The sequence below is a fragment of the Proteocatella sp. QWL-06 genome (assembly GCF_058684135.1).
This window is the reverse complement of record NZ_CM178755.1, coordinates 230,685-461,370: the sequence shown is the minus strand read 5'-3', so window position 1 is coordinate 461,370 and position 230,686 is coordinate 230,685. Positions and strand designations below refer to the sequence as shown.

194 protein-coding genes, 44 tRNA genes, 9 rRNA genes, 2 pseudogenes, 1 riboswitch and 2 other annotated features (2 of these 252 only partly in view) are annotated in these 230,686 nt (G+C 43.1%); of the genes and pseudogenes, 18 read left to right on the top strand and 231 right to left on the bottom strand.

What is annotated here, in order from left to right; all coding sequences use genetic code 11:
* The 7 genes from AC4PGZ_RS02330 to AC4PGZ_RS02300 all read right to left on the bottom strand — a co-directional run.
* On the bottom strand, nt 1-960 hold the 5' portion of the coding sequence (locus tag AC4PGZ_RS02330) for a M24 family metallopeptidase (RefSeq protein WP_492159437.1). The gene continues 117 nt to the left of window position 1, outside the view; only the first 960 of its 1,077 coding nucleotides appear in the window; the start codon lies at nt 958-960; its stop codon lies off the left edge, out of view.
* A gap of 149 nt (nt 961-1,109) precedes the next feature.
* Entirely contained in the window at nt 1,110-2,273 is a 1,164-nt protein-coding gene (locus AC4PGZ_RS02325; RefSeq protein ID WP_492159436.1) for an AI-2E family transporter, read from the bottom strand.
* Between the two features lie 20 nt (nt 2,274-2,293).
* Nucleotides 2,294-3,469, bottom strand: a complete 1,176-nt coding sequence (locus AC4PGZ_RS02320) for a cation diffusion facilitator family transporter (protein ID WP_492159435.1) — start codon at nt 3,467-3,469, stop codon at nt 2,294-2,296.
* Between the two features lie 2 nt (nt 3,470-3,471).
* Nucleotides 3,472-4,140, bottom strand: coding sequence for a histidine phosphatase family protein (locus tag AC4PGZ_RS02315; RefSeq protein WP_492159434.1), 669 nt, complete (start codon nt 4,138-4,140; stop codon nt 3,472-3,474).
* Between the two features lie 61 nt (nt 4,141-4,201).
* A complete protein-coding gene (locus AC4PGZ_RS02310) occupies nt 4,202-5,434 on the bottom strand; it encodes an efflux RND transporter periplasmic adaptor subunit (protein ID WP_492159433.1) in 1,233 nt (410 codons plus the stop codon).
* Between the two features lie 12 nt (nt 5,435-5,446).
* On the bottom strand, nt 5,447-7,807 hold the full coding sequence (locus AC4PGZ_RS02305) for an ABC transporter permease (protein WP_492159432.1): 2,361 nt from the start codon (nt 7,805-7,807) through the stop codon (nt 5,447-5,449).
* 42 nt (nt 7,808-7,849) lie between these two features.
* Nucleotides 7,850-8,587 (bottom strand): ABC transporter ATP-binding protein, encoded by a 738-nt coding sequence (locus AC4PGZ_RS02300; RefSeq protein WP_492159431.1) that lies wholly within the window; start codon nt 8,585-8,587, stop codon nt 7,850-7,852.
* Between the two features lie 199 nt (nt 8,588-8,786).
* Between AC4PGZ_RS02300 and AC4PGZ_RS02295 the strand changes: the two genes are divergently transcribed.
* The gene (locus AC4PGZ_RS02295) at nt 8,787-10,049 is read left to right on the top strand and encodes a DUF1343 domain-containing protein (protein WP_492159430.1); all 1,263 of its coding nucleotides are present in this window, start codon (nt 8,787-8,789) and stop codon (nt 10,047-10,049) included.
* 359 nt (nt 10,050-10,408) lie between these two features.
* Nucleotides 10,409-11,128 carry a transglycosylase SLT domain-containing protein gene (locus tag AC4PGZ_RS02290; protein WP_492159429.1) on the top strand — a complete coding sequence of 240 codons (720 nt, stop codon included), beginning with the start codon at nt 10,409-10,411 and terminating at the stop codon, nt 11,126-11,128.
* A 179-nt stretch (nt 11,129-11,307) separates the two neighbouring features.
* Here the strand turns inward: AC4PGZ_RS02290 and AC4PGZ_RS02285 are convergent, their stop codons facing one another.
* From AC4PGZ_RS02285 to fdxA, 14 genes are all read right to left on the bottom strand, one after another.
* Complete coding sequence (locus AC4PGZ_RS02285; protein ID WP_492159428.1) at nt 11,308-11,571, bottom strand: HPr family phosphocarrier protein; 264 nt, start codon at nt 11,569-11,571, stop codon at nt 11,308-11,310.
* Between the two features lie 73 nt (nt 11,572-11,644).
* Nucleotides 11,645-11,977, bottom strand: coding sequence for a hypothetical protein (locus tag AC4PGZ_RS02280; RefSeq protein WP_492159427.1), 333 nt, complete (start codon nt 11,975-11,977; stop codon nt 11,645-11,647).
* Between the two features lie 16 nt (nt 11,978-11,993).
* Complete coding sequence (locus AC4PGZ_RS02275) at nt 11,994-14,201, bottom strand: YcdB/YcdC domain-containing protein (protein WP_492159426.1); 2,208 nt, start codon at nt 14,199-14,201, stop codon at nt 11,994-11,996.
* Between the two features lie 46 nt (nt 14,202-14,247).
* A complete protein-coding gene (locus AC4PGZ_RS02270) occupies nt 14,248-16,176 on the bottom strand; it encodes an ABC-F family ATP-binding cassette domain-containing protein (RefSeq protein ID WP_492159425.1) in 1,929 nt (642 codons plus the stop codon).
* A 76-nt stretch (nt 16,177-16,252) separates the two neighbouring features.
* Nucleotides 16,253-17,740 (bottom strand): 4Fe-4S dicluster domain-containing protein, encoded by a 1,488-nt coding sequence (locus AC4PGZ_RS02265; protein WP_492159424.1) that lies wholly within the window; start codon nt 17,738-17,740, stop codon nt 16,253-16,255.
* 48 nt (nt 17,741-17,788) lie between these two features.
* On the bottom strand, nt 17,789-18,058 hold the full coding sequence (locus AC4PGZ_RS02260) for a (2Fe-2S) ferredoxin domain-containing protein (protein ID WP_492159423.1): 270 nt from the start codon (nt 18,056-18,058) through the stop codon (nt 17,789-17,791).
* Between the two features lie 46 nt (nt 18,059-18,104).
* On the bottom strand, nt 18,105-19,391 hold the full coding sequence (locus tag AC4PGZ_RS02255; protein ID WP_492159422.1) for a hypothetical protein: 1,287 nt from the start codon (nt 19,389-19,391) through the stop codon (nt 18,105-18,107).
* A gap of 48 nt (nt 19,392-19,439) precedes the next feature.
* Entirely contained in the window at nt 19,440-19,994 is a 555-nt protein-coding gene (pyrE, locus tag AC4PGZ_RS02250) for an orotate phosphoribosyltransferase (RefSeq protein WP_492159421.1), read from the bottom strand.
* Between the two features lies 1 nt (nt 19,995).
* Nucleotides 19,996-20,901, bottom strand: coding sequence for a dihydroorotate dehydrogenase (locus AC4PGZ_RS02245; protein ID WP_492159420.1), 906 nt, complete (start codon nt 20,899-20,901; stop codon nt 19,996-19,998).
* Nucleotides 20,901-21,602 carry a dihydroorotate dehydrogenase electron transfer subunit gene (locus AC4PGZ_RS02240; RefSeq protein WP_492159419.1) on the bottom strand — a complete coding sequence of 234 codons (702 nt, stop codon included), beginning with the start codon at nt 21,600-21,602 and terminating at the stop codon, nt 20,901-20,903. Before AC4PGZ_RS02240 ends, AC4PGZ_RS02245 begins: the two co-directional genes overlap by 1 nt.
* Nucleotides 21,590-22,438, bottom strand: a complete 849-nt coding sequence (pyrF, locus tag AC4PGZ_RS02235; protein WP_492159418.1) for an orotidine-5'-phosphate decarboxylase — start codon at nt 22,436-22,438, stop codon at nt 21,590-21,592. The genes AC4PGZ_RS02240 and pyrF overlap by 13 nt, the downstream gene beginning before the upstream one ends.
* Entirely contained in the window at nt 22,419-23,588 is a 1,170-nt protein-coding gene (locus AC4PGZ_RS02230; protein WP_492159417.1) for a dihydroorotase, read from the bottom strand. Before AC4PGZ_RS02230 ends, pyrF begins: the two co-directional genes overlap by 20 nt.
* Nucleotides 23,575-24,504 carry an aspartate carbamoyltransferase gene (pyrB, locus tag AC4PGZ_RS02225; RefSeq protein WP_492159416.1) on the bottom strand — a complete coding sequence of 310 codons (930 nt, stop codon included), beginning with the start codon at nt 24,502-24,504 and terminating at the stop codon, nt 23,575-23,577. The genes AC4PGZ_RS02230 and pyrB overlap by 14 nt, the downstream gene beginning before the upstream one ends.
* Nucleotides 24,505-24,709: 205 nt before the next feature.
* Nucleotides 24,710-24,880: a 4Fe-4S ferredoxin gene (gene fdxA, locus AC4PGZ_RS02220; RefSeq protein ID WP_492159415.1), complete on the bottom strand. Its 171-nt coding sequence runs from the start codon at nt 24,878-24,880 to the stop codon at nt 24,710-24,712.
* Nucleotides 24,881-25,164: 284 nt separating this feature from the next.
* On the opposite strand from fdxA, the gene AC4PGZ_RS02215 reads away from it, so the two are divergent.
* A complete protein-coding gene (locus tag AC4PGZ_RS02215) occupies nt 25,165-26,421 on the top strand; it encodes a Glu/Leu/Phe/Val family dehydrogenase (RefSeq protein ID WP_492159414.1) in 1,257 nt (418 codons plus the stop codon).
* A gap of 72 nt (nt 26,422-26,493) precedes the next feature.
* Here AC4PGZ_RS02215 and proS read toward each other — a convergent pair whose 3' ends face one another.
* The 54 genes from proS to AC4PGZ_RS01945 all read right to left on the bottom strand — a co-directional run bounded on the left by proS (nt 26,494) and on the right by AC4PGZ_RS01945 (nt 47,635).
* Nucleotides 26,494-27,939, bottom strand: a complete 1,446-nt coding sequence (gene proS / locus AC4PGZ_RS02210; protein WP_492159413.1) for a proline--tRNA ligase — start codon at nt 27,937-27,939, stop codon at nt 26,494-26,496.
* 72 nt (nt 27,940-28,011) lie between these two features.
* Nucleotides 28,012-28,223, bottom strand: a binding site (T-box leader).
* Nucleotides 28,224-28,344: 121 nt separating this feature from the next.
* Nucleotides 28,345-28,421: transfer RNA gene (locus AC4PGZ_RS02205), tRNA-Arg, on the bottom strand.
* A gap of 56 nt (nt 28,422-28,477) precedes the next feature.
* Nucleotides 28,478-28,561, bottom strand: a tRNA-Leu gene (locus AC4PGZ_RS02200).
* Between the two features lie 9 nt (nt 28,562-28,570).
* Nucleotides 28,571-28,644 (bottom strand) — tRNA-Cys (locus tag AC4PGZ_RS02195).
* Nucleotides 28,645-28,667: 23 nt separating this feature from the next.
* Nucleotides 28,668-28,744 (bottom strand) — tRNA-His (locus tag AC4PGZ_RS02190).
* Nucleotides 28,745-28,766: 22 nt separating this feature from the next.
* A tRNA-Pro gene (locus AC4PGZ_RS02185) sits at nt 28,767-28,843 on the bottom strand.
* A gap of 36 nt (nt 28,844-28,879) precedes the next feature.
* A tRNA-Ile gene (locus tag AC4PGZ_RS02180) sits at nt 28,880-28,956 on the bottom strand.
* Nucleotides 28,957-28,961: 5 nt separating this feature from the next.
* A tRNA-Met gene (locus tag AC4PGZ_RS02175) sits at nt 28,962-29,038 on the bottom strand.
* Nucleotides 29,039-29,077: 39 nt separating this feature from the next.
* Nucleotides 29,078-29,153, bottom strand: a tRNA-Phe gene (locus AC4PGZ_RS02170).
* Between the two features lie 5 nt (nt 29,154-29,158).
* A tRNA-Ser gene (locus AC4PGZ_RS02165) sits at nt 29,159-29,247 on the bottom strand.
* 21 nt (nt 29,248-29,268) lie between these two features.
* Nucleotides 29,269-29,344, bottom strand: a tRNA-Lys gene (locus AC4PGZ_RS02160).
* 1 nt (nt 29,345) lies between these two features.
* Nucleotides 29,346-29,421 (bottom strand) — tRNA-Gln (locus AC4PGZ_RS02155).
* A gap of 6 nt (nt 29,422-29,427) precedes the next feature.
* A tRNA-Arg gene (locus AC4PGZ_RS02150) sits at nt 29,428-29,504 on the bottom strand.
* Between the two features lie 30 nt (nt 29,505-29,534).
* Nucleotides 29,535-29,609, bottom strand: a tRNA-Gly gene (locus AC4PGZ_RS02145).
* 4 nt (nt 29,610-29,613) lie between these two features.
* Nucleotides 29,614-29,697, bottom strand: a tRNA-Leu gene (locus AC4PGZ_RS02140).
* Between the two features lie 8 nt (nt 29,698-29,705).
* A tRNA-Thr gene (locus AC4PGZ_RS02135) sits at nt 29,706-29,780 on the bottom strand.
* Between the two features lie 31 nt (nt 29,781-29,811).
* Nucleotides 29,812-29,888: transfer RNA gene (locus AC4PGZ_RS02130), tRNA-Asp, on the bottom strand.
* A gap of 9 nt (nt 29,889-29,897) precedes the next feature.
* Nucleotides 29,898-29,973 (bottom strand) — tRNA-Val (locus AC4PGZ_RS02125).
* 4 nt (nt 29,974-29,977) lie between these two features.
* Nucleotides 29,978-30,052 (bottom strand) — tRNA-Glu (locus AC4PGZ_RS02120).
* 20 nt (nt 30,053-30,072) lie between these two features.
* Nucleotides 30,073-30,148: transfer RNA gene (locus tag AC4PGZ_RS02115), tRNA-Met, on the bottom strand.
* Nucleotides 30,149-30,181: 33 nt separating this feature from the next.
* A tRNA-Leu gene (locus tag AC4PGZ_RS02110) sits at nt 30,182-30,270 on the bottom strand.
* A gap of 8 nt (nt 30,271-30,278) precedes the next feature.
* Nucleotides 30,279-30,353 (bottom strand) — tRNA-Asn (locus AC4PGZ_RS02105).
* 6 nt (nt 30,354-30,359) lie between these two features.
* Nucleotides 30,360-30,476, bottom strand: a 5S ribosomal RNA gene (rrf, locus tag AC4PGZ_RS02100).
* A 73-nt stretch (nt 30,477-30,549) separates the two neighbouring features.
* Nucleotides 30,550-33,453: ribosomal RNA gene (locus tag AC4PGZ_RS02095) — 23S ribosomal RNA — on the bottom strand.
* Nucleotides 33,454-33,893: 440 nt separating this feature from the next.
* Nucleotides 33,894-33,969: transfer RNA gene (locus tag AC4PGZ_RS02090), tRNA-Ala, on the bottom strand.
* Nucleotides 33,970-34,036: 67 nt separating this feature from the next.
* Nucleotides 34,037-35,671 (bottom strand): 16S ribosomal RNA (locus tag AC4PGZ_RS02085).
* The 16S, 23S and 5S rRNA genes sit together here with 43 tRNA genes alongside, the layout of an rRNA operon.
* A 468-nt stretch (nt 35,672-36,139) precedes the next feature.
* Nucleotides 36,140-36,216 (bottom strand) — tRNA-Arg (locus AC4PGZ_RS02080).
* Nucleotides 36,217-36,272: 56 nt separating this feature from the next.
* Nucleotides 36,273-36,356: transfer RNA gene (locus AC4PGZ_RS02075), tRNA-Leu, on the bottom strand.
* A 9-nt stretch (nt 36,357-36,365) separates the two neighbouring features.
* A tRNA-Cys gene (locus AC4PGZ_RS02070) sits at nt 36,366-36,439 on the bottom strand.
* A 23-nt stretch (nt 36,440-36,462) separates the two neighbouring features.
* A tRNA-His gene (locus AC4PGZ_RS02065) sits at nt 36,463-36,539 on the bottom strand.
* A 22-nt stretch (nt 36,540-36,561) separates the two neighbouring features.
* Nucleotides 36,562-36,638, bottom strand: a tRNA-Pro gene (locus tag AC4PGZ_RS02060).
* Between the two features lie 36 nt (nt 36,639-36,674).
* A tRNA-Ile gene (locus tag AC4PGZ_RS02055) sits at nt 36,675-36,751 on the bottom strand.
* A 5-nt stretch (nt 36,752-36,756) separates the two neighbouring features.
* Nucleotides 36,757-36,833: transfer RNA gene (locus AC4PGZ_RS02050), tRNA-Met, on the bottom strand.
* A 39-nt stretch (nt 36,834-36,872) separates the two neighbouring features.
* Nucleotides 36,873-36,948: transfer RNA gene (locus AC4PGZ_RS02045), tRNA-Phe, on the bottom strand.
* Between the two features lie 5 nt (nt 36,949-36,953).
* Nucleotides 36,954-37,042, bottom strand: a tRNA-Ser gene (locus AC4PGZ_RS02040).
* Nucleotides 37,043-37,063: 21 nt separating this feature from the next.
* A tRNA-Lys gene (locus AC4PGZ_RS02035) sits at nt 37,064-37,139 on the bottom strand.
* A gap of 1 nt (nt 37,140) precedes the next feature.
* Nucleotides 37,141-37,216, bottom strand: a tRNA-Gln gene (locus AC4PGZ_RS02030).
* A 6-nt stretch (nt 37,217-37,222) separates the two neighbouring features.
* A tRNA-Arg gene (locus AC4PGZ_RS02025) sits at nt 37,223-37,299 on the bottom strand.
* 30 nt (nt 37,300-37,329) lie between these two features.
* Nucleotides 37,330-37,404, bottom strand: a tRNA-Gly gene (locus AC4PGZ_RS02020).
* 4 nt (nt 37,405-37,408) lie between these two features.
* A tRNA-Leu gene (locus AC4PGZ_RS02015) sits at nt 37,409-37,492 on the bottom strand.
* 8 nt (nt 37,493-37,500) lie between these two features.
* Nucleotides 37,501-37,575 (bottom strand) — tRNA-Thr (locus tag AC4PGZ_RS02010).
* Nucleotides 37,576-37,606: 31 nt separating this feature from the next.
* Nucleotides 37,607-37,683 (bottom strand) — tRNA-Asp (locus AC4PGZ_RS02005).
* A gap of 9 nt (nt 37,684-37,692) precedes the next feature.
* Nucleotides 37,693-37,768 (bottom strand) — tRNA-Val (locus AC4PGZ_RS02000).
* 4 nt (nt 37,769-37,772) lie between these two features.
* Nucleotides 37,773-37,847, bottom strand: a tRNA-Glu gene (locus AC4PGZ_RS01995).
* 20 nt (nt 37,848-37,867) lie between these two features.
* Nucleotides 37,868-37,943, bottom strand: a tRNA-Met gene (locus tag AC4PGZ_RS01990).
* Between the two features lie 33 nt (nt 37,944-37,976).
* Nucleotides 37,977-38,065: transfer RNA gene (locus AC4PGZ_RS01985), tRNA-Leu, on the bottom strand.
* An 8-nt stretch (nt 38,066-38,073) separates the two neighbouring features.
* Nucleotides 38,074-38,148, bottom strand: a tRNA-Asn gene (locus AC4PGZ_RS01980).
* A 6-nt stretch (nt 38,149-38,154) separates the two neighbouring features.
* Nucleotides 38,155-38,271, bottom strand: a 5S ribosomal RNA gene (gene rrf / locus AC4PGZ_RS01975).
* 74 nt (nt 38,272-38,345) lie between these two features.
* A 23S ribosomal RNA gene (locus tag AC4PGZ_RS01970) occupies nt 38,346-41,249 on the bottom strand.
* Nucleotides 41,250-41,689: 440 nt separating this feature from the next.
* Nucleotides 41,690-41,765 (bottom strand) — tRNA-Ala (locus tag AC4PGZ_RS01965).
* A 67-nt stretch (nt 41,766-41,832) separates the two neighbouring features.
* Nucleotides 41,833-43,358, bottom strand: a 16S ribosomal RNA gene (locus tag AC4PGZ_RS01960).
* Between the two features lie 569 nt (nt 43,359-43,927).
* Complete coding sequence (locus AC4PGZ_RS01955) at nt 43,928-44,947, bottom strand: nucleoid-associated protein (RefSeq protein WP_492159412.1); 1,020 nt, start codon at nt 44,945-44,947, stop codon at nt 43,928-43,930.
* 87 nt (nt 44,948-45,034) lie between these two features.
* Nucleotides 45,035-46,510, bottom strand: coding sequence for a glutamate--tRNA ligase (gene gltX / locus AC4PGZ_RS01950; protein ID WP_492159411.1), 1,476 nt, complete (start codon nt 46,508-46,510; stop codon nt 45,035-45,037).
* A 60-nt stretch (nt 46,511-46,570) separates the two neighbouring features.
* Entirely contained in the window at nt 46,571-47,635 is a 1,065-nt protein-coding gene (locus AC4PGZ_RS01945; RefSeq protein WP_492159410.1) for an alanine/ornithine racemase family PLP-dependent enzyme, read from the bottom strand.
* A 190-nt stretch (nt 47,636-47,825) separates the two neighbouring features.
* Here AC4PGZ_RS01945 and AC4PGZ_RS01940 point away from each other — a divergent pair, with 190 nt between their 5' ends.
* On the top strand, nt 47,826-48,254 hold the full coding sequence (locus AC4PGZ_RS01940; RefSeq protein WP_492159409.1) for a GNAT family N-acetyltransferase: 429 nt from the start codon (nt 47,826-47,828) through the stop codon (nt 48,252-48,254).
* 108 nt (nt 48,255-48,362) lie between these two features.
* Here the strand turns inward: AC4PGZ_RS01940 and glmS are convergent, their stop codons facing one another.
* Nucleotides 48,363-50,189: a glutamine--fructose-6-phosphate transaminase (isomerizing) gene (glmS, locus tag AC4PGZ_RS01935; protein ID WP_492159408.1), complete on the bottom strand. Its 1,827-nt coding sequence runs from the start codon at nt 50,187-50,189 to the stop codon at nt 48,363-48,365.
* 380 nt (nt 50,190-50,569) lie between these two features.
* Here glmS and AC4PGZ_RS01930 point away from each other — a divergent pair, with 380 nt between their 5' ends.
* The gene (locus AC4PGZ_RS01930) at nt 50,570-51,694 is read left to right on the top strand and encodes a mechanosensitive ion channel family protein (protein WP_492159407.1); all 1,125 of its coding nucleotides are present in this window, start codon (nt 50,570-50,572) and stop codon (nt 51,692-51,694) included.
* Nucleotides 51,695-51,768: 74 nt separating this feature from the next.
* On the opposite strand, the gene AC4PGZ_RS01925 is transcribed toward AC4PGZ_RS01930, so the two are convergent.
* From AC4PGZ_RS01925 to AC4PGZ_RS01870, 12 genes are all read right to left on the bottom strand, one after another.
* Nucleotides 51,769-52,416 (bottom strand): lactate utilization protein, encoded by a 648-nt coding sequence (locus tag AC4PGZ_RS01925; RefSeq protein WP_492159406.1) that lies wholly within the window; start codon nt 52,414-52,416, stop codon nt 51,769-51,771.
* Between the two features lie 14 nt (nt 52,417-52,430).
* The gene (locus tag AC4PGZ_RS01920; protein WP_492159405.1) at nt 52,431-53,444 is read right to left on the bottom strand and encodes an ornithine cyclodeaminase family protein; all 1,014 of its coding nucleotides are present in this window, start codon (nt 53,442-53,444) and stop codon (nt 52,431-52,433) included.
* A gap of 121 nt (nt 53,445-53,565) precedes the next feature.
* Complete coding sequence (locus AC4PGZ_RS01915; RefSeq protein ID WP_492159404.1) at nt 53,566-54,429, bottom strand: TSUP family transporter; 864 nt, start codon at nt 54,427-54,429, stop codon at nt 53,566-53,568.
* Between the two features lie 266 nt (nt 54,430-54,695).
* Nucleotides 54,696-55,700: a proline racemase gene (locus tag AC4PGZ_RS01910; RefSeq protein WP_492159403.1), complete on the bottom strand. Its 1,005-nt coding sequence runs from the start codon at nt 55,698-55,700 to the stop codon at nt 54,696-54,698.
* 3 nt (nt 55,701-55,703) lie between these two features.
* Nucleotides 55,704-56,171, bottom strand: a complete 468-nt coding sequence (locus tag AC4PGZ_RS01905; protein ID WP_492159402.1) for a glycine/sarcosine/betaine reductase component B subunit — start codon at nt 56,169-56,171, stop codon at nt 55,704-55,706.
* Nucleotides 56,172-56,183: 12 nt separating this feature from the next.
* Nucleotides 56,184-56,942, bottom strand: coding sequence for a proline reductase cluster protein PrdD (prdD, locus tag AC4PGZ_RS01900; protein WP_492159401.1), 759 nt, complete (start codon nt 56,940-56,942; stop codon nt 56,184-56,186).
* A 79-nt stretch (nt 56,943-57,021) separates the two neighbouring features.
* Entirely contained in the window at nt 57,022-57,747 is a 726-nt protein-coding gene (gene prdB / locus AC4PGZ_RS01895) for a D-proline reductase (dithiol) protein PrdB (protein ID WP_492159400.1), read from the bottom strand.
* Nucleotides 57,748-57,767: 20 nt separating this feature from the next.
* On the bottom strand, nt 57,768-58,025 hold the full coding sequence (locus AC4PGZ_RS01890; protein WP_492159399.1) for a CBO2463/CBO2479 domain-containing protein: 258 nt from the start codon (nt 58,023-58,025) through the stop codon (nt 57,768-57,770).
* A gap of 34 nt (nt 58,026-58,059) precedes the next feature.
* Nucleotides 58,060-59,925: a D-proline reductase (dithiol) proprotein PrdA gene (gene prdA / locus AC4PGZ_RS01885; RefSeq protein ID WP_492159398.1), complete on the bottom strand. Its 1,866-nt coding sequence runs from the start codon at nt 59,923-59,925 to the stop codon at nt 58,060-58,062.
* 63 nt (nt 59,926-59,988) lie between these two features.
* Nucleotides 59,989-61,266 carry a proline reductase-associated electron transfer protein PrdC gene (gene prdC, locus AC4PGZ_RS01880; RefSeq protein WP_492159397.1) on the bottom strand — a complete coding sequence of 426 codons (1,278 nt, stop codon included), beginning with the start codon at nt 61,264-61,266 and terminating at the stop codon, nt 59,989-59,991.
* 256 nt (nt 61,267-61,522) lie between these two features.
* Entirely contained in the window at nt 61,523-62,926 is a 1,404-nt protein-coding gene (locus AC4PGZ_RS01875) for a sigma-54 interaction domain-containing protein (RefSeq protein ID WP_492159396.1), read from the bottom strand.
* Nucleotides 62,927-63,024: 98 nt separating this feature from the next.
* A complete protein-coding gene (locus AC4PGZ_RS01870) occupies nt 63,025-64,188 on the bottom strand; it encodes an ABC transporter substrate-binding protein (protein WP_492159395.1) in 1,164 nt (387 codons plus the stop codon).
* 89 nt (nt 64,189-64,277) lie between these two features.
* Between AC4PGZ_RS01870 and AC4PGZ_RS01865 the strand changes: the two genes are divergently transcribed.
* Nucleotides 64,278-65,120 (top strand): hypothetical protein, encoded by an 843-nt coding sequence (locus AC4PGZ_RS01865; protein WP_492159394.1) that lies wholly within the window; start codon nt 64,278-64,280, stop codon nt 65,118-65,120.
* Nucleotides 65,121-65,131: 11 nt separating this feature from the next.
* On the opposite strand, the gene addA is transcribed toward AC4PGZ_RS01865, so the two are convergent.
* The 24 genes from addA to AC4PGZ_RS01745 form a co-directional block, all read right to left on the bottom strand.
* Nucleotides 65,132-68,740, bottom strand: coding sequence for a helicase-exonuclease AddAB subunit AddA (addA, locus tag AC4PGZ_RS01860; protein ID WP_492159393.1), 3,609 nt, complete (start codon nt 68,738-68,740; stop codon nt 65,132-65,134).
* On the bottom strand, nt 68,733-72,083 hold the full coding sequence (locus AC4PGZ_RS01855; RefSeq protein ID WP_492159392.1) for a PD-(D/E)XK nuclease family protein: 3,351 nt from the start codon (nt 72,081-72,083) through the stop codon (nt 68,733-68,735). The genes addA and AC4PGZ_RS01855 overlap by 8 nt, the downstream gene beginning before the upstream one ends.
* A gap of 128 nt (nt 72,084-72,211) precedes the next feature.
* Complete coding sequence (locus tag AC4PGZ_RS01850; RefSeq protein ID WP_492159391.1) at nt 72,212-73,396, bottom strand: aminotransferase-like domain-containing protein; 1,185 nt, start codon at nt 73,394-73,396, stop codon at nt 72,212-72,214.
* Between the two features lie 48 nt (nt 73,397-73,444).
* Nucleotides 73,445-74,749 (bottom strand): branched-chain amino acid transport system II carrier protein, encoded by a 1,305-nt coding sequence (brnQ, locus tag AC4PGZ_RS01845; RefSeq protein ID WP_492159390.1) that lies wholly within the window; start codon nt 74,747-74,749, stop codon nt 73,445-73,447.
* A gap of 36 nt (nt 74,750-74,785) precedes the next feature.
* The gene (locus AC4PGZ_RS01840) at nt 74,786-75,781 is read right to left on the bottom strand and encodes a D-2-hydroxyacid dehydrogenase (protein WP_492159389.1); all 996 of its coding nucleotides are present in this window, start codon (nt 75,779-75,781) and stop codon (nt 74,786-74,788) included.
* Nucleotides 75,782-75,937: 156 nt separating this feature from the next.
* The gene (locus AC4PGZ_RS01835; protein WP_492159388.1) at nt 75,938-76,951 is read right to left on the bottom strand and encodes an electron transfer flavoprotein subunit alpha/FixB family protein; all 1,014 of its coding nucleotides are present in this window, start codon (nt 76,949-76,951) and stop codon (nt 75,938-75,940) included.
* Nucleotides 76,952-76,978: 27 nt separating this feature from the next.
* Complete coding sequence (gene etfB / locus AC4PGZ_RS01830) at nt 76,979-77,767, bottom strand: electron transfer flavoprotein subunit beta (protein ID WP_492159387.1); 789 nt, start codon at nt 77,765-77,767, stop codon at nt 76,979-76,981.
* Nucleotides 77,768-77,788: 21 nt separating this feature from the next.
* Nucleotides 77,789-78,922 (bottom strand): putative isocaproyl-CoA dehydrogenase AcdB, encoded by a 1,134-nt coding sequence (gene acdB, locus AC4PGZ_RS01825; protein WP_492159386.1) that lies wholly within the window; start codon nt 78,920-78,922, stop codon nt 77,789-77,791.
* 57 nt (nt 78,923-78,979) lie between these two features.
* The gene (locus AC4PGZ_RS01820; protein WP_492159385.1) at nt 78,980-80,107 is read right to left on the bottom strand and encodes a 2-hydroxyacyl-CoA dehydratase subunit D; all 1,128 of its coding nucleotides are present in this window, start codon (nt 80,105-80,107) and stop codon (nt 78,980-78,982) included.
* Entirely contained in the window at nt 80,107-81,330 is a 1,224-nt protein-coding gene (hadB, locus tag AC4PGZ_RS01815) for a (R)-2-hydroxyisocaproyl-CoA dehydratase subunit alpha (protein ID WP_492159384.1), read from the bottom strand. Before hadB ends, AC4PGZ_RS01820 begins: the two co-directional genes overlap by 1 nt.
* An 11-nt stretch (nt 81,331-81,341) precedes the next feature.
* On the bottom strand, nt 81,342-82,121 hold the full coding sequence (locus tag AC4PGZ_RS01810; RefSeq protein ID WP_492159383.1) for an acyl-CoA dehydratase activase: 780 nt from the start codon (nt 82,119-82,121) through the stop codon (nt 81,342-81,344).
* 21 nt (nt 82,122-82,142) lie between these two features.
* Entirely contained in the window at nt 82,143-83,354 is a 1,212-nt protein-coding gene (locus tag AC4PGZ_RS01805; RefSeq protein ID WP_492159382.1) for a CaiB/BaiF CoA transferase family protein, read from the bottom strand.
* A 283-nt stretch (nt 83,355-83,637) separates the two neighbouring features.
* Entirely contained in the window at nt 83,638-85,089 is a 1,452-nt protein-coding gene (locus tag AC4PGZ_RS01800) for a sigma-54 interaction domain-containing protein (RefSeq protein WP_492159381.1), read from the bottom strand.
* Between the two features lie 27 nt (nt 85,090-85,116).
* Complete coding sequence (locus AC4PGZ_RS01795) at nt 85,117-85,797, bottom strand: DUF554 domain-containing protein (RefSeq protein WP_492159380.1); 681 nt, start codon at nt 85,795-85,797, stop codon at nt 85,117-85,119.
* Nucleotides 85,798-85,867: 70 nt separating this feature from the next.
* Complete coding sequence (locus tag AC4PGZ_RS01790; RefSeq protein WP_492159379.1) at nt 85,868-86,674, bottom strand: carbon-nitrogen hydrolase family protein; 807 nt, start codon at nt 86,672-86,674, stop codon at nt 85,868-85,870.
* A 96-nt stretch (nt 86,675-86,770) separates the two neighbouring features.
* On the bottom strand, nt 86,771-87,928 hold the full coding sequence (locus AC4PGZ_RS01785; RefSeq protein WP_492159378.1) for an aminotransferase class I/II-fold pyridoxal phosphate-dependent enzyme: 1,158 nt from the start codon (nt 87,926-87,928) through the stop codon (nt 86,771-86,773).
* A gap of 27 nt (nt 87,929-87,955) precedes the next feature.
* On the bottom strand, nt 87,956-89,227 hold the full coding sequence (locus AC4PGZ_RS01780; protein ID WP_492159377.1) for a nickel-dependent lactate racemase family protein: 1,272 nt from the start codon (nt 89,225-89,227) through the stop codon (nt 87,956-87,958).
* 19 nt (nt 89,228-89,246) lie between these two features.
* Entirely contained in the window at nt 89,247-89,969 is a 723-nt protein-coding gene (locus AC4PGZ_RS01775) for an amino acid ABC transporter ATP-binding protein (protein ID WP_492159376.1), read from the bottom strand.
* Nucleotides 89,962-90,612 (bottom strand): amino acid ABC transporter permease, encoded by a 651-nt coding sequence (locus AC4PGZ_RS01770; protein WP_492159375.1) that lies wholly within the window; start codon nt 90,610-90,612, stop codon nt 89,962-89,964. The genes AC4PGZ_RS01775 and AC4PGZ_RS01770 overlap by 8 nt, the downstream gene beginning before the upstream one ends.
* 16 nt (nt 90,613-90,628) lie before the next feature.
* Nucleotides 90,629-91,450 (bottom strand): transporter substrate-binding domain-containing protein, encoded by an 822-nt coding sequence (locus AC4PGZ_RS01765; RefSeq protein ID WP_492159374.1) that lies wholly within the window; start codon nt 91,448-91,450, stop codon nt 90,629-90,631.
* 92 nt (nt 91,451-91,542) lie between these two features.
* Nucleotides 91,543-91,786: a binding site (T-box leader), on the bottom strand.
* A 187-nt stretch (nt 91,787-91,973) separates the two neighbouring features.
* A complete protein-coding gene (locus tag AC4PGZ_RS01760; RefSeq protein ID WP_492159373.1) occupies nt 91,974-93,266 on the bottom strand; it encodes a patatin-like phospholipase family protein in 1,293 nt (430 codons plus the stop codon).
* Nucleotides 93,263-94,039, bottom strand: coding sequence for a molybdopterin-binding protein (locus AC4PGZ_RS01755; RefSeq protein ID WP_492159372.1), 777 nt, complete (start codon nt 94,037-94,039; stop codon nt 93,263-93,265). Before AC4PGZ_RS01755 ends, AC4PGZ_RS01760 begins: the two co-directional genes overlap by 4 nt.
* Before the next feature lie 73 nt (nt 94,040-94,112).
* Complete coding sequence (locus AC4PGZ_RS01750) at nt 94,113-96,494, bottom strand: Lon protease family protein (RefSeq protein ID WP_492159371.1); 2,382 nt, start codon at nt 96,492-96,494, stop codon at nt 94,113-94,115.
* A 135-nt stretch (nt 96,495-96,629) separates the two neighbouring features.
* The gene (locus AC4PGZ_RS01745) at nt 96,630-97,781 is read right to left on the bottom strand and encodes an amidohydrolase (protein WP_492159370.1); all 1,152 of its coding nucleotides are present in this window, start codon (nt 97,779-97,781) and stop codon (nt 96,630-96,632) included.
* A gap of 464 nt (nt 97,782-98,245) precedes the next feature.
* Between AC4PGZ_RS01745 and AC4PGZ_RS01740 the strand changes: the two genes are divergently transcribed.
* Nucleotides 98,246-99,628 carry an alanine/glycine:cation symporter family protein gene (locus tag AC4PGZ_RS01740; RefSeq protein WP_492159369.1) on the top strand — a complete coding sequence of 461 codons (1,383 nt, stop codon included), beginning with the start codon at nt 98,246-98,248 and terminating at the stop codon, nt 99,626-99,628.
* A 204-nt stretch (nt 99,629-99,832) separates the two neighbouring features.
* On the opposite strand, the gene rplQ is transcribed toward AC4PGZ_RS01740, so the two are convergent.
* From rplQ to rpoB, 35 genes are all read right to left on the bottom strand, one after another.
* Complete coding sequence (gene rplQ / locus AC4PGZ_RS01735) at nt 99,833-100,174, bottom strand: 50S ribosomal protein L17 (RefSeq protein ID WP_492159368.1); 342 nt, start codon at nt 100,172-100,174, stop codon at nt 99,833-99,835.
* Between the two features lie 16 nt (nt 100,175-100,190).
* Entirely contained in the window at nt 100,191-101,132 is a 942-nt protein-coding gene (locus AC4PGZ_RS01730) for a DNA-directed RNA polymerase subunit alpha (protein ID WP_492159367.1), read from the bottom strand.
* Nucleotides 101,133-101,199: 67 nt separating this feature from the next.
* Nucleotides 101,200-101,826 carry a 30S ribosomal protein S4 gene (gene rpsD, locus AC4PGZ_RS01725; protein WP_492159366.1) on the bottom strand — a complete coding sequence of 209 codons (627 nt, stop codon included), beginning with the start codon at nt 101,824-101,826 and terminating at the stop codon, nt 101,200-101,202.
* 14 nt (nt 101,827-101,840) lie between these two features.
* The gene (gene rpsK, locus AC4PGZ_RS01720) at nt 101,841-102,236 is read right to left on the bottom strand and encodes a 30S ribosomal protein S11 (protein ID WP_492159365.1); all 396 of its coding nucleotides are present in this window, start codon (nt 102,234-102,236) and stop codon (nt 101,841-101,843) included.
* A gap of 23 nt (nt 102,237-102,259) precedes the next feature.
* Nucleotides 102,260-102,628, bottom strand: coding sequence for a 30S ribosomal protein S13 (rpsM, locus tag AC4PGZ_RS01715; RefSeq protein WP_492159364.1), 369 nt, complete (start codon nt 102,626-102,628; stop codon nt 102,260-102,262).
* A 58-nt stretch (nt 102,629-102,686) separates the two neighbouring features.
* Nucleotides 102,687-102,800 carry a 50S ribosomal protein L36 gene (rpmJ, locus tag AC4PGZ_RS01710; protein ID WP_492159363.1) on the bottom strand — a complete coding sequence of 38 codons (114 nt, stop codon included), beginning with the start codon at nt 102,798-102,800 and terminating at the stop codon, nt 102,687-102,689.
* 18 nt (nt 102,801-102,818) lie between these two features.
* Nucleotides 102,819-103,037 (bottom strand): translation initiation factor IF-1, encoded by a 219-nt coding sequence (gene infA, locus AC4PGZ_RS01705; protein WP_028829988.1) that lies wholly within the window; start codon nt 103,035-103,037, stop codon nt 102,819-102,821.
* On the bottom strand, nt 103,030-103,320 hold the full coding sequence (locus tag AC4PGZ_RS01700) for a hypothetical protein (protein WP_492159362.1): 291 nt from the start codon (nt 103,318-103,320) through the stop codon (nt 103,030-103,032). The genes infA and AC4PGZ_RS01700 overlap by 8 nt, the downstream gene beginning before the upstream one ends.
* A 9-nt stretch (nt 103,321-103,329) precedes the next feature.
* Nucleotides 103,330-104,079: a type I methionyl aminopeptidase gene (gene map, locus AC4PGZ_RS01695; protein ID WP_492159361.1), complete on the bottom strand. Its 750-nt coding sequence runs from the start codon at nt 104,077-104,079 to the stop codon at nt 103,330-103,332.
* Nucleotides 104,079-104,729 carry an adenylate kinase gene (locus AC4PGZ_RS01690; protein ID WP_492159360.1) on the bottom strand — a complete coding sequence of 217 codons (651 nt, stop codon included), beginning with the start codon at nt 104,727-104,729 and terminating at the stop codon, nt 104,079-104,081. The genes map and AC4PGZ_RS01690 overlap by 1 nt, the downstream gene beginning before the upstream one ends.
* 21 nt (nt 104,730-104,750) lie before the next feature.
* Entirely contained in the window at nt 104,751-106,025 is a 1,275-nt protein-coding gene (gene secY / locus AC4PGZ_RS01685; RefSeq protein WP_492159359.1) for a preprotein translocase subunit SecY, read from the bottom strand.
* Nucleotides 106,026-106,475 (bottom strand): 50S ribosomal protein L15, encoded by a 450-nt coding sequence (gene rplO, locus AC4PGZ_RS01680; RefSeq protein ID WP_492159358.1) that lies wholly within the window; start codon nt 106,473-106,475, stop codon nt 106,026-106,028. It lies immediately after the preceding gene.
* Nucleotides 106,476-106,492: 17 nt separating this feature from the next.
* Nucleotides 106,493-106,666 carry a 50S ribosomal protein L30 gene (gene rpmD / locus AC4PGZ_RS01675; RefSeq protein WP_492159357.1) on the bottom strand — a complete coding sequence of 58 codons (174 nt, stop codon included), beginning with the start codon at nt 106,664-106,666 and terminating at the stop codon, nt 106,493-106,495.
* Nucleotides 106,667-106,700: 34 nt separating this feature from the next.
* Complete coding sequence (gene rpsE, locus AC4PGZ_RS01670; protein WP_492159356.1) at nt 106,701-107,201, bottom strand: 30S ribosomal protein S5; 501 nt, start codon at nt 107,199-107,201, stop codon at nt 106,701-106,703.
* A gap of 17 nt (nt 107,202-107,218) precedes the next feature.
* Complete coding sequence (rplR, locus tag AC4PGZ_RS01665; RefSeq protein ID WP_492159355.1) at nt 107,219-107,587, bottom strand: 50S ribosomal protein L18; 369 nt, start codon at nt 107,585-107,587, stop codon at nt 107,219-107,221.
* A gap of 26 nt (nt 107,588-107,613) precedes the next feature.
* Nucleotides 107,614-108,156, bottom strand: coding sequence for a 50S ribosomal protein L6 (gene rplF / locus AC4PGZ_RS01660; RefSeq protein ID WP_492159354.1), 543 nt, complete (start codon nt 108,154-108,156; stop codon nt 107,614-107,616).
* Between the two features lie 23 nt (nt 108,157-108,179).
* The gene (gene rpsH, locus AC4PGZ_RS01655) at nt 108,180-108,578 is read right to left on the bottom strand and encodes a 30S ribosomal protein S8 (protein WP_492159353.1); all 399 of its coding nucleotides are present in this window, start codon (nt 108,576-108,578) and stop codon (nt 108,180-108,182) included.
* A gap of 30 nt (nt 108,579-108,608) precedes the next feature.
* The gene (locus AC4PGZ_RS01650) at nt 108,609-108,794 is read right to left on the bottom strand and encodes a type Z 30S ribosomal protein S14 (protein WP_492159352.1); all 186 of its coding nucleotides are present in this window, start codon (nt 108,792-108,794) and stop codon (nt 108,609-108,611) included.
* Between the two features lie 15 nt (nt 108,795-108,809).
* Nucleotides 108,810-109,352 (bottom strand): 50S ribosomal protein L5, encoded by a 543-nt coding sequence (gene rplE, locus AC4PGZ_RS01645; RefSeq protein WP_492159351.1) that lies wholly within the window; start codon nt 109,350-109,352, stop codon nt 108,810-108,812.
* Nucleotides 109,353-109,382: 30 nt separating this feature from the next.
* The gene (gene rplX, locus AC4PGZ_RS01640) at nt 109,383-109,688 is read right to left on the bottom strand and encodes a 50S ribosomal protein L24 (protein ID WP_492159350.1); all 306 of its coding nucleotides are present in this window, start codon (nt 109,686-109,688) and stop codon (nt 109,383-109,385) included.
* A gap of 19 nt (nt 109,689-109,707) precedes the next feature.
* On the bottom strand, nt 109,708-110,076 hold the full coding sequence (gene rplN / locus AC4PGZ_RS01635) for a 50S ribosomal protein L14 (protein WP_492159349.1): 369 nt from the start codon (nt 110,074-110,076) through the stop codon (nt 109,708-109,710).
* A gap of 26 nt (nt 110,077-110,102) precedes the next feature.
* A complete protein-coding gene (rpsQ, locus tag AC4PGZ_RS01630) occupies nt 110,103-110,360 on the bottom strand; it encodes a 30S ribosomal protein S17 (RefSeq protein ID WP_492159348.1) in 258 nt (85 codons plus the stop codon).
* 32 nt (nt 110,361-110,392) lie between these two features.
* Nucleotides 110,393-110,584, bottom strand: a complete 192-nt coding sequence (rpmC, locus tag AC4PGZ_RS01625) for a 50S ribosomal protein L29 (RefSeq protein ID WP_028830004.1) — start codon at nt 110,582-110,584, stop codon at nt 110,393-110,395.
* Nucleotides 110,574-111,017 carry a 50S ribosomal protein L16 gene (gene rplP, locus AC4PGZ_RS01620; protein WP_492159347.1) on the bottom strand — a complete coding sequence of 148 codons (444 nt, stop codon included), beginning with the start codon at nt 111,015-111,017 and terminating at the stop codon, nt 110,574-110,576. Before rplP ends, rpmC begins: the two co-directional genes overlap by 11 nt.
* A gap of 29 nt (nt 111,018-111,046) precedes the next feature.
* The gene (gene rpsC, locus AC4PGZ_RS01615; RefSeq protein ID WP_492159346.1) at nt 111,047-111,835 is read right to left on the bottom strand and encodes a 30S ribosomal protein S3; all 789 of its coding nucleotides are present in this window, start codon (nt 111,833-111,835) and stop codon (nt 111,047-111,049) included.
* Nucleotides 111,836-111,846: 11 nt separating this feature from the next.
* Nucleotides 111,847-112,179 (bottom strand): 50S ribosomal protein L22, encoded by a 333-nt coding sequence (gene rplV, locus AC4PGZ_RS01610; RefSeq protein WP_492159345.1) that lies wholly within the window; start codon nt 112,177-112,179, stop codon nt 111,847-111,849.
* Between the two features lie 32 nt (nt 112,180-112,211).
* Entirely contained in the window at nt 112,212-112,493 is a 282-nt protein-coding gene (gene rpsS, locus AC4PGZ_RS01605) for a 30S ribosomal protein S19 (protein ID WP_492159344.1), read from the bottom strand.
* Nucleotides 112,494-112,519: 26 nt separating this feature from the next.
* Nucleotides 112,520-113,350 carry a 50S ribosomal protein L2 gene (gene rplB / locus AC4PGZ_RS01600; protein WP_492159343.1) on the bottom strand — a complete coding sequence of 277 codons (831 nt, stop codon included), beginning with the start codon at nt 113,348-113,350 and terminating at the stop codon, nt 112,520-112,522.
* A 15-nt stretch (nt 113,351-113,365) separates the two neighbouring features.
* Nucleotides 113,366-113,650, bottom strand: a complete 285-nt coding sequence (rplW, locus tag AC4PGZ_RS01595) for a 50S ribosomal protein L23 (RefSeq protein ID WP_492159342.1) — start codon at nt 113,648-113,650, stop codon at nt 113,366-113,368.
* Entirely contained in the window at nt 113,650-114,273 is a 624-nt protein-coding gene (rplD, locus tag AC4PGZ_RS01590; RefSeq protein WP_492159341.1) for a 50S ribosomal protein L4, read from the bottom strand. The genes rplW and rplD overlap by 1 nt, the downstream gene beginning before the upstream one ends.
* 24 nt (nt 114,274-114,297) lie before the next feature.
* Nucleotides 114,298-114,924, bottom strand: a complete 627-nt coding sequence (gene rplC / locus AC4PGZ_RS01585) for a 50S ribosomal protein L3 (protein WP_492159340.1) — start codon at nt 114,922-114,924, stop codon at nt 114,298-114,300.
* 90 nt (nt 114,925-115,014) lie between these two features.
* Nucleotides 115,015-115,326 (bottom strand): 30S ribosomal protein S10, encoded by a 312-nt coding sequence (rpsJ, locus tag AC4PGZ_RS01580; RefSeq protein ID WP_028830013.1) that lies wholly within the window; start codon nt 115,324-115,326, stop codon nt 115,015-115,017.
* Between the two features lie 245 nt (nt 115,327-115,571).
* Complete coding sequence (locus tag AC4PGZ_RS01575) at nt 115,572-116,816, bottom strand: DEAD/DEAH box helicase (protein WP_492159339.1); 1,245 nt, start codon at nt 116,814-116,816, stop codon at nt 115,572-115,574.
* 217 nt (nt 116,817-117,033) lie between these two features.
* Nucleotides 117,034-120,570, bottom strand: coding sequence for a DNA-directed RNA polymerase subunit beta' (gene rpoC, locus AC4PGZ_RS01570; protein WP_492159338.1), 3,537 nt, complete (start codon nt 120,568-120,570; stop codon nt 117,034-117,036).
* A gap of 104 nt (nt 120,571-120,674) precedes the next feature.
* Nucleotides 120,675-124,400: a DNA-directed RNA polymerase subunit beta gene (rpoB, locus tag AC4PGZ_RS01565; RefSeq protein ID WP_492159337.1), complete on the bottom strand. Its 3,726-nt coding sequence runs from the start codon at nt 124,398-124,400 to the stop codon at nt 120,675-120,677.
* A 287-nt stretch (nt 124,401-124,687) separates the two neighbouring features.
* On the opposite strand from rpoB, the gene AC4PGZ_RS01560 reads away from it, so the two are divergent.
* The gene (locus AC4PGZ_RS01560; RefSeq protein WP_492159336.1) at nt 124,688-126,400 is read left to right on the top strand and encodes an IS1634 family transposase; all 1,713 of its coding nucleotides are present in this window, start codon (nt 124,688-124,690) and stop codon (nt 126,398-126,400) included.
* Nucleotides 126,401-126,541: 141 nt separating this feature from the next.
* On the opposite strand, the gene AC4PGZ_RS01555 is transcribed toward AC4PGZ_RS01560, so the two are convergent.
* The 9 genes and pseudogenes from AC4PGZ_RS01555 to AC4PGZ_RS01515 form a co-directional block, all read right to left on the bottom strand.
* A complete protein-coding gene (locus AC4PGZ_RS01555; RefSeq protein ID WP_492159335.1) occupies nt 126,542-126,850 on the bottom strand; it encodes a hypothetical protein in 309 nt (102 codons plus the stop codon).
* A gap of 79 nt (nt 126,851-126,929) precedes the next feature.
* Nucleotides 126,930-127,988, bottom strand: a complete 1,059-nt coding sequence (phaC, locus tag AC4PGZ_RS01550) for a class III poly(R)-hydroxyalkanoic acid synthase subunit PhaC (RefSeq protein WP_492160239.1) — start codon at nt 127,986-127,988, stop codon at nt 126,930-126,932.
* 53 nt (nt 127,989-128,041) lie between these two features.
* Nucleotides 128,042-129,319 (bottom strand): poly(R)-hydroxyalkanoic acid synthase subunit PhaE, encoded by a 1,278-nt coding sequence (locus AC4PGZ_RS01545; RefSeq protein ID WP_492159334.1) that lies wholly within the window; start codon nt 129,317-129,319, stop codon nt 128,042-128,044.
* Between the two features lie 16 nt (nt 129,320-129,335).
* A complete protein-coding gene (locus AC4PGZ_RS01540; protein ID WP_492159333.1) occupies nt 129,336-129,743 on the bottom strand; it encodes a MaoC family dehydratase in 408 nt (135 codons plus the stop codon).
* A gap of 463 nt (nt 129,744-130,206) precedes the next feature.
* The gene (locus AC4PGZ_RS01535; RefSeq protein WP_000608644.1) at nt 130,207-131,469 is read right to left on the bottom strand and encodes an IS1380-like element ISEcp1 family transposase; all 1,263 of its coding nucleotides are present in this window, start codon (nt 131,467-131,469) and stop codon (nt 130,207-130,209) included.
* Nucleotides 131,470-131,666: 197 nt separating this feature from the next.
* Nucleotides 131,667-132,306: pseudogene (locus AC4PGZ_RS01530) on the bottom strand (radical SAM protein).
* A 260-nt stretch (nt 132,307-132,566) separates the two neighbouring features.
* Nucleotides 132,567-133,958, bottom strand: a complete 1,392-nt coding sequence (gene amrA, locus AC4PGZ_RS01525; protein WP_492159332.1) for an AmmeMemoRadiSam system protein A — start codon at nt 133,956-133,958, stop codon at nt 132,567-132,569.
* Nucleotides 133,959-134,101: 143 nt separating this feature from the next.
* Complete coding sequence (locus AC4PGZ_RS01520) at nt 134,102-134,635, bottom strand: GNAT family N-acetyltransferase (RefSeq protein WP_492159331.1); 534 nt, start codon at nt 134,633-134,635, stop codon at nt 134,102-134,104.
* 76 nt (nt 134,636-134,711) lie between these two features.
* Entirely contained in the window at nt 134,712-135,956 is a 1,245-nt protein-coding gene (locus tag AC4PGZ_RS01515) for a DNA polymerase Y family protein (RefSeq protein ID WP_492159330.1), read from the bottom strand.
* A 162-nt stretch (nt 135,957-136,118) separates the two neighbouring features.
* Here AC4PGZ_RS01515 and AC4PGZ_RS01510 point away from each other — a divergent pair, with 162 nt between their 5' ends.
* From AC4PGZ_RS01510 to pepT, 3 genes are all read left to right on the top strand, one after another.
* Entirely contained in the window at nt 136,119-136,547 is a 429-nt protein-coding gene (locus AC4PGZ_RS01510; protein WP_492159329.1) for a helix-turn-helix domain-containing protein, read from the top strand.
* Nucleotides 136,531-137,076, top strand: a complete 546-nt coding sequence (locus tag AC4PGZ_RS01505) for an ImmA/IrrE family metallo-endopeptidase (RefSeq protein WP_492159328.1) — start codon at nt 136,531-136,533, stop codon at nt 137,074-137,076. Before AC4PGZ_RS01510 ends, AC4PGZ_RS01505 begins: the two co-directional genes overlap by 17 nt.
* A 104-nt stretch (nt 137,077-137,180) precedes the next feature.
* Nucleotides 137,181-138,407, top strand: coding sequence for a peptidase T (gene pepT, locus AC4PGZ_RS01500; RefSeq protein WP_492159327.1), 1,227 nt, complete (start codon nt 137,181-137,183; stop codon nt 138,405-138,407).
* Nucleotides 138,408-138,629: 222 nt separating this feature from the next.
* Here pepT and AC4PGZ_RS01495 read toward each other — a convergent pair whose 3' ends face one another.
* From AC4PGZ_RS01495 to rimP, 32 genes and pseudogenes are all read right to left on the bottom strand, one after another.
* A complete protein-coding gene (locus AC4PGZ_RS01495) occupies nt 138,630-140,366 on the bottom strand; it encodes an IS1182 family transposase (protein WP_492159326.1) in 1,737 nt (578 codons plus the stop codon).
* A 155-nt stretch (nt 140,367-140,521) separates the two neighbouring features.
* Nucleotides 140,522-144,046, bottom strand: coding sequence for a pyruvate:ferredoxin (flavodoxin) oxidoreductase (gene nifJ, locus AC4PGZ_RS01490; protein WP_492159325.1), 3,525 nt, complete (start codon nt 144,044-144,046; stop codon nt 140,522-140,524).
* A gap of 23 nt (nt 144,047-144,069) precedes the next feature.
* A complete protein-coding gene (locus tag AC4PGZ_RS01485; RefSeq protein ID WP_492159324.1) occupies nt 144,070-144,717 on the bottom strand; it encodes a helix-turn-helix transcriptional regulator in 648 nt (215 codons plus the stop codon).
* Nucleotides 144,718-144,917: 200 nt separating this feature from the next.
* Nucleotides 144,918-145,547 carry a sigma-70 family RNA polymerase sigma factor gene (locus AC4PGZ_RS01480; RefSeq protein WP_492159323.1) on the bottom strand — a complete coding sequence of 210 codons (630 nt, stop codon included), beginning with the start codon at nt 145,545-145,547 and terminating at the stop codon, nt 144,918-144,920.
* Between the two features lie 28 nt (nt 145,548-145,575).
* Complete coding sequence (locus AC4PGZ_RS01475; protein WP_492159322.1) at nt 145,576-146,103, bottom strand: NYN domain-containing protein; 528 nt, start codon at nt 146,101-146,103, stop codon at nt 145,576-145,578.
* Nucleotides 146,104-146,107: 4 nt separating this feature from the next.
* Nucleotides 146,108-146,824: a 23S rRNA (guanosine(2251)-2'-O)-methyltransferase RlmB gene (rlmB, locus tag AC4PGZ_RS01470; protein ID WP_492159321.1), complete on the bottom strand. Its 717-nt coding sequence runs from the start codon at nt 146,822-146,824 to the stop codon at nt 146,108-146,110.
* Between the two features lie 26 nt (nt 146,825-146,850).
* Nucleotides 146,851-147,576 carry an FAD-dependent thymidylate synthase gene (thyX, locus tag AC4PGZ_RS01465; protein ID WP_492159320.1) on the bottom strand — a complete coding sequence of 242 codons (726 nt, stop codon included), beginning with the start codon at nt 147,574-147,576 and terminating at the stop codon, nt 146,851-146,853.
* A gap of 45 nt (nt 147,577-147,621) precedes the next feature.
* Nucleotides 147,622-151,845: a PolC-type DNA polymerase III gene (locus AC4PGZ_RS01460; RefSeq protein ID WP_492159319.1), complete on the bottom strand. Its 4,224-nt coding sequence runs from the start codon at nt 151,843-151,845 to the stop codon at nt 147,622-147,624.
* An 11-nt stretch (nt 151,846-151,856) separates the two neighbouring features.
* A complete protein-coding gene (ispG, locus tag AC4PGZ_RS01455; RefSeq protein ID WP_492159318.1) occupies nt 151,857-152,906 on the bottom strand; it encodes a flavodoxin-dependent (E)-4-hydroxy-3-methylbut-2-enyl-diphosphate synthase in 1,050 nt (349 codons plus the stop codon).
* Nucleotides 152,907-152,925: 19 nt separating this feature from the next.
* Nucleotides 152,926-153,927 (bottom strand): RIP metalloprotease RseP, encoded by a 1,002-nt coding sequence (gene rseP, locus AC4PGZ_RS01450; protein WP_492159317.1) that lies wholly within the window; start codon nt 153,925-153,927, stop codon nt 152,926-152,928.
* A 31-nt stretch (nt 153,928-153,958) separates the two neighbouring features.
* On the bottom strand, nt 153,959-154,753 hold the full coding sequence (locus AC4PGZ_RS01445; protein ID WP_492159316.1) for a phosphatidate cytidylyltransferase: 795 nt from the start codon (nt 154,751-154,753) through the stop codon (nt 153,959-153,961).
* Between the two features lie 9 nt (nt 154,754-154,762).
* Nucleotides 154,763-155,479: an undecaprenyl pyrophosphate synthase gene (gene uppS / locus AC4PGZ_RS01440; protein WP_492159315.1), complete on the bottom strand. Its 717-nt coding sequence runs from the start codon at nt 155,477-155,479 to the stop codon at nt 154,763-154,765.
* 124 nt (nt 155,480-155,603) lie between these two features.
* Nucleotides 155,604-155,801, bottom strand: coding sequence for a hypothetical protein (locus tag AC4PGZ_RS01435; protein ID WP_492159314.1), 198 nt, complete (start codon nt 155,799-155,801; stop codon nt 155,604-155,606).
* On the bottom strand, nt 155,801-156,358 hold the full coding sequence (gene frr / locus AC4PGZ_RS01430; protein WP_492159313.1) for a ribosome recycling factor: 558 nt from the start codon (nt 156,356-156,358) through the stop codon (nt 155,801-155,803). Before frr ends, AC4PGZ_RS01435 begins: the two co-directional genes overlap by 1 nt.
* A gap of 47 nt (nt 156,359-156,405) precedes the next feature.
* The gene (pyrH, locus tag AC4PGZ_RS01425; protein WP_492159312.1) at nt 156,406-157,113 is read right to left on the bottom strand and encodes a UMP kinase; all 708 of its coding nucleotides are present in this window, start codon (nt 157,111-157,113) and stop codon (nt 156,406-156,408) included.
* Nucleotides 157,114-157,207: 94 nt separating this feature from the next.
* The gene (gene tsf, locus AC4PGZ_RS01420; RefSeq protein ID WP_492159311.1) at nt 157,208-158,122 is read right to left on the bottom strand and encodes a translation elongation factor Ts; all 915 of its coding nucleotides are present in this window, start codon (nt 158,120-158,122) and stop codon (nt 157,208-157,210) included.
* Nucleotides 158,123-158,229: 107 nt separating this feature from the next.
* The gene (gene rpsB / locus AC4PGZ_RS01415; RefSeq protein WP_492159310.1) at nt 158,230-158,973 is read right to left on the bottom strand and encodes a 30S ribosomal protein S2; all 744 of its coding nucleotides are present in this window, start codon (nt 158,971-158,973) and stop codon (nt 158,230-158,232) included.
* A 171-nt stretch (nt 158,974-159,144) separates the two neighbouring features.
* On the bottom strand, nt 159,145-159,519 hold the full coding sequence (locus tag AC4PGZ_RS01410) for a VOC family protein (protein ID WP_492159309.1): 375 nt from the start codon (nt 159,517-159,519) through the stop codon (nt 159,145-159,147).
* 37 nt (nt 159,520-159,556) lie between these two features.
* Nucleotides 159,557-160,039: a 2-C-methyl-D-erythritol 2,4-cyclodiphosphate synthase gene (gene ispF / locus AC4PGZ_RS01405; protein ID WP_492159308.1), complete on the bottom strand. Its 483-nt coding sequence runs from the start codon at nt 160,037-160,039 to the stop codon at nt 159,557-159,559.
* Nucleotides 160,036-160,737 (bottom strand): 2-C-methyl-D-erythritol 4-phosphate cytidylyltransferase, encoded by a 702-nt coding sequence (gene ispD, locus AC4PGZ_RS01400; RefSeq protein ID WP_492159307.1) that lies wholly within the window; start codon nt 160,735-160,737, stop codon nt 160,036-160,038. The genes ispF and ispD overlap by 4 nt, the downstream gene beginning before the upstream one ends.
* A 69-nt stretch (nt 160,738-160,806) precedes the next feature.
* Entirely contained in the window at nt 160,807-162,894 is a 2,088-nt protein-coding gene (locus AC4PGZ_RS01395) for a polyribonucleotide nucleotidyltransferase (RefSeq protein ID WP_492159306.1), read from the bottom strand.
* Between the two features lie 89 nt (nt 162,895-162,983).
* Nucleotides 162,984-163,247, bottom strand: a complete 264-nt coding sequence (rpsO, locus tag AC4PGZ_RS01390; RefSeq protein WP_492159305.1) for a 30S ribosomal protein S15 — start codon at nt 163,245-163,247, stop codon at nt 162,984-162,986.
* A gap of 119 nt (nt 163,248-163,366) precedes the next feature.
* Entirely contained in the window at nt 163,367-164,296 is a 930-nt protein-coding gene (locus tag AC4PGZ_RS01385) for a bifunctional riboflavin kinase/FAD synthetase (protein WP_492159304.1), read from the bottom strand.
* 21 nt (nt 164,297-164,317) lie between these two features.
* Complete coding sequence (gene truB, locus AC4PGZ_RS01380; protein ID WP_492159303.1) at nt 164,318-165,244, bottom strand: tRNA pseudouridine(55) synthase TruB; 927 nt, start codon at nt 165,242-165,244, stop codon at nt 164,318-164,320.
* A complete protein-coding gene (locus AC4PGZ_RS01375; protein WP_492159302.1) occupies nt 165,226-166,281 on the bottom strand; it encodes a DHH family phosphoesterase in 1,056 nt (351 codons plus the stop codon). The genes truB and AC4PGZ_RS01375 overlap by 19 nt, the downstream gene beginning before the upstream one ends.
* A 124-nt stretch (nt 166,282-166,405) precedes the next feature.
* Nucleotides 166,406-166,828 carry a 30S ribosome-binding factor RbfA gene (gene rbfA, locus AC4PGZ_RS01370; protein WP_492159301.1) on the bottom strand — a complete coding sequence of 141 codons (423 nt, stop codon included), beginning with the start codon at nt 166,826-166,828 and terminating at the stop codon, nt 166,406-166,408.
* A gap of 17 nt (nt 166,829-166,845) precedes the next feature.
* Nucleotides 166,846-168,723, bottom strand: a complete 1,878-nt coding sequence (gene infB / locus AC4PGZ_RS01365) for a translation initiation factor IF-2 (RefSeq protein WP_492160238.1) — start codon at nt 168,721-168,723, stop codon at nt 166,846-166,848.
* A 951-nt stretch (nt 168,724-169,674) separates the two neighbouring features.
* Nucleotides 169,675-169,761, bottom strand: a pseudogene (locus tag AC4PGZ_RS01360) (translation initiation factor IF-2 N-terminal domain-containing protein); the annotation flags it as partial.
* Nucleotides 169,730-170,068: a L7Ae/L30e/S12e/Gadd45 family ribosomal protein gene (locus tag AC4PGZ_RS01355; RefSeq protein ID WP_492159300.1), complete on the bottom strand. Its 339-nt coding sequence runs from the start codon at nt 170,066-170,068 to the stop codon at nt 169,730-169,732. The pseudogene AC4PGZ_RS01360 and the gene AC4PGZ_RS01355, both read right to left, overlap by 32 nt.
* Nucleotides 170,065-170,343, bottom strand: a complete 279-nt coding sequence (rnpM, locus tag AC4PGZ_RS01350) for an RNase P modulator RnpM (RefSeq protein WP_492159299.1) — start codon at nt 170,341-170,343, stop codon at nt 170,065-170,067. Before rnpM ends, AC4PGZ_RS01355 begins: the two co-directional genes overlap by 4 nt.
* Before the next feature lie 18 nt (nt 170,344-170,361).
* Nucleotides 170,362-171,522, bottom strand: coding sequence for a transcription termination factor NusA (gene nusA, locus AC4PGZ_RS01345; protein WP_492159298.1), 1,161 nt, complete (start codon nt 171,520-171,522; stop codon nt 170,362-170,364).
* Nucleotides 171,523-171,542: 20 nt separating this feature from the next.
* Entirely contained in the window at nt 171,543-172,010 is a 468-nt protein-coding gene (rimP, locus tag AC4PGZ_RS01340) for a ribosome maturation factor RimP (protein ID WP_492159297.1), read from the bottom strand.
* A 194-nt stretch (nt 172,011-172,204) separates the two neighbouring features.
* Between rimP and mnmL the strand changes: the two genes are divergently transcribed.
* Nucleotides 172,205-173,131: a tRNA modification radical SAM protein MnmL/YtqA gene (mnmL, locus tag AC4PGZ_RS01335; protein WP_492159296.1), complete on the top strand. Its 927-nt coding sequence runs from the start codon at nt 172,205-172,207 to the stop codon at nt 173,129-173,131.
* Nucleotides 173,132-173,135: 4 nt separating this feature from the next.
* Here mnmL and AC4PGZ_RS01330 read toward each other — a convergent pair whose 3' ends face one another.
* Genes AC4PGZ_RS01330 through AC4PGZ_RS01310 form a run of 5 tightly spaced genes read right to left on the bottom strand, consistent with a single transcriptional unit; the run spans nt 173,136 to nt 176,960 of the window.
* The gene (locus AC4PGZ_RS01330; RefSeq protein WP_492159295.1) at nt 173,136-173,672 is read right to left on the bottom strand and encodes a chromate transporter; all 537 of its coding nucleotides are present in this window, start codon (nt 173,670-173,672) and stop codon (nt 173,136-173,138) included.
* Between the two features lie 4 nt (nt 173,673-173,676).
* Nucleotides 173,677-174,204 carry a chromate transporter gene (locus AC4PGZ_RS01325; protein WP_492160237.1) on the bottom strand — a complete coding sequence of 176 codons (528 nt, stop codon included), beginning with the start codon at nt 174,202-174,204 and terminating at the stop codon, nt 173,677-173,679.
* Nucleotides 174,204-174,770, bottom strand: coding sequence for a 5' nucleotidase, NT5C type (locus tag AC4PGZ_RS01320; RefSeq protein ID WP_492159294.1), 567 nt, complete (start codon nt 174,768-174,770; stop codon nt 174,204-174,206). The genes AC4PGZ_RS01325 and AC4PGZ_RS01320 overlap by 1 nt, the downstream gene beginning before the upstream one ends.
* Nucleotides 174,771-174,784: 14 nt before the next feature.
* Complete coding sequence (locus tag AC4PGZ_RS01315; RefSeq protein WP_492159293.1) at nt 174,785-175,912, bottom strand: class I SAM-dependent methyltransferase; 1,128 nt, start codon at nt 175,910-175,912, stop codon at nt 174,785-174,787.
* A gap of 19 nt (nt 175,913-175,931) precedes the next feature.
* The gene (locus tag AC4PGZ_RS01310) at nt 175,932-176,960 is read right to left on the bottom strand and encodes a hypothetical protein (RefSeq protein WP_492159292.1); all 1,029 of its coding nucleotides are present in this window, start codon (nt 176,958-176,960) and stop codon (nt 175,932-175,934) included.
* Nucleotides 176,961-177,168: 208 nt separating this feature from the next.
* Between AC4PGZ_RS01310 and AC4PGZ_RS01305 the strand changes: the two genes are divergently transcribed.
* Both AC4PGZ_RS01305 and trxA read left to right on the top strand, forming a co-directional pair.
* Nucleotides 177,169-177,762, top strand: a complete 594-nt coding sequence (locus AC4PGZ_RS01305) for a TetR/AcrR family transcriptional regulator (protein WP_492159291.1) — start codon at nt 177,169-177,171, stop codon at nt 177,760-177,762.
* A 141-nt stretch (nt 177,763-177,903) separates the two neighbouring features.
* Nucleotides 177,904-178,221 (top strand): thioredoxin, encoded by a 318-nt coding sequence (gene trxA, locus AC4PGZ_RS01300; RefSeq protein ID WP_492159290.1) that lies wholly within the window; start codon nt 177,904-177,906, stop codon nt 178,219-178,221.
* A 26-nt stretch (nt 178,222-178,247) separates the two neighbouring features.
* Here trxA and AC4PGZ_RS01295 read toward each other — a convergent pair whose 3' ends face one another.
* From AC4PGZ_RS01295 to AC4PGZ_RS01250, 10 genes are all read right to left on the bottom strand, one after another.
* Nucleotides 178,248-178,733 (bottom strand): PTS sugar transporter subunit IIA, encoded by a 486-nt coding sequence (locus AC4PGZ_RS01295; protein WP_492159289.1) that lies wholly within the window; start codon nt 178,731-178,733, stop codon nt 178,248-178,250.
* 78 nt (nt 178,734-178,811) lie between these two features.
* The gene (locus tag AC4PGZ_RS01290; RefSeq protein WP_492159288.1) at nt 178,812-179,294 is read right to left on the bottom strand and encodes a QueT transporter family protein; all 483 of its coding nucleotides are present in this window, start codon (nt 179,292-179,294) and stop codon (nt 178,812-178,814) included.
* Nucleotides 179,295-179,354: 60 nt separating this feature from the next.
* The gene (locus AC4PGZ_RS01285) at nt 179,355-179,786 is read right to left on the bottom strand and encodes a DUF6762 family protein (RefSeq protein WP_492159287.1); all 432 of its coding nucleotides are present in this window, start codon (nt 179,784-179,786) and stop codon (nt 179,355-179,357) included.
* A gap of 26 nt (nt 179,787-179,812) precedes the next feature.
* Entirely contained in the window at nt 179,813-180,661 is an 849-nt protein-coding gene (locus tag AC4PGZ_RS01280; protein WP_492159286.1) for a DegV family protein, read from the bottom strand.
* A gap of 1 nt (nt 180,662) precedes the next feature.
* The gene (locus AC4PGZ_RS01275) at nt 180,663-181,520 is read right to left on the bottom strand and encodes a DegV family protein (RefSeq protein WP_492159285.1); all 858 of its coding nucleotides are present in this window, start codon (nt 181,518-181,520) and stop codon (nt 180,663-180,665) included.
* A 172-nt stretch (nt 181,521-181,692) separates the two neighbouring features.
* Complete coding sequence (locus AC4PGZ_RS01270) at nt 181,693-184,530, bottom strand: UPF0182 family membrane protein (protein ID WP_492159284.1); 2,838 nt, start codon at nt 184,528-184,530, stop codon at nt 181,693-181,695.
* A gap of 169 nt (nt 184,531-184,699) precedes the next feature.
* Nucleotides 184,700-184,933: a 30S ribosomal protein S18 gene (rpsR, locus tag AC4PGZ_RS01265; protein ID WP_492159283.1), complete on the bottom strand. Its 234-nt coding sequence runs from the start codon at nt 184,931-184,933 to the stop codon at nt 184,700-184,702.
* A 15-nt stretch (nt 184,934-184,948) separates the two neighbouring features.
* Entirely contained in the window at nt 184,949-185,425 is a 477-nt protein-coding gene (locus AC4PGZ_RS01260) for a single-stranded DNA-binding protein (protein WP_492159282.1), read from the bottom strand.
* Between the two features lie 12 nt (nt 185,426-185,437).
* A complete protein-coding gene (rpsF, locus tag AC4PGZ_RS01255; protein ID WP_492159281.1) occupies nt 185,438-185,725 on the bottom strand; it encodes a 30S ribosomal protein S6 in 288 nt (95 codons plus the stop codon).
* 180 nt (nt 185,726-185,905) lie between these two features.
* Nucleotides 185,906-186,091 (bottom strand): hypothetical protein, encoded by a 186-nt coding sequence (locus tag AC4PGZ_RS01250; protein WP_492159280.1) that lies wholly within the window; start codon nt 186,089-186,091, stop codon nt 185,906-185,908.
* Between the two features lie 181 nt (nt 186,092-186,272).
* Here AC4PGZ_RS01250 and AC4PGZ_RS01245 point away from each other — a divergent pair, with 181 nt between their 5' ends.
* Complete coding sequence (locus AC4PGZ_RS01245) at nt 186,273-187,751, top strand: leucyl aminopeptidase (RefSeq protein ID WP_492159279.1); 1,479 nt, start codon at nt 186,273-186,275, stop codon at nt 187,749-187,751.
* A gap of 54 nt (nt 187,752-187,805) precedes the next feature.
* Here AC4PGZ_RS01245 and AC4PGZ_RS01240 read toward each other — a convergent pair whose 3' ends face one another.
* From AC4PGZ_RS01240 to AC4PGZ_RS01110, 27 genes are all read right to left on the bottom strand, one after another.
* Nucleotides 187,806-188,954: an AfsR/SARP family transcriptional regulator gene (locus AC4PGZ_RS01240; protein ID WP_492159278.1), complete on the bottom strand. Its 1,149-nt coding sequence runs from the start codon at nt 188,952-188,954 to the stop codon at nt 187,806-187,808.
* The gene (locus AC4PGZ_RS01235) at nt 188,951-190,510 is read right to left on the bottom strand and encodes an amidohydrolase (protein WP_492159277.1); all 1,560 of its coding nucleotides are present in this window, start codon (nt 190,508-190,510) and stop codon (nt 188,951-188,953) included. The genes AC4PGZ_RS01240 and AC4PGZ_RS01235 overlap by 4 nt, the downstream gene beginning before the upstream one ends.
* Before the next feature lie 129 nt (nt 190,511-190,639).
* The gene (locus AC4PGZ_RS01230) at nt 190,640-192,283 is read right to left on the bottom strand and encodes a M20/M25/M40 family metallo-hydrolase (protein WP_492159276.1); all 1,644 of its coding nucleotides are present in this window, start codon (nt 192,281-192,283) and stop codon (nt 190,640-190,642) included.
* A gap of 65 nt (nt 192,284-192,348) precedes the next feature.
* Nucleotides 192,349-193,731 (bottom strand): alanine/glycine:cation symporter family protein, encoded by a 1,383-nt coding sequence (locus AC4PGZ_RS01225; protein ID WP_492159275.1) that lies wholly within the window; start codon nt 193,729-193,731, stop codon nt 192,349-192,351.
* A 488-nt stretch (nt 193,732-194,219) separates the two neighbouring features.
* A complete protein-coding gene (locus tag AC4PGZ_RS01220) occupies nt 194,220-195,578 on the bottom strand; it encodes an MATE family efflux transporter (RefSeq protein WP_492159274.1) in 1,359 nt (452 codons plus the stop codon).
* A gap of 15 nt (nt 195,579-195,593) precedes the next feature.
* Complete coding sequence (gene recD2 / locus AC4PGZ_RS01215; protein WP_492159273.1) at nt 195,594-197,843, bottom strand: SF1B family DNA helicase RecD2; 2,250 nt, start codon at nt 197,841-197,843, stop codon at nt 195,594-195,596.
* An 18-nt stretch (nt 197,844-197,861) separates the two neighbouring features.
* The gene (locus AC4PGZ_RS01210) at nt 197,862-198,341 is read right to left on the bottom strand and encodes a methylglyoxal synthase (protein ID WP_492159272.1); all 480 of its coding nucleotides are present in this window, start codon (nt 198,339-198,341) and stop codon (nt 197,862-197,864) included.
* A 32-nt stretch (nt 198,342-198,373) separates the two neighbouring features.
* Nucleotides 198,374-199,390, bottom strand: coding sequence for an FAD:protein FMN transferase (locus AC4PGZ_RS01205; protein WP_492160236.1), 1,017 nt, complete (start codon nt 199,388-199,390; stop codon nt 198,374-198,376).
* A 17-nt stretch (nt 199,391-199,407) separates the two neighbouring features.
* Nucleotides 199,408-200,259, bottom strand: coding sequence for a patatin-like phospholipase family protein (locus tag AC4PGZ_RS01200; protein ID WP_492159271.1), 852 nt, complete (start codon nt 200,257-200,259; stop codon nt 199,408-199,410).
* A 94-nt stretch (nt 200,260-200,353) separates the two neighbouring features.
* The gene (locus AC4PGZ_RS01195) at nt 200,354-202,234 is read right to left on the bottom strand and encodes a PTS fructose transporter subunit IIABC (protein WP_492159270.1); all 1,881 of its coding nucleotides are present in this window, start codon (nt 202,232-202,234) and stop codon (nt 200,354-200,356) included.
* Nucleotides 202,235-202,352: 118 nt separating this feature from the next.
* Nucleotides 202,353-203,288 carry a homoserine kinase gene (gene thrB, locus AC4PGZ_RS01190; protein ID WP_492159269.1) on the bottom strand — a complete coding sequence of 312 codons (936 nt, stop codon included), beginning with the start codon at nt 203,286-203,288 and terminating at the stop codon, nt 202,353-202,355.
* Nucleotides 203,289-203,305: 17 nt separating this feature from the next.
* Nucleotides 203,306-204,799 carry a threonine synthase gene (gene thrC / locus AC4PGZ_RS01185; RefSeq protein ID WP_492159268.1) on the bottom strand — a complete coding sequence of 498 codons (1,494 nt, stop codon included), beginning with the start codon at nt 204,797-204,799 and terminating at the stop codon, nt 203,306-203,308.
* Between the two features lie 139 nt (nt 204,800-204,938).
* Nucleotides 204,939-206,309, bottom strand: a complete 1,371-nt coding sequence (locus AC4PGZ_RS01180) for a sigma-54-dependent transcriptional regulator (RefSeq protein ID WP_492159267.1) — start codon at nt 206,307-206,309, stop codon at nt 204,939-204,941.
* On the bottom strand, nt 206,306-208,348 hold the full coding sequence (locus tag AC4PGZ_RS01175; RefSeq protein ID WP_492159266.1) for a transporter substrate-binding domain-containing protein: 2,043 nt from the start codon (nt 208,346-208,348) through the stop codon (nt 206,306-206,308). The genes AC4PGZ_RS01180 and AC4PGZ_RS01175 overlap by 4 nt, the downstream gene beginning before the upstream one ends.
* A gap of 105 nt (nt 208,349-208,453) precedes the next feature.
* Nucleotides 208,454-209,860 carry a Na+/H+ antiporter NhaC gene (gene nhaC / locus AC4PGZ_RS01170; protein WP_492159265.1) on the bottom strand — a complete coding sequence of 469 codons (1,407 nt, stop codon included), beginning with the start codon at nt 209,858-209,860 and terminating at the stop codon, nt 208,454-208,456.
* 434 nt (nt 209,861-210,294) lie between these two features.
* Nucleotides 210,295-211,371, bottom strand: coding sequence for an aspartate-semialdehyde dehydrogenase (gene asd / locus AC4PGZ_RS01165; RefSeq protein WP_492159264.1), 1,077 nt, complete (start codon nt 211,369-211,371; stop codon nt 210,295-210,297).
* Nucleotides 211,372-211,392: 21 nt separating this feature from the next.
* On the bottom strand, nt 211,393-212,370 hold the full coding sequence (locus tag AC4PGZ_RS01160) for a homoserine dehydrogenase (protein ID WP_492159263.1): 978 nt from the start codon (nt 212,368-212,370) through the stop codon (nt 211,393-211,395).
* A gap of 1 nt (nt 212,371) precedes the next feature.
* Nucleotides 212,372-214,174 carry a homoserine O-acetyltransferase MetA gene (gene metA / locus AC4PGZ_RS01155; protein WP_492159262.1) on the bottom strand — a complete coding sequence of 601 codons (1,803 nt, stop codon included), beginning with the start codon at nt 214,172-214,174 and terminating at the stop codon, nt 212,372-212,374.
* A gap of 34 nt (nt 214,175-214,208) precedes the next feature.
* Nucleotides 214,209-215,483: an O-acetylhomoserine aminocarboxypropyltransferase/cysteine synthase family protein gene (locus AC4PGZ_RS01150; RefSeq protein ID WP_492159261.1), complete on the bottom strand. Its 1,275-nt coding sequence runs from the start codon at nt 215,481-215,483 to the stop codon at nt 214,209-214,211.
* Nucleotides 215,484-215,601: 118 nt separating this feature from the next.
* Nucleotides 215,602-215,697, bottom strand: a riboswitch (SAM riboswitch).
* A 119-nt stretch (nt 215,698-215,816) separates the two neighbouring features.
* Nucleotides 215,817-217,886, bottom strand: a complete 2,070-nt coding sequence (locus AC4PGZ_RS01145; RefSeq protein WP_492159260.1) for a DUF6449 domain-containing protein — start codon at nt 217,884-217,886, stop codon at nt 215,817-215,819.
* Entirely contained in the window at nt 217,861-218,775 is a 915-nt protein-coding gene (locus tag AC4PGZ_RS01140) for an ABC transporter ATP-binding protein (protein WP_492159259.1), read from the bottom strand. Before AC4PGZ_RS01140 ends, AC4PGZ_RS01145 begins: the two co-directional genes overlap by 26 nt.
* A 122-nt stretch (nt 218,776-218,897) precedes the next feature.
* Entirely contained in the window at nt 218,898-219,986 is a 1,089-nt protein-coding gene (locus AC4PGZ_RS01135; protein ID WP_492159258.1) for an NAD(P)H-dependent flavin oxidoreductase, read from the bottom strand.
* Between the two features lie 201 nt (nt 219,987-220,187).
* Nucleotides 220,188-221,198, bottom strand: a complete 1,011-nt coding sequence (locus AC4PGZ_RS01130; protein ID WP_492159257.1) for a hypothetical protein — start codon at nt 221,196-221,198, stop codon at nt 220,188-220,190.
* A 75-nt stretch (nt 221,199-221,273) separates the two neighbouring features.
* Nucleotides 221,274-221,390 (bottom strand): 5S ribosomal RNA (gene rrf, locus AC4PGZ_RS01125).
* A 74-nt stretch (nt 221,391-221,464) separates the two neighbouring features.
* A 23S ribosomal RNA gene (locus AC4PGZ_RS01120) occupies nt 221,465-224,368 on the bottom strand.
* A 404-nt stretch (nt 224,369-224,772) separates the two neighbouring features.
* Nucleotides 224,773-226,298: ribosomal RNA gene (locus AC4PGZ_RS01115) — 16S ribosomal RNA — on the bottom strand.
* A gap of 253 nt (nt 226,299-226,551) precedes the next feature.
* Complete coding sequence (locus tag AC4PGZ_RS01110) at nt 226,552-227,073, bottom strand: DUF1836 domain-containing protein (protein ID WP_492159256.1); 522 nt, start codon at nt 227,071-227,073, stop codon at nt 226,552-226,554.
* Between the two features lie 163 nt (nt 227,074-227,236).
* Between AC4PGZ_RS01110 and AC4PGZ_RS01105 the strand changes: the two genes are divergently transcribed.
* From AC4PGZ_RS01105 to AC4PGZ_RS01095, 3 genes are read left to right on the top strand one after another with little or no spacing between them, the layout of a single operon-like run.
* On the top strand, nt 227,237-228,076 hold the full coding sequence (locus AC4PGZ_RS01105; RefSeq protein WP_492159255.1) for a fumarate hydratase: 840 nt from the start codon (nt 227,237-227,239) through the stop codon (nt 228,074-228,076).
* Nucleotides 228,063-228,683, top strand: a complete 621-nt coding sequence (locus AC4PGZ_RS01100) for a Fe-S-containing hydro-lyase (protein WP_492160235.1) — start codon at nt 228,063-228,065, stop codon at nt 228,681-228,683. Before AC4PGZ_RS01105 ends, AC4PGZ_RS01100 begins: the two co-directional genes overlap by 14 nt.
* Nucleotides 228,677-230,398, top strand: a complete 1,722-nt coding sequence (locus AC4PGZ_RS01095) for an ABC transporter ATP-binding protein (protein ID WP_492159254.1) — start codon at nt 228,677-228,679, stop codon at nt 230,396-230,398. Before AC4PGZ_RS01100 ends, AC4PGZ_RS01095 begins: the two co-directional genes overlap by 7 nt.
* Nucleotides 230,399-230,441: 43 nt before the next feature.
* On the opposite strand, the gene AC4PGZ_RS01090 is transcribed toward AC4PGZ_RS01095, so the two are convergent.
* Nucleotides 230,442-230,686: the end of an alpha/beta hydrolase gene (locus AC4PGZ_RS01090; RefSeq protein WP_492159253.1), read on the bottom strand. Its footprint extends 718 nt past the window's final position; only the last 245 of its 963 coding nucleotides appear in the window; its start codon lies beyond the right edge, outside the window — the gene reads right to left on this strand; it ends in the stop codon at nt 230,442-230,444.

The window sequence follows — 230,686 nt, the reverse complement described above, 5'->3', positions numbered from 1 at the left end:
CTCTATTGAGAATATCATTCCTTCTTCAACCGGCATTGTGTTTACTGATGACACATCGCCGTAATCATGGCACTCTATTCCGATTGAATGTCCTGTTCTGTGTGTAAAGTATTTTCCATAGCCTTTTTCAGTTATATAGTCTCTTGCCGCTGCATCTATGTCGCAGAATCTTACTCCCGGCTTTACAGCTGCTATTGCTCTAAGGTTGGCTTCTTTAACGATTTCGAATACTTCTCTTCCTTTTTCAGATACAGACTTGTAGAAAGCAGTTCTTGTCATGTCTGAGCAGTATGAATCTTTTACACATCCGATATCAAATATTACAGAGTCCCCTTCTTTTACAACGGACTTGTCTATGTCGTGGTGTGGATCTGCTGCATTTGCTCCGTATCCTATAATAGGATTGAATGAGAAGCCATCAGCTCCAAGCTCTTCATAGATTCCTGAAAGGATCTGCGCCATCTTAACTTCTGTAACGCCTTCTGCAAGCTCCTTCTGAATTCTTTCCATCGCTCTGTCATTTATTTCAGAGGCAATTCTCATCTTCTGTCTTTCATCTTCGTCCTTGTTCATTCTTATTCTGTCAAGTATCTCTGAACCGTTAGTGTAGCTTGAAGCTCCATTAAGCTCCATAAGTCTGAGAAGGAATCTTGCCGGCCATACTTTGTCTACTCCAAGAGCTTTTGTAGAGTCAGTATGCTCTGCTATGAAGCTTACTCCATCCTGAGTATCATTAAACCATATTTTCTCTGCTCCAAGATCGTCTGTCACAGGGAATAATTCATTGATAAATAATTTGTGGTCTCCGCCTGCTTTGATTAATAGACAAAGAAGTCTTTCACCTGGATGAATCCATTTTCCAGTTAAATAGAATATTGCAGCCGGATCCGAGATCAGCATCTGCTCAAGATTCTGTTTCTCCATTAATTCCAGCACTTTCGAAAGTCTTGCCTGATTCATGTTGTATCTCCTTTAAGTATAATAATTTTGTTGCTGATTATATGATACAGCAAAAATTAAGGATTGTCGATAGGGAAATCGCATGTCACGCACATTGAATTTCCGGGTTAATTTTCACTATTATGAATTTTGTGTCATTTTCCCGAATTTTACAGGTACTCCGATGTATCCGCCGGCTTGCCTCTTGACCTGAGCCTTTTCTCTATTATTTCCTTTATTATGCTGTAGGCAACCGCCATAGTTGGAACCCCCAGTATGACTCCGGTAATGCCAAACAATCCTCCTCCTGCAAATATAGCAAGAAATACCCAGAATCCCGAAAGCCCCGTTGAATCTCCTACTATCTTTGGAACAAGAATATTTCCATCTATCTGCTGCAGCACAAGCACAAGAACCGCAAATCCAAGTGCTTTTGGAAAGCTTACCATCGATATTATGAATATAGACGGGACCGCGCCTATAAATGGCCCGATGACCGGTATGATGTTGGTGACTGTCACTATCATGCTCACCAGAAGCGCGTATGGCATCTTCAGTATGCTCATGGATATGAAACATATAATCCCAAGCACAGCTGCGTCCGTAAGCTGGCCCGAGATATACTTTGAAAATATCCTGTTTGTGAGCTGAGCCTTTTCCATCAGGTATGCTGCCGCTTTTTCAGGCATAAGTGCTGTCACGAGCTTCTTTGTCTGCGCCGCGAATCGCTCTTTTCCAGCCAGGAAATATATGGAAACTACTATGCCTATTATTATATCCAGGATTTTTCCGGAAAATGAAAGAAGCATATTCACCGCAGCCGGAAGGAGCTTTGATATGAGCTCAGAAAGCTTTGCAATGAATGTCTGTCCTGTAGAGAGCACCTCTTCCACTATTGCCGGGTTAAAATCTACTGAGTCTATTAGGCTTTTTGTGAAGCGGTCTACATTTTCCATATATGAAGGAAGGTTTGACACAAATATTGATATGCTGTCTGAAAGCTGCGGTATTATTACAGAGATGAATCCGGTAAGAAGCACAAGTGCAAGCAGCAGCGTAAAGGTTATCGACAGGGCTCTTGTAAGAGCTCCTGAATTCTTTCCTTTTATTATGCGCGAAAGCAGTTTTTCTATATGTCTCATAGGATTCTTGAGCAGATAGGCTATCACGAATCCGTATATGAACGGAGACATCATCCGTGCAAAGCTGCCGATTCCCGCGAATATATGCGATATATTCAGAACAAGGAAATACACGATTACTGCTGCACAGAGCGCTATTGAGTTTGCAAGCGCCCTTTCCAGTATCTCTTTTTTGATTACGATCTTTGACATGTTTTCTCTCCCGATTCGAATCATACATTTATATTGCTTTTATCAACTGTTATTTTTATGTTGCTTCTGTTGAAATTCAGCGTCAGTTTTTCTCTGATATGCTTCTTTGTCTCTTCTATCTGTCTGTCCGTATATGTCAGAGGCACAACCAGGTCAAAAATCACTGCTCCGTTTTTTTCAGGGACTATCCTGAAATCATGGATGTCCAGCTCCGAATCAATTTCAGAAATGATATACTTGGTTCCATGGTAAAGCTCCTTGACTTCGATGTCATCATAGTTTATAGGATCCATGTGAATTATCAGATCTATATGAAGTTCTTCGGAAATTTCTCTTTCGGCTCTGTCAATTATCTCATGTGCTTCCACTATATTCATCCTGTCCGATACCTCTGCATGTATAGTGGCAATATTCCTGCCGCCGCCGTAGCTGTGTATTATGAGGTCGTGGCTGCCCCTTATTCCTTCGAACGACTCTACTCTCTCTATTACCTTTTCTACGAGATCCTTGTCAGGAGCAGTTCCTATGAGAGGATCTATGGCATCTGTCACTATCTTCCATCCATTATATATTATGAATACTGATACCAGGAGCCCGACATAACCATCTATTGGAAATGGTACAAGGCCTGAACTGAATATCGAGAATACCACGACTCCGGTAGTAAGCACATCGCTCCTGCTGTCTGCAGCTGCCGCCTTAAGTGTTGAGGATTTTATCTTTTCTCCCACGGATGTGTAGAAATTTGCCTGCCATATCTTTATGCTTATGGAAAGCAGCAGTATCACAAGAGTGACTGTATTAGAAGCTATTTCCTCAGGGTTTCTTATCCTGTCAAATGAGGTTGTCAGAAACTTGAATCCTACGAGCAGAACCATAACCGCTATGATAAGCGCAGAAAGATACTCAGCCCTTGCATGCCCGAACGGATGTTTCTCATCCGCAGGCTTGTCTGAGACTCCAAATCCGATAATGGCTACCACAGATGATCCTATGTCAGAAATATTGTTCACTGCATCTGCTATCACCGCTATGCTGTTGATGTTTATGCCAATGACTATCTTTATCAGAGACAGAGCCGCATTGCTCAATATCCCTGCGGCTCCGCAGAGATATCCATATGCTTTTATTACCTTTCGGTTTTTTATTTCCTCATGATTCTTTACAAATTTTCTTATTATGAATTCATTTATCATATCTATTCTTTCTTTTTAATATAATCGGTTTCTGCAGTAGTTACCTGATGCTCCCCAAGGTGTGATGTATCCACCTCGCTCAGTATTTCGATGCGGTCATCTTTTATATCGAATATACTTATGCTGCAGTTTGTTATGAACGGTTTTTCCCAGAATTCGCTTATCCTGAGCTTTCTTATCATCACGAAAAGCGCCTTTATGAAAACTCCGTGCGATACCGCAAGTATTATGTCATCGCTTTCGTGCTCCTTTCTAAGCCTGTCTATAAAAAGCTCCGCTCTTTTTATGACATCTTCAAATCTTTCTCCGCCTTCAACTGGAACGAATTTTTCTGGATGCCTGAAGTAATTCATATACTGAGCCTCAGACTCAGGGCTTTCGCATATCTCTTCCATGGTTTTCCCCTGCCAGTGGCCATATGACATCTCTGCGATGTATGGCTCCACTGTATATGATATGTCTTTTCTTCCCTCGAGTATTATGTCTGCGGTTACCATCGCCCTTATCTGATGGCTTGTATATACTTTTGTAAATTCGATTCCGCTGAGCGCTTCTCTTATCTTTTCTGCACCGCCTGTTCCCTTTTGTGTAAGGGGAGAATCAAGCTGCCCCTGAAGAATATGCTCTCTGTTCCACAGCGTTTCCCCATGCCTTACCAGATACAATTTCATTATGTCATTTCTCCTTAATATATGTTTTTAGAATTTATTATATCATTATACTATGTTTTTATCAGTAAGTCACCCGTGTTCCATCTCTGAGCTTTTCGTTGTCCGGTTCTGCCACTACCGCATCTCCTTCTTCAACGCCTTCAATTATCTCTGTCATTGTGGCTGTCTCAATCCCGGTCCTTACCTTCTGGGTCTTTATCCTTCCGTCTTCCACCTTGAATATGTGGTCTTCTCCGTCCTTTTCGAATATGCACATTTTAGGTATAGAGAATACATCCTTCTTCTCGATCGTCACAAAATTGATATCAAGGCTGTATCCCACAGGAATATCCTCTATGCCTTCAAAAAATGTCTCCACAGTCATCTTCTGCTCCTCAAGTCCGAGACTGGATATGCTCGTTACTGCAAAGTCCGATATCCTGGTTATCTTTCCTTGAAATGTTTTTTCAGAGTTCTTTGTCTCATATATTATCTCGACGCTGTCTCCTTCCCTGAGCTCCGCAGCTACATTTGCCGCAATCTCAGAAAAAACTGTCTTGTTGTCCGCAGAGCTTATGTCAGCAACCGGCATCTGAGGACTTACAAAGCCTCCGTCACTTATATTCAGCGACGTTATTATTCCATCAAAAGGAGAAAGCATCTGTGCTTTTGCTTTTTTGGAAAGCAGTGCGGCCTTCTGGCTCTGCAGGCTCTGTATCTGCCCATTGAAGTATGAATTCATCGCATAAGAATTGTTCTCCATGGCAGCGAGATTGTTCTCCTGTATCCTGAGCTCCGATTCGATATCTTTTGTCGAGCTGCGTATGACTTCAAGCTCGCTTTCTGAAATCCCTCCCGCTGCTAGCAGTGATTCTGCTTTCTCAAGATCGCTTACTGCTTTATCAAGGCTGCGTTTAGTGTTTTCTACAAGTATTTTCTGGACTTCGATTTCTCTTCCCTGAGGATTGCTGATGCCCGTAGCATTTTTCTGTCCTGACAGGGAACTTATCTGAGCGTTTATCTGTGAGATTGCATTCTCTATATTCTCAGGGTCCACCTCTGCTATGAGCTGGCCCTTCTTTACCCGGTCTCCCAGCTCCACATATACGCTGGCAGTCCCGTCAAATGAAGGCGAAAGCGAAGCAGATCTGCCCGATTTTATTATTCCTGTCTCCCTCACCGTCTCCTTAAGTACAGATTTTTCTCCAACTTCGTACACTGAGATTTTTTCCTCTTTAAATATGAAGCTGATCGCTGCTGCTGCAGAAATAATCACTATCAGTGCTATCACAGCTATCTTGTATTTTTTCTTCATGATTCAGTCTCCTTATTCATTTGATTTAAGTGCGTCTGCCAGATTAAGCTTCTTTATCTTTCTAAATGCAGCCATCTGACCAACTGTTACGGCGATAACAGTGACCATTATGGCCATCAAATAGAATCTGATGTCAAAATCAGCAGGAAGATAATACATATCCGTATCAAGCGAGCTCATCATAAGCACAAGGAGCAGCTTTGTCACTGGAGCTCCGAGCAGCATGCCTGCAATTGAAAGCATCCACTGCTCAAAGCTGACTATTTCAAAAACTTCCTTCTCGCTCATCCCCAGAACCATCATCGACGTCATCTCCCTCTCTCTCTCAGATATGACCGTTATCATCGAGTTATAGATTATTGCAAATCCAGTTACCACTGCTATCACTCCAAGATAAAGTATTTCAGCTGTAACAAGACCCATCATGTCCTCCAGCATCGCTATGAAGGAATCTGAAATGGTTATGCCTCCTACATAAGGGCTCTCTGTGTATTTTTCCTTTATGCTCAGCTGTACCTGTTCGTCTGCCGATATTATTATCTTGTTCGCTCTGCCTGGATAGCCTGTTATCTCTGCCAGATCATAAAGGCTCATGTACCCATTTGATCCCATGAGCTGTTCCTGTATGTCAGATATCATTATCCTCGTCTCTTCCTCAGGGTATCTTGCAAGAGGAGAGCTTATATAGATGTAATCTCCCTTCGAAGCGTTTATGCTTTCAGCTATATTAGGGGTAACCGAGAGCTGTCCAGGCCTTAGATCAACTGGTCTTTTCGTGGAATCCACTGGCGTGTAGAGTTCTCCTTTCGGTTCTACTCCTACCATGACGCTGTCCATGCTGAGATTGTCCTTTCGAAAAGTAACAGGAATCTCTATAAGGGCCTCTGCCTTTTTTACATCATTCATGTATATTTCGGAAATAGCACTGTCTATTTCCCGAAAACTCTTGAGCTGGATCTTTATATCATATTTCTCCACGTAATCATATCTCTCATATATCATGGGCATCATCTGCCCCATCATAGTCCACGGTACAGCGCATATTCCTACTGTGAAGGACACTCCAAGCATTATGAATATGCCTCTTGATCTGTTTCTTCCGAGATTTCTGAGTCCGATCCGCCCTGTCATCTCAAGTGAATTCATTATGAATCCAATTTTTTCTGCTACAGGCTTTTTTGTGAATTTCTGAGGGCTTCTTGGCCTCATGGCTTCAGCCGGAGAAAGCTCCACGGAGCCTCTGCCTCCCAGATATCCTGTAATTATGCTGAAGACAAGTGCAATCAAAAATGAAAGCACGATATATTTGATATCTACGTTTGCAGATACAAATGGCATGTTGAAAAACTGCTCATAGGTAACCATCAGCACTCCTGAAAGCAGAGTTCCTGAAAGTGAGCCAAGTAGCGCTCCCGAAACACCCATTACCGATACATATGCTATATAATGAGTAAGAATCTGCATATCCGAAAATCCAAAAGCCTTTAGCAGTCCTATCTGACCCCGCTGGAGCTCTACAAGCCGCTTCAGCATTATATATACTATGGCGCCTGCTATCAGCAGGAACATTACCGGCATTGAAGTAGAAACAGCCGCTATGCCTTCGAGCTCCTGAACCATGACTGAATTGCTCTGCTGATCAGTTGCCTCATATATGCTCATCAGTCCGTACGGCCTCAGTATGGCGCTTATGTCATCCTTTACGTCGGAAAACAAATACCCTTCTTCAAGCTCGAATATAATGCTGTTAAAGCTCTCGTCGCCAACAAGGCTTCCTGCCAGTCCTATTTCTGTATATGCTATTCCAAACTTGCTGTTATCAGGAAGTATCTCAGATACATCCCTTGTCGTGAATATGTTCTCTGCGCTTCTTCCTATTCCAGTTATTGACAGTACCGATATCTTTCCATTATAGATTATCTCTATGTCATCTCCCACGCTGTAGCCGTTTGCCCTGGCAAACATAGGATCTATTGCAATTTCTCCATTACGCTGTGGGCGTCTGCCTTCCTCGATTATAAACCGGCAGAGAGAGTCAGAGCCCGCAAAGAGTCTCAGATATCTGCTCTCGGCAAGTTTCCGGGTTTCAGGATCCTTTACTATAAAGTCCTCTACCACCCTTCCTTCAACAGTCCTGATGCCCTCAACAGAGGCAAGCGCTCTTATTTTTTCTCTTGGAAAAGCTCTTACATCTGAAAATATATCCGCAAAGCTTGAATCTTTATAAAAAGTGGCTTTCGAAAGATTTAATGACTCATTTACATTCGACATGAATGTGAATATCATCAGTGCTATGGATATAAGTACCGTCGCGGCTATATTTGCAGCCCGGTTTGTCCTCAGATCCCTGAATATTTTTTTTAGCAGGATCATTTTCTGGCCTCCTCTTGAGTCTGCAGTTCTATAATCATTTCCTTATATCTCCGTATCTTCTATATCTGCCGGATTCTCATTGACTATGACATCAATTATCCTGCCATCCCTCAGAACCATTATCCGATCTGCCATGCTTGCTATTGCATTATTGTGAGTTATTATTATGACTGTCTTAGAAAACTCCCTGCAAAAATTGTGGAGCACCCTGAGAACATCCTTTGACGATTTTGAATCAAGTGCCCCGGTTGGCTCGTCACACAGAAATACATCCGGATCCTTTGCGAGAGCCCTTGCTATAGCGACTCTCTGCTGCTCTCCTCCTGAGAGCTGGGATGGAAAATGATTCTTCCTCTCAGAAAGGCCAACCTTGGCCAGCATATCCTCGGACTTGAGGCTTGACTCCGATATTTCTCTTGCTATATCGACATTTTCGAGGGCTGTAAGATTTGGAAGAAGATTGTAGAACTGAAATATGAAGCCTATGTTCTTTCTTCTGTACATCGTCAGCCTTCGCTTGTTCATCTCATGAACGGGAGTGTCTTCAAAATAAAGTTCTCCTCCTGTGGGACTGTCCATTCCTCCTATTATATTGAGCATGGTAGATTTCCCTGAGCCAGACGGCCCAAGGATGACAAGAAGCTCTCCTTTATGTATCTCAAAGTCTACGCTGTCGAGCGCGTTAATCTCCACCTCACCCATTATGTAGGTTTTTTTCAGATTGACGCCTTTTATCAGTACTTCCTTCTTATTGTCTGTTTTTTTCATATGTTTTTCCATTTCTGTCTCCAGATTTTAAGATCCGTAAAATTTTATTACTTATTTATTATACCCAGCGAATCAGGTTTGAAATATATATGTAAGCTTTTTGTATCATCTGTGTCATATCTTTTTATGTTTTTATGATACAATATATGTATAAATATGTAAACTCAAGTATCAATTCATATAACGACTGTTAAAGAAAGGATTTTAGCTAATGAAAAAAATTACCGCTTTGTTTATCTTCATTATGGTGATAAGTACTTCAGTTGCCTCAGCGCTGACTCCAATGCAAAGTGCCTTCAGCAATCTCGACAGATTCATATCATCATATGTGGAAGGCCGGGAAAACGAGCCGGATGCCTCTGATTCAGGAAAGGTAATCCTTGGAAACGAAAGGCTGCTCACGGAGTATTCGCATCTCATAAAAGGAAAGAGGCTGGGACTAGTTACAAACCAGACCGGAGTGGATTCTGCCATGGTAAAGACCGTAGACAAGCTTTACAATTATAATGAGGCTGAACTCACGGCGATATATTCACCGGAACACGGACTTGACGGAAAGACCCTTGCCGGAAAATATGTAGCTTCATATACAGACAAGACTCTCAACCTGCCTGTCTACAGCCTCTATGGCGAAACAAGAGAGCCTTCGAAAGCGATGATGGAAAATGTAGATGTTATGATATTTGATATGCAGGACATAGGCTCGCGTACATATACCTATATGTCTACGCTGAATTATGTGATGAGGGCCGGAAAAAAATATGGAAAGCCTGTAATAATACTCGACAGGCCAAATCCTATTGGAGGAAATACTGTAGATGGATATGTGGCGCAGGACAAGTATCTCACATTTGTAGGAGTTGACAATCTTCCTCTTGCTCACGGAATGACCGCCGGAGAACTGGCCGGGTTCTTTAACAGAAAGATCGGTGCCGATATCACAGTAATACCTATGAAAAATTACAAAAGAAGCATGGTATGGCAGGATACAGGCCTTAAATTCGTAGCAACCTCACCAAAGATACCTGACATCTATTCAGCCTTCTGCTATATCGCAACCGGAATGGGCGAAGGCACCAGCGTAGGTCAGGATGACTATTTCAAATGGGTCGGCTCTGCAGGAATAGACTCCCTTGCGCTTGCTAACAGCCTGAATTCAAGCGGCCTCAGCGGGGTCACATTTTCCCCTGAAACAAGAGGAAGCCGCGGAGGTGTAAGGATCAACATAACAAACTTCCACAGATACAACCCTGTACAGACATCCATATATATACTGACTGCAGCAAACTCCATGAAGACACTCAATATACCGTCAGAGCAGAATGGCGTTATCCCAATGTTTGAAAAGATATGGGGAGGCAGCAGGTTCGGAAATGCTCTTAAAAATAAATGGAGCGCGGAGAAAATAATTGAAAGCTATCAGGATGAATTAAACGAATTTAAAGAAGAGCGAAAAAAATACCTGATTTACTGATTGTAAAATATCTCAGATACCACCACGATTCTATTCAAAAACTCCTCTAATGGCATAAAAAATGTCATCAGAGGAGTTTTTTTATGAAAAAAAATTTCATTTTTCCGATTCAGCTAAATATTGTGTTTATAAATTGTCAATCATTGTGTAAATATTGATACCGTTTGGGATTAAAAATATAGCAAGTTTTCGATATAGTCTGAAAATTAATCAACTGTTTATTTGAATTTGTTACCCTTTTGTAACTTTTTGGCCGAAAAGCTTGTTTTTTTGTAACTATTTTGTTATAATTGATTTCGTGGATTAAGAAAAATACTAAATTGGAAAGTGATATGAAGGAAAAGGAGAGAAAATAAAATATGAAGAAATTAAATCTTTTTATTTTTATGCTTGTTCAAACTATATTCCTGTCATCAACTCTTGCATATGCTGACGAGACACTCGTCAATAACACCGGCTCAGATGCCAACGGAGGATTTATAGCGACTCAGATTGAAAACGAAAGTACAGATGAAGAAGATATAAATACAGAATCCCCAGATAACAACACTAATGTTGAATCGGTCAATGCAGAGACCGCTGTCGTAAAAGAAGTCAAGTCTGCAGCTGAACAAGAAAAAATAAAATTAAGATCCGCTGTTATTTCATTCATCAAATCGAAGAATAACAGACTTAGCGATGCTGCCGCTTCAAAAGCAGCAGACGCGGCAATCTATGCCAGCAACAAGAATAATTTTGATATCAACATCATATTGGCTATAATGTGGAAAGAAAGTTACTTCACTGCAAGCGCAAGAAACTCTTCCTGCTATGGAATAATGCAGGTGAGCAAGAATACAGGAGCCGGATTCGGATTTTCTGTAAAGGATCTTCTTGATCCATACAGAAATGCTGACGTGGCATCGCGTCTTCTTAAAGGGCAGATCAGTAAATACAAAAACACCGTTATGGGACTTACTGCCTATAACGCAGGTTCAGGAAATGTAAGCCGTGGAAACTACACCACTGCCTATGCCAATAATGTAATATCCAAATCTAATGCTGTAAAGGCTTATATAAAAAGTTATATGAGCAAATAAAATCCATATTTCAGATACGCATATAATCTGATAAAAATTCACACGCAAGTAATTATATAGAGATGACAATAAAAAAAGGGTATTTATCTGCATCCGGACTCGGAGTCGATAAATTACCCTTATTTTTTTATATTGCCTTTTTTGAGGCGTTTTTTTGCATATCAGTATATCCCGATCAGCTATTCTCCAAATTTCGATTCAACCAGCGATGCAAGCGTATCTACCGCTGCCTCTTCATCCGGACCGTCCGCAGCTATAATTATCCTGCTCTCATATCCTATTCCCGCTGAAAGCAGGCCTACTATGCTCTTTGCATTTATGGTCATATCGTTGAATTCAATGAATATGCTCGATTTAAATGCCGCCGCTCTCTTTACAAATTCAGATGCCGGCCTTGCGTGCAGACCAGTTTTGTTAAGTAGCTGAACTTCTCTTTTTATCATGACTTTTTCTCCAGTTTTTTATATTTTCACAGTAAAAGCTGCCCGCTTAATTGCAGGCAGCATATACTATCGTCTAAAGCTTTTCTTCTTCGTCCTGTGCTTCCTCGTAGTCTTCTCTGTAGTCTTCATCGTCAGTTTCCTGATCAACCGGAACGTTTTCGAAATCATCATAATAATCTTCCCAGAACTCTGCTTCTTCCTGTTCTTCTATTTCTTTGATTATCTTACGCTCTTTTATCTTGTCTGCTACTATCTTTGTAACTCCTGTCGCTATAAGTGCAACCGTAGCTATGCCTGCGGCCTTCTTTGCCTTTGATTTCTTATTTATTGCCTTTTCAAGAATTTCTCTCTTTTCCTCTACAGGAATCCTTGACTTTAAGATTTTAGAAATCTCTCTCGTTTTCATATTTAATCCTCCTCTTTTATCTTAAATAATTGAATATCATCTTTAAAGCCTGATCCCTTGTCGTATTTGATGAAGGAAGGAATCTATTCTGTGCATCTTTTACTATTATATCAAGTGCGTCGCCAATTGCAACATATCCATAGAATTTTTCTGTTACTTTTTCTGCATCAGCAAGATTCAGCTTGAATATTTCTGTGTGGACTGCGAGCTTTTCATATCCCAGCGCCCTTATAAGGTATTTTACCGCTTCCTGATGCGAAATGATTCTGCTCTGAAGCTTTTCATCCTTGTCTATTACGCCTCTTGAGACAAGCTGCTGCTCTATGCCTGCTATCTGCGAATCAGAAAGCCTGTCCATGCTGTAAAGCGGCACTGGAGTATACTCAAATGTCTGGGCTATGAGATACAGGAACTCGTCGTGCCTTATCGCTGCAGAAGGCTTTAGTTCTCCTCCCTTAAATCCTATTCCCAGAAGCATCAGAGTCTTTACCTCATCCTGATACCTGCTCTGAGATATGTCTCTGTATTCTTCTATTGCCGTATCAGCGTCATTTACCGTAACTATTCTCTCTCCTGTGAGCGCATCGAATACCAGCGGTTTCATGTAATCATCCTGATTGATTTCATATATTAGCTTTCCATCTATTTTTGAAGAGCTGGCATATATTATCCTGTATTTGAGCTCTATCTTGTTTTCTTTGAATATCTTATCATAGATCATATCCGGGGATACTGTTTTTTCAGGCTTTGGAAGCTCTATGTCGTACCAGTTCATGTAATATGATGTTATCTTCTGACTTGCCGTATCATATACAATGTGAATGTAGTTTTCAGGGAATTCCACTGCATTTTCTTCTCTTACATATCTTACGCTTACATACTGGCTTCGGCTTCCGAGCTGCTCATTAAGATATATCTCGTCAAGCTTTAGCGATCCCTGTGATGTGGATGAATATAGCTTTAATGCTTCAGCAGCTTTTACCCTTGCGCTATCAATCTGAGCCTGGCTTATCTGGCTCTCGATGTAGCCGTATCCGTATGAGCTGAAGCCTATAATTTCAAGGCTTCCTGCATCAAGCTGTACGCTGAGGCTCTTCCTGTCATCAGGAGATGCATAATTGACTGACCATATATAGCCGCTCTTTGTATTCATCTTTGACTCATAAAGCTGCGCGCTTGTAACCGCCATATCTTTTTCAAGCGATTCCAGGCGATATCCTGCTATCTTCGCCTTCGCCTGGCTCAGACTGGAAAGCTTTGTCTTTGCCTGAATTTCTGCAATTTCCTGTTCTGTGAGCTGGATCATCGGAGCGCTGTCCTTTGCAGCTTCACCCTCTCCTCTTCCTGCATACTGCATGTTGTAGAAGTCTCTGTAAAGATTTATTCGTTTTCCTGTTTTTGCGTCTATTACATATTCATTTCCATATGCAGGTACGTAAAGAAGCTTCGTCCTTTTGAATACGTTCTTTTCATAATCATATTCTGACTGATATACAAGCTTTACGCCAAGCTCGCTCCTGTAAGCTTTTTCTGCGCTTTGCGGAGTGAGTGCTCCTTCATATGATTCATAGGAAATTGAGTTGTTAAGCGATGTGGAAAAGTTTGATATATCACCTGTAATGGAATTTACCATCACGGTAGCCGATATTCCTTCTGCCGGAATTGAATTGCGGAAGTATTCAAACTCGAAGCTGTACATGTCTGAGCTAAGGTTACCGGTTCCTTGCTTTATCCTGAAATCCCTGCTCTGCTTTGGAAGTGCCTTTAGCAGAAAGTTTTCTGCAATAACCTTTGCTTCTGACCTGTCATACTCGGGAAGGCTCTTTATCTTCACCTGATATGATGGCTGGGCGCTCTCTTTGGCATATCTGTAATACCAGTAGACATTTCCATCTTCTCCGTATTTCATATAGGTACTTGTTTCCTGGCTCTCCCACGAAAAATTATACATATTTATGCCTGACTCATAGTTAACAGAATATCTGAATGAAGCTCCCTTGTCATCGATTACAAATCGCTTCTTTATATCCGTTAGTATTCCGGTGAGCTTTTCTCCTGATACTTCTTTTCCCTGGGATGCTGAAGCCTGTGAATCCACTTGGGATGCATCTATTGCCGGAGGTTGCGGAGAAACTGCCGCTGCATTTCCCGGAGTTTGTGCATATATCATTCCTGTTGACAACAGAAGGCATGTCATGGTTGTGAGTGCTGCTATTCTCTTCATTTTTTCACCCTTTCCTGATTTCTCATACAGCTGATCATTTACTTTTTTATTTATACCCGTTTTGGCTTGTTTCAAATATTTTTTCAAGTTGCTCCAGCCTTTCCATTTTTTCGAGCAGCTCCATTTCGAGGGTTTCCTGTTCATTCATGAGGCTCTGAAGCTTTGCGAAGTCGCTGCCGCCTTTACTTATCTGATCGTGCATGCCTTCAAGTTTTTTATCAAGAAGCTCTATCTCACCCGGAAGAGCATCATATTCTCTCTGCTCATTATATGAAAGCCTCACCTTCCTCGCTTTGGGATTCTTTTCTTCATCAGCGCTGCCTGAGCTGTTGTCATCAGGATTTTTGGCCTGCTGAGAAAATGCGCCCTGAGACTGGAACTCTTTTTTTCGCTGCTGATAGTCCTGGTAGTTTCCTATCGTATATAAGATCTGTCCGTCATCTTCAAATGAAAATATCCTGTTGCATACCTTGTCAAGGAAATATCTGTCATGCGATACTGTGATCACTGGACCGTCAAAATAGCTTAGATACTCCTCCAGAACCGAAAGTGTCTCGATGTCCAGATCATTTGTAGGCTCATCCAGAAAAAGCACATTCGGAGAATCCATAAGTATCTTGAGAAGATACAGCCTCCTTCTTTCTCCTCCCGAAAGGTTTCTTATGAATGTATGCTGAGAGGTTGAATCAAAAAGGAAGTTCTCCATCATCTGAGATGCGGAAATCTTGCTTCCGTCTTTTTTAGTTATATATTCTGCGGTCTCTCTAATATATTCTATGGCTCTAAGCTCTGTGTCCATATCCAGGCTTTCCTGGGTATAGTAACCTATCTTTACGGTATCTCCAAATTCGACATTGCCTGATGCCGGATTCTGCCTTCCCGCAAGGATATTGAGCAGGGTTGTCTTGCCCATCCCGTTTCTTCCGGTTATGCCTATACGGTCACTGCGGTTCACGGTATATGTGAAATCTCTGAAAAGCTCTTTTCCCGGATAGGACATGCACAGGTCATACGCCTCTATTATCTTGCTTCCAAGTCTTGTGGACGCAACATCTATATCAAGCTCCTCCCTGACAGAATTGTCCAGGTTGTTTTCAAGCTCCTCAAAGCGGTCTTTTCTGGCTTTCTGCTTGGTACGCCTTGCCTCTACGCCTTTTCTTATCCACTCGAGCTCTTTTTTATACAGTCTGTGTTTTTTCTCCTCTATCCTTGCAAGATCGCTGGTCCTCTGCTGCTTTATTTCAAGATATTTCGAATAATTTCCTCTGTGCTTGTACAGCTTTCCGCCTTCGAGCTCAACTATTGTGTTCGTAACCCTGTCCAGGAAGTACCTGTCGTGGGTTACCATGAGAATAGCTGTCTTCATGCTCTTCAGGTGGTCTTCGAGAAAGTCGATCGTATCATTATCTATGTGGTTGGTCGGCTCATCGAGTATGAGGATGTCCGAAGGCCTTATGAGAGCGCCTGCCATTGCTACTCTTTTTCTCTGTCCTCCCGAGAGTTCTTTCATTTTTTTGTCGAAATCTGTTATCTTGAGCTTCGTAAGTATCTTTTTAGCCTCACTTTCAAGCCCCCAGGCATCCTGGGTATCCATTTTCTGAGTTATGTCGCTCATCTCATTCTGCAGAGCTGCATCATCAGGATTCTGCTCAAGCCTTGAAAGTATTTCCTCGTATTCTCCTACGAGCTTGACTACAGGCGATTCGCTCCTGAATATCTGCTCTATGACCGTGAGCTCCTCTGATATGTCCGGATTCTGAGGAAGGTATTCCATCCTTATTTTTCCTGATTTTATGACCTCTATGTTGTCTGGCGAGTCTTTGCCGGTTATAACATTGAGAAGCGTGGTCTTTCCGGCGCCATTCACTCCTATTATCCCTATCTTGTCATCATGCTCTATCGAAAGCGATACATCGTCAAAAATGACTTTATCGCCATATGCTTTTCTTAATTTATCTATCTGGTACAGATTCATGTTTTACTCTTTTCCAATCACAAAAGAGAATAATTTGCATTATTCTCTTCATTTCTGATTTTATGCTTTATTTTAACTACTTTATCCTGCTGTTCTGTGTAGGCGTCGCCACTTCGGCTTCTGCGCAGAATTCGTTGAGTGCCTTCTGTGCTCTCTGTATGGAGATTATGGTTCCAGGTCCGCCTATGCATCCACCTGGACATGCCATTCCCTCAAGAAGCATCCCATTTTTCTTTCCTGCTTTTGCCAGCTTCATGAGCTTTACGCATTCATGAAGTCCGTTTGCGTTTTCTACCTGTACAACTCTGCTCGGGTCCATCTCCTCAGCCACTTTTCTGACTGCCTTCGCAACTCCTCCGGCAGAGGCAAATCCTCTTCCAAGAGTCGATGCATCCTGTATCCTGTAATCTACCTCAAGCTCTGATACCTCTATACCTCTCGAAACAAACAGTCCCATCAGCTCCTCAAAGGTAATTACGAAGTCTACGTATTTGTGGACTTTCTCTCCAAGAGCCTCCAGTTTTTTTGCGATGCATGGGCCGATGAACACGACTTTTGCTTTTTCATCGCGCCTCTTTATGAACTGAGCCGTTGCTATCATAGGAGTGGATGTATCTGATATATATCTCGCCTGATCAGGGAACATCTTCTCTACCATGCTAAGCCATGCCGGGCAGCAGCTAGTGCCCATATATGGAACCTTGTTTGGAACCTCATCAAGGAACTCTTCGGCTTCATGGATAGTGCCTATGTCTGCCCCCAGTCCTACTTCGAGCACCTCTTTGAATCCAAGCATCTTGATTGCTTCAAATATCTGGGTAGGCGTAGCTATAGGACCAAACTGTCCGATGAATGCAGGCGCAACTATGGCATACATGTTTTCCTGATTTTTTATAGCCTTAACAAGCTGATATATCTGAGATTTGTCGCTGATTGCCGCAAACGGGCATGCCTGCATGCACTGGCCGCATGATACGCACTTGTCATAGTTTATCTTCGCTCTTCCCAGGCTGTCGCTCTCAATTGCATTTACCCCGCAGGCCTCCGCACATGGCCTGTCATATTTTATTATAGCTCCATACGGGCATATATCCTTGCATTTCCCGCATTTTATGCATTTATCCCTGTCAATCACTGCCTGTTTCTTGTTTATAGTAATTGCGTTTACCGGACATACGTTCTGGCACGGGTGACCAATGCATCTTCTGCAGTTGGAGGTTACCTCATATGTTTTTGTCGGGCAGGCTTCGCATGCAAATGTTATTACATTTACAAGCGGTGGTTCGTATATTCTTTTGTCTACGTCTACGTTTTCTATTCCATCGCTGATAAGTCCAAATGTAGCCGCATCTCTTATATCAAGTCCCATGGCAAGCCTAATCCTCTCACCTACTATGGCTCTCTCTTTGAATACGTCTGTCCTGAATCTTGCTTCTTCTCCTGGTATTATGTTGAACACCGATTTTGGAAGCTCGCTCAGGTCCTTGTCGCCATATGCAAAATCTGCGACTTCTGCAAATACCTTCCTTCTGTAATTTATAATGTCACTGAATATACCTTTCATAGCCGGTCCCCTTGTTTGTATTATAATTTTTAAATAGTTTATGCTGTTTTATTGAATTTCAAGCTTTACGAGATCCATTACCTTTTCCATGACTACCTGTGTGGATGCATTGAAGACTACTTCTCCATTGATTTCTACCACAGGAACAAGCCCTGGATCTTTTTTGCAGTATTGCCTGCATTTTGAATTTTCGATTTCAATCTTTATTTCAGGATGTCTCTCCGTGATTTCCTCAGAAAGGTCTTCAAGAATATCAAAAATAGTAGATGCACCTTCCATCATACATCTCGACCCAGTGCATATCTCAACTTTTATCATATATTTCTCTCCTTTTAGATTATCTTATCATTTGGTTAAAGTTTTGTCAAATAACAAAAATGTAGTTATCAACGGTAAGAATATCACTGCCGGTTATCACGGTTTCTCTCGTGGATACATCCACAATGTGATAGGCCCTTCCAATCTCTTCTGTAGGACTTGACATACTGACAATCAGAAATTCATTGTTCTTGAAGTCAACGATCTCATACTTCCAGTCTCTGAATGGAGTTTTTTTGAATGTAAATCTCGTCTCATGAGTTTCAAGATCCAGCAGTTCTGACCTGTCATTAAACTCAATGACTTCAAAAATACTGTCATTGTTTACGATTATAGTCGATCCCCTGTCAACATCCTTCAAATAGCTTTTTTCGAGCGTATTCATGTCAACTCTGTATATCTCGCTGCGCCCGATTTTTCTTCTGGACATGAAATCATTCTTCTGGCTCAGGATGAACTCATAATATTCTTTTCGGTAGTAGACTGCCTTGTCAGAGTGTCCTATGAGCCTTATAATGCCCTCCTGATCTAATTCATCTATGATATCAAAATCGATATATTTTTCTCCGTTTTTTACCTGGTCTATGAAATCCGAAAGTTTTATGCCTTTTATGGCATTCACATGTACCTGAGCAGGCTCGAGATCTCCCGGAAGGTCAAACGCAAGCTCCACCTCTTCTGATGTGAGCACCTCCAGCTGTTCCTCTTCGCTCAGGTAATATTCTTCTATGAAGAGATACTGCTCCTTGAAGGTCTCTCCTGTGAGTATCCTTGTCCCAGAGTTTATGTTGAATGCATCATCGAGTATTTCATAATATTTTTTTTCTTTTACGTCAAGCAGATATATGCTGTCAAAGAAGTCGCTGTCTGCAAGTTCCAGATCATAACTGAGCCAGAAAAGTATGTATCCTGGAGCCAGGATTTCCATTTTTTTGTATAAGAAAGCATCCTTGTCGAAGGTAAAGCTGAGGATATTCCTCTGAATTCTTGATTCAAGGTCTATTTCAAAAAACTCTATGAAGTCATCATCCTCTACTTCAGTTATTGTCGTGAAATAAAGTTTATCAAGGCTTCCTTCGACATTACTGCTTATATAGTTGATAGGCGTATCAAAATCGTAAAGCTGTACATTCTCAGCATGATGGCCTTTGTCAAGCCTGTTCATGACATGGCTGAATTTGTCATATTCCCATATTCCTTCGCTCCAGGAATCCTCCAGGCCCAGAACTATCTTTTCGAAATAGATGCTGGAATCTGTAACGCTCAGTGGCTTATATATGATTTTGGGAACTTCCTGCCATTTGTTCAGGTTCTGTAGATTAAATATTTGCATTATATCTCTTTCCTTTTCTGTTTACAGTCTTGACAGCCTTATCAAGGTCTATTTTATGTTTCTGCTCCCAGGTTTGATATATTCTATACCCTTCCTGCACATAGGGCAGTCATCAGGATCATATGTCTCTATCTCCAGCTTTATGGAGCTGATGACATCTATATCAACATTGCCTGTGGTTCTGTCGATGATTGAAGCAAGCGCGATTACTTCTCCACCCATCGATTCAAGAAGAGCCTTTACCTCCAGTGAGGATTTGGCTGTCGTAACTACATCCTCGCATATGACTATTCTCTGGCCCGGCTTTATTTCAAAACCTCTCCTCAGCTCCATCTTTCCATCCACTCGCTCTGTAAAGATAGCTTCTTTATGGAGCTGTCTGCCAAGCTCATATGCTACTATTATACCACCCATTGCCGGTCCTACAAGAAGATCTATTTCCATCTCTTTAAGCTTTTCAGCTACTGGCCTCAGGATTGCTTCGGCCTTATCAGGAAATCTCAGTACTTTGGCACACTGAACATATCTGTTGGAGTGCTTTCCCGATGTTAGCAAAAAATGTCCTTCAAGAAGGGCCTGACTGTCTTTTAATATTTCTATCATATTATATTATACCTCTTATTTCTTCAATTTTTAAGTTTTCCTGTGAAAAATATATTTCCATTCCTTTTACTATGTCATGGCCAGCCATAGGATTCATGAATGATGCTGTCCCAAACTGTATCAGAGTCGCTCCTGCCATTATGAATTTTATGGCATCCTCTGCCGTTGTGATGCCTCCCATTCCTATAACCGGGATTTTCACGTTTTTACATACATCCCTTGTCATCCTTAGTGCTATCGGCATTATCGCCGGACCGGAAAGCCCTGCATATATGTTGTCAAATGTGGCTTTTTTCGATTTTATGTCTATATCGAGCGCATTGAATGTATTTACAAGCGAAAGCCCGTCGGCGCCTGCTGATTCCACAGCCTTTGCAACCTCTACAAGATTGTTTGCATTTGGTGACAGCTTTACCACAAGAGGAAGGTCAGTCAGCTTTCTTATTTCTCCTGTTATGAACTCTGCATCGCATGCATTTATCCCAAAAGCCATTCCTCCCTGTTTAACATTGGGGCAGGATATGTTCAGCTCTATTATGTCTACTCCGCCTGTTTTCTTTGAGTGATCATCTATCATTGATACTGCTTCTTTGTAGCTTTCAAGGTCTGATCCGCCCACGTTTGCAAGCACCACTATATCCCTGCTTTTCATGAATTCCAGCTCTGTGTCAAGAAATGCTCTTATTCCAGGATTTTCCAGGCCTATCGAGTTCATTATCCCGCTCGGAGTCTCGGTTATCCTTATCCCGGTGTTCCCGTCTTTCGGATTTATAGTGAGACCCTTTGAAGAAACTCCACCCAGGATCGATATGTCATAAAACTGATCATACTCTCTGCCAAATCCAAATGTCCCGGATGCTCCTATCACAGGATTCTTAAAATCCTTTCCAAATACTGTCTGTCTCATTAGAAATTCACCTCAGTTCCTTTGAAAACCGGACCATCCTTGCATACCTTTACCATCTTCCCTCCGACCTTGCATGAGCATGAAAGGCAGGCTCCAAGTCCGCATCCCATATGCTTCTCGAGAGAAACATACACATCCGGGTGAAGCTCGCTCACTGCCTTCATCATAACCTCAGGCCCACAGGTAAAGACGCTGTCGTATTTATCAAAATCTATTATTTCAGTTATCAGTCCGCCAATCCTGAACTTCACGCTGCAGCCCTCAAAAAGCCCTTCCAGAAGCTGAAGCTCCTCCTGGCTGTATAGATTTTCTCTTATTCCTATATAGAGGTCGCTGCCAGGGTTTCTCCTTGCTGTGAGGTAAAGCGGAGCCATTCCGATTCCTCCCGCTACCATGGCAATCTTTCCCTCAGGCTTTGGAAATCCATTTCCGTAAGGCCCGTGGAGCAGCATGATGTCTGATTCCTTCATTTTAGAAAAGATCTCTGTCCCCTTTCCTCTCACCGAATATAGAAAGCTCACACCATAGCTGTCACAGTCAAATATGCTTATCGGCCTGAAAAGCGTCATGTCCCTGCCTTCTGCCTTGAGCATGAAGAACTGTCCTTCCTTTACCTCATAGCTTCCGGAAATCTTCATCAGATAAATGTCTCCTGCTATCTTCTCATTGAATATTATCTCCTGCTCTCTTACCTGAAACATACTCTAAGCTCCTTTGCCAGATCCTGTGCTCTTTTTACAAGCTCTTTTCTGAAATCTCCATGTTCTGGAAGATTTGCCGTATATCCTCTTGAAACGTTTACCACGCCGTTTTTTCTCTCGCTTACTATGCTGGCGATGTCTTCTATCTTTGCGCCTTGCGCTCCATATCCCGGAATAAGAAGGAATATGTCTCTTGTTTTCTGCCTGATTATATCGAGCTCATTGAGGTTGTTGACTCCTACTACTGCGCCAAACGAAGGGAACTCAGCCTCAGGCTCCTCTTCTTTTCCCCACTCATGTATCTTGTCAAGCACCCTTGAATACAGAGGGTCCTCTTCAATCTTAAGGTCCTGGAAGTTTCTTGAGCCTGGATTTGAAGTTTTTGCAAGTATGAATGCGCCTTTGTTTTTTTCCCTGAAATATTTTGCATAAGGCTTTACAGCATCTTCGCCCATATATGCATTGAGGGTAAGGATGTCTGCTTCAAAATCTCCTTCAAAATGACCCTTTGCATACATTTCAGCTGTGGAGCCTATATCTCCGCGTTTTATGTCTGCTATCGCTATATGCCCATTTGATCTTATCATCTTCAATATCTCGCTGTATGCTCTTAATCCTGAAAGTCCTTCTGATTCATAGCACGCAATCTGGACCTTGAAGCATGAAGCATACTCTCCTGATGCAGCAATTATCTCCCTTGCATACTGCACATACTGCTCATCTGTCTCTTTTATCGAGTTTCTTATTTCCGCCGGCACATGATCCGGTCTCAGATCTATTCCCACACAAAGAGGGCTTGCCTCTATCGCTCTGTTCCTAAGCTCCTGCATTATCATAAACAATCTCTCCTTTTACTATCGTGTATTCTACCTTTCCCACTACTTCCCAGCCATCATACGGCGTGTTTCTGCTTCTTGTGACGAATTTCGTGCTGTCTATTTTCCAGTCTTCGTCATTTAGTATTACCAGATTTGCCTCACTGCCTTCTCTTATATGGCTGTCCGTTCCCGTCATGAACGAAGGATTATTGGACATGAGCTTTGCAAGAGTCTTCATGGATATGGCATTTTCCCTGAAAACCTTTCTTATCATTGCGTATGCAGTTTCTATATTTATTATTCCAGGCGCTCCGTTTGCCTTGTCTGCTTCTGTATGAGGCGCATGATCTGTCCCGATGACATCTACATGCCCCTTCTTAATGCTTTCTATCAGGAATTTCACGTCTTCCTCTGATGCAATCGGCGGATTGACCCTGTAGTCAAGGCTATGGCTGAATAGATGGTGGGGCGTAACTTCAACAGTCACTTTAAGGCCTTCTTCCTTTGCCTTTATTATTAGCTGCATCGACTCTTTTCTGCTTATATGGCAGAAATGAAGATTCCCTCCGGTCTCTCTCAGTATCTGGAGGTTTCTTCTCACCATCTCGGTCTCAGGCTCGTCGTGATCAAGTATCGTGAATCCAAGCTCCGCGGATTTTTTAAGAGCCTCTCTGAGGATCTCGGGATTATCCACATTCTTGCCATCATCTGAGAAAATGTCTGTGTATTTCATGAGCTCTTTGAAATCCACGAGTTCTTTTCCCTGAAGTCTCTTTGTAACCGAAGCTATCTGGATTACCTCAAGCGGGAGATCTCTCATGCTGTCAGCCACTGTTTGGATAACCTCTGAGCAGTCTGCCACAGGCACTGTATTTGCCATTGCCACTACCCTTGTGTAGCCTCCCCTAAGGCAGGCGTCATTTGCTTCCCTGTATGTCTGCTTATATTCAAGTCCCGGATTTCTTAGATGGAAATGCATGTCCGTAAAGGATGGCAGCAGGTATCTGCCCTGTGCATCGATCACTTTCATGTCAGCTTTATCTCCATTTTTAATAAAGCTCTCGATTTTGTCTTTTCCTATATGTTTTATGAGCTTTCCTTCTATAAGGATGTCCTCTTTCATTTCTATATGTTCATCTGTCAGCACAGCGTTTTTAATTAGTATCATGATGCCCTCTTTTCTTCATGTCTTCAAGCATGAGTATAAGTGCCATTCTTGCATACATACCGTATTTCGCCTGCTGAAAGTATTTTGCTCTCGGATCGCTGTCCACTTCCTCTGTTATTTCATTTAATCTTGGTAGCGGATGCATTACTATCATATTCTCTGAAGCACTCTTCATTTTTTCTGCGTCGAGTATATATGTTCCATTGAGTCTGTCGTATTCTCTGACATCTTCAAATCTTTCTTTTTGTATCCTCGTCATGTAAAGGACATCTGAATCTCCAAGAACATCCTCAAGGCTCTGAACTTCCTCGTACTGGCTCTCTGAAAGCAGTTCTTTTACATAATCTGGCATTTTAAGTTCCTCTGGCGATACAAAATAGAATTTGTTTCCAGGGTATCTTACCATGGCTTTTACCAAAGAATGTACGGTCCTTCCGTACTTGAGATCTCCAGCTACTGCAATTTTGAGATTGTCGAGCCTTCCCATCTCTCTGCTTATGGTAACAAGATCCGCGAGAGTCTGCGTTGGATGCTGATTCCCGCCGTCTCCTGCGTTTATGACAGGAACCTCGGATATTTTTGCTGACTGCATTGGAGCCCCTGCGATATAATGCCTCATCACTATAAGATCTGCATATGCAGAAACCATCCTTACTGTGTCGCTGAGTGTCTCACCCTTTGCTGCAGATGTGTTTTCTGCTCCTGCAAAGCCAATCACTGACCCGCCAAGCCTCTGCATTGCTGCTTCAAAGCTGAATTTCGTTCTTGTTGATGGTTCATAAAAAAGCGTAGCCATCACCTTGCCCCTCATCGCATCAATGTATGATTGCGGAGTGGTCATTATGTCTCTGGATACGCTAATAAGCTGTGAGATTTCTTCAACAGAAAAATCACTTATTTCAGTTAAGTGCCTCATATTTCCTCCTTGTTAGTCTCTCTGTACTAAGTTAAAAGAGCTGATTGTTAATAAGTTATATTTAATTAATTCTACTTTATTGAGCCGTGTTTGTCAATATAAATGAAGTTGCTGCGTTATAATGCATTAATTTGCAGAACAGATTATTTTCGCAAAAAAAAGAGATCTTGAAATTTCAAAATCTCTTTCATTTTTATAATAAGTATTATTCTGGCTTTGGTGCGTCTACTGGACATACTCCAGCACATGCTCCACAGTCTATACAAGAATCTGCATTTACAACATAGATTCCATCTCCTGCAGAAATTGCTCCAACTGGACATTCAGCTTCACATGCTCCACAGCTTATACAAGCGTCTCCTATTACATATGCCATACCACTTACCTCCTTGTTTACTATGTTTGATTTACACTCTGATTATAACAAAGTTTGTCCTCGATGTAAATATCATAATATCTATTTTTTTTCGAAATATGCCATATCTTTGTTAAATAAATATTCTTTATTATCTGAATTTTACAGATTGTTAATGTCGGTTAAAATTTGGATTTATAGGGGTTGAATTCTTTTTGCATATAATCTATAATATAGTTGGTAAATGTATTCTAAGTAGATACATATTAAAAAAACTACTAATAATTAAGAGGAGTGTGTTAAAGATGGAAGTAAAAAATGTACAAGAATCGCTTAATCCATTTGAAATTGCACAAAGACAGGTAAAAAATGCTTGTGACAAATTAGGCGCAGAACCAGCAGTTTATGAGATTTTAAAAACTCCACAGAGAGTTGTAGAAGTATCATTCCCAGTTAAGATGGATGATGGTTCAGTTAAAACAATAACAGGTTACAGATCTCAGCACAACAACGCGTGTGGTCCTTACAAGGGCGGAATAAGATTCCATCCAGGAGTTACTCTTGACGAAGTTAAGGCTCTTTCTACATGGATGACATTCAAGTGTTCAGTTACAGGAGTACCTTACGGCGGAGGAAAAGGTGGAATAGCTATCGATCCTAAAGACTTCTCTAAAGCTGAGCTTGAGAGAATCTCAAGAGGATTCGCTGCAGCAATCGCTCCATTCATAGGAGAAAAAGTAGATATACCTGCACCAGACGTTAACACTAACGGACAGATAATGGCTTGGATGGTTGACGAGTACGAGAAAGTAACTGGAGAATATGCTCCAGGCGTATTCACTGGAAAGCCAGTTGAGTTCGGTGGATCACTTGCAAGAACTGAAGCTACTGGATACGGTGTTGCTCTTATGGCAAAAGCTGCTGTTGAGAAGCTTAACATCGACTTCAAGGGAGCAAGAGTTGCTATCCAGGGATTCGGAAACGTTGGAAGCTACACTGCTCTTTACGCTCACAGACTTGGAGCAAAAGTTGTTGCTATATCAGATATATTCTGCACAGTATACAATGAAGACGGAATCGACATCGAAAGAATGTTCAAGGATCCAGTAAAACCAATCAAAAACGACAACTACGGAACAGAAATCACTAAAGAAGAATTCTTCGCTCTTGAGCTTGATGCACTTATCCCATGTGCACTTGAGAATCAGATCACTTCTGCAAACGCTGGAAGCATAAAAGCTAAAGTTGTTTGTGAGGGAGCTAACGGACCAACTACTCCAGAAGCTGATGCTATACTTGCTGAGAACAACGTACTTCTTGTTCCAGACATACTTGCAAATGCTGGTGGAGTTACTGTTTCTTACTTCGAGTGGGTTCAGAACCTTCAGAGATTCAGCTGGACATTCGAAGATGTTCAAAATAAGCAGGAAGGCCTAATGTACAAAGCATTTGATGACATCTGGAAACTTATGGATGAATTCAAGGTTGACATGAGAACTGCTGCTTACATGATGAGTATCAAGAGAATTCAGGTTGCTATGAAACTAAGAGGATGGTACTAATATCCAGCCTTTAAATAACCACAAAAAAGACTGCATATTGCAGTCTTTTTTATTATACATTTTATTTATATTTTAGTATGATTTGCCCATTATAAGCATTCTGTCTGTCTCTTTTCCACAAACTATACACTTGTTGTATCCAAGGTCTACCTTGTCAAATGGCATACATCTTGTGCTTATTCCAGTCTCATCCTTTATCTTCTCTTCACATGCAGGATCATCACAAAGCATTGCATAAGCATAGCCCGTCTTGTCCTCAAATGACTCCTTGAGCTCATCATAGCTGTTTACAGTCCATGTCTTCTCATCTCTGAACTGTGAAGCTCTTTCGAAAAGACTGCTCTGGATGTTCTCTAACAGACCCTTAAGGTCATTTTCAAGATTATCCATTGAAAGCGTAGACTTCTCACAAGTATCTCTTCTAAAGATAGTTACCTGATTCTTCTCTATATCCTTAGGTCCAATCTCGATTCTTACAGGAACACCCTTCATTTCCCACTCATTGAACTTATATCCAGGTGTTTTTGACGTATCATCGTCAAGCTCAACCTTGAATTGCGACTTCAGCCTGTCACTAAGCTCCTGAGCCTTTTCAAGAACGCCTGCCTTGTTAGCTGCAACTGGAACTATAACTACCTGAATTGGAGCTATTCTTGGAGGAACTACAAGTCCCCTGTTATCACTGTGTACCATAACCATTGCACCTATAAGTCTTGTCGTAGTAGCCCATGATGATGTCCATGCATACTTGTGCTTTCCATCTCTGTCAAGGAACTTTATGTCGAACATCTTTGTAAAGTGCTGTCCAAGGTTGTGTGAAGTTCCCGCCTGAAGCGATTTTCCGTCTCTCATCATTGCTTCTATGGTATATGTCCTAAGGGCACCTGCAAATTTCTCCTGCTCCGTCTTTACCCCTAATTTAAGTGGAATTGCCATATGCTCTTCTACAAACTCTCTGTACAGCTCAAGTATCATCAGGCACTCTCTGTCTGTATCCGCCTCATCAGCATGTACAGTATGGCCTTCATGCCAAAGGAACTCAGATGTTCTAAGGAAAGGTCTTGTAGTCTTTTCCCATCTTACAACGCTGTTCCACTGATACATAAGGAATGGAAGGTCTCTGTATGATTTTATCCATTTTGAGAACATCGGACATATTATCGTCTCTGATGTAGGTCTAACAAAAAGTCTTTCAGGGAGTTCATTGTCTCCATTGTGAGTTACCCATAGAACCTCTGGTGCAAAACCTTCAAAGTGATCCACCTCTACCTGAAGCAGATGCTCAGGAATCAGCAGCGGGAAGTAAGCAGGCTTGTGTCCTGTCTCCTTGAATTTTCTGTCTTCCCATTCAACTATATTTTCCCATATAGCATAACCGTATGGCCTTATTATCATAGCCCCTTTAACCGGCGCATAGTCTGCAAGCTCTGCCTTAAGCACTATATCCGTATACCACTGTGCAAAATCTTCATCCATGCTTGTAATCTCTTTTACAAATTCTTGTTTCTTTTCTGCCACTTTTGTTTCCTCCTTATATTAAAAAATATTATTATGCAGTTAAAAATGCAAATAAAAAAGCCTCCGTCCGACAAAAGGGACGAAGGCATATTCTCCGTGGTACCACCCAAATTGATACATGATAAATGTATCCACTTGATGTCTTTAACGCAGACTTACGGTAAGTATCAGTTACTGCTCCAAGGTAGGTTTCAGAAAACATTTTTCTAATGAAAGCTCTCAGCCGACGACTTTCAATCTCTTTTAGATAATAATTTCCCTACTGGCCTCTTCATGGCATTTTTATTGTACATGTTAAGATTATATTATCTGAATCATATATTGTCAAGCTTAATTAAATCAGATTATACAATATTTTGATAAAAGCACCAACCTCGAGGCAAGTCCTTGCGAGATTGATGCGAATGGTGTGCCCAGAGGGATTCGAACCCCCGACCTTTTGGTTCGTAGCCAAACACTCTATCCAGCTGAGCTATGGGCACATATCTTAAATATAGGTTCATACAAAAATTGACCTCTAAAGGTCAATTTTAATTAATGGTGCGGTTGGAGGGACTTGAACCCCCACGCACTGGGCGCCAGATCCTAAGTCTGGTGCGTCTGCCAATTCCGCCACAACCGCATTTTAATATGGAGGCGACATCCAGATTTGAACTGGAGATGAAGGAGTTGCAGTCCTCTGCCTTACCACTTGGCTATGTCGCCATATTACTGATATTCTGATTTAGTGGGGTGAGTAATGGGATTCGAACCCACGGCCTCCAGAGCCACAATCTGGCGCTCTAACCGACTGAGCTATACCCACCATTGATCAATCAAAATGAAAATGGTCGAGGTGGAGAGACTCGAACTCCCGGCCCCATGGTCCCAAACCACGTGCGCTACCAAACTGCGCTACACCTCGATTATCATTTTTTGCTATGTCATCCTTTTGAAAGGATGGTGGGCCTTCAGAGACTCGAACTCCGGACCTACCGGTTATGAGCCGGGCGCTCTAACCAACTGAGCTAAAGGCCCCCACATGGTAGCGGCAACAGGATTCGAACCTGTGACCTTTCGGGTATGAACCGAACGCTCTAGCCAACTGAGCTATGCCGCCATAATAGGATTTGTATATTTTGTTTTTCTGTATTTCAGATGGTGCCCAGAGCCGGAATCGAACCAGCGACACGAGGATTTTCAGTCCTCTGCTCTACCGACTGAGCTATCTGGGCAGTTTTGGCGGAGAGGGTGGGATTCGAACCCACGGCCCATTACTGAGTCACTGATTTTCAAGACCAGCTCCTTAAACCGCTCGGACACCTCTCCGGATGTTACTGAAATATAAAATGGTGACCCATCCGCGACTCGAACGCGGGACACCCTGATTAAAAGTCAGGTGCTCTGCCGACTGAGCTAATGGGTCCTGGCTGGGGATGCAGGACTCGAACCTACGAATGCCAGGATCAAAACCTGGTGCCTTACCGACTTGGCGAATCCCCAACTTAATGGTGTGTCTGGAGGGATTCGAACCCCCGACACCCGGCTTAGAAGGCCGGTGCTCTATCCGACTGAGCTACAAACACATGATATGATATATTATGCTACCGCATTTTTGGAGCGGAAGACGGGATTCGAACCCGCGACCCTCGCCTTGGCAAGGCGATGCTCTACCACTGAGCCACTTCCGCGTAGTGGTGCGGTTGGAGGGACTTGAACCCCCACGCACTGGGCGCCAGATCCTAAGTCTGGTGCGTCTGCCAATTCCGCCACAACCGCATTTAATATGGAGCTGGCAATAGGAATCGAACCTACAACCTGCTGATTACAAGTCAGCTGCTCTACCGTTGAGCCATGCCAGCATATTAAACTCTTTTTTATTCATTTATATAATGGCGATCCGGAAGGGGCTCGAACCCTCGACCTCCAGCGTGACAGGCTGGCATTCTAACCATCTGAACTACCGGACCGCATATATATGGTGGGACCAACAGGGCTCGAACCTGTGACCCCCTGCTTGTAAGGCAGGTGCTCTCCCAGCTGAGCTATGATCCCATATTGGTGACCCCTAGGGGAATCGAACCCCTGTTACCGCCGTGAAAGGGCGGTGTCTTGACCGCTTGACCAAGGGGCCTTACTGGAAAGAAATTTTTTTGGTTGCGGGGGCAGGATTCGAACCTACGACCTTCGGATTATGAGCCCGACGAGCTACCAACTGCTCCACCCCGCGATATTATGAATTATTAAGTTTTTTGTTGAAATATGGTGCCGAAGACCGGGGTCGAACCGGTACGATTATCTCTAATCGCAGGATTTTAAGTCCTGTGCGTCTGCCTGTTCCGCCACTCCGGCATGTTTTTTGGCTCCGAAGGTGGGATTCGAACCCACAACCTATCGATTAACAGTCGAGTGCTCCGCCTTTGAGCTACTTCGGAACAAAAAATTGGCTACGTCCTACTTTCCCAGGAGGCTGCCCTCCAAGTATTATCAGCGATGCAGGGCTTAACTTCTGTGTTCGGAATGGGAACAGGTGTATCTCCTACTCTATTGCAACCATATTAATTTGGATGGATGTACCATCAAAACTGCATGCCAATCTAAGCTTCGCTTCTTTTTTCTTCCAGGTAAATTTTGGTCAAGTCCTCGATCTATTAGTACTCATAAGCTACATACATTACTGCACTTACACCTTGAGCCTATCAACCACGTAGTCTTCATGGGATCTTACTCCTTACGGATGGGAAATCTTATCTTAAGGGTGGCTTCGTGCTTAGATGCCTTCAGCACTTATCCATTCCGCACATAGCTATCCAGCTGTGCCACTGGCGTGACAACTGGTGCACCAGAGGTGCGTCCAACCCGGTCCTCTCGTACTAAGGTCAGCTCCTCTCAAATTTCCTACGCCTGCGACGGATAGGGACCGAACTGTCTCACGACGTTCTGAACCCAGCTCGCGTACCACTTTAATGGGCGAACAGCCCAACCCTTGGGACCTACTACAGCCCCAGGATGTGATGAGCCGACATCGAGGTGCCAAACCTCCCCGTCGATGTGGACTCTTGGGGGAGATCAGCCTGTTATCCCCAGGGTAGCTTTTATCCGTTGAGCGATGGCCCTTCCACTCGGTACCACCGGATCACTAAGCCCGACTTTCGTCCCTGCTCGACCTGTATGTCTTGCAGTCAAGCTCCCTTTTGCCTTTACACTCTTCGCACGATTTCCGACCGTGCTGAGGGAACCTTTGGGCGCCTCCGTTACTCTTTAGGAGGCGACCGCCCCAGTCAAACTGCCCGCCAAGCAGTGTCCCAGACGAGGATTCACTCGTCGTGGTTAGAACTCAAACAATACAAGGGTGGTATCCCAACGGCGGCTCCAACGAGACTGACGTCCCATCTTCTTAGCCTCCCACCTATCCTGTACATGTATTGCCTAAATTCAATGCTAAGCTACAGTAAAGCTCCATGGGGTCTTTCCGTCCTGTCGCAGGTACCCGGCATCTTCACCGGGACTACAATTTCACCGAGTCTGTTGTTGAGACAGTGCCCAAATCGTTACGCCTTTCGTGCGGGTCGGAACTTACCCGACAAGGAATTTCGCTACCTTAGGACCGTTATAGTTACGGCCGCCGTTTACTGGGGCTTAAGTTCACTGCTTCGATTGCTCTGACAGATCCCCTTAACCTTCCAGCACCGGGCAGGCGTCAGCCCCTATACTTCACCTTGCGGTTTTGCAGAGACCTATGTTTTTGGTAAACAGTCGCTTGGGCCTATTCTCTGCGGCCTGATTTCTCAGGCACCCCTTCTCCCGAAGTTACGGGGTAATTTTGCCGAGTTCCTTAACAACAGTTCTCTCGCTGGCCTTAGGATTCTCTCCTCACCCACCTGTGTCGGTTTGCGGTACGGGCACCTTGATCTAACTAGAGGCTTTTCCTGACAGCGTGAAATCGCAGACTTCGTTACTTAATTTCACTCCCCGTCACGCCTTGGCATTGTACCTGTGGATTTGCCTGCAGGTACTGCCTTGACGCTTGGACGCGCATAACCAACAGCGCGCTTCTGCTATCCTTCTGTGTCACCCCATTGCTCAAACGATCTTTGGTGGTACGGGAATCTACACCCGTTGTCCATCACCTACGCCTTTCGGCCTCGGCTTAGGCCCCGACTAACCCTGAGAGGACGAACCTTCCTCAGGAAACCTTGGGTTTTCGGCCTGGGGGATTCTCACCCCCATCTCGCTACTCATGCCAACATTCTCACTCGTATACTGTCCACTGCTCCTTACGGTACAGCTTCAGCCTGTATACGACGCTCTCCTACCACTCTCCTTACGGAGAATCCGTAGCTTCGGTAATATGTTTGAGCCCCGGTAATTTTCGGCGCGGGACCACTCGACCAGTGAGCTATTACGCACTCTTTAAATGAGTGGCTGCTTCTAAGCCAACATCCTGGTTGTCTGTGCAATCCCACATCCTTTTCCACTTAACATATATTTTGGGACCTTAGCTGACGGTCTGGGCTGTTACCCTCTTGACCATGGACCTTATCACCCATAGTCTGACTGCCGAGTATGATGTACGGGCATTCGGAGTTTGATAGTCTTCGGTAACCCAAAGGGCCCCTAGGACATTCAGTGCTCTACCTCCCGCAATCTTAACCTCGACGCTAGCCCTAAAGCTATTTCGGAGAGAACCAGCTATCTCCAGGCTCGATTGGAATTTCACCGCTATCCACAGTTCATCCCCGCACTTTTCAACGTGCGTGGGTTCGGTCCTCCATTTCCGATTAAGGAAACTTCAACCTGACCATGGATAGGTCGCCTGGTTTCGGGTCTGCAGCATTGAACTTTCGCCCTGTTAAGACTCGCTTTCGCTACGGCTTCGGACCAGAAGTCCTTAACCTTGCTCAATACCGCAACTCGTTGGCCCGTTCTACAAAAAGTACGCAGTCACACATTAACGTGCTCCTACAGCTTGTAAGCATAAGGTTTCAGGTTCTATTTCACTCCCCTCCCGGGGTTCTTTTCACCTTTCCCTCACGGTACTATTCTCTATCGGTCGCCAGGTAGTATTTAGCCTTAGGGGGTGGTCCCCCTATCTTCCCACAAGGTTTCACGTGTCTCGTGGTACTCTGGATACACCTGGAAGTCTTCTCATTTCGTTTACGGGGCTGTTACCCTCTGCGGCGGCTCTTTCCAAAGCTCTTCTACTATGATACCTCTATTCCATGATGGTGTCCAAAACCCCTGACCGGAAAACCGATCAGGTTTAGGCTGTTCCCCTTTCGCTCGCCGCTACTTAGGGAATCGAGTTTTCTTTCTTTTCCTCCGGGTACTTAGATGTTTCAGTTCTCCGGGTTCCCCTCACTGCACTATGTATTCATGCAGAGATATACAGGCATTACCCTGTATGAGTTTCCTCATTCGGAAATCTTCGGATCGAAGGTTGCTTGCACCTCCCCGAAGCTTATCGCAGCTTACCACGTCCTTCATCGGCTCCTGGCGCCAAGGCATCCACCTTACGCTCTTAATAACTTGACCTATATAAATCAATATTTACTGCGACATTCTTTGTTGAGCTCCGCTCTCATTCAGTTACGTACGATAGTACGCGCCTTCACTCGTTTGTTCACTCGCCTCGACTGTCTTGTAAATCTTGGTTTCTCTTTATGGGACTCTCACCCGCTCTCGGCTTTCGCCGTCTTTAAATCTATTGATGATTTTGCAATCAACTTAAGAATTGTTGTTAAAAATAATAGATATTTTTAACTGTTTTGTTTTTTTCTCGATGAAATTACAGTTTGTGTTACCTTTGACGGATTTCAGACCTACATAACTTTATCAACTTTTAGGGTGATTAGTATATTTGTATTTCTTTCTTCGTCTTTGCGTATCATCTGTAATTTATATTCTGGAATTAAAAGATGTGTTTCTTTTAATTGGTATGCAGTTTTCAAGGTACAATATATTCAATGTTTTAATGGTGGAGACTAAGGGGATCGAACCCTTGACCCCCTGCGTGCAAGGCAGGTGCTCTCCCAGCTGAGCTAAGCCCCCACTGGTCATTGAATATTATTTGAGAGATGAACCCTCAAGACTAAACAGCAGAATAGTTTCTCCCTAGAAAGGAGGTGATCCAGCCGCACCTTCCGATACGGCTACCTTGTTACGACTTCACCCCAGTCATTGGTTTTGCCTTAGGCAACTTCCCCCTTACGGTTGGATAGTTGACTTTGGGCCCCCCCAACTCCCGTGGTGTGACGGGCGGTGTGTACAAGACCCGGGAACGCATTCACCGCAGCATTCTGATCTGCGATTACTAGTAACTCCAGCTTCATGCAGGCGAGTTTCAGCCTGCAATCCGAACTTAGACTGTCTTTATGGGATTAGCTCCACCTCGCGGCTTGGCAACCCTTTGTAACAGCCATTGTAGCACGTGTGTAGCCCTAAGCATAAGGGGCATGATGATTTGACGTCATCCCCACCTTCCTCCGAGTTATCCTCGGCAGTCTCTCTAGAGTGCCCAGCCAAGCTGCTGGCAACTAAAGACAAGGGTTGCGCTCGTTGCGGGACTTAACCCAACATCTCACGACACGAGCTGACGACAACCATGCACCACCTGTCACCTCTGCTCCGAAGAGGGGCCCCGATTAAGGGGCTTTCAGAGGGATGTCAAGCTTAGGTAAGGTTCTTCGCGTTGCTTCGAATTAAACCACATGCTCCGCTACTTGTGCGGGTCCCCGTCAATTCCTTTGAGTTTCACTCTTGCGAGCGTACTTCCCAGGCGGAGTACTTAATGTGTTAACTGCGGCACCGACCCTTAGGGCCGACACCTAGTACTCATCGTTTACGGCGTGGACTACCAGGGTATCTAATCCTGTTTGCTCCCCACGCTTTCGTGCCTCAGTGTCAGTATCAGTCCAGAAAGCCGCCTTCGCCACTGGTGTTCCTCCTAATATCTACGCATTTCACCGCTACACTAGGAATTCCGCTTTCCTCTCCTGAACTCAAGCCCGACAGTTTCAAGGGCTTACAACGGTTGAGCCGTTGCCTTTGACCCCTGACTTGTCAGGCCACCTACGCACCCTTTACGCCCAGTAATTCCGGATAACGCTTGCCCCCTACGTATTACCGCGGCTGCTGGCACGTAGTTAGCCGGGGCTTCCTCCTAAGGTACCGTCATTATCTTCCCTTAGGACAGAGTTTTACGACCCGAAGGCCTTCATCACTCACGCGGCGTTGCTGCATCAGGCTTGCGCCCATTGTGCAATATTCCCCACTGCTGCCTCCCGTAGGAGTCTGGACCGTGTCTCAGTTCCAGTGTGGCCGATCACCCTCTCAGGTCGGCTACTGATCGTCGCCTTGGTAGGCTTTTACCCCACCAACAAGCTAATCAGACGCAGGCTCATCCTTGTCCGCATGACTTTGATACAGTCCCGATGCCAGGTCTGTATTTCATCCGGTATTAGCACACCTTTCGATGTGTTATCCCGGTGACAAGGGCAGATTACCCACGCGTTACGCACCCGTCCGCCGCTAACTTATTATTCAACACTCAAGGCTCTATCCCCGTCAGGGGCTGTGTAAGCACTTTTGGCGAATGCGAATTTCTTCTACCCTTGAAAACCAAGGTTGAAATTCACAATTACGCTGGCTTTTTATATAAAGCTCTCAGTGTTGAATAATAAGTCCGCTCGACTTGCATGTGTTAAGCACGCCGCCAGCGTTCATCCTGAGCCAGGATCAAACTCTTAAATTTAATGGTTTGACTGGCCGGATTAAACATCCGACATATCTATTTTGTTATCTCAATAAATTGAAATTACGGTTTGTTTCTTTTTTTGATGATCACCCGAAGGCTCTCATCTAAATGGTTTGTATATTCTGCTGTTTAGTTTTCAAGGTTCATATTTCTGTGTTGTCGCGTTCAAGTTTATCTCCCGGCGACTTTTATTAGTATACTCTTGTTTTTAAATTTTGTCAACACGTTTTTTTGTTTTTTTGTATTTTTTTCCAGTGCTGATAATTTTGTAAAAACTGTTTTTATGAAGCTTTATTATAATACCACCATATGCAATCTTTGTCAATACTATTTTCCCTATTTTTAATATGTCATTGTATAAATAATTAATGACTTTAATAATGAAGTCTCCAGCATATGGAAGCTCCGCTTCATCATATAAAAAAGCACCAACCTCGAGGCAAGTCCTTGCGAGATTGATGCGAATGGTGTGCCCAGAGGGATTCGAACCCCCGACCTTTTGGTTCGTAGCCAAACACTCTATCCAGCTGAGCTATGGGCACATATCTTAAATATAGGTTCATACAAAAATTGACCTCTAAAGGTCAATTTTAATTAATGGTGCGGTTGGAGGGACTTGAACCCCCACGCACTGGGCGCCAGATCCTAAGTCTGGTGCGTCTGCCAATTCCGCCACAACCGCATTTTAATATGGAGGCGACATCCAGATTTGAACTGGAGATGAAGGAGTTGCAGTCCTCTGCCTTACCACTTGGCTATGTCGCCATATTACTGATATTCTGATTTAGTGGGGTGAGTAATGGGATTCGAACCCACGGCCTCCAGAGCCACAATCTGGCGCTCTAACCGACTGAGCTATACCCACCATTGATCAATCAAAATGAAAATGGTCGAGGTGGAGAGACTCGAACTCCCGGCCCCATGGTCCCAAACCACGTGCGCTACCAAACTGCGCTACACCTCGATTATCATTTTTTGCTATGTCATCCTTTTGAAAGGATGGTGGGCCTTCAGAGACTCGAACTCCGGACCTACCGGTTATGAGCCGGGCGCTCTAACCAACTGAGCTAAAGGCCCCCACATGGTAGCGGCAACAGGATTCGAACCTGTGACCTTTCGGGTATGAACCGAACGCTCTAGCCAACTGAGCTATGCCGCCATAATAGGATTTGTATATTTTGTTTTTCTGTATTTCAGATGGTGCCCAGAGCCGGAATCGAACCAGCGACACGAGGATTTTCAGTCCTCTGCTCTACCGACTGAGCTATCTGGGCAGTTTTGGCGGAGAGGGTGGGATTCGAACCCACGGCCCATTACTGAGTCACTGATTTTCAAGACCAGCTCCTTAAACCGCTCGGACACCTCTCCGGATGTTACTGAAATATAAAATGGTGACCCATCCGCGACTCGAACGCGGGACACCCTGATTAAAAGTCAGGTGCTCTGCCGACTGAGCTAATGGGTCCTGGCTGGGGATGCAGGACTCGAACCTACGAATGCCAGGATCAAAACCTGGTGCCTTACCGACTTGGCGAATCCCCAACTTAATGGTGTGTCTGGAGGGATTCGAACCCCCGACACCCGGCTTAGAAGGCCGGTGCTCTATCCGACTGAGCTACAAACACATGATATGATATATTATGCTACCGCATTTTTGGAGCGGAAGACGGGATTCGAACCCGCGACCCTCGCCTTGGCAAGGCGATGCTCTACCACTGAGCCACTTCCGCGTAGTGGTGCGGTTGGAGGGACTTGAACCCCCACGCACTGGGCGCCAGATCCTAAGTCTGGTGCGTCTGCCAATTCCGCCACAACCGCATTTAATATGGAGCTGGCAATAGGAATCGAACCTACAACCTGCTGATTACAAGTCAGCTGCTCTACCGTTGAGCCATGCCAGCATATTAAACTCTTTTTTATTCATTTATATAATGGCGATCCGGAAGGGGCTCGAACCCTCGACCTCCAGCGTGACAGGCTGGCATTCTAACCATCTGAACTACCGGACCGCATATATATGGTGGGACCAACAGGGCTCGAACCTGTGACCCCCTGCTTGTAAGGCAGGTGCTCTCCCAGCTGAGCTATGATCCCATATTGGTGACCCCTAGGGGAATCGAACCCCTGTTACCGCCGTGAAAGGGCGGTGTCTTGACCGCTTGACCAAGGGGCCTTACTGGAAAGAAATTTTTTTGGTTGCGGGGGCAGGATTCGAACCTACGACCTTCGGATTATGAGCCCGACGAGCTACCAACTGCTCCACCCCGCGATATTATGAATTATTAAGTTTTTTGTTGAAATATGGTGCCGAAGACCGGGGTCGAACCGGTACGATTATCTCTAATCGCAGGATTTTAAGTCCTGTGCGTCTGCCTGTTCCGCCACTCCGGCATGTTTTTTGGCTCCGAAGGTGGGATTCGAACCCACAACCTATCGATTAACAGTCGAGTGCTCCGCCTTTGAGCTACTTCGGAACAAAAAATTGGCTACGTCCTACTTTCCCAGGAGGCTGCCCTCCAAGTATTATCAGCGATGCAGGGCTTAACTTCTGTGTTCGGAATGGGAACAGGTGTATCTCCTACTCTATTGCAACCATATTAATTTGGATGGATGTACCATCAAAACTGCATGCCAATCTAAAGCTTCGCTTCTTTTTTCTTCCAGGTAAATTTTGGTCAAGTCCTCGATCTATTAGTACTCATAAGCTGCATGCATTACTGCACTTCCACCTTGAGCCTATCAACCACGTAGTCTTCATGGGATCTTACTCCTTACGGATGGGAAATCTTATCTTAAGGGTGGCTTCGTGCTTAGATGCCTTCAGCACTTATCCATTCCGCACATAGCTATCCAGCTGTGCCACTGGCGTGACAACTGGTGCACCAGAGGTGCGTCCAACCCGGTCCTCTCGTACTAAGGTCAGCTCCTCTCAAATTTCCTACGCCTGCGACGGATAGGGACCGAACTGTCTCACGACGTTCTGAACCCAGCTCGCGTACCACTTTAATGGGCGAACAGCCCAACCCTTGGGACCTACTACAGCCCCAGGATGTGATGAGCCGACATCGAGGTGCCAAACCTCCCCGTCGATGTGGACTCTTGGGGGAGATCAGCCTGTTATCCCCAGGGTAGCTTTTATCCGTTGAGCGATGGCCCTTCCACTCGGTACCACCGGATCACTAAGCCCGACTTTCGTCCCTGCTCGACCTGTATGTCTTGCAGTCAAGCTCCCTTTTGCCTTTACACTCTTCGCACGATTTCCGACCGTGCTGAGGGAACCTTTGGGCGCCTCCGTTACTCTTTAGGAGGCGACCGCCCCAGTCAAACTGCCCGCCAAGCAGTGTCCCAGACGAGGATTCACTCGTCGTGGTTAGAACTCAAACAATACAAGGGTGGTATCCCAACGGCGGCTCCAACGAGACTGACGTCCCATCTTCTTAGCCTCCCACCTATCCTGTACATGTATTGCCTAAATTCAATGCTAAGCTACAGTAAAGCTCCATGGGGTCTTTCCGTCCTGTCGCAGGTACCCGGCATCTTCACCGGGACTACAATTTCACCGAGTCTGTTGTTGAGACAGTGCCCAAATCGTTACGCCTTTCGTGCGGGTCGGAACTTACCCGACAAGGAATTTCGCTACCTTAGGACCGTTATAGTTACGGCCGCCGTTTACTGGGGCTTAAGTTCACTGCTTCGATTGCTCTGACAGATCCCCTTAACCTTCCAGCACCGGGCAGGCGTCAGCCCCTATACTTCACCTTGCGGTTTTGCAGAGACCTATGTTTTTGGTAAACAGTCGCTTGGGCCTATTCTCTGCGGCCTGATTTCTCAGGCACCCCTTCTCCCGAAGTTACGGGGTAATTTTGCCGAGTTCCTTAACAACAGTTCTCTCGCTGGCCTTAGGATTCTCTCCTCACCCACCTGTGTCGGTTTGCGGTACGGGCACCTTGATCTAACTAGAGGCTTTTCCTGACAGCGTGAAATCGCAGACTTCGTTACTTAATTTCACTCCCCGTCACGCCTTGGCATTGTACCTGTGGATTTGCCTGCAGGTACTGCCTTGACGCTTGGACGCGCATAACCAACAGCGCGCTTCTGCTATCCTTCTGTGTCACCCCATTGCTCAAACGATCTTTGGTGGTACGGGAATCTACACCCGTTGTCCATCACCTACGCCTTTCGGCCTCGGCTTAGGCCCCGACTAACCCTGAGAGGACGAACCTTCCTCAGGAAACCTTGGGTTTTCGGCCTGGGGGATTCTCACCCCCATCTCGCTACTCATGCCAACATTCTCACTCGTATACTGTCCACTGCTCCTTACGGTACAGCTTCAGCCTGTATACGACGCTCTCCTACCACTCTCCTTACGGAGAATCCGTAGCTTCGGTAATATGTTTGAGCCCCGGTAATTTTCGGCGCGGGACCACTCGACCAGTGAGCTATTACGCACTCTTTAAATGAGTGGCTGCTTCTAAGCCAACATCCTGGTTGTCTGTGCAATCCCACATCCTTTTCCACTTAACATATATTTTGGGACCTTAGCTGACGGTCTGGGCTGTTACCCTCTTGACCATGGACCTTATCACCCATAGTCTGACTGCCGAGTATGATGTACGGGCATTCGGAGTTTGATAGTCTTCGGTAACCCAAAGGGCCCCTAGGACATTCAGTGCTCTACCTCCCGCAATCTTAACCTCGACGCTAGCCCTAAAGCTATTTCGGAGAGAACCAGCTATCTCCAGGCTCGATTGGAATTTCACCGCTATCCACAGTTCATCCCCGCACTTTTCAACGTGCGTGGGTTCGGTCCTCCATTTCCGATTAAGGAAACTTCAACCTGACCATGGATAGGTCGCCTGGTTTCGGGTCTGCAGCATTGAACTTTCGCCCTGTTAAGACTCGCTTTCGCTACGGCTTCGGACCAGAAGTCCTTAACCTTGCTCAATACCGCAACTCGTTGGCCCGTTCTACAAAAAGTACGCAGTCACACATTAACGTGCTCCTACAGCTTGTAAGCATAAGGTTTCAGGTTCTATTTCACTCCCCTCCCGGGGTTCTTTTCACCTTTCCCTCACGGTACTATTCTCTATCGGTCGCCAGGTAGTATTTAGCCTTAGGGGGTGGTCCCCCTATCTTCCCACAAGGTTTCACGTGTCTCGTGGTACTCTGGATACACCTGGAAGTCTTCTCATTTCGTTTACGGGGCTGTTACCCTCTGCGGCGGCTCTTTCCAAAGCTCTTCTACTATGATACCTCTATTCCATGATGGTGTCCAAAACCCCTGACCGGAAAACCGATCAGGTTTAGGCTGTTCCCCTTTCGCTCGCCGCTACTTAGGGAATCGAGTTTTCTTTCTTTTCCTCCGGGTACTTAGATGTTTCAGTTCTCCGGGTTCCCCTCACTGCACTATGTATTCATGCAGAGATATACAGGCATTACCCTGTATGAGTTTCCTCATTCGGAAATCTTCGGATCGAAGGTTGCTTGCACCTCCCCGAAGCTTATCGCAGCTTACCACGTCCTTCATCGGCTCCTGGCGCCAAGGCATCCACCTTACGCTCTTAATAACTTGACCTATATAAATCAATATTTACTGCGACATTCTTTGTTGAGCTCCGCTCTCATTCAGTTACGTACGATAGTACGCGCCTTCACTCGTTTGTTCACTCGCCTCGACTGTCTTGTAAATCTTGGTTTCTCTTTATGGGACTCTCACCCGCTCTCGGCTTTCGCCGTCTTTAAATCTATTGATGATTTTGCAATCAACTTAAGAATTGTTGTTAAAAATAATAGATATTTTTAACTGTTTTGTTTTTTTCTCGATGAAATTACAGTTTGTGTTACCTTTGACGGATTTCAGACCTACATAACTTTATCAACTTTTAGGGTGATTAGTATATTTGTATTTCTTTCTTCGTCTTTGCGTATCATCTGTAATTTATATTCTGGAATTAAAAGATGTGTTTCTTTTAATTGGTATGCAGTTTTCAAGGTACAATATATTCAATGTTTTAATGGTGGAGACTAAGGGGATCGAACCCTTGACCCCCTGCGTGCAAGGCAGGTGCTCTCCCAGCTGAGCTAAGCCCCCACTGGTCATTGAATATTATTTGAGAGATGAACCCTCAAGACTAAACAGCAGAATAGTTTCTCCCTAGAAAGGAGGTGATCCAGCCGCACCTTCCGATACGGCTACCTTGTTACGACTTCACCCCAGTCATTGGTTTTGCCTTAGGCAACTTCCCCCTTACGGTTGGATAGTTGACTTTGGGCCCCCCCAACTCCCGTGGTGTGACGGGCGGTGTGTACAAGACCCGGGAACGCATTCACCGCAGCATTCTGATCTGCGATTACTAGTAACTCCAGCTTCATGCAGGCGAGTTTCAGCCTGCAATCCGAACTTAGACTGTCTTTATGGGATTAGCTCCACCTCGCGGCTTGGCAACCCTTTGTAACAGCCATTGTAGCACGTGTGTAGCCCTAAGCATAAGGGGCATGATGATTTGACGTCATCCCCACCTTCCTCCGAGTTATCCTCGGCAGTCTCTCTAGAGTGCCCAGCCAAGCTGCTGGCAACTAAAGACAAGGGTTGCGCTCGTTGCGGGACTTAACCCAACATCTCACGACACGAGCTGACGACAACCATGCACCACCTGTCACCTCTGCTCCGAAGAGGGGCCCCGATTAAGGGGCTTTCAGAGGGATGTCAAGCTTAGGTAAGGTTCTTCGCGTTGCTTCGAATTAAACCACATGCTCCGCTACTTGTGCGGGTCCCCGTCAATTCCTTTGAGTTTCACTCTTGCGAGCGTACTTCCCAGGCGGAGTACTTAATGTGTTAACTGCGGCACCGACCCTTAGGGCCGACACCTAGTACTCATCGTTTACGGCGTGGACTACCAGGGTATCTAATCCTGTTTGCTCCCCACGCTTTCGTGCCTCAGTGTCAGTATCAGTCCAGAAAGCCGCCTTCGCCACTGGTGTTCCTCCTAATATCTACGCATTTCACCGCTACACTAGGAATTCCGCTTTCCTCTCCTGAACTCAAGCCCGACAGTTTCAAGGGCTTACAACGGTTGAGCCGTTGCCTTTGACCCCTGACTTGTCAGGCCACCTACGCACCCTTTACGCCCAGTAATTCCGGATAACGCTTGCCCCCTACGTATTACCGCGGCTGCTGGCACGTAGTTAGCCGGGGCTTCCTCCTAAGGTACCGTCATTATCTTCCCTTAGGACAGAGTTTTACGACCCGAAGGCCTTCATCACTCACGCGGCGTTGCTGCATCAGGCTTGCGCCCATTGTGCAATATTCCCCACTGCTGCCTCCCGTAGGAGTCTGGACCGTGTCTCAGTTCCAGTGTGGCCGATCACCCTCTCAGGTCGGCTACTGATCGTCGCCTTGGTAGGCTTTTACCCCACCAACAAGCTAATCAGACGCAGGCTCATCCTTGTCCGCATGACTTTGATACAGTCCCGATGCCAGGTCTGTATTTCATCCGGTATTAGCACACCTTTCGATGTGTTATCCCGGTGACAAGGGCAGATTACCCACGCGTTACGCACCCGTCCGCCGCTAAGCTCAGATGTTTCACCCCCGAAGGGGATCCGCATTTGAGCTCCGCTCGACTTGCATGTGTTAAGCACGCCGCCAGCGTTCATCCTGAGCCAGGATCAAACTCTTAAATTTAATGGTTTGACTGGCCGGATTAAACATCCGACATATCTATTTTGTTATCTCAATAAATTGAAATTACGGTTTGTTTCTTTTTTTTGATGATCACCCGAAGGCTCTCATCTAAATGGTTTGTATATTCTGCTGTTTAGTTTTCAAGGTTCATTTTTTGAATTTTCTGTCACCATCTGATGACTTTTATTAGTATACTCCAGAAAGTTTTCTTTGTCAATATTTTTTTCAAAATATCTTATTCTGTTTTCCGGCTGACCGCTTGGCTCTGAGAGCTTTTCGGTGCTTTTATATACTATCACTCTGTAACTTTTTTGTCAACACTTTTTTCATCTTCAAGCTTCGAACTGCCTCATTCGACGATGGGTCATTTTTCATTAAGCTGTCATTTACTTCTTCGTGTTTCTGTCAGTCCGTTTTTGAGGACGTATATTAATATACCATCTCATACTTAATCCGTCAATATTTTTTTGGTTTTCATTTGAATTTTCCTGGTTTTTCAGTTAAAAAATGTGCATCAGAGCTTGATTACTCGTGATGCACGTCTTTGATTTTCAAGAATTACGTCTATGTTAGACAGATTTATACTCGTCTATATTCTTTACTATTATGTTTATGGTTCCGTCACTGTTGGCTGTGATTTCGACTTTATCGATATCCTGATAGTAGTCCACGGGTATGGATATCTCTATTCCATTTCCTGTGATTATTTTCTGCCTGTCGAATTTCCTTGCCATTACCTCTCCGACTTTTATTTCAGCTTTATCCAGGTTGGCTTTTTTCAGGGCCTCTCTGTATATGCCTTTTACTTCCTGACCATCTTCAAATGCTCTGTCAAGAACCTTTTCAACCTCAATGATTCCTTCTTCTACTATGGTGTCTGATATGGCTTTTTTTATCTGAGCTTTCTGCTGAAGGTCTTCTCCTATGAATTTTTCCTGTACTCTCTTGTTTACCTGATTGAATGCCTTGAGTTTTTCTTTTTCAGACATGCCGCTGCTGAGACCAAGTACGAGATCTCCAAAAAAGTTCTGCTTTTCTCCCTTTACCGTGTAGCTTTTGTCCAGGAGCGCAATATCCATGAACTTGAGATGCACTATGAATCCTTCTTCAGTTTTGGATTTTGGCGTGAGATAAAGATCGTTGCTCTTTGCTATCATGGCAATGGCTCCGTCCCTTGTCTCTTCAAGCCTCCTTACAAGAAGATCCTTGTGATTGAATTTTATGCATCCGAAATACATTACCTCATCCATCTCAAAAAGTATGAAGGCAATATCACACGATGGAAGGGCTTCGCTGTTTTCATAAATGTTCTTGTGTATCATGTAGCTCAGGTCTTTCGTTACTTCCATAAACAGGTTGAGGTCTGCATCCAGATTCTCCATCATCTTCTCTACAACCGAAGCCTCTCCAAAGGATGCCCATTTCATTTCTGAGGACCCGTGTATCTTCTCCAGATTTTTTCTTATAATTTCGAACGTAAGCTCTTCCTCGTGGTCTATTTCATATGTGGAGTATACAGGATATTCTCGCTCTCTGTTAAATGTGTGTATGACTGCCTTGTATATCAGTATCTTGCCTAAATCAAACATTTTGCTCCTCTTCTATCTGACTCATATAAATTTTAATCCCCCGCCGGTTTGTCAGCGGGGGTATTTGTCATCTCATATATTGAAAATTTACAGATTTTTTCTTGCTTCTTCTATTCTGATGAGTAATTTATCTTTTCCCAGAAGAGTAAGCAGCTTGTTTATGTCCGGGCCGTGCATCTGACCTGTAAGGAGTACTCTAGTTCCCATGAACAGATTTTTGCCTTTTATTCCGAATTCCTTCTGTATTTCCTTGAACATGGCTCCCACGAATTCTTCAGTCACTTCATCTGCTGATGATATCTTTGCTTCGACTGCATCCGCAAGCTGGGCCATATGCTCAAGCTTCATGAATTCCATGGCATCCGGCTCTATGCTGCCAATATGTTCTTCGAGGAGAAGCTTTATCTTTTCAGGGAACATCAGAAGATAATCCATAGACTCTCTTACAGTTTCAACAGCCAGTCTCAGCCAAGCTCTTCTTGCTTCTGCTTCTTGCTGAGTCATGAGCCCTGCCTCAACCACAAAAGGTGTGCACAGCTCAGTAAGCTCATCCAGATCATGTGCCTTTATATACTGATTATTCATCCAGTTAAGCTTTGCAACATCGAACACGCCGCCGCTTTTTGAAACTTTTTCAAGGTTGAATGCGTGCTCAAGCTCCTCCATCGTGAATATCTCCTGATTGTCATCCGGCGACCACCCAAGCAGAGCCACGTAGTTCACAAGCGCTTCCTTCAGGTATCCTTTTCTTCTGAAATCTTCAACCGCTACGTCTCCCTGACGCTTTGAGAGCTTCTTTCTGTCCTGGTTCAGTATATTCGGAAGATGAACAAAAGTTGGAGCTTCCCATCCAAATGCTTCATAAAGGTATACGTGCTTTGGAGTTGAAGGCAGCCATTCCTCACCTCTTATTACATGTGTCACTCCCATAAGATGATCATCTACTATTACTGCCATATGATAGGTCGGGAACCCGTCTGTCTTCATGAGCACCTGGTCATCTATGTCATTCGTGTTTACCGTAACCTGGCCTCTTACTATATCGTTGAAGGTTATGTCATAATTTTCAGGCAGCTTGAGTCTTACTACATGCGGCACGTTGTTTCTGAGATTTTCCTCTATCTGCTCTTTTGTAAGCGATTTGCAATGACCGTCATATTTTGCGGTGTTGCCTTCAGCCTTCTGTGCTTCTCTGAGCTCATCAAGCCTCTCCCTGCTGCAGAAGCAGTAATATGCATGTCCAGAATCAAGCAGCTGCTGTATATAGGTTCTGTATATGTCAAGCCTCTGAGACTGGATGTATGGTCCGTTCTCACCCTTCTGAAATACCTGATGATTTTCATCCATCATCACGCCTTCCGTATGATTTATACCTGCCCATGACATTGCGCTGAGCATCCCTTCAAGGGCTCCTTCAACAAGCCTCGTCTGATCTGTGTCTTCAACTCTCAGAAGGTATTTCCCTTCTGTTTTCTTTGCAAAAAGATAGTTGTACAGAGCAGTCCTTAGACTTCCTATGTGTACAAACCCTGTCGGTGATGGTGCAAAACGTACTACATTCATTATTTATTCCTCTTCTTTCTGTGTTATTATTGATAAAACATATAGAAGTATTATACACTATCATATGAATTTTTTGTATACGTATTCTGAATTAAATACGCTGAGAAGAGAGCTGTAGTTCATTTCAAAGCTCACCACATCTCCTATCTCATACTCGCGGCTGCAATTTGTAACGTTTAGTATCATATGGTCGCTGCTTCCTCCCATGATCTCTATATCTCTGTCTTCAGGAGTGAGGCCTCCCAGCAGAACGTCCTGTCTTCCAATTCCAAGGATAAGCCTTTTGAGATTTCCACGCTCTTCAAATACAGGAACGTTTCCAAATGCGTCGATTCCTATCTGCCCCTTTGGAACTGACGGCTTTGTCTTTTTCTCAATAACCTGAGCATGGAGCTTGTATATATCACCATAGAGCCCCTCTATTACTTCACCGTACTTGTCTTCAACTCCAAGGTTTATCGACTGCCCTATTCTCAGATGCGTTATCCCCTCCGGAAGAATATCCTCCCATATCATATGTAGATGAAGCGAGCTTCCACCAGTTATATGAGTGAACTTGAGACCGAGTTTTTCTTCAAGTGACCTTGCATGATTCATAAATGCCGTCATAGATTCTCTGTCAGGTATAACTCCTCCAAAGCAGCCGAAGTTCACGCCAAGTCCTACGAGCTCTACTCCCCTGCACTTCACTATTTCCTGAGCAGTTGCGAGCACATCTTCTTCATTTACTCCCTCTCTCCTGTCTCCCATATCTACCATTAGCACTACTTTATGCTTTCTGTCATGCTCAAGGCAGTAATCCGAAATCGCTCTTATCGTCTCCAGCTCTGAGTTAAGGCTTATGTCGGCATATTCAACCAGAAGATCTATCTCATTGAGCATAGGAAGCCTTATGAGTGCCTTTTCCACCTTTATATCCTTAAGCCTTATGAGATTCTGTATCCTTGCATCTCCAATGCATTCAACTCCTGCGTCCACCATCATCTGGGCGATCTTAGGATTTCCCTGAAACAGTTTTGTCACTGCCATTACCTTTATGTTCTTCTTCCCGCACAGCTCTATTACCGCCTTAGTGTTATGTATAAGCTTCTGTGTGTCAATCGTCAAGCATGGATATCTGTCCATCATTTTCCTCCGTCTTTGATTTCATTTTATTTTTAATCTTCGGCAAATTCTGACCTTCTATTATTTTACAACAAATGTATCCGAATCAACAAGGCCATTGTGCAATATTGTATTGTATTTTTTGCCTTTCCGCGTTAAAATTTAAGTATGCAGGTATATTCTCAAACTTTATAAGGGAAACGGAGCAAATATGAAAAAATATGATTACAGCATCGAAATGTCAAGAGACATAATCAGCATCGATACGGCGACCTTCCGTTCGATAGGGCTTTCATCAGATGAGCTTTCAAAAAGAATGTCAGAGAATCCATCATATGAAATCTTCATAAAATACATAAACGATATACCCGCCGGCTTCATCGGGATAATGAAAGTCAGCACACCTCACTACTCAGCCCACTGGATAGACCTCATTGCAGTAAGCCCTGACTATCAGGGAAACGGAGTGGCCAGGGATATGGCGCGATATGTTAAGAATTATGTAAGAGAAAATTATCCGGCATCCGAGTTCATGAGCGCGCTCGTAAGATCATCCAATACCGCTTCACTGAGATCACTCGAAAGCGAAGGATTCAAGCCTGATGGAAAAGGCAGCTTTGAGCTTCTTTTTTCCGAATAAATCAATATCCGATTTCATCATTACACAAAACAGCCCCGAAGAGGCTTCCAGATTATTTCTGAGTCCTCTTCGGGGCTTTGATTTTATATTTATTCAGTTATATCCGTCTTATTCAACCGTTACCGATTTTGCAAGGTTTCTAGGCTTGTCTACATCTATGCCTTTTGCAAGCGACGTGTAGTATGCTATAAGCTGAGTAGGGATTACTGAAAGCACAGGCTTTAGCAGATCCAGAGTCTCAGGCACATATATGACCTCATCCGCGACTTTCTTTATCTCAGTCTCACCTTCAGTCGTGATGGCATAGACATATGCTCCTCTTGCCTTTACTTCTTTTATGTTTGAAATCATTTTTTCAACAAGATCCTTCTGAGTCGCTATTGCAACTACAGGAGTTCCTTCTTCTATAAGCGCTATTGTACCGTGCTTGAGCTCTCCTGCCGCAAATGCTTCAGTGAATATATATGATATCTCCTTAAGCTTAAGCGAGCCTTCAAGCGCAGTCTGATAATCTGCTCCTCTTCCAAGATAGAACAGCGAGCTTTTTTCTTTTATTCTCTGAGCTATAGACTTTTCAGCCTCTATGTCCTCGAGAAGTGATTCCACCTTTCCAGAAAGAGTCTTGAGTTCATCCAGAACCTCGAAGTATTTTTCTTTGGTTATAGTTCCTTTTTTGATTGCCATGTTCAGAGCTACCATGTAGAACGCGATAAGCTGCGTTGTATATGCTTTTGTGCTCGCTACCGCTACCTCAGGACCAGCCCATGTGTAGAACACGTCATCAGATTCTCTTGCGATGGATGATCCGACAACATTCGTTATGGACAGAATCCTTGCTCCCTTTCTCTTTGCCTCTCTAAGCGCCGCAAGTGTATCTGCAGTCTCGCCTGACTGGCTTACGAGTATGAGCAGAGTCCTGTCGTCAACAAAAGGATCCGAGTATCTGAACTCTGATGCTATGTCTGTCTCAACCGGTATCTTCGCAAGCTTTTCAATGGCAAGCTTGCCTATCTTTCCTGCGTGATATGCAGTTCCGCAGGCCACTATATATATCTTGTTTATGTTATTCAAGTCTTCAGCTGACAGCTTTATGTCATCCAGCTTTATATATCCGTCTTCATCAATCCTTCTTGTAAGTGTCTCTCTGATAGCCTGTGGCTGCTCATATACCTCTTTGAGCATGAAATGATCGTAGCCGCCTTTTGTGGCAGCATCGACTGACCACTCTACCGTATGGACCTCTTTGTCTACAGGGTTGCTGTCAAAATCAAACACCTCTACTCCTGATGGAGTCAGGCGCACTACCTCTCCGTTATCGAGGAAGTATACATCTCTCGTATAATTCAGTATCGCAGGCACATCTGAGGCTATATAATTTCCGTCTTCAGAAAGCCCTACTATAAGCGGAGATTCCTTTCTTACAGCTATCATCTCTTCAGGGCTGTCCTTTGCAATGACTCCAAGCGCATACGCACCCTTGAGCTTCTTTATCGTCTTGAAGACTGCCTCAAGCAGATCTCCTTCATAATAATAATCCACAAGATGAGCTATAACTTCTGTATCTGTCTCCGAAACAAACTGATACCCCTTGCTCTGAAGCTCTTCCTTAAGAGTAAGGTAATTCTCGATTATTCCGTTGTGTACTACGGCTATTGTCTCTTTGTTGTTAAGGTGTGGGTGTGAGTTTATATCAGACGGAGCTCCGTGTGTTGCCCATCTGGTATGTCCTATCCCTACATTTCCTGTAATCGGATTTTCCTTTGTGTAATTGTCAAGAACAGAAAGTCTTCCCTTGAATTTTGCAGTATTGATGCTTCTGTCATGAATTACTGCTATCCCTGAAGAATCATACCCTCTGTACTCGAGTTTTTCAAGCCCCTCGATTATAACGTTCTGAGCCTGTCTGCTACCTACATATCCTACTATTCCGCACATTTTTTTGTGCCTCCTTAAATTGTATTCCCTGACAGTAGACGCAGCTATAGCATGGCTATATCACATGAAACATTTTTGTCCTCCCGATTGCTCGAAAGTTTTGTGTGTTTCTTGGACCGTGAAGCCCTAAGAGCATCCGCCGAATTTTCGATAACTCTTATCCTCGTCAGCCTTTTAAAAGGCTCTGGCGCTGTATTTTGCTGTGCATATCATGGGTAATACACATTATAGCACAAATTGATGCATTAGTACATGGATTTTATGTTTTTGTAAAATGCGAAATAGTCTGAATTGAGCTTCCTGATTTGACAAAGAAATAATGTGCTGATATTATTTAATCATACTTATAATCATTTGTTCAATTATTACAGGAGGTTTTAATGGAAAAGCTTATAAATTTCTTATCTTCGTCTTTAAACCGTTTTATTTATGGCATATATGATTTTTTTGTAATGTATCTTTCCTCCGTAATCGTGCTTGCGGTGTCGTTCATTGCAGCTCAAATATTCAAGGGGTATTTTGCAGGCTTCATAATAAATGTATTCCACAGGCTCCTGAGCAGGACCCGTCTCCGTGTGGAGAAAGACTCTATGGAGTTTCTCAAGAAGCCTTTGAAGCTTATATTCATTTCCACTGTAATGTTCTTCGCATTCATAACGCAAAAAAATCTCATGGCTGATTATCCTTTGCTGCTTTCATTTGTGATCAAAATGTACAGGCTGACAATTATATTATGCATAATATACTTTATCTACGCCGCAGTCCCAGTAATCATGAGCGCATTCAACAGACTAAAGCACCCGGATTCAATCCTGCTTGACGATACGCTTCTGATATTCTTTGCAAAGATAATAAAGGCAGTCATTGTAATAATAGCCGTTCTTATAGTTCTTGGAGAATTTGGAGTGAATATAAACGGGCTGATAACCGGAGTAGGACTTGGCGGTCTTACGTTTGCCCTCGCAGCTCAGGACACTGCATCCAACATATTTGGCGGGCTTGTAATTATTTCCGATAAGCCATTTGCTGTAGGGGACTGGATACAGACAGCTTCAATAGAAGGTACTGTTGAAGATATTTCATTCAGGAGCACAAGGATCAGAACCTTTGACGATGCTCTGCTCGTGGTTCCAAATTCGACGCTCTCGAGCGCTTCGATAACCAACTGGTCCAAGATGAACAAGCGTAAGGTTAAATTTAATATAGGTCTTACCTACAACACAGCTCCTTCTCAGGTAAAAAACATAATCGCTGACATAGAAACCTTCCTTAACTCACATAAAGATATCGTTTCCGATACACCTCTTGTAAAACTAGATGAATTTGGTTCAAGCTCTCTAAATATAATGGTCATGTTCTTTACCAGTCAGACATCTCTTGCCGAGCTGAAGCGGGTACGTGAGGAAATAAACTATGAAATACTTGATGTAGTACACAGACACGAGTCCAGCTTTGCATTTCCATCGACAAGTGTTTATATGGAAAAAAATCTCAATAATACTTAATAAAAAAGAGACCTGCGGCCTTAAACCCTGGTCTCTAATAATATCCAGACATAATAATTCACGCTTAACAAGCTTTAGAATCCAAAATCGCCGTCAACGATTATGACTTTAATCCTGTTTTTTATCCTCTGATAACCCGTAAGCACCTCAGTGCAGCATATTCTCTTCTCTGATGCACAGTTTCTGCAGATTCCATCTATAGTGCAAGGCGTATTGCAGTCGAGCCTCATTGCATTTGCAGGTGCCGATATTTCCTTTACTCGCTTTCTGGCTTCTTCAGCATCTCTTACTATTTTGTTTGATCCTGCGATTACTATTACTTCTTTCGGTCCAAAAGAAATTGCAGCTACCCTGTTTCCATTACCATCGATATTGAACAGCTCGCCTTTTTCAGTTATTGCATTTGTACCTGTTATGAAATAATCTGCAGTGAAGGCCTGTCTCTGCACTACCTGAACCTCTTCCGGAGTTATTCCCGGTCTTTCTCTGTCAATGTAATTATATACACCGCTTCTCAGGATTTCTACTATTCCAAGCTCTATTGATGTCATGCATCCGCCGGCAGTAACCACTGAGTTCTCCCTGACAAGATCCTTGAATATTATCACAGCCTCTTCTGGAGTTTTTGCATAAAATGCTTCGATGTGATTTTTTTTCAATGCCTCTACGGTCCTTCTGATTTTAAGGTCCTCACATTTTTTTATTGCATCTTTGAAATACATTGCTCTATTTCTCCTTAATCAAAATCAACGACAAGTCCAACTCCAAGTTCTACAGCCTTTTTGTATATGCTCTCTGCCGCCACAAGATCCTGCGCGGATATCCCTACGCTCTTGAATATCGTAATCTCGTCTTCGGTTTCTCTGCCTGGTATTTTGCCCAGTATCAGCTCTCCTATCTCACCCGTATAAAAATCATCACTGAGTATCCCTGCATCAATAAGCTGGGTAAAGTCTCCTGCCTCTTCGAGCATCGCATCTCTGTCGTCTATATATACCTTATCTGCTGTAAGAACAGTAGTCTTATCCATCTCACACATCTGCTTAGTGTATGAGCCTACCCCCGAAATGTGGACACCTGCCTTGAGAAGATTTCCGTCAAACAGGCCCTTATCAGATGTTGTGGCAAGTACAATTACGTCTGATTCCGGTACTGCATCGTTTCCATCCTTGTATGCAGTGATATTAACATTCTTGTTTTCTTCGCTGACTTTCATGTATGGTATGATTTCGTTCATTTTCTCACAGAAATTTATCGTCTTCTCGAAATTTCTTCCTACCACTCTTATCTCATCGAATTTTCTAGTAGCTATCATAGCCTCAAGCTGTTTTTCAGCCTGTCCGCCAGTTCCAAAAAGTACTCCGATCTTTACATTTTCTCTTGCCAGAAGCTTTATTGAAGCTCCTGTAGCTGCTCCGGTTCTCATTTTTGTGACGTAGGTTCCATCGATAAGCGCCTTCACTTCTCCGGTTTCTACCTCTAGCATCACTATCGTTGCATTAACAACCGCTTTTCCTTTTGCTGAATTCTGAGGAAAAACGGACACTATCTTTGCTCCAAGATATCCCTTTTCTTCTACAAGACCAGGCATGAAGAGTGCATTTCCCTGAACGTGTTCAACCGTGAGCTTGCTTCTTACAGGTGACTTGACCTGCTTTGATGAGCTCAGCGCAAAAGCCTCCGTAACTGAGTCGATACAGTCCTGCATGGTGTAGATTTTGTCTATGTCTTTTCTTGTCAATATAAGCACTTTATACCTCCCTGACTATCCTGAAATAAGTATATATTAATTCGTATAAAAAAAGTTGCTGATTTAATCAACAACTTTTTTATATCATAGCATTTTTCAGCTAATGTTTCAACATAAAATATTATGCAGTTTTTGATGCCTTGAACATTGAGATTGAAGTGTAAGCGATAACACACACTACAAGCCACTTAAGAACTGTAAGCGGAAGTGATGTTACAAGGAATACTGCGATAAGAACTCCAACTACTCCGAATATACTTATAGCCATAGAAGCTTTTCTGTTGTATGCTCCTTCTTTGATGAATTTAACTGAGCATATTGGCATAAGGTATGCACAAGATCCCATCATTATTGGGAATGCAACTGCAGGGCTCATTCCAAGAAGGTATACAAGAGCCATACATGGAGCGTATAGTCCAACTCCAGCTGTCATAAGAGCTCCAAGGATAAGGTTTCCAACTACTCCTATTACAAGAGCTACGCCTGTAAGACCTATAGCTTCTCCACCACCTGGGAATATACCAAGCATCTGGAACAGCATTACAAGACCAGCAAGTCCAAGAGCTACTGCCATTACTCTCTGTACTGTAGCCTTTGGAAGCTTTGACATGAATCCAGCTCCGAAATATGAACCTACAGATGCAGCAACAAGCATAGATGTAAGAGTTATCGGCTCAACCTCTACGGCTCTGATGAAAGCGAATGCCTCAACTATAACCGGGATTGTACAAGCTACGTTAAGTGTTCCTGGTAGAACTCTGTCGTCAATCTGCTTGAATGTTCTAAGAAGCGCTGTGGTAGGAGCAAATGATCCTATTCCAAGCGTATCAAAGAAGTTTACAACCATACCTATAATTCCTGATGTTACAAAATTTGTTTCAGGCTCAAGCTGCTCTTTGTGTGCAACATAATCTTTAACGAAGACAAAAGAGAATCCTGCAAGAAGTAGCGCGAGTACGCCAAGTAGTACTAATGATGCGTTCATAAATAATTCCTCCTAAGTATTTTTTTATATTAAAATTTTAACATTTAATATGTGTTAATTATAACATATCTGCCGGAAAAAATAAACAGATATCGTCAGTTTTTTCATAATTTTTTCAGTAAAATCAATGATTTCATTATGTTGTTCACATCTGTTGATGCAGGATTAAATTAATTAAGTTTTTGTTAATTTTTAGTTAATCTCGAGTGCATTTTTTCTTATTATTGCACTCGAGATTAAAATAAAATGTCAGCTGTAGATTATTCTTATTTAAGGATAAATCCGTGCTTAAGTGGATCTGTCTCATCTATTACAAAGTGATTGAATCCTGTGATATATGCTGAACCTGCGATTTTTGGTATTACCGCATCATAGTCAGCAACTTTTGTAGTGCCTACTATTTCTCCATAGAAAAGAGTTCCAAGTATGCTCTCATATACGAATTTCTCACCAACAGCTATTTCACCTTTTGAGTGAAGAGTTGCCAGTTTTGCAGAAGTTCCAGTACCGCACGGCGATCTGTCAACCTGTCCCTGTCCGAATATAACAACGTTCTTGTATGTTGCTTCCGGATGTGTTGGCTCATCATAGATTTCAACAAGGTCTACTGTCTTGATATGAGCAAGAGTAGGATGCTGGATCTCGATCTCAGCGTTTATTATATCTCTGAGTCTTAGGGCAACTTCTGTAAGTCTTCCAGTATTCTCAGGCTTGATTTCGATTCCAAGCTGCTTAGCGTGAACTATTGCAAAGAAGCTTCCGCCGAATGATATATCAAAAGTTATTTCTTTTCCATCAAGCATTACCTTCTGCTCTTTTTTGTAGTGGAACGCTGGAACGTTAACAAAAGAAACGCTCTGAACTTTTCCATTTTCAACTTTAGCTTCGGCTTTTACGATTCCCGCTGGAGCCTCAAGCACTACGTGAGTAACAGGCTCTACCATTGGAACCATTCCAGTTTCTATAGCAGCAGTAACTGCACCTATAGTACCGTGTCCACACATGTTAAGGTATCCGCCGCCGTCCATGAAGATTATACCAAGATCTGCTTCATCAGTAGTCGGAGCTGTTATTATAGAACCAAACATATCGTTGTGTCCTCTTGGCTCAAGCATTATAGCAGTTCTTAGATAGTCAAGTTCCTTCTCAAGATACTCTTTCTTCTCTGGCATTGTCTTTCCTTTTATGTTAGGGATTCCTCCAGTAACTATTCTTGTAGGTTCTCCTGCTGTATGAGAATCTATTGCCTGTATTCCTCTTGAAAAAATCATAGCTTATCCTCGCTTTCTCATTTTAAGTTTCAAAAATGCTGTTGCTTTTTTCGCATCCAGCGTATCAGTTGTATTTTCACCGACTACTTCGGTTTCTATACCCTCTTTTGACTTGTTGATGTCTACAATCGTATCCATGTATTTGTTTGTCACGACAAACTTTGCCTGGACTCCGTTGAACGTAACCCCGACAAGCGGAATGTTTCGCTTTCCTATTTCTTCAAAGGTATTTGCATAATCTACATGCGAATTTCCCCATCCGTCACAGGAAACGATGCATCCATCGACTCTCATTGACTCAAGCCACTGAGCTGTCCTTTGTCCTACTCGCTCTTTTTCCTTATTGTCCTGTGGAGTCCCTACAAGGATTATTCCAACAAGATCTATGTCTGTATCATTTGATAATACATCCAGTAATGGATCCCTAAAATGATGCAGGCTTGTCTCTTTTGTAGATGGTCCTATACCCATTTTATACCTCCATTATGTCATCGACCTGAGTGCACCATCTCTGAATTCGTTAGGAGAGAGCACTACCGGCATGTTTGCCATATCTATTATTGAAAGGCCTCCCGTATATCCGGAAGGTTGATCAGGGAACAGCTGATTATCGTACATGGCTCCCTGTCCTGCAATCTGCTTAACCAGTGCGACTTTTTTTGCGCCTTTTCTGATGCGGTCATAGAATTCATGAACCTCAGTTGCTGATCTTGGCTCAAGCTTCTTCAGCTCAGCTCTTATTGCATCTATCATCTCATCGCAGGCTTTGAATGCCGATATAGGAAGCTTTCTTTCATAAGGAAGCCCGCCTTCAACAAGCACATCCATATGGATTATATAGTCTGATTTTTCTGGTGTTCCAGCTCGTCCAAAAACCATCTGGTCCTTCAGATTGCCTTCTGATGATCCAAATTCATGCATCTGTCTACCGTCGGCATCACAACCTGTCAGCATAACGTATGCACCAGTCATTGTATATGTAATGCCTTCTCCAAGCTTTCCAAGTACTTTAACCGACATTGGCACAATGTCCATGATAGTGTTGATCTGTCTGTCATGGTCATAAGGATTTATTATTTCTATCTTTATGTCCCTGATCGTTGGATCCTGCGCTATCAGTTTGTTTGTTATTTTTTTGTCAATTTTGAGTATGCCATTTGAAAACTCAAATTTATCTGCAAACTCAACTCCCTTAACGTGAAAAGATCTGATTACTAATCTGCGTAAATCTACAGTTTCCATATTATACACCTGCTTATTTTTTTTATGCAGGAGAGGGAAATCCCATCTCCTGCATAATATTTGTATTTAAGTCTTAATCTTATACGTGTGCGTGGTACTCGAATGGTAGTGGTACTATCTTTCCTGCACTTGGTATCTTTATAAGCTCTTCAAGTGTTGCTTTTACTATTGCTGTCTGCATTTCTGGGTTATTTGGCTCTCCTGCGTTTGCTCCCATTGGTACAAGTGGTGCAACTGCTCTTGGAGTTCCGTTTTGTCTAACTACTGGAGGTAGAGCTGCAATTATTATTGTTGGTATTCCTGCAGCTTCGATTGCTCTCTGCACGATCACGGCAGAGCGGTGGCATGTACCTCAGCCAGCTGTAAGAAGAACTGCATCTACATTTTCTTCTTTAAGTTGTCTAGCGATTTCAGGACCAGTTTCGTTTGTGAATTTTGCCTGGTCTCCTCCACCACCCATGAATCCAAAGTGCATTGGAGCTACTGCTTTGATGAATCCTTCTGCAGCAAGTTCCTGTAATCTCTCGATAGGGAACATACAGTTGATGTCTTTGTTAACGTCTCCGTTATCGTATCCACCGTGTGATACCATAAGGTCGCTGCCTTTTGTATCTCCAGGGATTGCTCTGAAAGAGAAGTCTCCTGCAAGGTTAAATCTTTTATCTGTTTTTAGATGCACACCTGCTGCTGTTGCAAGGGCAACTACTGAATCTTTAAGTTCTTTTGTAACTGGAGTCCACACTGGTGGAGGAGTTACAGGAACAAATATTTCTGACTGAAGTCCTTTAACTACTGTAAGACTCATTATTATATTCCTCCTTTTCCTTACTTTTCTCTATTTTTTTTATATTCCAGATTCTGAGCGTATTTCTCATTTATTTCAGGTCCCAGCACTTCAGGATAACTCATCAAGAATCCTACTTCAAGTCCCAACTGTGGTTCATAATCTGTTATGAGCATCCTTTTTGGTACGCTCAGATGACCAAGTCTGCCCTTAAGGTCTATTCCTACCGAACCGTCTTTAACATCTACTATTACGCCTTCCACATATTGCTCCGTAGAAGCATATCTTAATTTTTCCATAGTAATTCTCCTTTATTGCCAGGCTCTTTATATATTAAGCCTCTACTTCGTAGATTTCTGCTCTCTTCTTGCTCTTTGGAAGAACCTGCTCGTTATCTTCAAGCTCTATCTTCATTCCGTAAGCTTTTTCAATCATCTCAACGTTGTTAAGCTTAACGTTTGGATTCCATTTTCTTTCTGCAGCCTTAACTTCTTCTCCTGCCATTACAGTCTTAAGCATTGCAACTGCTCTTATAGCATCTTCTGGAGAAAGTGTGTTGTTTGCAAGTATCTCGTTCTCGATACCCTGCTTAGACTTGTTGTTGTCTATCATGTTCTTCATGTACTCGTTACCAACAACTAGAGCTCCCTGAACTGCTGAGTAAGATACTCCTACTACTGCAACTCCTCTTGATCCTATTTGCTCGTGGTGAGAAGCGAAGTCTATGTGGTTGTTTCCGAATCCTTCAGTTGTTATGATAGCTCCATCAACGTCCATAGCCTCTACCATCATTCCAAGTCTGTTAGATACATAGAACTTCTCTGAGTTAACCTGTGGAGATCCTACGAATATTACTCCGCAAAGGTCAAGCTCTTCGTCCTGCATAGCCTTTAGAACTAGTGGCTCTCTGAAGTAGTGTCTTGAACACTCTTTAGAAGCTGGTCCTATACAAGTAAGTGCATGGATTCCTCCGTCAAGAACCTCAAGTGGTGAAAGAACTACTGGAAGGTTTCCAAGGTCAACGTTTGGCTTAGCTCCAAGTGTTCCAACTGGCTCAACTGGAAGGATAAGGTTGTCGTGCATTGCTCCCTGTCCCATGATTTCTTTTACTACTACTACTTTTTTCTTTCCAGGTCTTCTCTTCTGAACGAATGTCTCTTCGTTTACACATAGAGTCTCGTCAAGTGCTTTAAGCGCTTTTCTGATTTCGTCAGTTATGAAGTCAGATGCCTTGTGAGCTGCAAGTGGTCCTGGTCTTTCCATGTTAGTGTGTGCTTTTATAACTACTTCTGTCTTTATGAAGATTTCGCCTTTGTCTGGTGCTCCCGGTCTTCCCCACATGATATTTCTGTCAAGTGGTCCTTCTGAAGATCCGAACTCTCCGATTTGAACTCCGCCTTCGTCTGTTCCTGTTACCATCATGATAACACCGTCAAGTACTCTTGTTATTCCTGATCCAAGCTCGCCTTCTTCTTTAGTAGCGATTGGCTGAACGTCCATTATAGTCTCTGAATGAGTGTCATATTTGTCTGGAGTGATTATTTCAACTTTTAGAGAAACTACAAGGTCTTCTGAATCTACTGCTTCTTTTTCGATTCCTTCTCTGATGTATAGTGTTGTTCCTTCGATCTTAGTCTCTGGTCCAAACTCAACCTTCTCTATTTTGAAGTGTTTTCTTGTAAGGCTTCTTAAAACCTTCTCTTCTGCTGCTGCCGCTACTGCTGCTGGAGCTTCAACGATTGCTGCTGCTGGTGCTGCTGCAACTGCTGGTGCTACTCCCATCTGAGCTGCTACGCCAAGAGGTATCTCAAGATCTATGTTCTTTCCTTCACCTATGTGGATTCTTACTGCTCCACCGTTTGATGCTGGCATTACTGGAGCTGCAACTGGAGCTGCAACTGGAGCTGCTTCAACTGCCTCTACTTTTTTCTCTTCTGCTGCTGGAGCTGCTATTCCTTCTACCACCTCTGCTGTAAGTGGTGTAAGAGCATCAACTGTCTTAGTTAATTTTGCTCCTAATACTTGCTCGATTGTTAGACAATCATCTGATATATTAAGAAGTCCTGAGTCCTGTAAATCAGCAAATATAGCTGGGTCTTCAAGGTTTGATACTTCAATAACAGTTCCTGCTTCAAATCTACAGCAAGAAACTGCAGGGTCTTTAGCATGAGCCTTAGCTGTTTCTAAAGTTATTGACATTACACGTTCCTCCTTTTTGGATTGAAAATTTTTTGTTAATTTATATAAAAAAGAAATTCAGCATTAGCTTTTCTTTTTTCTATACAATCTGTGTCCACCTGCTCTTAATGTGTGGTCTGTACTGTGATATACGGCAATTCCTAACCTAGGCGCCACTTGCATAACTGTGTTAGTTCAGTCCTCACAGGTGCCGATGATTATTGCCTCTGCACCTTGTTTCCTAAGCTCAAGTACCTTTTCTGCCTGTCCCGGACAAATTCCAGGAAGCGTGCAGCGGAATCTTCCGTTGATTTCTTCCATTCTCTTGCACTTTACTGAAGCAACTACGGTTCCTCCCATAGCCTCTGCAAGCTCTGTAAGTCTTTCCTTCTGAGCTCCGCATTCACATTCGATCATTCCGAATTTTCTGTGGTCCTCAGGGAATGGCACTGCTACAAGTATTCCACCAAGTGTCTTAACTATTCTTGCAGACTCTTCGCCATGCTTTCCTGTGAAAGGTCCTCCAAGAACTATTTCGCCATGAGGCTCAACATATCCGCCTGACTGATCGATGTAGTGCTTGATTTCCATGCCCAGCGGAACTTCTCTGTAAACGGAAGGTTTAGCAACTCTGCCGCCTACTGTGATGTCCTTAGTTATAACTGGCATCTTCTTCTCGATTGCATAAGTAACGTTCTTAAGTGTCTCAACGTTGCTTATTATAGCATTCGCTTCACTTGGAAGTGCTCCAAGCGGAAGCTCAACTCCAAGAAGCTCTCTAACGATTACTCTCTCATCTCCTGCAGGATACATGTCAGAAAGGAATTTAACCTCTACTCCTTCTACGTTCTTGCATGCCTTTGCAACAGATATCATAGCTTTCTGATGCTTTGGCTTTATTGCGATGTAACCATGAGTTGCTCCTGTGATTTCCATCACATATTTGATACCTCTTACTACAAGCTCCGGCTCATTTTCAAGCAGATGCATGTTGTGTGCAAGCAGTGGCTCACATTCAGCAGCATTTGCAAGTATATATCCGCCTTCAAGCTTTGCCTTGAATTTTACGTGTGCAGGGAAACCTGCTCCACCGGCACCAACGATTCCGGCTTCTTCTATAAGTGACAAGTGATCTTCTGATGTAAGTCTCACGTAATCATCCATGTTGATTTCGCCGACAGCTTCAATAGCTATTTCGTTTTCGTTAATTTCAACTATCTTTCCATTAGCGCTGGCATGAATGTTCGCTCCGAGTCCAGCCGGCTTTGCGATAAGCTGTCCACGCTTTACTTCATCGCCAACCTGAACAACAGGCGTGCACGGTGCACCTACATGCTGTCTTAACGGTAAAACTAACTTCATAGCTCCCACCTCCTGTTAAATTATTTTTTCATATAGAATTTCATACATCGTCTGTATTGATATTGATTTTATTGATGATTCTATTTGATTTCTTTATAACAATTATATGATAAATATTTATTTAACGCAAGTGTTTGTTTTTCGACACAAAAAGCCTATGCATTTTTAACAATAGCCTCTAGTCATTGAAAATAGAGAGTTTTAAAATCGTATTTTAGCTTTGCAGGAATTGTCCTTTTTTCGACATAGTCGAATATTAGACACCTTTGTTTTTCCTGGTTTTTTTGGTTTTCTTTTCGCTCTTCTCTTTTATGCCATAAAGGTCTATCTTATATATGAGAGTTGTGCGAGGTATATTAAGCATTCTGGCTGCTTCTGATTTGTTCCAGTTAGACTTGTGCATAACATTTTCTATTATGTCCTTTTCAAACTCCCCGACGCTCTTTGCGAGGTCATTTACCTGCAGATTCGCTCTCGCATAGCTCTTTACACTTTCCTTTATGGATATCGGAAGCATGTCTGTGGTTATAGTCTTCCCTCCGCTCATTACAACTACATGCTCTATTATGTTCTGAAGCTCTCTTATGTTCCCCTTCCAGCTGTACTGCATGAGTATGTCTACGACTTCCGGGTCGAGCTTTGGTATCTCCAGGTTGTATTTTTCGCACATTTCCTTCATGAAGAGGTCTGCAAGCAGCGGGATATCTGATTTTCTCTCTCTAAGAGGCGGAACTGTAAGCTCTATGACGTTGAGGCTGTAATAAAGCTCCTCAAGAAATACACCTGTCTCTGTCATTTTCTCTATATTCTTGTTTGTGCCGCTTATTATCCTTACGTTTATCTTTATGTGCTTTCCATCGCTGGCCCTTACTATTTCATTTTTCTGAAGCAGATTGAGCAGCTTGGCCTGCATGCTTAATGGCATTTCTGTTATCTCTCCCAGAAATATCGTTCCCTGGTCCACTATTTCAAACAGCCCCGGTATATTTTTGCCTGTTCTGGTATCTGTGCTTCCAAAAAATTCACTTTCGAATATCTCATTTGGTATCGCGCCGCAGTTGACATGGACAAACGGCCCCTTCCTCTGACTCATCTCATGTATCCTTCTTGCCAGCGCCTTTTTTCCTACTCCATTCTCTCCAAGTATCATCAGCGGAGTATCTGTCCTTGCAACCTTGGCGGCCTTGTACATAAGGTCTTCCATCTGAATGCTGTTTCCTGCTATCATGGTATTTTTGTTCATTTCAGCTTTTCTCTGAATTTCAAGATAGTTGATTTTGTCTTTGAGCTTGTCCACCTGTCTGGTCAGACGGTCTATCTCACTGAGGTCCTTGTCGACGCACAGCGCTCCTACTTTTTCTCCATCTATATATATTATTTTGGCATTTACCAGTATGTTGCATCCGGTCCTTGTCGACTGGTATATATTCTCCATGTCTTCGCCTGATTCGAGCACCTTCATTATAACGGTATCCTTCAGCACTGAATCCATTCTCTTTCCTATAAGTTCTTCTTTTGTTACATCATATATCTTTTCTGATTTTTCGTTCCATACATGCACTATGCCGTCGTTATCAACTATGCAGATGGCTTCGTCTATGACGTCAAGTATGAAATCTCTGGCAGCCGTGTCTAGAAACACCTCAAACTTCTTATTCATTAAATCCCTCCGAGATTCTTAAATTGATTTCTCTTTCTGGGACAATTATAACATAAAACGGAGATATTTGATGGATTTATGATGAATTGAAAATGATTCTAACTGCTTCGTACCGTGCTGTGATACTTGAACTTTCCGCTACTGACCTGCATAACAACTACATCCTTGAGTGCATCTCCGTTTTCATCAAAGGATATTGTGCCTGTGGCTCCTCTGAAATCTGAAGTGGAGGCTATCTCATCTCTCAGCTTTTTGCCGTCTTCTGCAGTGCCTGCCCTTTTTATGGCTTCTATTATTATCCTGTAGGAATCATATCCGAGAGCTGAAAGCGACAGAGGCTCACGGCCGTATTTTTTCTTATACCTGTATATGAATCTTCTTGAGGTCCAGCTTACAGGTTTTTCTGAGGAAAAGGATGTAGTGAGCATAGAGCCTTCCACAGCTTCTCCTCCAAGGCTAAGGAATTCATGAGTTTCCCATGTGTCTCCTCCAAGGAACTGCGATCTTATTCCCATTCTTTTTGCCTGCCTTATGAGCATAGCCGACTGCGTAAAGCCTCCCGGTGCAAATATAACATCAGGCTTAAGTTCATATATCTTTTCAAGTATTGAGGTAAAGTCTGTTTCGCTACTCTCATATCCTGCTTCATAGATTATTCCTGAGCTGCTTCCTGCAAGCTCCGTGAACTCCTTTTTAAAGAATGCTGCCAGCCCCTGTGAGTACTCACTGCCTTTTTCGTATAAGATTACCGCGGTAGCCGCCTCAAGCTCTTCGTGAGCCATCTCTGCCAGTACCTTTCCCTGGAAGGAATCCAGGAAGCTCGCTCTGAAGTAATATTCATTTTCCGCGGTTACCTCAGGATTGGTAGCCGATGGAGCTATGGCCGGTATGCCTGCGCTGCTGAAGGACTTCCCTGCTGAAATCGAGAGACTCGATCCCCATGATCCAATAACCGCAGATACGCCATATTCGCTTACCAGTCTGTCTGCCAGCCTCTTTGATTTTTCTCTGTCTGACTCATTATCCGCAATTACGAGCTGCACCTTTCTTCCGAGCACCTCTGGAAACATCTCGTTAGCAAGTTTTATGCCTTCAAGCTCCAGCCTTCCTCCATCTTCAGCTGCTCCGCTGAGAGGCTCGAGCACTCCTATCTTTATTACCTCAGGTTCTGACTGCTCGTCCTCGAGCTGTGAAATTGAACAGCCGCCAAGCACAAGCACTGCCGAAAGGAGCAGAGCCGTCAGTTTTATGTATGTCTTCATTATTTACCCCCGATATTCATTTCTTCTTGATATGGTGTTCCAGCTGGTGTAAACTGAATGTATATAATTCAACTGGAGGACAAAATTTCATGCATAACACTATAGAATCTTTATTCCCAACCACGATAAGGTTAAACAGGCAAAAAAATGATTTTGACAGATTCGTCCTGCCATTGTCTCTCGCTCTGGCCGGGGCATATTTTGCATATTCATATTTAATGCTCGATATGAGCGCGTTTTCAGCTATAGCTGCTTCTCTCGAAAAAGCCGTGCTTTCATATATGACTTATCTCATAATGATAGAGCTTTCTCCCGACAGCATAAACATGTACCTGCCGTCATTTCTTATTACAGGGCTTGCCATAGTCCCGCTGAGAGAAGTTCACATCATGACTACCGTATTCTTTCTTTTTACCTTAAGGCTGCTTACAAAAAGCAGCGGTTACAGATCCTCTTCGGTCGAGCTGGCTTTCATGACGGTTTTTACGGTGCTTGAATATTTCCTGTCACCTTTCATATATCCTCTGTTCTTTGGAAGCGCACTGCTTCTTGACTACAGATTCAAACCCGATGACAGGAGAAACATGCCTTTCATAGCAGTATCCTTTTTCATGGCCCTGCTTTGGCTGTTCAGGGGCTTTGGAGTCATGACTTCCTCGCTGGATCCATTTTCCACGCTAATGGTCTGCCTGACTGCGATAGCTTATATACTCAGGCTTTCGCTCCTCAAGAGCATCCTTACGATGAATGACCTCCGTACCGGCCTGATAAGCCCAAGGAGAGTCAAAGCCGCGGCTCTGCTTCTCCTTATTTCACTTATCATACTTGCCGTAGGTCATGCGATGGTCTTTGAATTCCTTAATCTGTGGGTCATGACAGCATGTATCAGCTTTCCTTTCCTTAAGGATATAAGGCGTGTCATAAACGGTTAGATGCCCTGGCTCTACATCTTTGTGCTCGTGCCTCTGCTGAGCCAGTATATATACGTTTCTCTTACCCTTGCTCCATATATGCTTTCGAGGGCATTTCTGTAGAGTTCTAGCTGAGACCTGTATTTTTCCGGGTCCGGAATTTCATCGGTCTTGTAGTCAATAAGGATAATTTCATCATCTTCAAAGAAAAAGCAGTCAATTATGCCTTCTGCTATAATATCTTCATGGCGCATGAGAAACTGCTTTTCTCTGTACACTCTTCCTGATTCTATCATCCTCCTGCCTGTCTCGCTCTCAAAAAATCCGGATACCGCTGCCACATCCGCTGCCTCCGCCTCTTCCTCGGTAAGGATTTCTCTCTCCACCATTTTCTTTATTTCCTGAGATACTGATTCAGTGCTGTGAGGCCTTATGCTTATCTTCTCCATTATCATGTGAACGATTGTTCCTATCTCGGTTCTTGAGAACAGTCTTTTATCCTGCATGAACACAGGCATCCTGTTTATCTTTATTTCTTCGCCCGCATACGGAGTTTCTTCCTTAATATATGATTTAGTGATTTCAGTAACTGACCTCTTTCCAGGAGTCAAAGTGTCCGATATATGCTCATACCTGAACCCGGACCTTCTTTCAAATTCTGCAAGCATTGCCGCATCTATGTCTCCGGGTGCATATATCTTCTCTCTGAGCTCTTCAAGTCCACGATCTTTCTTCAACCCTGTTTTTTCGAATTCCTCAGCTCTGTATATGCTGATCTTATATTTAAATCCCGAATCAAAAATCTCGTCTTCTGAAAGCACGTCCTGATTCCTGCTCCTCAGCACAGTGCCTGAGGCATCTCTGACTAGCACGCTGCATATCCACGACAGATAGTTCTTGTGCTTTCTTATATTGCCATCTATATCTCCCTTCATTGTCTTCGTTATGAATTTATCTGCGTCTGCAACCACGCCTGTCATGTAAAGCCTGTCCACGGCTCTTGTGAGAGCTACATACAGTATCCTTATCTCTTCAGATATGTTTTCAAGGCTCTTTTTCATTTTTATCTGGTTTCTCGGTATCGAATCAGACTGTATGTTCTCCTCGGAATTCCTGTACTTCATTCCTATTCCCAGTCTGTTGTGAAGGATTATGTCTGATTTCAAATCGGCTTCATTTATTCGCTTTCCAAGGTCACACAGGAACACAGTATTGAATTCAAGACCTTTGCTCTTGTGCACAGACATTACAGTTACTGCATCTTCAGAATCTGTAAGCATGCTTTTTTCCGGGCTGTCTCCCTTTTCCCTCAGGATTCGGTCGACCTGCCTCAGAAATCCGAAAAGCCCCATTGATTCGCTCTCTTCATACTCGCCAGCCTTTTCTATGAAACTCCTTATGTTCATCATTCGCTGCCTGCCGTCAGCCATTCCAGAAACATAGGCGGCATAATCGGATGTTTCCACCACATACCATATGAAATCCGGAAGACGCCACATCTTTTCGAAAATCCTCAGGGTGTCTATCTGGGAGAAAAACTCCTTAAGCCGCTCCGCCGTGTAATCATGCTTTTCACGGCTGTAATGCTGAACTGCGCTGTAAAACGATTCATCCGGATATGACGTCCTTATCTTTATGAGCTCCTCAGATTCAAATCCTCCAAATGCTGAGCTCATGGATCCTATGAGCGCTTCATCCTGATTACGGTTGTCTATTATCCTGAGATAGTCAAGAAGGCATTTTATCTCCACCCTGTCATAGCTTGAACTCCTGAAGTCCACATAACACGGTATATTGAATCTGTTCAGCACTTTTTCGAACAGTTTTGCCTTGTTTTTAGGCGATCTCATGAGTATGGCAATATCTTTATATCTGACCTTTCCAGAAGATACAAGTCTGGATATTTTCTGTGCACAGTAAATTGCCTCGAGCTCATCCATGTCTGCTGCTGTATCTTCCTCGGCAGAGGAGTCCTCGTCGTCTTCGTTTTCTACCTTTTCAGAGCTGGCTGATGATGAGGGATTTCTTTCTATTATAGCCAGCTCTATGTTATCGTAATAGTCCTGCGAATCTCTGCCGGCAACCAGCTGATGAGACTCATCACTGTAATCCACCTCTCCAAGTTCCTCGCTCATTATTCTGCTGAATATGAGGTTGCAGAAATCAAGGATTTCCTTCCTGCTCCTGAAATTTTTCGAAAGATCTATCTTCTCCGATGAAGTGCTCCGTCCTCCCGCGTAATCTCTGTATCTGTCATTGAAGAGTGTAGGATCTGAAAGCCTGAATCTGTATATCGACTGTTTTACGTCTCCTACGAAAAACAGGTTGTTGTCTCTTTTTACCGCATTTATTATTGTTTCCTGCACGAGATTGCTGTCTTGATATTCATCGAAGAATATATAGCTGTATTTATTCTGAAGACTCTGCCTTACCCCGTCATCTTCAAGCACCTTGAGTGCAAGATGCTCCAGATCCGAAAAATCCACTACTCCATGCTCTTTCTTGAGCTCAGTGAACTCGTCATCGAATTCGAGCACGAGCTCTGTAAGGCTTGTTACATGCCTGTGCATATACGATATGTCGTCTATGAGCTGTATCATGCCTGCATCCGAAAACACCTTGGAGAGGCTCTGCACTTCTTCCTTTATTCCATTTTTTCTTATGTCTTTTATGCGATCCAGCACCGCCTGATCATATCCGCACTGCTCCGCACTCTTTTTGCTCACGGTCTTGAGCCTGCTCTGTCTGAAATCAGTTATTCTGTCGTGGTACTGAACCCAGTCTTCAGACTCGAGGCTCTGTAATATTTCGGATATAAGGATCTTGTCATCCTCAATATTTTCAATATATGGGACTGGATTCTGATATCTGCTGCACAGCCTGATTGCCTTTTCGCACTGCCCGAGAGCTCTTTCCAGCTGCAATCGGCCCTGAGCCTTCATTTCTGCTGCCCATATGCTTTCAGAAAATGCCCTGAGCTTTTTTTCTTCGCTCTCATGAGGCTCTGCAAGCTGATAGCTTAGCACCTGGTTCTTCAGCCACTCTTGTGGATATGGCTGCGCCTGTATGAACCTGTGTACCTGCATCATCTGATCGAGAAGGCCCCTGTCGCTTTTTGCTCCTCCAAAGGCATCTACAAGGCTTAGAAATCCTTGATCCTCATTCTCATACATTTTCTCGAAGGTGTTTTCTGCAGCCCGGTTCTTTAAAATCAGAGACAGCGATTCGCTGGCTATCTTGAATGCAGGGTCTATTCCGGCAATCTGAAAGTTCTGTCTCAGTATTTCTATGCAGAATGAATGCACCGTGCTTATAGAGGCTCTCGTGATATTTTTTATCTGCTTTTTTAGAAATGCCGCCTTTTCTCTGTCTTTCTCGCTGAGCGCCTCGCCTGACCTCATAAGCTCACTTAATCTGCTCTGGAGCTTTTTCTGTATCCTGTCTTTCATTTCTTTGGCTGCAGCATTTGTAAAGGTCACTATCAGCATTGAGTCTATATCCTTATGGTCATATTCGAGAAGGTTCAGTATGCGCTCAACGAGCACTGCGGTTTTTCCTGATCCTGCCGCTGCCGAGACCAGTATGTTTGTATCTCTTAAGTCTATGGCTCTTTGCTGAGCGCCTGTCCATCTGTTACTCATCTGCCTTCACCTCCCCCAGTTTCTTTATTACCTCTTCGTTGCTGTACTGAGGTATCTTTTTGTACATGTCCGATTCGAGCTCTTCATCAAACCTGCATATAGAGCTGTATCTGCAGTAATCGCATGCCTTGCTGCCTGTTTTTTGAATTATCACAGGGCTTGGCTCTATCACTCCTGATATCATTTCTTCAAGATATTCGCTTATCCGCTTTTCTACTCTTGATATCAGGGCATCAAATTCCTCAAGCTCAAGCATGTGCTCCTTACGGCTTCGGCCCTTTGTCTTTATGGAGGTATCCTCATCCTTCCCGTTTATCGCTTCTATTATCTTGATATCATGCAGCACAATGCCGTCCATTTTCATCTGAGCTCTTATGAGCTCCTCTATCTTCTGGCGGTCTCTGCTCTGTGTGTTTATTACAGGGTTTATGACCGGGAAATAGAATACTCCGGCAGGATATGTCTCATTCTTTATGAAGGCGCTGCTCTGCATTGCCGCGCTCAGATATACTATTAGCTGTATGTCAAGCCCATTGTAAGCATCGGAAAGACTGAATGCCTTGCTCCTGGTCTTGTAATCTATTATTTTTATGAATTTCCTTTCGCCGTCTTCGAGAACGTCTACCCTGTCAATCGTGCCTTCAAGGACTATAGTCTCTCCATCTATCTCAAATATGAGTGGGGGAATCTCGCTGCCTTGTGCAAAGCGCTCTTCCTGATACATGAGCTCGAATCTGCCCGCCCTCAGCTGCTCTACACAGCTGTAGCCGGCCATGAATGCTGTCTTTTTGAGTTTTCCGAGTATATGCTGGTTCCGCTTTTCCCTGAGGTCGTGTTCCTTGAATAGCTCCTGCGCGGATCTTTCGAATATCTCTCCTATGACTCGGTCTGATTCTTCCCTTGTAATCGTTCCTATTTCCGGAAGGTTTTCCTTGAGTTTTGCTATAAATTCTTCTACCGTCATATGGAGAACCTGCCCCATTTCCGCAGGATCGATCTCGTATACTTTTCTCTGCCTGGCTTTGAGTCCGTATTTTATGAAATGGCTGAATGGACATCGCGCAAAGCTGTCTATTCTGGTGGTGCTTACCTTAAGCGGAGACCTGTATAGCTCTGATGCGAGCTCTCTGCCCACTGGCGGCCTGGTATTGTCATAGAATATTCCTGCCATTGCTGCATCAACTCTTTTTCTGTGCTTTCTGTCCCTTAGATAATATCTCAGAAGCTCAAGCCATATTTCATCAGGCTCCTCTCCATACGCATAGCGCTTTATCTCTCCTGCCATTATAGATATGGTAGGCCCCGGAACGGTTATATAATACTTCGCATCGAGGTCTCTCGCTGTCTTTATCCTGATTCCCGGATATATCAGGCACGCCTGGTTCATTATACTTGATGGTATGGCGCTTCCACTCCCTGTATCTGCAGCATAGCTCATATGAAGCATATGAGAAGGCTTTGTAATGAGATTGTATATGAGAAGCGCTTCGTTGCTGTCTGTATGCTCCTGATTTGACGGAAGTACTATCCCCTGAGCTGCGAGAAGGTCTTTTTCTTCTTTTGAAAGCAGTCCGCTTTCCTTTGATACTCTTGGCATGCCTGTACTGTCAGCTCCAAGAACATAGACTGTCTTTTTGTCCATGCTCCTGCTCCTCTCTATGTCCCCTATCACTACCTGATCTTTTGAAGGAGGTATAACTGCCAGCTGATGGCTTGCGATTCCCTGTTCCAGAATTTCACGATAATATGAAAATTCTATCTTTTCATCCCCAAGAAGCTCCACGCTCTGATCTGCTATCCTGAGAAATACGTTCCATATCTGTCCGTTTTCATTTGCTTCATCATGATACTCTTCTTTCTTAAGCGTTTCGACAAACTCCTGAAGCTTTTCAGGCAGCCTGAGCTCAAAGAGGATCTCGAATATCTTCTCTGCAAACTCCTTTGCTGTAAGCTTCTTTGATGAGATATCCCTCAGTGGGCCAAATACGGAGCAGATATAGTTTCTTACGACTGCTACGGCTGTTTTTTCTTCTTCATCCTCATAAAAATACTCAGGCTCGAAATAGCGGTCTTCAAAGAACATGTCTCCCTTGAACTTCCTCTTTATTACGTGGTTCTCGAATATGTTGGCCTCGTCTTCGCCTATGCCGCTGAACCCGTTCTTAAGGAAAAGGAGAAGATCTTCCATCCTGAACCTGCTGTCCAGGAGATTGAGCACTGATATTATGGTCTTTATGACAGGACTTGACATTATGCTTCTTTTCTCGTCTATAAAGAATGGAATCTCGTATTCCTTGAAAATCAGCTTTATGCCAGTGTTGTATCTCTGCGGATCGCATGGTATTACCATTATATCCCTGTATCTGTAACCCTTGTCCATTATATTGTGAATTATATCTGCGGCTGTACGCCTTATTTCTTCATCTATATTATGCGCATGGTATATATCTATGCTGGAGGGAGCTTCTGGCCTGGATTCCACGACGGTACTGAATATGTTGTCTCCAAGGTGCCTTATCTCTTCATTCTCACATTCTCCCTGGTCTATTATTTCAATCTCATGCCTCACTCCGCACTCTTCGCACATGTCAGTGAGCTTTTTCAAGGTTTTTCTTGTTATGGCAAATGTTTCATCTGCATCGTCGCCTGCAGTGCCAAAATCTGTATTCAGGAAGATTTCCATATCAAGTCCGGATCTGAGCATATTCCTGATGACCTGATTTTCAATCTCCGTGAAGCTGAAAAAACTGTAGAAATACAGCCTGGTACCTTCGAGATGAGTCATTTCGCGTATGTCTGAAAGCTGCCCTATGCGGTCCTCGTTATCTATGTACTTGCCGCTTAGAGAAGCCTCGAATTTCTGATATATCATGGCCAGTTCGCTGAGCTTCTGGGACATGAGTATATTGGAGTTATTCTGCTCAGACGCCTCCATGAGCTGTGCCGGATTTATCATGGTTCTTTTAAACTCTGACATGAGCCTTACCAGAGAAGCCACAAATCCTTCCTTATCAATGCTTCCTCTGTACAGAGAAAGTCCTGAGCCGTCACTCTGGAATATCCGCTTGACCGCCATCGCCTTTCCTATGTCATCTATATACTTTCTCTTGAGCCCCCCAGATTCAGAAAGGGCTTCCATGGCAAGCCTGTTGAAGCTCATTATCCTTATATCCATTACCGCCTGCGCATCAATGGCCTCCATGAGCTTTATTTCATTCTGAAGCGTGAACTGCTCAGGAACCATTATATATGCTCTTCTGTTTTCTCTGTGGTCTCCTGCTGCTCTCTCAAAAACTCGCTTTTCTATATCTCTTACATATCTCGATGTTGATATCTTAAGCATTTGACACCTCCGATTCTGCTTATTATCTACAATTATACAGTAGAGTCGATGCAAAGTGGACATTTTTTTAAAAAAACACCCCCGCTCCTGGAAGCCTCAAAACCAGGACGGGGGTGTTTAGTATATTGTTAGATGTTTGCCTTGAGGATCTCTCCAAGTCTTTCTATGCCTTGCACGATCTTTTCTTCAGGCATGTTTGAGTAATTCAGTCTGAAAGTGTTGTCCACGCCTCCATTCGGATAGAAAGATCCGCCTGGAACATAGGCCACGTTTCCTTCAAGACATTTTACCATTATGTCCTTTGTATTGCAGTGTTCAGGAAGAGTTACCCACATGAACAGCCCGCCTTCAGGATATGTCACGCTTATGTCCTGTGGGAAGTATTTCTTTATGCTGTCCAGCATAAGGTTTCTTCTTTCTCCGTATACCTTGATTATCTTTGCAACGTGAGCATCGAAATCATACATGTCTATGAACTTTGAAAGCTCTCTCTGAGATATTGTGGAGCACTGAAGGTCTGCGCTCTGCTTTATTATTATATACTTCTCGAGTATTTCCGGAGAAGCCGCAACCCAGCCTATTCTAAGTCCTGGAGCGAATGTCTTTGAGAAAGTTCCCAGGAATACCACAAGTCCTTTTGTGTCAAGCGACTTAAGCGATGGAAGCATCTCACCTTCGAATCTGAGCTCTCCGTATGGATTGTCTTCGATTGCAACTATGTTGTGCTTATTTATTATCTCCATGAATCTCTTTCTTCTTTCAAGAGGCCATGTTCTTCCTGTAGGGTTCTGGAAATCCGGAATAACATATATCATCTTTACTCTGTCATTTGACTCAAGTATTTTTTCAAGCTCTTCCATTATCATTCCGTGCTCGTCTGTCGGTGCCTCGATGAATCTCGGATCATATGATTTGAATGCGTTTATAGCACCAAGATATGAAGGGCTTTCGCATATGACTACATCCCCAGGATTGAGGAACACTTTTCCAGAAAAATCAAGTCCCTGCTGAGATCCGTTCGTTACCAGTATGTCATCAGGAGCTACCTGAGTGAGAAGCTTCGTGTTCATTCTTTCTGCTATCTGCTTTCTAAGCGGAGGAAATCCCTCTGTTGTAGAGTACTGAAGCGCATCTTCGCCCGCTTCTGTCATTACCGCTGCAGATGCCGCCATGAACTCCTTGACAGGGAAAAGCTCAGGTGCAGGAAGCCCGCCCGCAAATGAAATCACTTCTTTTCTTGCTGTCAATTTTAAAAGTTCACGAATCTCTGAAGCTCCAAGCTTGCTCATTATACTTGCAAATTCTACTGACATTACACCTTCTCCTTTTTCACTCTGTAAAATAAATATGTTACCAAAATACTAAGCATTTTCCTGTACTGTATCCTTCTGAAGCATTTTATCAAATATTACGAAAATTATCGACATGGCTATAGAAGGAACTATCCATCCAAATCCAGCTTCTGCAAAAGGAAGTGAATCCCTGAAAGAAATAAGTACTGAAGACTTTGCTCCCATGCTTATGAGAAACTCTATGAAGCTGAGCGCAAATGCTCCCGTCACCGCTCCGGCATATGGAGCTCTTGATGTAAGCTTTTCCCTTAAGAACACAGTCATTACTATAAGCACTATTACAACTGGATAAACCAGACAAAGTATAGGCACTGAGAAAGATATTATCTTTTCAACTCCCAGACTGGCAATTGCTGCTGAAACCAAAACTGTAGAAATAACTATGAGATTATACGAAAGCTTTCCCTTGCTTATGTCGTTAAAGAATTTTCCGGCAGCTGCCGTAAGTCCGATCGAAGTCGTAAGACACGCAAGCCCTATGGTTACAGCAAGCGCGTATTTGCCGAACCCGCCAAGAAGCTCCTCTGTTATCGCTATCATGAGCGCAGTCCTCTCAACTCCCGCATCAAATGTTCCTGCTACAGTAGCTCCAACATACATAAGCCCTACGTAAACCACCGTGAGTCCTACCGCAGCGATTATTCCAGCCTTTATAGTCATGCTAACTCTGGTCTTTTTGTCTGTGTATCCTTTTGCGATTATAGATTCAATTATTATGCTTGCCAGGATAACCGATCCAAGGGCATCCATTGTCTGATAACCTTCAGTAAAACCTCTCGAGAATCCTACGCCTTCAGACAGTACTGCAATTTCACCAATAGGATTCATTATACCTTTTCCTATTATTATTAGCAGTACCACAAGAAGAACCGGAGTAAGCACTTTTCCTATATTATCAACCACGCTTGCGGGTCTTATTGAAAAATAAAGCGTTATTGCAAAGAAAATAATAATAAACAGTATGTTGCTGAATCCTGGCATGGTCGGTACCATTGCAATCTCATAGGTAGTAGCTGCCGTACGAGGTATAGCAAAAAGTGGTCCGATTATTATCATTATGACAGATCCCAGCAGGGCTCCAAATTTTGGATGTACTCTTTCAGCCATATCATTGATTGATGTCCCCGAAATAGCTATAGCAACTATTCCCATTAGTGTAAGTCCAATTCCTGTAATCAAAAATCCACCCATAGCCAGTGGCCATCCGCTTCCGGAAATAACTCCAAGATACGGTGGAAAAATCAGGTTTCCCGCTCCAAAAAACATTGCAAATAATGCAAATCCTACAACTATAACATCGCTCTTTTTATTCAAGCCATACCTCCCTGCCCTAAAGGCACTAAATTATTATCAGTTTACTCTGCATTCACTGTGTCCATTTCGGATTACATCCTGTACATTTTCAAGCGCCTTGCTTACTATGTTCTCAATCGCAGTCTCTGTAAAAAATCCTACGTGAGGAGTGACTATGACATTGTCCATCTTCTGAAGCAGATCAATAGCGCTTCCTTCAATCATCTCAGTCGTAACCGTCTTGTTTATGAATACAGATTCGTTTTCGAGTGTATCCAGTCCTGCTCCCGCAATTTCACCATTCTGAAGTGCCTCCAGAAGATCCTGAGTATTTATGACATCACCCCTGCTTGTATTAATTATAAGTGCGCTTTTTTTCATTAGCTTGAGACGGTCCTTGTTTATCATATGTCTCGTAGACTCAAGCGATGGGGTGTGTATGCTCACAAGGTCAGCCTCTTTCAGGAGTTCTTCTATTGTTTCACAATATGTAAGAATCTCTTCTGCTTCCGGGGATCTGTATACATCAAAGCCTATTACCTCTGCTCCAAAGCCTTTGAACAGCTTTGCCGATGTAAGGCCTATCTTTCCTGTACCAATGATTCCTACTTTCAGGCTTCTTATCTCTTTTCCCAGAAGGTCAGCTTTCCATCTGAAGTCATTCTTCTTCATCCTTCCATCTACCTTGTCACATTTTCTGAGAAGATTCAGCGAATGTGAAACAGCAAGCTCAGCTATGGCATTTGGAGAATATCTTGGTACATTAGTGACTATTATACCATTTTTTGCGGCAGCTTCCAAGTTAATCATATCAACTCCCGCGGTACGTGAAGAAATAACTTTGACTCCGTATTCCTTAAGCTGCTCAAAAGTCTTTTCATCCTTGACTTCCTTTACCTGCTGTATTGATATTCCGTCATATCCTTCTGCTTTTTTCACAGTTTCTTCAGTGAGATCCTCATGTATCATGTCCGCATTAAGATTGGCCGCTTTAAGGCATTCCTTCATTACCTCTTCTTCATAATCTCTAACCCCATATATAAGTATCTTCATCTTACCCACCATTTCCCTTCACATCATTTTTTATAAATCACAATTTTTCTTTAATTATCCTTTTCCACTGCGGGCCTCCTCTGCCAGGGCTCTAGTCCGGCAGAGAAGGATCTCATGGAATATTACTTTAACTTAGGATTTTGCTTATTTATATGTCTATCCTCTTACGCTGTCAAGCTGCTCTATTATATGAGGCACTACCTCATAGAGGTCTCCTACTATTCCATAGTCTGCAACTGAGAATATAGGTGCGTTTGGATCCTTGTTGATCGCTATTATTATGTCTGACTGGTTCATTCCTGCAAGATGCTGTATTGCTCCTGATATTCCGCATGCGAAATATATGTTAGGCTTTACAGTCACCCCTGTCTGTCCAACCTGATGAGAATGGTCTATCCAGCCCTTGTCTACTGCCGCTCTTGATGAGCCTATTACTCCATCAAGCTTCTCCGCAAGCTGCTTGAGAAGGTCAAATCCTTCTGGAGACTGAAGTCCAAGTCCTCCTGATATAATGAAGTTTGCGTCAACGAGAGATACTATTTCCTTGTCGCTTTTCACTATTTCCAGGATTTCTGTTCTTATGTCCTCGCTGCTGATTGAAAAGTCAAGCGGAACTATGTTTCCTTTTCTTGAATCATCCCTGTCTGCCTTATCCATAACCCCTGGTCTTACTGTAGACATCTGTGGCCTGTTCTCAGGGCATACGATAGTAGCCATGATGTTTCCGCCAAACGCCGGTCTTGTCTGCTTGATCTTTCCGTCTTCCGGATCTATCTCAAGCTTTGTGCAGTCTGCTGTAAGTCCAGTATCAACTCTTGATGCTATTCTCGGAGCGAGGTCTCTTCCTATATGAGTCGCTCCTATGAGCATTATCTCCGGCTTGTGCTGATGAATTGCTTCAGATATTACCTTTGTGTATCCGTCTGTCGTGTAGTTCTTAAGAAGCTCATGATCTGCTGTATATACGTTCTTAACACCATGCGCGATAAGTTCTTTTGTCATTTCTTCAAGGTTTTCTCCAAGAAGCACTGCGTTAAGCTCTACTCCTCTTTCTTCTGCAAGCTTTCTTCCTTCTCCAACAAGCTCTGTTACTACTGGCATAAGCTTTCCATGACGCTGCTCTGCAAAAACCCAAATATTCTTGTACTGATTTATATCATGCTTTCCCATACTTATCTCCTTATTTATGTTCTTTTTTTATATGAAATGTTTGCTCTTAAGGTGTCCGAGAAGCTCGAGAGCCGCTTCCTTTGGAGCCTTGTCTATCATGATTCCCGCAGTCTTCATGTCAGGCGTGAAAGAGCGGAATACTCTTGTAGGAGATGCCATCAGTCCCACCTGGTCAGAGGTTATGTCAAGGTCGTTTATTCCAAGCACTTTTATCTGCTTTGTGTATGCTTCGAATATCTTGTCAAGCGCCATGTATCTTGGCTGGTTAAGCTCTTTTACTGCAGTAAGCAGTACCGGAGCCTTTACCTTTATCATTTCGTGTCCATCTTCAAGCTGTCTCTGAACTATGACTTCTTTGTTCTCTTTTATCTCAAAGTTCTGTACATATGTTACCTGAGGTATTCCAAGCTTTTCTGATATCTGTGGTCCAACCTGCGCTGTATCTCCGTCTATTGCCTGTCTTCCTGCAAAGATTATGTCAAACTCTCCAAGAGTCTTTATTCCTGATGCTATAGCGTTTGATGTTGACCATGTATCTGATCCTCCGAATGCTCTGTCGCTGAGAAGCACTGCTTCGTCAGCTCCCATAGCCAGGCACTCCCTGAGCATCTCTTCTGCCTGTGGTGGTCCCATGCTAACTACTGTAACGTGGACATTGCTGTCAGCATCCTTCATTCTGAGTGCCTCTTCAAGGGCATTCGCATCGTCAGGATTCAGTATGCTTGGCACTCCGTCTCTTATTAGAGTTCCTGTCTCCTTGTTTATCTTAACCTCTGTTGTATCTGGTACCTGCTTTACGCAAACAATGATCTTCATGTTTAAATTTCCTCCAAATTTTTATTTCAATAAGCTTCCTGCTATTACCATTTGCTGAACCTGAGATGTTCCTTCGTATATTGACATTATTCTTGCGTCTCTGTATATTCTTTCGATTGGATAATCCTTTATGAATCCATATCCACCGTGTATCTGAAGCGCATCATATGCAACCTCGTTGGCAACCTCTGCAGCCATGTACTTGCACATCGCGGATTCCTTGCTTATGGACATTCCTGCTTCCTTCATTTCTGCAGTTTTGTAAAGAAGCGCCCTTACTGCGCATATCTTGGTTTCCATGTTTGCAAGCTTGAACTGGATATCCTGGAATTTTGAAAGAGATTTTCCGAACTGTACTCTCTCTTTTGAATATTTTACAGCCTCATCCATTGCCCCCTGAGCCACTCCAAGCGCCTGAGCCGCAACTCCTATTCTTCCTGTGTCGAGAGTATGCATTGCTATCTTGAATCCCTGTCCTTCTTTTCCAAGAATATTCTCTTTAGGGACTCTTACGTTTTCAAATATAAGATCTGAAGTCTCTGTTGCACGGATTCCCATCTTGTCCTCGTGCGCTCCGCAGGATACTCCTTCAAGATTCATGTCTACTATGAATGCTGAGGTTCCCTTAACGCCCTTTCCTCTTTCTGTAACTGCTATTACGATTGCAAAGTCAGCTATTGGAGCGTTTGTTATGAATGTCTTTCTTCCGTTAAGTATATAGCTGTCTCCATCGAGAACTGCAGTAGTAGTCTGTCCTCCTGCATCTGATCCAGCTCCTGGCTCTGTAAGTCCGAATGCTCCGATAGCTTCGCCTGAGGTTATTCTTGTAAGGTATTTCTGCTTCTGATCCTCTGTTCCGAAGTTGAGAAGCGGGCTTGATACAAGCGATGCCGCTGCAGTCGTGAATGTTCCAGTAGATGCGCACTTCTTGCTTATCTCTTCCATTATGATAACGTATGATGTGTAGTCAGCTCCTGCTCCGCCGTACTCTTTTGGAACTATCGGGCTTGTATATTTGTATCTTGCAAGCTTTTCCATAAGATCTCTGGAAATAGCTCCTTCTTTTTCTCTCTCAGCTGCGTAAGGTAAAACTTCCTCTTCTGCAAATTTTCTTACTGCCTTTTGCAGTAACAGGTGCTCTTTCTTGAATATCATATTTTCCTCCAATTATGTGTTTTTTATATATTTAATAATATAACTGCCATAAAAATGTTAGCCCAGAATCTCAGCGAATGTCTGTATCCTTGTTCTTATCTGCTCATTGTTGGTCGTCTGCTGATCTATTTCGATATAAAGATTTGGTATGCCGGCTTCATCTATATCCTTTTTGATTATCGGATAATCATATTCCTCAGGATCGCAGAATTTCATCATGGCATAGACCACGCCGTCGATATTTCTCTTTCTGACGTCTTCTGTTATTATCTGTCCTCTTTTTTTCTTTGGGTCATATGCGAGCGAGCATCCTTCAATATCTCTCCACTGCATCGCGAGCCTTTCAAGGGAGCTGTCTCCCTCTGGAACATCTGTCCTGAACTGTCTTGTTTCCTGAGCAAGGTTGTCAAATGCTATCCTTATGTTGTTTTCCTCGAATATGTCCAGTATCTCCTTTGAATCCATTGAGATTCCGGTAACAAGAACTGTCTTTCCTGAATATTTTTCTTCAGGCAGAGCTCTGAGCATATCATTGAGCTCTGTGAGGAGCTTTGTGTGATCTTCTTTTCTCATGAAGTATGCGCTTTTTATTACGCTGCTTCTCTTTTTGGAATCCACGGTATCAAGATGCGTCGCAGTAAGCTCTGTGAACTCTCTCATCGCTGCTCTGTGAGCATTGTAGGTATCTATGCTCGCTTTAAGCTCAGTTTCGGCAATCTCGCTTCCTTTTATTTCCTCTATCTTTTTCTTTACGTGTCTGTATTCTTCCACCAGATAGTCAACTCCGGCCTGTATCTTTCTGTTCTGAGGATGCACGAATGTAATCATAGGAATATCCTTTATTGCCGATTTCCAGTTCTGGCCCATGCATATGAGCGTATCGCACATTCCCGGGATTATGACTGCTGAAAGATGGCTGTATGATCCTCTCAGGCCAAGCTCCATGCATGACTGCATTATGGAGCATGCGAATGCCGGAAAGTACTGCTTTGCAAGGTCTACCTCTGTCTGTCCACCCCACATTCCCACAGGAAGCATCCCTGCTGCGTGTACTATCTCTTCCGGAGTGTATACAGGAAAACAGCCTATTGCCTTGTTTCCAGTTTCTGCCAGGTATTTATCCACATACTTTGAAGGTGCGTCTGCTATTTCTTCAAATCTGCCAAACATTTCCATGATATCCATTAGTTTACACCTCCCATGTTTTTTCTTTCTTCCATTACTTCCACGAGGCCCTGTACCCTTGTCTCAAACTGCGCATCCGTGAAGTTTCTCGGATCTGCCTGGTCTCCATCGAAGCCTGAATAAGGAAGCCCCGTCCTCTCTGCTACCTGTCTCTGCATCTCATACTGTATGAAGCTCATTAGCTTGCAGCTTCTGTTCATGTGATAAAGTGCTCCGTGGCAGTTTCCATCTATGAGCGAATTAACTCTGTAGTCTACCATTGTCTCTATGTTGACATTGTTGAACATCATGGTATAAGCCTGCGCCATTCCATCAAGGTCATTCACTTCATACTGAAGAGCCCAAGCATGAGGATATACGCTGCCCGTCATGTTCACTCCGTATTTTGCAAGTGTCTTCATCTTGTATCCTATATAAGGCCAGCATGGAATCCCTTCCATCATGATCCTGTACTTTTCTTCGCCCCTGAAGCTCGTATTTCCGGTCTTTATGTTGTCTTCAAGTTCTTCAATGAGAAGCTTGAATGCCTCTGTCGTTTCCTTCTTCCCTCTTGCGCATACGATTACCGCCATGTATGAGAAAAGGTCGAATCCATTCATAGGTGATGGATATGAATTTGATGGCAGGCTCATAGAATATTTCCAAAGTCTTCCATTTTCTGCAGAAATCTCCATTACTTCTTCAAGCTTCTTTGGATCGAATTTCTTTCCTGAGATCACTTCAAGCTGACTGATCGCTTCTTCAAACTGACCTCTTAAGTATTTTATTCTGTTCTCTGTTGCCATATTTTCGTTGTTGTATGCCGTATCCACCATTATCAGAGGTATGTCGAGTTCTCTTGATATGTTCTCATACCACTTGATTACCTCGTTGCATATGTTGTTGCAGCAGCAGAGAAAATCTGGCGTTGGCATCGGCAGTGCATCCGAATGTCCTTTTATGAGAAGCCCGAAATTCGTTCTTGCATATGCGCAAAGATCCATTGAATATCCCTTTTCTTCTGCAAGCTCGCACAGCTCGAGAGATTCCTTCTTTGCAGCCACCCCGGCTGCATGGTTTTCCGGATAAAGCAGGCAAAGATCAAACGCCTCTGCAAGCTCCTGAGGAAAGACTGAAGTCGACCAGCCAACCGGCCTACCTGCCTCCTTTGCCTTGAATGCGTTATCATACTGTTCTGCCAGAAGCTCATTTATGACGGTTCTTGCATTTTTTTTATCGCTCATGATGATTCTCCTTATTTTTTATTTGATTCATGGTAGGCGTATATGGCAGCTCCCAGCGCCCCTGTGAGCTGAGCGTTCTCAGGAACCGTGATTTCCATCCCTATGGCATCTTCCATCGCCCTTACTACCCCTTTGTTTCTGGCAACTCCCCCTACCATGGCCACCTTGTCCTTTATTCCCACTCTTTTTGCAAGACTGGAAACCCTTTTTGCTACCGAGCTGTGAATACCTGCTACAATGTCTTCTGTCGCTTCGCCGGCTGAAAGATGAGATATGACCTCTGATTCTGCAAACACTGTACAGGTGCTGCTTATGGAAACTTCTTTCTCTGATCTGGACGAAATGTCGCCGAGCTCTGAAACCTCAGTCTCGAGTATCTTTGCCATTACATCCAGGAACCTTCCTGTCCCTGCAGCGCATTTGTCATTCATTACAAAATTCTGAAGCGTTCCTGACTGATCCAGTACAAGCGCCTTAGCGTCCTGCCCCCCGATATCTATGATAGTTCTTACTCCCTCTACAAGAAAACTTGTTCCTTTTGCATGGCAGCTGAGCTCGCTTATCTGTTTGTCAGCATCTTCGTAATTCATCCGTCCGTATCCTGTAACTACTATTTTCTCGAGATCCCCCCTCTCGAGCGCGCTCTTTTCCATAAGCTCTTTCCTTACCTTCTCCGGTCCGCTGGTTCCTGTCCCAAAAGGTATTACAGATGTTGCTACTATCTCTCTTCCATCCTTCAGTATGACTCCCTTTGAAGCCGTAGATCCTATGTCTAATCCCATTGTATACATATATTCATCCTCATCCTTAACTTACTTTATTACGCCAGTGCTCTGGAGCTCTGAAATCTGATCCGCTGTATATCCTATTTTCTCAAGGATATGCGCTGAATGCTCTCCCAGCTTTGGAGCCGGCATGTACTCCTTGATTCCCATAGTCTCAAATCTTACCGGAGTATCTACCAGTATGCCTTCGTTTCCGTTTGAGTATCTTGTCTTGAAAAGGTATCTGTTTGCCCACGCCTGCTCACAGTCGAGTATGTCGTTTACTGTCTGAAGCTTTTCAAACGGAAGATCCGCTTCTTCTAGAAGCGCTGACCATTCGCTAAGTTCCTTCTTCATCATCTCTTTTTCAACTATGGCAACCAGCTCGTCCACGCAGTCAACTACTGCTGTTATGCTGTTAAATCTTGCTTCATTTATCAGATCTTCTCTTTCTATCACCTTGCAGAATTTTGGGAACCACTTGTTGTACTGTATGAGTGCCAGCTGTATCCATCTTCCGTCCTTGCACTGGTATGTAGTCATAAGCGGGTTGTTTGGCACCTTTCTTGAAAGCGGCATTTCATTTCCATATTGTGAAGTAGTTATCATAAGCCCCATTCCAAAAAGCGCTGCGTGATAAAGGCTGAGTGTTACTCTTTCTCCCTGACCGGTCTTTGCCTGTCTGTATAGCGCTGCCAGTATCCCTGCCGCAAGTCCCATTCCTGCATAGTGATCTCCAAAGCCTGCCGCTGTGTTCGCTGGAGATGTTCCTTTTTCCATAAGCGACATGCTTACCCCGCCTCTTGCGAAATATGCTGTATAGTCAAATCCCGGCTTGTCCTTGAGCGGTCCGTCTTCTCCGTATCCGAGTATATGTGCGTGTATAAGCTTTGGAAATCTTTCTTTGAGCTGATTATATGAAAGTCCGCTCTTTGCCAGTGACTGCTCTCTGATGTTTGTTACAAAAACATCAGCATTCTCAAGAAGCCTGAAGAGTATCTCCATCCCTTTTTCATCCTTGATGTCTATCGCTATGCCAAGCTTGTTTCCATTCTCAAGCTCATACATCGGGTTTTCTTCATCTGTCATAGGTGCATTGAAGGTTCCTCCCATGCCTCTGATTGCATCTCCGAAAAGCGCCTCGACTTTTATTACGTCCGCTCCCCAGTCCGCCATCAGCTTTGTACAGCTTGGTGCTGCAACAAAGGTTGCAAGTTCAACTACTTTGACCCCTTTTAACATCAGTTTCTCATTATCCATTACAAAAGCCTCCTGAAATTATTTATTTATGTGTATTCTTATCATCCTGCCCATATATATCGCAATTGTCGTGCCAACTTTTTTAAATATTGTTTTTTGTTTGATGTTGTTTTATTATTAACATTCATTTATCAATGTTTAGAAGTGCTCGAAATTTGTTAAAAATTAATCTATTTTAGTATTTTATTGTTTATTTTTTAATTATCAAAAATCCCTGACATGCAAAAAGCCATTGCAAAGTGCAAGAGTTTCTTGCATGTTGCAATGGCTTTTTGAAATAGGCTTATATTTCTATCTGCCCGCTTTTTATTTTTCTGTGTATGGTGCTCGGATCTATCCCGAGAGCTCTCGCCGCTTTCTGGATGCTTCCATGCTTATCTACTGCCTCTTTTATCATAGTCTGCTCTACATGTCTTACCGCCTCATCAAGGCTCATATCTCCATTTATCACTACGGATGGCCTGGAAACCTCTTCAAAGTCATGCAGGTTGACATCACATATGCTTGCTGCGCTTATGTTCTCATGCATCCCGCTGTCAAGATCCATGAGTATCCGCAGCTGATCTTCTCCCACCAGATCGCTGTTTGAGAGCACAACCAGCCTCTCTACGAGATTCTTCAGCTCTCTTACGTTTCCATACCATGGATTTTCGGTAAGTATGTCGCCGACTTTTTTTGTTATCCTTATATTCCTCTGATATTTTTCGTTGAAGATCTCCAGAAAATGATTGCACATAGGTACTATGTCGTCTTTTCTGCTCCTCAGCGGAGGAACTCCTATAGGTATTACGCTCAGCCTGAAGTACAGGTCCTGACGGAATTTCTTTGGATTATGGAGTTCCTCGGACGTTATGTTCGTAGCGCTCACGTATCTGACATCTATCTTCTTCGGCTTTACGCCACCTACTCTCGTGACCTCATTTTCCTGTATTACCCTCAGGAGCTTTTTCTGCATTTCATATGGCAGCTCTCCGATCTCATCCAGGAACAGCGTCCCTCCATCCACGAGCTCAATGATTCCTTCTTTTCCGCGCTTTCTTGCTCCTGAAAAAGCTCCCTCCTCATATCCAAAAAGCTCTGATTCTATGAGCTCTGCCGGAATCGCGCCACAGTTAACGGCTATGAAGGGCTTTTCCCTTCTTGAGCTGTTATTGTGTATGTATCTTGCAACTACCTCTTTTCCTACTCCGGTTTCGCCTGTTATGAATATGGACGAGTCCGACCTGGCTGCCCTGAGTATCATCTTCTTGACCTTTTTCATTTCCCGGCTTATGCTCACATACTCTCTGGCTTCCTGTATCTCGTCAGCGTCAGTAGCCTCTTTTTCATCATATTTCTTTATCCTGTCAAGCTTTGCGATTCTAGAGATATCCCTTCCGGTGAGCACTCCGCCCTTTATGTTGTCATCTGAATCAAACAGTGGAATGGCCGTATATGCGATCATTTTGCCCGTAGGGTATATTATGTTCTTGTATACCTTCTTCCTGGCCTCCAGCATCTTGATTATTATGGGCTCGCTTACCTCTCCCAAGTCCATGAGCTGATAGATATCCTTCCCCGTAACCTCTTCTCTTTTAAATGGCAGGATATCATCGCAGATCGAGTTCATTTTCCTTATGATCCCGTTCTCATCGAATATAACTACTATTTCATCTATACGTTCAATAAGGCTTTCAATGATACGCTCCTCTGTTACAGAGCGTTCAGTACTGCAAAGAAAACAATCTTCAAACATTTTTATCCCTTTCCAAAATATATTATTTTACTTCATGAAGAGCATCAATATCACAGGAAGAAATATAGCGGGCAGGAGATTTGCGACCTTTATCTTCTTTATTCCAAGAATAGTGAATGAAAGCGCTATAAGGAGTATACCTCCGCTTGCACTCATTTCAGTCACTACCTCCGGAGAAAGATATGGTCCAATATATCCGGCGAGCACAGTCAGTATTCCCTGATATATGAATACGCTGATACCCGAAAAAATCACGCCTGCGCCAAGAGTGGATGCAAAAAATATCGCTGATATACCGTCCATCAGTGACTTGGTGTAGAGTATGGTGTGGTTGCCGTTTATTCCGCTCTCTATCGAGCCCAGTATTGCCATGGATCCCACGCAGTATATGAGAGTAGTGGAGACAAATGCTGCAGAGAAATTGCTGTCCCCGCCCTTCATCCTTGACTGTATCCTGACTCCGAAATCATCAAGCCTTCTGTCTATGTCTATCCACTCTCCGATTATGCCTCCGACAACGAGGCTCACTATCACTATAAGTATATTTGAGCTGGCAATCCCAAACTGGACCCCAAGTACCATCACGACAATCGGGATAGCGCTCATTACGAGATCTCCCATCCTTTGCGGTATCGCTTTTTTTGCTATTACTCCTATCATTGCTCCTGCTATTATTGCTAATGTATTAACTATCGTACCTGTCAACATAATTACTCCTTCTGATTATAACATATCTAAGATTTTTTTGTTAATTTTTTATTTTAAATTCCCAGTAATTCTAATACAGCTCTTCGCGCCTGTGCCTGAGCAGTGGAAGCTGTTCTCTTACCGCTGCTTCATAGTCAAGGTCTATCTCGGATATGAGCAGCTGCTCTGATTCTCCCAGCCTGTCCACTATATCTCCCCACGGTGAAGTCACTATTGAATTTGCATAGGACACATATGCTCCGCCGCAGTCCCTTGCCGGTGCGACTCCTATGCAGTATACCTGATTGTCTACCGCTCTCTGCCTGAACAGCAGCTCCCAGTGAGCCGGACCCGTCGTCATGTTGAATGCGCCCGGGACTATGAGTATTCTTGCTCCTTCAAGCGTCATCTTCCTCGCAAGCTCGGGAAACCTGAAATCGTAGCATATAGCGATCCCTATTTTCCCCAGCTCAGTATCAACGACTGTGTGGCTGTCTCCAGGTGAAAGTGTATCCGATTCCCTGAAATGCTGACCTCCTTTTACGGCAATGTCAAACAGGTGAGCCTTCCTGTGCTTTCCAATCTGGATTCCATCCCTCGAAAATACAAAGGATGTGTTGTATACCCTGCCTTCGCTGTCTTCCGGCACCGAGCCTGCCACGAGTATCACCTTGTTATTTTTCGCAGCCTCGGACATCCGTTTCCATGTATGTCCTCCTTCAGGCTCTGCAAATTCGGGAAAAACGGAGGTGATGTATGGACAGGAAAACATCTCCGGAAGGACTACTATGTCTGCTCCGTCTGAAGCCAGAAGCGCTACTGCAGCTTCAGCTTTTTTGAGATTATCTTCCTTTATATGAGATACGCTGATCTGAGCCAGTCCTATTTTGATTTTCATAAATTCCTCCTGATCTTCTTTAATCATTTTATTATACTTTATATTTTATCATATATATATTCTGATAAGAAAAAAAGAAGGAAAAATCCCTTCTTTTTATGAAAATATTTTCATTTTCTCTATTCTGTCAAAAGCTTCCCTGAGCTTTTCTATTCCTACGGTACATGAAATCCTAATATATCCCTCTCCGCAGCTACCAAATGCATTTCCGGGAAGCACGAGCACATGAGCCTCTTCCATCATGAGCTTTGTGACTTCATTGGATGAAAGCCCTGTCGCCTTTATGTTTGGGAACACATAAAAGCTTCCGCCTTCCTCCAGCACGCTCATATTCTTTATGCTGCTCACTCTCTGTCTGCAGTACTTCACTCTTTCTCTGAACTCATCGATTATGGCAGGCTGTATCTGATGCCTCATCCTGAGCGCATGAAGCGCCGCTCTCTGAGATACTGAAGGTGTTGTGAATACTACATTCTCATTTATCTTCTGAATAGTCTGTATCACTTCCTCGGGAGCTATTATGTTTGCCACTCTGAAACCCGTCATAACAAAGTTTTTTGAGAAGCTGTTGATTGTTATGGTTCTTTTTTTCATGGAATCTATATTCATTATAGGGACGAATTCCGAGTCAAACGAGAATGCCGTGTATATGTCATCCGCAACAACTATGATATCATGCTTTTCACAAAACTCTGCTATCTTATGCATGGTTTCGAGGCTGAGGCATGATCCTGTAGGATTGTTCGGGGTGTTGAGTATTATTGCTCTCGTCTTTTCTGTAACCAGCTTTTCAAGTCTGTCTATATTTATCTGAAAGCCTTCCTCTTCATAGGTAGGCAGCATTACTGCCTTTCCTCTTGCAAGCTCCACCTGAGATGGATACGGTACAAAATACGGATCAGGTATTATTACCTCGTCTCCGTCATTGAGTATGGCCTCCATGACGAGATACATGCTCACGCAGCCTCCTGCTGAGATAAATATCTCCGAATCGTCAACGTCTGCGTCGTATTCTTCCTTATAGAACTTTTTTATTTCGGCTCTAAGCTCAGGGTAGCCTCTGTAATCCGTATATTTCGTGTGGCCGGCCTTCGCATCCTCTGCCATACGCTCTATTACCGATGAATCAGTTATTATGTCCGGATCTCCTATGCTGAGGTTTATTATGTCATCATATTTTTTCAGAAAGTCAAAAACCTCGCCCATGGCTGTTTTTTCTGACTTCTGGTATCTTCCTGATATTAAACTTTTCATATAGTGCCTTTCTCTGCTTGTACTATTTTACTTTTTCATAACCTTCGGGATTACCGTACCACCTTTTTTAATGATATATATGCTCTTGTCTTTCAGGCTTATGTTTTCAAGCAGCTCCTGAGAAGTCCTGAAGCTAGTTATACCCATTGGCTCAAGCAGCTTGGGATCAATGCCTGAGATCATGTATATCCTTGTTTTCTGCGCTATCTCACAGTTCTGATAGAAAATATATCCCGGGATCGTAAAGCTCTTTCTAAGCTCCTCATCAAGCTTTCCTGTCTCGATATGCCTGCTCCATGCAAAGTACTCGTCCGGTCCGCCTCCGTCTATGCACTCCGAAATCAGTATCAGTATGCCGCCGTCCTTCACTGCTGACTCTACGTTGTCTATTACTTTTGTGGACTGATACATGGACATGTCCTTTGGGTATCCTCCGCATCCGGCAATTACTATATCCGCTTTTTCAGGTATCTCCAGGGTATACATCTCATCCACATATCTGCAGCACTCCAGCCAGGAGTTCATCCAGTTTCCTGAGAATATCCTGCAGAGCTTTCCTTCGGGGTTCATGGCAAGGTTTATTATGAACAAAGGGTTTACCATGGCTGCCGCTTCGCACATATCTTCATTGAGCGGATTTCCTTCTAACCTGCTGTTTCCTATGAGCGGATTTGAGCAGGGCTGATCCGGTGAAAGCGCATGAAGATGGTTCTGAGCTATGGATTTTCCTGATGCCACTCCAGGGAGTATGCTCTTGCGGCCTCCCCCGAAGCCTGCCATAAGATGGTGCGCTGCTGCTCCAAGGCATATGGTCTTCTGGTTTACCACAAGCGGATTGAGCTCTACTTCCGTACCTCTTGAGGTCGTTCCCACATATACGAGGTCCTCTGCCTCGCAGTCATGGTTGACCACTTTTATCCTGTCCGCTATTTCCTTTGTCACGAGGATCTCAATATCAGACTGAGGCGCCGGAAGGTGAGTACCGTTTGCTATCAGTATGGTTATATCCTCGTCCTTTACGCCGCAGCGGTTTAGATACTCTATTACGTGCACAATGACAAGGTCCTGTCTCATCCAGAATCTTGTCATGTCGCTTATCACAAGCGTGATTTTGTCTCCGTTTTTAACCAGCTCCCTGAGAGGAGCGCTGTCTATCGGATTTTCGAATGTATCAAAAAGCTCAGACGCTATATCTTCAAGCGGTGGCCTGCTGTTTCCGCTAAGTTCTCCTAATATGTTTCCTTCGTTTAATTCAAGGGATATTTCTCCTTTTCCATAATCAAAGATGTATTTTGGCATTTTGGTCCATCCTTTCTCACTAGAGTACCTTTGAAAGGAACTCTTTTGTTCTTACATTATCAGTCTTGTCGAATATGTGCTCTGGCGTTCCTTCATCTACAATGAGCCCATCCTCCATAAAAATGACATCATCTGCGACTTCTCTTGCGAATCCCATTTCATGGGTTACAACCACCATCGTCATGCCTTCCTTTGCAAGCTCCTTCATTACAGAGAGCACGTCCCCTACCATTTCCGGATCGAGTGCTGATGTCGCCTCGTCGAAAAGCATTACCTCCGGGTTCATCGCAAGAGCTCTTGCTATTGCAACTCTCTGCTTCTGCCCTCCTGAAAGCGAGTTTGGGAATACATCCTTCTTGTCTGTGAGTCCCATCTTTTCAAGCAGTGCCACGGCCTGCTGCTCTGCTTCTTTTACAGGAACCTTCTTGACCTTCACAGGGGCAAGCATTATATTCTGCAGTACCGTCTTGTGCGGAAAAAGGTTGAAGTTCTGAAAAACCATTCCCATCTTCTCTCTCACTTTGTCCACATTGGCTTCTGGAGATGTAATCAGCTCGTCATCGAGATATATGTCTCCGCTGTCGGGCTTTTCGAGAAGATTAAGGCATCTGAGCAGCGTGCTCTTTCCGCTTCCTGATGGTCCTATTATAACCATTACTTCCCCCTGAGTAACCTGAAGATCTATTCCCTTCAGGACCGTTTTTTTTCCAAAGCTCTTTTTCAAATTATTTATCTTAATCACTTTGCTTCATCTTCCCTTCCAGAATATTTACTGCCTTTGAGAGTCCAAATGTCAGTATGAAATATATAACAGCTGCGATAAGGAGCGGCTCCAGAGGTCTGAAGCTTATGCCTCTCACTATGTTTACGTTGTACATAAGATCCGTCACTCCGATTACCGATACTATGGATGTTTCTTTTATTACGGTAATAAATTCGTTGCACAGAGCCGGAAGTATGTTCTTTACTGCCTGAGGCATTATTATCTCTTTCATGGTCATAGACTGAGTCATTCCAAGGCTTCTTCCTGCCTCCATCTGGCCCTTGTCTATAGACTGTATGCCCGATCTTATTATTTCGGCAACATATGCGCCGCTGTTGAGGCTTACTGCGATTATACCCGCAATGAACGGATTCATATCAAGCCCGAACAGAACGTATGATCCAAAATACACTATGAACAGCTGCGTTATCATCGGGGTCCCTCTGACTACTTCAATATACACTGCCGCTATCCATTTTAGAGGCTTGTGCTTTGAGAGCTTCATGAGTGCCAGAAGGGATCCTATTACGATCCCTATCAGCACTGAAATTATTGAAAGCCCAAGCGTGGATTTTAACCCGGTTATGAAATATGATGAATATTTTATTAGTATCTCGAGCATTTTTTCCTCCGTGTCCTTATTCAGCTACCTGCTCTGCCAGCATAGTCGCATCTGCTACAAATGTATCTATCTTTCCGTCTTTGATAAGCTGAGCAAGTATTTCGTTTACTGCTGCCATCAGCTCTGTCTCGCCTTCAGCGGTTATTACTGATGATCCACCTTCCATTTTTTCAAATACCACGCTGTCTGCAACGTCAAGGTCTTCATTCTGATTTGCATATGAATTTGCTACCGGAAGCTCAAGTATTACTGCATCTATTTTGCCTGTCTTGAGCTCAAGTATAAGGTCAGTTACTTTTCCAAGTGATTTGACTGTCGCTCCTTCGATTTCCTGAGCTACGCCTTCCTGAAGCGTTCCTGTCTGTGCTCCTATTACTTTTCCGACAAGGTCAGCTTCTGTAGAATACTGAGAAACATTTTCTGATTTTACTACTATAGTGTGGCTTGCTTTGTAATATACATCACTGAAGTCCATTGCGTCTTCTCTCTCTGGAGTAGGATTTATTCCTGCAACTCCCAGGTCTATCATTCCAGTTCCAACTCCGGCAAGCACTGCGTCGAATGCCATGTCTTTTATTTCAAGCTCTACCCCGAGCCCCTTGGCAAGCTCTTTTGCGATCTCGATGTCAAATCCTACTATCGTGTCCACTCCATCAACTACCATGTGGAATTCATATGGAGGGTAATCTGCGCTGGTTCCTACAATCAGCTTGCCTGCGGCTTTTACAGCTTCGAGCTTGTTCTGCGGCTCTGCTGCCTGCTCCTGAGTTCCTGTACATCCTGTCATAAGTGATAGTGCCATGATTCCTGTTATTATGATGCTTAGTAATTTTTTCATTTTTTCTCTCTCCTCATTTAAAATAAAATTAAAATATACATATGTTTTTTAGAACATTATGAATTTTTGGAATAAAAAAAGCTCGTCTCTTTGAAAGAGACGAGCATAATAACCCGCGGTACCACTCTATTTAGCTGCTCTGCTGCCGGACATGTCCGGTTATCAAAACAGCTCGCTTTGATTGCATTTAACGCATGCCACGTGATCGATACTTGCCTGAGCTTTGTCGATTCAATCTCAACAGTCCTTTTCACTTATGTTCGTAATGCCAGTCTTACACCTTCACTGGCTCGCTGTGATTACCACCATAGCTACTCTCTGTATCAACGATACATGATATTAAGTTTTCGCGTCTGCTGCGCCTGTTATGCCTGTAGCTGTGCCTCATCGCTGATACCTCCTGACTGTTTTTATGATTTAGTTATATTTCTTTTTTGTAATTATCACTATAAAGCCATTTAAAATAATTGTCAATACTTTTTTCTCGATTTTTTTAATTATTTTTAAAGAAAACATTTTCCGGCTATAAAATTCCTTTCAGAGCCACATAAAGTGCCGCAAAAAATTCTTCCGTATAGAGACTGGCTATCCTTGAAGCTGGTAATTCTTCATCGTTATCAATTACCCTTCTGATTTCGCTTGCCATATTTTTAAGCCTCTGTTTCCTATCTACAAGTGCAAGAGTTTCAAGGAAAGTTTTTATGAACTTTGCTCCCTTTGCTCCCCTGTCAATCGGATATGCCTCTATCTGGGAAAGTGATTCCTGTATTTTCTCATCCAGCCTCTCTATAGTATATATCTTTGAAGGGTCGATTTCCAGTATTTCTGCGGCTAGCTCGGCACTTATGAGGATCTCCGATATCCTTGAGCCTTTCCTGGCTGCCCTGTCATTTATGATCTTCTTCCATTTTGCAGCTAGCAGCTGATCGGCGATGGAATACCTGCTTCTGCCCGAATATATCCCCAGCTTCTTCTCAAGTGTTCCATCCTTCCTGAATTCTTCGTCTATCTCCATAAGGCTGTTCTTTACGAATGTATACGCATATCCGTCAAAAACCCCAAAAGCCTTCATGCAGTCAAGATAGCCATATCTTTCTATCTGCTTTATCTTTGATCTGTCAAATACGAGCGTTATTCCAAGATCCCAGTAGCTTCGTATATACACGAGGTCCTCTACCGAATTGAGAACATCTTTCTTAACCTTCCCGAATGCGCCAAGGTCTACGGCAATTATTTTTTCTGCACCCTTTCGAAGCGCCATGCTCACAGGTATATTATCATGATATGTCCCGTCGATGAAGTCTATGCCGTCGATGTTATACGGCTTTACGGCCGGATATATCGATGAGCTTGCGAGCACGAAGTCCACAAGCCTGCCCTGCGGAATGTCCTCTATAAAGAGCTCCCAGGGCTTAAGGCTGTCCTTTTCAACAGTTACGAGGCCATATTCCACATCTGATTTTCGAATCTTGTCCTCATCGAAATATCTTTCGAGAGTTGCCTTCAGCGGACTCGTGTCTGTCCCACCATGGAAAAGATCTTTTGCAAATGTGCTGTAGGTTTTCACAACCTTTTCAACCAGCTTCTGATCTTCTCTGACAGGAACCGCAAACACCTCGCTGGTTTCTACAGTGTCCCACATCTTCTGTGCATCTGCCAAGCTTCCCTGCGCGATCATGGCTCCATTTATGGCTCCTATAGACGTACCGCATACTATATGGACAGGGATGTCCAGCTCAATCAGAGCCTTCCAGACGCCCATCTCGTATGCGCCTCTTGAGCCTCCGCCACCAAGAACAAGCGCGGTTTTTTTCATATCTGTAATTCCTCCTCGATGAGTTTTCCATTGTCTCCAAATCTTCTCAGGAGTTCTTTTTCCACAGGCTCAATGAGCTTTCTTCCTTCTTCCTTTGATTCTGCCTTTGCAGTTATTCTAAATACGACGCTTGAGTCACCTGCATAGGATGCTATCGTAGGGTTTGTCTGATTTTCTATCAGATCCATTATGAGCGTCTCTGCCGTAGACTCGCCAAGATTGTGTACCCTGATTTTTGAACACACTACAACTTCATTTGAATATTTCATAAGAAATTCTACAACATATTCTTCCATAAGAGGGATAACTTCCCTTGGCGGTCCAGGAAGCAGTATTACGGTCTTGCTGTTTTGCTCTATTATGCACCCGTTCGCCGTGCCATTATCGTTTTTCAGTATGACTGAGCCTTCTGGGAAATACGCCTGCCTGAGGTTGTTCTGGGTCATTATCCTGTTTCTCATGGCAAATCTCTGTTCGAGGTGAAGCTTGCTGCCTTCATCAAGAATCATTTCTCTTCCAAGGTATTCTGATAGTATGTCTTTTGTGATGTCATCCTGAGTAGGTCCAAGTCCTCCTGTGCATATGACTATGTCTGCTCTTCCAAGTGCAGTCTCAAAAGCCATTTTCATTCTTTTTGCATTATCTCCGACAACGGTGTGAAAATGAACATCTATACCTATTTTTGCAAATTCTCTGCTTATATACTGTGCATTTGTATTTACAATATCTCCATGCAGCAGTTCTGTGCCTACTGCTAATATTTCTGCATTCATTGTGATGCCTCCAAATCTCAAATTTATATTTTAAATATATCATATCCGAGCTGGTTTTGCATCACAAAATAGTTTACTCGCCTTTCTCGCTTTTCTTTTCATCACAGTTTTCACTGAATTTCTTGAAGGCAGCCTTCACTTTTTCATCGATTTTTGCAATGGTGAGGCCTGTAAGAATCTGAAGCCCTTCCTCTACGTTGCTGATGGCATAAATATGAAATTGTCCCTCTTCTACGGATTTTATGATGTCATCCCTGAGCATGAGATTCTTTACATTCTGGATAGGGATTATCACTCCCTGTTTTCCAGTGAGTCCCTTTATGCTGCATACATCATAATAGCCCTCAATCTTCTCGTTGACTCCTCCTATTGGCTGTATCTCACCCTTCTGGGACATGGATCCGGTTACAGCTATACCCTGATTTATCGGTATTTCTGCTATGCTTGAAATTATTACGTAGAGCTCGGTTGAGGATGCGCTGTCTCCATCTATTCCTGAATAGTTCTGTTCAAAGGTTATCGAGGTCGTCATTGCCGGAATGTCTTCTTTTGCATATCTGTTGCCTATATATCCGTTGAGTATGAGGACTCCCTTGTCATGTATGCTGCCGGAATGCGCAACCTCTCTCTCAATGTTCAGTATTCCATATCTTCCCTTGTAGCTGGATGCCGTTATACGAGATGGCTTTCCAAATACAGACTCGCCCACCTGCATTACTGCAAGCCCGTTTATCTGGCCAACTTTCTTGCCGTCTACATCTATGAGGTAGCTTCCGTCTCTGTACATTTCATTCATGCGGTCTTCGATCTTGCTGTTTCTGATCCTTTTTTTCTGTATAGCCTTTTGTACATCCTTGACCTTTATGAAATCCTGGTTTTCGTCAGAAAGTGCATTGGATTCATATATTATCTCGGTTATCTTGTTGAACCTTGCACTGATCTTATTCTTTTCAGAGGCCAGCTTTATAGAATATTTAAGGGTCTCTATGACTGCATCTCTTTCAAAATGCTTGAGCTTTTTCACCTCGCAGAAATCTGCTATGAATTTTGCAAATTTTATCTCGTTTTCATTGTTCTTTTCAATCTCTATGTCGAAATCAGCCATTATTCTGAACAGCTCTCTGAAATCTTCATCATAGTAATACAGGAGCGAATATATATACATATCTCCAATAAGTACTACCTTTATGTCGAGATCTATCGGCTCAGGCTTTAGGCCTGTAGTCATGAGAGCGAGGCTCTGCTTGAAAGGGTTCTCTATCATTATCTTCTTGGTCTTTATGCTCCTTTTGAGACCTTCCCATGCAAGAGGATTCTGAAGCATGTCCTTTGCATTTATCACGAGAAATCCTCCGTTTGCCTTGTGGAGAGCTCCCGGCTTTATGCTCATGAAGTCTGTGGTATACATTCCGTTTTCGTTTCTGTATTCTGCAAATCCTATGATATTGTAATAGCTGGGATTTCTTTCAAGGACTACAGGCGCAGTCTCTGTATCTGTGTTGTCGATAAAGAGATTGACGTCATATCTTGAAATGAACTGCTTCGGATCCTCTCTCCTGAATATTGCAAGCGGATTTGAGGCATCCTCCTTGTCCTTACCCTTGAAAAATCCTGTATGACTGATGATATCCTGCTGAAGATCATCCAGATAGGTCACTACTTTTTTATTGTCCTCGTGCTTTTCCTTCATGTCTGAAATATAGTAGCTTACTATCTTGTCAACTACCTGTCTTTCAAGATGAGCTATCTTATCTGATATCTTGAGATCCAGCTCCTTCATTTTATTCATGTATTCATTGAAATCCTTCGCAAGGCTCTTGCTGTTTTCCTGAATTTCTTCTATTTTTTCCGGTTCCAGTGCGTTATATTCTTCTTCCTGGTAATTTGTTCCATCTTCTTTTATCGGGAATGACATGAGGCCTTTTGGTGAAGGCACGAATTTTATGCCTTTATCCTGTGCTACAAGATTGAGCTCAGCAAGATAAGCGCCGCTAAGCTGCTCAAATTTCATTACGATATCCTGATATCTCGACTCATATTCCGAGCCTGAAAATGATTTTGGAATCTCCTTGATTATCCTGTTTATAAAAAACTCCATATCCTTCTTAAAGGTTTTTCCTTCGCCCGGCTGAAATGAAAGTGCAATCGGTTCATCCGGCTTGAGAAAATTGAACACATATACATAGTCTCTGTGTACTTTTTTGTTTTTTGCGACTTTTTCTATAAGGGAAAGTGAGTAGCTTTTTCTTCCTGTTCCGGATTCTCCGGAAACATATATATTGTATCCATCATTCTGAATGTGGATTCCAAAATCAAGGGCCTCTACTGCCCTTACCTGTCCTATTATGCCATTGAGTTTCTCTATGTCCTTAGTGGTTTCAAAGTCAAAATCCTCAAATCGCACATCTACTTCCATATCTTTTTTACTTAGTTCCCATTTGCTTGAATTAACCATCCTGCACCTCCAATTTTTCATTTCCTGATCATTTCTTTTTAATATACCCAATAAAATTTTCTTTATCCAAACAGTTAAATCAAACAAAAAAGCCGCCAGATCCAAATTATTGTCTCTGTCAGCTCTTCTTTTGATTTATCTTCCAAATACTTCTTCGCCTTTTACATATACTCTTACGGTAGCGGCCTGGAGATCCAGCGGATGCTGGTCCCATATGACTATGTCCGCATCAAGGCCTTCTTTGAGTTGCCCCTTGAGATGATCAATCCCCAGCGTCTGAGCCGGATTCAAAGTTATTGCCTTAAGCGCTTCAAATTCGTCCATGCCTGCCTTTACTGCCATGGCTGCGCACATATTCAGTGACTGCTGAGGTATGACAGGATGGTCTGTTATTATGGATACCTTTACGCCTCTCTCGCTCAGGATCTTTGCAGTCTCAAAACTCTTGTTTGTGAGCTCTACCTTTGTCCTTGAGCCAAATGTAGGTCCTACCTGTGCACTGAGGCCTTCTTCTGCTATATAGTCCGCGATAAGATGTCCCTCTGTGCAGTGCTCAAGAGTCAGCTTTACATTGAACTCCTTCGCTATCCTTATAGCGGTGCATATGTCGTCTGCTCTGTGTGCATGCGCCTTGAGAGGTATGTCCTTTTCGATTACAGGAATCATGGCCTCCATTTTTGGATCTATGTCAAAATGCTCTCCCTTGTACTGAGCATCTTCTTTCCTTGCGATATAGTTTTCTGCCTTGACAAGCGTCTCCCTGAGTATTGCAGCTACTCCCATCCTTGTGACCGGAGCCTTTCCCTTCTGTCCATAAACTCCCTTTGGATTTTCTCCAAATGCGCATTTCATGGACGCAGGACTTTGAATCACCATGTTGTCGACTATATTTCCATAAAGAGATATCGTTGCAAAGCTGCCGCCTATTACATTTGCGCTTCCAGGCCCTGTTGAGGCAGTAGTCACTCCTCCTTCAAGCGCTTCCCTGAACGAAATGTCAAACGGATTTATGCCATCAACTGCATTCATGTCCGGAGTCACCGGATCGAACTCCTCGTTTCCGTCTTCTCCCTCCCATCTCATGGATTCGTTGAAAAGCCCTATGTGCGAATGTGCGTCTATGAGCCCTGGCGTTATGTACATTCCTTCTGCATCAAACTCTTCAGAGCCTGAATCATTAGAAAGATTTCTGCCGATTCTCTCTATCTTTCCGTCCTTGAGTTCAATATCCTTTTTAGTAAAACCGTCATTCTCGATTAAAAAGATCAATCCATTTCTGATTATCATATCTGCTCCCTCGAAAAGAAATCATAATATTCTACCTTATATTGATTCTATTACAAAATTATCAATTTGTACAGTTTTATGTGAAAGAAGCATAAATCCGCACATTAACATTTTCAAAACATTCCTATATTTCGTTATTTTTGTATCTATATTTAACCTAAAATTAATGTCATTCTTTGAGTGGCCAGACATATTATCAAGCTAAACCCCATTAAATTTATTTATAATGAATTTTTTAAATAGTTCATATCCGGCAAATTCATCTTAAAGTATTGTTGAAAGCGTGTTTTTGTGTCATTTTCTATAAATGTTTCATTTTATATATTTTTTCTTAATTTCATATATATTAAATTTTACTGATTATTTATAATATAGTTGAAATTTATCCGCCGTTATAGTATAATCTAATTGGTGAAATAAATATCATTTATCTATTTAATTTATTTATTTGAGGAGGTATTATCATGGATATCATGGAACTTGTAGTTTCCATCAACAAGGTTCTCTGGGGACCTTTCATGCTGTTCCTGCTGCTTGGAACAGGGGTATATTTTTCTTTCAGGATGAGATTCATCCAGGTAAGAAGAGTCAAGCTTGCAGTAAAACAGACATTCGGCTTTCTCTTTGAAAAAGAGAAGAAGGAAAAAGTTAAAGGAGAGGTATCATCATTCCAGTCGCTTGCCACTGCTATAGCTGCACAGGTCGGTACAGGAAATCTAGCGGGAGTAGCCGGAGCAATTGTTTCGGGAGGACCTGGAGCTGTATTCTGGATGTGGATCAGCGGATTCTTTGGGATGGGTACTATTTTTGCAGAGGCTGTAATAGCACAAAAGTTCGTGCAGTTCAAGGATGGAGAAAAAGTAGGAGGTCCTGCCTATTACATACGATATGGCCTTAACAGCAGATTCCTTGCCGGATTCTTTGCCGTTGCCATTATCCTTGCGCTAGGTCTGATGGGTAACGTAGTGCAGGCTAACTCTATCGCTTCTTCAGTATACACGGCATTCAAAATACCAAAGGTTGCTACCGGACTTTTCGTTGCTGTACTCGTAATGCTTATTGTAGCTGGAGGCGTCAGCAGAATAAACTCTGTTACTGAAAAAATCGTGCCTTTCATGGCGCTTTTCTATATCATCGGAAGTACGATCATAATACTTCTGAATGCTGACATGATAATTCCGGCATTCAAGATGATTTTTGTCGGAGCATTTAATCCAAAAGCTCTTGGCGGTGGTATTGTCGGAGTGACCATAAAGGAAGCGTTCAGATATGGAGTTGCCAGAGGGCTTTTCTCGAATGAAGCAGGTATGGGTTCTACGCCTCACTCTCATGCACTTGCTAAAGTAAAGCACCCGGCTGAGCAGGGACTTACAGCTACGCTGGGAGTAATAATCGATACCGGAATAATATGTACTATGACAGCTCTTGTTGTTCTTACTACCGGAGCTCTTGATACTGGATTCACAGGTGCTGAGCTTACGCAGGCCGCATTCACGAATGGGTTTGGAAGCTTTGGAACAAAATTCGTGGCTATCTGTCTTTTCTTCTTTGCTTTTTCAACTATCATCGGATGGTATTTCTTTGGCGAGTCAAACGTCAAGTATCTTTTTGGAAAGAAGGGAATCCTTCCTTACAGAGCTCTAGTGAGCGTCGTGATAGTTTTTGGTACTGTAATAAATGTTCCTCTTGTATGGGAGCTTGCTGATATGTTCAACGCTCTTATGGTTTTCCCTAACCTTATAGCGCTCCTTGGAATGTCGGCACTTGTATTCAAGATTGCCAATGATTTTGAAGGTAATTTCCTGGAAAACAAAGATTCCGAATACGAGAACAAAAAGATCAGTTAATAATCTGCTGCTTTAACACATTTTCTATGAATACTTGATAGAGGAGAAGCTCGCCTTCTCCTCTATTGTTTTGCATAGTTTAATTTAGAATCAAAGCACAAAAAAAACACCCGTGCCGGGTGTTTTATTCTGTATCAAATATTTCATGAAATATTTTATGTGTTTAATAAGTTTTCTGTTCCTGACTGATTCAGGGATTTTATATTAAACCAGTTCGATTATTGCCATAGGAGCCGCGTCTCCACGTCTTGGCATAGTCTTTATTATTCTTGAGTATCCACCGTTTCTTTCAGCATACTTTGGTGCTATCTCATCGAAAAGATTCTTTACTACAGTCTCATCCATCATATATGCAAGAGCTTGTCTTCTGGCATGAAGATCTCCTCTTTTGCCAAGAGTTATCATCTTATCAGCCATTCTCTTTACTTCTTTTGCTCTGGTCTCTGTTGTAGTTATCTTTCCATGCTTCAACAGGTCAGTTGTCATGTTTCTCAGAACAAGGTTTCTGTGTGAGCTAACCATTCCGAGCTTTCTGTATTTTGCCATCTATGTCCCTCCTTTTCTAGTCTTCGCTTGATTTCAGTCCGAATCCAAGCTCTTCTAGTTTTTGAATTACCTCTTCCAGGGATTTTTTACCCAGGTTTCTCACTTTCATCATATCGTCCTCTGTCTTCTCCGTCAGTTCCTCAACAGTGTTGATTCCTGCTCTCTTAAGACAGTTGTATGATCTTACTGAAAGGTCAAGTTCTTCAATAGTCATTTCAAGAACTTTTTCTTTTTTACCTTCTTCTTTTTCTACCATTATTTCCATTGAGCTGAGGTTCTCGCTAAGGTTAATGAATAGATTAAGATGCTCTACAAGAATTTTGGCAGCCAGTGAGACTCCTTCTTGTGGATTTATGCTTCCGTCAGTCCACAGCTCGAGTACAAGTCTTTCGAAGTCAGTTCTGGCCCCGACTCTTGTATTCTCTACTGCATAACTGCACTTGTGCACTGGTGTATATATAGAATCAACAGGTATTACTCCTATTGGCATTGATTCAGATTTATTATTCTCTGCAGCAACATAACCTCTACCTTTGTCAACGTATATTTCCATATACAGATCCGCGTCTTCTGTCAGTGTTGCTATGTGAAGGTCTTCATTTAGTATTTCTACTCCTGCAGGACAGTAAATGTCTCCGGCAGTTATCGTTCCTTCACCCTTATGCTCTATTTTCAGAGTTTTAGGTCCGTCGCCCTCAATTTTCATTGAAAGCTCCTTTAAAGTCAGTATCAGCTCTGTAACATCTTCTTTTACACCTGGAATCGTTGAGAACTCATGAAGAACTCCATCAATTTTAATGGAAGTCACAGCAGCACCAGGGAGTGATGACAGCAGCAGTCTTCTCAGTGAGTTTCCTACTGTGTGGCCAAAACCTCTTTCAAGTGGTTCGACTGCAAATTTTCCATAGTTTTCTTTGAACTCCAATACATGAATATTCGGTTTTTCGATTTCTATCATTTGATTTTAACCCTCCTTGGATTATACAAAATATAATAGTTGCTGTTTTACCGAGGGTACTAAGATATTACTTAGAGTAAAGCTCGACAATAAGGTGCTCTGCTACTTCAAGGTCGATATCTTCTCTATCAGGGATAGCTACGACTCTTGCCTTCATGTTTGCAAGGTCTGTTTCTAACCATTTTGGAGCTGTTCTTGTAGATGCTTCTACTAAACCTTTGAATTTTGCTGATGATCTTGAACCTTCTTTTACCTCTATTACATCGCCAACTTTAACAAGAAGTGATGGTATATCAACCTTGTTTCCGTTTAATGTAAAGTGTGCATGAGTTACAAGCTGTCTTGCTTCTTTTCTTGAGTGTGCAAGTCCCATTCTGTAAACTGTATTGTCAAGTCTTCTCTCAAGCAGGCTTAGTAGGTTTTCACCTGTTTTTCCTGCCATTTTGTCAGCTTTTTCAAATAAGTTGTAGAACTGAGTCTCAAGTACTCCGTATATTCTCTTAACTTTTTGTTTCTCTCTTAATTGCTCACCGTAGTTAGAAACTTTTTTTCTATTGTTCTGACCGTGTTGTCCAGGTGCATAGGCTCTTTTCGCCATAGCACATTTGTCTGTATAACATCTGTCGCCCTTTAGGAAAAGTTTCATTCCTTCTCTACGGCATAGTCTGCATGATGCTTCTGTATATCTTGCCATAACTCTCCTCCTACCTACACTCTTCTTCTCTTTGGCGGTCTACAACCATTGTGAGGGATTGGAGTTACGTCCTTGATCATTGTAACATCTAATCCAGTTGCCTGTAGCGCTCTGATTGCAGCTTCTCTGCCTGAACCTGGTCCCTTAACAAATACTTCTACAGATCTTAATCCGTGCTCCATCGCAGCTTTTGTAGCTGACTCTGCTGCCATCTGTGCAGCATATGGAGTTGCTTTTCTTGATCCTTTGAAGCCTAACTGTCCAGCACTTGCCCATGAAAGCGCATTTCCATGAACGTCAGTCAGTGTAACAATTGTGTTGTTAAATGTTGACTGTATATGTGCATGACCTTTTTCTATATTTTTACGTTCTCTTCTTCTTACACGAGTAACTTTTTTTGGTTTAGCCATTATTTTCCCTCCTTACTGATAGATTATTTCTTCTTCTTACGTCCTACTGTTCTCTTAGGTCCTTTTCTTGTTCTTGCATTTGTCTTAGTTTTTTGACCTCTTACAGGAAGACCCTTCTGATGTCTGATTCCTCTGTAGCATCTGATATCTCTGAGTCTCTTGATGTTAAGTGCTATTTCTCTTCTAAGGTCACCTTCTACTGTGAACTCGTCAATAGCTTTTCTAAGATTGTTTACTTCTTCGTCAGTAAGGTCTTTTATTCTTGTGTCAGGGTTTACTCCTGTGCTAGCAAGAATTTTTTGAGAAGTTACTTTCCCAATTCCATATATATATGTCAGACCAATTTCGACTCTTTTTTCTCTTGGTAAGTCTACACCGGCAATACGAGCCATGTATTACACCTCCTACTTATTAGTTTATATCTGAAATTACATTACAAATTTTTAATTTTTAGCCCTGTTTCTGCTTATGTTTAGGATTTTCACAGATAATCATTACTCGTCCTTTTCTTTTGATAACTTTACATTTTTCGCAGATAGGCTTAACAGATGCTCTTACTTTCATCTTATTTACCTCCCTGGTTTATTTCTTTCTCCATGTGATTCTGCCCTTAGTCAGATCATATGGGGAAAGCTCAACCGTAACTTTGTCTCCTGGTAATATCCTGATAAAGTTCATTCTCAGCTTACCAGATATATGAGCTATTATTTCATGATCATTTTCCAATTTCACTTTAAACATTGCGTTTGGAAGAGCATCTAATATTGTTCCTTCAAGTTCTATTACGTCTTTTTTAGACATAAACTACTTCCTCCATTTCATTTCCCAGTCTCTTTAATTCTTTCCTGATTGTGGCATTCTGACTTTCCGGGTCGGTTGTTTCTTCATCAATCTGTATACTGGCCACGCGTTTCATATCATCTAAGTGCTTTGTATTCTTTCGCTTAGGGTTTTGTACAGTCTTGTACTTTCCATCAGCTATATATACATACCCATTATCTGACAGTCCTGTGACAATGAAGAGCATATTTTTGTCTCTTCCAGAGTTACTTCTGACTATTTGACCTATTTCAAGCTTTTCCATCATTTGCTCCTATAGTTTCGTTAATATATCAGGTCCGTTATCTGTAATGGCTATAGTGTGCTCATAATGTGATGATTTTTTACCATCTATTGTTTTGACGGTCCAACCATCTTCCAATACCTGTACTTTGTATGTTCCCTGATTTATCATAGGTTCTATAGCAAGTACCATGCCGCTTTCGAGCCTAGGTCCTCTATCTGGTGGTCCATAGTTGGGAATCTGAGGGTCTTCATGCAGACTCCTGCCGACACCGTGACCTACGAATTCTCTTACTACGGAAAATCCGAATTCTTCTACGTGTGACTGAATCGCATGTGATATATCTGACAGTCTCTTGCCAACCAATGCTTGTTCTATTCCTTTGTAAAAACTTTCTCTTGTTTCTCTGATCAGCCTTGCGTCATCTTCGGTTATCTTTCCCACCGGATGGGTCTTTGCTGCATCGCCATGGTAGCCCTTGTATTCGGCTCCTATGTCTATGCTGATTATGTCCCCTTCCATCAGGATGTCGTCTTTTCTCGGAATACCGTGAACTACGACGTCATTCTTTGAAGCACATATGCTTGCCGGAAATCCTCCGTAACCTTTGAAAGATGGTGATGCGTTATGTTTCACTATCGCTCTGTAGGCAATCTCGTCTAACTCAAATGTCGATATACCTGGTTTGATCGCTTCTCTGAGCAGTTCGTGTACATATGCCACTATCTTGCCGGCTTCTCTCATAAACTCGATTTCTTTTTTTGACTTTAGTATGATCATTAATTTTCACTTCCCAAAGCCAGCCTGATATCCTCGAATACTTTGTTTATATCCTGATCGCCATCGATTGTAACGATTGCTCCGGATTTTGTATAGTAGTCAATCAGCGGCTGCGTTTCATCAAGATAAACCTGAATTCTCTTTTCAACTGTTTCTTCAACATCATCCGCTCTCTGATACAGCTCGCCTTCGCAAACGTCGCATCTGCCTTCTGCTTTAGAAGGGTTGAAGCTGATGTGGTATGTTGCTCCACAGTCTCTGCAGATTCTTCTGCCAACTGCTCTTTCAACAAGCTTGCTCTTGTCTACTTCAATGTTTATAACCTTATCGATCTTTCCATTGAGGCTTTCCAGCACCTTGTCAAGAGCTTCGGCCTGGTTTACAGTTCTTGGGAAGCCATCAAGCAAGAATCCGTCTTTAACATCGTCCTGCTTAAGTCTGTCGGCTACCAGCTCCACAACTAATTCGTCTGGAACGAGTAATCCTTTTTCCATATATTCTTTGGCTTTTTTACCAAGCTCAGTATTTTCTTTTATATTCTTTCGGAATATGTCTCCTGTTGAGATGTGCACAGCTTTATACTCATTTACGATGTTCGCTGCCTGCGTCCCTTTACCGGCCCCTGGAGGTCCAAGTAATATAAGTTTCATTACAATCATCTCCTTTAAGGATTATTTTAAGAATCCCTGATAATTTCTCATCACAGTCTGAGATTCCAGCTGTCTAGCTGTTTCTATAGCAACCCCTACTACTATAAGCAGCGAAGTTCCACCAAACTTGAAAGGTACGTTTGTAGCCTGGTAAAGTATTGTTGGCACAGATGCTATTATAGCAAGGAATATAGCTCCTACGAATGTTAATCTGTTCAGTGACTTAGTTATAAAATCTGATGTTGGCTTTCCTGGTCTTATTCCCGGAATAAATCCATTTGCATTCTTCATGTTGTCAGCCACTTCAACCGGGTTGAATGTGATTGAGATGTAGAAGTATGAAAATGCTATTACAAGTACGAACTGTAACAGCGAGAATACGTATATTCCAGGTGCTGCTGTTCCATTGAACCATTTTGCCACGAATTGCGCGTATGCCTGGTTCTTTATGAAAAGCTGAAGAACTTGTGGGAATGCCAGCAGTGAAGATGCAAATATTACTGGTATAACACCTGCCTGATTTACCTTAAGTGGTATATGCGACTGCTTTCCACCGTAAGTACTTCTTCCTACCGTTCTCTTTGCGTACTGTACTGGGATTTTTCTCACTCCCTGAAGTACCATTATTACGCCTACTACTATAAGGAGTGATACAAGAAGGAACAATGCAATCTGCACAAAATTGATCTGTCCTGCCTGGGCAAGAGCAATTGTCTGCTTTACATCATTCGGGAATCTTGATACTATTCCGAAGAATATTATCATTGACATTCCGTTTCCTACTCCCTTTTCTGTTATCATCTCACCAAGCCACATAAGGAATGCTGTTCCTGCTGTAAGCGTAAGCACTACTGCGACAGTTGAGATTATTGAGTCTGACATCAGCGCACTTCTGAACATACCTACACTAAGCGCAGTTGCCTGTATAAGTGCAAGCACTACTGTAAGATATCTTGTCCATGAAGCCAGCTTCTTACGACCCTGCTCTCCTGATTTCTGCATTTCTTCCATTGAAGGTATGGCAACTGCCAGGAGCTGTATTATGATTGAAGATGTAATGTAAGGGGTTACACTCAGTGCAAACAATGTAAAGTTGCTCAGTGCGCTTCCTGAAATAACATCATAAAGTGCAAATGCTCCACCATGTTGATTTATTGCCTCTTTTACAACTGCAACGTCAATTCCTGGTACCGGGATCGATGAACCTATTCGAAATACTATCAGCATCAGAAATGTGAATACTAATTTTTTTCTCAGTTCGGGAATTTTCAATGCCTTCTTAAAAGTATTCAGCAATTAGATCACCTCAGCCTTTCCTCCAGCTGCTTCAATCTTGCTAGCAGCAGATCCTGTAAACTTGTTTGCTTTCACAGTAAGTTTCTTTTCCAGATTGCCGCTTCCTAATATTTTTATTCCGTCTTTTTCTATCTTCTTTATTGTCTTTGTTTCTTTTAACAGTTCTGCTGTAACTTCTGTACCTTCTTCAAATCTGTTCAGTACATCAAGATCGATTACAGTATATTTTGTTTCAAAATCAAAGTTGTTAAATCCTCTCTTAGGAAGTCTTCTCATTAAAGAAGTCTGTCCTCCCTCGAATCCAGGTCTAACTCCTCCGCCAGAACGTGACCATTGTCCTTTTTGTCCTCTACCAGCTGTTTTACCTTGTCCAGTCGCTGTACCTCTACCAATTCTTCTCTTTGGCTTAACTGCACCGCCTTCTGCAGGTCTTAGTTCGTGTAGTCTCAACGCGTACACCTCCTTTATTAAGCTTCTTCTACTGTTACTAAATGACTAACTACATTTATCATTCCTCTGATTTGAGGATTGTCTTGTTTTTCAACCACTTGCTCTCTCTTAGTAAGTCCAAGAGCTGCCAGTGTCTTCTTTTGATTAGGTTTTGTTCCTATTGGACTTCTAGATAGTTTAATCTTAAGCACTGTTCTTTCCTCCTATCTTAAAAGGTCTTTGCCATTAAAGGTCTTCTACTTTTTTCCCTCTAAGAGCTGCTACGTCTTCTGCCATTCTAAGACCTTTAAGGCCTTCCATTGTAGCATTAACCATGTTTCTTGCATTGTTAGTTCCTAAAGATTTCGCTCTTACGTCCGTAACTCCTGCAAGCTCTAGTACTGATCTAACTGGTCCTCCAGCTATAACTCCTGTACCTTCTTTGGCAGGCATAATAAGAACGTTTCCAGCTCCGAATCTTCCGTTTATCTGGTGAGGAACTGTCGTACCTACCATAGGAACCTTTATTAAAGATTTCTTGGCATCTTCTTCAGCTTTTCTGATAGCTTCTGGAACTTCCATAGCTTTTCCTGTACCTATGCCAACGTGTCCGTTTTTATCTCCAACTACAACCAGTGCAGCGAATCTGAAGTTTCTACCACCTTTAACAACTTTTGTTACTCTTCTGATATCAAGAACTTTAGTCTCTATATCCAGTTGTTTTGCATCTATTTGCTTTGCGCGCATTTATTCTCCTCCTTATCCTAGAATTCAAGGCCAGCTTCTCTAGCTCCGTTTGCAAGTTCCTGGATTCTTCCGTGGTAGATATATCCACCTCTGTCAAATACTACTTGCTTGATTCCTTTTTCGATCGCTCTTTTTGCAGCAAGTTCTCCTACTTTTTTAGCAGCTTCCTTGTTTCCTGTACTCTCAACCGCTGACTTTATTTCTTTGTCTAAAGTAGAAGCTGAAGCAAGAGTTACTCTGTTCACGTCATCTATGATCTGTACATATATATTGTTTGTACTTCTGAATACATTCAGTCTCGGTCTTTCAGGAGTTCCAAATACGTTTTTGCGGACTCTCTTGTGTCTAGCTATACGATTTGAGTTTTTATCTATCTTCTTGAACACCTTCATCACTCCTTTCGTTTTATTTACTATTTCTTACCAGTTTTTCCTTCTTTACGTCTTACCTTCTCACCAGAGTATCTGATTCCTTTGCCTTTGTATGGCTCTGGCTCTCTCCATGCTCTGATTTTAGCAGCGTAGTTTCCTACAACCTGCTTGTCTATTCCTTTTACGATGATCTCAGTCTGAGTTGGAACCTCAGTCTCTATTCCTTCTGGATCTATCATTTCTACCGGATGTGAGAATCCAAGGCTCAGGTTAAGCGAGTTTCCCTGCTTTGCAGCTCTGTAACCTACTCCTACAACTTCCAGTTTCTTTGTGTATCCTTCAGTAACGCCTGTGATCATGTTGCTTAGCAATGTTCTTGTAAGTCCGTGAAGAGATTTATGCTTCTTTTGCTCAGTCGGTCTTGCTACTGTTGCAATTCCTTCTGATATCTCTATTTTCATATCTGGGCTGAACTGCTGAGTTAATGTTCCTTTTGGTCCTTTAACTTCGCAGAAGTTATTTTTATCGAGTTTTATTTCAACGCCTGCTGGCACTGTAATTGGTTTAAGTCCTATTCTTGACATTTAGGCACCTCCTTTGCATATTATTACCAAACGTAGCAGATTACCTCTCCGCCTATTCCAAGCTCTCTAGCCTGCTTGTCAGTTAGTATTCCTTTTGATGTTGAAATTATTGAAATTCCAAGTCCGTTTAATACCTTTGGTACTGAGTGGTTGTCTGCGTATACTCTCATACCTGGCTTTGATATTCTCTTTATTCCAGTGATAACTTTCTCACCGTTCTTGCCATACTTTAACTGTAATCTGATAAGGCCTTGCTTACCATCTTCGATTACATCGTATCCTTTTATGAATCCTTCTTCAAGAAGTATACGAGCTAATTCCTTCTTTATATTTGATGCAGGTACGTCAACATTTTCGTGTCTAACTGTATTCGCGTTTCTTACACGTGTCAGCATATCTGCGATTGGATCTGTCATTGTCATGATTTTTTAACCTCCTTCCATGGTTTGCAATTACCAGCTTGCTTTTCTTACTCCTGGTATTTGTCCTTTGTAAGCTAATTCTCTAAAGCATATACGGCATATTCCGAATTTTTGAAGAACTGCGTGAGGTCTTCCGCAAAGGCTACATCTTGTATATTCTCTAGTAGAGTACTTTTGCTTTCTTGCCTGTTTAATTACCATAGCTTTTCTTGCCATGCTTTTTACCTCCTTCTACTTAGCGAAAGGCATTCCGTAAAGTCTTAACAACTCTCTTGCCTCTTCGTCAGTTTTTGCTGTAGTAACGAATATTATGTCCATTCCTCTTACTACATCCACTTTATCATATTCTATCTCAGGGAAGATTAACTGCTCTTTTATTCCAAGAGCGTAGTTTCCTCTACCGTCAAAAGATTTTGTGTTTACTCCTCTGAAGTCTCTTACACGTGGAAGAGAGATGTTAACAAGCTTGTCTACGAAGTGCAGCATGTTGTCTCCTCTAAGTGTAACTTTAGCTCCGATTGGCATTCCTTCTCTAAGCTTGAAGTTCGCAACTGATTTTCTGGCTTTTGTTACAACAACCTTTTGTCCAGTTATAGTCTCAAGTTCTGCTACTGCCGCATCAAGAAGCTTTACGTTTTCTTTTGCTGATCCAAGTCCCATATTTATAACAACTTTGTCAAGTTTTGGAATTTCCATAACGTTTGAATAGTTGAATTTCTCCATCATAGCCTTGGCTATTTCATTTGTATATTTTTCTCTAAGTCTTGAAGCCATTTATTTGCCTCCTTTCATCCCATTTTAAATCTATATCTGCTCGCCTGTTTTTTTAGAAACACGAACTTTTTTGCCATTCATTTCTTTGTATGATACTCTAACGCCTTTTCCAGCTTTTGAGTCATACGGCATCACGTTTGAACAATGAATAGCTGATTCCTTTTTTAGCAGTCCACCCTGTGGATGATCCTTGCTTGGTTTCTGGTGCTTTGTAACTACGTTTACTCCTTCAACAAGAACCTTCTCTGCCTTTGGGAATACCTGCATTACTTTACCTTTTTTGCCTTTATCTTTTCCACTTATAATTACGACTGTATCTCCGCTTTTTATACGCACTTTCTAACACCTCCTTGAATTATAGTACTTCTGGTGCAAGTGAAATAATTTTCATAAACTGTTTATCTCTAAGTTCTCTGGCAACAGGCCCGAATATACGAGTTCCTACTGGAGACTTGTCATCTTTGATTATTACTGCAGCATTTTCGTCAAATTTAACGTATGAACCATCTTTTCTTCTTACGCCTGTCTTTGTACGAACTATTACCGCCTTCACTACTTTACCTTTTTTAACAACTCCGCCTGGCGTTGTGCTTTTAACTGAACACACTATAACGTCACCGATGTTTCCTGACTTTCTAGTAGATCCACCTAATACTCTAATACAAAGTAGCTCTTTTGCTCCTGAGTTATCTGCAACTCTAAGACGTGATTCTTGTTGTATCATTGTATCTGCCTCCTTCCTGCTAAAATTTATTCAGCAGCTCTTTCTATTACTTCTACAACTCTCCATCTCTTATCCTTAGAAAGTGGACGAGTCTCCATTATTTTTACACGGTCACCTGTTTTACAAGTGTTCTCTTCATCATGCGCCTTGAACTTTATAGTTCTCTTAACTGCTTTTCCGTACAGTGGATGACGCACAAACTCAACTATTGATACTACAACAGTCTTATCCATTTTATCAGAAGTTACATATCCGATTCTGATTTTTCTATTTGCTCTTTCCATTATTCGTTGACCTCCCTCCAAACAGGCTTTTGTTACGCTCTTTGCTTCTCGTTTAAAATAGTTTTTACACGAGCTATTTCTCTTTTAACGAACTTAACTTTTACAGGATTCTCAAGCTGTCCTGTTGCCAGCTGGAATCTAAGGTTGAATAATTCTACTTTAAGCTCTGTTAATTTAGTAGAAAGTTCTTCGTTAGTCATTTCTCTTAAATTCTTAGCCTTCATTCGTGTCACCAACCTTTACTTCAAAATCTGCTTTTGTCACGAATTTACACTTTATTGGTAATTTGTGACTAGCAAGTCTCATGGCTTCTCTGGCTTTCTCTTCAGAAACACCTGATAATTCAAACAATATTCTTCCTGGCTTTACTACTGCTACCCAGTACTCCGGAGAACCTTTACCGGCTCCCATACGAGTTTCAGCAGGCTTTTGTGTTATTGGCTTGTGTGGGAATATTTTTATCCACACCTTACCGCCTCTTTTTATATATCTGTTAATTGCTATACGCGCAGCCTCTATCTGATTTGCAGTTATCCACGATGGCTCCATTGCAACTAGTCCAAAATCTCCATAAGCAAGCTTATTTCCTTTTTGTGCAGTTCCTGCCATATGGCCTCTGTGTACTCTACGACGTTTTACTCTTTTTGGCATTAACATAATTGTTTCCTCCTTCCTTTGAATAAGACCTAGTTCTGATCGTCTCTATTAGCAGGTCTAGGCCCTTTTCTGTTAGGTCTGTCGCCTCTCTTAGCGTTTGGATCAAAGTCTCTTCTCTTTGGTTTTCTTCCTGCATCTTTTGGAGCTACCATTGGAGCGCTGAAATCTCTCTTAGGTCCTCTTCTTGATGGTAATATTTCACCGTTACATATCCATACTTTTACGCCTAGTTTTCCGTATGTTGTATCTGCTTCTGCGAATCCGTACTCTATGTCAGCTCTAAGTGTATGCAGCGGAACGATTCCTTCTGAATATCCTTCTGTTCTGGCCATCTCTGCTCCACCAAGTCTTCCTGCTGTAGCAACCTTGATTCCTTTAGCTCCTGATTTCATAGCTCTCTGCATTGCCTGCTTCATAGCTCTTCTGAATGCTATTCTGCGCTCAAGAGCCATTGCTATGCTCTCTGCAACCAACTGTGCATCTCTTTCAGGTCTTGATACCTCGATTATGTTGACAAATACCGTCTTTCCTTTTGTCAGCTTCTCGATATCCTTCTTAAGGTCTTCGATTCCCTGTCCACCTTTTCCGATTACCATTCCAGGTTTTCCAGAGAATACATTTACCTTAACTTTCTGTCCCTGTCTCTCTATCTCTATTTTAGCTACGCCTGATAGGTATAGCTTTTTCTTTACAAAGTCTCTTATTACAGCGTCTTCTTTTATGAATGCTGCGAAATCACCTTTACCAGCGAACCATCTGGAATCCCAGTCTTTGTTGACTCCGACTCTCAGTCCGTGTGGGTTAACTTTTTGACCCATGCTATTTCCTCCTATCTCTCTTGTACTGTAACTCCGATATGGCTAGTTCTTTTTCTTATACCTGTTGCTCTACCCTGTGCTCTTGGCATAAATCTCTTAAGAGTAGGTCCCTGATTTGCATATATCTCTGCAACGTATAGTTTTTCTCTGTCCATATTGTTGTTATTTTCAGCATTTGCTGCTGCTGATGCAACTACTTTTGATATTATCTTTGCACTTCTGTGAGGCATATATTTTAAGATCGCTATTGCTTCGTCAACGTTCTTTCCTCTAACCAGTGAGCATACGTATCCCGCTTTTCTTGGGGAAGTTCTCACGTATTTCGCTATTGCTTTCGCTTGCATGTTTCTTACCTCCTTCCTTATTATAACAGGAATTATTTTCTCTTTGAAGATCTATCGTCGTCCTTATGTCCCTTGAATGTTCTAGTTGGAACAAATTCTCCTAACTTGTGTCCTACCATATCTTCAGTTACATATACAGGAACGTGTTTTCTTCCATCATGTACTGCTATTGTGTGTCCAACGAATTCCGGGAATATTGTTGATGATCTTGACCATACTTTAACAACACTCTTATCATTTGTTTTGTTCATTTCTAATATTTTTTTATAAAGTCCTTCGTGTACGAAAGGGCCTTTTTTAGATGATCTTCCCACTTATGAAATCCTCCTTTCAAGGGTTATTATTTCTTTCTTCCTGATACTATCATCTTGCTTGATGCTTTTTTCTTCTGTCTTGTCTTGTAACCAAGTGCTGGCTTACCCCATGGAGTTACTGGTGATGGTCTTCCTATTGGAGATCTACCTTCTCCTCCTCCGTGTGGATGGTCATTAGGGTTCATTACAGATCCTCTTACAGTTGGTCTGATTCCCATGTGTCTCTTTCTTCCAGCCTTACCTATTACAACGTTTCCGTGCTCAATGTTTCCAACCTGTCCGATTGTAGCCTTGCAGTTCGCGTTTACATATCTCATCTCTCCAGATGGAAGTCTTAGAAGAACGTTCTTGCCTTCTTTTGCCATAAGCTGTGCTGAAGTTCCTGCTGATCTTACGATCTGTCCGCCTTTTCCTTCTTTAAGCTCTATGTTGTGGATTATTGTTCCAACTGGCATGTCTTTCATCTTAAGGCAGTTTCCAACTTTTATGTCTGAATCTGCTCCTGAGTATATCATATCGCCTACTTTAAGTCCTACTGGAGCAAGGATGTATCTCTTCTCTCCGTCAACGTAGTGAAGCAGCGCTATGTTTGCACTTCTGTTTGGATCGTATTCGATTCCGGCAACCTTTGCAGGTACCTGATCTTTATCTCTCTTGAAGTCGATTATTCTGTATTTTCTCTTTGCACCGCCACCTCTGTGACGAACTGTTATCTTACCTCTTGAATTTCTTCCTGCGTTCTTTTTTAATGTTGCAAGAAGAGTCTTCTCTGGCTCGTGTTTAGTTATCTCGTCAGAATTCAGTACTGTAAGAGATCTCAAACCAGGTGACGTAGGTCTATACTTCTTTATAGCCATTTAATTCCCCTCCTTTTATACACCAAAGAACTCTATTTCTTTGCTTGCTGCTGTCAAGGTTACAACTGCTTTTTTGTAAGAAGACGTCTTTCCTTCGTTTCTTCCCATTCTTTTTGTCTTTCCAGCATAGTTCATAGTGTTTACTTTTTCCACATTTACTTTGAATATTTCCTGTACAGCTTTTTTTATTTCAGTCTTGTTTGTATTTTTTGCAACTATGAAAGTGTACTTTTTATCCTGTGCCTGTGTCATACTTTGCTCAGTAATTACTGGTCTTATTATGATATCTTGTGCTAGCATTATGCGTACACCTCCTCTACTTTTTCAACTGCTTTTCTTGTTATAACAAGCGTGTCGCTGTTTACGATATCGTATACATTCAGCATGTTAACAAAAGAAACTTTTACTCCTGGAATATTTCTTCCTGACTTAACTACTGCAGGTGCATTTTCTGCTGTAATTATAAGTGGTTTCTTTCCAGTGTTAAGTGCTGACATTACGTTCATGAAATCCTTTGTCTTTGGAGCATCCATAGCAAATTCATCCACTACTATCAGCTTGTTTTCAAGAGCTTTTGAAGTAAGAACGCTCTTCATCGCAAGCCTCTTAACTTTCTTAGGGATTGCGTAGCTGTAATCTCTTGGTTTTGGTGCGAATACTACTCCGCCGCCTTTCCACTGTGGTGATCTTGTGCTACCCTGTCTTGCTCTACCAGTTCCTTTTTGTTTCCATGGCTTTCTTCCTCCGCCACGTACTTCAGCTCTGGTTTTAGTGCACTGTGTACCCTGTCTCTGATTTGCCAGGTAATTCTTTATAGCTTCGTAAACCGCATGCTCACTCATCTCTATTGCGAATATACTTTCTGACAGTTCTATTTCATCAATTTTCTTTCCGTTTAAGTCTAATACATCAACTTTAGGCATTTTTTATTCCTCCTTTCCTTTGCATTAACCTTTGATGGCTTTCTTAACTACTACTAAGCCCTTCTTAGGTCCAGGAATCGCTCCTTTAATTAGTATTAAGTTCTTTTCAGCGTCAACTCTTATTACTTCAAGATTCTGGATTGTTCTTCTAACAGCTCCCATATGACCTGCAAGTTTTTTTCCTTTGAAAACTCTTGATGGGTCAGATGCAGCTCCCATTGATCCAGGTCCTCTGTGGTATCTTGAACCATGGCTCATTGGTCCTCTTGACTGATTATGTCTCTTTATAGGTCCTTGGAATCCTTTACCTTTTGAAGTTCCTGTAACGTCAACTTTCTGTCCAACTTCAAACATTGATACATTTAGCTCCTGAGCTAATGTGTAATTTGCAACATCTTCGCTTCTGAACTCTCTTACGAATTTCTTAAGGCCTACTCCTGCTTTTGCAAAGTGTCCTTTTTGTGGCTTGTTAAGGCTTTTTTCTTTAACCTCTCCATAACCAACCTGTACAGCCTGGTACCCGTCGTTTTCAACAGTCTTAAGCTGTGTAATTACCATTGGTCCTGCCTCTACTACTGTTACCGGAACCATTATTCCGTCTTCAGTGAATATCTGAGTCATGCCCAGTTTTCTTCCTAATATTCCATTCATTCTGGAACCCTCCTATTCTTACAGCGGATTGCTATGCAATCATTCTAAGATAAGGTATCTTTTATTGTAATACCTTAACTTCATTTTGAATTAAAGTTTAATTTCGATATCTACTCCTGCTGGGAGATCTAATCTCATCAGCGAATCTACAGTCTTTGGACTTGGATTCGAAATATCGATAAGTCTCTTGTGAGTTCTTATTTCGAACTGCTCTCTTGAGTCTTTGTACTTGTGTACCGCTCTCAGGATTGTGATTATCTGCTTCTCTGTTGGAAGTGGTATTGGACCCGCTACTGAAGCACCTGTTGTTTTTGCAGTTTCTACAATCTTCTCAGCCGACTGATCCAGCATTCTGTGATCATAAGACTTTAATCTGATTCTGATTTTTTGGTTCTTAGACATTCTTCTTTACCTCCTATCGTACGATTCTCGTACGACTCGATCCGTAAACTGTTCCGGGCGTTTCGTAAACTTCCGAAAAAAACAGCCTTTACGGCTCTAGTCGCCACATTCATTGATGTTGCATGCTCCACGGAAATTCCCTGGACTTAACCAGCCACCTTCCGTTTCTACGCAATTCTTATTAAACACACTAATATAGTATATAACAGCATGTCTATAAATGCAACATTTTTTTTGCTATTTTTTTACTTTTTTTTCGAAGGCTTTCTTCTGCGAGAGTTCTGAGCTGTTTCCGCCTTCTGAGCAAATGATCTTGGCTGTCTGCCTGAAGTTTTTTCCTTCTCTGGCACGGTCATTATCATCATCGGGTATGAGTGATCTTCATTTACGTCAATCTTATTCCCGGTTAGCTTTTCGATATCCTTAAGATATGGCTTTTCCTCTATGTTGCAGAAAGATATAGATATTCCTCTCAGCCCCGCTCTTCCTGTCCGGCCTATTCTGTGAACGTATGTTTCCGGTACGTTTGGAAGGTCGTAGTTGAATACATGGGAAAGCTCATCTATGTCTATTCCTCTGGCTGCAAGGTCAGTAGCTACAAGCACTTTTATTTTCCCGCTCTTGAACTCTGAAAGCGCCGTCTGCCTCGCTCCCTGCGATTTGTTTCCATGAATTGCTCTGGCATTTATACCCGCTTTGAGAAGCTCCTTCACTAACTTGTCAGCACCGTGTTTTGTCCTGGTAAAAACGAGAGATGACGATATCCTGCCGCTTCTGAGAAATTCTATGAGAAGCCTGTGTTTGTTGTTCTTGTCTACGAAGCATACTGACTGTTCAATTGTATCTGCCGTTGAAGATACAGGAGCCACCTCTATCCTCACTGGATTTTTGAGTATCTTTGAAATAAGATCCTGTATCTCCGGTGGCATAGTTGCTGAAAAGAACATTGTCTGCCTTTTTTCCGGAATCATGGAGATTATTTTTTTGACGTCATGTATGAATCCCATGTCCAGCATCCTGTCTGCCTCATCAAGCACGAATATGTCCAGGCTTTTCAGATTTATCTCTTTCTGGGATTCAAGGTCCTTGAGCCTTCCCGGGGTTGCTACAAGAATATCTACTCCTTTTCTCAGCTTTTCTATCTGAGGCTTTGCCGATACTCCGCCAAAAATCACGCAGCTTCTTATGCCGGTGTGCCTTCCATATGCTTCGATGCTCTCGTGTATCTGAAGAGCAAGCTCTCTCGTAGGCGTCAGTATGAGCGCCTTTATTTCTCTTCGACCCCTTGTTTTGTGATTTATCAGCTTGTTCAGCACTGGCAGTGCGAACGCCGCAGTTTTTCCGGTTCCAGTCTGCGCGCAGCCTAATATGTCCCGTCCCTCAAGAGCTGGCGGGATTGCCTGCACCTGAATAGGGGACGGCTTTTTGTAACCTTCCTCAGCAAGTGCCTTTAATAATTGTTTTTCAAGTTTCAAATCTTCAAATTTCATTTTCCATCCTGACTCTATAATAAAATGTTCATATTCTAATATTTCATTATACCCTATTATCAGCATTTTATCCATTTCTATTTTTTAAGCTTCGTAAACTGTCTTCCCGTTTACCATTGTCATCATAGCGCTTTTTACATAAAAAATCCCGCCGTCTGTAATTTACAGAGGGCGGGTATTTATTTGCTGTATCATATTCCTGATTTTATAAGTCTTATTACAGGGCTATGTTGTCTCCATCCTGCTTTGGATAGTTTGGAGTCTCTTCAAGGTTTGTTATGTGGATTGATTTATAACGCTTGAGGCCTGTACCTGCTGGTATAAGCTTTCCTATTATAACATTCTCCTTCAGACCTATTAGATTGTCCTTGCTTCCTTTTATAGCTGCTTCCGTAAGGACTCTTGTTGTCTCCTGGAATGAAGCTGCAGAAAGGAATGAATCTGTTGCAAGAGAAGCCTTTGTGATTCCGAGAAGAACCTGTTTGAAGGTTGCAGGCTCTTTGCCTTCTTCTTCCAGCTTTTCGTTTGATCTTCTCACCTCTGCGAGGCTCATGAGTGCTCCAGAAAGGAAAGTCGAGTCATTTGGCTCTTCGATCTTTACCTTGCTCAGCATCTGTCTCGCAATGATCTCGATATGCTTGTCGTTTATATCAACACCCTGGAGCCTGTAAACTCTCTGAACCTCTTTAACGATGTAGTCCTGAACTCCGATTACGCCGTTAACCCTGAGGATATCATGAGGGTTTATTGATCCCTGAGTAAGCTGCTCGCCCGGCTTAACATGCTGTCCGTCTCTGACTTTCAGCATAGCGCCGTATGGTATCTGATACTCATGCTCTTCGCCTGATTCAGTAGTAACTATGATGTCTTTACGCTTTCCATTTTCTACGAACTTCACAGTTCCTGCAACTTCGGTTATAACAGAAAGTCCCTTTGGCTTACGAGCCTCGAAAAGCTCCTCAACCCTTGGAAGACCCTGCGTGATGTCTCCACCCGCAACTCCTCCTGTATGGAAGGTTCTCATAGTAAGCTGCGTTCCCGGCTCACCGATTGACTGAGCTGCTATTATACCAACGGCCTCACCAACATTCACGTTCTTTCCTGTCGCAAGGTTTCTTCCGTAGCATGTAGCACATACTCCATGCTTTGACTTACAGTTGAGGACTGTACGCAGAACAAGGGTTGTGATTCCCGCTGCAACTATCTCTTCTGCAACCTCTTCTGAAATCTCTTCGCCTTTTCTTGCTATAATTTCACCGGTCTGAGGATGAAGCACATCTGATACCGGATATCTTCCTACTATTCTGTCATAAAGCTGTTCTATTACTTCGTTTCCGTCCTTGAATGCGCTTACTTCGATTCCTTCTGTCGTTCCACAGTCTATCTCTCTTATGATGACATCCTGAGATACGTCAACAAGTCTTCTTGTAAGGTATCCTGAATCGGCCGTACGAAGCGCCGTATCGGCAAGTCCTTTTCTGGCTCCGTGTGAGGATGTGAAGTACTCAAGTACTGTAAGACCCTCACGGAAGTTTGATTTAACCGGTATCTCAACGGTCTTACCTGAAGCATTGGCCATAAGACCACGCATTCCTGCAAGCTGTCTTATCTGGTTCTTAGAACCCCTCGCTCCGGATACTGCCATTATGTTTATGTTGTTAAGCGGGCCGAGGTTTTTCATAAGAGCGTCTGTTACAAGGTCAGTTGTAGCTGCCCAGGTTTCGATTACTCTTTCGTATCTCTCTTCATCTGACATAAGACCACGCTTGAAATTCTTTTCATATTTTGCAACTTTTTCTTCTGCCTGTCTTACAAGATCATGCTTTTCTTCTGGAATTATCATATCCGCAACTGATACGGTCATCGCACCCTTTGTTGAATATTTGAATCCAAGATCCTTTATCTTGTCAAGCATAAGCGCTGTTGCAGTATTTCCGTGCTTTCTGAAGCACTTGTCTATTACTTTTCCTATCTGATTCTTCGCAAGTATGAAGTCTACCTCGAGAGAATACTTGTCCACGCTTCTGTCAACATATCCAAGGTTCTGAGGTATGTTGTTGTTGAATATGAACCTTCCTACTGTTGACTCTACGAGCTGTCCCTTGTCATTCTCATCAAGCTTTATTCTTACTCTGACTCTCGCATGAAGATTAACCTGCTTGTTTTCATACGCAAGCATCATTTCATCGAAATCCTTGAATACAGATCCCGTTCCCTGAACACCTTCTTCTTCCATAGTCAGGTAATACGCTCCAAGAACCATGTCCTGCGAAGGAGTTGTTATAGGAGAACCGTCTTTAGGCGCCATGATGTTGTTCGGAGAAAGCATAAGGAATCTTCCCTCTGCCTGGGCTTCCACTGAAAGCGGTACGTGAACTGCCATCTGGTCTCCGTCGAAGTCAGCGTTGTAAGCTGTACATACAAGCGGATGAAGCTTTATGGCCTTTCCTTCAACAAGAACAGGCTCAAATGCCTGGATTCCCAGTCTGTGCAGCGTCGGTGCCCTGTTGAGCAGTACCGGGTGTCCTTTTATTACTTCTTCCAGAACTTCCCATACTTCAGGCTTTACTTTTTCAACCATTCTCTTGGCATTCTTGATGTTCTGAGCATAGCCTTTTTCTACGAGCCCGTTCATTACAAATGGCTTGAACAGCTCCAGAGCCATCTTTTTAGGAAGTCCGCACTGGTAGAACTTGAGGTCCGGACCAACTACGATAACCGAACGTCCTGAGTAGTCAACCCTCTTACCAAGAAGGTTCTGACGGAAACGTCCCTGTTTTCCCTTAAGCATGTCTGAAAGTGACTTGAGAGGCCTGTTTCCAGGACCCGTTACAGGTCTTCCTTTTCTTCCATTATCTATAAGTGCATCTACTGCTTCCTGAAGCATTCTTTTTTCGTTTCTTATTATTATGTCTGGCGCTCCAAGCTCAAGCAGCTTCTTTAGTCTGTTGTTTCTGTTTATTACTCTTCTGTAAAGGTCATTCAGGTCTGAAGTAGCAAATCTTCCTCCGTCAAGCTGAACCATAGGTCTCAGCTCCGGCGGTATTACCGGGATTACATCCAGGATCATCCATGAAGGATCGTTTCCTGACTGCTTGAATGCCTCTACTACCTCAAGCCTTCTTATTGCCTTGATACGTTTCTGTCCGCTGGCATCCTTAAGCTTGCCTTTGAGATCTTTTGAAAGTTCTTCAAGGTTAAGCTTCTTTAGCATTTCTTTTACGGCCTCGGCTCCCATCTTTGCTACGAATGAGTTTCTTCCGTGAGTCTCTATTGCATCTCTGTATTCTTTTTCACTTAGCAGCGCATTCTCTGTGAGGTTTGTCTCACCCGGATCTATGACTACATAGGAAGCGAAATAGAGGATTTTTTCAAGAAGTCTCGGTGACATATCCAGGAGCAGTCCCATTCTTGACGGGATTCCCTTGAAATACCATATGTGTGAAACCGGCGTTGCCAGTTCTATATGGGCCATTCTTTCTCTTCTTACCTTTGCTCTGGTTACTTCGACACCACATTTGTCACAAATTACGCCCTTGTGTCTTGCTCTGTCTTTTTTGTACTTCCCACAGTGACATTCCCAGTCCTTCTGCGGCCCGAATATGGCCTCACAGAAAAGACCGTCCTTTTCCGGCTTTAATGTTCTGTAGTTTATTGTTTCAGGTTTTTTAACCTCGCCATAAGACCATTCTCTGATCTTCTCCGGCGATGCCAGACCTATTTTGATTGATTCAAAATTATCTAATTCAAACAAGGAGTGCAGCTCCCTTCTTCTATTCTTATACTGGAAATAAATTTAGGTTAACACTTTTTACGGAATAAACCGTGCCGCTGTGGCACAGTTTATTCTCTGGTTTATTAGTCAAGTTCATTTTCGTCAATATCAAAATCATCATCGAAATCTTCGTCTTCTTCTTCATCCATGTATTCAAGATCAAACGTGGACTCTTCGTCAATAATAGAGGCATCCTTTGTTATGTCTACCTCAAACATGTCATCTCTCTCTTCATCGATATATACGGAATCGTCTTTTATCTCGATATCATCTACATCTTCTCTCACTTCCACTTCCTGCTCGTCTTCTGAAAGAAGCTTTACATCAAGGCAGAGTGACTGAAGTTCTTTTATAAGAACCTTGAATGATTCTGGTATTCCCGGTTCAGGAACGTTTTCACCTTTTACTATTGACTCGTAGGTTCTTACTCTTCCTACCACGTCATCGGATTTTACAGTAAGAATTTCCTGAAGTGTATGAGCTGCTCCATATGCCTCAAGAGCCCAAACCTCCATCTCTCCGAATCTCTGTCCACCAAACTGAGCTTTTCCTCCGAGTGGCTGCTGAGTTACAAGAGAGTAAGGTCCCGTGGATCTGGCGTGGATCTTGTCATCAACAAGGTGGTGAAGCTTCAGCATGTACATGTATCCCACTGTAACCCTGTTGTCAAAGAAATCGCCTGTCCTTCCGTCCTGAAGCTGAATCTTTCCGTCTTCAGGATATCCGGCTTCATTCAGAGCCTTGAATATATCATTCTCGTTTGCTCCATCGAATACAGGTGTAGCTACGTGCCATCCAAGCTGTTTTGCAGCAAGTCCCAGATGGACCTCAAGTACCTGTCCGATGTTCATACGTGATGGTACTCCCAGCGGATTCAGAACTATCTCAAGCGGTGTTCCGTCTGGCATGAAAGGCATATCCTCTTCTGGAAGAATACGTGAGATAACACCCTTGTTACCATGACGTCCGGCCATCTTGTCGCCTACATTTATTTTCCTTTTTTTGGCAATATAGCATCTTACAAGCTCATTTACTCCTGCTGGAAGCTCATCGCCGTTTTCTCTTGTGAATATCCTTATATCAACTATTATCCCTGATTCTCCATGTGGAACTCTCAGAGATGTGTCTCTTACTTCTCTCGCTTTTTCAGCAAATATCGCTCTCAGAAGCCTCTCTTCAGGAGTTATTTCAGTTTCTCCCTTTGGAGTTACCTTTCCTACGAGTATATCTCCGGATTCAACCTCGGCTCCGATCCTCACTATTCCTCTTTCATCAAGATTCTTGAGGGCATCGTCCCCTACATTAGGTATGTCTCTTGTTATCTCTTCAGGTCCAAGCTTCGTATCTCTTGCCTCTGATTCATATTCCTCTATGTGGATTGTAGAAAGCCTGTCTTCTCTTACGAGTCTCTCATTTATCAGTATGGCGTCCTCGTAGTTGTATCCTTCCCATGTCATGAAGGCGATCAGGCAGTTTCTTCCAAGCGCTATCTCACCAAGGTCTGTTGAAGGTCCGTCAGCAATTACATCTCCCTTTTCAAGGACATCGCCTTTTTTAACTATAGGAGTCTGGTTTATACATGTTCCCTGGTTTGAACGTTTGAATTTCAGGAGCTTGTAGAAATCTCTTTCGCCAGTTTCACGTCTTATGACTACCTGGTTGGCAGATACTTTCTCAACCGTTCCTGCTTGTCTTGCAACCACAACAGCTCCAGAGTCAACAGCTGATCTGTACTCTATGGCAGTTCCTATAACAGGAGCCTCTCTTCTTACAAGAGGTACGGCCTGACGCTGCATGTTCGATCCCATAAGGGCTCTGTTGGCGTCGTCGTTCTCAAGGAATGGTATCATTGCCGTAGCTACTGAAACAACCTGCTTTGGAGAAACGTCCATTACGTCTACCCTGTTTCTGTCGATGAGCTGAACTGTACCATTTACGGTTCTGCAGGCAACTCTCTCGTTTACGAATCTTCCATCTTCAGCAAGCGGCTCATTTGCCTGAGCTCTTATATAAAGATCCTCTTCGTCCGCTGTCAGATATACTATCTCAGGCGTTACGATTCCGGTTGATTTGTCAACTTTTCTGTATGGAGACTCTATGAATCCATACTCATTTATCTTGGCATATACTGAAAGTGAGTTTATAAGTCCGATGTTCGGTCCCTCAGGAGTCTCTATCGGACACATTCTTCCATAGTGAGAATAGTGAACGTCCCTTACCTCGAATCCTGCACGGTCTCTTGAGAGTCCTCCAGGTCCAAGTGCAGAAAGCCTTCTCTTGTGAGTAAGCTCTGACAGCGGGTTAGTCTGATCCATGAACTGCGAAAGCTGAGATGAACCAAAGAATTCCTTTATAGCTGCAGTTACAGGTCTTATGTTTATAAGAGTGTTCGGAGTGAGCTCCATCGTATCCTGTACTGTCATTCTTTCCTTTACTACTCTTTCCATTCTCGAAAGACCTATTCTGAACTGGTTCTGCAGAAGTTCTCCTACAGATCTCACTCTTCGGTTTCCGAGGTGGTCTATGTCATCAAGATTTCCTACTCCACTGAAAAGGTTGAACTGATAGCTTACAGAAGCCACTATATCTTCTATGACTATATGCTTCGGTACCAGCTGACGCTTTCTCTTTGAAATAAGGTTTCTTCTCTCTTCAGGGTCTTCTGTTTCTTCGAGGATCTCCTGAAGTACCTTGTATCTTACTTTTTCTTTTATCTTTAAATCGCTTATATCAAAATCAATGTGTTTTTTAATATCTACGAATCTGTTTCCAACGACTTTAACCTCTTTGCCCTCATCTCCTTCGATGAATACGGCTTCGAGGCCTGTATCTTCTATTGAATCCGCTTCTGCAAAAGTAAGTCTGTGGCCAGCTTCAAACAGGATCTCTCCAGTATTTGGATCCACGACATCTCTTGTAAGCTTCTTTCCATTTGCTCTGTTGGCAATTGAAAGTTTTTTGTTGAATTTAAATCTTCCCACCTTCGCGAGATCATATCTCTTTGGATCAAAGAAAAGGGAATTTATGAGTGATTCGGCGCTTTCAAGCGTTGGCGGCTCACCCGGTCTGAGTTTCTTGTATATTTCTATTAAAGCTTCTTCTCTTGAAGTAGTGCTGTCTTTTCCAAGGGTGGCTTCAAGTCTTTCGTCTTCTCCGATAAGGTCTCTTATCTGTTCATTGCTTCCATAGCCAAAAGCTCTGAGCAACATTGTTATTGGCTGTTTTCTGTCTCGGTCTACCCTTACAGAAACTATGTCGTTGGAATCAGTCTCATACTCCAGCCATGCACCCCTGTTAGGAATAACTGTAGATGAAATCAGTTTCTTACCAGATTTGTCAATTTCCTGAGCGTAGTATACACCCGGAGATCTTACAAGCTGACTTACTATAACTCTTTCTGCTCCGTTTATAATGAAGGTTCCCTTATCTGTCATAAGTGGGAAATCTCCAAGGAACACGGGCTCTCCACCCTCATTCTTAACTATCTTGGATCCATCCTCATCAGGAACTGTAAGCTTTACCCTGACTCTCAGCGGAGTAGCATAGTTAACGTCTCTTTCCTTGCTCTCTTCAACGTCATATTTGGGCTCTTCTTCCAAATAATAGTCCAAAAACTCAAGCTTGATGTTTCCAGTATAATCTTCAATTGGGAAAACTTCCTCAAATACTTCTCTAAGTCCTTCTTCGATAAACCACTTGTACGAATCAAGCTGTATCTCTATAAGATTTGGCAGACTCGTAACCTCGTTAATCTTCGAAAAACTCATTCTCTTTCTTCTCCCGATTTGCACAGGATGTGGATATAGCATTCAGACTTCACCTCTCAATTAATAAAAAAAGAATTTCTAATTAGACATACGTCCCCATTATTATTCCATAGCATTATATAAATATATCATATTGGAATGCTTTTTGCAATAAATTTTTATAATGGATTTTCGGCTTCAAACACTGTCGCTCGGATCTTTGACACTTTATCCCATTAGAATATGCTCCAAAGCCTTGCAACAGGCTTATTTTTTTGTCAAATTATAAAAATAATTATTGCACAATGTCTAGCAATGTGCTATAATATAAAGGATAGGAGGTATTTCATATGAGACTTCAAATTTCTAAATCTAAAAATGCTTCGTCATTATATGTCACAAAATCTATTTATGTTAACGGAGTTAGTACTTCCAAGGTTGTTGAAAAACTTGGTACATATGATGAACTAAAAGAGAAGCTCAACGGTGAGGACCCTATCGAATGGGCTAAGGCTTATGTTGCTGAGCTTACAAGAAAAGAAAAAGAAGAAAAAAGAGAAGTTATGGTCAGGTATTCTCCTGCGAAGCAGATTGCCAAGGATGAACAAAAAACATTCAATGGCGGATATCTGTTCCTGCAGCAGATATACCACCAGTTGGGTCTTTCAAAGATATCAAAGGTAATCTCAGAAAAATACAAATTTACATACAACCTGGATTCGGTTCTTTCAAGACTTGTTTACAGCAGGATTATCTTTCCTGCTTCTAAACTCGCTACATGCGAGCAATCGAAGTTATTCATGGAACAGCCTGAATTTGAGCTTCAGCATCTCTACAGGTCTCTGGAAGTACTCGCCAAAGAGTCAGATTACATACAGTCTGAGCTTTACAAGAACAGCCTCAAAATCTGCGACAGAAACAATGGGATCCTTTACTATGACTGCACCAACTATTTCTTCGAAACAGAGCAGGAAGATGGCTTAAGGCAATATGGCGTTTCGAAGGAGCACAGGCCTAATCCGATTGTCCAGATGGGACTGTTTATGGATGGGGATGGTTTCCCGCTTGCATTTTGCATAAACAAAGGTAACACTAATGAACAGGTTACGTTGAAACCACTGGAGAAAAAGATAATATCTGACTTTGGTCTTTCAAGATTTGTAGTATGTACTGATGCCGGGCTGGCTTCTGTTGCTAATCGCAAGTTCAACGACATACAGGACCGGGCATTCATAACTACTCAGTCTATCAAGAAACTGAAGGCATCTCTCAGGGAATGGGCTCTGGATCCTACGGGATGGAAAATGAGTGGTTCAGATGTTCTTTATGATTTAACGGAGTTAAATGAGGACAGTAACTTGGACCTCACATTCTACAAAGAAAGATGGATCAAGGAGAAAGACCTGGAACAAAAACTGATTGTGACATTCTCTACCAAATATCAGAAGTATCAGCAGAGCATCAGGAATCGTCAGATAGAACGCGCACAGAAAGTAATTGATACAAACTCTGGAAAACTGAAGAAGTGTAATTCAAATGATTACAAGAGATTCATATCCAAGTCTCATTGCACCGAAAATGGTGAGGTAGCCGAAAATGAAAGCTACTCCATTGATACTGATTTGATTGCCGGCGAAGCCGCTTACGATGGATTCTATGCGGTTTGCACAAACCTCGATGACGATGCTTCCGCAATCATCAAGGTAAATCAGAGAAGATGGGAGATTGAAGAATCCTTCCGGATCATGAAGTCTGAGTTCAAGGCTAGACCGGTATATCTGCAGCGTGATGACAGAATAGAGGCACACTTCACTACCTGCTTCATTTCACTCATGATATACAGAATTCTTGAAAAGAAGTTGGGCGAAAAATATACATGTCACGACATAGTGACAGGACTGAGAGACATGAATTTCTTTGAAATCACTGGTGAAGGCTACCTTCCAACATATACAAGAACAGATTTAACTGATGATCTTCACGATGCATTTGGATTCAGAACAGATTATCAGATAGTAAATACAAAACAAATGAAAAAAATTTTCAAAGATACAAAAAAATAAAAAACATTACTCACTTTTCAAAAAACAAGAAAACCTGTAAATCGTTGATATTGCTTCGATTCACAGGTTTTTATTCCATTAAAGTGTCAAAGATGAGATTATATAAATATATCATATTGGAATGCTTTTTGCAATAAATTTTTATAATGGATTTTCGGCTTCAAACACTGTCGCTCTGAGGCCTAGTCCATCATGGGCATTAATCGAAACCTGTTTGACTCTTTTTCTTTTTTCCTTATCCTTGCACTGGGCTAATACTTGAGAGCTTAGCTCCTGATTATCCTTGGATTTTTTTGGCATAAAGATACCTGTTAGGGCGAGCACATTAACAGCGCTGACTGCGCCTATACTGCCGATGCATAGATTTTTCATCATTCTTTGCTTTTCTTTTTTATTATTTCTGAATATCTTTTTTTTGAGTTTTTTTAATTGATACTTCTTGCTAGCCATTTGAATCTCCTTTGTCATACAGGCTCAAAAGCTGACCCTGCTTCGGATCAGCTTCTAAGAAATAGATTTTAAAGCCTAATTATTTTCTAGCTTTCAGCCACTGGGTTATTAAAGGTGCCACCATGGCTTTTGATTTTGAACTGACATACATACCGATATGCCCTGTTGGAATTTCGTGGGTCTCAAAATCCTTTGTTCCAACATATTTTTCGAAATTTTTGCTTGATTCTGGTGATACAATATGATCGTTTTTGGCATAGATATTCAATACGGGCATGGTTATATTCTGAAGGTTTACCCTTTTCTCCCCGATCTGCAGCTCGCCTTTTACAAGTTTGTTATCTCTATAGAGGTCTTTGACAAATTGTCTTAGGGCTTGTCCTGTTTGGGAAGGACTATCAAAAATCCATTTTTCCATCCTTAGGAAGTTCTTAAGGGCTTCTGGATCGTCCATATCGTCTACCAAGTTGAGATATTTGTTCACATTTAGGGCCAAGGGCTTGAGGGTAACAAAAGCATTGTTCATAAAGTCCCCAGGTACCAGCCCGTGGTGGGCATCTACGATTTTGTCAATGTCCAGATATTTACCCCAGGCAAACAAAAGGGCATCGTTCGGCGCAAAATCAATAGGCGCTACCATGGTAATAAGGTTTTTTATTTTTTCTGGATGCAGGGCTGAATAAATGGCGGAGAAGGTTCCACCTTGACAAACGCCCAACAAGTTAATTTTGTCTGATTTGGATTTTTCTCTCACAAAATCAACCACATTGTCTATATATCCTTCTATATAGTCTTCCATGGTGATGTATTTGTCATCGATGGTCGGATAGCCCCAGTCTATAATATAAACATCTACTCCCTCTTTTAAGAGGTTTTGAATAAAACTGTTGTTTTCCTCAAGATCCATCATAGTTTCCCGGTTTACAAGGGCATAGACAATCAAAAGGGGTGTTTTTTGAAGATTTTTTGTAACCGGTTTAAATCTAAACACGGAAAGCTTGTCTTCTTCATAAACCAACTCTTTTTCAGAGACACCCGCTTCTAGGCCTTCAATATTTAGCATATTGTCAAATCCACTCAGAATCTTTTTTTGAAAACCAACGGCCTCTTCAAAATTTTTCTTTATATCAAAATCCATCTTATTCAAATTGAACCTCCCATTCACTACTACCTAAAAAATACCATTCAAACTTATTTCTTTTCTTCAGGTTTGCTCTTTTTCAATTCGTCAACTTCTTTTTTAAGGCTTTTTATTTCCTTTTTCATTTCATAAACCTTTTTAATCATGCTATCTAGCTGGCCTTTGGTGACGATAGGTGTATCTGCAAGATAATACTCCATCAATTGGTTAAACTCTGCCTTAACGTCCATGGCTGCTGCCCCAAATTGACTGAGAAGTTGGGAAAATTCTTGACTTCCGAAGTATTCGATTAACTTGCCATCCATTTTTTTGGACCAGAAGTTAAAAAATTCTTCAAAGGTTTTAATTTCAAGGCCTTCTTTTGTCAACTGTCCATATTCGTCGATAATCGCTTGGAAGGCATTTTTTTGAACCGCATTTAGTTTTGTTGAAAACTCCGATGCCACAATAAACATATCAATCATCTTGTCGAAAGCCTTATTTTGTTGCTCCATGATATTTTTGTTGACACCAAAGGAGTCGGAGCTCAAGATTTTTCCAAAGGTTTCATTGTATTTTGTTTTCCAAAGCTTGAAAAAGTCTGAAATTTGTTCAATATCATTGTTTAGGGTGCCTCTTACAAAGAGGTCTCTTAGCTGGTCTAATTCATCCTTCCAAGGGGTGTAAAATCCAGAGATGGTGTTAAAATACTGGTCTACTAATCCCTTTGGTTCGGAAAGGTAGGGCTTAAACTCATTGGGAAGAGCTGAAAGCAGCATATCATAAGCCATACTAGAGTTTTTGGTGATTAGGTCTTGAAATTTTGTAAGATCAACTTCCGCAGAATCTTTCATGCCACTACTTAACTCATTCCAAAATTCATACATTTGCAGATAAAACTTATTGGCCTCAAACATTTTTGACATCACTTCGCTCATACTAGGATCAAAAAGCTTTGCAATGTCATAGTCCGCATACATATCTTTGTATTGATTAAAAGCCTCGTTAAAGCTATTAAAATTGTAGTCAGAAAAATTATACATCCCTAATCCCTTGGGATATATGTTTTCAAATTTTTGCATATTATCAAAAAACATCTTTTGCATATCTATAAAACTCTTGTAGGCATCGAGGTTAAACCCTTTTGTATCTCCCATTTTTTGGTACATGGAAAATGGATTTGAATCCCCAGTCCAGCCTTCAAGCCATTTTTTTTGCATATCCATAAATTGATTTCCCATATTTTCAGAAGAACCTTCTTTTTGTGTTTCAAAAAATGGCTTGTAGGTATCTTGAAAACTTTCAAACATTTTTTGTTGGGCACCAAAAAAATCTTTCATATAATCCATAAATCTTCTCCTTTTCCTATGGCTTTTTTACAACAGCCTGTCCTTTAATTACAACATTTTCATCATTTCCTGCACTTACGACTGTGTCCAAAATTATAATGTGTTTTTCGTCTTTTTTTTCAATGACAGTTACGGTAGCTGTGCAGGTGTCACCTATATAGACCGGTTTCATGAACTTTAGGTCCTGGCCCAAATAAATAGTGCCGTGTCCTGGCAGGTCATTTCCTATTACCGCTGAAATAAGTGAAGCAACTAGCATTCCGTGAACAATATTATCTTTAAAAATACTGGACTTCCCATATTCTTGGTCCAGGTGAATCGGGTTGATATCCAAAGATAGCTTGGCAAATTCCTCCACATCCTCTTTGGTGATGGTCTTTGTGATAAAGGCCGAGTCTCCCAATTTAATTTCTTCATAAGTCATACAATTCCCCCTTTAAATTGATGAACAAGATATTGATTATAAAATAACAAACTGAAGTAATTAGCTGACAACCTCCTTTATATATTATACCCCAAATTTATCAAAATAGTTAGTTATTTAAAAATATAAGAGTGATTTATTGGAGTCAAATATTTTTAAATTTGAAAATAACCTTGTTCTGGTATACAATTGATAGCAAGACTTATTTGTAAGATTACTTGCAAATCGGCTTGTAAATTGGCTTGTAAGCTTACTTCCTAAATTCCACGTGTGTTTTTTATTAGCTTCAAAAATCACTATTTCACGAAGAATTTAGACTGCTTCTCACACATTGTAACATTATTTACAACCACCTTTCAATCATTTTTGATAAATCATTGATTTCATCTTTGCTGCAATGATACTTAATAAACTCTGCAAGTTATCCACAGAGCAACACTCAATTTTATTGATGATATTCTTATTATACCAGACATTTTTCATACACTCCCTTGTACGGATAGTTTTCCGACAACTTCATGATTACATATCTTGCGGTTTTGATTATTTTTGCTGCAAGAAATACATACTTCAAACGAAAGGTCTTTATTTGCTGTCTGTATTCTGAAGAGTCCAAGGAATCAAACTTGAACAACAAAAATAGGTTATATGAAAGCATCATCATTTGAAACACGGCTTCATTCGCCCAAAATGACTTTAGCAAGAGATGACCCACCGCCATGTCGTATTTGGCTTCTTTGATATAGTTTTCAGCATTACCACGCTTTTCATAGTATATAACTACTTTTTCAGAAAGCAAGGTAGTATTTGTTACAAAGAAAAAGTAGTCGTATTCGGAACCTTCTAAAAGTGATAATTGTGCTCTTTCTTTTTCTGGTTTCAGTACGCGAGATACGACAAATCTTCTGTCTTTTTCCCATTTAACTAATTTTGTATACAGTTCTGTAGTTTCTCTACCTTCTTCTCCTTTAACGAATACAATTGATGAATTCGTTGCTTGTGAGGTGAGTGTAGAATAACTTTTGGCTTTAATTAAATATTTGCATCCAAGAGATTCTATCGTTTCGATAATTTTTTCATCAAAGTAGCCACTATCCATTCGAAATAAAATTTCTAAATCGTCTGATTTGATGTTAGCAACAATTTCTTTGATCATTTCCGCAGCACCGTTTGCAGTGTAAGTATTGCCACTTCTTACAAATCCGGTAACATATGCTTTTAATTCGTCGCAAAATGCAAATTGGATATTGTAGCATCGGTTTCCCAGTTTCTTAGGATTATATCCTTTTGACGCACCTTCTTGATGACCTTCTACGTTAATTACACTACTATCAATATCAATCGTAATGGATGTCAATTTACTTTTAGTGAGCAGTTTTTTAAAGACTTTAAAATTAATGTCTCTAAACATTTGGGTTGTCTTGAAGTTGAAGTTTCCTAGAAACCGTGACACTGTTTCAGGTTCTTTTACGGAAATATCAAACTCGTTGACGAGGGGATCATTTTGAAGTAGCTTTAGACGTTCTAACTTATCAATGCCAATGAAGTGACCGCAGAGCATGGTCTTTATATGATTCATCTTGATTTTATTTGTTGAGTCATTATCAAATACGAGGTCATTTTCAATAAAATCAAAAATCCCATTGCTTTTTGCATTCTCAAGGAGCAGAAAAAGACCTGCATTTGATGTTAGATTCTTAGCTTTGAAATCAATTTTATTAATCATAATTAGAACCCCTTTTTACTACTTTTCTTACTATTATTTTACCATATATCGAGTCATAAAAGCTGATAATTTAACATATTTTTGAGCACTTTTCTTTCACCCAATGGGTGAAAGCTGAATTTCGAAGGAACGCATATTTATCAAGGCTTTGATTATGCTTTTTGAAGTACTGACGTAGAATCTAGGTATAACATATGCTAATTTTCTGTGATGCGCCTGAATTCTTCTGATGTGACGTTTCCGGGCCTTACATCCCGAAGCATTTTTTTAAGTGTATGATAAGCTTTTTTCATCGTCGCTATATCTGTAGAAGGATTATTCATCCTGTAGCATGGAAAATACCTCGATATATGAAGCGTGATATCCGGATTCACGCTTCTGATGAATTCTCCTATTTCTGTCAGGGTTTTTTCATCGCTGTTTCTTTCTCCAATTATTAGAGTGCTCACCTCTACATGAACCCCCATCTCATCTGCCAGCCTTATGCTGTCCATTACCTCTCTCATTTTGCCGGAGCATATGCTCCTGTAGAACTCATCTCCCCCCTTGAGATCTATATTCATGGCGTCTATATAAGGAAGGAGTTTTTTTAGTGGCTCCGGATTTATATATCCATTTGTGACGATCACGATCTTTTTTTTCAGGCATTTCGCTTTTTATAAGCTGCGCCGTATCAAGTACATATTCATACCATACGGTCGGCTCATTATATGTGAATGCAAGCCCTATGCTTTCCCTGTGCTGCCTTACTTTCTCGAGCATGTCCTGCGGAGTCATGAACAGAGTCTCAGGGTCCTCATGCGCGATATGATAGTTCTGGCAGAACAGGCATTTCATGTTGCATCCATATGAACCTGCGGAAAGTATAAGCGTTCCCGGGCAGAATCTGCCGAGGGGTTTTTTCTCAACAGGATCGACTGCAAGCGAGGATACCTCTGCGTAATTGAAAGTATACAGCCTGAGCATGCCCTCTTCATCTCTGAGCGCGCCTCTCACTCTGCACATCCCCCGGTTTCCTTCCTTTATATTGCATTCGTGGGGGCAGAGATGGCACAGCGCATGATCATCAAAAGCTTCATAAAACATGGCTTCTTTTTTCACTTTATCTCCTCCTCATATCTCACTACCTCAAAGCGCTCGATCTCATAGTCTGCATCTTCGGGTATGACCGCCTTCCTGAGCGCTATGGCAAGCTGCTGGCCTGAAGTGTCGACTCCTTCAAGCTCAGGAAGGAGAAGTCCCTTTCTTGATCCCCGGCTTACTATGACCCCATATCTTTTTGGATCGAGCTCCTCCCTTGAGCATCTTTGAGGACTCCCAAGCACATCAACCGATATATCGCACTCCCTCAGCTCTTCCATGTCCATAGGCATGAATCTCGGATCCTCTACTGCCGCCGAGATAGCATTCTGCACTATCTCCTCTGCCAGGCTGCCTGTGGTTGGCATTATCGTTCCTATACAGCCTCTGAGATTTCCATCGATCTTTATTGATACGAAGACTCCACCTCTCTTTGATAAAAGTTCAGGCCAGTCGCTTTCTTTTACAGGCATCGGCACATGATTCCTGAAAAAATAATCAAGACTTGTCCTTGCAAGCCTCGTATGAGGGTTCCCCGCTCTCATCCTCCTGTCATGGCGGCTGCCTGCTTCTGTCATACGGTCCTGCATATCGGCTCCGTAGCTGAGATGAAACTCAGCCACTGCATAGCCTACCCCGAACGGCCCCTCATAGCTCAGAAGCTCTCCCTCTGCTTCTTTTCCATCCAGCGCTCCTGCCAGCATGTAGAGACTCCTGAGCCCGCACTCTCCGGCCTCTCTTGTCTCCTTTTCATCCATATAGAAAATATCTTCAATATCCCCAGAAGATATTATTTCGGTAATCCTCTTGTCAAACTTCGGACCGAAGGGACTGTAATGATAAGGCCCATCATCTGTAAGATGATGAGATAGGTCTCCTGAGGCTATCATGACTGCGGATCGGCCTGTTTCTTTTACGCTTTTCTCTATTGCCATCCCAAAGCGGTAGAGCTCACGCGGTGTAAGAAATCCGTATGCCAGGCATACTATCCTGAATTTCATATCTCCGGTAAAATAAAGCGGCACCATGACCCCATAATCGAGCTGCGCCCGGTCTTCGTACTGATTTCCTGCTCCGCTTCCAATCCTGACTGCCACAAGTCCGTCTTTTTCGGCGTTTTCTATTATCAAGTCTGCAAGCTCTGTATCCGTTTCAAGGCTCATGCTTATTCCGGGAGCCCCAAACCTTCCTAAATCGCCGCTGATCTCCTCCTGAGTATATACAGCTACCGCATCACGGAACACCATCCCATGAGGGGTTATTATTATGACAGTGTCAGGAGCTGTTTCGCGTATTCTCCTTCCAATCTCTGTGCAGGCCTTTATAGTGGATTCGATCTTCTTCTCCTCGCCTCTTCCTATCTGCGGAATTATTAGAGGCGGATGGGGCATCAGATAATAACCTTTCATTCTCTTACCTCCTGAAATTTATATCCTGAAATTCACCTGGCTTATTTATACCCAAAGATAAGTATGAGATTACGAGGTCTGCATGAATATTAAAATACTCCCTTGCTGCTCTCAGAGAGCTAAGGGAGTATTTTAATATGGCTCTATATCATAAGCCCCATGTATACAAGATTGGAAAATCTTCCGTTTATGCATATTTCATTTTTCAGTATTCCTTCTGCTTCAAACCCTAATTTTTCATAAAGCGCAATGGCTCCCTTGTTCTCCTGCGAGGTTACGAGAGATATCTTTCTGGTTATTCCATTAAGCCTGCACCACATTATGAGCTCATCCATCATTGCCCTTCCTATACCAGTATTGCAGTGCTTTTCAGCCACTACTATCCCCAGTGTGCCTACATGTCTTCCCTTTATCTTCTGATTGGACGAAATAGTTCCGATGCCAACTATCTCATCATCCGCAACCGCCAGTATCATGGTGCTGTTATTCGAGGAATTTGCCTCATCTATCATTTTCTCCTGCTGCTCCGGCGTAACCCTGTATTCTCCTCCGCAGAAGGAAAGATATTCTGTCTCCGCCCCTACCATATTGTAAAAATCAACAACCGACTTGGCATCTTCACGGGTGGGGTATCTGAGAATTATTTCCTGTCCTTTTTTAGTAGTTATAGTTTTCATTTATTCTCTCTCTTCCTCTTTTCATATATATAAGTTCCAGTTATATTATATTGCCAGTATCAGTTTTTTTCAATGATCAATATCTTCCTGCCATTGTAGGAAGTACCACGATGTCGGTCCGCTCTCCCGGTATCTTTATATCCTGTATGAGAGATGCATATGTCACGGATTTTTTTCCATATCTTTTTCTGAGGCTGTGCATTGCTCTCTCGGCCCGCTCCAGCTTTTCATGCTTTTCGTGGTTTGAGAAAAGGTCCTGCTGATAAGGCGTCTCTTCATCCATGAGATTTATCGCCGATATTGCAAGTGCTCTCACCGGTGCATCCCAGCTGTACTTTTTAGAAAAAAGCTCCGAAGCAGCCCTCGTTATCTCAGATGAGCACTGAGAAGGAATCTTCAGGATGCACTGATACTGCCTGCAGGCCATGGTAGAATCCCTGACTGATATCATGACCCCTGAAGCCTTCAGCTGATTGTCCCTGAGGCGCCTTGATACATCCTGGCACAGCTCCAGGAAAACAAGCTTTACCTCCTCATCATTTACAAGATCCATGATGCAGGTTATTCCGTGTCCGATGCTCTTTACAGGGGCTCTGTATCCTGCAGGCATTACATCTGATTCGTCGCGTCCGTTTGCATGATTCCATATCTGTATCCCGTTTTTTCCAAGTATCTGCATCATCAGGCGCGGATCTGCCCCGGCAAGATCGCCTATGGTGTTTATTCCATAGCGACTGAGCTTTTCAGCGGTTGATCTTCCTACTCCAAGAAGCTCTGATGCGCTGAGTTTCCAGAGCTTGCGCCTGAAATCAGTCCTTCCTATGAAGCTTACTGCATCCGGCTTTTTAAGGTCGCTTCCCAGCTTTGCAAATATCTTGTTGAAGCTGACCCCTATTGACACTGTTATTCCGAGCTCATTCTTTATTCTCTCTCTTATCTCCTCCGCTATCTTCTCTCCGCTTCCAAGAAGGCTGATGCTCCCAGTGCAGTCAAGCCAGCATTCATCGAGCCCGAACGGCTCAACCCTGTCTGTGTACTGATAATATATGCTGCGGGCAAGCCTGGAGTACTTGAGATATTCCTCATAATGCGGTTCTACTGTTATAAGGTCAGGGCACTTGAGCTTTGCCTGCCAGAGTGTCTCGCCTGTCTTTATCCCGAATTTCTTTGCTTCTTCAGATTTTGCAAGTACTATACCTCTTCGTTCCTCAGCAGATCCGCATACTGCAAGAGGCTTTCCTCTCCACTGCGGATTGGATATAAGCTCAATGGAAGCATAGCAGTTGTTCATGTCACAATGTAATATCGTCCTTTCAGGCATCAGTCTTCCTCCTTGACAAAAAGTGCAATATGTAATATCATAAGTGTAATCAAAATGCCCTTTGAATCATTATAGGCATTTTAAATGCACCTGTCAAGGGTTAATTACATATTATGTGCATTTTAATTGCACTTAAATATACTGAAAAAGAAGGAGACGATTATGAAATTTTGTGACAAGCTCAGAGAGCTCAGAAAAAAATCCAGCTATACACAGTCAGAAATGGCAGAAATGGCCGGAGTATCGCTGAGGACATACAAGAATTATGAGCTCGGGGACAGCTATCCAAGAAAGCGCGAGGTATATTTTTCGCTTTCCAGGATTCTCGGAGTCGATATAAATTACCTCCTGACAGAGGATGAAGACTTTGTGACTTCAGCAGGAGAGCAGTACGGATACAGCGGTCAGAAGCAGGCCGAGAAGATCATAAATGATGTGGCGGGGCTTTTTGCAGGAGGAAGGCTGTCAGACAATGACAAAGATGCTGTAATGCAGGCTCTCCAGCAGATATACTGGGATTCAAAAAAAGAGAACCGCAAATATTCCCGAATCAGCGACACCGGGGGTGAGACAGATGGCTCGCCTGAATAACATAAGAAGCCTCGCCGAATCTCTCGTAAGGAAATATGATACGCGAGATCCTGTAAAGCTTGCCGGGATGCTGGGAATACACATATACTACCTCGATGACCTGAGAGAGCTCCTCGGAATGTACACCATCATAAACAGGAGAAGATGCATACTCATAAACTCAAGGCTCAGCAGCCGCCTCATGAGTCTCGTGCTTGCGCATGAGATAGGGCATGACAGGCTTCACCAGAAGCTCTGCAGCGAATCTTCATTTCGTGAGTTTCAGGTACTTGACGTGACCTCAAGGCCGGAGTATGAGGCAAATGTATTTGCAGCCCACTTGCTTATCGATGAACGCGAGCTTGAATCCATGCTCAGAGAAGGCCTCGATGTACTGCAGATTTCATGTGCTATGGATATCAACATTAATCTTCTCCTCATAAAGCTGAATGAGATGAGAAGATGCGGAGCTGACTACGACATGAGCTTTGTCCCGACTGGAGATTTTCTTAAGAAAGTGAGCCTTCATGACGGCTGCGACCACGTATAGAGTTTGTTAATTGTTAGATTTTATGGCAATATGTCCCGATATGTGATAATCTATACTATGGAAAGTCAGTATTTAAATAAACAAACGAAACGAGGAAACAGAAAATGAAGGCTTATGAAAGATTTTTAAATTATGTTACAGTACATACTTCAAGTAACAGCCAGAGTGAAACTGTCCCTACAAGCAGAATACAGTTTGATCTCGCAAATGTCCTTGCAGATGAGCTCAGATCGCTTGGAGTCAAAGATGCACGTGTAGACGACAAATGCTATGTCTACGCATCTATTGAGGCGACTCCCGGATATGAGGATAAACCTGCCATAGGATTTATCGCGCATATCGATACCACGCCTGACTTCTGCGGTGAGAACGTAAATCCTGTGATAATAGAAAATTACAGCGGAGAGGACATCGTGCTCGGCGAAAGCTCAAGGGTGCTATCCCCTGATGAATTTCCACACCTTCCTGCTCTCAAGGGCCGTACACTTATAGTAACTGATGGAAGCACGCTTCTGGGTGCAGACAACAAAGCTGGTATAGCCGAGATAATGACTCTTGCTGAGAACCTTATCAAAAATGAGATCCCTCACGGAAGGATATGCATAGGCTTTACGCCTGACGAGGAAGTTGGCTCAGGAGCTGACCACCTTGACATACAGGCCTTTGGAGCTGATTTCGCGTATACCGTGGACGGCGGTCCTGAAGGCGAGATATCATATGAAAATTTCAATGCAGCCAGCGCATCATTTGACATAAATGGCTTCAATGTACATCCCGGAGAAGCTAAGGATACCATGATAAATGCTTCGCTGGTAGCAACAGAGATAAATTCCATGCTTCCTACTGGAGAGACTCCACGAGATACGACGAACTATGAAGGATTCTTTCATATGACATCCATAAACGGTAGCGTTGAGCACGCAAGGCTTGATTATATAATAAGAGACCATGACCTTGCAGTGCTCGAGGCCAGAAAAGCCACTCTCAGGCTCATAGAAAAGCTCATGAACGAGAAATACGGAGAGGGCACGGTTTCACTTACTCTCAAGGACCAGTACAGGAACATGGTCGAAAAGATAAAGCCCTGCTTCCATATAATAGAAAACGCTTCAGCTGCTGTAGAAAAAGCAGGCATAGAGCCTATGATAATCCCCGTAAGAGGAGGAACTGACGGCGCCAACCTGAGCTTCAAGGGTCTGCCTTGTCCAAACCTGGGCACAGGCGGATATGCCTTCCACGGGCCTTATGAGCACATAACCGTTGAGGGAATGGACAAGACAGTAGAAATACTTGAAAACATAGTAGCTATATATGCGGATATGCCGAAGTAGCACAGATTCTTCTTATCCTGAGTAAAGTTAAACGAAGGGGCTGTCGGAGAATGAAGTTTTTTGACCCCTAAACTTTAATAATTAAAAATCCTAGATTATTCAACATCTACAAAAACGTATAACACAGAATAATTTAGGATTTTTTTTGTTTAATTCAATATTTATTGTATGACAAAAAAAGCCACTTGATAGTTTCTCATGACTTATAAAAATCCGATAGGATTAAGCTATTTTTGCTTCATAGGTCTTAATTATTTCTTTTGAGAAGCGATAATACTTATTTAAATTTCTGCCTATAGCATACAAAAAGAACTCTTTATGTACTTTTTCAGATGTCCGGTGATTAAATCTTCTAAAATTATCATTTTCTTTGATGTCTCCGAAATGACCTTCGGTCTGAATGGAACGTATCTGACGATACAAGATACCTTTTTCACTTTGTACATTGTTATTGGACTCTGTCTTTAAGGTTTCCCAAAGCAGATTTATCTTCATAACTTTGTTTTTGTGGATATCTTTTTCTTCGTTGTATTTATACAAACAGTGTGGCTTAAACTCGCAACCGCTGCAATCTTTGCAAGCGTAGACTTCGAAATTACTTCTGTAACCATTATGGTTTCTGTATTCAGAGAGTTCATATTGAAGTTTTCGTCCATCTTTGCATATGAACTGAACACCGTTTTCTGTAATTATTTTTTCCATATTATAAAACTTGCCGGGATCGTTCTTGTACGCCCTGGTTTTCATTTTTTCATGCATTTGAAGTTTTATGTATGAATCTATGTTATTGTTTTTAAAGTAAACTAAGTTAGCTTCACTGGAATAACCACTATCGGCCGTCACTTCCTGCGGAAAATTATTAAGATAAGCTTTATGTTTTTCAAGTACAGGAATAAGTGTATTGTAATCCGTTCGGTCATTGCTTATGTAAGTATGGATAATAAAGTAATTTTCAACTGCAATTTGAACGTTGTATGCTGGCTTTAACTGTCCGTTTTGCATATGATCATCTTTCATACGCATAAAGGTTGCTTCTATATCTGTTTTTGAATAGCTATTTCTATCAGTTCCCATAAGCTTGAAATATTCTTTATATTTCAATAGTCTCGTTGAAGCTTCTTCAATTGCCTCATAGAGTTTTTGCAGCTCGCTTTTTTTATTTCTCTTTCCATGAACAAAGAGAATTTTTTCTGCGTCAGCAATGCGACTTAAGTTTGCTTGAAGCTCAATTAATTTCAATGGACATATATTGCCGATTTCAATGATTGAGTTGTTTGAAATCTTTTCCAGATTTAATGATTTTCGCTTTCTATTTTTAGCAATAATATCCTTAACTTTATCAATTCCTTCCACAACAAACATGGTTTCTAAAGGTAAGTTATAGGATTTGTGATAATTTTGAGATTGCAGAAATTGATTATATCTTAGGTACAGCTTATCAATAGTATCCAGAAGACCTGCTAAATGATAATTTACAGTTCCTCTCCATACAAATGTATATCTATTTGCATTTGCTTCAATTTTAGTGCCGTCAATAAATAGGGTTTTTAAAGTAACGAGTCCCTTTTTTTCTAATATTCGTATGAACTGGTAATGAAGATCTTCGAGTATTTCCTTTGTTAATTTTTCATTTAAGAAAGCATAGAAAGTATCTCTTTGAGGCTTTTCGCCTTTTGTCAGCCAAATAAAGGCTATATCTCTTTCGCAAAGTTCTACAATGCGGTCAACAGCTCTAATTCCTCTCATATTTGCGTAAAGCAATACTGCAAATAACATAATAGGGTTATAGCCTTTTCTTCCCTTGTTTGAGTATCTAGCCAGCAAGCTAGAAAAATCGAAATCCTCCAATATATTTATTAGGGTATAGACTGGATCGTCAGCAGATAAACCTAAATTGTAAAAATTAAAATTAATAACCTGTTGTCCTTTTTCAAAAAATTGGTTATAATATTGTTTCATGAGTAGTTATATTTTATAATATAACGGAAAGAGATGGCAATATTATTTTGTCATCTTTTTTTTTGCATTAAAAAAAGCGAACTAGTCGCTTTTTTCTTTGGGGGTTATTTCCCGACAGCCCCTTCATTTATTTTATTATCTTATATTTTTTTTGCCTAATCCTGAGCGAGCCTTCTGTATTTCTCGTATTTCTCTGCAGCTTTTTTTGCTGCTGCTGCAAACAACTCTTTCGCCTGATCTGGGAAGGTCCTCTTGAGCGAAGCATATCTCACCTCTCCCATAAGGAATTCCTCAAAATCGGCTGTAGGCTCTTTGGAATCGAGGATGAATGGATTTTTCCCCTGCTCGGCAAGAAGTGGGTTGTATCTGTAGAGATGCCAGTATCCTGCCTCTACAGCTCTCTTTGATTCAAGCTGTGAGGTTCCCATTCCGTTCACGAGCCCATGGCTTATGCATGGCGCATATGCGATTATGATGGACGGTCCGTCATACTCCTCGGCTTCCTTTAGTGCCTTAATGAGCTGCGCCTGATTTGCGCCCATGGCTACCTGTGCAACATATACATATCCGTAAGCCATTGATATGAGGCCCAGATCTTTTTTCTGTATCTTCTTTCCTGAGGCTGCAAACTGAGCCACCGCTCCGAGAGGAGTCGCCTTTGATGACTGTCCTCCTGTGTTCGAATACACCTCCGTATCTACTATCAGTATGTTGACATCCTCACCTGACGCCAGCACGTGGTCCAGACCACCGTATCCTATATCATAAGCCCAGCCGTCTCCTCCATACATCCACATGGATTTCTTTACCATATGCTCTCTGTTTCTGAGAGCATAATCCTTAAGCTCGGCGGCTTTGCCTGAGAGCTCTGCTCTTATGAGCGCTTCTGTGAGCTTTCTGCTTATTTCCTTTGATTCTGTCTTCGAATCTATCTTTTCAAGCCATTCTGCGACTGCGGATCTGAGAGCTTCATCAGATGTGATGCTCATGAGCTCCTCAAGCTTCATTGCAAGCCTTTCTCTCTGCTGCCTTACTGAAAGGCACATGCCAAGGCTGAACTCTGCGTTGTTCTCAAAAAGCGAGTTTGACCATGCAGGGCCATGTCCATCCCTGTTCACCGTATAAGGCACGCAAGGAGCTGCCGCGCCCCAGGCCTGAGTACATCCTGTAGCGTTGGCAAGATACATCCTGTCTCCGAAAAGCTGTGTCATGAGCTTCATGTATGCGGTCTCTCCACAGCCTGCGCATGCTCCTGAGAACTCGAGCAGCGGCTGCTCGAACTGGCTTCCTTTTACGGAGAACTTGTCCACAGGATTTTTCTTGTGTGAAAGTGCAAGCGAGTAGTCCCAGTTCTTCATCTGATCCATCTGCGATTCAAGCGAGTCAAGCGTAAGCGCCTTCTGCTTTGCCGGGCATACCTGTACACAGGTTCCGCAGCCTGTGCAGTCAAGCACATCTACCTGTATCCTGTATGAATATTCTTCAAGGCCTTTTCCGACAGCCTGCTTTGTATCATAGCCTTCAGGGGCCGCTGACTTTTCTTCCTCTGTGAGAAGGAATGGTCTTATCGCAGCATGTGGACAGACATATGAGCACTGGTTGCACTGGATGCAGTTATCCACATTCCACACAGGTACATCTGTGGCAATCCCGCGTTTTTCATATTTTGAAGTTCCGAGCGGCACGGTGCCATCTTCCATTCCCCTGAATGCGCTTACCGGGATGTCATCTCCCTTCTGAGAATTCATCGGGATCATTATCTCCTCCACGAATCTTGGAAGCTTTTCTGTAGTTGAAAGAGATTTTTCTATTGCATTTGCCCAGCTGGAAGGAACTTCCACTCTTACAGCGCCTTCAACTCCTGCATCTACTGCGGCGTAGTTCATTTTGACTATATCATCGCCCTTGTTTCCATAAGTCTTGTAGATGGCTTTTTTCATGTAGTCTACCGCTTCTGAAACCGGTATTACGTCCGCAAGCTTGAAGAATGCTGCCTGAAGCACAGTATTTGTACGATTTCCAAGGCCAAGATCCTTTGCTATTCCTGTAGCATCTATCGTATACAGCTTTATGTTTTTTTCTGCAATCTGCCTCTTTACCTGAGCCGGAAGATTGTCCTCGAGCTCCTCGCCTTTCCAGGTGCAGTTGAGAAGAAACACTCCGCCGTCCTTTATGTCTGATACTATATCATACTTGTTTATATATGACTGATTGTGGCATGCCACAAAGTTCGCGGATTTTACATAGTAGCTCGATCTTATAGGATGCTTTCCAAAGCGAAGGTGTGATTTGGTTATCCCGCCTGACTTTTTGGTGTCATATTCAAAATATGCCTGTACGAACATGTCTGTATGGTCTCCGATTATCTTCACGGAGTTCTTGTTCGCTCCTACGGTTCCATCAGAGCCCAGTCCCCAGAACTTGCAGCTTACTGTCCCTTCAGATGAAAGGTCCAGCTCAGGACCTGTCTCAAGCGATCTGAATGTGACGTCATCGTTTATTCCCACTGTGAACTGATTTCTTGGTTCATTGCTGTTCATATTGTCAAACACCGCCACCATCTGAGCAGTAGTCACGTCTTTTGATGAAAGCCCGTATCTTCCTCCGAGTATCTGAGGCCTGTCGCTGCAGTCAATATATGCTGAGCAGACATCAAGATAAAGCGGATCTCCAGAAGCGCCAGGTTCCTTTGTCCTGTCAAGCACCGTAATCTGCCTTACAGTAGACGGCATCTCTCTGAGGAGATGTTTTATTGAGAAAGGTCTGTACAGATGTACCTGAAGATAGCCGGTCTTTCTTCCCTGGCTGTTCAGATAATCTACTGTTTCCTGAATTGCCCCGCTCACGGATCCCATGGCTACTATTACCTGAGTAGCATCCTCAGCTCCGTAGTAGTTGAAAAGCCTGTAGTTTCTTCCCGTTATTTTATTTATTTCATTCATGTAATCTTCAACTATCTGTGGAAGCCTGTCGTAGAATGGATTTGCAGCTTCTCTTGACTGGAAGAATGCGTCAGGGTTTATTACCGTGCTCCTCTGAACAGGTCTTTCCGGATTAAGTGAGCTCTTTCTGAAGGCCTCGAGGGCATCCTGGTCCACCAGTCTTTCAAGGTCTGCGTAATCCATGCATTCCACCTTCTGGATCTCATGAGAGGTCCTGAAGCCGTCAAAGAAGTGCATGAACGGCACTCTTCCCTTTATGGATGCCAGATGGGCCACTCCCGAAAGGTCCATGACTTCCTGAACGCTTCCTGTGGAGAGCATCCCAAATCCAGTCTGCCTGCATGACATTACATCGGAGTGATCTCCGAATATCGAAAACCCATGAGTCCCAACGGTCCTTGCCGACACATGCAGCACTCCGGGCTTGAGCTGTCCTGACATTCTGTACATGGTCGGTATCATAAGCAGAAGCCCCTGTGAGGCTGTATATGAAGTAGCGAGAGTTCCCGCCTCCAGCGCTCCGTGCATCGCACCTGCCGCTCCTGCTTCTGACTGCATCTCTACAAGCTTCACGCTCTGTCCGAACATATTTTTCTTTCCGTTTGCAGACCACACGTCAACATGCTCTGCCATCGGTGAGGATGGCGTTATCGGATAGATAGTCGCAACTTCTGTAAAAGCATATGATACATATGCAGCTGCTTCATTTCCATCCATTGTTTTCATGACTCTGTTCATTTTAATCTCCCTTCAGCAAAAGATTATTTCTTTAAATTTCCATTACCACGACTTCGTGCTTCTTCAAGATAAGTATACAGAGTATACTTTGAAACATTGAAAAATTCGCACAGCCTGACTCCCGCCTTGGATATCATGAATACCCCTCTGGAATCAAGAAATTCCAGTGCTCTTACTTTTTCGTCTCTGCTCATGAGAGCTCCCGGCTTTGAAAACCTGTTCTCACACTGAGTAAGATACATCTCGAGCAGCTCCTGCACGTCATTTGCAAACACGACCTCTGAAGCTGCATTGGGGTCATAGGACGTATGCGCGCTTATGGCATTCTGAGCAAGTATCATGTCCGTTATGTCCATGTTAAGACAAAGGGCCCCTGTTATCTTACCGCCTTCATCCCTTATCATCGTCGAACAGGATTTTATTATACGTCCATCTTTTGACGTATTAAAATAAATCGGTGAATCTTCCATCATGTTGTCATTAAATTTCTCAAACAGAAGATTTGTAGGACAGTCCTTTACCTTTCGGTTGGTTACATGCCCGTTTTCAATAAGTACCACAGTCTCATCATAGCCTCTGCTAAAATCATGGAATACTACCTCGCAGTTGCTTCCTAGAAATCCGGCCAGATTGGGGACGAGCCTGCTTATGAATTCTTCGAGGATCTTCATTTTATTCTCCCATATCGTTTACAGACCCCTTGATGAAAACCTTTTCAAACTTTTTGTAAGGAAATCATAAAATCTGTCTGATTAATTATAATTATAGTTATGCTTTGCTTTTCTGTCAAGCATTAAGAGATTAAAAAAGGACGCTTCATAATCAATGACCTCTTTGAGGCTGAATTATGAGACGTCCCTGTAAATCAGATTTAATCATGTCTGTGCTGCCTTGAATTGAGTTTTTTCTTTACCCTCTGAAGCGTGCTGCTTATCCCCTTGTCGCTTATGCCTGTCATCTCTGCCATTTCAGAGTAGCTGAATCCCTGCATGTAAAGATTCACTATCCTGGCTTCCTTCTCGGTAAGCTTTTCCTTTATCGTCCTTCTTATGTTTTCACTGTCTTCTTTTTCAATAAGGATATCCTCCGGCCCTTTTGATGAGGCTGGGCTCATGTATTCGAAAAAGCCTTCATCGCCTGAATCTGCTGCTGTGCTCAAGGAGATGTAATCATTCAGTGGAAGATGCTTCTGTCTGTTTGAAGATGTTACTGCAGTCATTATCTGCCTTGTGATGCACATCTGCGCAAATACGTGAAAATAAGTCCTCTTCTCTGAATTATAGTCTCTGATCGCCTTGTAAAGTCCAATCATGCCTTCCTGGATGAGATCCTCCCTGTCAGCGCCGCTCATGTGATATCTGCTCGCAGTCTTCTTTACAAGATTTTTATACTTTTTCATTATGAGCTCCTGCGCATCCTTGTCCCCTTTTTGCGCGCTTATGACTGTAAGGTCATCCTGATGGCTTGCAGCTTCTCTGCCGCTTTTTGTAATCTCTTCCACTCGCACCCCATCCTTTGAATTCAGTATATTACTTTCCTCGCCTCATGTCCTCAAGCTTGTCGATTATTTCCTGATTAAGTATAGTATCCAGAGTATTCTTGCTCACATGCCTTCTGCTTATCTTTTCTCTTATCTTCTTCTGGCTGTCTTTTACTTCAAGGTGAAGCTCTCTTGCTGACATTCGGCTCGCGCCTTTTCCCAGGATGAGATTCTGCTCGGCCATGTCATCAGTGGCGACTCTTATTATTGTGTTCCTCTTGTCTTCGAAATCATGTATGAATCTTTCGATAAAGCTGTCCGCCGTCTGGTTTTCCTTCGTGAATATGACAGTTATGTTCCGGTTTTTTTCTTCTCTTGGAAGCACCGTCTTCACCCTGTACGCATCATATATTATATAGCTTTGTATGCCCTTGTATGCTGCATACTCGGCTATCATGAAATTGAGCTTCTCTCTTGCGTTCTCCAGGCTTGTCTCTGCGGTTTCTGCAAGCTCGTCCCATGCATTTATGATATTGTATCCGTCTACGACAAGTACTTCTCTTATTTTCCTCTTCACATCTCTAACCTCTTTGCCTTACTGCTTCGAACATCAGTATAGATGCTGCGACTGAGGCATTGAGTGAGTTTATGTGGCCTTTCATGGGGATGCTGACAGTGAAATCGCTCTTTTCCTTCACGAGTCTTGATATTCCTTTTCCCTCATTGCCTATGACAAGCGCTATCTTTCCTTTGAGGTCAGTCTTTGTATAGTCCGCTCCGTCCATGTCCACGCTGTATATCCAGATTCCTGATTCCTTTAGCTTTTCTATCGTCTGAGCAAGATTCGTCACTCTTACTATCTTTATGTGGCTGGTTGCCCCAGCCGCAGTCTTTTCTACTGTAGCATTTACCTGACAGGCTCTTCTTTTGGGAATTATTATCGCATCGACTCCGCTTGCCTCTGCGCTCCTTATTATCGCTCCCAGGTTGTGGGGGTCCTCTATTTCATCAAGAATCAGAAAGAAACCTGCCTTTTCCCTGGTCTGCTCAAGTATTTCCTCAAGCTCGAAGTATCTGTATTCATTGGCTACGGCGATTATCCCCTGATGGTTCTTGCTCTCTGACATCTCGTCAAGCTTGTTTTTGTCGACAACCTTGATCATTATCTTCATGTCTTTTGCTTTTCCTATTATCTTGTTTATGGAACCCTCGTTTTCGCCTTTCTTGATGTATATATAGTCTATTTCCCTTCCATTTTTCAGGGCTTCGAGTACGGCATTTCTTCCTTCTATCTGCATCTTTTCTCTCCTGTGGATATCTAAAATTACAATCCCATCTTCTCTATTCTGCCTCTTGGTATCTCCGGATGCTTACAGCTCATCCTGCCTTCCTTGCATGTACCTGTGTAGCAGCTTGGCCCGCATTTTCTAAAAAGAACCGGTGCCGCTTTCCTGCACTCCTCGAGCATCTGATATGCCAGTTCTCTTATCTCCCACTGGGCTCTCTCGCAGCATCTGTGCTCAAAGAAATTGAAAAGGCTCCTCGCATTCATCGTTACTACTATCTTGGTCTCACAGGCATTCGGAAATACGTATCTCGCATCTTCGATTGCTTCTTTTTCGGTCCTTCCGTCGTTCATCAGCGCCTCGACCAGGGCATTGTAGTCTTCCTGCGCCCTGTCCATAGCCCTGATATAAAGCGCTTTCGCCTTCTCGTCAGCTTCTATCGAAGGCGGGATTATATATTCAAAGTCAGAAAGCCTTACATATCTCTGAGACTGCTGAGAATATGAAGCTATCCTGTGCCTTACTATCTGATGGGAGCATGCCCTTGATATTCCCTCTATCGCAAAGGTAAAGCTGGTGTGCTCCACCGGGCTTTCATGCCCGAGGCTTATGAGCATCCCGAGAAACTTTTCAACCTCCTCTGAGGTTATCTTCTCCGACATCTCTTCTACTCCAATCGGTGAATAGCATAGTTTTGCAGCCATCGAGACAACCTTGTCCGGGTCAGGCGTATGTGCTATAAGCTTTACTTTGAGTTTACTCATATTTATCTCCCTTATCTTAATTATTTTTTCAAATTCATCTGTTTTTTAAAAAAGCGTGAGCTGGTTGCTCTCCGGAAGCCCGCAGAGGCAGCCATGGCTTATCAGTATGTCTGTCACGGATTTGTTGGCCTTTGTCCTTGTCCTGAAATCCTCAAGTGAAATGAATTCTCTCTGCGCCTCAGCTTCGATGTTTCTGGCTACCGTCTCTCCCAGTCCCTGTATTGCACACAGCGGCGGAAGCAGCCTGCCTTCCTCTATCCTGAATTTCGCAGCGCTCGACCTGTAAAGGTCTACCTTGTCTATCTCCACGCCTCTTGAGAACATCTCATATGCTACCTCCAGGACTATCATCATGCCTTTTTCCTTTGTCGTGGCATTGTTTCCGAGTGACTCAAGCTCTTTTATCTTTTCGAGCACATGCTCTTTTCCTCTGCATATTATATCTGCATCAAAATCATCTATCTTCGTGGTGAAGAATGTAGCATAAAAAGCTTCCTTGTGATGGACCTTATAGTATGCAACCCTGAAGGACATCATGACATATGCTGCGGCATGGGCTTTCGGGAACATGTATTTTATCTTCTGACACGATTCGATGTACCACTGCGGAACGCTGTGCTCCTTCATGTCCTCTATATGCTCTTCAGTAAGTCCTTTTCCCTTCCTGACATTCTCCATTATCTTGAAGGAGGTCTTTGGCTTTACACCCTTGAGCATCAGATAGTTCATTATGTCATCCCTTGTGGATATTACTTCCTTGAGGGTGGTGACCTTGCTTCTTACAAGCTCCTGGGCATTGTTGAGCCATACGTCTGTTCCATGGGAAAGTCCTGAAATCCTCACAAGCTCTCCGAAGGTTGTAGGCTTTGTATCCATAAGCATCTGCCTTACGAATTTGGTACCGAACTCAGGTATCCCCAGAGAGCCTGTATCACATTTTATCTCGCTGAGATCACAGCCTATCGCATCTGTAGATGTGAATATGGACATGGTCTGCGGATCATCCAGCTTTATGTCAGTCGCTGTTACTCCTGTAAAATCCTCGAGCATCTTTATTATGGTCGGTACGTCGTGGCCCAGTATGTCAAGCTTGAGTATCCTTCCGCTTATTGAATGATAGTCAAAGTGAGTTGTCCTTACTCCGCTGGACGGGTCATTCGCAGGGTACTGTATAGGAGTGAAATCGTAGACATCCTTGTAGTCAGGTACTACCATTACTCCGCCCGGATGCTGGCCTGAGGTACGTTTTACCCCGGTGCAGCCCTCCCTGAGCCTGCTTATCTCCGCCCCGCTGGCCACAGAATCAGTCTCTTCGAGATATTTCATGACATATCCGTATGCGGTCTTTTCTGCGACGGTTCCTATAGTGCCTGCCCTGAATACATAATCCTCTCCAAAAAGCTCTTCTGTGTATTTGTGGGCGCAGGGCTGGTATTCTCCCGCAAAGTTGAGGTCTATGTCCGGCTCCTTGTCTCCCTCGAAACCGAGAAATACTTCAAACGGTATGTCATGCCCGTCTTTTATCAGCGGCTTTCCGCACTGCGGACACATCCTGTCCGGAAGGTCCACCCCAGAGGCATAGCTTCCGTCTGTTATGAAGTCGCTGTATCTGCAGCTTGCGCATACATAATGAGGGCAGAGCGGGTTTACCTCTGTGATGTCGCTCATCGTGGCTGCAAACGATGAGCCCACAGAGCCTCTTGATCCAACAAGGTATCCATCGGCTATGGATTTTGTAACAAGCTTCTGCGCTATGATGTACATAACGGCATAGCCGTTTCCTATGATGGAGTTGAGCTCTCTGTCCAGCCTTGACTGCACTATCTCCGGAAGCGGGTTTCCGTAGATCTTCTCGGCTTTTCTGTAGCACATCTCTCTGAGCTCTGTGTCTGAACCCTCTATGAAGGGCGCGAATGTTCCGTCAGGTATAGGCTTTATGTCTTCTATCATATCCGCTATCATGTTTGGATTTTTCACTACTACCTCGTATGCTGTATCTGCTCCGAGATAGCTGAATTCCTCAAGCATCTCATCTGTTGTCCTGAAGTAGAAGGCTCTGTCTTCTCCTTCTACTGAAAATTTCTGAGCTACCTTTAGTATATTTCTGTATATGCCGTCAGAAGGGTCTTTGTAATGCACATCTCCTGTGGCAACCACAGGCTTGCCGTTTCGCTTTGCATGTCTGTATATGGCTTTGTTTATCTCCCTGAGCTCATTTTCATCCTTCACTATCCCTTTTGAGATCATGAAGGAATTGTGCTCACAGGGCATTATCTCTATATAATCGTAGTATGAGATTATCCTGTCTATGTCTTTTTCAGGCAGGTTCTTCTGCACCGCCTGATATACTTCTCCTGCCTCACAGGCGCTCCCGAGTATGAGGCCTTCTCTGTGCCTGTTCAGGACGCTCTTGAGCGTCCTTGGATTTTTGTAGAAATTCTCTATGTGCGCGATTGATATTATCTTGTAGAGATTCTTGAGGCCCGTCATGTCCTTTACGAGTATGGTCATGTGATTTGGTCTCTTGCTCTTGTAATCCTTGTCCGTATAGAGCTCATTCACCTGTGAGAGCCTCTCTATACCCTTTTCTGCGAACATCTCGATGAATCTGAGGAATATGTTTGCAGTTGCCTCGGCGTCATCTACTGCTCTGTGATGATTATCGAGCTTTATGTCAAGATGCTTTGCTATAACATTGAGCTTGTGTCTCTTTAGCTCAGGAAGCAGGGCTCTGGAAATCGCCACCGTATCGAGCGCCTTCAGGCCGTAAGTCCTGTCCTGCCTTCTGCAGGCTTCTCTTATGAATCCCGTGTCGAAATCGCTGTTGTGAGCCACGAGCATGCTGCCTTCTGCGAACTCAAGAAAGTCAGGAAGGACCTGCTCTATCGTCCTGCTGTTTCTTACCATGTCATTTGTTATCCCTGTCAGCTCTGTTATTTTCGCAGGAATCGGCATCTGAGGATTGACAAGTTCACTGAAGCGCTCTGTTATCTCCCTGTTTTTAATCTTTACTGCCCCGATTTCCGTAATCTTGTCCGTGGAAGGCGAAAGCCCCGTGGTCTCTATATCAAACACGACAAATGTCTGGTCGAGCCCAAGGTCGTTATGCTCCTTGAGCACCATGGCCAGATCGTCTATGAGATATGCCTCCACTCCGTAGAGTATCTTTACCTCATGCTTCTTCCCGGCGCTCATGGCATCTGGAAATGCCTGTACGATCCCATGGTCAGTTATGGCTACAGCCTTGTGTCCGAATTCCTTTGCCTGCTTTACAAGATCCCCGACATTGGAAACCGCATCCATCATGGACATTGAGGTATGAAGATGCAGCTCGACTCGCTTTTCGTTTGAAAGATCTCTCCTCACAGGCCTGTCTGCCTTGTTTACGTCCTTTGCCATTACGATGAGCTCTCTCGCATAAGGGTCATACTGAGCGTCTCCCCTTACCCTTATATAATCTCCTTTTTTTACGATATCCTCCTCACTGTCAGTGAACAGCTTGCACTGTATGGAGTTTGTAAAATCCGTTACCGAGAATGTCTGTATCACCTTTCCCGAGTTGAGAACTCTTTTGTCGGTTGCAAAAACCTCTCCCTCAAACGCTATGTTTGGCGTGATGTCTCTTACCGTAGTCAGTTTTACCGTCTCAATGCTTATCTTCCTGCCGTATATGACATCTTCATCGCTTACCTGCTTTCTTGGGGCAGCAGTTTTTCTGACTTTTTCTGCCTTGCTGCTTATGACCGCTGCTTCCTTTTTCAGGATTTCAGAATTGCGGTTCATGAAATCAAGCGTATCTTCTGCCACGCTGACATCTTTTATGCTTACCCTTACATCCAGTCCAAGATCATAGGCCATTATATTCCTGAGCTCTGAATCAATCTTCCTGGTCTTTATGCTGTTGAGCACCATCTTATCCCTCACGTCGAGCGTAAGTTCAGTTTCAGGTTCATGTTCGCATCTTATCTCGATAAAGTCCTTTCCACACTTCACTGCAGGGCAAAAAGCCTCAAGCATATATTCTATGTTTGGAATATATGCCTGAAGCAGCTGCGCTTTATCCTTGTTTCCTCTGTATTTCACCTTTACGAGAGCCTTGTTTACGTCCGGGTTCTCTCTCACGAAGTTTTCCTCTATTGTCCTGATGTCCCTGTAGCTGACTATGTGCTTTGAATTTGCCGTAAATTCAAGCTTTTTTTCTTCTTTGTAGAGACATATTTTTTCCAGTGAAATGCTGTTTTTATGAAAGTACTCTTTAATTTTCTGCATGGCTTTTCTTTCTAATAGTCTTCTATTTCCTTAAGAAGCACTGCTTCTATCTCATCCTCGCTGAACTTTCTTACTATCTTGCCCCTCTTGAAAAGTATAGCCTCTCCGCTTCCGCCTGCTATTCCAATGTCGGCTTCGCTTGCCTCTCCCGGACCGTTAACTGCGCATCCCATTATGGCTACGGTTATCGGCTTCTTGATATTTTTTGTCTTTTCTTCTATCCTCTCGGCAAGCTCAATGAGGTTTATTTTTGTCCTTGCACAGGTCGGGCAGGATACTATCCTAATTCCATCCCTCTGCAGCTCAAGTGCTGAGAGTATCTCCTTTGCTACATATATCTCTTCTACAGGGTCAGCAGTAAGGGAAACTCTTACAGTATCTCCTATGCCACCCAGTAGCATATGGCCGATTCCTATCGACGACTTTATAGTGCCTTTTTTTGTGGTTCCCGATTCGGTTATCCCAAGATGCAGAGGATAGTCTGTCATCTGTGCGAATTTGGTGTAGGCCTCTATGGTCTTGAATATGTCGCTGGACTTGAGAGAAACCACTGTGTTGTAAAAGTCAAGATCCTCAAGTATCTTCACATGGCTCATGGCGCTCTGCACCATGGCATCTGCACCTTTTCCATAAAGATGGACTATCTCCTTCTCGAGGGATCCCCCATTTACGCCTATCCTTATCTTTATGTTTCTTTCCTTTGCCTTCTGTATTACTTCTCTTACCTTATCATGTCCGCCTATGTTTCCAGGATTTATCCTCAGTCCATCCACTCCGTTTTCAATGGATTTCAGGGCCAGCCTGTGGTCAAAATGGATATCCGCCACGAGCGGTATGTTTATCTTCTTCACTATGCTTTTTATGGCTTCGGCAGACTCAAGGTCCGGAACGGATGCTCTTACTATTTCGCAGCCTGCGTCTTCAAGCCTCTTTATCTGAGCAACAGTTGCCTCTACATCTGATGTAACCGTATTTGTCATCGACTGTATGCTTATTTTGTGCCCGCTTCCTATCTTCACGTCTCCTATAGTCACGGTTCTTGTTATTCTTCTGTTTATCATGTTTTACTCCAGTTTTTCTCTATCCTATAAGCCTTGTTATATCCTTGAATGTAATAAAGATCGTAAACGCCATAAGAACTGCAAAGCCTACCATCGTAAGCTTCATCTCTATATCCTTGTTCATCGGCTTTCCACTGAGAGCCTCAAATCCGTAGATTAGTATCTTGCTTCCATCAAGCGCGGGTATCGGAAGCAGGTTCAGTATTCCAAGGTTCAGGCTGAGAACTGACGTAAGATAAAGCAGGTTTATCCATCCGGTGGAAGCAACATCATCCACTATGGCCACTATCCCTACGGGTCCTGAGAAGCTGCTTATATCAGCCTTTCCTGTAAACAGCTGCCTGACTATATCCAGCATCATCGTACTCATGTTAAGGGTAGCCTTTGACCCCGATATGACAGACTGCCCCAGATCCTTTTCAAAGGCCGGCGATATCCCTATCATCATCCTTCCCTCACTAAGGGTAGGCGTTATTTCTATTGTCTGAGCCTGCTGGCCTTCTCTCTGAACGACCACGCTTATCACATCATCGGAGTTGGCATCTATGGCCTTTACCACATCCTCCCATGAGCTGGTCGGTGCGCCCTCAACCTCCAGGATTTCGTCTCCTGCGCGCAGTCCGGCTGCCGCTGCAGGCATGTCTGCTGCCACATCGCCTATCTTATTGACCGGAACTCCGGTAAGGAATACTACAAGTATCATCAGGATGAGCGCGGCTGCTATATTTACGATTGGTCCCATCGCTATTATCTTTATCCTGTCCCAAGGGCTCTGATTCATGAAATTGTCGCCTTCTTCGAACAGGGAATCATCTTCGTCTCCGAATCTCACATATGCTCCAAATGGAAGTGCTCTTAGAGTATACTCTGTGTCTTTGTGCCTTTTCCCGAGTATCTTGGGTCCCATGCCAATGGAAAGTTCATATGCTCTCACCTTGAGAAACTTTGCAGTGAGAAAATGCCCAAGCTCATGTATAAGCACGAGGAATGTAAATATGAGTATTGCTAATATTATATTCATTGGTTCTCCTTAATTTAAATCCTGAAAGGCTCTACAGATTCTGAATATATGTTATGAATGTTATTCCGTAGTATGTCAGAGGAGCTGTAAAAAGTATGCTGTCAAATCTGTCCAGGATACCACCATGTCCCGGGATCAGGTTTCCATAATCCTTTATACCGAATTCTCGCTTTATCGCGGATGCAAAAAGATCTCCTATCTGTGAAACTGTGCTGCCTATCATGGCAAGTGGGATAAAATACATAGGATTCGGTTCCTGAAAGTATCTTGCAAAGACAAGCGTGAGCAGAACTGTACCTGCGACTCCGCCTACTGCTCCCTCGATCGTCTTTTTTGGACTTATCTCAGGTATGAGCTTATGCTTTCCAAAGAACATTCCTGTAAAATATGCACAGGTATCGCTCCCCCATGCGAATATGAATACCAGCCATATATATATGGTCTGATCCATGCTGAGGAGGTTTATGTGCGAAAGGAATACCGGTATATATATATACCCCATTATGGTGATCATTAAATCCTCTACCCTTATCCTGCGATTCATTATATATACGGCACCTACTGCAAATATCAGGTATGTGACAGAGATCACTATGTGTGAGTAAGACATCCCTGAATACGTCATGGCAGTGTACATAATTACAGTCATTGCATAGATCGTTGTCTTGAGAGGCTTGTAGCCGCTGCCCTCAAATACCCTGAAAAATTCATACAGCCCTATCAGCGAACATATAAGCGCTCCCAGATATATTGATATTCCTCCATTTATTATCACGAAGAATAACAATGGAAGTAGTACCAGTCCGGAAATGATTCTCGTCAGCATAAGTCCCCCTTATTTGGCGTTGCCAAATCTTCTGTCTCTGTTTTGATAATCTGAAATAGCCTGCTGGAGCTGCTCTGCTCCAAAGTCCGGCCAGTTAATATTTGAAAACCAGAATTCACTGTATGAGGATTCCCACATCAGGAAGTTTGAAAGCCTGTATTCTCCGCTTGGCCTTATTATGAGGTCCGGGTCAGGCATGAAGCTGGTGCTGAGATGCTCTGATACAGTCTCTTCGCTGATCTGTTCAGGGAGGAGCTCTCCATCCTTTACTTTCTGGGATATGATTCTCACAGCCTGAGTTATGTCTGCTCTTGCACCATAGTTAAGTGCAAGCGTGAGCGTGAGCGCGCTGTTGTCCTTCGTATATTCGATTCCCTCCATGAGCTTTGCATAAGTCGACTTTGGAAGAGCGGTTATGTCTCCTATCGTCTTGATCCTTACGCCTTCTCTGTGAAGCTCTTTTAGCTCTCTTGTCATATACTGCTCAAGCAGCCACATGAGAGAAGATACTTCTTCCTGCGTCCTCTTCCAGTTTTCCGTAGAAAACGCATATACCGTAAGAAAAGGTATTTCGAGTCTTTTGCACTCCTTCACTATGGTCCTCAGGTTCTCTACTCCCTGCTTGTGACCCATGGTGCGTTTAAGTCCTCTGGATTTTGCCCATCTTCCATTGCCATCCATTATGACTCCTATATGTTTTGGCATTTTTTCTCTGTTAAGCTGCATTTCATATCCTCTTTTGCTGAAATTTGTAATAATAAAATAATATATGTTAACGTAAGTTGTTTTCAGATTTATATCTTTTAATAAACTCAGCGGAAAATCCGCTGAGTCTGTATTTTTATGCTTATTATATACTCGTCCTGAAGCCTGTAGCCGTGAGCAGTACTCCGGACGGTTTTTGAATTGCACGTATCACGTGCATCTGCGTAAGGATTTCTTTGTCCTTGCCTCCGCAGGTATACTCAACTTCATATTTCACGCCCTGATCCTTAAGAAGCGCCTGCGCCTCTTCAAGACGCATTGAAACCAGTATTTTTATATCCATTATACTTCCATGATCTCTTTTTCTTTTCTGGCAACCATTTCATCTACAGTTTTTGTGTACCTGTCTATTATCTTCTGTACTTCGTCTGTAGCTTTTTTTGCATCGTCTTCTGTAAGCTCTCCGTCTTTTTCAAGCTTCTTGATCTTGTCGTTAGCTTCTCTTCTCTCATTTCGGAGCGCTACCTTTGCCTGCTCTCCTGTTTTTGCAACGAGCTTTGTAAGGTCTTTTCTTCTGTCTTCTGTAAGCTGAGGTATTGCAATTCTTATCTGAATTCCATCATTCGTTGGGTTAAACCCGAGGTCTGACACCTGAATGGCTTTTTCTATGCTCTTGAGTGAACTTTTGTCCCATGGCTGGATAAGTATTACTCTTGGCTCTGGTGCTGAAACTCCTGCCATCTGCTTCAGAGGAGTAGGGGTTCCGTAATAATCCACAACCACCTTGTCCAGCATAGATGGGTTGGCTCTTCCTGCTCTTATTACTGCCAGGTCTTCTTTAAGCACAGATATGGTTTTTTCCATTTTGGATTCAAGTTTTTCATGTACTTCGTTTTTCATGGTAATACTCCTTTGCTTTTTAGTCTATTATATCATATACTGCTATTCTACTCTACTATTGTTCCTATATTTTCGCCTTTGATAACCCTGATTATATTGTCCGGGTCCTCAAGTGAAAATACTCTTATAGGTATCTTATTGTCTTTACAAAGGGAGGTTGCTGTTGAATCCATTACTTTCAGATCTCTGTTTAGCACTTCAAGATAGCTCAGCCTGTCAAATTTTACAGCGTCAGGATTTGTAACAGGGTCACAGTCATATACTCCATCGACTTTCTTCGCCAGCAGTATCACCTCTGCATCCACTTCCGCAGCCCTGAGCGCAGCAGCCGTATCTGTGGAGAAGTATGGATTTCCGCTTCCCGCTCCAAAAATAACTACTCTTCCTTTTTCAAGATGTCTCATAGCTCTTCTTCTGATGTATGGCTCTGCGATTTCCTTCATCTCTATCGCTGTCTGAACTCTCGTTACCACGTCTATATTCTCAAGCGATGACTGAAGCGCAAGTGCATTTATCACAGTCGCCAGCATGCCCATGTGGTCAGCTGTCGTTCTGTCCATGTTCTCTCCGCTCCTGCCTCTGAAGATATTTCCGCCGCCTACTACTATGGCAACCTCAGCTCCGATTTCAAGCATCTTCTTGACTGATTGTGCTATTTCCAGGACTGTGTCATTATCTATGCCAAACCCTTTTTCTCCAGCCAGCGCTTCTCCGCTGAGTTTCAAAAGGACTCTTTTGTATGCTAATTCACTCATTTGATTCTTTCCTCCGCTTATAAAAAGAGAACACGCTTATAGCCGACAGATGATATGTTTCACTGCATCACAAGGTGTTCTCTGCTAATTCAGTTTAGTTTCCTAATTGTTTTGCAACTTCTTCTGCAAAATTTTCTTCCTTCTTCTCTATTCCTTCTCCAACTTCAAATCTCTGAACTCCGGCAATTTTTATTTCTTTTCCAAGAGCCTTTGCCTTGTTCTCGATTATCTGCTTTACAGTGAAATCTGAATCTTTTACGAATACCTGCTCAAGAAGGCAAACCTCTTTAAGCTGCTTGTTAAGTCTTCCTTCTACCATTTTCTTAGCTATTTCTTCAGGCTTTCCTTCGTTTATAGCCTGAGCTGTAAGGATTTCTCTCTCATGCTCGATGTATGCCTGATCTACGTCATCTCTTGAGATATACATAGGGTTCATCGCTGCTATCTGCATTGCAACGTCTTTTCCAAGCTCTTCAAGATCTGCAGCTGCAGCTTCTGAGTCAAAGTTTACAAGAACTGCTATCTTTCCAGCTCCGTGAACATATCCAACAACAGCTCCTGTAGCTTCTTCTCTTGCTGATCTTCTCAGGTTCATGTTCTCTCCGATTTTTGCTATCTTTCCGTTAAGAACTTCCTGAACTGTCTCTTCTGTTCCCATATATTTTGATTCTTTAAGTGCTTCGATTGAAGCTGGTGCTGTCTCAAGTACCATTTTTGCAAGGTCTTCTACGAATCCTATGAATTCTTCGTTCTTTGCAACGAAGTCAGTCTCTGAGTTAACCTCTACAACTGCTCCCGATTTCATGTCGTCAGCTATTACAAGCTTAACAAGTCCTTCTGCTGCTATTCTGTCCGCTTTCTTAGCTGCCTTTGAAAGTCCTTTTTCTCTTAGAAGGTCTATCGCCTTGTCCATATCTCCATCAACTTCTGCAAGAGCTTTTTTGCAGTCCATCATTCCAGCCTGAGTTTTTTCTCTGAGCGTTTTTACCATACTTGCTGTTATTTCCATTTGTTTTTCCTCCTGTACATATTAAAAGTAAGGTACCCAGACCACCTCACTTGCCTTGGTGGGTGAGTATTTTATGAGGATACCTTACTTTGAATTCAAATTGTTTATTATGCTTCTTCTGTAACTTCTACTGTCTCTTCAGCGGCTTCGCTTGAAGTAACTTCGATAGCTCCCTGCTTAGCTTCGATTATAGCCTGTGACATAGCTCCTGCAATAAGCTTTACTGCTCTTATAGCATCGTCATTTCCTGGTATTGGGAAATCAAGCTCGTCTGGATCACAGTTTGTGTCAACTATTCCTACTACTGGTATTCCAAGCTTCTGAGCTTCTTTGATAGCTATTCTTTCTTTTCTTGGGTCAACTACGAAAAGTGCTCCTGGAAGCTCTGTCATGTCCTTGATTCCGCCAAGATATTTCTCAAGCTTCTCTTTTTCTGCCATAAGCTTGATAACTTCTTTCTTAGGAAGTACATCGAATGTTCCATCTTCCTGCATTTTTTCAAGCTTTCTCAGTCTGTCTATTCTTGTCTTGATTGTCTTGTGGTTTGTAAGCATTCCACCTAACCATCTCTCGTTTACAAAGTACATTCCTGATCTTTCAGCTTCTTCTTTTATTGAATCCTGAGCCTGCTTCTTTGTTCCTACGAAAAGGATTGGCTTTCCTGTCTCAGCAACTTCTCTTACGAAATCGTATGCTTCTTCTATTTTCTTAACAGTTTTCTGAAGGTCTATTATATAGATTCCATTTCTCTCTGTAAAGATAAATCTTGCCATTTTTGGATTCCATCTTCTTGTCTGATGTCCAAAGTGTACTCCAGCTTCTAAAAGCTGCTTCATGCTAACTACGCTCATTTTTTTCTCCTCCGGTTTTTTCCTCCGCTGTGTTTATCTCTGTAAAAGGCCTTCTTAAGGCACCCTTTTACAAAATGCACGGCGTGTGTATTATTAAAATTTATACCCATAATATATTATACTATTTTCCTTAAAAAAGCAAGCTTATTTTAAGGAAAAACAGTTGTCGGACTAATGTCTTTTTGATGGAAGAACTTCAAGCCAGTATCCGTCCGGATCAGATATGAAATATATTCCCATCTGAGGATTCTCGAAGCATATACATCCCATATCCCTGTGCTTTTCATGAGCCTCTTCAAAATCATCTGTCTCAAACGCCAGGTGGAACTCATTTTCTCCAAGATTGTAAGGCTCTGTTCTGTCTCTTAGCCATGTGAGCTCTAGCTGATGGCTGCCTTCAGATGCCTCCAGATAGACCAGCCTGAAGCTTCCGTCCTCCGGTTCATGCACTCTCTTTATCTCCATTCCCAGCGCTTCTTTGTAAAAAGCGATGCTCTTTTCAAGATCGAGCACATTTATATTGTTGTGGATCATTCTGAATTTCATAAAGTTATTCCTCCTCTGTGCTTGTTCCAATATATATTTACAGCTCTGACGCTTTGACAAGCAGTACGACAGCCTGTGATGATATGCCTTCTTCTCTTCCTTCAAAGCCCAGCCTCTCTGTGGTGGTCGCCTTTATGCTTATTCGGCCTGTTTCCGTTTCAAGGTCTCCTGCCACGTTTTCTCTCATAGCTTCTATATAAGGTGCCATTTTCGGCCTCTGAGCCACTATGACGGCGTCCAGATTTCCTACCGAATAGCCTTTGCTCTTTATGAGGGCAAAGGCGTCTCTGAGAAGTATCCTGGAATCTATGTCCTTGAAATCCGTCGAGCTGTCCGGATAGAGTTTTCCTATGTCTCCAAGCGCAAGCGCGCCCAGCATGGCATCTGTTATCGCATGCAGAAGCACATCTGCATCTGAATGACCGGCAAGACCTCTCTCGTGAGGTATCTCCACTCCTCCGATAATGAGCCTTCGTCCCTGCTCAAATGCATGGACATCGTATCCTGTTCCTATCCTCATATCACGGCCTCCGTCTTCAGTATCGCCTCCGCAAACGCGAGGTCTGAAACTGTGGTTATCTTTATGTTTTCATAGCTTCCTTCTACGACGCTCACCCTGGCTCCGTATCTTTCGGCTACTGAGGCATCGTCTGTAGGCAAGAAGTCGTCTTTCGAATTCAAGAGGTCTTCATAGGCAGCTATAAGCAGCTTTCTTGAAAAGCCCTGAGGTGTCTGTATAAGATACACGCTTTCCCTGTCAGGCGTCGACTCTATGAAACCATCCGAGACTATTTTTACAGTGTCCTTTGACTTTACGGCCATCACTGCAGCGCCGGTCTCTTTTGCCTTTGCGGCCAGCTTCTCTATTTCCGAAAGCTTCACGAAGGGTCTCACCCCGTCGTGTATCAGAACAGTCTCCGAATCCTGTGAAGACGCCCTTATGCCATTCAGGCTGGATTCAAATCTCTCTTTTCCGCCATATGCTATCTTTACAGGTTTTTCCGATTTTACCTTTGAGAGTATGTTCTCCCTGAAATAAGCTTCATCATCTTTCATCAGCACTATGACTATCTCATCTACAGCCTCAGATTCTGTGAATTTTTCGATGGTCCTGAGTATTACAGGCTTTCCCATTATTTCAATATACTGCTTGCTTACTCCGGCTGCAGACTTCATTCTTGTGCCTTTTCCAGCCGCGACAATTATTGCACTCGTCATATCCTGCCCTCTAAAAAAACATTCCGAAATCAGGACCATTTGTGCCCGACTTCAGAATGCATGTCTGTTTTACTTATCTTTTTTAAGAAGAAGCGCCTTTCTTGAAAGGTTCAGCCTTCCCTGTGAATCTATCTCCTGAAGAAGTACTTCTATTTCATCGCCCGGCTTGAGCACGTCCTCAACCTTGTCGACTCTCTTTACGTCGATCTGAGATACGTGAAGCAGGCCTTCCTTGCCAGGAAGTATTTCAACGAATGCTCCGAACTGCATAAGTCTCGTTACTTTTCCCTTGTATACTGTTCCAGGGATTGGATCTGCAACTATGCCTTCGATTATGGCCTTTGCTTTTTTACCCATATCTCTTTCTACGGCAAGAATGAATATCTTTCCGTCGTCTTCGATATCTATCTTTACTCCGGTTTCTTCAATTATCTTGTTAATTACTTTTCCGCCTGAGCCTATTACGTCTCTTATCTTGTCAGGGTTTATCTGCATATTTATTACCATAGGCGCATATTTTGAAACTTCCGGTCTTGGCTCTGTTATTACCTTCTGCATCTCGCCAAGTATGTGAAGCCTTCCTGTTTTTGCCTGTGCAAGCGCTTTTGTAAGGACTTCTTCATCTATGCCTGATATCTTTATGTCCATCTGGATTGCAGTTATTCCATTTTTAGTTCCTGCTACCTTGAAGTCCATGTCTCCGAGGAAATCTTCCATTCCCTGGATATCCGAAAGTATGGCAAGCTTATCTTCTTCCTTGATAAGTCCCATCGCTATTCCGGCAACCATGTCCTTAAGCGGAACACCCGCATCAAGAAGCGAAAGCGTGCTTCCGCATACGCTGCCCTGTGAAGTCGATCCGTTTGATGAAAGAACCTCTGATACTACTCTTATCGCATAAGGGAATTCTTCCTTTGAAGGTATCATAGGCTCAAGAGCTCTCTCTGCAAGTGCGCCGTGTCCTATTTCTCTTCTTCCCGGACCTCTTGAAGGTCTTGCTTCTCCTACGCTGTATGCTGGGAAGTTGTAGTGATGCATGTATCTCTTTTCATCTTCTTCGCCAAGTCCGTCAATTGTCTGAGCGTCTCTGAGTGATCCAAGAGTTGTGATGCTGAGAACCTGAGTCTGGCCTCTTGTGAAAAGTCCGCTTCCATGAGTTCTTGGAAGTGTGCCAACCTCACACCATATAGGTCTGATTTCGTCCATTCTCCTGTTGTCAGGTCTTATTCTGTCAATAAGGATGAGCTCTCTCACACCCTGCTTTGTCAGCTTGTAAATAACTTCATCGACATGCTTCATGTTGTCCGGATACAGCTGTGCAAAGTGCTCAAGCGTCTCCATCTTTACCTTGTCCATGTTTTCCATTCTTTCAAGCTTGTCCTTTGTAAGGATTGCCGCCTTCATCTTGTCCTTTGCATAAGCCGTAACTTCAGCTTCAATTTCCTCAGGTGCCTTGAAAACTGCGTACTCGTCTTTTTCTTTTCCAACTGACTTAACTATGCTTTCAACAAATTCTACTATTTTCTTGATCTGTTCATGAGCAAAAAGTATTGCTTTGAGCATGACTTCTTCAGATATCTCATTAGCATCGGCTTCAACCATCATTATGGCATCTTTCGTACCCGATACTACAAGATACATTTCAGATATCGCTCGTTGCGCAAGATCCGGGTTTATTATCATTTCCCCATCTATAAGTCCTACAGCTACCGATCCTGTAGGTCCATTGAATGGTATTGAAGATATGGAAAGCGCTATCGATGATCCTATCATCGCTATCGTATCAGGGTTTACATCAGGGTCGATTGAAAGCACTGTCGCTACAACCTGAACATCATTTCTGAAACCCTTTGGAAAAAGCGGTCTTATAGGTCTGTCTATCAGTCTCGAAGTCAGTACAGCCTTTTCTGACGGCCTTCCTTCTCTCTTTATGAACCCGCCTGGTATCTTTCCTACTGAATATAGCTTTTCTTCAAAATCTACGCTCAGCGGGAAGAAATCTATGCCTTCTCTTGGATTTTTTGAACTTGTTGCGGCAACCAGAACCATAGTGTCTCCGCATCTCAGAAGACATGCTCCGTTCGCAAGCTCTGCGACTTTACCTATTTCTACTTCGAGGTTCTTGCCGCCTAATTGCATTTCAAATTTTTGTATCATTCATACCTCCATTAATATTAATACTATATATAAGTTTTGTTTAATTGTTTTATAGAAAAAGAGCGGTCTTTTCCCGCTCTTTTTTGCCTTTACTTTCTAAGTCCTAATTTCGCAATCAGTGCATTATATCTTGTAAGGTCTTTAGCTTTTAGATATTTTTGAAGGTTTCTTCTGCTACCTACCATTTTTAGAAGTCCTCTTCTTGAATGGTGGTCTTTCTTGTGAACTCCAAGGTGACCGTTAAGCTCATTGATTCTGTGTGTAAGAATAGCTATCTGTACTTCTGGAGAACCAGTATCTCCCTCATGAATTGCGTATTCCTTGATTATCAGTTCTTTTTCTACTTTAGTCATTTTCTTTTTTCTCCTTTGAATTTTATTATCAATCATGTCCTGGACCAAGGCTTACGTCGGAGTGTCGTGAGTCCTAGTTTCAGGCAAAATCAATCTTTATAATTATATCACATAAGCAATTATTCGTAAATATGTTTAGATCTGTTTTCGATTATATTTTTTACATCCTTCGACATCTGTTCTATAAGCTCTTCTACGCTGTCGAATTTGAGTTCGTTCCTGAGCCTTCTTATGAACCTTATTTTTATGGTCCTTCCATAGAGGTCGCCTTCAAATCCCACAAGATAGGTTTCCACCCTCAGGGTCTTGTCTCCTACGGTAGGATTGTTTCCCACATTGGTCGCTCCTATGAATACATTTCCCTCTATCTCCACCTCTGTCTCATATACGCCCCTTGCCGGAACGGCCTTTTCTGAGTCAATATAGAGGTTTGCTGTCGGGTAGCCAAGCTTTCTCCCCAGCTTCTTGCCATGTACGACTGTGCCTTCAACACTGTACATCCTTCCAAGATACCGGTTTGCGCTCTCTATATCTCCACGTTCCACAAGCTTTCTTATGTGAGAGCTTGATACTCTCTTGTCGTCCATTATAAGAAGCGGGATTACATGCACCTCAATTCCTCTTTTTTCACAGTATTCCTTTATATGATTTATGTCCTGCTTGTCTTTGCCAAACTTTGCATCCTCTCCCATGACAAGGTGTTTTGCCCTGAGCTTCTTTACGAGTATGATGTCGCAGAATTCCTCACTTGACATTCCTCTTATCTCTTCATCAAAAGGAACATGAAGTACTCGGTCTATACCTCTTGAATGGAGTATGCTGTCCTTGTCTTCCTTGCTCATAAGCAGGTGTACGGATTTAGAATACAGGAAATTAAGGGGATGTATGTCGTAGGTAAAGGCTATGCTTTCGAGGTTTTCTCTCTTGCCTATCCTTACAGCTTTTTTTATGAGCTGCATGTGGCCAAGATGGAGCCCGTCAAAATTCCCCATGGTGACCACGGTGTCTCTTGTTATTTCAATCATATCTATATATTCCAGGAATGTCATGTAATTATATCCTTCTATTATCTATATTTGAGTTTCAGATTTCAAAACATAATCAGAGTTCTGGTTCTTCCATATATTTCCTATTCCCAGAAACTCCCCGTTCTCATTATACACCTTATATCGGGAATCCGGCATATCTTTTTTGATCTGTGCAAGCATGCCTTCCTGAGTTATGATCACGCCATTCATGTAGGCTTTCTGAGATCCATTTTTTATGACGGCTTCGGGATACCTGGAAAGGATTTTCTCGGTACCTGTAAGCACTTCACTGAAGCGTCCCTGAGAAATAAGCTCCTCTATCTCTTCTATGCTGAAGCTGTCCTCGATAGCAAAATCTTCCACCTTAGTCCTTATAAGGAGGCTGAGATGTGAAAGCTCTCCAAGATCTTCTCCAATGTCCTGAGCAAGACTCCTTATATATGTCCCGGCTGAGCATTCAACCTCTATCTTGAGGCACGGATGTGAATAGCTTATTGTTTCAAGCTTTGTTATCTCGATCCTTCGGGGCTTGATTTCCGGTATGTCCGCGCCTTTTCTTGCGAGATCATAAAGCTTCTGCCCGTTTATCTTTATTGCGCTGTATTTCGGAGGAATCTGCATAGTTTCTCCCCTGTATGCTGAAAGCACCTCTTCGATGCGCTCAGGAAGAAGCACGGCGCTCTCTCTTTCTTCAGTGATCTGGCCATAGGTATCCATTGTATCGGTAGTCTTTCCGAAGGTTATCTCCGCTATATAGGTCTTCTTTTTTTCGACTGCATACTGACTGAATTTCGTTGCACGGCCGCAGCATACCATCATGACCCCTGCTGCGTTCGGATCAAGAGTCCCTGTATGCCCGAACTTGAGCTTTTCTCCAAGGTGCTTTCTTGCAAGATACTTCAGCTTCCCTACGACGTCATTAGATGTCATCCCGGTAGGCTTGAGCACGTTTATAAATCCGTTATACATATCTGCTCCTTTGCCGCTTCTTTTATCTGACTGACAACAGTATCCAGGTCTCCGTTCATGCTGCATCCGGCTGCCCGCTTGTGGCCTCCGCCTCCAAATCTGGCTGCGATTTCGCATACGTTTGTCGCATCCTTTGAGCGCAGGGATATCTTGTACTCGCCCCGGCCTCTTTCCTTTATGAGGATTGCTACCCTTACTCCGTTTATGTTTATGACATTGTTCACAAGCGAATCTGTATCCTTGTAGTCTACGTTGTTTCTTTCAAGCATATCCATAGTAAGTATCATTATACCTACTGAGTCGTCTACTTCAAGGGTATCGAGGGATTCCTTCGTAAGCCTGAGGTAATCATAGCTGGTGCTCTGATATATGCGGTTTGCTACTGTATCTCTGTCCGCGCCCATTTTCGTAAGAAAGCTGGCATTTTCGAATGTATGCGCATCCACGGAATCATACAGGAAATTGCCTGTATCTGTAGATATCCCTGTATACACAGCTGTAGCAATCTGAGGAGTGAATTTTTTCTCATCGATCGATCTCAGTATGCTGCACAGGACCTCACAGGTAGAGCTTGCTTCAGGCTCTATGTGGTTGAGATCCGCATATCCGCGGTTTGACACATGGTGATCTATATTTATCGTAAATGATGCATTCTCCCATATTTCAGAAGATACACATATCCTGGATTCATCTGCGGTATCAAGGATTATAAGCACATAATCCCCACTTTGCGCAAGCGCTCTTCCGGTCTCAGTCGCAAGAAACTCTTCGCTTGTATATATTCTGTGGCATCTGCCTCTCATGTCGCTCTCATCCACGGCCCTTCTTCCAGGCTCATCAAGGAGGAATCTAAGGTTTTCCGGCACGCTGTCATCCAGCACGTGCCATGCTTTTTTTTCCATTTTTCTCAGAAAGAGAGTCATGGCGATGGATGAGCCTATATTGTCTCCGTCCGGACTCGTATGAGAGGTCACTATGAAATTCTTCGAGCCCCTTATCTTGTCGGTAATTTTCTCTATAATATCTGTATTGTTCATATTATTCACTTTCCTGATGCTTTTTTATTTATTTTCTTGATTATATCAGATACCCATGCATGTTTACAACAAAAACCGGCTGCGTGCCACCATGATGATAGGCAGCTGCAGCCGGTCTGAGATATTATTCTTCGGTATCAATGTTATTTGTGTCGCTGGCATCAGTTTCAGTTTCAGTGTCACTGACCTTTGCGTCACTCCTGTTCAGATCGTTTATAAGCTTTGACATATACGCTCCTCTTTCGATGGAGTCGTCAACCCTGAAGATTACCTCCGGAATGTACCTTATGTCTATCTGCTTTCCTACTTCTCTTCTTACAAATCCAGCAGAACGCTTCAGCCCTTCCATGACGTTTTCCTGATCGTTTCCAAGCACGCTTATATATACATAAGCATATCTGAGGTCTTTTACAACCTCTACTCCTGTAACCGATATAAGGGATCTCGAACCGCTTACCTTTGTGTCCTTGATCTGTCCTTCAAAAAGCATCTTTCCGATTATCTTCTTTATTTCTTCGCCTATTCTTCTTGTTCTTGCGTATGACATATTATCACCTGGATTTCTTATTTTCTTTTAACTTCTTTCATGAAATATGCTTCGATGATATCTCCCTCTTTGAGGTCGCTGTATTTCTCCAAGCTTATTCCACATTCATACCCTGTCGCTACTTCCTTGACTTCATCCTTGAATCTTCTGAGCGAGTTTATGGTTCCGTCATATATTACTATTCCGTCTCTTACCAGTCTCACTTTTGAAGCTCTCGTTATCTTGCCCTTTGTTACATAACATCCGGCAGCCATACCTGCGCCAGGCACCTTGAATACCATTCTTACATCTGCCTTGCCCAGTTCTTCTTCTACGAACTCTGGATCAAGCATTCCCTTCATAGCAGTTTCGATTTCTTCGATAGCCTGATAAATGATCGAGTATGTTCTCATGTCTACCTGCTCTCTTTCAGCAGTAGATGTCGCCCCCATTGAAGGTCTTACGTTGAATCCTATTATTATGGCGTTAGATGCAGATGCGAGCATTACGTCAGACTCTGTTATGGCTCCAACACCTGAGTGGATTACCTTTACAAGAACTTCTTCGTTGCTTATCTTTTCAAGCGAGCTTCTCAGAGCCTCGATAGATCCCTGAACATCCGCTTTTACGATAAGATTCAGTTCTTTCACTGATCCCTGCTGCATCTGAGAGAACAGGTCTTCAAGATGGATCTTTGAAGTTGCCTTCATGTAATCTTCTCTTATCTTGTCTCTTCTCTTTTCTGCTATTATCCTTGCCTGTTTTTCGTTGTCAACTACCACGAACTGATCTCCGGCATTTGGAACCTCATTAAGCCCAAGTATCTCTACCGCTGTCGAAGGTCCGACCTTGCCTGTACGGTTTCCTTTTGAGTTGATCATCGCTCTGATCTTACCATGTGATGATCCTGCAACTACCGCGTCTCCAACCTTGAGGGTACCATTGAGAACAACTACAGTCGCAACTGCTCCTCTTCCCTTGTCAAGGTTTGACTCAATTACCCAGCCTACGGCATTTCTGTCCGGATTTGCCTTGAATTCTTCAAGTTCTGAAACAAGAAGGACCATCTGAAGGAGATTTTCGATTCCTTCTCCAGATTTTGCAGATACAGGACAGTCGATCACCTCTCCACCCCATGCTTCTACGAGAAGTCCGTGGCCTGACAGCTCCTGTCTTACCTGATCTATGTTGGCAGTCGGCTTGTCTATCTTGTTTATCGCTATGATAAGCGGTACTCCCGCAGCCTTTACGTGGTTTATCGCTTCTACTGTCTGTGGCATTATTCCATCATCTGCCGCTACTACTATTATCGCGATGTCCGTTACCTTGGCTCCTCTTGCTCTCATCTCTGTGAAAGCCTCGTGGCCAGGAGTGTCCAGGAACACTATCTTCTGTCCGTTTACCACGACTTCTGATGCTCCTATATGCTGAGTTATTCCACCGGCTTCTTTTTCTGCGACTCCTGTATGTCTTATCCTGTCAAGCAGCGTTGTCTTACCGTGGTCAACGTGACCCATTACGGCTACGATTGGAGCTCTTGGCTTAAGATCTTCTTCAGCATCTTCTTCTATCTCTATGTCTACAAGATCCTGAGGCTCTTCTTCTACTTCCTGTTTCATCAGTATGATATCATATTCCTGAGCTACTTTTTCCGCTGTCTCAAATTTGATTTCCTGATTTATGCTGGCCATTATACCTATTTTTACAAGCTTCATGATTACTTCTGATGCCTGCACTCCAAGTGCCTTGGCAAATTCTCCGACCATTATAGTCTCTCCGATTGAAAGTATGCCGTCTTCTGCGCTTCCTTCAATCTGAACTACTTCCTGCTCTTCTACTGGAGGCTGCTCATGTCTGCCTCTCTTCTTTTTCTTGCCCTGAGTTTTTTTAGTAAGGTCTCTCTTTGCATACTTCATTTCACCGGATGCAAATTTGTTGTCCTTCTTTTTTCCCTTATCCTTGGCTTTTTTAAGCTCTTCTATCTTAAGTTCTTTTCTTTTCTCTTCTTTTTTGATTTCTATCAGAAGCTCTTCTTTTGTAAGATCCTCTTTCGTGTCCTTTTTGAAATCTCTTTTTCCGTCTTTTCTGAAATCCTTCTTGTCATCTGATCCGCTCTGGCTTCCCTGGTAAGGCTTTCTCTCACCAGTCTGATTTCCCTGGTAAGGCTTTCTCTCACCAGTCTGATTTCCCTGATACGGCTTTCTTTCACCAGTCTGATTTCCCTGATACGGCTTTCTTTCACCAGTCTGATTTCCCTGATACGGCTTTCTTTCACCAGTCTGTGTTCCCTGGTACGGTTTTCTCTCGCCAGTCTGGCTTCCCTGATACGGCTTTCTCTCGCCAGTCTGATTTCCCTGATAAGGTTTTCTCTCGCCAGTCTGGTTTCCCTGATACGGCTTTCTCTCGCCAGTCTGGTTTCCCTGATAAGGCTTTCTCTCGCCAGTCTGGTTTCCCTGATAAGGCTTTCTCTCGCCGCTCTGATTTCCCTGATAAGGTTTTCTTTCGCCGCTCTGATTTCCCTGATACGGCTTTCTTTCGCCGCTCTGATTTCCCTGATAAGGTTTTCTCTCGCCAGTCTGATTTCCCTGGTACGGCTTTCTCTCGCCCTGCGGCTTTTGTTCCTGATTCTGTTCAGGTTTCTGGGTCTTCTCTTCTTTGTTTCCCTGGCTTATTTCATCTTTTTGAGTTTCTTTTTCTGTTTTGTTTTCCATATCGTCCTTTTTTATCTCATCTTTAGCTTTCGATTCTATTTTACCATGTTCATTATCCTTCTTATTTGCCTGCGTGTCAATCTTTACAGTAGACAATTTTTTCATCATCTGCTGCGCTTCCTGCTCTGTAACTGCAGCCATGTGGCTGTCTATCTTGAATCCGACCTTGCTTAGCATATCTATCAATTCCTTTGTTGGCAGCCCCAGGTCTTTAGCTAGTTTGTGTATTCGTATCTTTTCCATGTTGTTCACCTCCAACTATTTTTTTGATACTATCCGCAAAGCCTCTGTCAGTAATTCCAACTACGACACGTTCCTCTACGCCCATTGCTTTTCCTATTTCATAGCGGTCAAGGCATTCGATTACCGGTATGTCTCTGTAGCTGGATTTATCTTTGATTCTTTTAGACGTGTTGGCAGAAGCGTCGCTTGCGAGTATTACAAGTTTCACTCTTCCGTTTTTGAGATTTTCCAGGGTTATTCCCTCTCCCGAGGTTATCTTCCCTGCTTTTTTTGCAAATCCCAGCATTGTTTTTATTTTTTGCTTCAAGCTTTTATCAGCTCCTCTTTAAGACGGTCATATACTTCGGTCGGGATTTCCACCCTGAAGCTTCTTTCGAGAGCATGAGTCTTGATTGCCTTTTCCATGCACTCCATGCTCTGACAGATATATGCACCTCTTCCATTGGCTTTTCCCGTAGGATCTACAAATATCTGACCTTCTTTATTTTTAACTATTCTTATAAGTTTCTTCTTATCGCTTCTGTCTGAACAGACTATGCATTTTCTCTGAGGAATCTTCTTGGTCTTAGCTGGTTGTGCCATTTCTGCCCTCCTGTGCCTTTATTCTGTAATCAGTTCTTCTGCCAGGCCTTCTGTAATTTCCTGAAGCTCCTCGGCAGTGTCCTGCTCAATTTCTTCGGAAATAACTGACTGGCTTTCGCTCTTAATGTCAATTTTCCAGCCTGTCAGCTTTGCCGCAAGCCTTGCGTTCTGGCCTTCTTTTCCTATGGCAAGTGAAAGCTGATAATCCGGAACCACTACTCTTGCTGTCTTATCTTCAAGATTAGGCTCTACAGATACCACCTTTGCAGGGCTGAGCGCGCTTGATATATATTCTGTCGGATCATCGCTGTACACTATTATGTCTATTTTCTCGCCCTTGAGCTCGTCTACTATGTTAGCTACTCTCTGGCCTTTTGAGCCTACGCATGCTCCTATAGGGTCTATCCCAGGATCAGAAGACCATACTGCCATCTTTGTCCTTGAGCCCGCTTCTCTTGATATTGATTTAATCTGAACTATGCCTTCGCTTATCTCTGGCACTTCTCTCTCGAAAAGCCTCTTTACCAGTCCCGGATTGCTTCTTGAAACCTGAAGCTGAGGGACACCGTTCTGTTTTTTTATCTCCATCAGATATACTGTTATTCTGTCATTGAGCTCATATTCTTCGGTTGGCATCTGTTCCTGTGAAGGGAGCATTGCTTCTGTCGTTACAAGAAGATCGTTCTTTCCTCTTATGCTGAGATTCACAAGCACGTTTGATCTTTGCGGCCCATTGATCTTTCTCACTACTTCGCCTGTCATTATTTCAGTTTCTTTCAGTGAGAATTCATCAAATACTATGTCTCTGCTGGCTTCCTTGATTTTTTGAACAACCATCTGTCTTGCAGTCTGAGCTGCTACTCTTCCGAAGTTTCTTGGAGTCACTTCTTCTTCTACTATATCGCCTATCTCATAGGACATGTTGATTTCCTGAGCTCCCTCAAGCGAAATCTCTCCGTCGAGAAGGTCGATCTCTCTCTTGTTTACTACGGTCTTTGAAGTGTATACCTTTATATCTCCGTTTTCTCTGTCTATTACCACTCTTACGTTGTTGGTAGCACCAAAATTCTTTTTGTATGCATTTACCAGTGCGTTTTCAACAGCCTCTATGAGTATGTCCTTGCTTATGCCCTTTTCTGCCTCAATCTGGTTCAGTGCTGTTATGAAATCAGCGTTCATCTGTTAATTTACCTCCTAAATTAAAATGTTACCTTAAGTCTTATTATTGCAATATCTTTTCTGTTTATTTCTATTACCCTGCCATTGAATTCTATCTGTACGATTCCATCTTCTGTAAGGCCGATAAGATTTCCTTCGAATTCCTTCTGTCCGTTAATGGGTTTGTAGAGCTTTATCTCCACTTCCCTTCCCTTTTCTCTTATGAAATCTCTCTCTTTTTTGAGTGCCCTGTCTATTCCAGGAGAAGAAATCTCCAACATGTACTGTTCCTTTATCGGATCTTTTATGTCAAGCATCTCTCCAATCATCCTTGAAAGCTTCTGACAGTCCTCCAGGCTGATTTTCTCATCTTCTGCCTTTCTGTCAACAAGTATTCTCAGATACCAGTCAGATCCTTCTTTTACATATTCCGTATCAACCAGTTCAAATTCCTGAGGAAGGACTTCCAGTACCAGTGCTTCCACTGCTTCTTCCGTCTTGTTTGCCATATAGCTTACCCTCCTTTTAAGTTTATTCTAAAACGAAAGAGTGGGTTTTTCCCACTCTTTTGGCCCGTTTCTATATTGTATATTTATTATGATAACAGATTTTGCTTATTTTTTCAATGCTTTTTAAGTATTTTTTTATGTTTTGAGATATAATGGGTATATAATTTAAAATTAATTTCAGAAAGGATGGTCTTATGTCAGACACTGAATTATATTTCTCTTTAAATAATTATCTCAGACGCAAATTCGGCTCTAAAGTCATAAAGCTTTCAATAGATGGAGGTTTCAGCTGCCCTAACAGGGATGGAAGCATCGCGCGGGGAGGCTGCATATTCTGCTCAGAGGAAGGCTCGGGAGAGTTTTCAGGTGACAGGAATCTCAGCATAACTCAGCAGATGCTCGATCAGACATCGCTCCTCAGTTCCAAGTGGCCTGACAGCAAATACATCGCATATTTCCAGAGCTTCACCAACACATATGACACGGTTGAAAACCTGAGGAAGAAATATGATGAAGCGCTCGCTTTCCCAAATGTAGTAGGCATAGCAATCGCCACACGGCCAGACTGTCTGAGCAGCGAAGTGCTCGAGCTTCTGACGGAATATAATTCCAGAACTTTTTTATGGGTTGAGCTCGGACTGCAGACTATCCATGAAAAAACCGCTGACTTCATAAGAAGGGGCTACGACCTGAAGACATTTGATACAGCGATGAAGAATCTGGGCAGCCTTAAGATAAAGACCGTGGCTCATCTTATCCTCAATCTTCCGGATGAGAGTTTTGATGACATGAGAAACAGCCTTGGATATGTCTCTGACATGGGCGTCTGGGGCGTAAAACTTCAGATGCTGAATGTCCTTAAGAACACGGATCTCGAAAAGCACTACCTTTCAGACAGATTCTACCTCCGGACTGCGGATGAATATATTGAGCTTGTGAGCAACCTGATTACATATCTGCCTCCTGATATCGTCATACACCGGGTTACAGGCGATGGAAAAAAAGAAAGCCTGCTGGCTCCCGTATGGGTTCTCAACAAGCGTTATGTGCTTAACGGTATTCAGAAATATATGCGTTCAAACAACCTTTATCAGTCAAAGAACTATCTGGACATATGCTAGAGTGTTATGCAAAATATGGTATTCCTATTCCATAAACAATATATCCGAGAAATCCCCCGATAATTATCATGAGTATCGGGGATATTTTTTTGAAATGATAAATCGCAGCCATAACTGCCGCTATGAGCGCTCCGTATATGTCATTTATTGACATCGGGAAAAGCTTGATTACCGCAAAAAGTATTACTGGCACTACACATGGCCTTATGCCGTACAGCAGCCTTGAAATCATCCCTCCGCTTCCGCCGCGGTAAAAGGATGCCAGGAGAAGCGAGAGGATCACAGGAACCAGGACTACTGCTAAAGTCGCCGTGAAAGCTCCGGCAATCCCGGCTGCCTTGAATCCTACAAAAGTGGAGGAGTTTATGGCAAGCGGGCCCGGCGTCATCTCCGAAAGCGCCACCATGTCGATGAACTGTCCGCTGTCTATTACCCCGTATTTTTCGAGGATTTCCTGCTGAATCATAGAGATGACAGCATATCCTCCTCCAAAGCTTACCGCCCCTATTTTAAGAAAGCTGAAAAACAGTCTGGATATCATGTCGTCACCTTCTTTCCAGTCTCTTGAGCATGAGTCCTGAGAGTGCGGCTGCAATTATTATATAAAAGCTCGAAACTCCCAGCATCAGGAGCCCAAGTGCTGCTGCTGCTATATATTTTCTGTTTCCTGAAAAATCCGTGTTTTTCGTCATATTCACAAGCGCATATATTATCATGACGACGATCGTAGGACGTATTCCTTTGAACGCGAGCCTGACAGGCTCAAGAGATGATACATCGTCAAAGAATGCCGCCACAGCAATTATGGCTGCAAAGGCAGGAAGTATCGACCCAAGGGCTGCAGCAAGCGCTCCAGACAGGCCTCTTACCTTGTATCCCGCAAAAATGCTGCAGTTTATGGCAATCGCACCCGGAAGGCTCGTAGCCATGGCCACAGCATCATAATATTCCTCTCTGCTCAGCATCTTTTGATTTTCCACGAGCTCTCTTTCAATAAGCGGAAGCATGGCATAGCCGCCACCGAGCGTGAACGCTCCTATCTTGAGGAATACGAGAAACAGCTTCACTGCCATCACAATATTCCTTCTGCCCTGAATATAGTTCTTATTTCTTCCCAGTCGTGGACCCTGGTAATATTCTCGTGCTCAGATATCTTGTTGTACGGAGCATCTACAAGATAAAGCTTTATTCCTGCGGCCGCGATGTCTATAGATGCATCCGGATGGTCTTCTATGAATATCTCACATCCCAGCTCAGTAGCCTTCTGCAGCTTGTCCGGAGTTCCCAGCGTTATCAGCTCGATCTTTTCAAGTCCGTTTTCATCCAGCCATTTCCTGGTCTTTTCGTGCATGTCCGGTTTTCTTGCAGTTATTATCCATACATTGTGCTTCTGAGAAAGCTCGTTTACGGTGTCGCGCGCGCCGTCGAGAAGATCTGCATTGAAAATCAGATTTTTCCCTTCGCCTCTGAAGAAGCTCATTATCTCCTCATCGGTTACATTGTATATATCCCTGAAATCATATTTGTTAAGCTCCTCATATCCTATGTCTCTGCCAAAATACTCATTGAGATAAGGAAGAAAATAACCTGAAAACGTAAGCGTTCCATCTATGTCGATTCCAATATTGTACTTTTTCATAATTCCCCCTGTGATCAGTAAACGTAATTTTCCATAGTCGGGCTGACATTGAAGAATTTCTTCATGTCCTGATATTCCTTTTTTGCTTCGATATTTTCAGAAGATATCTTTACCGCTCTTATCATAAGATTCTTCGGAGTATCAAGCGGCGAGATGTATTCAAGAGCCGAAACCTCATAGCCATAGGATTCTATGAAAAGGCTCCTCATCGAATCTGTAAGAAGATCATTAAGCCTCGCCCTGAAGATATTATGCTTGTATAATGGAGCCAGCTCTGGTGCATCTATCTGATCTATCATCTCCTTGTGGCAGCATGGAACTATTACCATGCTTCCTGATTCTGCTCTTATCGCTGCCGATATAGCATAATCCGTAGCGATATCGCATGCATGAAGGCTCACGACCATAGCTATCTTCCTTGAGGGAACATATGTCCTCAGATCCTCCTGAATAAATTCCATGTTCCTGTAGCCGAGCCTTTCCGCTCTTTCTATAGAGCTCTTTATGACGCCCTCGGAATAGTCGATTCCGATGAAGTAGCAGCTGCGCTTCATTACTTCTCTTATATAGTAGTTCAGCACGAATGTGAGGTAGCTCTTCCCGCATGCACAGTCCATTATCGTGAGCGGCTCATTCGGGTCCATGTTTCTTAAGATAGGCTCGACCACCTCAATGAAATGATCTATCTGATTATATTTCCTGATCATGTCATTCTTTACTTTTCCGTCTTTGGTCATTATGCCTATCTCTTTCAGAAGCTCCGGCGCTTTTGAGGCTTTTATCAGATAGTCTCTCCTGCTTTCCACCTTTACTTCTGCTTCCGGTTTTGGCTCTTCATATCGGATGTTGACGTTTCTGGCGTCCGCAGTTATTATGACATTTGTTCCCCGCTCGCAATACACGGCTTCGAGAGACTCATATTTTACCGCCTCAGACAGCACGGCTTCGAGAGCATCAGAAAAATTCGCGTCCACTATTTCTTTGTTCATGTACAGCTGGCCGTCCTTATAGCTTGCAGTAAAAGTCTTTGTGCCTGACTTGAAGGCAATGTTCATATCCTTGAAAAAATCCTGCTGCTCCTGATGTCGGCTTTCCAGCCCTGAAAAGAACAGCCTGAGTTTTGCTATTGTCTTTTTTTCCATAAAATCTCCTTAAATCCGTTTACGGTTCATCGTGTCCATTGTATATGAGTTCAAGCTTTGCGCCGTCATATCTGAATGCGTTATAGTTTCTGACTATGCCGTTGTTATCGCTCGAGATGACTATTTCATCTTTTCCATCCTTGTCAGTATCTGAATATTCTATCTGAGGATAGAGCCCGCCGTCCATTTCTTCTGCCATCTTTGCGACATGAGTCTTTCCATCCCATACGACAAGATAGAGCTTTTCATATTCAGGAGAAAGACTGTTCTTTCTGTTTCCAAGCAGAAGTATGCTTTCGAGCGTTTCATCCTTGTTTACATCCTGCTTAAGAAGCCTGTGGATAACTACAGGAGCATCTCCTACGGCAAGCTTGTTAGTGTTTTCATATCTCGCAAGCTTCATCTCTATCGTTGCATATGAGCCATGATGTACGAGCTTGTACTGAACAGAATCTTTCACCCACATAGCATAGCCTCCCTTGGTCTCCGGCGACTGGCTATCAAAAGGCTCTCCGAAATCAGCGATAAGCTTCTGAACAAGGTCCTTTGCGCTCTCGTTTCCTATGTTCAGCTTTATCCTGCTGAAATGATTCTGTGAGTCATAGAAAATTATGGTTTCTCTCGTCTTTCCAAACCAGTCGAGCTTATACACTACGAATTTAGTCTCCGGCGTCTTTCCATCGCCCTTTGAGTCAGGCTCGCCTCTGAAATCAGCCATGTTTTCACGATTTGAGGAAAGAATCTCAAATGGATGTACATCTCCGTCATAAGATTCCACTACTCCTTTTATGTCTTCTCTGTGGATCTCTTCGAGAGAAGGGATCCTCGTATAATATGCATAATATGCTGATATCGCAACTATTATAGCTGCTGCCGAAAAAATAAATACTCTTTTGTTTGTTCTTACAAAATCTCTTATTTTGTCAGTATCAATTCGGTAGGGGAGAGCCATTTTAGCTCTGCCAGGCTTTTTTTCGACATTTCTGTCTTTTTTTGCCCTGTTTATATTGTTATTTCCATTCATATCTTTTATAATCTTTTTAGACATCTTGATTTCCTTCCTGGTATATATTTGTCCACAGTACAATATTATATCATATTATACAGAATATTTGTGGGATAATTAAGGGAGCCTGACGACTCAGAGAATTCTGAAATAAATTATATTGAATTGTGCATTTGACATTATCGCAAAATAATTATATTATAATTATATACGATGTATGATAAAAACCATTATTAATTAGGAGGTCTAAATGCCAAAGATAGTTGATGTTCAGGAAAAAAAACAGGAGATATACAGATCTGCGACACAGGTTTTTTTAGATAAAGGATACAACAACACTACGCTTCTTGATATAGCCAAGCTCTGCAAGATGGGAAGGAGCACAATTTATCAGTATTTCAAGAATAAGGAAGAGATTTTTTATGAGGTCTCAATATCATTCTTTTCTGAGCTCGTTTCCAATCTCGACTCCATAATGCTCGAAGAAAGCATGTCTTCTACCGAAAAGATCAAGAAGATGCTGTCTGTGTTCATCTTTGATTCAAAAGCTGACTCACAGAGGTTTTTTCAGCTTGCGAAGGTGCTGATGTTCCTAAAGGAAAACAACTCTGTATTTGAGAACAAGTTTAAGTTCTTCTATCTGAGCGTCCAGGATATGTTCTTCCAGGTAGTGGAGAGCGGGATATACAATAACGAAATAAAGCAATGCGATGCCGAATCCATGTCGATAGCGATATTCGGGCTCGCGCAGTCGATAATACTTCATACCTACGTAGATACCAGCAGGGACAATCAGAAGTATTTCGAATCGATATGCCTCATGATCGATGGGATAAAGGCCTAAGGAGGATAAATGAAAAACGCCGGAAGGAAAAATCTTATTTTAAGGATAATGATAATAATAATAGTGCTCGGGCTTGTAGTAACGCCTTTGCTGAGCCTGTTATAACTTACTTTGTTGTTTACGACATGAAAGGAGAAATATATGCCTGCATTTGAATTGAACAGAGATAATTTTGAAACTGAGGTTTATGAATCAGATCTGCCTGTACTTGTTGATTTCTGGGCGCCATGGTGTGGCCCATGCCAGGAGGTGCTTCCTATAGTTGAAGAGCTTTCTGCAGAGCTGGAAGGCAGAGTTAAGGTATGCAAGCTTAACGTCGATGGAAGCAAGGAAATAGCAAGAAAATTCAGGGTCATGACTATTCCTACCGTGATAGTATTCAAAAACGGAGAAAAAGTCGCAGAGAAAATATATCCAAAGAGCAGAGAGGAAATACTTTCGATGCTTGAAGGTCTGTAATAGCAAAAAGGTCGAAGGCTGTATATTTAAATACAGTTTTCGACCTTTTTGTCATTTATCTCTGTTTCAAGAAAATCTGCAGCCTCCGCCGGATCTGCCAAATTTCTTATTCGATCTGTCTTTTCAGATGACATCAGTATGGATATAACCTTTCCCAGAGCCACCATATGATCCCGAGGAGTCCCTGCCGCCAGCATGAATATGAGATCCACATCCGCGCTCTCATCCGGACTTCCCATGAGATTGAATCTCACCGGCCTCTTAAGCACCGCAATTGCCATGGAGGGCTTTATGACATGCTCTGAGGTCGCATGGGGCACTGCACTTCCAAGGCCTTCTTCAGGCACTCCTGTGGGAAAGTTTTTTTCTCTTTCCAGCACGGCATCACAGTAGCTGTCTCTGACATATCCTTCGGATCTCATCTCCGAAGCCATCATTTTTATGGCCTCTTCTGCATTTTCAAACTCTGCGCTGAGAAAAACAAGTCTCTCGTCTATTTTCAGAAGACTCACTTCTGCACCTCCTCCCATAATATGTAAAGGCACACTTCATCACGAAGATGAGCATGTGCCTTATGCTTGTTTCAGTTTTTACGAAAAATGAGCTTCTGTATGCTGCATTATTTTTTTTGACAGGCTTTTGAATACCGGAACCCCTGCCACCGTTACGACTATGAATTCTCCAAGAGCCACGTAAAACATAGTTTCCATGATCGGGAGCTGAGCCAGGAGAGCAATCTCAAGGCCTACTATTATTCCATTTGCCAGGGTGGGCATGAGTGATGCAATCCATATGTTTCTGGCATATCTCATCGAGTATACGGCGACTGCTGTCGCGAATGTCCCTACGATGACATCTATCATCCCGAACGGGCTGAAAAGATTTGCAATGAAGCAGCCAAGGATAAGTCCTGGTGCAAACTGCGGGTTTACAAATGCCAGAAGCGTAAGGATTTCCGGAATCCTCATCTGGATAGCGCCATAGCTTACGGGCGCCATTGAAATTGTAAGTGATGCGTATATACCTGCAATTATTGCGGTATATACGATAAATCGGGTTTTTCCTGTGTTCATTTTTTTCTACCTTCCTTGTTTTTTTATTAGTGGGACCAAGCAAACACTAATATATATTTATTACAGATATTCTTCTTCTTTATCCTTTATGGAAAGAAAAACATCCTGTAATTCGTCTTTATGGATCTGAATTATATCCTTCAGAACCTTTTCGAGAGCGTCGATATCATCATCCTTAATGATGAACCTGTACTCCCATGCGGGATTGAATTCTTCATCGCATATCGAAACCGATGCCTCGTTTCCTACAAGCTCAGAAATTCCGCTGAGCACCTTGTCTTCTTCATAATAGTCATATATGGCCGTGTATTCCCAGTCTTCTACGCCTGATTTCGTGCTGAGCTGAAGGTTCAGCATCTCGCCGTCTCCATCTCCCGTTATGAATATACTGTTAATATACTCCGCATCGCTTCCTATGTCAATCGTCGCAACTTCTTCAGTTATTATGTTGTCGCTGTCTTTTTTCATCAGTACTACTGCAAATTCATTCATGGCTGTTCACTCCTTCTAAATGGAAATTATTTCCAGATACATATAGTTCCCAGTACTCCAGGACCGGCATGTACAGATACCAGAGTCCCAAGATCCACTATGTCTACTTCCTTCTCTGTAATGTCGCTTATTCTTTCCTTAAGCTTCTGTGCATCCTCCAGGCGGTCTCCGTGAGCTATATAGATCTTGTCCATGCTGTGTTTTTCCGCAAGGGATTTTGTTATCTCCTCTATCTTGAGAATGGATTTCTTTCTTCCTCTGACCTTGTCCACAGGTACAAGTTTTCCTTCTTCAGTCATGTTTATGATAGGCTTTATGTCAAGCGCCTCTCCTATAGTGCCCGAAAGTCTTCCGATTCTTCCACCTTTCTGAAGATATTTCAGGGTCTCTACGGCAAAATTGATCTGCTGGTTTTCAAAGCTTCTGCCTGCATAGCTTACAATGCTGTCAAAGCTTTCGCCTGCTGCTGCCATTCTTGCTGATTCGATCGCCACATGTCCAATCCCGTAAGCTACGGATCTCGTTATTATGTTTTCTATAACAAGCTTATCCTTGTATTCCTCAGAAACATTCTTCACCATGTTGTAGGTTCCACTGAGATTGTGCGATATGGTCATCACGATAACGTGCGTATATCCTTCTTCCACAAATTCGTCAAAAGCTCTTACTGCCTCTGCGATCACCGGAAGCGACGTCTTTGTGTCATACTCATCGAGAGATGCCATGCACTCTCTGTAGCTTATGTCATATTTGTCTCTGAATGTTCTTCCATCGTTAAATATAACCTGCAACGGTATTATCTTTATGTTTTCAGTATCCTGCACTTCCAGGCTTAAATCGCTGGTCGTATCTGTCAATATACCTATCTTCTGCATCCTAATCCTCCCAACTTACACATATACCCACTGTTCCGGGTCCAGAATGCCCTGCCATCATTGGCCCAACGTTAATAATGTATCTGTCATCCTGAGATATATTTTCAAGTGAAGAAAAAATACCATACTGCCTTTTCGCATCTTCAATGGACCTTCCATGCATGGAAGCAAATTTGATTTTACGCTTTCCTCTGACATCAGCCATTGCCAGCTCCATCATTTCCTGAAGTGATTTTTTTCTTCCTCTGATTTTTCCTGCTGCATAATATTTTCCCTCTTCATCAACCCCTATTATCGGTCTGATGTCGAGCATTTTTCCTACTTTTGCTTCAAAACTGCTTATTCTTCCGCCTTTTACCAGATATTTGATGTTGTCCACGGTAAAATAGCCGCGGCTTCTTTCGAGAACATATCTGGCTCTCTCCACGGCTTTGTCAAAGTCTCCGGTTTCAATCACCGTTCTCGCCGCCTCGATTACCGAGAATCCCATGGCCATCGAAATCAGCTTTGAATCGATTATCTCCACACAGAAGATGCCTCTGTATCCGTCAAGCGCAGTCTTGACTGCGTTAAATGTCCCACTCAGCTTAGAAGAGAGGGTTATCGCTATTATATGGGTAAATCCATCATTTTTCAGTTTTTCAAGGACATCCGTTATGTCTGCTATAAGCGGAAGCGATGATCTTGGTATCTCAGATTCGAGATTTTCATACACGTAGTCCGTATCAATATCAATCCTGTCCTTGAAGGCTCTGTAGCTGTATACTACCTGCATAGGCAGAAGCCTTATCCCGTACTTCTCCACAATATGATCTGGAATATCACATGTTGTATCTGATATTACTGCGATTTTATTCATTTTTCCTCCAGGATCCGATTCGCATGACTTCCAGACCTCTTTGAATTATTTTGTACTTTCACTAAGCTATTATACTATATATCCTCTTTTTTAAAAATAGTTTTAACAAAAAGAGTTTTTCAAAAAACGAAAAGCAAGTCTGAGGGCTTGCTTTTCGCTGAACTTATTTATTCTATTTGAGCTGCTTCAGTACTTCTCCGAGCTCATTTATCTTTGCCTCATATTCGCTGAGGGATCCGTTTCTGAGCGCTTCCTGAGCTTCTTCATAAAGCTGGTTTGCATATGCTATCGTATCTGATGGAGCAGATATTCCAGTCTGATCCCCAGGTAAAGCTGCGCCGGAATCTCCCGGTATTTCAACAGGATTACCTTCATCATCTACGACGCTTCCCGCAAGGACTTCCTGAGAATCTTCAGGCTTTCCGAAGATTTTTTCGAGTGCCTTGTCCAGGGTTTCTTCCATTACCACCTTGTCATTGTACCCTACTATTATCCTCTTTACTTCCGGTATAGCGCTCTCTGAGTCCGCCCTGATGTAGAGTGGCTCCACATAGAGGATCGAGCTCTCAATCGGTATGGTCAGGATATGGCCTCTAAGCACCTGCGAGCCGCGGCTGTCCCATAGCGAAAGATCTTTTGATATGACATCATTGTTGCTGAACCTTGCTTCCATCTGCTGAGGCCCGATTATGCTCTTGTCCTTAGGGAAGCTGTAGAGCACCAGATCTCCGTAGAACTCTCCGTCATTCCTGCCGACGAGGAATGCAGTCATGTTCTGCTTCTGCTTAGGAGTATAAGGTATGCTGAGCACGAATTCTGCCTTCTCCTCTTTAGGGAGCTTGAATGTGAAATACAGCGACTCCATAGGAACCGTCTCACCCTGATATGTCTCTATCGGTATGTCCCACTTGTCTTCCCTGTTATAGAAAACATCAGGATTGTTCATATGGTATGTCGCATACATCTGCGCCTGTATATCGAACAGGAACTGCGGATACCTGATGTGGCTTCTTACGAATTCCGGCATTTCGCTCATTTCCTTGAAAAGATCAGGGAATATCTTTGAATAGGTCTCTATAATAGGGTCAGTCTCATCAGATATATAGAAATCTATGGTTCCATCATATGAATCCACCACTGCCTTTACAGAGTTCCTTATATAGTTTGTATTGCTCTTGTCGCTGAAAGGCTCCGAATAAGGGTAGAAATTGGTCGCCGTATATCCATCTATGATATAATGAATCCTTCCATCCGCTATAACGGCATATGGATCTTCATCAAATCTTATGAATGGAGCTACTTTCTGTACCCTTGTCTTTATATTTCGGTTGATCAGGATTTTAGAGTCAGAATTTATACCACCTGAGATCAGTATCTTAAGGTCTCTTTCTCGAGTGGCAAAAAGTGATCTGTTGAACAGATTTAGTTCTATTCCGCCAGCCCCTTCATATTTGGTCATCTCGTTAGAATCGCCTTTAGGATAATCGAATTCCATTTCGTTCGTGTTAACTATTACATAGTCATTGGTAAGCTCTCCAAAATACACCTGTGGCTTTGTAAGCGTAAGCGCCTCAGCATTAGTGCTCACCGGAACGTTCTTGAGTATCATGTTTGGCTGACCTGATGGGTTCAGCTGATTTACAGGAGCGACTGTAGCTCCATATCCATGAGTATATTTAAGCTTGGTGTTTATCCACGTCCTCGCGTTGGCTTCAAGCTTGTCCTTGTCTATCTCTCTGATTGAGAGAAATACCTGAGTAAGCTTTCCATCTATGACATATCTGTCTATATCCACGTCATTGAAGCTGTAGTATCCTCTGAGTCCCTGAAGCTGGTTGAAGGCTTCTTTTGTAGGCCTGTAATCGTTAAGGCTTATGTTTGTTATGGTCTCTTTGTTGTTTATTATGTCATCCACAGTCAGATTCTGGTCCACAGGGAAATCTCTGATTTCAACATCATCGAGCCCATAAGCCAGATTGGTATATTTTATAGTGTTCTGAATGTAAGGCCTTTCCTTGGAAAGCTCATCTGGAGACACTATGAAGTTCTGAACAGCCATCTCCGCTCCCGTACCTATAAGAGTTACGATAACAAGCACGGATACACCGCCAAGGGCAAGCTTTTTCATATCGCCCTTCTTTCTTCCAAAAAGCAGTGCTCCTGCTATCAGAAGAGATACGACTGCCTTTATCCTGTATACCCACAGCGCTACCTTTACATCGGTATAGCCTGCTCCGAATATTGCACCTCGTGCAGAATAGAGAAGTTCATAGGTTGAGAGTACGTTTCTGAGCGCAAGCACCATAAAGAATACCACGCCTATAGTTATGACTATCGACAGTCCAAGCTCGACAAGCTTGTTCACGGATTCTCTGTTTCTCATCTCCGGATACATGTCTCTGATATTGTCATCATGTATATTGTGCTCCTCTTTTGGCGGAGGGTCCTGACTTATCAGAACGGCAAAGTACACTACCGTTATTATCATGAGGGATATCAGAGCATTCAGCGCGAGCGCGAAAAGATTGTTTATCAGTGGAAGCTTGAATACATAGAAGGATATATCCCTGTCAAAAAGAGGGTCCTTTACTCCAAAAGCCGTGCTGTTCATGAATTTGAGTATATCCATCCAGAAAATACCCGAGATTGAAAATGCGAACAGAACAGATACGACTGCCACCGCTATGCTCTTTATCCTTCCGGAACGTTTGTCCGAATCCGGATCTGGTATTATTCCCATTTTGTCATAATATTTCTTCTTTATGATTTTCAGATAAAGGGTCAGGAATATATAGAAGAATATGAATATTGGAATTCCTACCGTGAGTTTTGAGAAAACCATCTTCAGGAACGTATCCGTATATCCTACTTCCCTGAACCATGCAAGGTCCACAACGAAGTTCATTATGGTCCCGAAAAATGCAATAACCATTCCTATGGCCGCAACCACTATCAGGAGCCCTGCCTGCCTTACATTAAATTTTCCAAAGGAAAAAGATTTAATCTTCATATGTTATCCTTCTTTCGTTTCTGGGTCTTTAAAACAGGTAATTACAGATTACCATCATTTTTATACCCTTAATTAATCATCTTATTCATAACAAATATGGTCCTGATTAATTAAACATTTTTATTTTGATAATCAAAAGGCACAATGATGTCATTGTGCCTGAATATGATTATTCTACTGAGTATGGTAAAAGTGCCAGGTTTCTAGCTCTTTTAATCGCTACTGTTAGTTTTCTCTGAGCCTTTGCAGATGTTCCTGAAACTCTTCTTGGAAGTATCTTTCCTCTTTCTGAGATATACTTCTTAAGAAGCGCAACGTCTTTATAATCTATCATGTTTATCTTGTCGCCTGCAAATGGATCTACTTTTTTTCTTCTTCTTTTCATGCCTCTTTGTGCTGCCATGACTAAACCTCCTTCTTAAAATGGTACGTCATCATCCTCAAGTGCTCTGTAGCCTTCGTCGTCAAGCCCTTTTGGAGAAAATCCTTCTGGAGCCTGGAATCCGGATGGCTCAAATATATCTGAGCCTGCATTTGAAAATCCCTGACTTAAATCAGTTCTTGGTGAAGCTCCCTGAGCTTTTTCCAGGAATTGAACCGTATCGGCAATTATTTCAGTTACGAATCTCTTCTCACCGTTCTGAGTATCGTAACTTCTGTTCTGGATCTGACCCTTTATTCCAACCAGTCTTCCCTTGGAAAGATAGTTGGCACAGTTTTCTGCTATTTTTCCCCATACTACTATGTTGAAAAAATCAGTCTGTCTCTGGCCATCCTTCGATGTAAATGGTCTGTCTACTGCAATTGCAAATGTAGCTACGGCCTTTCCTGTTGAAGGAATGTATCTTAGCTCAGGATCTTTTGTAAGTCTTCCAATCAGTATTGCAACATTCATAGTGTTTACCTCTTACTTCTCATCTAAGTTGATTATCATGTGACGGATTACGCTGTCGCTGATCTTAAGGTTTCTGTCAAGCTCTTTTGGTATGTCTGTGCTTGCCTTAAAGTTAACAAGAACATAAAAACCTTCGTTAAGCTTCTGAATTTCGTATGCAAGTCTTCTTGCTCCCCATACATCAACCTTCTCAACTTCTCCAGATGTTTCAATTATTGCTTTAACCTTGTCAAGTACAGCTGTTTTTGCCTCATCATCAAGAGTTGGTCTTAGTACATAAACTAACTCATAATTTTTCATTACATTTCACCTCCCTTTGGACTATACGGCTCATTATCTGAGCAGAAAGATGAGAACCGAAATTTTCATTTCTTCGCATTCACATGCGCAAATCTCATACCGTATTATTTTAACATAAATATACGGTGCTTGCAAATTTTTTTTGAGTTTTACATCATATTTTTTGTTTTTTCCTGAATGTTAATAGTCATCATACGAATAGGAACTCTTGTGAGGCTCATAAAAATCCTCTTCATAATCATACTGAAAATGCTTCTGGTTATTCCTGAATTCGCTGAGAGGCTTCTGGTCAATCTCGCCCCTGGATTTTTCTTCCTTTAACTTTGAAAGTATGCTGTCTATGTCTATTTCCTTCTTCTTTTCCAAACAGATCCCCTTCTTTCTTCTGATTCCTCCAGCAGGGCACATATGCACCTCTGTAATTACAGTTTATATTTCATATATAAGTTTGTCAAGGCAAAAAGCTATGTACACAGTTCTTCTTTTGAGTTAAAATAGCCTTAAAGAAAGAATGGAAATCCATGTTGAAAAATATAAGGAGGCTATCATGAAATTGAACATTTTACACAGTCTTGAAATAATGCAGGATTACGATTCCTATGTTATCCCGTTCACCTCTCCGGCAGTAATGGCAGACTTTTTCGAAGAAGATTTCTGCAATCTTGTAAAGCCTTACATAGACTCAGAACTCTTCAAGGCAAAAAAAGGCGAGATCTACAGCTTCACATCGTTCTTCAAAGGGACCAGCAAGCATGTAAATATAGTCCTTGCAGGCTTTGGCGAAGAAAAAGACCTGACAGCGGATACCCTTATGAATGGTTTCGGAAAGGCCGTTACATCGCTTCAGAGCCTGAAAGCCGAAAAGCCGCTGATATTCATGGAGAATATCGCACCCTGCGTGAATAAAGTAGATTCATTCCTCAAATCATGCAAGGCCATGATTCTTGCTGAGTATGCATTCGAAAGATATCAGACGAAAGAAGATAAGACAAAGAGAATAGATTCCATAGATATATATTCAGAGTATTATGAGGCTCCCCGCTGCGAAAAAAGAGCTTCCCTGCTTGCTGATAATACCATCATAGCAAGAGATCTCGTCAATGAGCCTTCAAACTTCATGAAGCCTGAAGACCTTGCGGATAAGGTTAAGGAGATACTTTCAGGGCTCAGCCTTGACATAGATATATATGATGAGGAAGCCATCAGAAAATTCGGCATGACTGCATTCCTGTCTGTTGCAAAGGGATCTTCTGCCAAACCAAGGCTCATAGTTATAAATTACAGAGGAAACAAAAGCTCCGATGAAAAGCTTGCACTCGTTGGAAAGGGACTTACTTACGACAGCGGCGGCTACTCAATAAAGCCGACTGACAGCATGATTACCATGAAGACCGACATGGCCGGATCGGCTGCTGTGGTTGGAGCAATCAAGTCCATAGCAGAGGCGAAGCTCAGGGTCAATGTCGTTGCTGTAATAGCCGCATGCGAAAACATGATCTCTGGAGAGGCTTATCTTCCTGGAGACCTTATCGGCTCAATGGCAGGCAAATTCATAGAGGTCGTTAATACGGATGCCGAGGGAAGGCTTACGCTTGCCGATGCAGTCACATTTGCACGTGAAAATGAAAAAGCCACCAAAATCATAGACATAGCTACGCTTACAGGTGCTGTGCTTTCAGCTCTAGGGCTTGATTATGCCGGAATAGTCACTAACAGCGAGGAACTTTATAAGATTGTTGAAAAGGCATCAAAGATGTCCAACGAGAAAATCTGGAGGCTTCCTCTTGATGAGAGCATAAAAGAAAGAAATAAATCAGAGATAGCGGATCTTAAGAACTCCGGAGGAAAATATGCAGGCTCAAGCACCGCAGGAGCTTTCATAGGTGAATTCGTAAATGATACGCCATGGGTACACATAGATATAGCAGGCACCTCTGCTGCTGAAAAGGACATTCCTTACTGCAGAAAAGGCGGCACAGGCTATGGCGTGGAGCTGCTATTTGATATAGCATCTCAGATAAAATAAAATAAAAGATTAAATTTTAAAAGCCGGGACTCCTTTGAGGATTCCGGCTTTTATCTATTTCACAAGCTCTATGGCATTCTTGATCTCGCTGTCAGTTCCCATTATGTAGTCGAAAAAATTCCTGGACCTTGGATCCAGCTTTTCTTTATTATGGAGATATATCCGAATCGTCATCTTTTCCATAAGGCTTTTCATCACATCCCTCACAGCGATGAAAAGCCTTATGTCTTTTACCTGAGCTGCGTGCTCGAGGTCACTGTCTCCGGTAGAAACTACTGAAGAGAACACTCTCAGCTCTGAGTCGCTCACCGCCCTGAATCCCTTTTCGCGGTCAAGGCTCAGAAGGGATTCCATAAGCTGTCCGAGCGCAAGATACTCTATGTTCCTGTTGCAGTAGCTATTGATATGCATCTCCCTGAGATTCTCCCTGTGCTCGCTGATTTCGGTCCTGTCGTCAAGCAGCTTGAGGTAGAGCTCCTTCAGCTTCTTCTTAGCGCCTATGTTGAGCTCTGCTCTTAGTATCTGGTCGCACTTCTTGTACTGAGATATGGCCATGTGACGCTCTCCCAGCTTTATATACTCTGTCATCAGGTTGTAATGGCTTTCCTCATCATATGGATTTTGAAGAAGTATTTCCTCAAGAATCTCCACTTTTTCCTCATGCATGTGGGTATCTTTCAGGTTGAGATATATCTGATTAAGACAGCTCGCATGAAGCTTCTGATATCTCACTCTGTTTGATAGTATCCACTCATAAAGCTCCTCCGCATCCTTTATATGCAGCTGTTCCAGAAAATCACCCCGAAACGCGGACTTCATCTCCCTGAGCTCCTCAAGGCTCATGGATGAAAGCGGCTTTTCTTCAAGCTTCTTTATCCTTATTACATCAGAATTGAACCTGTATTCAGGATTTATATAGCAGTATTCCTTGTTTGCGAGTATGAGGCTTCTGCCCTCTTCATCCCCTGGTATTACTTTTTTTATGTTCCATAGATTGTATCTGAGATTATAGCCTGAGTTTTCATATTTCTCGGCCCACAGCAGATCTGATATTTTTTCTCTCGTTATCTTCTTGTTGTAGTTTTCCACCAGATACATTATTATGGCTACGGATTTCGAGCTCAGCCTGGTGGTTATATCTTCGCCCCTGTAATATATCCCCGCATTTCCCAGGAGATTTACGACAAGCATTTCCTGCATCATAACAGCTCCTCCCGGTTCCTCGAATATACTATCCTTCCGTCTCTTATAGTAATGTCCACAGAAATATTTTTTATGGATTCTGGCTTAACTTTCTGTATATCTTTATCGAGGACCGTCAGATCTGCTTTTTTACCTCTGGCGATGCTTCCTCTTTCAGATTCGCTGAATGTGGCATATGCCGCAGATGAAGTGAACATCTTAATGGCCTCGATGAGAGTCACCGCATGGTCCTTTTTGGGATGGTTTACTGCAGAATATATACCCAGCAGAGGATTTACAGGCGTGAGCGCGCTGTCAGAGCCTGCGCATATAACTATCCCCTCATCAAGTATCTGCCTGAACATGTTGGTCCTCAGGTGCCTCTCTCCGAGCGATTCTACATAAAGCTCATTGCAGCCTTCATAAAGTCCTTTCTGCGTATTCCCGAGAAGGGTCTCAAACACCGGCTGCATCGAAAGCACCAGATTAAGTTTTTTTGCCCGCTTTATCTGATCAAAGCTCAGAAGCTCTGCATGCTCAACCCTGTGCCTCAGATCTGTTCCCGGACATATCGTCTGAGCATACTCGTGCGCTGACAGCACCTGTTCAAAAGCCCTGTCTCCCACAGCATGAAGCCCGATCTGAAGAGAGGCCTCATAGCACTCAAGGACAAGCCTGTTGAGCTCTTCCTGGCTGAAATACAGGTCTCCGTTGCCATCTACATCTTCGTAGTTTTCAAAGAGTGCGGCATTTCTGGATGTAAAAGACCCATCCACGCCTATGTCTCCGCCCATCCTCTTCATCTTTCTAGCCTTGATTTCATCCGTGTCAGTAATGCTGTAATACAGCTCAATATTTACAGGCAGCTTCTTGATGAACTTGAGGAATTTCTGATAATCCTCCCGCTCTCTTATCAGACTTGTTTCTATAGCAACTACGGTCGTCACTCCCATAGGGAGGATCTTCTGGTTTATATAGTCTCTTATCATGCTGCATTTTTCTTCAAAGGTATAGAGATTCATTATCTTGTTTTTCGCATATGCGTTCGCCTCGTGCTCAAGGATTCCTGTGATTACGCCGTCCTCGTCTTCCTGTATACCATTTAGACTGAAGGGTACCTTAATAAGCTCGAGGGCTCTTGAGTTCACCACGCTTTTCTGAAGGTCTCTGCTCGCTATCCACACCGGATAGTTAGGACACATCCGGTCAAGCTCCCTCCTCGTAGGAAGCCTTCTTTCTTCAAGCGTATGATAGTGCAGTGAAAGCCCCATGATTATTTTCTTGTCCGGTCTGTCGTCGCACATAGCTCTGAGCTTCTTCTCTATATATCCGAAATTTACCGCCTCACTGAAATCGATGTTGTTCTCATTGATTACCGTTTCATCCAGATGGACATGGCTGTCATAAAATCCCGGCAGCAGGCTTCTTCCTCTCAGGTCGATTATCTCCTCATCGCTTCCGGCATATCTTTCATATCCGCTCCCATATCCAAGCTCTGCTATCTTTTTGCCATCAGTTCTTATCCAACTGTAATTCTCTCCAGAAAAATTGATTATATTCCCATTTATAAGTATCAAGTCGTCACCTCATATATATTTTTATATGACAATTATATCATACTCAAATCGTACTCGACAAAAAAGCACGAAAAACTTTGAGGTTTTTCATGCCTTTTTGCTAAAACAGAGATTTATATTTTCAGTATGTTATTTTTTCAATAGATTCATTACAGTCTTGTACACAAGTTCTGGAGCTACATTGAAGCTGTATCTCTTTTCGATTCTCTCGGTAAATTTGTGTGCATCCTTTCCAAAGCTTCCAATGTCAAGCACAGGCAGGTCCAGCTTCTGCATGTCCTCAAGCGGAAGATCGTACTTGCTTCCGAATCCAGGCATGTTGTCCTTGAGCGCCGCTATTATCGCAGGATCCTTTGGAGCTGCTGCATAGCTGAGATCTGATATATACGGGAAGAACTTCTTGTACACGAGTCTGTAGTCTGTCTTTGTTGAGTCTACAGCCTCTGCCACAGCATCAATAAGATTCTTTTCCTTCTCAGCTGTTCCCTCCACATATATGTGAGGATAGTATGGAGGCGAGAAGTATACGACTACCACAGGTTCTCTGTCAGACCACAGCGAATGAAGCTTTTCTACCATCCTGAGAGAGAATGTCCTTGGATCTAGGTCCTCATCCTTCATGAGCTCCCTGTTGTACTCGTCCATAATATCCTTAACGCTCGCATTTTCTTTTTCCACAGCTGCAAGAAGCTCTTCATATGTCATCGTCCTTGCTTTCCACGGGAGCAGCTCCTGTTTTCTTCCTGCCATCTCGCAGAAAGTGCTGTACCTGCTGTTAAGAGTGTCTATAGCTTCCTGGAAGGCTTCATTTGCCGCATTCTTCATCTTTACGAGAACCTCATCCGGCGTCGAGCAGTGAGTCGCATAATTGAAGAAAAGCGTAGCCGATTTTGCGATCTGAACTGAATACTCCGGCTTGAGATCTCTCTGATGAAGAGTGATAGGAGGAAGTGAAACTTCTCCCTCTGCAACGTCGCAGAATTCAGGATTCAGGTTTATCCTGCTTGTTATATGGGATGCTATCTGGTTAGGGTCTATCCCCTTGAAGGATTCTCCTACATGCGTCTCTTTTCCCACTACGTAGAAAGATGGCATCAGCTTTCCTACAGTACCTATATATACGTACTTGTTCTCATCGCCTTCAAACTCAGATGTCATGTAATCCGTATCAAGAAGCGCGAGATACTCAAGACCTTCTTTTTCCTGCATTTCTACCAGCTTCGGTACTACAGACAGCATTCCGCCTGAATTACCCTCCTCGTCGCATACTCCGGCAAATATGAGGTTTCCTTCAAAATTCTCTATTTCAGACGCGATTTCTTCCATGAGAGCCATTATTATGGCATCCCCCGTCTTCATATCAAAGATTCCTCTTCCGAAAAGATACTCTCCAGAATTGAGATCTCTGGTCACCTCTTCACTCAGCGTAACCTCTTTGAGCTTTTCCATAAGCTCATATGGCCTGTTGGCATATTCCTGAAGATTGCCATAATCCGAGATTCCCACAGTATCGGTATGTCCTATCATTACAACCGTTTTTTTGCTGATGCCCTTTTTCCCTCTGAGCACTGCGACAACGCTTTTTCTTCCAAGCTTGTCTCCTGTTTCAACAAAGAAAAGATCTTCAGGGTTTTCTCTGTAATATGGCATCTTTGAGAATATCTCAAATATCTTGTTGACAGAATCCAGTTCTCCCGGAGTCTCTACCACGCTGAGCTCATTAGTGAGCTCTATAGCGATCTCCTCAATTCTTTTTGCTATCTTTTCAGTCATTTACTTGCCTCCTTAAATGTATCTATAAAAACAAAACCTCTTAATTATATAATCTTAAACCCTTATTATTCAGCCTTTCTTTCCTTTACCTTTGCTCCCGGATAATACTTTGGATTTCCAAAGAAATCATCGAGCGACTCTTTTACGTCTTTTCTCAAAAGCACGAGTCCTATCATGTTAGGTATTATAACCATCGCAAGCAGAAGATCAAGGAACTGGTAAAGGAATTCAATTCCACCTATCGCACCCAGCACTATCGCTGCAACGTTTACAAATTTCATTACTTTACCGAATTTAGTTCCAAACAGGAACTCTGCCTGCTTTTCTCCGTAGAACACAAGTACTATTATAGTAGAAAGCACGAACATCATTATGCAGAAAGTAACGATTCCGCCTCCAAGCGAATTTCCAAAAACGGACTGGAATGCACGCGCCGGGATTGAAGCCGCTTCTGCAGCCGGTACGTTTTCCCACAGGCCCGTAGTAAGAACTACGAACGCAGTCATTGTACATATGAAGAGAGTATCAACTATTATTTCGAATATTCCCCAGAATGCCTGTCTCACAGGATGGTCAGTAACCGCAGCGCAGTGAGCCATAGGCGCTGTTCCCATTCCGGCCTCGTTTGAGTATGTTCCCCTCGCAGAACCCCATCTCAGAGCTCCTGCGATTGTAGATCCTGCAAATCCTCCAGTTGCCGCAAGCGGTGTGAACGCAGACTTGAATATAAGCGCTATCACGCCAGGAAGCTCCGTTATATTTACCGCGATTATTACCATTGCTCCAAGCAGGTAGAATATGGCCATGAAAGGAACCATTTTTTCAGTTACCTTCGTTATTCTCTGTATTCCGCCATAAACTACAATTAGTACTATTACTGTCATAATTGCTGCTGATACCATATTTGGAACTCCTATTGTTCCTGCCGTCTGAATGAATGACACAGACTGAGTAGCAATCGAAGGTACGATTTCTATCATCAGGAAGAATGCAAAGAATCCTCCAAGGAATTTGCTCTTGAGACCTTTGCTCAGATAGTACATCGGTCCTCCTACAAACTCTCCCTCAGCATTCTTTTCTCTGTACTTTATTCCAAGCAGAATCTCAGAGAACTTTGATGCCGATCCAAGAAGTGCGAATACCCACATCCAGAATATCGCTCCCGGTCCTCCAAAAGCTATGGCTACCGGCACTCCTACGATATTTGATGCTCCTACAGTTGATGCGAGAGCCGCAGTTGCAGCCTGAAAAGGAGATACGGTTCCTTCTCCCTCAGGCTTTGAAAATATCTTCCCAAAAGTCTGCCCAATTATAAAAGGCAGATACCTGAACTGGAAAAATCCAAGATAAATGCTCAGGAATAATCCTCCACCGCCAAGAAGTACGAGAAGTGGGATTCCCCAGAGCCAGTTTGAAATTGCTGAAACCAGACCTAAAAATGTTTCCATGATAATAATTCCTCCTGTTATGTAATTTATAATTCACCTCATGATACACGGAAAACGTTTTATTATTGTTTTTAAATCTGCCTTTATCTGAAAATTTACACTGATTTTATAATTTATTTTAAAGAATACAGGAAATGGTTATTTTTTTATCAATAAAAAATCAAAGTTCTACAGAGCCCACTTTTCAGATCCATCCGCTTAATAAGTATCACAAATAAATGTTTATTTATGTTTGAATCTATTCGTATTTTTAAAACATTTTGGTAGTAATTTTTAAAAAAGTTTTAAAATTTATTGTTTTTTTATGTCATTTTTCAAACATTGATAATATCTCGTTAAATTGACTTTCTATTCGAATTTTTCGGACATCATTTGATTTATTTCGATATTATTCAGACCACACTCTCTCCCAGATCTGATTCAGGATGAGCTTTTCATAAAAATGCCGGGGCTGACTTCATGTCAGCTCCGGCATTTATTTTCGTATATCATACCGCTATATTGTTAACCCATTTGTTCTTGAGAACCCTTGGGACTCCAAAAGCCATCTTTATGACTTCCTCCATGCTTCCCGCAAGTATAACTATCTCTATCGGCCAGCCAAAATACAATGCCCCTGCAAAGGATATCGGCACTGCGACAAACCAGAGCGGAATGATCTCCAGCATCAGGCCTGCAAATGTATCCCCACCAGATCTGAGTATCCCTATGACATTGGTCCAGTTGAAGGTTATCAGAGGGCTGAACGCCGCCTTTACGAGGAGTATCCGTTTTATATCCTCTATGCTTTCCGGCTCAAGCCTGAAGAACGTCGGTATAAGAGGCCTGAACACGAGTATGGCCCCCGAGGTGACAAACCCGAGCACAAGCGCCATTGCCATAATTCGCCTGGAATAAAACACCGCCACATCCATAGCCCCTTCGCCGAGCTTGTTTCCAAGTATTGTGGATGATGAGCTGGCGATTCCAAACGCAAGCACCATCATGAGGTCATTAATAGTAGATGCCACCTGAGAAACCGCTACCGCCTGAGTCCCGAGCTTTGCATATGCTACCGAGAGCATGACGGTCCCAAGCCCCCAAAGACCTTCATTGAATATTACCGGAAGCGCTATCTTGAAATACCTGCTGAGGAAAGAAGCCTCTATCTTCCTGAAATCCTCCAGCTTTGCCCGAAGGACGAACCTGCTCCCAAAATATACAGAGTATATCATGAAGCCTGCCTCTATGAACCTTGAAATCGTAGTAGCTATGGCCGCGCCCTCCACCCCAAGCTGCGGAAGGCCGAAATTTCCGAATATGAGCCCGTAATTCAGCAATGTGTTCGCAATAAGCGCTATGGCGCTTACATACATCGGATAGAGTGAGTCTCTTATACTCCTCAGAGATACTATATATGCATAGGATATGGCATGCATCCCGAATCCCCATCCAAGATATTTAAGATACCCAATCCCAAGCTCTATTACCTGAGGATCCTTGCTGAATATGCTCATGTACCATCTCGGAAAAACCAGGGCTACGGTCATGAAGACTGCAGATGACATTATTCCAAGCACGAGCTGCATGGCCATCGTTACCCTCATCCGTTCGAAGTTCCTGCTTCCAAAGTACTGCGCCATGAATATTCCCGCTCCGCTGTAGAACCCGAATGTTATGAGCACGAACAGGAACTGAAGCCTTCCCGCTATTCCCACTGCAGCCACTGAGGCTTCTCCAAGCGAGCTTATCATCACAGTGTCAACTATCGTGAGCGAATTTCCTATAAGGTTTTGTATTACAATCGGGATGGCAACCGTAAACATTGTTTTGTAAAGCTCTGCTGCTCTGATGTCTTTTTTTATCATATCTCTCCCTTTGTATCAGCTTAAAGCCGTGTTCTCATTTTTATCTTTCAGAATCTCGCTTATATATACAATCCGTTCTGCCAGTGATGAGTTTCTTTCTATGAGGCTGGTGTTCGAAATCATCCTGTTGATGCTTTTCATGGAGCCCACAAGCACGACCGCCTGCTTTGCTCTTGTGAGAGCCGTGTAGAGTATGTTCCTGCTCTGCATGACAGAAGGCACCGAAAGCACCGGGATTATCACTATGTCAAATTCGCTGCCCTGGCTCTTGTGTACAGTCACCGCGTATGCGTGGTCTATATTGTCAGCCTCTGAAAATTCATACCTTGATCTTCTTCCATCCTCGAAGCTGATATAGAACTGCTTTGCCCTTGTGTCCACCGCATCTATATAACCTATGTCGCCATTGAAAACTCCCTTTCCGGACTCAATGCCGCCATAACCCGTGTATTCTTTTTCATAATTGTTTCTTATCTGCATAACCTTGTCTCCAGTCCTGAAGACTCTCTCTGAATGCCTGAATTCCGATTTTTCTTTCGCCGGAGGGTTTACAGCCTCCTGTACTCTTCGATTTAACTCGTTTACACCTGATTCGGATTTTTTCACAGGTGAAAGTATCTGTATGTCCTGAGGCTTTACTCCGAAATACTGAGGCAGCCTTGAGGATATGAGCTCTACTATGAGATCTGCCGCTTCGCTGTGAGTATTCCTGGCCATAAAGAAGAAGTCATCCGCGCCTTTTACCAGCTCCAGCGGTTTCCCCTGATTAACTCTGTGTGCATTGATTATTATGCTGCTCTCACTTGACTGCCTGAATATCTCGTCGAGAGTCACCGTGCTTACTTTTTCGCTTTCTATGAAATCCCACAGCACCTTTCCAGGTCCCACGGAAGGCAGCTGGTCCCGGTCTCCTACCATTATTACCGATGTTCCCGTTTTTATGGCGCAGAAAAGCGCCTTTATAAGGAATATGTCTACCATAGACATCTCATCGACTATCAGAACATCTGTGTCAAGAGGATTGCTTTCGTCTCTGTTATAGAAATTCTCCTGTTCGTTTTCATCTGTATATCCGACCTCAAGAAGGCGGTGTATAGTGCTCGCCTTTCTGCCGCTCGATTCTGCGAGGCGCTTTGCCGCCCTCCCTGTAGGCGCGCACAGAGTCACCTTTTTTCCTATCTGCTCATAGCATTCGATTATAAAGCTTACAATAGTAGTTTTTCCCGTACCCGGGCCTCCCGTAAGTACCATCAGGCTGTTCTCAAGAGCGCATATCACCGCTTCTCTCTGTCTCTTTGCAAGTTTTTTCCCAAGCCTGTCCTCAGTCTCAGTGATCATAGACTCTGCGCTTCTTCCTGTGAAGTCAGTGCTTGCAGCCTGGCTCAGGAGGTCCACCGTCATCTTTGCTACTGCATTTTCCGCCTTGTAGAAATTATACAGATACATCCGCCTTGCTCCGTCCTTGTTTTCAAGCACGGCCTGACCGCTTATGCAGAGCTCATAAATTCCCTGCTCGAATTTATCAGCATCACATCCGAGAAGCCTCATAGAGCTTTCCTGAAGGTCTTCGATATTCATGAATACATTTCCCTGATAACAGAATTCCTCAAGTACATATTTTATTCCCTGGCTTATCCTTTGTATCGAGTCTCTTGCAAATCCTGTCTTTCTTGCGATCTCGTCCGCCTTTATGAACCCGATGCCCTTTATCTTTGCACATATTTCATAAGGGTTTGACTTTATTATTCCAAGCGTCTGCTCTCCAAAAGCCCTGTAGAGCTTCATGGCTATGTTTGGAGATATGCCGTATTCCGCAAGTGCTACGATTATGCTCCTTAGCCTGACTTTTGACTGAAAGCTCTCGATTATCTTTTCCTGCTTCTTTTTTCCTATTCCCTCTACTTCAAGGAGGCGGTGCGGCTGATTGTCCATTATCTCAAAAGTCTCGTCTCCGAAGAGGTCCACAATCCGCTGTGCCATCTTGGGACCTATCTCATCTATTATCCCTGACGAAAGATATGCCAGTATGCTCTTTCGGCTTCCAAGGTCCGGCATTTCATAGCTTTTCACGTCAAGCTGCATTCCATACAAGGGGTGGAGCTTCTGATTTCCGCTTATCTTGAGATAATCTGACTCTTCTATTGAAATAAACGTCCCTACGAAAGTGATTATTTCATTTTCCACCGTCTCCATGACGCCAACTGTATATCCATTCTCATCATTTCTGTATATTATCTCAACGACCTTGCCTTCAAAACTCTCCATTTTTTCTCCTCAGATGTTTTATATATACTCCATAAATTCTGCTCTGTGCCTTATATTCTCTTTGTAATCTATTACCGTATGACTGTAAGGCATGTCCATGAATTTTGAAGTTATTATGAAATCAGCCGTAGCGCGGTTGTTTGCTATCGGAATATCATATACCTGCGCAATCCTGAGCAGCGCTTTGACATCCGGATCATGCGGCTGTGCAGTCAGCGGGTCAGAAAGGAATACCACGAGGTCTATCTCTCCTTCGACTATCTTGGCTCCTATCTGCTGGTCTCCTCCAAGAGGTCCGCTGTTGTATCCCAGCACCCTCAGCCCTGTCTTCTGAGATACGAGCCTTGCTGTAGTTCCTGTTCCGCAAAGATCATGTCTTAAGAGTATTTCTTTGTTGTCCATGCACCATTTCACAAGCTCCGATTTCTTGCTGTCATGCGCAATCAGCGCTATATTCTTCTTCTTTTCGATTGTTACCTCTATATACGCTCTTTCCAATGACTTTTACCTCCATATTTTATGATTGTCTTTTATTCCTGCATCTTGAAGCTGTATTTTTCAATACCGCTGCTCTTTATTATGCTCATGTCTTCCATTATATATACTGCCTCTGCATCCTCAAGCCTTTCAATAAGCTGCAGGCCTTTCTCCGGCCCCAGCACAAAGCATGTCGTGCTCAGTATGTCTCCGTCAAGAGAGCTTTGAGAGACTATGGTGACTGACTTGACCTTATTTTGCACCGGATATCCTGTGAACGGATCCAGAAGGTGATGGTAGACTACAGAATCCACCTCAAAAAACCTCTCATATACTCCCGATGTAACCACCGATGCATCCTTCACATCAACAGTAGCTATATATTCATTCTGTCCTCCGTCAGGATTCTTTATTCCTACTGTCCATGGAATACCTTCTTCCTTTTCTCCAACCATGACTATGTTCCCGCCAAGATTGAGTATGGCCTTTTCCACTCCCTCAGCTCTGAGATATTCAGCAATTTTATCTGCTATATATCCCTTGGCAACCGCTCCAAGATCGATCTGCGCTCCGCTTTTCATCCTGATGCGGTTTCCTTCGATTTCAATGTTTCTGTAGCCTACTCTTGCGAGCTCCTTATCTATGGTGTCCCTGGCGGGCACTGCGGGATTTTCCGCCTTGAAGTCCCAGAGATCCTTTACCGGAGATATCGTAATGTCAAAGTAGCCATCCGAGGCCTCAGAAAACTCGATGCTCTTTCTGACAAGCATCGCCGTATCCTCGCTTACCTGGATGTATTCTCCGTCAGCATTATTCATGCGGTGTACATCGCTTCCTTCAATAGTCTTGCTCAGAAGTTTTTCGTACTTGTAGCAGAGGGCGACCGCCCCGTCAAGCGCCTCCTGTGACCCTCCCCATATGCTGAGGCTTATCACCGTATCCAGCGCAAATATCTCTGCAGAAAGCGGCTGTTCCTGCTCACTCTCCTTAGGGGAGCATCCTGATACTGATCCGACCATCGCTGCCATCAACATTACAACAATGATTTTTTTTATCCTGACATATATCATCAGCAAAATCCTTCCCGCTATCTCATCATATATTCTCGTATTTCTTCCATCCTTGACATTGCAGACTCATATCCCTGCATATAAAGCTGCATCAGCTTTGAAGTGTCTTTCTCAAGCCTTCCTATTCCTTTTGTGGAAACCGGCCTTATTACCTTGATATCTCCTTTTCTCTCAAGCTCCTCCACGAGCTCGACCTGGCTGTTATATATCTCCGGTCTTCTTCTCATGGTATCGCAGAAATCCCTGTACTTCCTGTACTTTGTCTCTGCAAGCCTGCCTCCTTTTTCAGGACCTTTCCTGTAGCCCTCTTCTCTGCTCAGTATGGTTATGATCCTGTCGCACCCGTCATCTATTGCCTTCTGAACAGGTATAGGGTCACTGACTCCCCCGTCGAGATAAGGAGTCCCATTTATCTTTTTCACAGGAAACATTACCGGAAGCGAGCAGCTTGCGATTATGCTCTCCATCATGCTCTCATCTGCCTCAACATCCAGATATTCGGGCAGTCCTGTCTCAAGATTGCTTACTACCGCCTTGACCTCTCCTCTGAAATCTCTGTAGCTTTCAAAGTCAAACGGATTGTGAACCATGGGTATCTCCCTGAATGCAAAATCTATTCCATAATAGCTCCTGTTTTTGGGGTTGAACAGGTTTCTGGTCCCCATGTAGCGAGGGTCATTTGCATATCCTATAAGGATATCTCTTCCTCTGTGCTTCTGCCCGGACAGATACGAAACTCCGTTTGCTATGCCTGCAGAAACTCCAATAAAATAATCAACCTCCACTTTTCCATCGAGCAGAGCATCAAGCACGCCACATGTGAATATGGCTCTCATAGCTCCGCCTTCAACCACAAGACCTCTCTTCATTTTCTAAAACCTTCTTTCTAGTTAAAAATCAGTGTATTCCTGATGTCATATTTGTTACAGTTGCTTCTGAAAATATTATATCATACAATTCGCTTCACTGCGCATCATTGTGCGCATGCCCGGCCTTTTTGAGCAGCACTATGAGAAGCGCTGCTGCTGCCGATCCCGCCGCTACAGCTGCTATATATCCCATTCTTTCGCCCATGAGCGGGAGCACGAATATGCCTCCGTGAGGCGCCGAAAGCGTACATCCAAACGCCATGGACAGCCCGCCTGCAAGCGCGGATCCAATAACGCATGAGGGTATTATTCTAAAAGGGTCAGCCGCCGCAAACGGGATAGCGCCTTCCGTAATGAAGGAAAGCCCCATTATATAATTTGTCAGTCCTGCTTTCTTTTCCTCATCCGTAAATCCCCTCCCATAGAATGTAACGGCAAGCGCCACTGCAAGCGGAGGTACCATGCCTCCGGCCATCACTGCCGCCATGATCTCATAGTTGCCCGACTCCAGAGCCGCCAGTGCGAATACATATGCCGCTTTGTTAAAAGGCCCCCCAAGATCTACGGCCATCATCGCTGCAACCGTGACTCCCAGAAGTATCCTGCTTTTTGCCTGCATAGACATGAGCCCCCGGCTCAACTCACTGTTTAGTAAGCTGAGCGGAGGATTTACGACAAAGAGCATTGCTGCGGAAACTATGAGTATTGAGAAAAGAGGATAGAAAAGGACCGGCTTCATGCCCTCAAGAGGTTCCGGCATTGCAGAAAAAAGCTTTTTGAGAAATACGACTGTATAGCCTGCAAGAAATCCGGCCGCAACCGCTCCTATGAATCCAGAGCCTCCCTGAGAGGCAATCATTCCTCCTGTGAATCCGGCCGCAAGCGCAGGCCTGTCTCCTATTCCTGATGCTATATATCCCGAAAGCACCGGAAGCATGAAGCTGAATGCTATGTCTCCCGCATTTTTCAGAAATACTGATACCTCACCGCCTGAAACAGCTTCTCCAAGGCTCAGCGAGTAATCTCCCAGGAGAAATGAAAGCGCCGTGAGGATGCCTCCTCCGATTACAAAAGGCAGCATATGTGAGATTCCGTTCATGAGATTCCTGTATATCTTTGAAGCGGCTTTTTCTGTACCTGGTGACTCCTTTCCGTTTTCAAGCGCCATGTCTATAAGCTTTCCGGGGCTGTATATGCCCTCAGCTGAGGATGCCCTTACGACCTTCTTTCCTTCAAATCTGTCCGTATCTATCTTCGTATCAGCCGCAAGTATGACTGCTCTTGCAGATCTTATTTCCTCCTCTGTGAGTACGTCTGCGATGCCGCTCGAGCCATTAGTTTCTATCTTTATGTTTATGCCTCTTTTTCTTGCCTCTGATGCCAGTTTTTCTGCCGCCATATATGTGTGAGCTATTCCTGTAGGACATGCGGTGACCGCAAGGAGTTCATATCTGTCATTTCGGGATGCGAAGTCTTTATCCTTAAGTTCAGGCTTTGCTTCGCTCTGCTCAGGAAACTTTTTCTGTTCACAGAAATTTATACTTTGGAGAAACTCCTCCACCGTCTCTGATTTTATGAGCTTCTTTCTGAAGTCTTCATCTATTAACATCGCAGACAGCCTTGAAAGCAGGCTTAGATGACTGTCATCCTCATTGTCCGGGGAAGCTATCATGAAAATGAGATAGGTAGGTTCTCCGTCTATGGATTCATAGTTCAGTCCCTCTCTGCACACTGCCGCTGCGAGTACCGTTTTTTTTACTGCTGACGATTTTCCGTGAGGTATGGCTACTCCATCACCTATTCCAGTCGTGATGAGAGCTTCCCTTTCAAAGACAGCTTCTGAGAATGCCTTGACATCCGATATGCTGCCCGTGGATACTATCATGGCTATCATTTTTTCTATGACTTCGTGCTTTGATAATGGCATCATGTCTATGTCTATGCATTCTCTTTTTAAAAGATCCGTTATTATCACTGCCTTCCCTCCCTTTTCTATAAATCAGATTTATCTGCTATACCCTATATAATACCATTAATGAGTATTTGATTGAATACAATTTTCAACAAAAAAACAGAGCATATTTATGCTCCGTCTAAAATCCCTCTTTTCTCACCTTAGTGCCTTCAAAATCTATCCTCAGCTCATATGCCTTCCAGCCTCTTTTCAGCTTCGAAAGCCTCTCCTGGTACATCTCAAGGGTGTTGCTCTGATCCTGGTCAATTATCATCACCGTCGGCCCTGCTCCACTCAGGAAATTCGCTGTCGAAGACATCTTTTCACATATCTCCATCACTTCCTCATATTCATCTATTATCCCGGATCTGTATCTCTGATGAAGCCTGTCGCTCACAGCCGTCTTCAGAAGCTCGAATTCGCTGTTTACGAATGCGGATATCATAAGCGATACATGGCTGACATTGTATATGGCGTCTCTGAAATCCACGCTGCTCGGAAGCACTGACCTCGAATATTCTGTAGAGAGGCTGAACTGTGGAACGCATGCGATGAACCTCAGCTCTCTGCTCACAGGTATGCTCGACATGAATACCCTTCCATCCTTCTGCATTGATGCAGTAAATCCTCCCATTAGGGCGGGAGTGACATTGTCGGGGTGACCCTCTATGAGATTGCATATCTCAAGCACTTCACGGTCGCAGTATTGTTCGCATGATGCTTCATAGGCAGCCTTTACTCCTGCTACTATGCAAGCCGCGCTGCTTCCAAGCCCCCTGCACACAGGAACCTCGCTTTTTATCCCTATCTTCATCTTTTTTGGGAAACTCCCTCCTAAATGATCGATTCCCTTCACAAAGGAAGTATATATTAGATTTTTCCTGTCTGCGTACTTTTCTTCGCAGCCTTCAAATTCGAGCTCCATGCTTTCCGGATCATTATGCTCAGCGCTTCCACTTAGTTCAAAGCTCACTTCTGTGTATATGCTTAGTGCCATGCCCAGAGAATCAAATCCCGGTCCCACGTTTGCAGATGTAGCCGGAACCCTGAGCACTATTTTCTTATTTATATTCATATCCTTCTCCTGTATCTCTATTTATTCTGTCCGTATAATAATGAAACTACAGCTTTCTTTATGTCTCTTCTGTCAGCCGTGAGTTCATGGATTATCTTCTTGTCTTTCAGTTCTCTCAGCGGCTGAGGGATTTCGCATCCTGTCTCTGCGCTCAGCATATCGAGCACTTCAAACTCGCCGGCCCCTGAAGTATCTATTCCAAGTGCATCACAGACGCTTGATGCAAACTTGAACGGACTCGCCGTGGAAAGTACCACTTTGACGCCTGAGACAGCTGATTTTTCAGCAACGCTGAAGGCAACCGCGGTATGTGTATCCATCAGATAACCGTGATTTTCAAATGTTCTTCTGATGGTGTCCTGAGCAGTCTTATGATCTGTGCTTCCAAAATCAAATACTGCGAGCTCTCTTTTTATCTTTTCATTCATCTGACTGTCATCTCCATATACAGAGTAGAATCCATCTTTTTCAAGTTTTTCCATCCAGCCTGAAACAGCCTGAGTGCTCTCTGATATATGATAGAGCAGCCTTTCTATGTTGCTTGAGATCAGTATGTCCATAGATGGCGATGATGTGCAAAGAAGTTCCCTTCTCCTGTCGTAGGTTCCGGTCCTGAAGAATTCTGCCAGGACATCATTCTCATTTGATGCGCATATCAGGCGATGTACCGGAAGTCCCATCTTTTTCGCGTAGTAACCGGCGAGTATATCCCCGAAATTCCCCGAAGGCACGCAGAAGCTGACTTCTTCTCCCTCGGATATGTCCCCTCTTTCAAGCAGCTCCCTGTAGGCATGGAAATAATATGCAACCTGAGGTGTCAGCCTTCCTATGTTTATAGAGTTTGCAGACGAGAGCTCTATACCCTTTTGAATGAGCTCAGCCTTGAGCCCGGAATCTGAGAATATCTCCTTTACGGCGCTCTGTGCATGGTCAAAGTTGCCATTTATGCCTATTACGCTTACATTTTCGCCTTCCTGGGTTATCATCTGCCTTTTCTGAATGTCGCTTACTCCGTTTTGCGGATACAGCACAACTATCTGTATGTCCCTGCTTCCTGTTCCTCTGTCAGAAAAAGCTTCGAGCGCCGCCTTTCCTGTATCCCCTGAGGTTGCAGTCAGTATGACTGTCCTGAGGCTGTCCTTCTCAAGCTCTCTGGATTTTCTCATGAGATATGGGAGAACCGAAAGCGCAAAGTCCTTGAAGGCGCAGGTCGGTCCATGATATAGCTCCATTACATGAAGGCTTCCTGCTTTTTTTATACAAAGAGGAGGATTCGTGCTGAATTTCATGTATGCAGCCTCCACATCGTCAGATATATCTATCTCCGGGAAGAAGCTCGAAAGAACCGTGCTGCAAAGATCGCTGTAGCTTTTCGCTTTCATGCACTTCCCGTATATATTTTCAAAGCAGTCCGGAACGTAAAGCCCGCCATCGCCTGCTATCCCTCTCATTATCGCTTCTGAACCCCTTACGCTTTCCCCTCTGTTTCTTGTGCTGAAAAATTCTGCCATTTCAAATCTCCCTTTCTGTCCGTCGATAGAATACATATGTTCACCGTGAATGTGATGTTTATTTTATCACACTGCATTTCCTTTTTCAACCCCCAAAAAAACAGATCACCGCGAGATGATCTGCTTTTATACGCCTGCCCTATGGCTGGCGCTTTATATTTATATTGTACTCCCTGACCTTATTGTAGAGCTGCCTGCTGGAAATCTGAAGAACTTCAGCTGCGAGCTCCATGTTATTGTCATTCTCGTCAAGGATCTCCATGATATGCTTTTTCTCAGCTCTGCTCCTTATCTCACGGAGGCTGAGGCCTGAGTTTTTATCCTGCTCTGCGGAGCTTAAGAATATGTTGTATCTCATGGCATCTTCCAGGGTTATCCTATCTCCCTCAGCCATTACCGTAAGCCTTTCGATTATGTTTCTCAGCTCTCTGATGTTTCCTGGATAGTCATACGAAATGAGCACCTTCATTAGATCGCTGTCGATAGATTTCACGTCTTTTTTTAGATCCCGGCTGCTCTGATTCATGAAAAATTCAATGAGCAGCGGAAGGTCTTCTTTTCTTTCTCTTAGAGGCGGTATTTCTATGGTCACAGTGCTTATCCTGTAATATAGGTCCTCCCTGAAGTTTTTTTCCGCAATTTCTTTTTTTAGATTTCTGTTAGTGGCGCATATGAGCCTGAAATCCACCTTTATGGACTCATTGCTTCCTATTCTTTCTATCTCCTTGTTCTCTATGCTCCTCAGTATCTTCGCCTGAGATGTAAGCGGAATGTCTCCTATCTCATCCAGAAAGAGCGTCCCTGTGTGAGCTGCTTCAAACCTTCCCTTTCTCATGCCCTCAGAGCCTGTGAAGGAGCCTTTTTCGTGACCATACAGCTCTGATTCGATAAGCGTTTCAGGAAGGGCATGGCAGTTAACCGAAACGAGGATATTGTCGCTCCTGCTGCTCTTCATATGGATGTATTTTGTCAGTATTTCCTTTCCAGATCCTGACTCTCCGAGCAGCAGCACATTTGCATCAGTCGCTGCGACCTTTTCGGCAAGCTCCAGAACGTTTGCATATTTTTCGCTCTTTGTGCTGAGCATGGCATCGAGTCCGGAAACCTGGCTCCTCAGCATCCTGTTCTCGCTGCTAAGCCTGTTTATTTCCACGATTTTTTCGATTTCAAAGATAAGCTCCTGCGGATTGCTGCTTTTTATGAAATAAGAAAACGCGCCTTCTCTTATGGCCTCTACTGCAGTTTCGATGCTCGCATATGCCGTTATGACTATGCATCTTGATTTTATCCTGTTTTCCTTCATATATTTTATGAGCTCCAGGCCATTCATGCCGTCCATCATGAGGTCTGTGATTACGATATCATATTCTTCTGCTTTCATCGCCCTGACTGCATCTGCTCCGTTTGATGCACAGTCTGCCATGTAGCCCCTTTTTTTGAGTATTGCTCTCAGTAATTCCCTGAAATTTTTTTCATCATCAACTATCAGAATTCTTGTCTCGCTGTTCATCTCAAGTCACCTCCATGTTCCCTGAACTCCGGAATCTTAAGTGTGAATACAGTTTTTCCTTCATGGCTCTTTACATCTATGTCTGCTCCTATTTTTGCGCATTCTGAATATACTATATACAGCCCCAGTCCAGTGCCCTTGCCGATTTCTTTTGTCGTGAAGAAAGGCTCATAAATCTTTTCAATATGCCTTGGAGAAATTCCTCCTCCGTTATCCTCAACATATATCATGGCCGATCTGCCCTCCATATGCGCTGAAATTGAAATATGACCATCTTCCTTTATTGCATCAACCGCATTCTGAATGAGATTGATAAGTATGTGGCTGAGGGATGTCCTGTTTGTCCTTATGCATATGCTTTCAGCTATATCCACGCCTATTGATATTTTCTGTTTTTTCGTATTGGCACCGTAAAGCCCAGTTACCTGGTTTACCATTTCTCTAAGGGCTATATCTTCATCTATGCTCTGATTTATTCTGGAAAAATTGAGCAGATTATCTATTATCTTTCCAGCTCTTTCTATCGAGCTGTCTATTGATTCTATTGCCATTTCCCTCATCTGCATGTCATTCCAGTCCTCGTTAAGAAGGAACGTGGAATTCCTTATTATTCCAAGAGGGTTTCTCAGTTCATGAGCTACGCCTGCCGCAAGCTGCCCCACTGCGGACATCTTGTTTTCCTGAGTAAGCTTTTCCTGATTTATCTTCTGTACAGTCACATCCTCCATCATTATGGCAATTCTACCTACCGAGCTCTGTCCATGCTCAAGAGGAAATATCTTTATATTGTATATGCCGCTGTCATTCTTGAGCTCATATGTGCTTCCAAATGCTTCACTGCTGCCGTGCTCATCATCCAGTACATTCCATATTATCCCGCTGAAATTTTTTTCAAAATCGCTTATCACAGGCATCTCCATGAAATAAGTACCTGTAAGATCCTTTTCAGCTTTCCCTGTATGTTCTGAATAGGACCTGTTCACACTGACGGCCTTACCGTTCATATCGAGTATTACTATCATATTGCTTATGCCGTTGAATGTCACCTCAAGCTCGTTCTTGGTCCTTTCCAGCTCCCCTGTCCTTATATCGACAAGATTTTTGAGACTCCTGTTCCACATATAGGCAGTATATGCGCTTAGAAGTCCGATCAGCGATGCCATAAGAAATACAAGTCGCAGCTTTTCAGTATTCCGGTCTGAACCTGTTTCGGCGTATGGCATCCATTTCTCGTTTATCTTGTCTATAGTGCCATTCCTTCTGAGAGAGAATATTGCTTTGTTAAGCACCGGCACTATATCTGCGTTTTCAATAGGTACCCCCAGCACGCAGTTTTCGTCATATATCGGTTTTGCCAGGATATGATAGTCATCCATGTACCTGAGTTCCTTCATGAAATATCTTATAACCGGCTCATCGCCTGCCACTGCCTGAACTTTTCCTGACTCAAGAAGGTGTATGGCTTCCTTTAGATCTTTTGCATACACTATGTTTTTTTCATCTACTCTGTCAGCTATGAATTCTGCCGAATAATCCGATTTCTGGACGGCAATCTTGAGCTGCTTCCAGTCCTCGCCCCTGAGTATTTCCTCATATTCCTTTCTGGCTACAGCAATCCCTCTTATCGGATATATGGGGTCCGTGAATGCAAAATGCTTTCCCCTTTCCTGCGAGGGAATCATGTCGCATATGTCAGTTTCTCCCTTTTTCAGTGCTTCTATGGCGCTCTCCCACACCATCGGCCTCGATATTATGTTCTCTCCGAGCTGTATAGAGATTGCGCTCATGTGATCCACCGCAAGCCCGAGATACTGACCGCTCTCTTCATAATATACTCCCATTGGCGGATCATTGATATTTCCTCCGTATATCAGGGGTGAATATTTTGAGAGTATTTCTCTCTCGCTCTGAGTGAAATCCCTTGAATAACTTATATATTCTATTATGTTTACATTATATTCCAATATGAAAAAATGATTTATGCCGAAAACCATGATCAGCATTACCATCGAAAAATATGTACACCACTTTTTTTTCATAATTTACTCCTAAAAAATGAGAGAGCCTGTTCGCTCTCCCATTATATCATCTTATGAAATTTTTTTCAATTTTCGTAAGAATTACAGTCAATACTGTATTTCAGCTTATTCTGCAGCCTTGAGTTCCTGTATTTCTTCTGGCGTCATTTTTGCAACAGTAACCCCAACGTAGCTAAGTACCATTACTACGATAGGCGTAAGGTAATTGAATACCGCCCAAGGAGCGTATGCGAATGTAGAAACGCCAAGTACGCCAAGAAGGAAAGCTCCACATGTGTTCCATGGAACAAGCGCAGATATTATAGTACCTGAAGATTCAAGCGCATTTGAAAGAGTCTTTGGATGAAGTCCTCTGTCTCTGTATGCCTGTGCGTACATTCTTCCTGGAAGAACTATCGCTATATACTGCTCTGGCATTGTCATGTTGCTCAGAAGACATGTAGACATTGTAAGTCCTATAAGTCCCTGATCTGATTTCACGCGCTTTATGAGTTTTTCAACTATTACTTCAAGCTGTCCAGTTCTTTCCATTATACCGCCGAACATCATCGCAAATATAGTAAGCGAGATTGAGTAGAACATGTTTGAAAGCCCTCCTGCAGAAAGCAGCGAGTCTATGACTTCTATTCCTGTAGTGCTCTCATATCCATTGTATCCCACGCTCAGTATGTCTCCAAAGCTTGATCCCTGAAGTACCATTCCAAGTATCGCTCCTGAGATTATTCCAAGGAAGATTCCCGGTATCGCAGGCATTTTCTTAGCTATTGATAGTATTACTATTACTGGCGGCAGAAGCAGCACCGGTGAAAGCCTGAAGCTGTCAGACAGTCCCTGCTTTATTGTCTCAATTGCTCCAAAATCAACATTTTCTGCTCCAAATCTCATTCCTACCACTCCAAAGAACACAAGCGTTATGGCATAAGAGATAAGAGTCGGCTTCATCATGAATTTAACGTGAGTGAATACGTCTGTTCCTGCCATTGCCGGTGCAAGGTTTGTAGTATCAGAAAGCGGTGACATCTTGTCCCCGAAGTATGAACCTGAAATTATTGCTCCTGCTGCAATCGGCGCAGGGATTCCAAGTCCTGTTGCAACTCCCATGAGCGCAACCCCTATAGTTCCTGCTGTTCCCCATGAAGTTCCTGTAGCCAGAGAAGTTATAGAACATATTATAACTGCTGCTACAAGGAATATCTGAGGCGAAAGCACCTTAAGTCCGTAGTATATCATCGTAGGCACGACTCCTGCCTGCAGCCATACCCCGATTAGTACCCCGATTATCGCAAGTATTATTATAGCCTGCATCGCCTGAAGTATCCCCTGGAACATGCTGTCTTCGATTTCTTTCCACTTGTATCCCATCTTTATTGCCATCACAGCGGCAAAAGCTGTTCCTATAAGCATAGGTATGTGTGGGTTAGCTCCATAGACTGCTATTCCTACTGCCATACACAGTATTAGGAATGAAAAAGATAAAATTGCTTCATAAAGATACGGTTTTCTTGCTTCCATAATTCCTCCTGAATTCTTATGTAATTATAAAAAATTAATAACCATGCCCATATATGATGCAATATGCGTGCCAAATATGCTGTTTATAAAATATCAATTTCGGAATTGCCGTTTTTTCAGTAACTTTAGCAATTTTACGTTTTTTTGATATTTTTTTTGCATGTTGAATTAAAGTTTTTTGTGATTCCATTGGAATAATACGTTTTCCAAATTTGAAATAAATTTCCAGTGATTTTGAAATAAATTTCAAATTACCTGATTTCTTCAGTTTACATAGCCTGAAAATTCGAAATTGACCTTATTTTAGTATGAATTTGCTCCTTTTTCATTATATTCTGTGCTTATTATTGATAATATTTTAACCAAAAAATACCTCCGAAATGACTATGTCATCCGAAGGTATTGATTATTCGATTTAATTGTTATAAAAATATCTAGTCCAGATATCCCATTTTCTTTATGAGCTCGGCAGTAAGCAGCGCCCCGCCCGCGGCCCCTCTCAGAGTATTGTGTGACAGACATACGAACTTGTAGTCAAATATCGAATCCTCTCTCAGTCTTCCTATCGTCACTGCCATGCCCTTTTCAAGGTCTCTGTCAAGAACAGGCTGAGGCCTGTTGTCCTCCTCCATGTAGTTAAGGAACTTCTTCGGCGCAAGCGGAAGATCCATATCCTCTATTGCAGTGCTGTAGTTTGCCCAGCTTTCAAGGATCTGCTCCCTGGAAGGTTTTTTTGCAAACTTTACCGCTACGGTCGCCATATGGCCATCAAGTACAGAAACCCTTATGCACTGAGCGCTTATAGCCGGTTTCGAGGCATTTACTATCTTTCCGTCTTTTACCTGTGCCCATATCTTGAGAGGCTCTTTCTCGCTTTTTTCTTCCTCTCCTCCGATGTAAGGAATTACATTTCCAATCATCTCCGGCCACTGCTCAAACGTCTTACCGCTTCCGGAGATAGCCTGATATGTGCTGACGATAACCTGTTCAGGCTCAAACTCCTTCAGGGCGTCAAGCGCCGGAACATAGCTCTGGATCGAGCAGTTGGGCTTTGCAACTATGAAGCCTCTTTCTGTGCCCAGCCTTTTCTTCTGTACATAAAGTATGTCCAGCTGATCTTTGTTTATTTCCGGGATAAGTACCGGAACATCTGGCGTCCACCTGTTTGCAGAGTTGTTTGAGACTACTATGATCTCCTTTTTCGCATAAGCCTCTTCTATCTTCACTATTGACTCAGAGTCCAGGTCAAGCGCGCAAAGCACGAGCTCCACACCTTGTGCTACGGCTTCGATATCGCTTACGTCCTCTACCACCATATCTTTTGCATAAGCAGGAATCTGCGAATCCAGCTTCCACTTGCCTTCTACTGCCTCTGAATATTTCTTTCCCTTTGAATTGGGACTTGCCGCAAGCACCTTCACATCGAAGTAAGGATGATCCTCAAGCAAAGTAAGGAATCTCTGCCCTACCATTCCTGTTGCGCCAAGCACTGCTATATTAGTTTTTTTCATTTTCATTCCCTCTCTGCCCTTCTATAGTTTTTCAGCTATCGCGAATATGTCGCTCACCACGGCGCTCGCTGTCGGCCTCGATCCGGCTCCGGCTCCCTGAAGCATTATCTCTCCTGCATTGTCGCAGTCTATATATACCGCATTCATCGCTCCGTCCACGTTTGCCAGCGGATGCTTCGTGCTTATCTCAACAGGCGATACGGAAACATTGACGCTGTCTCCTTCTCTATGAGCCTGCGCTATGAATTTTACCGTGCTCCCATTTGCCTTTGCTTTCTCAATGTCTGCCACGCTAACTCCGGTTATTCCTGTCCTGCTGATCTGATCAGGCTCTGGCATTATTCCAAATGCGAGCTTTGACAGTATCGCAATCTTGTACATCGCATCAAAGCCCTCCACATCAGATGTAGGATCTGCTTCTGCAAATCCGAGCTCCTGAGCTTTTTTCAGTGCGTCTTCAAAGCTCTGTCCCTCATTTGCCATCTTGCTTAGAATATAGTTGGTGGTTCCGTTTATTATGCCGGAGATCTTCCTGATGTCATTTGCGACAAGAGAATCCTGGATTACTCTTATGACTGGTATTGTCCCGGCGACGCTGGCCTCATACATGAATGCTGCTCCGCTTTTCTTTGCCTGATCTTCTATGCTCCCGCCTGACATAGCTATCGCCATCTTGTTGGCGGTAACGACATGTTTTCCGGCATCTATGGCCTGCTTCATGTACTTCGTGGCAGGCTCCTGCCCTCCGATCAGCTCCACTACTATCTTTATTTCGGGGTCGTTTATTATATCCTCATAATCTGCTGTAAGCAGGCTCTTGTCAGCGCCATAGTCCTTTTCAGTATCTCTTACCAGTATACGGCTTATCTCTATGCATTTTTCCTCACCGGTCTTTTCGTAAAGCTTCTGGCTGAGCTGGTCTTTCTTTTCTTCCAGAATGCTCTTTACTCCGCTCCCTACTGTGCCCAGTCCGAGCAGCGCGATTTTGACTCTCTTCATGTTAATTTCCTCCCTTTATTATTGTTCCCGTATCTTCCGGCTTGTTGGTATTCTTTATGTTTATAGGTATGTCTGCCTTGGCTACCGGCCTGATTGCATCCGGATGATAAACCTGAGCTCCGTTCTTTGTGATGTCAAGAAGCTGAGTGTATGTCATGGAGTCTATTGTCATCGCATCCTTCTGCTTCTTCGGATCCGCTGTCATGACTCCGCTTACGTCTGTCCAGTTTTCATACATGTCTGCGCTTATTCCGTTTGCTATTATGGACCCTGTGATGTCAGATCCCCCTCTTTCAAAAGTCTTTATCTCCCCTCTGTGGCCTGATCCGTAAAAACCGGGTATCACTACCTTGTCCTCAGGAGATATCTTTCTTCTTATTTCTGAATATGTCTTTTCTTCATCAAGTTTTCCATCTTCATCAAAGAATATCAGATCTGCTGAATCTATAAAGTCATATCCCAGATAATCTGCCATTATAACCGCACTCAGGTATTCTCCCCTGCTTATCATGAAATCCCTGTCCTTTGCGGCTCTCAGCTGCTCAGCTACCGACTTTATCTCGCGCTTCGGCTTTCCGGATACGCCCAGGTCTTCACATATTTCCTCAAACCTGTCCTCTATCTGATGGATTACCTGCTCTTTTTCCTTCGTGAGCGAGAATTCCTTCTTCTGCAGCTCTCTTATCTGTTCTTTGACAGTTTCCTTAACGCTCTGGATGTTGTGGGCATAACCTAGCATATCTGTCACCTTCACGTCTCCGTCATACCTCTTTCCAGGGGCTGATACCACTATATAGCTCCTGTCATCCTGGGACAGGATGATGTCCTTTACCTTGTTGAACTGCGATGCGTCTGCCAGTGAGGTCCCCCCAAACTTGGCCACTACTTTTTTGGTTATATTGTCTATGTCAAATGGAGTCTCCTGATATACACAGTAATTGAGCCAGTTGCTGAAAAGAAGGTTCCCATGAGATTTCCACCTTACCATTATTCCCTGCTCCGGATCATCGTTTCTGTAGTAGTTCGCCGGCACGTCTACTGGCGTGCCTTTTGCAAGGTCTCTTCTGTATTCCCTGTCAATCGTGTCTTCATCATACTCACTGTGTCCCGACACGAATATGAGTCTGTTATCTCTGGTTGCGGCTATGTGCACTCCAGCTTCATCCGATCTGGCTATTATCTCAAGGTCCTCTATCTTCTGTATATCTTCTTCTCTGCAGTAGGTGTATCTTGACTGCGGAGCATAAAAGAACCTGTCGAACCCTCTTGTAAGGACGCTGTCTGCCACAACTTCATTTTCATATACCCCGGACAGCTTTTTATCCATCTGGTGCTTCTCTATACCGTAATAGTGATACATCGCTGCCTGGGAGGCCCAGCATATGAACATCGTGGAATAGACGTGCTCTCTCGCATAATCCATTATTTCCTTAAGCTCTTCCCAGTAGCTCACCTGCCTGTAATCAAGCTTTTCAACCGGAGCTCCCGTAACTATCATGGCGTCATACTTGCTTCCTCTTATCTCATCAAAGGTCTTGTAGAATTTTTCAAGATGCTCTCTGCTTGTATTTTTGCTTTCATGAGAGCTTGTCCTTATGAGATCCACATTTACCTGAAGCGCTGTATTTGAAAGCATCCTCAGAAGCTGCGTCTCAGTCTCTATCTTCGTCGGCATGAGGTTTATTATAGCTACCCTTAGAGGCCTTATGTCCTGAGTCTGGGCTCTGGTTTCGTTCATTACGAAAATCTTTTCTTTATTCAATATCTCTTTTGCTGGCAAATCATATGGTATTAATACTGGCACGTCTTCTCACCTCTTCTGTTTATTCTGTTGCCTGTTATGCTCTAAGCGCCTGATCCAGGTCTGCAAGAATGTCGTCTATGTTCTCTATCCCTACTGACAGCCTTATCATGTCGGGCTTTATCCCTGCCTTGATCTGCTGTTCCTGCGAAAGCTGTCTGTGAGTCATGCTTGCCGGATGGAGCACGTGTGTCCTTATGTCACCCACGTGAACTACAAGGCTTGCAAGCTCAAGGCTGTCAATGAATTTCTTTCCGGATTCAACTCCACCCTTTACTCCAAATGCGATTATTCCGCTGGCTCCTCCAGGAAGATATTTTCTGGCAAGATCAAAGCTCTGCGATGATTCCAGAAGCGGGTAGTTTACCCATGAAACATTTGGATGGCTCTCAAGAAATCTTGCCGCAGCAAGCGCATTGCTGCTGTGTCTCTCCATCCTTAGCGCAAGAGTCTCTACTCCGAGATTTGTAAGGAATGCATTGAAAGGGCTCATTGTACTTCCCATGTCTCTGAGAAACGCTACTCTGGCCTTCGTGATGTAGGCTGCTGCTCCAAATTTTTCTGTATAGCTTAGTCCATGATAGCTCGGATCCGCTTCTGTAAGGTGAGGGAATTTTCCACTCGACTTCCAGTCGAATTTTCCACTGTCAACAATTATCCCGCCAACGCTTGTAGCATGTCCGTCAATATATTTTGTAGTCGAGTGAGTGACAATGTCTGCGCCAAACTCAAACGGCCTGCAAAGATATGGCGTTGCAAAAGTATTGTCGATCACTAGAGGTATACTGTTCTCATGTGCTATTTCTGCTATTCTTTGTATGTCCAGCACATCTACCCCCGGATTTCCTATCGTCTCTCCGAATATAAGCTTCGTGTTTGCCTGTATTTTTGAAGATATCTCTCTGTCATCAGCTCTGTGATCGACGAAGGTAACCTCTATGCCCATCTTTTTGAGCGTCGAAGTGAAAAGAGTGAATGTCCCGCCGTACAGGTTCGACATCGCCAGTACATGCTCTCCTGCGTTGCATATAGTCAGGATGGCTATAAGATTTGCCGCCTGTCCTGAAGAAGTTGCCATAGCACCAACGCCGCCTTCCATTTCGGCAATCTTCTTTTCGAGAGCCTCCACCGTAGGATTGCTTATTCTTGAATACATGTGACCTGCCGCCTCAAGATCGAACAGCTTTGCCACCTCGTCTGCCTCGTCATATTTATATGTCGTTGACTGGAATATCGGAAGTATTCTTGGTTCTCCGTTTTTTGGCTCATAGCCTCCCTGTATGCAGATTGTTTCCTGTGCATATTTTTTCATTTTAGTTTCCACCTTTCTGTGACTTTTATTTTATATTGTTTCATTCCGTGCAGCTAAAATATGGTATAAAAAAGCCACACTCTTATAAGTGCGGCTATAGTATATATCTATCAGGCTACACTTATCTTTCAGACATAATGCCTGCTGGAATTAGCACTAGCTTTCGCTTTGCCGGGTTTCTAAGGGCCAGTCCCTCCACCACTCTTGATAAGTTTGTTTTTTCTGGGTATTCAATTGTATTTGTTTCAACATCGTTTTTACTATAATACTATAGTTCTCCAAATATTGCAAACAGTTTTTTATTAAATTATTTTTATAGTTTAGAAATAATCGTTAAATTCCGACATCTTTTACGGATATGAAATCATAGCCTGAGTTGCTGCTTCCCTTTAAATAAACGATTGCCCATCTATTTGAATCGGGTAATATAAATCCGTTATAGCTTATGTTGATGCCCGAAATATATTCAGTAAAAAATTTTTCAATCTCGGCTTTTTCTCTCAGAACCTTTACAGATTCCTTTACATCTACAGTCTGTGGATAATCTGGTTTTGCACTGGCAGAGTCATCATATGAATACAGCTCTATATATTCAACCATGTCCTCAGAAAAATCCGTTTCTATGCGGTATCCGAGTGACGCCAGTACGCTCAGCGTCTTTATATATTCCCTGAAGACAGGAACCTCTATCCGCCTCTGTGAATCCTGAGCATATCTGCCCTTTATATCATCCTGAACGAAAAATGTGAGCAGCGCTACAGGACTGTTGTTTTTCAGCTTTGAGGAGCTCATGTTTATAAGATCATTCTGAGCCGCGCTCAGGAGCGCTTTCATTTTTTCACTGCCTCTTATTTCAGATTCATAGGAATTCTTGTTATCCGGATTCACAAAACCCGGAAACTCAGCTGTCGCCTTTATTATCTCCTCTGGTTTTAAGCTCATCAGAGGATAGTATCTGTATTTGAATTCCGAAGTATCGTAAATATCTGCAAATACCTCAAGCGCGGATGCAGCAGGGGCATGGCTGTAGTACCTCGTAAGACTCTTTCCGTCCTTCAGATTATATTTCACCGCCAACTGGAAATGATCGCCTGATACAAAATTCTTGTCTGACTCATGTTTTTCCTGATTTTTAACCGAAATTTCTGCGATTTCCGTTACCGCCTTTATCGTATCCGGATTTGAAAGCCTTATGCTCTCCATTCTGTCAATCTCATCATAATCAGCCAGATTGTAGCTCGCATAAGAGTCAAAGCTCACTGGATTTATGGACACGGATTCGATGCTGCCCGTCTCAGGTATCCTCATGTCATAGCCTGCTACGTCTCTGTCCATTACGAGAAATGCGATCGCAAGCGCGCACATCAGTATGACAAGCTTTCCCTTATTGCGAAATATGCGCTTCATGTCAAAGCTGAGAAGGCATTCCAGTATGCAGTGGCCTACAAAGCCGCTGAATACAAGTCCGAATATCATCCAGCTTCGGCCCTGGCCAACCTCATTGAATATAAGACCCCCAGCCATGGTTCCTGCCGTAAGTACCATATATTTAACGGTTTCAAGAAGCCTGTTTCTTATTATCGATTTCCCTGCTGATTCTGATGGCCTCAGGTTGAATATATATACATTGAGGAGTATTATGCAGGCAAGAACAAGCACGTTTGCGGTCATAGTAAAGCTGAAGCTCTCCATTTCCATGAAAAGGCTCGTTACGGGTGAAAGATTCATGATAAGGTCATCAGTAAATACTGCCCTAGCATAGAAGGTACTGAAGAAGAATTTCATGTATTCGCTGAAAAGCACCAGGAACAGCTGAACATACTCAAGGATAACGAATGTCATCAGCACGTGTATGAGCCTGGTTCCAGTGATCAGCCCTGCCAGTATGCTCACAGAGAAGATAAGGTTGAAGTATACCGTATTCATGACAAAGTTCCTCAGCAGCTCCAGATAATCGATATCGGCGCCAAAGCCTATGACAGAAATCACTGCTGCTGCAAGGAATAGATTCCCAAGATATATTATGACAAAGCTTATATTCCCCGCAAGGAAATTGCTGAGAAATATCCTTGTCCTGCTCACAGGAAGCGAGTGGTAGAGATCCACCTGTTTTTTTGAATGCATGTAGGAATAGAATGCCCATCCCATTACAAGCGCCGCTATTATGAGCGTAACCTTGAAAATCATGTTTTGCTGACCGAGTATCCTTGTGACATACTCTGCCGCCTGCTCCCTGCTGGCATATTTTTCTCCAATATCGGAAACAAATCTCTGAAATATAAGTGCAGCCTGGATTGGAAACGTAAACAGACAGCTTACAAGAAACAATGCGCTTACCCATATATTCTGAACAAGCCTGTCCTTTACCATCTTAAGGCTAAAGTATAATCGATTTGATATCATAACCGGCAACCTCCGTCTCTGTAATGAATATTTCCTCAAGCGACAGAGGCAGCACCTCATAGAAAAGAGGCTTCATGCTTTCAATCCTGCTTACCAGGTCCTTGCTGTTTCCCTTTGAAACGACTGTATAAAGCGATGCCCTTCTGTCAAGCTTCAGGATTTCTATGCCTTTTTCCTCAAAATCCGATTTTTCCAGATCCTTGTTGAAAACGCACTGCAGCTTCTGGAGCTCAAGCTTCATCTCGATGATGTCCTTGGAAAGAAGCACCCCTCCCTTGTGCAGAAGCCCCACGTGGTCGCAGATGTCTTCAAGCTCCCTCAGGTTGTGAGATGCTATTACAGGAGTTATCCCTCTGTTCTTTATGTCCTCTCTCAGGAGGCTCTTTACTGCCTGCCTTGCTACCGGATCTAGTCCGTCAAATGTTTCGTCACAGAGAATATAGTCAGTCATGCTGCACAGTCCAAGGATCACGGAAAGCTGCTTCTTCATTCCCTTTGAGAAAGTATCCGTTTTTCTTGAAGGATCAAGGTCAAAATCGTTCATCAGCTTCCTGAATCTGTCCTTCGAGAAATTCTTATAGAAAAAAGAATAGAACTCCATCATTTCAAGTGGCGTAGAGTTTTTGATGAAGTACTGCTCATCAGATATGTAGAAAACCTTCTGTTTTATTGCAGTATTTTCATATACAGGGTGCTCTTCAAGCAGTATGCTGCCGCAGTCTGGCTTGATTATCCCGCTTATTATTCTCATGAGCGTGGATTTTCCGGCTCCATTTGAGCCCACCAGCCCGAATATGGATTCTGGCCTGATATTCAGTGTTATATTGTCCAAAGCCTTTATATCATCAAATTTCTTTGATACATTGCATATTTCGATCAACTTATTCAAGCTCCTTTCATATAGTCATACATTTTAATTATAACATAAGAAACTTGATAATATGGATTTAAGATAAAAAAAGGGACGTCCCTTTCAGATATTGTCTGAAGGAAAATCCCTTTAAAAAGCTGCTATTTCTGTAAAGCTGCAATATACTCAGATTCAAGCGAATCCACAAGCTCTTTTACGCTCATTATCCTGTCCACTCTCCATGCATTTGCGCCTGCAAACGAGAAGCCGTTCTGGAGCTTTCCCTTATACGCATTTATGAGCGCCAGGGCTATGCAGTATTCACTCTGCTCTCTTTTGCATGTGACTATACAGTGGTATGGGCATTTGGCCGGAGTCCTGCTTCCCTGTTTTACCTGATCTATAAAGTCGTTGTGCACAGCCCTTCCAGGCAGCCCAACCGGACTCTTTATCAGCTGAATATCTGACTCCTCGGCGTTTATATACATCTCCTTGAACTTTATGTCCGCATCGCATTCATGAGTCGCTACAAATCTTGTACCCATCTGCACGCCGTCTGCTCCAAGATTGAGAATCCTCTTTATATCTTCTCCTGAATAAACCCCTCCGCCAGCTATGAGCGGAATCTTTCTTCCCAGAGTCTTCTCCATGTTTCTGAGCTCCTCTACCACTGGTACGATAAGTTTTTCAAGGCTGAATTCAGCATCTTCGACCTGATCGTTTGAAAATCCGAGATGGCCTCCAGCCATCGGGCCTTCAAGCACAAAGCCATCTGGAATGTAATTATACTTGTCAATCCACTTCTTCGTTATGACTTTAAGCGCTCTGACAGAAGATATTATAGGTATAAGCTTCGTCTTTGAAGAAGCGTCCTTGAGTGAAGGCAGATTAAGCGGCAGACCAGCCCCTGCGAATATTATGTCTATGCCCTCTTCAATGGCAGACTTTGCAAGCTCGTCAAAATTTCTTGCCGCCACCATTATATTTACGCCTATTATTCCGTTTGTAAGTTCTCTGGCTTTCCTGATTATTTTTCTGAGAGCCCTGTTGTTTGCACTTATATAATCCGTGCCAAAGTCAGGTTCATCCATTCCTATTCCTGCTGCTGAAATAACTCCTATTCCACCTTCATTTGCAACCGCAGACGCAAGTCCTGAAAGTGATATACCTATTCCCATTCCTCCCTGAACAATCGGAGTCTCTGCGACAAGCTCTCCTATCTTAAGTGATTTTCCATTCCATCTCTGCATTTCATTCTCCTCATATAAGGCTTACTCTACATCTGTAAAGCCCGTTTTTTATTAGACTTTTATATACTGTCTATTTAAAAGCTTTGATTACAAAGCTTTTTGTTCTATATTTAGTCAACATATCCAGTATATCACAATTAAAATCCTACTTCAATATCAAATAAAAAAACCGCCACAGATTTCTGTGACGGCCGCATATGGCTATATCCTTTCAACAGGCCTGAATCCATACGATTTTGTGAATTTCATGTTATGCCTGAATTCCTGAAGTATGTCCAGGGGAGTTATTTTTGATTTTTCTGCGATTTCCAGCCTGTCTCTTTCAAACTCGACTGAAAGTACAGTAACCCGCTCTTTTTTTGATATCAGTTCATTTATATAATTGTCCACTATGTGTACAACAGTTTTTTCTACCGGAAGCAGTGCAAACATGTCCTTTGCAATCCTTATAGCTGAACTTGCTATATGTATGCTTATGAGCTCATTATGCTGAGATTTGCTGAGATTAGTCTTCTGAAGCCTTCCTGTCTTTGAAAGCGAGAGACTGAAAAAAGGAACTGCACCTGCTGAGTCTGCTACATATTCAACGTGCATCGTGTCGGATGAATTGGATCCAAATTCAAAATCTACTCCAAATTCAAGAAGATCATCCAGAGGTCTCAGCTCATTTATGACTTCAAAATATGCGTCTATATTTCCTTTAAGAACTTCACCCGCAAGATCCACAAGACTTCTCCATCCATTGTATGTCTCTTCGTCCGCTTCCATTGCTTTGAGCAGTTCTTCTTTCATGGAAGCCATTTTCTTTTCAAGCCTTGATTTAAAGATTTTTTCCGATGCAGAAGGCACATAGCCGTCAATTTTTTCCTTCACTTTAAGCGCTTTTGGGCCAAGTGCATTTATATTGAAGGGCTGCGGGCTGTTATAGACATATTTCCAGTCTATCCTTTCATCAGATCTCCTGTGCATGCCCGTAACAGCATCCATAAGCTCATGATATTCGTTTACTGCCGCTTTTGCATCTCCTCTGAATTCCTCAATGTTTCCACTGAGTATTTCCCTTAAAAATACATTATCTGTCTTATTCTTTTCACTTATGTTCATTATTCTTCTAAGGCCTTCACTTCCAAAATTGAAATCCTGTGCGATTTCTCCGATATCCGGCTCTACACCTTTTGAAACTGTAAAGCTTTTTCTGAATCTCAATCCCATTTTAGTTTCCTTTCAAGCTTATCCGTAAATACAATCTAAAAAAAAAGCACTTGAGGTATCCTCAGGTGCTTCTTTAATTGGCTGCGTCCTACTTTCCCAGGAGGCTGCCCTCCAAGTATTATCAGCGATGCAGGGCTTAACTTCTGTGTTCGGAATGGGAACAGGTGTATCTCCTACTCTATTGCAACCATATTAATTTGGATGGATGTACCATCAAAACTGCATGCCAATCTAAAGCTTCGCTTCTTTTTTCTTCCAGGTAAATTTTGGTCAAGTCCTCGATCTATTAGTACTCATAAGCTGCATGCATTACTGCACTTCCACCTTGAGCCTATCAACCACGTAGTCTTCATGGGATCTTACTCCTTACGGATGGGAAATCTTATCTTAAGGGTGGCTTCGTGCTTAGATGCCTTCAGCACTTATCCATTCCGCACATAGCTATCCAGCTGTGCCACTGGCGTGACAACTGGTGCACCAGAGGTGCGTCCAACCCGGTCCTCTCGTACTAAGGTCAGCTCCTCTCAAATTTCCTACGCCTGCGACGGATAGGGACCGAACTGTCTCACGACGTTCTGAACCCAGCTCGCGTACCACTTTAATGGGCGAACAGCCCAACCCTTGGGACCTACTACAGCCCCAGGATGTGATGAGCCGACATCGAGGTGCCAAACCTCCCCGTCGATGTGGACTCTTGGGGGAGATCAGCCTGTTATCCCCAGGGTAGCTTTTATCCGTTGAGCGATGGCCCTTCCACTCGGTACCACCGGATCACTAAGCCCGACTTTCGTCCCTGCTCGACCTGTATGTCTTGCAGTCAAGCTCCCTTTTGCCTTTACACTCTTCGCACGATTTCCGACCGTGCTGAGGGAACCTTTGGGCGCCTCCGTTACTCTTTAGGAGGCGACCGCCCCAGTCAAACTGCCCGCCAAGCAGTGTCCCAGACGAGGATTCACTCGTCGTGGTTAGAACTCAAACAATACAAGGGTGGTATCCCAACGGCGGCTCCAACGAGACTGACGTCCCATCTTCTTAGCCTCCCACCTATCCTGTACATGTATTGCCTAAATTCAATGCTAAGCTACAGTAAAGCTCCATGGGGTCTTTCCGTCCTGTCGCAGGTACCCGGCATCTTCACCGGGACTACAATTTCACCGAGTCTGTTGTTGAGACAGTGCCCAAATCGTTACGCCTTTCGTGCGGGTCGGAACTTACCCGACAAGGAATTTCGCTACCTTAGGACCGTTATAGTTACGGCCGCCGTTTACTGGGGCTTAAGTTCACTGCTTCGATTGCTCTGACAGATCCCCTTAACCTTCCAGCACCGGGCAGGCGTCAGCCCCTATACTTCACCTTGCGGTTTTGCAGAGACCTATGTTTTTGGTAAACAGTCGCTTGGGCCTATTCTCTGCGGCCTGATTTCTCAGGCACCCCTTCTCCCGAAGTTACGGGGTAATTTTGCCGAGTTCCTTAACAACAGTTCTCTCGCTGGCCTTAGGATTCTCTCCTCACCCACCTGTGTCGGTTTGCGGTACGGGCACCTTGATCTAACTAGAGGCTTTTCCTGACAGCGTGAAATCGCAGACTTCGTTACTTAATTTCACTCCCCGTCACGCCTTGGCATTGTACCTGTGGATTTGCCTGCAGGTACTGCCTTGACGCTTGGACGCGCATAACCAACAGCGCGCTTCTGCTATCCTTCTGTGTCACCCCATTGCTCAAACGATCTTTGGTGGTACGGGAATCTACACCCGTTGTCCATCACCTACGCCTTTCGGCCTCGGCTTAGGCCCCGACTAACCCTGAGAGGACGAACCTTCCTCAGGAAACCTTGGGTTTTCGGCCTGGGGGATTCTCACCCCCATCTCGCTACTCATGCCAACATTCTCACTCGTATACTGTCCACTGCTCCTTACGGTACAGCTTCAGCCTGTATACGACGCTCTCCTACCACTCTCCTTACGGAGAATCCGTAGCTTCGGTAATATGTTTGAGCCCCGGTAATTTTCGGCGCGGGACCACTCGACCAGTGAGCTATTACGCACTCTTTAAATGAGTGGCTGCTTCTAAGCCAACATCCTGGTTGTCTGTGCAATCCCACATCCTTTTCCACTTAACATATATTTTGGGACCTTAGCTGACGGTCTGGGCTGTTACCCTCTTGACCATGGACCTTATCACCCATAGTCTGACTGCCGAGTATGATGTACGGGCATTCGGAGTTTGATAGTCTTCGGTAACCCAAAGGGCCCCTAGGACATTCAGTGCTCTACCTCCCGCAATCTTAACCTCGACGCTAGCCCTAAAGCTATTTCGGAGAGAACCAGCTATCTCCAGGCTCGATTGGAATTTCACCGCTATCCACAGTTCATCCCCGCACTTTTCAACGTGCGTGGGTTCGGTCCTCCATTTCCGATTAAGGAAACTTCAACCTGACCATGGATAGGTCGCCTGGTTTCGGGTCTGCAGCATTGAACTTTCGCCCTGTTAAGACTCGCTTTCGCTACGGCTTCGGACCAGAAGTCCTTAACCTTGCTCAATACCGCAACTCGTTGGCCCGTTCTACAAAAAGTACGCAGTCACACATTAACGTGCTCCTACAGCTTGTAAGCATAAGGTTTCAGGTTCTATTTCACTCCCCTCCCGGGGTTCTTTTCACCTTTCCCTCACGGTACTATTCTCTATCGGTCGCCAGGTAGTATTTAGCCTTAGGGGGTGGTCCCCCTATCTTCCCACAAGGTTTCACGTGTCTCGTGGTACTCTGGATACACCTGGAAGTCTTCTCATTTCGTTTACGGGGCTGTTACCCTCTGCGGCGGCTCTTTCCAAAGCTCTTCTACTATGATACCTCTATTCCATGATGGTGTCCAAAACCCCTGACCGGAAAACCGATCAGGTTTAGGCTGTTCCCCTTTCGCTCGCCGCTACTTAGGGAATCGAGTTTTCTTTCTTTTCCTCCGGGTACTTAGATGTTTCAGTTCTCCGGGTTCCCCTCACTGCACTATGTATTCATGCAGAGATATACAGGCATTACCCTGTATGAGTTTCCTCATTCGGAAATCTTCGGATCGAAGGTTGCTTGCACCTCCCCGAAGCTTATCGCAGCTTACCACGTCCTTCATCGGCTCCTGGCGCCAAGGCATCCACCTTACGCTCTTAATAACTTGACCTATATAAATCAATATTTGCTATGCAAATTTTGGTTTCTCTTTATGGGACTCTCACCCGCTCTCGGCTTTCGCCGTCTTTAAATCTATTGATGATTTTGCAATCAACTTAAGAATTGTTGTTAAAAATAATAGATATTTTTAACTGTTTTGTTTTTTTCTCGATGAAATTACAGTTTGTGTTACCTTCGACGGATTTCAGACCTACATAACTTTATCAACTTTTAGGGTGATTAGTATATTTGTATTTCTTTCTTCGTCTTTGCGTATCATCTGTAATTTATATTCTGGAATTAAAAGATGTGTTTCTTTTAATTGGTATGCAGTTTTCAAGGTACATTTTTGAGTTTTTCATCAAAAAAAATGATGAACCCTCAAGACTAAACAGCAGAATAGTTTCTCCCTAGAAAGGAGGTGATCCAGCCGCACCTTCCGATACGGCTACCTTGTTACGACTTCACCCCAGTCATTGGTTTTGCCTTAGGCAACTTCCCCCTTACGGTTGGATAGTTGACTTTGGGCCCCCCCAACTCCCGTGGTGTGACGGGCGGTGTGTACAAGACCCGGGAACGCATTCACCGCAGCATTCTGATCTGCGATTACTAGTAACTCCAGCTTCATGCAGGCGAGTTTCAGCCTGCAATCCGAACTTAGACTGTCTTTATGGGATTAGCTCCACCTCGCGGCTTGGCAACCCTTTGTAACAGCCATTGTAGCACGTGTGTAGCCCTAAGCATAAGGGGCATGATGATTTGACGTCATCCCCACCTTCCTCCGAGTTATCCTCGGCAGTCTCTCTAGAGTGCCCAGCCAAGCTGCTGGCAACTAAAGACAAGGGTTGCGCTCGTTGCGGGACTTAACCCAACATCTCACGACACGAGCTGACGACAACCATGCACCACCTGTCACCTCTGCTCCGAAGAGGGGCCCCGATTAAGGGGCTTTCAGAGGGATGTCAAGCTTAGGTAAGGTTCTTCGCGTTGCTTCGAATTAAACCACATGCTCCGCTACTTGTGCGGGTCCCCGTCAATTCCTTTGAGTTTCACTCTTGCGAGCGTACTTCCCAGGCGGAGTACTTAATGTGTTAACTGCGGCACCGACCCTTAGGGCCGACACCTAGTACTCATCGTTTACGGCGTGGACTACCAGGGTATCTAATCCTGTTTGCTCCCCACGCTTTCGTGCCTCAGTGTCAGTATCAGTCCAGAAAGCCGCCTTCGCCACTGGTGTTCCTCCTAATATCTACGCATTTCACCGCTACACTAGGAATTCCGCTTTCCTCTCCTGAACTCAAGCCCGACAGTTTCAAGGGCTTACAACGGTTGAGCCGTTGCCTTTGACCCCTGACTTGTCAGGCCACCTACGCACCCTTTACGCCCAGTAATTCCGGATAACGCTTGCCCCCTACGTATTACCGCGGCTGCTGGCACGTAGTTAGCCGGGGCTTCCTCCTAAGGTACCGTCATTATCTTCCCTTAGGACAGAGTTTTACGACCCGAAGGCCTTCATCACTCACGCGGCGTTGCTGCATCAGGCTTGCGCCCATTGTGCAATATTCCCCACTGCTGCCTCCCGTAGGAGTCTGGACCGTGTCTCAGTTCCAGTGTGGCCGATCACCCTCTCAGGTCGGCTACTGATCGTCGCCTTGGTAGGCTTTTACCCCACCAACAAGCTAATCAGACGCAGGCTCATCCTTGTCCGCATGACTTTGATACAGCCCCGATGCCGGGTCTGTATTTCATCCGGTATTAGCACACCTTTCGATGTGTTATCCCGGTGACAAGGGCAGATTACCCACGCGTTACGCACCCGTCCGCCGCTAAGCTCAGATGTTTCACCCCCGAAGGGGATCCGCATTTGAGCTCCGCTCGACTTGCATGTGTTAAGCACGCCGCCAGCGTTCATCCTGAGCCAGGATCAAACTCTTAAATTTAATGGTTTGACTGGCCGGATTAAACATCCGACATATCTATTTTGTTATCTCAATAAATTGAAATTACGGTTTGTTTCTTTTTTTGATGATCACCCGAAGGCTCTCATCTAAATGGTTTGTATATTCTGCTGTTTAGTTTTCAAGGTTCATATTTCTGTGATGCCGCTTTCGTTATTGTCTTCCGGCGACTTTTATTAGTATACTAAAGGCCGCCGAAAAAGTCAACCCCTTTTTTGTATTTAATTTTTATTATTTATTTCATATTTTGTCTTTCTATTATTTTTTCAGCCACAACCTTGCTTGAAAGGGCTTTTGTAGCCGCTCTGAAAACAGGCACTGATTCATCCATTTCCATTATTCCTTCGACCATGGACTTTTCCAGTTCTTCACAGAAAAGATCATATGAGGCCTCCTCACCCATCTGTCTGTTGCAGTGTACTACAGCGTCCTTTATCTCATTCATGGAAAGCACTTTCTTAAGTATGGTTATCATTATGAGGTTTGCCACGTGGCTCCTGTTATACTTCTTTTTTACAGGCGCCTTTATCAGTCCCAGCTTTACATAGTTGTTTATCATCGAATTTGTTATTATCTTCTCTTTTTCGGTTGTTCCGAAAAGTTCTGTGTGCTTTTCAAGAAATCCAAGTATCTGATCCATGTATAGTTCAAAGTCAGGGAGCTCGCTCCATCTGGGTATATGATATGTCTCTACTTTATGCCTGAAATCCGGTTCTGCAGCTTTGTGATTTTCATTGCTTTGTATTTCATGTTTCATGGTTGTTCCCTCTCTGAAATATATTCATGTTTTCCTCACGTATCTTTATTATATGATGTTTTTCATAATTTCTCAAGCCTGCCTTCTTTAAGATATGGCATAATTTGCTGTTTTTGTGGTATTATTGAATTGTGTAAAAAATATGATTATTTAAGGAGCTTATATGAGAGAATTAGATGCAAGAATAATAACGGACTCTGTAAAGGAACTGTGCATAAAGGCAAATTATATATTGCCTGACGATATCAGAAAATCGCTCTGCGAAGCTTCTGGATGCGAACCATTTCCTGTTGCAAAGAATACTCTTGATATCCTTATTGACAACTATCAGATTGCCGAAAATGACAATATCCCGATATGTCAGGATACGGGCCTGGCGTGCGTGTTCATTGAGATAGGCCAGGATCTTCATATAAATGGAAATCTCGAAGACGCTATAAATGAAGGTGTAAGACAAGGATATGATCAGGGATACCTCAGAAAATCCTGCGTATCCGATCCACTCAGGAGAAAAAACACCGGCGACAATACTCCTGCAATGATATATTACGACATAGTGAGCGGCGACCGCATAAAGATAACCGTTGCGCCAAAGGGATTTGGCAGCGAGAACATGAGCCAGATAAAGATGCTGCGTCCCTCTGATGGAATAGATGGCGTACGTGATTTCGTGCTGAGAGTCGTTGAGGAAGCAGGTCCAAACCCATGCCCTCCAATAGTCGTAGGCGTTGGTATAGGAGGTACGTTTGACAAGGCTGCGCTGATTGCCAAAAAAGCCCTCATGAGAGACGTCGACCTGAGAAACCCGGACCCGTTCTACAGCAGCCTTGAGCAGGAACTTCTCGAAAGGATAAACAGCCTCGGAATAGGACCTCAGGGGCTTGGCGGCCTTACCACTGCACTTGCCGTTAATATCGAAGCCATACCTACTCACATAGCCGGGCTGCCGTGCGCAGTGAATATAAACTGCCACGCTACAAGACACTTCTCTGTCGTACTATAATAGAAGAAAGGATAATAATATTATGAAATATAACATACATCTTCCTTTCACGGAAGCAGTCATCTCCCAGCTCAGGGCAGGCGACATCGTGACTCTCAGCGGTACAATATATACGGCCCGCGATGCTGCACACAAAAGGCTTTGCGAGCAGATTCAGGATGGAACTGAGCTCCCTTTTGAAATAAAGAATTCGGTAATATATTATGTTGGCCCGACTCCGGAAAGAAACGGCCGACCAATCGGATCATGCGGTCCTACCACGAGCTACAGGATGGATGCATATTCTCCCACGCTTCTGGATCTCGGCCTGAAAGCCATGATAGGCAAGGGCAGGCGAGGAGAGGAAGTAAGGCAGGCCATAATAAGGAACAAGGCTCTTTATCTTGGCGCCACTGGAGGAGCCGGAGCATACCTGAGCAGATGCGTAGTAAAGAGTGAGCTCATAGCGTATGAGGATCTTGGGAGCGAGGCCATAAGAAAGCTCACCGTAAAAGACCTGCCGCTTGTGGTCCTTATAGACAGCCTCGGTAACGACTACTACAAAGAAGGCAGGGCAGCTTATCTGTCTTCTCTTGATAAAACAGAAGGAAAGGAAAAAAGATGTTAAAACGTTTAGCAAAGTATTATAAACCACATAAGAAGCTTTTCATTATAGATTTCAGCTCGGCATTCATAATGTCTATAATGGACCTGTTCTTCCCAATGGTCGCAAGCTATGCCATAAATACGCTGCTTCCGGAAAGCCGGATTGATGAATTCTTCAGGCTTCTGGTTATACTTCTCGTGCTTTACATGATAAGGTTCCTTACAAACTACCTGGTTCATTATGTAGGCCACGTAATGGGAACAAGGATCGAGCATGACATGAGGCGCGACCTCTTCAACCATATACAGACACTCTCTTTCAATTACTTCGACAATGTAAAGAAGGGAAAGATTATCTCAAGGATAGTGAATGACCTGAACGATATATCAGAGTTTGCCCACCATGCGCCGGAGGATATATTCATAACCTTCACAACCATCATCGGATCCTTCATACTGATGTTCATTATGAATGCCGAGCTTGCAATCGTGACCTTCGCGCCGGTACCTATACTTATATGGTTCACGGTATCAAAGAACATTAAGATGAAGCGTACCTTCAGGAAGATGCGCGAGAAGATCGCCGACGTAAATGCTCAGATTGACGATTCGATATCGGGAATCCGCGTGGTCAAGGCTTTCGCAAACGAAGACTACGAAATCGAAAAATTCGCAAGAGGAAATCAGTATTTCAAAGAGACCAAGGAAGAATCCTACAAGATAATGGCCGAGTACTTCACCGGAGTGGAGTTCATCTCGAACATAATCAGCCTCCTCGTTCTCGCATACGGAGGCTACCTGATCACTAAGGGAAATGCCCAGTATGGAGACGTGGTAGGATTTCTTCTTTATGTAAACATACTCCTTACGCCGATAAAGCGGTTTGCCACTCTGATAGAGCTTTTCCAGAAAGGCATGAGCGGCTTTGAGAGATTCTGCCAGACAATGGACATCCATCCTGACATAGATGACGAGGATGATGCCATAGATATCCCAGAGGTAAAGGGTGAGATAGTATTTGATCACATATCGTTCTCCTATGAAGACTACAAGACCATCATAAACGACCTGTCCCTTACCGTAAGACCCGGAGAACAGCTCGCCGTAGTAGGTCCCTCAGGATCAGGAAAATCTACGCTGCTTAATCTTATCCCAAGGTTCTACAACCTGAAAAGCGGAAGCATAACCATAGACGGAAACGACATAAACCACATAAAGCTTGCTTCACTAAGAGGAAGCATAGGGATCGTTCAGCAGGACGTGGTCATGTTTGCCGGAAGCATAAGAGACAATATCGTATATGCAAAGCTCGATGCGTCAGATGAGGAGATCTACGAAGCCGCACAAAAGGCCAATGCCCTTGAATTCATAGAAAAGCTTGAAAACGGATTTGACACCTATATCGGGGAAAGAGGAGTAAAGCTTTCCGGCGGACAGAAGCAGAGGATTGCCATCGCGAGGATATTCCTCAAAAACCCAAAGATCCTGATACTTGATGAAGCCACTTCAGCGCTTGACAATGAGTCTGAGCAGCTTGTGCAGTCAGCTCTTTTCGAGCTTTCAAAGGGAAGGACTACGCTTATAATCGCACACAGGCTCAGCACCATAAAGCGCGCTGACAGGATAATAGTGCTTACGGAAAACGGAATCGAGGAAGAAGGAACTCACGAAGATCTGCTTGAAAAAGAAGGCATATACCGTAACCTCTACATGATGCAATTTCGCGAAAAAAACTAAATAGCTCAAAAAAAGTACAGACAATTCTGTACTTTTTTTAAATTTATTCTAAAAACTCTGCTATCTGATTAAATGCCATCTCCGTCTCTCCTGAATCGAAAGACATGAACGCATGGAGCATCTTTTTGTATTCATGATGTTCAAATTCCACTCCATTGCTGGCCATGGCTTCTGCAAAATTTCTGTTGTCATCTCTTAGTATATCTTTGCCTGCTGATATCATAATTACCCTTGGATACTGGAACATAAGCTCGGATTTTACCGGAGAAAGATAAGGGTTCCCAAGAA

What these genes read in the sequence shown, in the direction of transcription:
- AC4PGZ_RS01145 (WP_492159260.1), bottom strand. Translation starts at nt 217,886, where the DNA reads ATGATATCAAATCGATTATACTTTAGCCTTAAGATGGTAAAGGACAGG.
- AC4PGZ_RS02295 (WP_492159430.1), top strand. Translation starts at nt 8,787, where the DNA reads ATGAAAAAAATTACCGCTTTGTTTATCTTCATTATGGTGATAAGTACT.
- prdA (WP_492159398.1), bottom strand. Translation starts at nt 59,925, where the DNA reads ATGTCAATAACTTTAGAAACAGCTAAGGCTCATGCTAAAGACCCTGCA.
- AC4PGZ_RS01560 (WP_492159336.1), top strand. Translation starts at nt 124,688, where the DNA reads ATGAGACTTCAAATTTCTAAATCTAAAAATGCTTCGTCATTATATGTC.
- AC4PGZ_RS02325 (WP_492159436.1), bottom strand. Translation starts at nt 2,273, where the DNA reads ATGTCAAAGATCGTAATCAAAAAAGAGATACTGGAAAGGGCGCTTGCA.
- AC4PGZ_RS01790 (WP_492159379.1), bottom strand. Translation starts at nt 86,674, where the DNA reads ATGAAAATCAAAATAGGACTGGCTCAGATCAGCGTATCTCATATAAAG.
- AC4PGZ_RS01795 (WP_492159380.1), bottom strand. Translation starts at nt 85,797, where the DNA reads ATGTTGACAGGTACGATAGTTAATACATTAGCAATAATAGCAGGAGCA.
- mnmL (WP_492159296.1), top strand. Translation starts at nt 172,205, where the DNA reads ATGTCAGACACTGAATTATATTTCTCTTTAAATAATTATCTCAGACGC.
- AC4PGZ_RS01230 (WP_492159276.1), bottom strand. Translation starts at nt 192,283, where the DNA reads ATGACTGAAAAGATAGCAAAAAGAATTGAGGAGATCGCTATAGAGCTC.
- AC4PGZ_RS01875 (WP_492159396.1), bottom strand. Translation starts at nt 62,926, where the DNA reads ATGAATAAGAAGTTTGAGGTGTTTCTAGACACGGCTGCCAGAGATTTC.
- AC4PGZ_RS01940 (WP_492159409.1), top strand. Translation starts at nt 47,826, where the DNA reads ATGAAAAAATATGATTACAGCATCGAAATGTCAAGAGACATAATCAGC.
- AC4PGZ_RS01575 (WP_492159339.1), bottom strand. Translation starts at nt 116,816, where the DNA reads ATGAAATTTGAAGATTTGAAACTTGAAAAACAATTATTAAAGGCACTT.
- AC4PGZ_RS02290 (WP_492159429.1), top strand. Translation starts at nt 10,409, where the DNA reads ATGAAGAAATTAAATCTTTTTATTTTTATGCTTGTTCAAACTATATTC.
- fdxA (WP_492159415.1), bottom strand. Translation starts at nt 24,880, where the DNA reads ATGGCATATGTAATAGGAGACGCTTGTATAAGCTGTGGAGCATGTGAA.
- ispG (WP_492159318.1), bottom strand. Translation starts at nt 152,906, where the DNA reads ATGATAAACAGAAGAATAACAAGAACCGTGACTATAGGAGACGTGAAG.
- AC4PGZ_RS01505 (WP_492159328.1), top strand. Translation starts at nt 136,531, where the DNA reads ATGGCTCGCCTGAATAACATAAGAAGCCTCGCCGAATCTCTCGTAAGG.
- AC4PGZ_RS01535 (WP_000608644.1), bottom strand. Translation starts at nt 131,469, where the DNA reads ATGATTAATAAAATTGATTTCAAAGCTAAGAATCTAACATCAAATGCA.
- AC4PGZ_RS01280 (WP_492159286.1), bottom strand. Translation starts at nt 180,661, where the DNA reads ATGCAGAAGATAGGTATATTGACAGATACGACCAGCGATTTAAGCCTG.
- rpsM (WP_492159364.1), bottom strand. Translation starts at nt 102,628, where the DNA reads ATGGCTCGTATTGCCGGTGTAGACTTACCAAGAGAAAAAAGAGTCGAA.
- AC4PGZ_RS01150 (WP_492159261.1), bottom strand. Translation starts at nt 215,483, where the DNA reads ATGAAAAAATATGCACAGGAAACAATCTGCATACAGGGAGGCTATGAG.
- AC4PGZ_RS01290 (WP_492159288.1), bottom strand. Translation starts at nt 179,294, where the DNA reads ATGAACACAGGAAAAACCCGATTTATCGTATATACCGCAATAATTGCA.
- AC4PGZ_RS02215 (WP_492159414.1), top strand. Translation starts at nt 25,165, where the DNA reads ATGGAAGTAAAAAATGTACAAGAATCGCTTAATCCATTTGAAATTGCA.
- phaC (WP_492160239.1), bottom strand. Translation starts at nt 127,988, where the DNA reads ATGGATTTTGATATAAAGAAAAATTTTGAAGAGGCCGTTGGTTTTCAA.
- AC4PGZ_RS01770 (WP_492159375.1), bottom strand. Translation starts at nt 90,612, where the DNA reads ATGCTCGAGATACTAATAAAATATTCATCATATTTCATAACCGGGTTA.
- rplW (WP_492159342.1), bottom strand. Translation starts at nt 113,650, where the DNA reads ATGCTAGCACAAGATATCATAATAAGACCAGTAATTACTGAGCAAAGT.
- pyrB (WP_492159416.1), bottom strand. Translation starts at nt 24,504, where the DNA reads ATGAGGCACTTAACTGAAATAAGTGATTTTTCTGTTGAAGAAATCTCA.
- AC4PGZ_RS01865 (WP_492159394.1), top strand. Translation starts at nt 64,278, where the DNA reads ATGCATAACACTATAGAATCTTTATTCCCAACCACGATAAGGTTAAAC.
- rpsK (WP_492159365.1), bottom strand. Translation starts at nt 102,236, where the DNA reads ATGGCTAAACCAAAAAAAGTTACTCGTGTAAGAAGAAGAGAACGTAAA.
- AC4PGZ_RS02310 (WP_492159433.1), bottom strand. Translation starts at nt 5,434, where the DNA reads ATGAAGAAAAAATACAAGATAGCTGTGATAGCACTGATAGTGATTATT.
- AC4PGZ_RS01905 (WP_492159402.1), bottom strand. Translation starts at nt 56,171, where the DNA reads ATGGGTATAGGACCATCTACAAAAGAGACAAGCCTGCATCATTTTAGG.
- AC4PGZ_RS02285 (WP_492159428.1), bottom strand. Translation starts at nt 11,571, where the DNA reads ATGATAAAAAGAGAAGTTCAGCTACTTAACAAAACTGGTCTGCACGCA.
- nhaC (WP_492159265.1), bottom strand. Translation starts at nt 209,860, where the DNA reads ATGGAAGCAAGAAAACCGTATCTTTATGAAGCAATTTTATCTTTTTCA.
- rplV (WP_492159345.1), bottom strand. Translation starts at nt 112,179, where the DNA reads ATGCAAGCGAAAGCAATAGCGAAATACGTGAGAACTTCCCCAAGAAAA.
- recD2 (WP_492159273.1), bottom strand. Translation starts at nt 197,843, where the DNA reads ATGGAGAGTTTTGAAGGCAAGGTCGTTGAGATAATATACAGAAATGAT.
- AC4PGZ_RS01870 (WP_492159395.1), bottom strand. Translation starts at nt 64,188, where the DNA reads ATGAAGACATACATAAAACTGACGGCTCTGCTCCTTTCGGCAGTGCTT.
- AC4PGZ_RS01555 (WP_492159335.1), bottom strand. Translation starts at nt 126,850, where the DNA reads ATGGCTAGCAAGAAGTATCAATTAAAAAAACTCAAAAAAAAGATATTC.
- AC4PGZ_RS01740 (WP_492159369.1), top strand. Translation starts at nt 98,246, where the DNA reads ATGGATATCATGGAACTTGTAGTTTCCATCAACAAGGTTCTCTGGGGA.
- rpsC (WP_492159346.1), bottom strand. Translation starts at nt 111,835, where the DNA reads ATGGGTCAAAAAGTTAACCCACACGGACTGAGAGTCGGAGTCAACAAA.
- AC4PGZ_RS01385 (WP_492159304.1), bottom strand. Translation starts at nt 164,296, where the DNA reads ATGACATTCCTGGAATATATAGATATGATTGAAATAACAAGAGACACC.
- AC4PGZ_RS01850 (WP_492159391.1), bottom strand. Translation starts at nt 73,396, where the DNA reads ATGTCAGTAGAATTTGCAAGTATAATGAGCAAGCTTGGAGCTTCAGAG.
- rplF (WP_492159354.1), bottom strand. Translation starts at nt 108,156, where the DNA reads ATGTCAAGAATAGGACTTAAACCAATTACAGTGCCAGCAGGCGTTGAA.
- AC4PGZ_RS01240 (WP_492159278.1), bottom strand. Translation starts at nt 188,954, where the DNA reads ATGATGCAGGAAATGCTTGTCGTAAATCTCCTGGGAAATGCGGGGATA.
- AC4PGZ_RS01260 (WP_492159282.1), bottom strand. Translation starts at nt 185,425, where the DNA reads ATGAATGTTGCAATACTGATTGGAAGACTTACAAAAGATCCTGAGCTA.
- AC4PGZ_RS01460 (WP_492159319.1), bottom strand. Translation starts at nt 151,845, where the DNA reads ATGCAGAAAATTAAAGAGTACTTTCATAAAAACAGCATTTCACTGGAA.
- AC4PGZ_RS01395 (WP_492159306.1), bottom strand. Translation starts at nt 162,894, where the DNA reads ATGATACAAAAATTTGAAATGCAATTAGGCGGCAAGAACCTCGAAGTA.
- AC4PGZ_RS01175 (WP_492159266.1), bottom strand. Translation starts at nt 208,348, where the DNA reads ATGAAAAAAAAGTGGTGTACATATTTTTCGATGGTAATGCTGATCATG.
- amrA (WP_492159332.1), bottom strand. Translation starts at nt 133,958, where the DNA reads ATGAAAGGTTATTATCTGATGCCCCATCCGCCTCTAATAATTCCGCAG.
- pyrH (WP_492159312.1), bottom strand. Translation starts at nt 157,113, where the DNA reads ATGAGTGAATTAGCATACAAAAGAGTCCTTTTGAAACTCAGCGGAGAA.
- tsf (WP_492159311.1), bottom strand. Translation starts at nt 158,122, where the DNA reads ATGGAAATAACAGCAAGTATGGTAAAAACGCTCAGAGAAAAAACTCAG.
- AC4PGZ_RS02275 (WP_492159426.1), bottom strand. Translation starts at nt 14,201, where the DNA reads ATGAAGAGAATAGCAGCACTCACAACCATGACATGCCTTCTGTTGTCA.
- AC4PGZ_RS01315 (WP_492159293.1), bottom strand. Translation starts at nt 175,912, where the DNA reads ATGGAAAAAAAGACAATAGCAAAACTCAGGCTGTTCTTTTCAGGGCTG.
- AC4PGZ_RS02265 (WP_492159424.1), bottom strand. Translation starts at nt 17,740, where the DNA reads ATGAAAGGTATATTCAGTGACATTATAAATTACAGAAGGAAGGTATTT.
- AC4PGZ_RS01955 (WP_492159412.1), bottom strand. Translation starts at nt 44,947, where the DNA reads ATGTTTGATTTAGGCAAGATACTGATATACAAGGCAGTCATACACACA.
- AC4PGZ_RS01495 (WP_492159326.1), bottom strand. Translation starts at nt 140,366, where the DNA reads ATGAAACAATATTATAACCAATTTTTTGAAAAAGGACAACAGGTTATT.
- rplB (WP_492159343.1), bottom strand. Translation starts at nt 113,350, where the DNA reads ATGGCTATAAAGAAGTATAGACCTACGTCACCTGGTTTGAGATCTCTT.
- pyrE (WP_492159421.1), bottom strand. Translation starts at nt 19,994, where the DNA reads ATGATAGAAATATTAAAAGACAGTCAGGCCCTTCTTGAAGGACATTTT.
- AC4PGZ_RS01700 (WP_492159362.1), bottom strand. Translation starts at nt 103,320, where the DNA reads ATGGAAAAGCTTGAAATAGGTCAAATAGTCAGAAGTAACTCTGGAAGA.
- AC4PGZ_RS01180 (WP_492159267.1), bottom strand. Translation starts at nt 206,309, where the DNA reads ATGAACAGCGAGACAAGAATTCTGATAGTTGATGATGAAAAAAATTTC.
- infB (WP_492160238.1), bottom strand. Translation starts at nt 168,723, where the DNA reads ATGAAGTATGCAAAGAGAGACCTTACTAAAAAAACTCAGGGCAAGAAA.
- rplP (WP_492159347.1), bottom strand. Translation starts at nt 111,017, where the DNA reads ATGTTAATGCCAAAAAGAGTAAAACGTCGTAGAGTACACAGAGGCCAT.
- pyrF (WP_492159418.1), bottom strand. Translation starts at nt 22,438, where the DNA reads ATGATAATGCAGGAGCTTAGGAACAGAGCGATAGAGGCAAGCCCTCTT.
- trxA (WP_492159290.1), top strand. Translation starts at nt 177,904, where the DNA reads ATGCCTGCATTTGAATTGAACAGAGATAATTTTGAAACTGAGGTTTAT.
- AC4PGZ_RS01200 (WP_492159271.1), bottom strand. Translation starts at nt 200,259, where the DNA reads ATGAAGAGAGGTCTTGTGGTTGAAGGCGGAGCTATGAGAGCCATATTC.
- pepT (WP_492159327.1), top strand. Translation starts at nt 137,181, where the DNA reads ATGAAGGCTTATGAAAGATTTTTAAATTATGTTACAGTACATACTTCA.
- AC4PGZ_RS01915 (WP_492159404.1), bottom strand. Translation starts at nt 54,429, where the DNA reads ATGAACGCATCATTAGTACTACTTGGCGTACTCGCGCTACTTCTTGCA.
- AC4PGZ_RS01820 (WP_492159385.1), bottom strand. Translation starts at nt 80,107, where the DNA reads ATGGATATCATGGAAATGTTTGGCAGATTTGAAGAAATAGCAGACGCA.
- rpsF (WP_492159281.1), bottom strand. Translation starts at nt 185,725, where the DNA reads ATGAAAAATTATGAGTTAGTTTATGTACTAAGACCAACTCTTGATGAT.
- AC4PGZ_RS01545 (WP_492159334.1), bottom strand. Translation starts at nt 129,319, where the DNA reads ATGGATTATATGAAAGATTTTTTTGGTGCCCAACAAAAAATGTTTGAA.
- AC4PGZ_RS01160 (WP_492159263.1), bottom strand. Translation starts at nt 212,370, where the DNA reads ATGAAGAGAGTCAAAATCGCGCTGCTCGGACTGGGCACAGTAGGGAGC.
- rpmC (WP_028830004.1), bottom strand. Translation starts at nt 110,584, where the DNA reads ATGAAGGCTAAGAATTTAAGAGAAATGACTAACGAAGAACTTTCTACT.
- AC4PGZ_RS01485 (WP_492159324.1), bottom strand. Translation starts at nt 144,717, where the DNA reads ATGAAGATCCTCGAAGAATTCATAAGCAGGCTCGTCCCCAATCTGGCC.
- AC4PGZ_RS01130 (WP_492159257.1), bottom strand. Translation starts at nt 221,198, where the DNA reads ATGGGATTGAGATTCAGAAAAAGCTTTACAGTTTCAAAAGGTGTAGAG.
- AC4PGZ_RS02280 (WP_492159427.1), bottom strand. Translation starts at nt 11,977, where the DNA reads ATGAAAACGAGAGAGATTTCTAAAATCTTAAAGTCAAGGATTCCTGTA.
- AC4PGZ_RS01810 (WP_492159383.1), bottom strand. Translation starts at nt 82,121, where the DNA reads ATGTATACAATGGGATTAGACATAGGATCTACGGCTTCAAAGGGAGTC.
- gltX (WP_492159411.1), bottom strand. Translation starts at nt 46,510, where the DNA reads ATGAATGTAGTACGTTTTGCACCATCACCGACAGGGTTTGTACACATA.
- thyX (WP_492159320.1), bottom strand. Translation starts at nt 147,576, where the DNA reads ATGAGTAAACTCAAAGTAAAGCTTATAGCACATACGCCTGACCCGGAC.
- AC4PGZ_RS01105 (WP_492159255.1), top strand. Translation starts at nt 227,237, where the DNA reads ATGAGAGAATTAGATGCAAGAATAATAACGGACTCTGTAAAGGAACTG.
- rbfA (WP_492159301.1), bottom strand. Translation starts at nt 166,828, where the DNA reads ATGTCATACGCAAGAACAAGAAGAATAGGCGAAGAAATAAAGAAGATA.
- AC4PGZ_RS01760 (WP_492159373.1), bottom strand. Translation starts at nt 93,266, where the DNA reads ATGAAAAAAACCGCGCTTGTTCTTGGTGGCGGAGGCTCAAGAGGCGCA.
- AC4PGZ_RS01095 (WP_492159254.1), top strand. Translation starts at nt 228,677, where the DNA reads ATGTTAAAACGTTTAGCAAAGTATTATAAACCACATAAGAAGCTTTTC.
- frr (WP_492159313.1), bottom strand. Translation starts at nt 156,358, where the DNA reads ATGAAAAACGAAGTACATGAAAAACTTGAATCCAAAATGGAAAAAACC.
- prdD (WP_492159401.1), bottom strand. Translation starts at nt 56,942, where the DNA reads ATGGAAACTGTAGATTTACGCAGATTAGTAATCAGATCTTTTCACGTT.
- AC4PGZ_RS01320 (WP_492159294.1), bottom strand. Translation starts at nt 174,770, where the DNA reads ATGAAAAAGTACAATATTGGAATCGACATAGATGGAACGCTTACGTTT.
- rpsB (WP_492159310.1), bottom strand. Translation starts at nt 158,973, where the DNA reads ATGAGCGTAGTTAGCATGAAGCAGCTTTTAGAAGCTGGAGTACACTTT.
- AC4PGZ_RS01930 (WP_492159407.1), top strand. Translation starts at nt 50,570, where the DNA reads ATGGAAAAGCTTATAAATTTCTTATCTTCGTCTTTAAACCGTTTTATT.
- AC4PGZ_RS02305 (WP_492159432.1), bottom strand. Translation starts at nt 7,807, where the DNA reads ATGATCCTGCTAAAAAAAATATTCAGGGATCTGAGGACAAACCGGGCT.
- acdB (WP_492159386.1), bottom strand. Translation starts at nt 78,922, where the DNA reads ATGATATTCAAGAAAGAGCACCTGTTACTGCAAAAGGCAGTAAGAAAA.
- rplQ (WP_492159368.1), bottom strand. Translation starts at nt 100,174, where the DNA reads ATGGCAAAATACAGAAAGCTCGGAATGGTTAGCTCACACAGAAACCTT.
- truB (WP_492159303.1), bottom strand. Translation starts at nt 165,244, where the DNA reads ATGTATAACGGATTTATAAACGTGCTCAAGCCTACCGGGATGACATCT.
- AC4PGZ_RS02320 (WP_492159435.1), bottom strand. Translation starts at nt 3,469, where the DNA reads ATGATAAATGAATTCATAATAAGAAAATTTGTAAAGAATCATGAGGAA.
- AC4PGZ_RS01520 (WP_492159331.1), bottom strand. Translation starts at nt 134,635, where the DNA reads ATGAAAACTATAACTACTAAAAAAGGACAGGAAATAATTCTCAGATAC.
- AC4PGZ_RS01840 (WP_492159389.1), bottom strand. Translation starts at nt 75,781, where the DNA reads ATGAAGATACTTATATATGGGGTTAGAGATTATGAAGAAGAGGTAATG.
- AC4PGZ_RS01805 (WP_492159382.1), bottom strand. Translation starts at nt 83,354, where the DNA reads ATGGATAATGAGAAACTGATGTTAAAAGGGGTCAAAGTAGTTGAACTT.
- map (WP_492159361.1), bottom strand. Translation starts at nt 104,079, where the DNA reads ATGATCATACTAAAGTCAAAAAAAGAAATCGAGTTTATGAGAGAAGCC.
- AC4PGZ_RS01110 (WP_492159256.1), bottom strand. Translation starts at nt 227,073, where the DNA reads ATGAAACATGAAATACAAAGCAATGAAAATCACAAAGCTGCAGAACCG.
- nifJ (WP_492159325.1), bottom strand. Translation starts at nt 144,046, where the DNA reads ATGAACAGAGTCATGAAAACAATGGATGGAAATGAAGCAGCTGCATAT.
- AC4PGZ_RS01690 (WP_492159360.1), bottom strand. Translation starts at nt 104,729, where the DNA reads ATGAAACTTATATTACTTGGACCTCCAGGGGCCGGTAAAGGGACGCAG.
- thrC (WP_492159268.1), bottom strand. Translation starts at nt 204,799, where the DNA reads ATGGCAGAATTTTTCAGCACAAGAAACAGAGGGGAAAGCGTAAGGGGT.
- AC4PGZ_RS01275 (WP_492159285.1), bottom strand. Translation starts at nt 181,520, where the DNA reads ATGAATAAAATCGCAGTAATATCAGATACAACATGTGATATTCCAGAT.
- AC4PGZ_RS01855 (WP_492159392.1), bottom strand. Translation starts at nt 72,083, where the DNA reads ATGCTTAAGATATCAACATCGAGATATGTAAGAGATATAGAAAAGCGA.
- AC4PGZ_RS01330 (WP_492159295.1), bottom strand. Translation starts at nt 173,672, where the DNA reads ATGATATCCAGACTGTTTTTCAGCTTTCTTAAAATAGGGGCGGTAAGC.
- AC4PGZ_RS01925 (WP_492159406.1), bottom strand. Translation starts at nt 52,416, where the DNA reads ATGTATTTCAAAGATGCAATAAAAAAATGTGAGGACCTTAAAATCAGA.
- AC4PGZ_RS01515 (WP_492159330.1), bottom strand. Translation starts at nt 135,956, where the DNA reads ATGCCTGAAAGGACGATATTACATTGTGACATGAACAACTGCTATGCT.
- addA (WP_492159393.1), bottom strand. Translation starts at nt 68,740, where the DNA reads ATGAGTAACAGATGGACAGGCGCTCAGCAAAGAGCCATAGACTTAAGA.
- AC4PGZ_RS01835 (WP_492159388.1), bottom strand. Translation starts at nt 76,951, where the DNA reads ATGGGAAAGCATGATATAAATCAGTACAAGAATATTTGGGTTTTTGCA.
- rpsH (WP_492159353.1), bottom strand. Translation starts at nt 108,578, where the DNA reads ATGACAATGACAGATCCAATCGCAGATATGCTGACACGTGTAAGAAAC.
- rplE (WP_492159351.1), bottom strand. Translation starts at nt 109,352, where the DNA reads ATGGCTTCAAGACTTAGAGAAAAATATACAAATGAAATAGCCAAGGCT.
- AC4PGZ_RS01765 (WP_492159374.1), bottom strand. Translation starts at nt 91,450, where the DNA reads ATGAAAAAATTACTAAGCATCATAATAACAGGAATCATGGCACTATCA.
- rlmB (WP_492159321.1), bottom strand. Translation starts at nt 146,824, where the DNA reads ATGCAGATAGAAGGAAGAAATGCCGTACTCGAAGCCCTGAAAAATGGA.
- uppS (WP_492159315.1), bottom strand. Translation starts at nt 155,479, where the DNA reads ATGCAGCTTAACAGAGAAAAAATGCCAAAACATATAGGAGTCATAATG.
- rimP (WP_492159297.1), bottom strand. Translation starts at nt 172,010, where the DNA reads ATGGCAAACAAGACGGAAGAAGCAGTGGAAGCACTGGTACTGGAAGTC.
- AC4PGZ_RS01745 (WP_492159370.1), bottom strand. Translation starts at nt 97,781, where the DNA reads ATGATAATCAGAAATGGATTGATCTTTTTAATCGAGAATGACGGTTTT.
- AC4PGZ_RS01135 (WP_492159258.1), bottom strand. Translation starts at nt 219,986, where the DNA reads ATGCAGAGATGGAATGGAAAATCACTTAAGATAGGAGAGCTTGTCGCA.
- AC4PGZ_RS01205 (WP_492160236.1), bottom strand. Translation starts at nt 199,390, where the DNA reads ATGATATATGTCAGGATAAAAAAAATCATTGTTGTAATGTTGATGGCA.
- AC4PGZ_RS01755 (WP_492159372.1), bottom strand. Translation starts at nt 94,039, where the DNA reads ATGAATGCAGAAATATTAGCAGTAGGCACAGAACTGCTGCATGGAGAT.
- AC4PGZ_RS01245 (WP_492159279.1), top strand. Translation starts at nt 186,273, where the DNA reads ATGAAATTGAACATTTTACACAGTCTTGAAATAATGCAGGATTACGAT.
- AC4PGZ_RS01540 (WP_492159333.1), bottom strand. Translation starts at nt 129,743, where the DNA reads ATGACTTATGAAGAAATTAAATTGGGAGACTCGGCCTTTATCACAAAG.
- AC4PGZ_RS01890 (WP_492159399.1), bottom strand. Translation starts at nt 58,025, where the DNA reads ATGGAAAAATTAAGATATGCTTCTACGGAGCAATATGTGGAAGGCGTA.
- AC4PGZ_RS01945 (WP_492159410.1), bottom strand. Translation starts at nt 47,635, where the DNA reads ATGGACAGATATCCATGCTTGACGATTGACACACAGAAGCTTATACAT.
- AC4PGZ_RS01305 (WP_492159291.1), top strand. Translation starts at nt 177,169, where the DNA reads ATGCCAAAGATAGTTGATGTTCAGGAAAAAAAACAGGAGATATACAGA.
- AC4PGZ_RS02315 (WP_492159434.1), bottom strand. Translation starts at nt 4,140, where the DNA reads ATGAAATTGTATCTGGTAAGGCATGGGGAAACGCTGTGGAACAGAGAG.
- AC4PGZ_RS01445 (WP_492159316.1), bottom strand. Translation starts at nt 154,753, where the DNA reads ATGCTGACGAGAATCATTTCCGGACTGGTACTACTTCCATTGTTATTC.
- rpoB (WP_492159337.1), bottom strand. Translation starts at nt 124,400, where the DNA reads ATGCTATATCCACATCCTGTGCAAATCGGGAGAAGAAAGAGAATGAGT.
- AC4PGZ_RS01285 (WP_492159287.1), bottom strand. Translation starts at nt 179,786, where the DNA reads ATGAATGAATTTGCAGTAGTACTGATGAAAAAAGACAGCGACAACATA.
- rpsE (WP_492159356.1), bottom strand. Translation starts at nt 107,201, where the DNA reads ATGCGCGCAAAGCAAATAGATGCAAAACAACTGGATATAGAGACTAAA.
- AC4PGZ_RS01750 (WP_492159371.1), bottom strand. Translation starts at nt 96,494, where the DNA reads ATGGTTAATTCAAGCAAATGGGAACTAAGTAAAAAAGATATGGAAGTA.
- AC4PGZ_RS01800 (WP_492159381.1), bottom strand. Translation starts at nt 85,089, where the DNA reads ATGTTTGAAGATTGTTTTCTTTGCAGTACTGAACGCTCTGTAACAGAG.
- hadB (WP_492159384.1), bottom strand. Translation starts at nt 81,330, where the DNA reads ATGAGCGATAAAAAAAATGCAAGAACCGTCATAAATGAGCTTCTGGCA.
- AC4PGZ_RS01310 (WP_492159292.1), bottom strand. Translation starts at nt 176,960, where the DNA reads ATGTCTAAAAAGATTATAAAAGATATGAATGGAAATAACAATATAAAC.
- AC4PGZ_RS02270 (WP_492159425.1), bottom strand. Translation starts at nt 16,176, where the DNA reads ATGAATCTGTACCAGATAGATAAATTAAGAAAAGCATATGGCGATAAA.
- AC4PGZ_RS01650 (WP_492159352.1), bottom strand. Translation starts at nt 108,794, where the DNA reads ATGGCAAGAAAAGCTATGGTAATTAAACAGGCAAGAAAGCAAAAGTAC.
- etfB (WP_492159387.1), bottom strand. Translation starts at nt 77,767, where the DNA reads ATGAAGATCATTGTTTGCGTAAAGCAGGTACCAGATACAACAGAGGTT.
- rpmJ (WP_492159363.1), bottom strand. Translation starts at nt 102,800, where the DNA reads ATGAAAGTAAGAGCATCTGTTAAGCCTATCTGCGAAAAATGTAAAGTT.
- rseP (WP_492159317.1), bottom strand. Translation starts at nt 153,927, where the DNA reads ATGAATATAATATTAGCAATACTCATATTTACATTCCTCGTGCTTATA.
- AC4PGZ_RS01780 (WP_492159377.1), bottom strand. Translation starts at nt 89,227, where the DNA reads ATGCCAAAATACATCTTTGATTATGGAAAAGGAGAAATATCCCTTGAA.
- thrB (WP_492159269.1), bottom strand. Translation starts at nt 203,288, where the DNA reads ATGAATATAAATAAGAAAATAGTGCTCAGGGTTCCGGCTACATCTGCA.
- AC4PGZ_RS02245 (WP_492159420.1), bottom strand. Translation starts at nt 20,901, where the DNA reads ATGAGACAGACAGTATTTGGAAAGGATTTTAAGAATCCTGTGATAGGA.
- AC4PGZ_RS02260 (WP_492159423.1), bottom strand. Translation starts at nt 18,058, where the DNA reads ATGATAAAAGTTGAGATATGCACTGGGTCGAGATGTATGATGGAAGGT.
- AC4PGZ_RS01325 (WP_492160237.1), bottom strand. Translation starts at nt 174,204, where the DNA reads ATGGCAGTGAAGCTGTTTCTCGTATTCCTCAAGATAGGAGCGTTCACG.
- AC4PGZ_RS02300 (WP_492159431.1), bottom strand. Translation starts at nt 8,587, where the DNA reads ATGGAAAAACATATGAAAAAAACAGACAATAAGAAGGAAGTACTGATA.
- AC4PGZ_RS01730 (WP_492159367.1), bottom strand. Translation starts at nt 101,132, where the DNA reads ATGATAGAAATCGAAAAACCGAATATTCATGTATTGGAGTTCAAAGAA.
- rplN (WP_492159349.1), bottom strand. Translation starts at nt 110,076, where the DNA reads ATGATACAACAAGAATCACGTCTTAGAGTTGCAGATAACTCAGGAGCA.
- rpsQ (WP_492159348.1), bottom strand. Translation starts at nt 110,360, where the DNA reads ATGGAAAGAGCAAATAGAAAAATCAGAATCGGATATGTAACTTCTGAT.
- AC4PGZ_RS02255 (WP_492159422.1), bottom strand. Translation starts at nt 19,391, where the DNA reads ATGCAAATATTTAATCTACAGAACCTGAACAAATGGCAGGAAGTTCCC.
- infA (WP_028829988.1), bottom strand. Translation starts at nt 103,037, where the DNA reads ATGTCTAAAAAAGACGTAATAGAACTTGAAGGAACAATATTAGATGCT.
- rpsD (WP_492159366.1), bottom strand. Translation starts at nt 101,826, where the DNA reads ATGGCAAGATATACAGAAGCATCATGCAGACTATGCCGTAGAGAAGGA.
- AC4PGZ_RS01225 (WP_492159275.1), bottom strand. Translation starts at nt 193,731, where the DNA reads ATGGAAACATTTTTAGGTCTGGTTTCAGCAATTTCAAACTGGCTCTGG.
- asd (WP_492159264.1), bottom strand. Translation starts at nt 211,371, where the DNA reads ATGAAAAAAACTAATATAGCAGTGCTTGGCGCAACAGGAATGGTAGGG.
- ispD (WP_492159307.1), bottom strand. Translation starts at nt 160,737, where the DNA reads ATGACGAGTGCAATAATTGTCGCGGCTGGAAAAGGCACAAGAATGAAG.
- AC4PGZ_RS01220 (WP_492159274.1), bottom strand. Translation starts at nt 195,578, where the DNA reads ATGATAAAAAAAGACATCAGAGCAGCAGAGCTTTACAAAACAATGTTT.
- rnpM (WP_492159299.1), bottom strand. Translation starts at nt 170,343, where the DNA reads ATGGCACAACCAGCTAAGACCAAGAAGATTCCTCAGAGAAAATGCATA.
- nusA (WP_492159298.1), bottom strand. Translation starts at nt 171,522, where the DNA reads ATGAACGCTGATTTCATAACAGCACTGAACCAGATTGAGGCAGAAAAG.
- AC4PGZ_RS01910 (WP_492159403.1), bottom strand. Translation starts at nt 55,700, where the DNA reads ATGATTTTTTCAAGAGGAATACAGGCAATAGATTCTCATACAGCAGGA.
- rplD (WP_492159341.1), bottom strand. Translation starts at nt 114,273, where the DNA reads ATGCCTAAAGTTGATGTATTAGACTTAAACGGAAAGAAAATTGATGAA.
- AC4PGZ_RS01785 (WP_492159378.1), bottom strand. Translation starts at nt 87,928, where the DNA reads ATGAAAAGTTTAATATCAGGAAGATACCAGAAGTCAGAAAAAACAGCC.
- rplC (WP_492159340.1), bottom strand. Translation starts at nt 114,924, where the DNA reads ATGAATGGAATATTAGGAAGAAAACTGGGCATGACTCAGATATTCACT.
- AC4PGZ_RS01510 (WP_492159329.1), top strand. Translation starts at nt 136,119, where the DNA reads ATGAAATTTTGTGACAAGCTCAGAGAGCTCAGAAAAAAATCCAGCTAT.
- AC4PGZ_RS02240 (WP_492159419.1), bottom strand. Translation starts at nt 21,602, where the DNA reads ATGTTTCAGGTAAGAGAGCAGGAGATAATATTCAATGAGAAGATAGCA.
- rpsR (WP_492159283.1), bottom strand. Translation starts at nt 184,933, where the DNA reads ATGGCAGCACAAAGAGGCATGAAAAGAAGAAGAAAAAAAGTAGATCCA.
- rpsO (WP_492159305.1), bottom strand. Translation starts at nt 163,247, where the DNA reads ATGACTAAAGTAGAAAAAGAACTGATAATCAAGGAATACGCAATTCAT.
- AC4PGZ_RS01435 (WP_492159314.1), bottom strand. Translation starts at nt 155,801, where the DNA reads ATGGATATAAAAATACTGGTTTCAATGCGTCTTGAAGAGGCGCAGGCG.
- AC4PGZ_RS02230 (WP_492159417.1), bottom strand. Translation starts at nt 23,588, where the DNA reads ATGATACTAATTAAAAACGCTGTGCTGACAGATGAACATATAGAAATG.
- ispF (WP_492159308.1), bottom strand. Translation starts at nt 160,039, where the DNA reads ATGAGGATAGGAACAGGATACGATGTCCATGCATTTGAGCAGGGACGA.
- AC4PGZ_RS01375 (WP_492159302.1), bottom strand. Translation starts at nt 166,281, where the DNA reads ATGAACAATACAGATATTATAGAGAAAATTACCGACAAGATAAGGGGC.
- glmS (WP_492159408.1), bottom strand. Translation starts at nt 50,189, where the DNA reads ATGTGCGGAATAGTAGGATATGTAGGTAGCAGACAGGCTCAGAACGTT.
- AC4PGZ_RS01270 (WP_492159284.1), bottom strand. Translation starts at nt 184,530, where the DNA reads ATGAAGATTAAATCTTTTTCCTTTGGAAAATTTAATGTAAGGCAGGCA.
- rpsJ (WP_028830013.1), bottom strand. Translation starts at nt 115,326, where the DNA reads ATGTCTAAGAACCAAAAAATCAGAATCAGATTAAAGTCTTATGATCAC.
- AC4PGZ_RS01410 (WP_492159309.1), bottom strand. Translation starts at nt 159,519, where the DNA reads ATGAAATTCAGAATGATCCACAACAATATAAATGTGCTCGATCTTGAA.